This is a genomic window from Solwaraspora sp. WMMA2101 (assembly GCF_049179175.1).
Taxonomy (GTDB): Bacteria; Actinomycetota; Actinomycetes; order Mycobacteriales; family Micromonosporaceae; genus Micromonospora_E.
In genome coordinates, this window is sequence record NZ_JBMHMA010000006.1 from 4,008,754 (window position 1) to 4,233,830 (window position 225,077).

Consider the following 225,077-nt stretch of genomic DNA (forward strand, 5'->3'; position numbering starts at 1 on the left):
GGCAACATCGGCCGGCACATCGTCGCCACCCTCGCCGCAGCCGGCCACCCGGTGCGGGCCGCCAGCCGGCACCGCCCCACCGACCCGGCCGCCGCCACCAGCCACGTCCCCTTCGACTGGCACGACCCGGCCACCCACCAGCCTGCCGTCGACGGCGTCCACGCCGTCTACCTGATGCCGCCGCCGGCCAGCGCCGACCCAGTCGGCCAGGTCGGCGCGTTCCTCGACCTGGCCCAGGACGCCGGCGTACGCCGGATCGTGCTGCTCAGCTCATCGGCGGTCCGCACCGGCGACCCCGGCCCCGGCCAACTGCACGCCACCATCGCCGACCGGCTCCCGCAGTGGACGGTGCTGCGCCCGTCCTGGTTCATGCATAACTTCGTCGGCGCGCACCCGCACGCGCACAGCATCCTGCGCGACGGCGAGATCGTCACCGCCACCGGCGACGGCCGGGTCGGCTTCATCGACGCCGCCGACATCGCCGCCGTCGCCGTACGGGCCCTGACCGACCCGACCCCGCACAACGCCGAGCACCTGCTCACCGGCCCGCAGACGCACAGCTACGCCGACGTCGCCGCGATGATCAGCGAGGTCAGCGGCCGGCCGGTCCGGCACCGTACGGTCGACGTCGCCACGATGCGGCACCGGCTCGCCGGCTTCGGCATCCCGGACGGCTTCGCCGCCCTGCTCGCCGGCATGGACGCGGCCATCGCCGCCGGCTCCGAGGACCGGACCACCAGTACGGTCGCCGACGTCACCGGCCGGGCACCGACCAGCCTGCGCGACTTCTGCACCGCCCACGCCGCCCACTGGCGGCCGATCTGAGCTGTCGGCCCGCGGTGCGGATCGCCGTTTTCTACACCACATACCTTATGGTCGACGCTTAACGTGTGTGGTGTAGAAAACGGCGAGAGTGGATCACCCCAGCAAGACCAGCCCGGCGCTGCGGGCGCTGCTGTCAGAACTCGATGACGGTCTTGATGCCGCCCTGCTCGGCGTACGCCTGGGCGTAGTCGTCCAGGCCGTACCGGTGGGTGATCATGCCCATCAGCCAGTCGTGGTCGGCGCGGGCCAGCGCATCCGCCGCCTGCCGCCAGTGCCGCCGGTTGGCGTTGACCGTGCCGAAAATGACGTTGTTCTTCAACACCAGGCAGCGGTTCAGCTCGTTGAGATCCAACTCGACGTGGTGGGCACTCGCGTTGATCCCGGTCAGGCAGCCGACGCCGTTCGGGGCCAGCTTGCCGAATACGTCGTGCACCACCGGCGGCGCACCCGTGCACTCGATGATCACGTCCGGGTCGAAGTCCAGCTCCGCCACCGGCACCGTGTGGTACGTCGCACCCAGCCGCCGGGCCAGCTCCGGCTTCGGCCCGGACGTGCCGCGCGCCAACACGTGCGTCTCCAGGCCACGTTGCACACTCAGCAGCGCCGCCAGCAGGCCGATCGGGCCGGCCCCGGTGACCAGCACCCGCTGCGGCGCCCAGAACCCCCGCGCACCGATCCGGTCGACGTGGTCCCACGCCTTCGCCACCACACTCGTCGGCTCCAGCAGCACCCCCGCCAGCCCCAGCTCCGGGCGCAACGCCACCACGTACTCGGCGGGAGCCCGCCAGCGTTGCCGGCCGAACCCGTCGACGCCCTTGATCCCACACTCGGTGTACCGGCCGTTGCTGCACAGATCCCACTCGCCGGCCGCGCAGTACGGGCACGGCACCGGATCGCGGTGCCGGACGATCCCGGCGACCAGGTCACCCGGCTGCATCGTGCCGGTCGGGTCCTCGATCACCCGCCCCAGCGACTCGTGGCCGATCACCAGATCGTCCCGCCCGTCCGGCGGCTCGCCGTAGTCACCGGCAAGGATTTCCGAATCCGTACCGCAGATGCCGACCGCGACCGCCTCGACCAGCACCTCGCCCTCGTCGCGCGACGGCTCCGGCGCGTCGTCGACGAGCCGCAGCGAATCGGCCTTGCCCGGGGTGACAGTCAATGCGCGCATACGCGGAGAGTTCCCCGCCCGGCGGAAGCTACACCGCGAAAGACGAGCCCGAAATCTCGGTGGAGCGTGTCGGATCGAGACGGCAGCGTTCGTAGTAGGGGTGAGCGCCGGCCCGAGGGGCGGCCACCCGACGACAGGAGACGATCCCGATGGTGCAGTACCTGATGTCCGTTCTGACTGATTCGACCGACCTCGCCACCGAGCCGGAGATGGCCGCGATCGGTGCCTTCAACGAGCAGCTCAAGACCGACGGCCACTGGGTCTTCGCCGGCGGCCTCGCCGCACCTGACACGGCAACGGTCGTCGACGGCCGGGCCGGGTCGGCGTGGCCGGACACCGAGCCGGTGTTCACCGACGGGCCCTACCTGGAGTCGAAGGAGTGGATCGCCGGCTTCTGGATCATCGAAGCCCCGCACCTGGACGTGGCGTTGCGGCTCGCCGCCCTGGGCTCGAAGCACTGCAACCGCCGGGTCGAGCTCCGGCCGTTGCTGGGCGGATGAGCGGGCGGGTCAGCCGGATGAGTGACGCAGCCGGATGAGTGACGTCGACGAGGTGATCACCCGGGTCCATCGTGCACAGTGGGCCCGGGTCGTCGCCACCCTGGTCGCGCGCTTCGGTGACCTCGACATCGCCGAAGAGATGGCCGCCGAGGCGTTCGCGACCGCCGTCGAGCGCTGGCCGGTCGACGGCGTCCCGCCGAACCCGGGCGGGTGGCTCACCACCACCGCCCACCGCAAGGCCATCGACCGGTTACGGCGCGAGGCCCGGCGCGCGGCGAAACACCGGGAGGCGCTGATGCTGTCCGATCCCACTGACCTGTTCGGCACCGCTGCCCCGCCCGGCGGTGCCATCGACGACGACCGGCTCCGCCTCGTTTTCACCTGCTGCCATCCGGCTCTCGCCATGCCGGCCCGGGTCGCGTTGACGCTGCGGATGGTCGGCGGGCTCACCGTGCCCGAGATCGCCCGCGCCTTCCTGGTCGGCGAGGCCGCGATGGGCCGGCGGATCACCCGGGCGAAAGAGAAAATCAAAGCCGCGAAGATTCCGTACGGCGTGCCGTCGCCGGCGGACGTGCCGGCCCGGGTCACCGGCGTGCTCGCCGTCCTCTACCTGATCTTCAACGAGGGCTACCTGAGCTCCAACCCGGAGCAGGACGCGATCCGCGGCGACCTGACCGCCGAGGCGATCCGGCTGACCCGGCTGGTCCATGCCCTGCTGCCAGCCGACGGGCCGACCGACCGTGCGGCCGACGGCGAGGCTGCTGGTGAGGCCGCCGGACTGCTGGCGTTGATGCTGCTCACCGAGGCTCGCCGGGCCGCCAGGGTGTCGGCCGGTGGTGCGCTCGTCCCCCTCGACCAGCAGGACCGTCGCGCCTGGGGCCGCGAGCTGATCGCCGAAGGCCACGCCCTGGTCCGCGCCCGCCTCGCCAGCGGCCAGCCACCGGGCCGCTACCAGCTCCTCGCCGCGATCAACGCCGTCCACACCGACGCCCGCGATGCCCGGGACACCGACTGGTCGCAGATCGTCGCCCTCTACGACCAGCTGACCCGCCTCGACCCGTCGCCGATCGTACGGCTCAACCGGGCGATCGCCGTCGCCGAACTCGACGGCCCACAGGTCGCCCTGGCCCAGGTGGACACTCTGCCGCTGCAGGGCTACCACGCCTTCCACGCCACCCGCGCCGAGCTGCTGCGCCGGCTGGGCCGAGGCGAAGCGGCGCGGGCCGCGTACGACCAGGCCATCGCGCTGGCCGGCAACACCGCCGAGACGGCGTACCTCACCCGGCGCCGCGACCAGCCTTAGGATCAGTGGCATGACCCCGGAGGAGATCGGCGCTCATCTGGTCACCCTGCTGGAACAGTCGGGCCTGACCCACGGTGTCACCGCAACGGTCTCCGCAGGCGGGGGCGCCTACGCGCGGGCCACCATCGACGTACCGGTCGACAGGTGGCCGGCCGCGCTGCGCACCGCCCGCGACGACACCGACCTCGCGTGCGACTTCTTCGACTGGCTGTCCGCCGTCGACGAACTCGACGCCGGGTTCGCCATCGTCGCCCACCTGTGGTCGGTCCGGCACCGGCACGGCGTACTGCTGCGGACCAGGGTGCCCCGCGACAACCCGCAGCTGCCCAGCGTCGTCGACGTCTTCCCCGGCGCCGACTGGCACGAGCGGGAAACCCACGAAATGTTCGGCATCGACTTCACCGGCCACCCCAACCTGACCCCGCTGCTGCTGCCACCCCAGTTCGAAGGCCACCCGCTGCGCAAGGAGTTCGTCCTCGCCTCCCGGGTCGCGAAACCGTGGCCGGGCGCGAAAGAACCCGGCGAGCCCGGCGGCGGCGGAGCCAAACGCGCCCCGATGCGGCCACCGGGCGTACCGCTGCCGACCGAATGGGGTCCGCAGGCCGCCAAAGCCAACCCCGACGGAGGTACGGCCTGATGCCGCTCTGGCTGGAGTTGACGATCCGGGTCGGTGCCGTCGTCGTCGCGTTCCTCACCCTGCCGCTGCTCGTCGGACAGATGGAACACAAGGCGATGGCCCACATGCAGGGCCGGCTCGGCCCGATGTACGCCGGTGGGTTCCACGGCTGGGCGCAACTCGTCGCCGACGGCGTCAAGTTCGTGCAGAAAGAGGACATCACCCCACGCGCCGCTGACCGGCCGGTGTTCCGGCTCGCCCCGGCGATCGCCCTCGTGCCGTACCTGCTGGTCCTGCTCGTCATCCCACTCGGGCCGAACGACCTCGTCGGCCAGCCGCTCGACGTCGGCCTGTTCTTCGTCCTGGCCGTGATGGGCGTCGGCGTCGTCGCCGTGCTGATGGCCGCCTGGGCGTCGGCCAACAAGTACAGCCTGCTCGGCGGGCTACGCGGCGCCGCCCAACTGCTCGCCTACGAACTGCCGCTGGTGCTCGCCGCCGCCAGCGTCGCCATGGCCGCCGGCACCCTGTCCCTGTCCGGCATCGTCGAGGCGTGGCAGCCGTGGTGGCTGATCTGGCAGGCCCCCGCCCTGGTCGTGTTCTTCCTCGCCGGGATGGCCGAGATCCGCCGCCCCCCGTTCGACATGCCGATCGCCGACAGCGAACTCGTCTTCGGCTACCTCACCGAGTACACCGGGCTGCGGTTCGCGTTCTTCCTGCTCGCCGAGTACGCCGGCATCGTCGTCATCGCCGCGCTGACCACCGTGCTGTTCCTCGGCGGCTGGCACGGGCCGTTCGGCGTCGACCAGCTCGGCTGGCTGTGGACGCTGCTGAAGGTGTTCGCCGTCGCGTTCGTCATCATCTGGATCCGGGTGTCGTTTCCTCGACTACGGGAAGACCAGTTACAACGGTTGTGCTGGCTCGGACTGGTTCCGCTCGCCCTGGCCCAACTGGTGCTGACCGCCGGGGTCAAGGTCGCCATCGGATGACCCGGCAGACGTCCGGGTTCACCCTCCCGCGCGTCGCCCCCGGGCTCGTCCCCAACGCCCTGCTCGCCGTGGCGCTCGCCGTCGGCGCGGCCGGCCAGGTCCGCGTCTGGGCCGCCGGCACCTGGCTGTGGAACGACGAGACCGCCATCGCCATCAACCTGCGGCGCGGCTTCCTCGCCCTCACCCGGGGCCTGGAGTTCCAGCAGGTCGCCCCGGTCGGCTGGCTCTGGCTGGAAAAATCCCTGCTGTACGCCTTCGGCGCCGACGAACGCGTCCTGCGGCTGCCGTCCCTGCTCGGCATGCTCACCGTCCTGGCGTTGACGGCGGTCATCACCCACCGGGCGGTCGGCCGGTGGGCGGCCCTCGCCGCGACCGCGTCGATCGCCGTCGCGCCGATGATCCTGACCTACGTCGGCGAACTCAAGCAGTACGCCGTCGAAGCCGCCGTCGCCCTGGCGGTGCTCCTGGCCACCGACGCGGCGGCCCGCACCCGCCGGGTGCGTACCGTGCTGCCGCTGGTCGGCTGGGTGGCGGCCACCCTCGTCGCGGTCTTCGTCAGCCTGACCGCCGTACTCGCCCTGGCCGGTGCCGTCGCCGGAGCCACCCTGGTGACAGCGGTACGCCGCCGCTGGCGCGACACGCTGCTGCTCGCCGTCGGCGCGCTGCCGGCCGCCGCGTTCGCCGCCTGGCTGATCCACCGCCGCCGCCAGTACCCGTTCATGCCCGGCCAGGCCGACTACTTCGTCGGCGGCACCCCGCCGGCCGGGTCCGGGCCGGCCGAGATCCTCGCCTGGCTGCCGCAGATGTGGACCGGATTCGTCACCGTCACCCTGCAGTGGCGGTACCCGCTGCTGATCCTGGCGCTCACCCTGGCCGGGGTCGCGGCACTGGTGCGGCGGGGCCGGCCACAGTACGCCGCCATGCTCGGCGGCGTACTGCTGATGGCGGTGCTGGCGGCGGCGGTCCGCGGCCTGCCGCTGGCCGACCGGGTCGCCACCTGGCTGATCGCCCCCACGGTGATCCTGGTCGTCGCCGGCGCGGACGGCTGCGTACGGGCGCTCCGGTGGGCGCTCCGGCGGGCCGGCCGCCGGCTCGTCCTGGCCCCGGCCGTCGGGGCAGCGCTGCTGGTCGGCGCGGTGCTGGTGCCGGTCGCGGTGCTGCCGGTGGTCGCCGCCCCGGCGGCCCAGGCCGCGTACCGGCAGGTGCGCGAACCCCGGGTCAAGGACGCCGGGCCGGGCGCGCTCGTCGACGTCGCCCGGCAGGTCCGACCCGGCGACGTGGTGCTGGTCTACTGGTTCAGCTACCGGATGGTCCAGTGGTACGGGCCGCAGTACGGGATCGCGCCGCGCACCGTCCGGCTCTACCCGCCCGGCCACGGCAGCTGCGACCCGCAGCGGCTCGCCGAATGGCTCGGCGACGCCCGCCGCGTCTGGTACGTGCACGGGCGCAACCTCAGCGGCGAGCCCCGCGACTACCCGGACCGCGTCGCCGCCGCGCTCGCCGCGCAGGGCACCGTCGCGGCGGTACGCCGATTCCCCGCCGACCGCAACTCCGGCTCCACGGCGGCGTGGGTGCTGGTCGACCTGACAGCCGGACCCGACCCGCACCCGCCGGCCGTCGAACCCAGCGCCGACTTCCACTGCCTCGGCCGCTGGTGACGCGCCCACCCGCGCGGCACCTCGAGTGGCTCCACGTAGCGCGGCGCGGTGCGGTGCGGCGCGGTGCGGCGGACAGGTATTGCGCATCGCGAGTATTCCTCAGAGGAATAATTATTCCTCTGAGGAATACCGCTCAGAAACGTGCCTGCCTCCGGTGCCGTGCCGTGCCGTGCCGTGCGGGGCGCCGGTCCCCATCGTCGATCGGTGAGATCAGGTGCTCGCGTGGGCGGGCCGGATTCGGCAGGATGAGCACATGGACGGACACGGCGAGGGACTGCTGAAAGGTCTGGCGACCACGTTCAAGACGATGGTCAGCCCGACGCACACCCAGCAGTACCCGGACGTCGCGCCGGAGTTGCCGCCGCGCACCCGTGGCGTGATCGCGCTGCTCGCCGAGAACTGCACCGTCTGCATGCTCTGCGCCCGGGAATGCCCCGACTGGTGCATCTACATCGACTCGCACAAGGAGGAGGTGTCGGTGCCGGGCGCGGCCCGGGCCCGGCAGCGCAACGTGCTGGACCGGTTCGACATCGACTTCTCGCTCTGCATGTACTGCGGCATCTGCATCGAAGTGTGCCCGTTCGACGCGCTCTACTGGTCACCGGAGTTCGAGTACGCCGAGTACGACATCCGTGACCTGCTGCACGACAAGGAGCACCTCGGCGAGTGGCTGGCCAGCGTACCGCCGCCACCGGCGCACGACCCGAACGGCGAACCGGCCAAGGAGGAGACGGCCGCCGCCCGCAAGACCGCCGGCCCCGGCGCTGGCGCTGGCCCCGGCCGCGCCACCGGCCCCGGACCTGGCAGGGCCCGCGCGTGACCGGTACGGACGTCCTGCTGCTCGCCCTCGGCGCGGTCGCCGTCGGCGCCGGTGCCCTGGTGGTGAGCACCCGGCACATCGTCCGCGCCGGGCTGTACCTGGTCGCCTGCCTCGGCGCGGTCGCCGGTCTCTACCTGGTGCTCGCCGCCGAACTCGTCGCCTGGGTGCAGGTGCTGATCTACGTCGGCGCGGTCGTCGTACTGCTGCTGTTCGCGGTGATGCTGACCCGGGCACCGATCGGGGCCGCCACCGACCTGGACCGGCCCGGCTGGCCGGCCGCGCTGATCGGCGGCGGCGCCGGGCTGGGCCTGGCCGCGTTGTTCGTCGACGCGTACCGCTGGTCCAGCGTGGAACTGCCGGCCGCCGGCACCGCCGACCGCCTCGGTACGGTGATCTTCGGCAGCTGGGTGCTGCCGTTCGAGGTGCTGTCGGTGCTGCTGCTGTCCGCGCTGATCGGCGCGATCGTGCTGTCGCGCCCCGACGTCGGCGCGGCACCCCGATCAGGTGGCGGCAGCTGATGCGCCCGGTCATCCCGTACGTCGTCGCCGCCGCGCTGTTCGGCCTCGGCGTGTACGGCGTGCTGCGCCGCCGCAACGCCGTCCTGCTGCTGATGTCGGTCGAGTTGATGCTCAACGCCGTCAACCTGGTGCTGGTCACCGCCGACAGCACGGTCCGCGCCGCGTTGCCACACACCGGGCAGACGTTCGCCCTGTTCATCATCGTGATCGCCGCCGCCGAGATCGGCGTCGGGCTGGCCATCGTGCTGCACCTGTACCGGCTACGGGCCAGCGTCGTCGTCGACGACGTCCCACTCGGCGACGACACCGACGACCGTGGCGCTGCCGACGACGCCGTGCGGGAGGTGCGACGGTGACCACCACCCGCCACCGGGTCGCTGCCGTCCTCGGCGTCGGCGGGGCAGCACTGGCCCTGGCCGCCGCCGTCACCCTGCTGGCCGCCGGCGCGCCGACCGTGGACGTGTCCCGGTCGTGGATCGACTTCGGCGGGCTCGCCGTCACGCTCGGCGTACGGCTCGACGGCCCCGCCGCCCTGCTCGCCGTCGCGGTCGCCGCGGTCGCGTTGGCCGTCCAGCTGTACTCCGTCGCCTACCTGGCCGACGACGAGCGCTACCCGACGTACGTCGCCCAGGTCAGCCTCTTCACCGCCGCGATGCTGCTGGTCGTCGTCGCCGGTGACCTGATCATGCTGCTGATCGGCTGGGAGGTGATGGGCGCCTGCTCGTACCTGCTGATCGCCCACGACCGACGGCTGCCCGAGGCCCCGGCGGCGGCCATGAAGGCGTTCCTGGTCACCCGCGTCGGCGACGTCGGATTCCTGCTCGGCGTCGCGGTGCTCGGCGTCGGTGCCGGCAGCTTCCGGATCGCCGACGTGCTCGCCCACGACTACCCGCCGGCGACGGTCACCACGGCGGCGCTGCTGCTGCTCGCCGGGGTGGCCGGCAAGAGCGCCCAGTTCCCGCTGCACACCTGGCTGCCGGACGCGATGGCCGGCCCGACGCCGATCTCCGCGCTGATCCACGCCGCGACGATGGTCGCCGCCGGGGTGTACGTGACCGTCCGGCTCTACCCGATCTTCGTCGCCGCCCCGGCCGCGTTGGTGGTGCTCGGCGTACTCGGCGTCGTCACCCTGCTGCTCGGCGCGTTCGCGGCGACCGCCGCCGACGACATCAAACGGGTCCTGGCCTGGTCGACGGTCTCCCAGCTGGGCTACATGACCGGCGCGTTGGCCGTCGGCTCCCCGCCGGCCGCCCTGTTCCACCTGCTCACCCACGCCGCGTTCAAGGCGCTGCTGTTCCTCGCCGCCGGCTGCGTCATCCACGCCGTCGGCAGCAACCTGATGTCGGCGATGGGCGGGCTGCGTCGGCCGATGCCGGTCACCTTCGCCGCCACGGCGGTCGGGCTGGGGGCACTTGCCGGGCTGCCGCCGCTGGCCGGCTTCTGGAGCAAGGAGAGCGTTCTGTACGCGGCCTCCCATGCGGCCAGGCATCCCGGTGACGGGCCGGCTCCAGCGTGGCTGGGCTGGCTGGTCTGGACCGCCGGGCTGGTCGGGGTGGCGGTCACCGCCTGGTACGCCACCCGGCTGCTGCTGCGTACCTTCTTCGGGCCGTCTCGGCTGCCCGCCGGCGCCCACCCGCACGACCCGCCGGCGTTGATGCGTTGGCCGGTGCTGGCGTTGACGGTGCCGGCGGCGCTGCTCGGCCTGGCCGCGTTCAGCCCTACCGTCGCCGGCTGGCTCGGGGCCACCACCCCGGGTTACCTGGTCCATGGCGGCGTCGACCTGGTGCTGCCGCTGCTGCTGCTGGCAGTGGGTGTCGGCGCGGCGGTGTGGCTGCACCGGCGGGATCCCGCCGCCGATCCGGCCACGGTGGCGCTGGGGCCGCTGCGGCCGGCGTTTGTGGCGGCGTTCTGGCTGGACGCGGTGCAGCGGGCTTTGGTGGTCCGCCCCGTCGTGGCGTTGGCGGGGATGGCCAGGGTCGGCGACGAAAGGGGCGTGGGCGGGGCGGTGAACGGCGTAGGTAAGGGTGTACTGGGGCTGGGGGGGATCCTGGGCCGCCGGTTCGCCGGCCCGCTGCCGTTGGCGGTGACCCTGGTGTTGGCCGGTGTCCTGCTGCTCGCCCTCGTCACCGCCGCCCTCACCCTGCTCACCTCCCCGCCCACCTCCTCGACGATCTTGCAGTTATCGAGAGGATTTGTCTACTTTGTCCAACGATAACTGCAAGATCGTCGGGATCTTGAGGGGAGGCGGGCGCTGCCGTGTACGCCGATGACGCGATGACGGCGGGGCAGCTCGCCCTGCTGGCCGTACTGATCCTGCCGGCGCTGGGGGCGCTGCTGGTGGTGGCCCTGCCGCTATGGGGCGACAGAGCAGCGAGGCTGCTGGGCACCGGCGTCGCGGCGGTGACAGTGCTGGCCAGCCTGCCGCTACTGGGAGATCCGGCCGGGGCGGGCTGGTTCGCGTACGGGTCACCGCTGGACGGCCCACCCGGGGTGCTGCCCTGGCACCAGCTGGACCTGCCCTGGGTGCCGGCCCTGGACCTACGGTTCCACATTGGTGTCGACGGCATCTCGTACCCGCTGGTGCTGCTCACCACCGTGCTGACGCTGCTCTGCTGCGCGTACACCGTCTGGCGGGTGCCGCACTCCCGCAACGGGCGGACGTTGGTCGCGTTGCTGCTGGTCGTCGAGGTCGGCATCATCGGCACCTTCCTCGCCCTCGACCTGGTGCTGTTCTTCGTCTTCTTCGAGGTCGTGCTGCTGCCGATGTACGCGATCATCGCCGGCTGGGGCGGCACAAAGGACCAGGCCGACGGGGGCGCGCACCGGCGGGCGGCGACGAAGTTCGCCGTCTACACCCTGGCCGGGTCGGTGCTGCTGCTCGTCGGCGTGGTGACCGTGGTGACCGCCGCCGGCACCGCCGACCTGACTGTGCTCACCGGCGGCGCCGACCTCACCAGGCGCACCCAGTTGGCGGCGTTCACGCTGCTGGCGCTGGCCTTCGCGGTCAAGGCCCCGCTCTGGCCGCTGCACAGCTGGCTGCCCGACGCGCACAGCCAGGCACCCACCGTCGGCAGCGTGATCCTCGCCGGGGTACTGCTCAAAATGGGCACGTACGGGCTGATTCGGGTCGCCGTCGGCGTCGCCCCGGAAGGTGCCAGGTGGGCCGCCCCGGTGCTCGGGACCCTCGCCGTCGCCGCGATCATCGTCGGATCCCTGGTGTGCCTGGCGCAGACCGAACTGAAACGGCTGATCGCCTACTCCAGCGTCGGTCACATGGGGTTCGTGCTGCTCGGCGTCGCCACGCTCAGCGCCACCGGCATCCAGGCCGCCCTGATCGGCAACATCGCCCACGGCGTCATCACCGGGCTGCTGTTCTTCCTCGCCGGGGCGGTCAAGGACCGCTACCACACCGGTGAACTGGCCGACCTCGGCGGACTGCGGGAACAGGCACCGGCACTGTCCGGGCTGCTCGGCTACGCCGCGCTCGCCTCGCTCGGCCTGCCCGGCCTGGCCGGCTTCTGGGGTGAGGCGTTCGCCGTCGTCGCCGCCTGGCAGCGCGGCGGACCACTGTGGATCACCCTGGCGGTGGTGGCGGCGATCGGGGCGGCGCTGACCGCCGCGTACCTGCTGCGGATGCTGCGCCGGGTCACCCACGGCCCGGCCGGCCCGGCGCTGCGGGCCGCCGGCCCGGCGGCGGCGATCAGCCGCGCCGAGGCGCTGGTCTGGGCGCCGCTGGTGGTGGCGGCACTGGCCATCGGACTGGTGCCGACGCTGGTGCTCGGCGTCGCCGAGGTGCCGGTGGACGTGCTGCTGGAGGTGATCCGGTGATCGGCGAACCCGCAGCACAGTCGGTCGACCATGTGGCGCTGCTGCCGGCGTACGTGGCGGCGCTGACCGCCGTCGCCGTCCTGCTGGTCGACCTGTTCGCCGCCCGCCGGGCGGCCACCGTGGCGACGGCGACGGTGGGGGCCGTCGCGGTCGGCGTCGCCGCGTCGGTGGCGCTGGGCCGACCGACCCGGGCCACCTTCTGCGGTACGCCGTCCGGGGTGCCCGGCGAGGACGGCTTCGCCTGCTCGTACGTAGCCGACCACCGGGCCGCCCTGGTCGCGCTGCTGTTCGCCGCGCTGACCGTCGGGGTGCTGGCCCTGTCGGCGCCGACGCTGCGGGCCCGCGCGGTGCCGGTCGGGGAGTACTGCTTCCTGCTGGCCTGTTCGATGACCGGCGGTGTGGTGCTCGGCGCCGCCGGCGACCTGATCACCCTGATCGTGGCGGTGGAGACGCTGACCCTGCCGCTGTACATCCTGGTCGGGCTGCACCGGCAGCGGGTCGCCTCGGCCGAGTCGGCGGTGAGTTTCTTCGTCGTCAGTGTGGTCGCCACGGCGGTGGCGCTGCTCGGCGCGGCACTGCTGTACGCCGCGTACGGCGCGGTGCACCTGGACCTGCTCGCCGGCGCCAGCGGCCTGGCCGAGCCGGCGGGTCCGGCCGGTACGGTCGTCGGCGGCTCGGCCGACGGGCAGGCCCGGCTGGCCCGGGTCGGCCTGGTGCTGCTGCTGACCGGGCTGGCGTTCAAGGTGGCGGCGGTGCCGCTGCACGCCTGGGCGCCGAAGACCTACGACGGTGCGCCGGTGCCGGTCGCCGCGTACCTGTCGACCGCGTCGAAGCTCGGCGGTGTCGTGGCGATCGTCGCCGTCGTCGCCGAGGGGCTCACCCCGCAGCTGGCCACCTCCGGGCCGGTGCTGGCGGTGCTGGCGGTGGCGACGATGACGGTCGGCAACCTGGTGGCGCTGCGGCAGCGGCGGATGGTGCGGCTGCTGGCCTGGTCGTCGATCGCGCAGGCCGGCTACATCCTGGTGCCGCTGGCGGCGGCCGCCGGGCTGGCCGGGCGGGGCGTCGAGGAGCGGGCGGTGGCGGTCGCGGCGGTCTTCGCGTACACCGTTTTCTTCGTGGTGTTGGAGCTGGCGGCGTTCGCGGCGGTGGTGGCGTTGCGGCCGGCGGCCGGCGACGGCGGCACGATCGCCGAGTACGCGGGCGCTGCCCGGCGGCGGCCGTGGGTCGGTGCGGCGCTGGTGTTCGCGCTGATCGGGCTGGCGGGTCTGCCGCCCGGCCTGGCCGGCCTGTTCGCGAAGGTGGCGGTGGTCCGGTCGCTGCTGGTCGGCGGGGCCGGCGTTCTGGCGTTGGTGGTGGCGGCGAACGCGGTGCTCGGCCTGGTCTACTACCTGCGGGTCAGTGCCACGCTGTACGCCCGACCGGCAGTGATGCCGAGCGACGACGGCGCGCCGGCGGTGCCCGGCGGCCCGGTGGCGTGGCCGGTCGCGGTGGCCCTGGCGGTGGCGACGATTGTGGCGGTAGTGATCGGTTTCGCCCCGCAAGTGGTGTTTGACGTCGTCGCAGGCTGACCGAAAACTTTGCCGCCGACTCTTGATTCCCAGTCAACTCTCAGCTATTGGCGGATGGATCGCGGGTATCTGGACGTTGCACCTGCCGTGGGGTCTTACCGACGACCCGGTGGAGAAGGAGTCAACGTGCACAGCCACCACAACGGTCTCAAGACGGCAGCCCTGCTCGGCCTGCTCACCGCCATGATCCTCGGCGTGGGCTACTGGTTCGGCGGCAGCGGCGGCCTGATCATCGCCGTCGGCGTCTCGCTGGCGATGAACGCCGGCACCTACTTCTGGTCCGACAGGATCGCGCTGCGGTCGATGCGGGCCCGGCCCGTCAGCGAAGCGGAGTTCCCGGCGCTCTACCAGATGGTCCGCGAGCTGGCGGTCGAGGCCGGCCAGCCGATGCCCCGGCTGTACGTCAGCCCGACCATGCAGCCGAACGCCTTCGCGACCGGCCGCAACCCGGCCAACGCCGCGGTCTGCGTCACCCAGGGGATCGTGCAGATCCTCGACTACCGCGAACTGCGCGGCGTCATCGGTCACGAACTGTCCCACGTCTACAACCGCGACATTCTGATCTCCAGCGTCGCGGCGTCGCTCGCCGGCATCGTCACCATGCTGGCGCACCTGGCGTGGTTCCTGCCGTTCGGTGGCGGGGACGACGAGGAGGGCGCCAACCCGTTGGCGCTGCTCGGCATGCTGATCCTCGGCCCCCTGGCCGCGTCGATCATCCAGCTGGCGATCAGCCGCAACCGCGAGTACCAGGCGGACGCGTCCGGCGCCGCCCTGACCCGCGACCCGCTCGCGCTGGCCAGCGCCCTGCGCAAGATTCACATGGGTACGCAACGGATGCCGTTGCCGGCCGAGGGCCAGCTCGCCAGCTCGGCCCACCTGATGATCGACAACCCGCTGCGCAAGGGCGGGTTCGCCGCGCTGTTCTCCACCCACCCGCCGATGGAGCAGCGGGTTGCCCGGCTGGAGCAGCTGGCGTACGCCGGTCCGGTGTCGCGCCGCTGACACCGCCCCACGCGCCGGCCTGGTCGAGCCGGTCGCTGACCGCTCTCTGTGATCGGATTCGCACCCCTGGCCGAGGAAATCGGCTGGGGGTGCGACCGGTTCGGCGTTAGGGTCGGCAGGTCGACCACCCGTTACCTGTGGTCGGCCCGCCGACCACGAGGTTCACCGCCGTCGGTGCCACCCGCAACACTGAGGAGGCCCGGTGGGCGGGCTACGTAAATATGCCGAAGTCTGGCGGATCCCCGGCGGCCCCACCCTGCTGCTGGCCGGCGTCATCGGCCGACTCAGCATCGGCATGACCCCGCTCGCCCTGCTCCTGGCGATCAGCGACGTCACCGGAAAATACTCCCTCGCCGCCGTCGCCGGCGGCATCTATGCCGTCGCCGGTGCGGTCGTCAGCCCGGTCGCCGGACGCCTCGCCGACCGGTTCGGCCCCACCCCGGTGCTGCTGACCACCGGCATCGCGCACCCAGTTGCCCTGGTCGGCCTGCTGTTCACCATCCGTGCCGACGCCCCGATCCTGCTGCTGTACGCGATGGCCGGCCTCGCCGGCGCCAGCTATCCGCCGCTGAGCGCCGCCATCCGGGGCGCCTGGACCCACCTGACCGACCCGGCCAGCGGCCGGTACGCACTGCGTAACACCGCGCTCGCCGCCGAGACGACCATCTTCGAGTTCGTCTTCGTGATCGGCCCACTGCTGGTCGCCGCCTCGGTGGTGCTCGCCGACGCCTCCGCCGCGCTGCTCGCCGCCGCCGTACTGACCCTGGCCGGCACCACCGCCGTGGCCCTCGGCACCGCCATGCGCTCGTGGCGGCCGCAGCCCACCGGCACCCACACCCGAGGGCTCGGCCCGCTGCGGGTACCCGGCTTTCCGGCGCTGCTGCTCTGCGTCGCCGGTCTCGGCATCGCGTTCGGCACCGCCGGGGTCGCCGTGCCGGCGTACGTGACCGCGCACGCCGCATCTGCGGCGTCCTCCGCTGCCGCTGCCGCCTCAGCTGACGACGGTGGCCGGCTGGCCGGGATCCTGCTGGCCATCTGGGCGATCGGCAGCGCCTCCGGGGGCATCTACTTCGGCACCCGCCGGCCGGCCCTCGACGCCACCCGCCAGTTCGCCTGGTTGCTCGCCGCCGTCGCTGCCAGCTTCATCGTATACGCCGTGATGCCGCACCCGTTGGCGTTGGGCGTGGCACTGGTGCTCGGCGGCGCGGTGATCGCCCCGGCCCTGACCGTCGAGAACACGATGGTCGGCCGGATCGCCCCGGTCGGCATGCTGAACGAGGCGTACACCTGGGTAGCGACGATGGCGGTCGGGTTCAGCGCGGCCGGCGGCGCGGTCGCCGGGGTGCTCGTCGACGGGCGGGGCGGGCCGCCGGCGGCGTTCCTGTTCGCCGGTGCCGCCGTCGCGGTGGCGGCGACGGTCGCCGCCTGGCCGGCCGGGCCGATCCGCCGGGCTGAAACACGCTCGGCGGCCGACCCCGACCGGGTGCTGCTGAGCGAGACGGTCTGAGCATCCCGGCCTGATGCGGCCCCGGGCAGCGGCCCCGGGCAGCGGCCCGGCCCGTCGTCAGCCGGCCTCAGCTCACCGGTAGTTGGTGAACTGCAGGGCGATGCCGAAGTCCTCCGCCTTGAGCAGCGCGATCACGGCCTGCAGGTCGTCGCGCTTCTTGCCGGTCACCCGCAGCTGGTCGCCCTGGATCTGCGCCTGGACGCCCTTGGGCCCCTCGTCGCGGATCTTCTTGCTGATCGCCTTGGCCTTGTCGGACTCGATACCCTGGATGATCTTGCAGTCGATCTTGTAGACCTTGCCGGACGACCGTGCGTCACCGGCGTCCAGCGACTTCAGCGAGATGTTCCGCTTGACCAGCTTCTCCTTGAAGACCTCCAGGCTGGCCTTGACCCGCTCCTCGGTCTCCGCCTGCAGGGAGACCGCCTCCTCGCCGGCCCAGGCGATCTCCGCCCCGGTGCCACGGAAGTCGAAGCGGGTGGACAGCTCCTTCTCGGTCTGCCGGAGGGCGTTGTCGATCTCCTGCCGGTCGACCTTGCTGACGATGTCGAACGACGGGTTGGCTGCCATGATGATCTGCTCCTGCCAGTGCGGGTCTGGACGGTGGCTCGGACGTGACCGAGCGGTGGACTCCCGCCGACCGTACCCGGTTGCGGGAACGCCCGGTGATGCCGCTATCCTTTCCTGCGTTGCCTCGCGCGCCGAGGCGGCACGCCCTGGCGGGTTGCCCGAGCGGCCAATGGGAGCGGACTGTAAATCCGTCGCGAAAGCTACAGAGGTTCGAATCCTCTACCCGCCACCAGGCGCACCAACAGCCCTTGACCTGCACTAACAGGTCAAGGGCTGTTGTCGTACGGCCGGCGTGTCGTCCCGCCCGGTCCCGCCACTTCCAGCCGTCAGCGGGGTTCACGGGTGCAAGTCGGTCCCGTTCTCGGACCGGCGAGGCAGCCGGAAGGCCATGGATGGCGTCGCGGGTCCTGGCCCGGGTGTACGCCGACTGCGTCGACGGCGGGGACGACGGCATGAACGACAAGATCGCCAACGTGCTCGGATGATGCGCGTGCGTCGCCGTGTCACACTCCGGTTGGGCCCGCAACGCTCGGTATCGCGGCGGCCTGATCCCGGCCGCTGTCGTCGCGTGTGCCACCTGGAGCGCAACCTTCGCCGGCTTCTCCGAGGTGCCGTCGCTCTATCAGGGCGGTATGTCGGTGCTTGCCGCCCTCCTGGCAGGTTGGGTGCACTGGTTCAGTGGCTCGAACGAGGACCGCCACGGGCGGCGGTACGTCGGGTCGTCTCAAAAGAAGACCTAGCAATTTGCTACGTCGCAGATTCACTATCGGCGGGTGACCGGCTCGGGTGGGTCGTCCGCCGTGGGCGGATGGTGGGCGAGACTGCAAGGACTGCACAGGTCGGCCCGGCGGGGAGGCGGAGCACCAGGTCGTGACCCTGGGGGCCTCCCGGTGAGCTGGGGACCTGGCCGGTGAGCTGGGGACCTGGCTGGTGCCAGCGCGGCGTGGTAGGTCCACGTAATCCGCTGGGATGCTGGGGGCGGAGTGCCGGTTTCGGGCTCATCGTGCCGTTCGGGCTGCGATTTCCGAACCGACGAGTAGCCGCCGTCACCGAGCTGTAACCGAAAGAGCCCCTGCTGAGTTGCCCCTAGGGCTTAGCGTCGAGAACTGGCGACGGGGCGTGTCGATGGTGCCACTGGTCCGGGCTGCGTACCTGCATCTCAGTTAATAGTCGTATAAATTACGTGATAAATACTTCTTTTACTGAATCGGATTAAATCCGACATGTCGGTCGACGCAAAGTGCTCACTTCCCTTGACTCTGCCACCGTTTACGGTACTGATCGTGGCAATGCCGTGACGTCCACGCCAACCCGGAGTTATCTACCAGCGGCCGGCCTGACCTGCGACGGGACGAATGCCCCCGAGGAAAGCCGCCGCTAAGGTTCTCCTCGTCCGATTGGCTAGGATGGGCGGTGCTGAAGGTGCAGGCCGACCGCGTCAACCTACCCTTGGTGCCGTCCGGTGTGGCACCATCAGTCTCTGCCCCCTCAATCGCGTAAGTCATTCGCCTCCTGGACGGGAGTCTGTAACATGCGTGGACACACGATGGGCCGCCGGCTCGGCAGGGTCGTCGCGGTCGTCGCACTAGGGATTGCTGTCTCGTTCACCACGGGGACCGCCGCCCAGGCCGCTTACGCCTGGGTCACGGTCGGTGACGAAGTGCCGGTGGTCTTGCCGGTGGACAAGCCTGACTACAACGACTCGATCGATGCGCCGGTCTCGCTCTACGACTTCAGTTGGAACTGAACTGGACCTGACATCGAGGGAGTCGAGTGCCTAGGCCACAGGCTGCGGGGCGGCATTCGTCGGAGCGGGCGTGGTACGTAACCGGCCCGCTCGCTCTGACGGCGGTCCTTATTTCTGTGGCCATAGGCCTCAGTCACCCGGCCCCAACCGGTGACTGGCTTCTCGGGCTCCTTTTTCTCGGGCTGTTCGTCGCTGCGCACGCGACACTCGTTCTCTTCGAGGTGCGTCGGCAGTCGTTCACCCTGAACATCGGTGAGATTCCGTTTCTTCTGGGGCTGTTCTTTCTCCCGCCACTGACCTTGATTATCGGGCGCGTCATCGCGGCGGTCATTGGCCACATGATGCGCCGGCAGCCGCCCGTCAAGTTGTGGTTCAACGTGGCGAACGTCGCTGCGGGAACATCGATCGCCACGGCGATTGTCGTGAACGCCAGAGTGCTCGAAGCGGCGCAGCCGCACACCTGGCTGACGCTGGTGGGCGCGATGGCGGCCAACCAGGTCATCACGCTGGTGGCCGTCCTCGTGGTCATCACGCTGGTGCAGGGGCGGCTCTCCACAAGGGAGATCACCACCACCAGTGTCCCCGGCCTCATCGTCGCGTTCATCAACACCACGTTCGGCCTGGTGGTCCTGATCCTGCTCGCCCAGAGCCAGTGGGCGCTGGTGCTGCTGGTCGCCCTGATCACCTCCTTCGTGCTGGCGTACCGCTCCTATGCCCAGTCGCTGCGCCAGAATCGGACCCTGTCCGAGATCTATGCGTTGACCAGGGCGATCGCCGACACTCCGCACGATGGCACCATCTCCGATGTCCTGCTCAAACGGGTCCGCGAGGTCCTGCAGGCCGAGTACGCGACGCTGTGGTTGCCGAAACAGGGCCGCTATCCGGAGGTGCTGCTCTCCGCGACCGCGGACGGGCAGGGGCTGGTCGACACGGCCGGCGCGCCGCACGTCCTGCGGGAACACGTGTTCGCCACCGGCGCGTCGCTCGCCGTCGGCGGGAAGTTCGGCGACAGTCAGTTCGGTGACGCGCTGCGGGAATGGGGGACCAGGAACGCGGTCGTCGTGCCATTGCGGGCCGGTTCGTTGGTGATCGGCTGCCTCGAGGTCAGTGGCCGGCTCGGCGACTCCGCGCATTTCCTGCCGGGCGACGTGACGCTGCTGGAGGCCATCGCCGGGCACGCCGCGGTCGCGGTGGAGAACTCCCGGCTGGTCGACCGGCTGCGCTACGACGCGGCCCACGACGGGTTGACCCGGCTGGCCAACCGTCGTCGGCTGACCGCGGCCCTCGACGAGTCGGTGGCCATCCGCGCACCGGGTGAGGTCGTCGCGGTCCTGCTCTTCGACGTCGACGGTCTGCGCCAGGTCAACGAGTCCCTCGGGCACGCCGCCGGGGACAAGGTCCTCGTCGAGGTCGCCCGTCGGCTGCGGGCACACGTGCCGTCGTCGGCTCTGATCGGCCGCAGCGGCGGCGACGAGTTCGTCGTCACGCTCCGGATGGAGAGCATCGAGGCGGCCGTACAGCTGGCCACCGAGCTGCGTGACCAGATCCGCGACCAGATGGTCTTCGGCGCCCTGACCCTGGACGTCGACACCGTCGCCGGGGTGGCGGTGCATCCGGACCACGGCAGTGACGCGGCGACGCTGCTGCAGCGGGCGGACCTGGCGGCGACGGCGGCGAAGTCCATCCCCGGCGGGGTCCAGCTGTTCAACCCGGCACTGGAGTCCCGGTCGGTCCGCCGGCTCGGGCTCGCCGGCGACCTTCGGACGGCGCTGGACGAGGCGCAGCTGGAGGTCTACTACCAGCCGAAGGTGACGCTGCACGGCCGCCGGTTGGTCGGCGTCGAGTGTCTGACCCGCTGGGAGCATCCGACGCACGGGTCGGTCGCGCCGGAGGATTTCGTGGCGGTCGCCGAACACACCGGCCAGCTCGGCCGGCTGACCGAGTTCGTGCTGCGGGAAGGGCTGCGGCGCAGCCGGGAGTGGCAGATCGGCCAGCAGCCACTGCCGGTGGCGGTGAACCTCTCTGCCCGGACCCTGACCGATCCGGAGTTCCCGGAGCTGGTCCGGGCGTTGCTCGAGGAGCAGCAGGTCTCGCCGGAGCTGTTGACCCTGGAGATCGCCGAGGCGGGGGTGCTCGACGGCACCGACCGTCCGATGCCTTCCCTGCGTCGGCTGCGTGACCTGGGGGTACGCCTGTCGGTGGACGACTTCGGCACCGGCTACACGTCGTTGGCGCATCTGCGGCGGCTGCCGGTGCACGAGGTCAAGGTCGACCGTTCGTTCGTCCAGGGGATGGCGACCGACCCCGGCGACCTGGCCATCGTGAACGCGGTGGTGACCCTGTCGCAGCAGTTCGGGCTGACCGTGGTCGCCGAGGGTGTGGAGAGCGAGCTGACGCTGGAGCTGCTGCAGGACATCGGCTGCCAGGTCGGCCAGGGGTTCCTGTTCAGCCGGCCGCTGCCGTACGAGCGGTTGGCCGCCTGGTACGAGGCCCAGGCGGACCCGGAGACGCTGCAGTCCAGCGAGGTCCGTCGGCTGCGGGCCGTGCCCTGACCTGCAGATCCGGGTACGGGGGGAGCTGATTTCACCTGGCGGTCGGGTACGTGTACTCTTACCCGTGCGCATCCGCCCCCTGGGGCGGTGTGTGGCAGGCCCCCTTAGCTCAGTCGGCAGAGCGTCTCCATGGTAAGGAGAAGGTCTACGGTTCGATTCCGTAAGGGGGCTCAGTGGGTTCCGTTGGACCCGTCACGGCGGTGTAGCTCAGGTGGTAGAGCAAACGGCTCATAATCGTTGTGTCGCCGGTTCAAGTCCGGCCACCGCTACGGTCGGCTTCCCGGTGAGGCCGGTGCGTGAAGTACAGGGGGCGCCGTTGGCGCCCGCTTTGCATGTCTGCGTTCGCTCCGGCTACGCTGGCACGTTGTAGTTGTTCCGATAGCGAGGAAGGCACCCCGCCGTGGCCAAGGCGACCGACGTCCGTCCGAAGATCACTTTGGCGTGTGTGGAGTGCAAGGAGCGCAACTACATCACGCGGAAGAACCGCCGTAACGACCCGGACCGCATCGAGCTGAAGAAGTTCTGCCCCCGGGACGGCAAGCACACGCTGCACCGCGAGACCCGCTGACCCGGTCCCGTTCGGGCCGCACGTCGTCACGGCGGGTCCACCGGGTAGGTTCTGGCCATGCCCATGGACCCGTCCGTCGTCGGCCGTAGCTATCCGCCCGGCTCCTCCTACCTGGTGGGCCGGGAGAAGATCCGCGAGTTCGCCACCGCTGTCGGTGCCGCCGATCCGATCCATCACGATCCGGCTGCCGGGCGTGCGGCCGGCTATCCGGACGTGGTCGCGCCGCCGACGTTCCCGATCGTGATCACGATGTCGTCCGCCGAGCGGGTCGTTTCCGATCCCGACCTGGGGATGGACTACAGCCGCGTGGTGCACGGCGACCAGCGCTTCCAGTACGTCCGCCCAGTGGTCGCCGGGGACGAACTGGTCTGCACCGACGTGATCGAGGAGGTCATGTCGCGTGGTGGTCACGACTTCCTCACCGTCCGGACCGAGGTGGCGACGGTGGCCGGCGATCCGGTGGTCACCGCGTGGATGAAGCTGGTCGTGCGGGGGGAGAGCTGACATGCAACTGCCGGCACAGCGGTTCACGGTGACCCGGGCCGACCTGGTGCGGTACGCGGGTGCCTCCGGTGACTTCAACCCGATCCACTGGAGCGACCGGTTCGCCACCGGGGTGGGTCTGCCCGGGGTGATCGGCCATGGCATGTTCACCATGGCGTTGGCGGCCCGGGCGGTGGCGACGTGGGCCGGTGGCCCGGACGCGGTGGTCGAGTTCAACGTGCGGTTCACCCGCCCGGTGGTGGTGCCGGACACCGACGACGGCACCGAGATCGAGGTGACCGGGGTGGTCAAGGGTGCCACCGAGGCGGGTCTGACCAGGATCGATGTCACTGCGGTGTGCGCCGGCGAGAAGGTGCTGAGCCAGGCGCGGGCGCTGGTCCGTACCCGGGAATGAGGCCGGTGGTGTGCGGCCGGCGACGGCTCGCGCACCTTGCGGTGCGGTACCGGTTGGGAAAGTGGTCGCTCTACCCGTACACTGGTCCGCCGTGGGGTTCGTGACCCCTGTTCAGTCCTGCATGGGTGGTTCACCAGGCAGGATCGGCCAGGGTTTCCCGACCCGCACAGGGGTGTAGCTCAATTGGCAGAGCAGCGGTCTCCAAAACCGCAGGCTGCAGGTTCAAGTCCTGTCACCCCTGCGCCTAAGGCCTGACCGACCCGGTGGGTCGGCTGCCGTCCCCGTTGGCGGCCGTCCCGCAAGGGGAATGGCCGGCGTGCACGATGCATCACGTGCTTGACCTGGCGCGTGACCCCCACCACCGCGACGGAGGGCGAGATGGCCGAGAGGAACCGGCGTGGCGATGACGCCGCGGACGACCGCCCCGAGGACGAGGCGTTCGACGAGACGTCCGCTACGGACGACGACGTCGATGACGACGAGCCGGTAGCGCGGGGTGGCACGGCCACCCGGTCCAAGGCGAAGGCCGAGTCGGCCGACGGCCGTCCGAAGGCCAGGTCCGAGGCCCGTGTGGGCTTTTTTGGCCGGATCATCCGGTTCATCCGCGAAGTGGTCGCCGAACTGCGTAAGGTCATCTGGCCGACTCGGAAAGAGCTGCTGACCTACACCGCCGTCGTCGTCGTGTTCATCGCGGTCATGCTGACCATCGTGGCCGGGCTGGACTTCGCGTTCGCCAAGGGTGTGCTGTGGGTATTCGGTAACCCCAGCTGAGAGTGACGGAAGTGAGCAAGCGTGCCTGAGTACGACGAGACCGCCGGCGTTACCGACGACCAGTCGACGGTGGCAACGGCGGCGGCTGATGAGTCGGTTGAGGCCGCCAGCGCACCATCGGTCCCCGCCGCCGAGGCGGACGAGCCCGCCGCCGCGGCTGACGAGCCTGCTGTCGAGGCGGACGACGAAGAGTTCGACGCGGTGGCCGAGCTGCGGCAGAAGCTGCGCTACGCCCCGGGCGACTGGTACGTGGTCCACTCCTACGCCGGCTACGAGAACAAGGTCAAGACCAACCTCGAGACCCGGATCAGCAGCCTCGACATGGAGGAGTTCATCTTCCAGGTGGAGGTGCCCACCCGCGAAGAGGTCGAGGTCAAGAACGGCAAGCGCCTCCAGGTGCAGAACAAGGTCTTCCCCGGCTACATCCTGGTCCGGATGGACCTGACGCCGGAGTCGTACTCCTGTGTGCGCAACACCCCGGGGGTCACCGGCTTCGTCGGGGCGACCGACCGGGCCGACCGACCGGCGCCGCTGTCGCTCAACGAGGTGCTCAAGTGGCTGGCCCCGGCGGTCGCCGCCGAGCCGAAGAAGGCCAAGGCCGAGATCAAGGTGCTGGACTTCGAGGTCGGCGACTCGGTCACCGTCACCGACGGCGCGTTCGCCTCGCTGCCGGCCACGATCAGCGAGATCAACGCCGATCAGCAGAAGCTGAAGGTGCTGGTCTCCATCTTCGGCCGGGAGACCCCGGTGGAGCTGAACTTCAACCAGGTCGCCAAGATCTGATCCACCATCGCTGTCCGCCGACGCGGCGACCCGACGTGGGGTTGCCGCGTCGTTTGCGCTACCGTATAACGTCGGCCCCGGGCCGCGCCTGACCGTGCGCGCGTGCCGGGGGTTCGCCAGCCCGCGCCGGAGGGGTTGTCACCTCCGGTGACGTCCAGCAGATCCGGTGCGGACCACCGGATCAAGCCCCAGGAAGTGACATGCCTCCGAAGAAGAAGCTCGTCAAGACGTTCACGCTGCAGTTGCCGGCGGGTCAGGCCACCCCGGCGCCGCCGGTCGGTCCGGCGCTCGGCCAGCACGGCGTGAACATCATGGAGTTCTGCAAGTCCTACAACGCGCAGACCGAATCGCAGCGGGGCGACATCGTTCCGGCTGAGATCAGCGTGTACGAGGACCGGACCTTCACCTTCGTGCTGAAGACCCCGCCGGCGGCCCGGCTGCTGCTCAAGGCCGCCGGTATCCCGAAGGGCTCCGGGGTGCCGCACACCACCAAGGTCGGCTCGGTGACCGGCGCGCAGTTGCGCGAGATCGCCGAGAAGAAGATGGCCGACCTAAACGCCAACAGCGTCGAGCAGGCGGAGAAGATCATCGCCGGGACCGCCCGGTCGATGGGCATCACCGTCAAGGAATGATCCGGCCGACCCGCGCCGACGCGGGTCACCGACGCTGAAACCAGAATCGAACGGCCGGACACCGGCCGTCACCATCGTGGGAGGGTGCGCGCGACGCGCGGCCCGCCAGTGACCACAGGAGCAGAAACACATGCAGCGCAGCAAGAGCTACCGCAAGGCCACCGAGCAGATCGACCGGACGAAGCTGTACACCCCGGCCGAGGCGGTCAAGCTGGCCAAGGAGACGAGCGCCGTCAAGTTCGACGCCACGGTCGAGGTCGCCATGCGCCTCGGCGTCGACCCGCGTAAGGCGGACCAGATGGTGCGCGGCACGGTCAACCTGCCGCACGGCACGGGCAAGACCGCCCGGGTGATCGTCTTCGCCGCCGGCGCGAAGGCGGAGGAGGCCGTCGCGGCCGGTGCCGACGAGGTCGGTACGGATGAGCTGGTCGCCCGGATCCAGGGTGGCTGGCTGGACTTCGACGCGGCGATCGCCACTCCGGACCAGATGGCGAAGATCGGCCGGATCGCGCGGATCCTGGGCCCGCGCGGCCTGATGCCGAACCCGAAGACCGGCACCGTCACGATGGACGTGACCAAGGCCGTCGCCGACATCAAGGGCGGCAAGATCACCTTCCGGGTGGACAAGCACTCCAACCTGCACCTGATCATCGGCAAGGCCTCGTTCGGTGAGGCGCAGCTGATCGACAACTACGCCGCCGTACTGGACGAGGTGCTGCGGGCCAAGCCGTCCGCCGCCAAGGGCAAGTACCTGCGCAAGGTCGTGCTGACCACCACGATGGGCCCCGGCGTGCCGGTGGACCCGAACGTGGTGAAGAACCTCAACGAGGCGACCAGCGAGAGCTGAGCGCCCGCCGGCGTGATCGCCGGGCCGGGCCGACGGGTACGTCGGCCCGGCCCGGCGACTACGACCGGACGGACGGCCGCCCCACCCCGGCGACGTCGATTTGGCCCCGCGTCGGCTGTGCCGTACGCTGGTCGTATCCACACCCAAAGACCGCTGGTCACCGTGCCTCGGCACGGTTGAAGGTCCCGTTTCCACGGGCGGCCCGCGCAGGGGCGGAACGGAAGCCGAGCATCTCCCGTCGATTTCGACGGCTGCCCGCCCCGTGCGCCTCGCGCCGGGGCGTTTTTCGTGGGCGCGGGATCTTCACCGACCGTCCGGCCGTGCGCCGGTCGGTCGCCAGCCCTGAGCACCAGAGAGGAGGGACATGGCGGACAAGCCGGTTCGTGCCGACAAGGCCACTGCGGTCGCCGAGCTGACCGAGCGCTTCCGGGAGTCGGGAGCGGCGGTGCTCACCGAGTACCGTGGTCTCACCGTCGCCCAGCTGACCCAGCTGCGCCGTTCGCTGGGGCAGAGCGCGACCTACTCGGTGGCGAAGAACACCCTGGCCAAGCGGGCCGCGTCGGACGCGGGCATCGACGGACTCGACGAGCTGTTCACCGGTCCTACCGCGCTCACCTTCGTCTCCGGCGACGTGGTGGAGGCTGCCAAGGGCCTGCGCGACTTCGCCAAGGCCAACCCGATGCTCGTCATCAAGGGCGGGGTCTTCGAAGGACGCGCGATCACCGCGGCCGAGGTCACCAAGCTGGCCGACCTCGAGTCCCGTGAGGTGCTGCTGGCCAAGCTGGCCGGCGCCATGAAGGCGAACCTGAGCAAGGCCGCGGCCGTGCTGCAGGCGCCGTTGTCGAAGACCGCCCGCCTGGCGGCAGCGCTGCAGGACAAGCGCGAATCCGAGGGTACGCCGGCCTGACCGGCCCGTGCCCTCCTAACGTCACCACACCGAAAGGAAGCCGACCATGGCGAAGCTCAGCACCGACGAGCTGCTCGACGCGTTCAAGGAGATGACGCTGATCGAGCTCTCGGAGTTCGTGAAGCAGTTCGAGGAGACCTTCGAGGTCACCGCCGCCGCTCCGGTCGCCGTCGCGGCCGCCGGCCCGGCCGCCGCCGCGGCGGAAGCCGAGCCGGAGAAGGACGAGTTCGACGTCATCCTCGAGGCTGACGGCGGCAAGAAGATCCAGGTCATCAAGGTCGTGCGTGAGCTGACCGGGCTGGGCCTCAAGGAGGCCAAGGACCTGGTCGAGGCCGCGCCGAAGCCGGTCCTGGAGAAGGCCAACAAGGAGGCCGCCGACAAGGCCAAGGCCAAGCTGGAGGCGGAAGGCGCCAAGGTCACCCTCAAGTGACCTGACCCACACCGGGCCACGGGACGGGCGGCGATCCTCAGCGAGGGTCGCCGCCCGTCTCCGTTCGCACACCGGGTGCGACTGCCCAATGATCAGGGAATTTCACCTTTTGGGTGGGCGCGGTGGTCGATGGCTGCCTGGCAACCCGCTGGGGGAAAGGTGATCTGCCGGTACGACAGGCCTTGACGCGGCCGGTGACGGCAGGCACGCTGACTACTGCAGGACTGATCCTTCAGGTGTCGCATCGGGCCCGGTGTGCCGAGGCGGTTGACGGATCCAGGCTTGCGACGGCCAAAGCTGGGTAATGGCACCAGCGGCGGGCCGCCGGCTCCGGGTGATCCGGGGATCGGCGTCCCGTTGTCCGCCAGCCCCACGAGGCCCCGTGGGAAAGCGCCGCGTTCCGAGCGGTCCGGGAGGCGTCCGAGACGACGCCCCGGCCGGCTCCGCGACGTTCCTTCGGGGTCGGGCTGGACAGCGGTTAGCCGCTCGGCTACACTGCTAGTTTGCGCTGCCTTCCGACTTGCCTCGCGCCCGGAATGTCCGATCCTGGATATTTTGACCGAGGTTCCTTGGAGTGCGCGCGAAACAGCCGTCTGCAGCACCGGTCCTCGGAAGGACGCATCTTGGCAGCTTCCCGCCCTGCGAAGACCAGTCGTACGTCGAGCGCTTTCGCTCCTCGCCGAATCTCATTCGGCCGGATCACCGAACACCTCGAGGTCCCCAACCTTCTCTCCATCCAGACCGAATCCTTCGACTGGCTGGTGGGCAACGAGGCTTGGCAGGGCCGGTCGGCTGACGACCCGCACGCACGATCAGGCCTCGCGGAGATTCTCGACGAGATCAGTCCCATTGAGGACTTTTCCGGCACTATGTCGCTTTCCTTCTCCAGCCCGCGCTTCGACGAGGTCAAGGCCTCGATCGAGGAGTGCAAGGAGAAGGATCTGACCTACTGCGCACCGCTCTTCGTGACCGCGGAGTTCACCAACAACACCACTGGCGAGATCAAGAGCCAGACGGTGTTCATGGGTGACTTCCCGATGATGACGCCGAAGGGCACCTTCATCATCAACGGCACCGAGCGCGTCGTGGTCAGTCAGCTCGTCCGCTCGCCGGGCGTGTACTTCGACAAGCAGCCGGACAAGACCTCCGACCGCGATCTGTCCAGCGTCAAGGTGATCCCGAGCCGGGGTGCCTGGCTGGAGTTCGACATCGACAAGCGCGACACCGTCGGTGTCCGCATCGACCGTAAGCGGCGCCAGGCCGTGACCGTCCTGCTCAAGGCCATCGGTTGGTCCGCCGACCGGATCCGTGAGCGGTTCGGCTGGTCCGAGCTGATGATGACCACCCTGGAAAAGGACCACATCGCCGGGGTGGACGAGGCGCTGCTCGACATCTACCGCAAGCTGCGCCCTGGCGAGCCGCCGACCCGCGAGAACGCGCAGACCCTGCTCGACAACCTCTTCTTCAACCCGAAGCGGTACGACGTCGCCAAGGTCGGCCGGTACAAGTTCAACAAGAAGCTCGAGCTGGACGTCCCGATCAACAAGGGGACGCTGACCGAGGACGACATCGTCGCCACCGTCGAGTACCTCTGCCGGCTGCACGCCGGTGAGGAGGGCTACGAGGCCGACGACATCGACCACTTCGGCAACCGGCGGCTGCGTACCGTCGGCGAGCTGATCCAGAACCAGGTACGGGTCGGCCTGTCCCGGATGGAGCGGGTCGTCCGCGAGCGGATGACCACCCAGGACGTCGAGGCGATCACGCCGCAGACCCTGATCAACATCCGCCCGGTGGTGGCGGCGATCAAGGAGTTCTTCGGTACGTCGCAGCTGTCCCAGTTCATGGACCAGACCAACCCGCTCGCCGGGTTGACCCACCGCCGGCGGCTCAGCGCCCTCGGCCCGGGTGGTCTGTCCCGGGAGCGGGCCGGCTTCGAGGTCCGCGACGTGCACCCGTCGCACTACGGCCGGATGTGCCCGATCGAGACCCCGGAAGGGCCGAACATCGGTCTGATCGGGGCGTTGTCCACCTTCGGGCGGGTCAACCCGTTCGGCTTCATCGAGACGCCGTACCGCAAGGTCGTCGACGGCCGGGTCACCGACCAGATCGACTACCTGACCGCCGACGAGGAGGACCGCTTCGTCAAGGCGCAGGCCAACGCGCCGCTGATGGCCGACGGCACCTTCGCCGAGGACCGCGTCCTGGTCCGACGCAAGGGCGGTGAGGTCGACTTCGTCACGCCGGCCGCCGTCGACTACATGGACGTCTCACCGCGGCAGATGGTCTCCGTGGCCACCGCGATGATCCCGTTCCTGGAGCACGACGACGCCAACCGGGCCCTGATGGGCGCGAACATGCAGCGTCAGGCGGTTCCGCTGGTCAAGGCGGAGTCCCCGCTGGTCGGCACCGGCATGGAGTACCGCGCGGCGGTCGACGCCGGCGACGTGGTGCTGGCCGAGGCCGGCGGCGTGGTCGAGGACCTCTGCGCCGACTACGTCACGGTGCACCAGGACGACGGCCACCGCCGGACCTACCTGCTGCACAAGTTCCGCCGTTCCAACGCCGGCTCCTGCGTCAACCAGAAGCCGACCGTCTTCGAGGGCGACCGGGTCGAGGCCGGCCAGGTCATCGCGGACGGCCCGTGCACCGACGAAGGCGAGATGGCCCTCGGCCGTAACCTGCTCGTGGCGTTCATGCCGTGGGAGGGCTACAACTACGAGGACGCGATCATCCTGTCCCAGCGGCTGGTGCAGCAGGACGTGCTCACCTCGATCCACATCGAGGAGCACGAGGTCGACGCCCGGGACACCAAGCTCGGCCCGGAGGAGATCACCCGCGACATCCCGAACGTCAGCGAGGAGATGCTCGCCGACCTCGACGAGCGCGGCATCATCCGGATCGGTGCCGAGGTCGTCCCCGGCGACATCCTGGTCGGCAAGGTCACCCCGAAGGGCGAGACCGAGCTGACCCCGGAGGAGCGGCTGCTGCGGGCGATCTTCGGTGAGAAGGCCCGGGAGGTCCGGGACACCTCGCTGAAGGTGCCGCACGGTGAGACCGGCACGGTGATCGGCGTACGGACCTTCTCCCGCGACGACGGCGACGAGTTGCCGCCGGGCGTCAACGAGCTGGTCCGGGTCTACGTCGCCCAGAAGCGGAAGATCCAGGACGGCGACAAGCTCGCCGGCCGGCACGGCAACAAGGGTGTCATCTCCAAGATCCTGCCGGTGGAGGACATGCCGTTCCTCTCCGACGGTACGCCGGTCGACATCGTGCTCAACCCGCTCGGTGTGCCGGGCCGGATGAACATCGGTCAGATCCTGGAGACCCACCTCGGTTGGGTGGCCAAGACCGGTTGGAAGGTCGAGGGCGACGACGCCGAGTGGAAGGCCGCGCTGCGGGCCATCGGGTCCGACGAGGCCGAGCCGGACACCAACGTCGCGACCCCGGTCTTCGACGGTGTCCGCGAGGAGGAGATCACCGGCCTGCTCGGCAGCACCCTGCCGAACCGTGACGGTGTGCAGTTGATCGGCAACTCCGGCAAGGCCCAGCTGTTCGACGGGCGCTCCGGGGAGCCGTTGCCGGACGCGATCGCGGTCGGCTACATCTACATCCTCAAGCTCAACCACCTGGTCGACGACAAGATCCACGCGCGGTCGACCGGCCCGTACTCGATGATCACCCAGCAGCCGCTCGGCGGTAAGGCCCAGTTCGGTGGCCAGCGCTTCGGTGAGATGGAGTGCTGGGCGATGCAGGCGTACGGCGCCGCCTACGCCCTGCAGGAACTGCTGACCATCAAGTCCGACGACGTCCTGGGCCGGGTCAAGGTCTACGAGGCGATCGTCAAGGGCGAGAACATCCCCGAGCCGGGCATCCCCGAGTCGTTCAAGGTGCTGCTCAAGGAGCTGCAGTCGCTGTGCCTCAACGTCGAGGTGCTCTCCAGCGACGGCGTGGCCCTGGAGATGCGCGAGACCGACGACGAGGTGTTCCGGGCGGCGGAGGAACTCGGTATCGACCTGTCCCGGCGGGAGCCGAGCTCGGTCGAGGAAGTCTGAGGTGCGGTCGGCGGCCCTGTCGCGACAGGGCCGCCGACCTGCCCACGAACCAGCAGTAGAGACGACGACATAGGGGACACGTAACGTGCTCGACGTCAACTTCTTCGACGAGTTGCGCATCGGTCTCGCCACCGCCGACGACATCCGTCAGTGGTCCCACGGCGAGGTCAAGAAGCCCGAGACGATCAACTACCGCACCCTGAAGCCGGAAAAGGACGGGCTCTTCTGCGAGAAGATCTTCGGTCCGCAGCGGGACTGGGAGTGCTACTGCGGCAAGTACAAGCGGGTCCGCTTCAAGGGCATCATCTGTGAGCGCTGCGGCGTCGAGGTGACCCGCTCCAAGGTCCGTCGTGAGCGGATGGGGCACATCGAGCTCGCCGCGCCGGTCACCCACATCTGGTACTTCAAGGGCGTCCCGAGCCGGCTCGGCTACCTGCTGGACCTGGCTCCCAAGGACCTCGAGAAGATCATCTACTTCGCGTCGTACGTGATCACCGGGGTGGACGCCGAGGCGCGCCACCGCGACATGTCGACGATCGAGAACGAGATCTTCGCCGAGAAGCGCCAGTCGGAGAACAGCCGCGACTCGGAGATCGAGAAGCGGGCCGCCAAGCTGGAGGCCGACCTGGCCGAGCTGGAGGCCGAGGGCGCCAAGGCCGACGTTCGCCGCAAGGTCAAGGAGTCCGGCGAGCGCGAGATGCGCCAGATCCGGGACCGGGCGCAGCGGGAGATCGACCGGCTCGACGAGGTGCTCGACACCTTCCGCAAGCTGGAGCCGAAGCAGCTGGTCACCGACGAGCTGCTCTACCGCGAGCTGCGGGACCGGTTCGACCCGTACTTCACCGGTGGCATGGGCGCCGAGGCGATCAAGACCCTGCTGCACAACATGGATCTGGACGCCGAGGCCGACAACCTGCGCGAGATCATCCGCAGCGGCAAGGGCCAGCGCAAGATCCGCGCGCTCAAGCGGCTCAAGGTGGTCGCCGCGTTCCTCAGCACCCGCAACTCGCCGCAGGGCATGGTGCTCGACTGCGTACCGGTGATCCCGCCGGACCTGCGCCCGATGGTGCAGCTCGACGGTGGCCGGTTCGCGACCAGCGACCTCAACGACCTGTACCGCCGGGTGATCAACCGGAACAACCGGTTGAAGCGGCTGATCGACCTCGGCGCACCCGAGATCATCGTCAACAACGAGAAGCGGATGCTGCAGGAGGCCGTCGACGCGCTGTTCGACAACGGCCGCCGCGGCCGGCCGGTCACCGGCCCGGGTAACCGTCCGCTGAAGTCGCTGTCCGACATGCTCAAGGGCAAGCAGGGCCGGTTCCGGCAGAACCTGCTCGGCAAGCGGGTCGACTACTCCGGCCGGTCGGTCATCGTCGTCGGCCCCAAGCTCAAGCTGCACCAGTGCGGTCTGCCCAAGCAGATGGCGTTGGAGCTGTTCAAGCCGTTCGTGATGAAGCGTCTGGTTGATCTCAACCACGCGCAGAACATCAAGTCGGCCAAGCGGATGGTCGAGCGGCAGCGGCCGGTCGTGTGGGACGTGCTCGAAGAGGTCATCTCCGAGCACCCGGTGCTGCTCAACCGGGCACCGACCCTGCACCGCCTCGGCATCCAGGCGTTCGAGCCGCAGCTGGTCGAGGGCAAGGCGATCCAGATCCACCCGCTGGTCTGCACCGCCTTCAACGCCGACTTCGACGGTGACCAGATGGCGGTGCACGTACCGCTGTCGGCCGAGGCGCAGGCCGAGGCCCGGATCCTGATGCTGTCGTCGAACAACATCCTCAAGCCGTCCGACGGCAAGCCGGTGACCATGCCCACCCAGGACATGATCATCGGGCTGTACCACCTGACCCACCGGACCGAGGGGCTGCTCGGCGAAGGCCGGGTGTTCAGCTCCGACGCCGAGGCGCGGATGGCCTTCGACAACGGCGAGCTGCACCTGCAGTCGCCGGTGCGGATCCGGCTGCGCGGCGTCGTCGACGTCGACAACGGGGCCGGCGCGGCGCGGTGGACCGCTCCGGAGCAGTGGCAGCCGGGTGAGCCGCTGATCGTCGACACCACCCTGGGCCGGGTGCTGTTCAACGAGGTCATGCCGGTCGGCTACCGCTTCGTCAACTACGAGGTCCGCAAGAGCCAGCTGTCGGCGATCGTCAACGACCTGGCCGAGCGGTTCCCGAAGGTCGCCCTCGCGGCGACCCTCGACGGGCTCAAGGAGGCCGGCTACCACTGGGCCACCTGGTCCGGGGTGACGATCGGCATGCAGGACGTCATCGCACCGCCGCACAAGCAGGAGACCCTGGAGCGGTACGAGAAGGAAGCCGACCGGATCGACAAGCAGTACCAGCGTGGTCTGATGACCGGCGAAGAGCGGCGCGGTGAGCTGATCGAGATCTGGACCAAGGCGACCAACGAGATCGCCAAGGACCTGGAGACGGCGCTGCCCCAGGAGAACCCGCTGTGGAAGATGATCCACTCGGGCGCCCGAGGCAACCTGCTGCAGCTGCGGCAGATCGCCGCGATCCGTGGCCTGGTGGCCAACCCGAAGGGCGAGATCATCCCGCGGCCGATCAAGTCGAGCTACCGGGAAGGTCTGTCCGTGCTGGAGTACTTCATCTCCACGCACGGTGCCCGTAAGGGTCTGGCCGACACGGCGCTGCGGACCGCCGACTCGGGTTACCTGACCCGTCGTCTGGTCGACGTCTCGCAGGACGTCATCATCCGCGAGGAGGACTGCGGCACCGACCGGGCGATCACCATGCAGGTCGGTGAGCGCCTCGACGGCAAGCTGATGGTGCACGAGTTCGCGGAGACCGGCGTACACGCCCGAACCCTCGCGGAGGACATCAAGGGCGCCGACGGCGAGGTCGTGGTCGAGCGCGGCGCGGACCTCAACTCGATCCTGGTCGACAAGCTGGTCGCCGCCGGGGTCGAGATGGTCCGGGTACGCAGCGTGCTCACCTGCGAGTCGAAGCTCGGTGTCTGCGGTGCCTGCTACGGCCGGTCGCTGCCGACCGGCAAGACCGTGGACATCGGCGAGGCGGTCGGCATCATCGCCGCCCAGTCGATCGGTGAGCCGGGCACCCAGCTGACGATGCGGACCTTCCACACCGGTGGTGTCGCGGGTGAGGACATCACCCAGGGTCTGCCCCGGGTGCAGGAGATCTTCGAGGCGCGGGTGCCCAAGGGCAAGGCGCCGATCGCCGACACCCCGGGCCGGGTGCGGATCGAGGACGGCGAGCGGTCCCGGAAGATCATCGTGGTGCCGGACGACGGCAGCGACGAGATCACCTACGACAAGATCTCCAAGCGGGTCCGGCTGCGGGTGCACGACGGGGACCACGTCACCGTCGGCGAGAAGCTGACCGAGGGCACCATCGACCCGCACGAGCTGCTGCGGATCCTCGGCCCCCGGGCGGTGCAGGTCCACCTGACCCAGGAGGTCCAGGAGGTCTACCGCTCGCAGGGTGTGCTGATCCACGACAAGCACATCGAGATCATCATCCGGCAGATGCTCAAGCGGGTGACGGTCATCGACTCCGGCGGCACCGAGCTGCTACCGGGCGTGCTGGTGGACCGGGCGGTGTTCGAGTCGGAGAACCGTCGACTCGTCGCCGAGGGCGGCGAGCCCGCCGCCGGCCGGCCGATGCTGATGGGTATCACCAAGGCGTCGCTGGCCACCGACTCCTGGCTCTCGGCGGCCTCCTTCCAGGAGACCACCCGGGTGCTGACCGACGCGGCGATCAACGCGCGCAGCGACTCGCTGATCGGCCTCAAGGAGAACGTGATCATCGGAAAGCTCATCCCGGCGGGTACCGGCATCAGCAAGTACCGCAACGTCCGGGTCGAGCCGACCGAGGAAGCGAAGGCCAAGGTCTACTCGATGACCGGGTACCCGGAGACCGACTACGGGTTCGGGCCGGCCAGTGGGCAGGCTGTCCCGCTGGACGACTTCGACTTCGGTTCCTACCGCTGACCACCGGTCCGGTACAGCTGTGACGGCGCCTGTCCCACCGCGAGCGCGGCGGGGCAGGCGCCGTCAGCTTGTAGGCTGACACCGTGCAGGCGACCCCGGTGCCCTCGGCCACGTATCCGAGACCCCGGCATCCGGCGGATCCGGATCCGGTCCGGTCCAGCAAGGCGACGGCGGTCTTCGCGCTCGGGCTGATCGCCGCGATCACCGGTCTGCTGGTCGGCGGGGCGGTGCCCGCCACCGTGGCGCTGCTGCTGGGTCGGCAGGCGCGCCGTGAGGCGTACGACTCGCGGGGTTACCTGACCGGAGCGATCTGGCTGCGGCGCGGTGAGCGCCTGGCCTGGACGGGCCTGTTCCTCGCCGGCGCGGTACTGACCCTGGCGCTGGTGCTCGGCATCTTCACCTGGGCGACCGGTCCGGTCGGCCAGGACTTCGCCCCCGGGGTCGACTGACCGACGATCCACCGGCCCGGGTCGACCGGGGCGGTGACGGACCCCGCCGGCGGCGACCGACCGGCGACGGACGAGGAGGACGATCAGGTGACCCAGTTCCCGGGCTACCCGGCCGCGGGGCCGGCGGGCGGTCCGCCCGTCGCCGGGCCGATGGCGCCGCCACCGCCGCCGGAGGGTCGGCTGCGACCGCGCCGGGTCGATCCGGTCCCCGGTACGGAGTACGGCCTGGTCCACCTGGAGGTGGCGCCGGTGGTGTCCGGGCTGGCGGTCGCCGCGTTGATCGCCGGGGTGGTCTCGGTGCTGGTGTCGTTCGCGGTCGGCTGCCTCGGGGCAGGCGGTGCCGACAGCGGTTGGGGCGGCTGGGTGGCCGGTGCGTTCACCTTGCTCAGCGGCTCCTTCGGGGTCGCGGCGGTGACGCTGGGCATCCTCGGGTTGCGTCAGGTCCGCCGGGTCGCGCCGCCGCCGGCCGTCCGGTTCACCGGGCGTGGGGTGGCGGTCGCCGGGATCAGCTGCGGGGCCGTCGGGCTGGTCATCACCCTGCTCGGGCTGGTGCTGACCATGCTGCTGGCGCTCGTCTGACCGCAGCGGTGCCGGACGCCGGGCCGCCAGCCGGGTCCCGATGGGCCTGGTGCGGGGGCAAGGTCCGGGCCGGCCGGCCGACGGACTGGCGAGCCGGTACACTGGGTCACTGGAGTCGTCCGCCGCAGGCGGGCAGGTGGTGGCGGCTGACGCGACCGCTGCGGAAGCCGTTTTGACCTGCGCGTGTGGGGTGGGTACTCTTTCCTCTCGTGCCCGGCGTGACCGGGCAAGTCGTGCGTGCGCTCGACCTGGCCAGCGGCCATCGAGTGACGTCACGACGGATGCAGATCCCGGTGGGTGACAGTAGCGTGCCGGGTCCGCGTGCGGGCGACACGCCCGACCGCGGGTGCCGGGGCCCCAGCCGGGGCGGCCGGTCGGAATGTAGGAGAGCCGTCCACGGGCGGCTGAGGAACAGTGCGGCCGCCTGCGGCCGGAGGGAGCAAAGAAACCCGGTGCCAACGATCCAGCAGCTGGTCCGAAAGGGCCGCCAGGCGAAGACGAGCAAGACCAAGACGCCAGCGTTGAAGGGCAGCCCTCAGCGTCGTGGCGTGTGCACCCGCGTGTACACCACCACCCCCAAGAAGCCGAACTCCGCACTGCGCAAGGTCGCCCGGGTGAAGCTCAGCAGCCAGATCGAGGTCACCGCCTACATCCCCGGCGTCGGCCACAACCTGCAGGAACACTCGATCGTGCTGGTGCGTGGCGGCCGGGTGAAGGACCTGCCGGGCGTCCGCTACAAGATCGTCCGCGGTTCGCTGGACACCCAGGGTGTCCGCAACCGCAAGCAGGCTCGCAGCCGCTACGGCGCGAAGAAGGAGAAGAGCTGACATGCCGCGTAAGGGCCCAGCACCGCGTCGGCCACTGGTCGCGGACCCGGTGTACAACTCCCCGCTGGTCACCCAGCTGGTGAACAAGATCCTCCTGCGTGGCAAGCGTCAGCTCGCCGAGCGCATCGTCTACGGCGCCCTGGAGGGCTGCCGGGAGAAGTCCGGCACCGACCCGGTCGTCACGCTCAAGCGCGCCATGGACAACGTCAAGCCCACCCTGGAGGTGCGCAGCCGCCGGGTCGGTGGCGCGACCTACCAGGTGCCGGTCGAGGTCCGCCCGTCGCGGGCGACCACCCTGGGGCTGCGCTGGCTGGTCCAGTACTCGAAGGCCCGCCGGGAGAAGACCATGATCGAGCGCCTGATGAACGAGCTGCTGGACGCGAGCAACGGTCTGGGCGCCGCGGTCAAGCGTCGCGAGGACACCCACAAGATGGCGGAGTCCAACAAGGCCTTCGCGCACTACCGCTGGTAAGCGGCAGCTGTCATGCCTCCCGGCACAGCCGCGCAGACACAGTCGACGACGAGACGAAGTAGGGATTGAAGTGGCCGCCGCAGACGCGCTCGCCAAGGTTCGCAACATCGGCATCATGGCGCACATCGATGCCGGTAAGACCACGACCACTGAGCGGATCCTGTTCTACACCGGTATCACGTACAAGATCGGTGAGGTCCACGAGGGCGCTGCCGTCATGGACTGGATGGAGCAGGAGCAGGAGCGGGGGATCACCATCACCTCCGCCGCCACCAAGTGTGAGTGGAAGGGCCACACCATCCAGATCATCGACACGCCCGGCCACGTCGACTTCACGGTCGAGGTCGAGCGGTCGCTGCGCGTGCTCGACGGCGCGGTGGCGGTCTACGACGGCGTTGCCGGCGTGGAGCCGCAGACCGAGAACGTCTGGCGGCAGGCGGACAAGTACAAGGTCCCCCGGATGTGCTTCGTCAACAAGCTCGACCGGACCGGGGCCGACTTCTTCCGCTGCGTGCAGATGATGGTGGACCGGCTCAACGCCACCCCGCTGGTGCTGCAGATCCCGATCGGCCTGGAAGGCGACCACATCGGTGTCGTCGACCTGGTCGAGATGCGTGCGCTGACCTGGCGCGGGGAGACCCAGAAGGGCGAGGACTACGCGATCGAGGAGATCCCGGCCGACCTCGCCGACGCCGCCGCCGAGTGGCGCGAGAAGCTGGTGGAGACCCTCGCCGACGTCGACGACGCCATCATGGAGAAGTACCTCGAAGGTGAGGAACTCTCCGTCGCCGAGATCAAGGCCGCCATCCGGCGGGCCACCCTCGCCGACAAGGGCAACCCGGTGCTGTGCGGTTCGGCCTTCAAGAACAAGGGCGTGCAGCCGATGCTGGACGCCGTCGTCGACTACCTGCCGTCGCCGCTGGACATCCCGGCGATCGAGGGCACCGCGACCGACGGCGAGACCCCGATGCTGCGTAAGCCGTCGCCGAGCGAGCCGTTCTCCGGTCTGGCCTTCAAGATCCAGACCGACCGGCACCTCGGCAAGCTGACCTACGTACGGGTCTACTCCGGCAAGCTGGAGTCCGGGTCCCAGGTGGTGAACTCCACCAAGGACCGCAAGGAGCGGATCGGCAAGATCTACCAGATGCACGCGAACAAGCGTGAGGAGCGGCCGGCCGCGGTCGCCGGTGACATCATCGCCGTGCAGGGCCTGAAGCAGACCACCACCGGGGACACCCTGTGTGACCCGGCGAACCCGGTCATCCTGGAGTCGATGACGTTCCCGGAGCCGGTCATCGAGGTGGCGATCGAGCCCAAGACCAAGGCCGACCAGGAGAAGCTCAGCACCGCGATCCAGCGGCTGGCCGAGGAGGACCCGACCTTCCGCGTCAAGAACGACGAGGAGACCGGGCAGACGGTCATCGCCGGCATGGGCGAGCTGCACCTGGACATCCTGGTCGACCGGATGCGCCGCGAGTTCAACGTCGAGGCGAACATCGGCAAGCCGCAGGTGGCGTACCGGGAGACCATCCGCCGCAAGGTGGAGAAGGTCGAGTACACCCACAAGAAGCAGACCGGTGGGTCCGGCCAGTACGCCCGGGTGATCATCAGCCTGGAGCCGCTGCCGCTGGACAACGAGGCGCCGACGTACGAGTTCGCCAACGCGGTCACCGGTGGCCGGGTGCCGCGGGAGTTCATCCCGTCGGTCGACGCCGGTGCCCAGGACGCCATGCAGTACGGCATCCTCGCCGGCTACCCGCTGGTCGGGGTCAAGCTGACCCTGGTCGACGGGCAGTACCACGAGGTGGACTCGTCCGAGATGGCGTTCAAGATCGCCGGTTCGATGGCGCTCAAGGAGGCCGCCCGCCGGGCGGACCCGGCGCTGCTCGAGCCGATGATGGCCGTTGAAGTCACCACTCCCGAGGAGAACATGGGTGACGTCATCGGCGACCTCAACTCCCGGCGTGGCATCATCCAGGCGATGGAGGAGCGCGGCGGAGCCCGCGTCGTCCGGGCCCTGGTGCCGCTGTCGGAGATGTTCGGCTACGTCGGCGACCTGCGGTCGAAGACCCAGGGCCGGGCGAGCTACAGCATGCAGTTCGACTCCTACGCCGAAGTGCCGCAGAGCGTGGCGAAGGAGATCATCGCGAAGGCGACGGGCGAGTAACGGTCCGGGGGAGCGTCGCTTCCCCGGCCCGTCTCGGGCGAGCTGCGTACCGGGCCTGAAGGCGTGACCGCCGCAAGACCCAAGCACTTCCGGTCGCCGACATCGGACCGGAAAGGCTGTCGACAGAGTCCTAAGCGCCGAACGGCGCGCCGGGCGTACGAACCAAGAAGTCCACAGGAGGACACCAGTGGCGAAGGCGAAGTTCGAGCGGACTAAGCCGCACGTCAACATCGGCACCATTGGTCACATCGACCACGGTAAGACGACGCTGACGGCGGCCATCACCAAGGTCCTGCACGACAGGATGCCGGACCTCAACCCGTACACGCCGTTCGACGAGATCGACAAGGCGCCGGAGGAGAAGGCCCGCGGCATCACGATCTCGATCGCACACGTCGAGTACCAGACCGAGGCGCGGCACTACGCACACGTCGACTGCCCCGGTCACGCCGACTACATCAAGAACATGATCACCGGTGCCGCGCAGATGGACGGCGCGATCCTGGTGGTCGCGGCGACCGACGGCCCGATGCCGCAGACCCGCGAGCACGTGCTGCTGGCCCGCCAGGTCGGCGTCCCGTACATCGTCGTGGCGCTCAACAAGAGCGACATGGTCGACGACGAGGAGCTGCTCGAGCTGGTCGAGCTCGAGGTCCGCGAGCTGCTGTCGGCGCAGGAGTACCCGGGTGACGACCTGCCGGTCGTGCGGGTCTCCGCGCTCAAGGCGCTCGAGGGCGACCCGGAGTGGTCCGACAAGCTCATGGACCTGATGAACGCGGTCGACACCGCGATTCCGCAGCCGGAGCGGGAGACCGAGAAGCCGTTCCTCATGCCGATCGAGGACGTCTTCACGATCACCGGTCGGGGCACCGTGGTGACCGGCCGCGCCGAGCGGGGCATCCTCAAGCCGAACGAGGAGGTGGAGATCGTCGGCATCCGCGAGAAGTCGATGAAGACCACCTGCACCGGCATCGAGATGTTCCGCAAGCTGCTGGACGAGGCACGGGCCGGTGAGAACGTCGGTCTGCTGCTGCGTGGCATCAAGCGCGAGGACGTCGAGCGCGGCATGGTGGTCATCAAGCCGGGTACCACCACCCCGCACACCGAGTTCGAGGCGACGGTCTACATCCTCTCCAAGGAGGAAGGTGGCCGGCACACGCCGTTCTTCCAGAACTACCGGCCGCAGTTCTACTTCCGGACCACCGACGTGACCGGCGTGGTCACGTTGCCGGAGGGCACCGAGATGGTCATGCCGGGTGACAACACCTCCATGACGGTCAAGCTGATCCAGCCGATCGCGATGGAGGAGAACCTCAAGTTCGCGATCCGTGAGGGTGGCCGGACCGTCGGCGCCGGTCGGGTCACCAAGATCATCAAGTGAACTGGTAACCCGATTGGCCTTGTCGTACTCCGGTACGGCATACTGGTCAGGTTGCGTCCGCGTAGGGTGGCTGGCTGCCCGGCAGTCAGCCACCCTCGCACGGCGTCCGGGGCAGATCCCGCCACGGCGTCGCACCCGATCGACAGCGTCGCTCGTCGTCGCGTCGTCGTGAGGGTGTCGGCGTGGTCGGCCTGGCCCGGTGCTCACGGCCTCAGCGGCAGGGTCTGCCGCCGCACGGCCCAGATCGTTCCGGAGTCCCGGGGCGGAGCCTGGCCAGCGGTTGCGACACGCCCGACCGCGGGGGTCGGACACGAGAAGAAACGGCAGCGCCGGGGTCCGACCGGCGGCATCCGCTCGGCGAGCGGGCTCCATTGCGGGCGGAGAGAGAAGGAACAGAAGCCACCATGGCGGGACAAAAGATCCGCATCCGGCTCAAGGCCTATGACCACGAGGTCGTGGACTCCTCGGCGCGGAAGATCGTCGAGACGGTGACGCGCACCGGCGCTCAGGTCGCAGGCCCGGTGCCGCTGCCCACTGAGATCAACCGTTTCTGCGTCATCCGTTCGCCGCACAAGTACAAGGACTCGCGCGAGCACTTCGAGATGCGCACACACAAGCGTCTGATCGACATCATCGACCCGACCCCGAAGACGGTCGATTCGCTGATGCGCCTCGACCTGCCGGCTGGCGTCGACATCGAGATCAAGCTGTAGGGACCGGACAATGGACAGGCAAGTGAAGGGCATCCTGGGCGCCAAGCTCGGCATGACCCAGGTCTGGGACAACAACCGGGTCGTCCCGGTGACGGTGGTGCAGGCCGGCCCGTGTGTGGTGACCCAGGTGCGTACCGCCGACAAGGACGGCTACGCCGCGGTCCAGCTCGCGTTCGGCGCGATCGACCCGCGCAAGGTGAACAAGCCGGAATCCGGCCACTTCGCCAAGTCCGGCGTGGCACCGCGGCGGCACATCGTCGAGCTGCGCACCACTGACGCCAGCGAGTACGAGCTGGGTCAGGAGGTCACCGTCGAGACGTTCGAGCCGGGTGCTCGCATCGACGTGACCGGCCGGACCAAGGGCAAGGGCTTCGCCGGCGTCATGAAGCGGCACGGCTTCCACGGCCTGCGGGCCAGCCACGGTGTCGAGCGCAAGCACCGCTCGCCCGGCTCGATCGGCGCCTGCGCGACCCCCGGTCGCGTCTTCAAGGGCGTCCGGATGGCCGGCCGCATGGGCAGCGTGCGCTACACCGTGCAGAACCTCACCGTGCAGGCGGTCGACCCGGAGAACAACCTGCTGCTGGTCAAGGGAGCGATCCCGGGCCCGGCCGGCGCGTTGATCCTGGTCCGCAGCGCGGCGAAGGCACAGGCGAAGAAGGGCGGTGTCGCCAAATGACCACCGTTGACGTGATCAACGCCGAGGGCACCAAGAGCGGCACCGTCGACCTGCCCGGCGAGGTCTTCGACGTACAGGCCAACATCGCCCTGATGCACCAGGTCGTGGTCGCCCAGCTCGCCGCCGCGCGGCAGGGCACGCACAAGACCAAGACCCGGGGCGAGGTCGCCGGCGGCGGCAAGAAGCCGTACAAGCAGAAGGGCACCGGCCGGGCCCGGCAGGGCTCGATCCGGGCCCCGCAGTTCGCCGGCGGTGGCGTGGTGCACGGCCCGGTGCCGCGCGACTACAGCCAGCGCACCCCGAAGAAGATGAAGGCGGCCGCGCTGCGTGGCGCCCTCTCCGACCGGGCGCGCGCCGGCCAGGTGCACGTCGTCGAGGCGTTCGTCAGCGGCGAGACCCCGTCGACCAAGGCGGCGCTCGCCACCCTGCGCAAGGTCAGCTCCGCCAAGCGGGTGCTGGTCGTGCTCAGTGCGACCGACGAGCTGAACTGGTTGTCGCTGCGCAACCTGCGTAACAGCTCGACGCTCGTGCACCTCATCGAGGTGGGCCAGCTCAACACCTACGACGTGCTGGTCGCCGACGACGTGGTCTTCACCAAGGAGGCCCTCGACCAGTTCCTGGGCACGCCGGCGCAGACCGAGGAGGGCGACAAGTGAGCACGATTGCCGACCCGCGCGACATCATCGTGGCGCCGGTGGTCTCGGAGAAGAGCTACGCCGAGCTGAACCGGAACTGGTACACGTTCCTGGTCCACCCGGACGCCAACAAGACCCAGATCAAGATCGCTATCCAGCAGATTTTCGACGTCCGGGTGCTGACCGTGAACACGCTCAACCGTGAGGGCAAGCGTAAGCGGACCCGTACCGGGTTCGGTCAGCGCAAGGCGACCAAGCGGGCGATGGTGAAGCTGGCTGACGGTGACCGTATCGAGGCCTTCGGCGGCCCGGTCAGCTGAGGGGTGTAGACAATGCCAATCCGTAAGTACAAGCCGACGACGCCGGGCCGCCGTGGTTCGTCCGTCGCCGACTTCGCTGAGATCACCCGGTCCACGCCGGAGAAGTCCCTGCTGGTGCCGCTGCCGAAGAAGGGCGGGCGCAACGCGCACGGCCGGATCACCGCGCGGCACCACGGTGGTGGCCACAAGCGCCAGTACCGGCTGATCGACTTCAAGCGGGTGGACAAGGACGGCGTACCGGCCAAGGTCGCGCACATCGAGTACGACCCGAACCGGACCGCCCGGATCGCGCTGCTGCACTACGCCGACGGCGAGAAGCGCTACATCATCGCGCCGAAGGACCTCAAGCAGGGCGACGCCGTCGAGTCCGGCCCCGGTGCCGACATCAAGCCCGGCAACAACCTGCCGCTGCGCAACATCCCGGTCGGTTCCACGATCCACGCGGTGGAGCTGCGGCCGGGTGGCGGCGCCAAGCTGGCCCGCTCGGCCGGCGTCGGCATCCAGCTGCTCGGCCGGGAAGGTGCGTACGCCACGCTGCGGATGCCCTCCGGTGAGATCCGTCGGGTCGACGTGCGCTGCCGGGCCACCGTCGGTGAGATCGGCAACGCCGACCAGTCAAACATCAACTGGGGCAAGGCCGGCCGCATGCGGTGGAAGGGCAAGCGCCCGACCGTCCGTGGCGTCGCGATGAACCCGGTCGACCACCCGCACGGTGGTGGTGAAGGCAAGACCTCCGGTGGTCGCCACCCGGTGAACCCGCAGGGTAAGCCGGAGGGCCGGACCCGCCGTAAGGGCCAGCCGAGTGACCGGCTGATCGTCCGCCGCCGCTACGCGACCCGCAAGCGCGGCTAGAAGGAGTCTGGGACAACATGCCTCGCAGCCTGAAGAAGGGCCCGTTCGTCGACGACCACCTGATGAAGAAGGTGGAGACGCAGAACGACAAGGGCTCGAAGAACGTCATCAAGACCTGGTCGCGGCGCTCGACGATCACCCCGGAGATGCTCGGGCACACGATCGCCGTGCACGACGGGCGCAAGCACGTCCCGGTGTTCGTCACCGAGTCGATGGTCGGGCACAAGCTCGGCGAGTTTGCCCTGACCCGCACCTTCAAGGGTCACGAGAAGGACGACCGCAAGAGCCGTCGGCGCTGAGTCGCGGGCACGGATAGAGGATCAAGGGGTTACAGCGATGCCAGTAAAGGGCGACGCTCCGGTGCTTCCGGGCGCGCGGGCGGTTGCGCGGTACGTGCGCATCTCGCCGATGAAGGCGCGTCGGGTGGTCGACCTCGTCCGCGGTCTGCCCGCGAAGGAGGCGCTCACCGTCCTGCAGTTCGCGCCGCAGGCGGCAAGTGAGCAGGTGTACAAGGTCCTGGCCAGCGCGATCGCCAACGCGGAGAACAACGAGCAGCTGGACCCCGATGCCCTGCTGGTCAGCGAGGCGTTCGTCGACGAGGGTCCGACGCTGAAGCGGTTCCGGCCGCGGGCGCAGGGCCGGGCGTACCGGATCCGCAAGCGGACCTGCCACATCACCGTCGCGGTGGAGGCCGTCGCCCCGGCGACGCCGGCGCGTCGGGCGGGCAAGGCCCAGCCGGCGAAGGCGGCGAAGAAGGCTCAGCCGGCCGCGGCCGAGCAGGAGACCACGGCGCAGAGCGCGTCGGCGAACGAGCCGGCCGGCGGCCAGCAGAGCAGCACGGAGGGTGCCGAGTAATGGGTCAGAAAGTTCACCCGCACGGGTTCCGGCTCGGCATCTCGACCGACTGGAAGTCGCGCTGGTACGCGGACAAGCTCTACAAGGACTACATCGCCGAGGACGTCAAGATCCGGCGCATGATGTCCAAGGGTCTGGAGCGGGCCGGTATCTCCAAGGTGGACATCGAGCGGACCCGGGACCGGGTCCGGGTCGACATCCACACCGCCCGTCCGGGTATCGTCATCGGCCGTAAGGGTGCCGAGGCGGACCGGATCCGGGGCAACCTGGAGAAGCTCACCGGCAAGCAGGTCCAGCTCAACATCCTCGAGGTGAAGAGCCCCGAGTCGGACGCGCAGCTGGTCGCCCAGGGCGTGGCCGAGCAGCTCGCCAGCCGGGTCAGCTTCCGGCGGGCGATGCGCAAGGCCATGCAGTCGGCGATGAAGAACCCGATCGTCAAGGGCATCCGGGTACAGGTCTCCGGCCGCCTCGGCGGTGCCGAGATGAGCCGTACCGAGTTCTACCGTGAGGGTCGGGTGCCGCTGCACACGCTGCGCGCCAACATCGAGTACGGCTTCTTCGAGGCCCGTACCACCTTCGGTCGGATCGGCGTCAAGGTCTGGATCTACAAGGGCGACGCGGTCGCGGGCCGGGAGGCCCCGGCCGAGGCGCCGAGCCGGCCCCGCCGTGACCGGCCGGACCGGCCGCGCCGTGGCCGTTCCGGTTCCAGCGGCACGACCGCCGGTGGGACCGAGGCCGGCCGGGCGGCCGCCGCCGAGATCTCCGGCGGACCGTCGACCACCACCAGCAGTGCCGCGCCGGCTGACGCCGCGCCGGCCACTCCGGCCGCTGCGGCCGGAGCGGACAGCTCAGCGCAGGAGGGCTGACAGATGCTGATCCCGCGCAAGCCCCCGAAGGGCTTCCGCAAGCCGCATCACCCGAGCCGTACTGGCGCCGCCAAGGGCGGTACCCGGGTGGTGTTCGGCGAGTTCGGTATCCAGGCGCTCGAGCCGGCGTACGTGACCAACCGGCAGATCGAGTCGGCCCGTATCGCCATGACCCGCCACATCAAGCGTGGCGGCAAGGTCTGGATCACGGTCTTCCCGGACCAGGCGCTGACCAAGAAGCCGGCCGAGACCCGGATGGGTTCCGGTAAGGGCTCACCCGAGTGGTGGGTCGCCAACATCAAGCCGGGACGGGTGCTCTTCGAGATGTCCTTCCCGAACGAGCAGATCGCGCGTGAGGCGATGCGTCGTGCGATTCACAAGCTCCCGATGAAGTGCCGCATCGTGACGCGCGAAGTGGGTGAAAGCTGATGGCAGCGGGCGTTCCGGCCGCCGAGCTGCGTGAACTCTCCGAAGAGGAGCTGGTCACGAAGCTGCGGGAGGCCAAGGCGGAGCTGTTCAACCTCCGCGTGCAGGCCGCGACCGGTCAGCTGGACAACAACCGTCGGCTGCAGGTCATCCGTCGGGAGATTGCCCGGATCTACACGATCATGCGTGAGCGTGAGTTGGGACTCTCCGCCGCGCCGACTGAGGTGGCTGCATCATGAGTGAGAACACCGCCCCCGAGCAGGGCACGACCGTGGCCCGGCCGCGCCGTAAGGTGCGTGAAGGGCTCGTGGTCAGCGACAAGATGGAAAAGACCGTCGTCGTCGAGGTCGAGGACCGGGTCAAGCACCGGCTGTACGGCAAGGTCATGCGCCGTACCAGCAAGCTGAAGGCGCACGACGAGCAGAACGCGTGTGGCATCGGCGACCGGGTGCTGCTGATGGAGACCCGCCCGCTGTCGGCCACCAAGCGCTGGCGCGTCGTGGAGATCCTCGAAAAGGCGAAGTAGCCGAAAGACCGCGTCCGCCGCCCACCGGCGGCGGAGGCGGTCGATCGGGTCCGGATGGCAGCCCGCGCGTCGCGCGGACCAGGTTCTTCCAAGCTCCGGGCGACCGGAGGACTGGCAGACATAGGAGATAGACGTGATCCAGCAGGAGTCGCGACTGCGTGTCGCCGACAACACGGGTGCCCGGGAGATCCTGTGCATCCGCGTTCTCGGCGGCTCCGGTCGGCGCTACGCAGGCATCGGTGACGTGATCGTCGGGACGGTCAAGGACGCGATCCCCGGCGCCGGTGTGAAGAAGGGCGACGTGGTCAAGGCCGTCGTCGTCCGGACCGCGAAGGAGAAGCGGCGGCCGGACGGGTCGTACATCCGCTTCGACGAGAACGCTGCCGTCATCATCAAGGACGGTGGAGACCCGCGCGGTACCCGCATCTTCGGCCCGGTCGGTCGTGAGCTGCGGGACAAGCGGTTCATGAAGATCATTTCTTTGGCGCCGGAGGTGCTGTAGACCGTGAAGGTGAAGAAGGGCGACACGGTCGTCGTCATCGCCGGTAAGGACAAGGGTGCCAAGGGCAAGGTCATCGCGGCCTACCCTCGGCAGGACAAGGTCCTCGTCGAAGGCGTGAACCGGATTAAGAAGCACACCCGCATCCAGACCACCCAGCGCGGCGGCAAGACCGGTGGCATCGTCACCCAGGAAGCTCCGATCCACGTCTCGAACGTGCAGGTGCTCGACGCCGACGGCAAGCCGACCCGGGTCGGGTACCGCGTCGACGACAGCGGCCAGAAGGTCCGGATCGCGCGTAGCAACGGTAAGGACCTGTGATGACCACCGCTACCCAGACCAGGCCGGCACCGCGCCTCAAGCAGCGGTACCGCGAGGAGATCGCCGCGCAGCTGCGTGAGCAGTTCCAGTACGGCAACCCGATGCAGGTTCCCGGGCTCGTCAAGATCGTGGTGAACATGGGCGTCGGTGAGGCGGCCCGGGACGCCAAGCTGATCGACGGCGCCGTCCGCGACCTGGCCACCATCACCGGCCAGAAGCCGCAGGTCCGGCGGGCCACCAAGTCCATCGCGCAGTTCAAGCTCCGCGAGGGAATGCCGATCGGCGCCAAGGTCACGCTGCGGGGCGACCGGATGTGGGAGTTCCTGGACCGGCTGCTGTCCATCGCGCTGCCGCGTATCCGTGACTTCCGCGGGCTCGACGGCCGCAAGCTCGACGGGCACGGCAATTACACGTTCGGGCTCACCGAGCAGTCGGTGTTCCACGAGATCGACCAGGACCGGATCGATCGCACCCGGGGCATGGACATCACCGTGGTGACCACCGCCAAGACCGACGACGAGGGCCGGGCGCTGCTCAAGCTCCTGGGCTTCCCGTTCAAGGAGAACTGAGCAATGGCCAAGAAGGCGTTGATCATCAAGGCCGCCGCGAAGCCGAAGTTCTCGGTACGCGCGTACACCCGTTGCCAGCGGTGCGGACGTCCGAAGGCGGTGTACCGCAAGTTCGGCCTCTGCCGGGTGTGCATCCGGGAGATGGCGCACCGCGGTGAGCTGCCCGGCGTGTCCAAGGCTTCCTGGTAACCCACCTTGACAGGTCTTCGCCGTAGGCCCGACGGCACAGCCGTCGGGAACCCCGGCGAGAAAGGTTGACGAGACCCATGACGATGACCGACCCGATCGCAGACATGCTGACCCGTCTGCGCAACGCCAACCAGGCGTACCACGACCGGGTGACGATGCCGTACTCGAAGATCAAGGCGAACATCGCCGAGGTCCTCAAGGCCGAGGGTTACATCTCGACCTGGCAGGTCGAGGAGCCCGCCGAGGGCGCCGTCGGCCGGCGGCTGGTGGTCGATTTGAAGTACGGCCAGAACCGGGAGCGCAGCCTCGCCGGGATCAAGCGCGTGTCCAAGCCGGGTCTGCGGGTGTACGCCAAGTCGGACGAACTGCCGCGGGTGCTCGGTGGCCTGGGCGTGGCGATCATTTCGACGTCCCAGGGACTGCTCACCGACCGGCAGGCCCGTAAGCGGAGCGTTGGCGGGGAAGTCCTCGCCTTCGTCTGGTAATCGGGAGACTGGTAACAATGTCGCGTATTGGACGTAAGTCGATCCCGGTGCCGTCCGGCGTCGATGTCAAGATCGACGGCCAGACCGTCACGGTGAAGGGGCCCAAGGGCGAGCTCGCCCACGTGCTGCCCGAGCTGATCACGGTCGACCGCAGCGAGGACGGCCAGCTGCAGATCTCCCGCGCCAACGACGAGCGTCGGGCCAAGGAGCTGCACGGCCTGAGCCGCACGCTGGTGGCGAACATGATCGTCGGGGTGACCGACGGCTACCGCAAGACCTTGGAGATCGCCGGTACGGGTTACCGGGTCACCGCCAAGGGCAAGGACCTCGAGTTCGCGCTCGGGTTCTCGCACCCGGTGCTGGTGCAGGCCCCGGAAGGGATCACCTTCACCGTGGAGCGGCCGACGCTGTTCCACGTCGCCGGGATCAACAAGTGGCAGGTCGGCGAGGTGGCCGCCAACATCCGGAAGATCCGTCCGCCGGAGCCGTACAAGGGCAAGGGCGTGAAGTACCAGGGCGAGGTCATCCGCCGTAAGGCCGGAAAGGCAGGTAAGAAGTGAGCGCCACACTGCTGAAGCGCCGGGCGGGCGGCAGCGTCTCCGCGCGGCGTGCCATCGGGCGGGCGCGCCGGCACTTCCGGGTCCGCAAGAGCGTCAGCGGGACCGCCCAGCGGCCCCGCCTGGTGGTCACCCGTTCCCTGAAGCACATCGTCGCCCAGATCGTCGACGACACCAAGGGTCACACCCTGGCGTCGGCCTCGACGATGGACGCTTCGCTGCGCGGCACCGCCGGTGCCAAGAGCGAGCTGGCCGGCAAGGTGGGCACGCTGCTCGCCGAGCGGGCCAGGGCGGCAGGCGTTTCCAAGGTCGTGTTCGACCGTGGGGGCAACCGGTACGCGGGGCGGATCGCCGCGCTGGCCGACGCCGCCCGCGAAGCCGGACTCGAGTTCTGACGGCCGTCTGATGCGTATCCAGACGAGTCGAATCGAAGCAAACCCCGTCACGAGTAGGAAGGAAGACTGCTGATGCCAGGTCAACAGCGTCGTGGCGGCGGGTCCGGTGGCAGCGAAGGTGGTCGCCGCGACAACCGCCGTGAGGGCGGTCGCGGCAACGCGCCCGTCGAGAAGACCCCACACCTGGAGCGGGTCGTCGCGATCAACCGGGTCGCCAAGGTCGTCAAGGGCGGCCGGCGGTTCAGCTTCACCGCCCTGGTGATCGTGGGCGACGGCGACGGCACGGTGGGCGTGGGCTACGGCAAGGCCAAGGAGGTGCCCGCGGCGATCGCCAAGGGTGTCGAGGAGGCCAAGAAGCACTTCTTCAAGGTGCCCCGGATCGCCGCGTCGATCCCGCACCCGGTGCAGGGCGAGGACGCCGCCGGCGTGGTCCTGCTGAAGCCGGCGAGCGCCGGTACGGGTGTCATCGCGGGTGGACCGGTGCGTGCGGTGCTGGAGTGCGCGGGCATCCACGACGTGCTCTCCAAGAGCCTCGGCTCGTCCAACCCGATCAACATCGTGCACGCCACGGTGGCCGCGCTGAAGGGCCTGGAGTCGCCGGAGGCGGTGGCTGCCCGGCGTGGTCTGCCGGTCGAGGACGTGGCCCCGGCCGCGATGCTCGCCTCCCGCGCGGGCGCAGGGGCGTGACAGCGACAATGAACGGAGGGCGGCTGCAATGGCACGTCTGAAGGTGACCCAGGTCCGGTCCGGGATCGGGACCAAGCGCAACCAGCGGGAGTCGCTGCGGTCGCTCGGTCTCAAGCGGATCAACGACGTGGTGGTCAAGGAGGACCGGCCCGAGATCCGGGGCATGATCTTCACCGTGAACCACCTCGTGCAGGTCGAGGAGGTCGAGTAATGACGATCAAGGTCCATCACCTCCGGCCGGCGCCGGGGTCCAAGACCGCGAAGACCCGGGTGGGTCGCGGTGAGGGCTCCAAGGGCAAGACGGCCGGTCGGGGCACCAAGGGCTCGAAGGCCCGGAAGAACATCCCTGCCGCGTTCGAGGGTGGGCAGATGCCCATCCACATGCGGCTGCCGAAGCTCAAGGGCTTCAAGAACCGGTTCAAGGTCGTCTACCAGGTGGTCAACCTGGACCGGCTGGCTGAACTCTTCCCCAACGGTGGAGCGGTCGGTCCGGAGCAGTTGACCGAGGCGGGCGCGGTCCGTAAGGGTCAACCGGTCAAGGTCCTCGGCAGCGGCGAGCTGGGCGGTGTGGCGCTCCAGGTGTCGGCGCACGCGTTCAGCGGTGCCGCCAAGGAGAAGATCACCGCTGCTGGTGGCTCGGTCACCGAGCTCTGAACACCTCAGCCTGGACGTGGCGCTCGCTCAGTTCTTCACGACTGACGGGCGCCACGGCCTACTGGGAAAGCTTTCATCCCGTTAACATCGGGATCGGTGTATGTTCTAGGGCACGCCTGCCCAGACCGACGCCGGACTGTTAGAGTCCGATGCCAGCCATGGATATCGGGCGCCCCGTACCCGCCCCGACCCGCCAGGACATCCGGCGGCCACCTCGCGCAGCAGGAGGAAGAAGTTGCTCTCCGCCTTTCTCAGTGCGTTCCGAACGCCTGACCTGCGCAAGAAGCTGCTGTTCACGGTCTTCATCGTCGCGATCTACCGGCTCGGGGCCACGCTGCCCAGCCCCGGTGTGTCGTACGGGAACGTGCAGCAGTGCATCAACACGATGGAGAACAGCGACACCAGCGGGGTCTTCACCCTGCTGAACCTCTTCTCTGGTGGCGCGCTGCTGTCGCTGTCGGTCTTCGCGCTGGGCATCATGCCCTACATCACCGCGTCGATCATCCTGCAGCTGCTCACCGTGGTCATCCCCCGGCTGGAGCAGCTGCGCAAGGAGGGCCAGTCCGGTCAGGCGAAGATCACCCAGTACACCCGGTACCTGACGCTGGGCCTGGGCGTCCTGCAGGCCTCGGCCTTCGTCGCGCTCGCCCGCTCCGGTCAGCTGTTCAACAACATGTGCGACCAGTGGCCGATCATCCCGGACGGCACCGGCCTGCCGACCTGGCTGACGCTCAGCGTCCTGGTCATCACGATGACCGCCGGCACCGGCGTGGTGATGTGGCTCGGCGAGCTGATCACCGACCGGGGCGTCGGCAACGGCATGTCCGTCCTGATCTTCACCTCGATCGCGGCGCGGCTGCCGAGCGAGGGCTGGGCCATCAAGAACACCCACGGCTGGGGGATGTTCGCCCTGGTGCTGCTGCTGGTCCTGATGGTCATCACCGCAGTGGTCTTCATCGAGCAGGCGCAGCGGCGCATCCCGGTGCAGTACGCCAAGCGGATGATCGGCCGGCGGATGTACGGCGGTACCTCCACCTACATCCCGCTGAAGGTCAACCAGGCCGGTGTCATCCCGGTGATCTTCGCCTCCTCGGTGCTCTACCTCCCGCAGCTCGGGCTACAGTTCTTCGATCCGAACGACCCTGGCCAGGTGCAGGCCTGGATCCAGAACAACCTGGCGAACCCGACCAGCCCGATCTACATCGTCACCTATTTCTTCATGATCATCTTCTTCACGTACTTCTACGTGTCGATCACGTTCAACCCGACCGAGGTCGCGGAGAACATGAAGAAGTACGGTGGCTTCGTCCCTGGTATCCGGCCTGGCCGGCCCACCGCCGAGTACCTCGACTTCATCCTCAGCCGGATCACCCTGCCGGGTGCGCTCTACCTGGGCATCATCTCCGTCCTGCCGAACTTCTTCTTCATCTGGCTGGACAGCGACCAGTACGTGAACTTCCCGTTCGGTGGCACCGCCGTGCTGATCATGGTCGGCGTCGGACTGGAGACCGTGAAGCAGATCGAGAGCCAACTCATGCAGCGCAACTACGAAGGGTTCCTCCGGTAGATGAGGCTGGTACTGGTCGGTCCCCCCGGGGCGGGGAAGGGGACCCAGGCCGAGTTCATCGCCGCTCACCTGGCCGTGCCCAAGATCTCGACCGGGGACATCTTCCGTGCCAACGTCACCCAGGGAACGCCGCTGGGCGTCGAGGCGAAGCGGTACATGGATGCCGGCAAGCTGGTCCCGGACGAAGTGACCATCAACATGGTCCGGGACCGGCTGGCCGAGCCGGACGCGGCCGACGGTTTCCTGCTCGACGGCTTCCCGCGGACCACTCCGCAGGCCGCCGCGTTGGACAAGCTGCTGGCTGACCTTGGTACCGCGTTGGACCTGGTGCTGGAGCTGGTCGTCGACGACGACGAGGTGATCCGGCGGCTGTCGGGCCGCCGTACCTGCCGCGGCTGCGGCAAGATCTGGCACGTCGAGTTCGACGCGCCGGCCACCGAGGGCCGCTGCGACCGGTGCGGGGCGGAGCTGTTCCAGCGCGACGACGACAAGTCGGAGACCATCGCCCGTCGGCTGGTGGAGTACGCCGACAAGACCGCGCCGCTGGTCGACTACTACGGAGCCCAGGGCAAGCTGGTGGGGATCGACGCCACCGGCCCGGTCGAGGACGTCACGGTACGCGCGATCGACGCCCTGCGCTCGTACGGCGGGTAACGCCCGATGCGCCGCCAACAGCTGGACATCCAGCTGAAGTCCCCCGAGCAGATCGACCTGATGCGGGCCGCCGGCCTGGTGGTGGCCGACGCGCTGGCCCGGATGCGGGCCGCGATCGCACCCGGTGTCACCACCGCCGACCTGGACGCGATCGCCGAGCAGACCATCCGGGACGCCGGCGCGGTGCCGTCGTTCAAGGGCTACCACGGGTTTCCGGCGACGATCTGCTCGTCGGTCAACGCCCAGGTGGTGCACGCCATCCCGGCTGCCGACCAGGTGCTGCGCGACGGGGACGTGATCTCGGTCGACTGCGGGGCGATCCTGGACGGCTGGCACGGCGACGCCGCGTTCACGGCGACGGTCGGCGAGGTCCGGCCCGAACTGCTGCGGATGGTCACGGTCGCCGAGGACGCGCTCTGGGCAGGGATCGCCGCCGCGGCGCGCGGCGCGGCCAGCGGCCGGGGCCGGCTCACCGACATCTCGTACGCGATCGAGCGGGCCATCCGGGCGGGTGGCCGCTACGGCATCGTCGAGGGGTACGGCGGGCACGGGATCGGCACCGAGATGCACCAGGACCCGCACGTGCTCAACTACGGCCGGCCCGGCAAGGGGCCGAAGCTGGTCCCGGGGATGGCGTTGGCGATCGAGCCGATGATCACCGAGGGGTCGGCCCGTACCGAGGAGCTGGCCGACGGCTGGACGGTGGTGACCCGGGACGGGTCGATGGCGGTGCACGTCGAGCACTCGATGGCGTTGCTGCCCGACGGTGTCTGGGTGTTGACCGAGCCCGACGGCGGCCGGTCCCGGCTGGGTGACCTGGTCACTGCCCGGCAGCCCGCGCAGTCGCGGAGCTGAGGTCGCGTTGCGGCCGACCCGCGTTGGCCGTCGCGGCCGACCCGCGTTGGCCAGCGGTGGCGGCGGGGTGTCATGCTCGTACCCATGGATCGGCGGGACGGGATGCGGGCGAGCGACGCCGACCGTGAAGCGGTGGCTGAGCGGTTGCGGACGGCCCTGAACGAGGGCCGGCTGGACCTGGCCGAGTTCGACGAGCGCCTCCAGCGGGTGTACGCGGCGAAGACGTACGGCGACCTGGGCGGCCTGTTGACCGATCTCCCGCCGGTGGCCGCCGCCGGATCAGCGCAGTTGGCACCGATCATCGGTGCCGGGCTGCCGGCGGAGCTGACCCCGGGCCCGGACGGTCGTTACCCGCATGCCACCCGCCGCTGGGTCACCAAACAGTGGGAGGGGTACGGCACTGCGGTGGGCATCACCACCGCGATCTGGGCGGTGATCTGTGTCATGTCCCAGGATCTGCTCTACTTCTGGCCGGGCTGGGTGGCCGGCCCGTGGGGTGCGGTGCTGATCGTCACCACGGTGCTTGGCCTGATGAACGGTGAGCCGCAGCGGTGGACCGCCAAGCAGGCGCAGCGGGAACTGGACAAGCAGGCGAGGTCCGAGCGGAAACGGATCGAACGGGAGCAGGGCCCGAGCGCCGCGTAGCGACGACGCCGACGCGCCCGCCCGCGCGGCGCAGGTGCCGCACGAGGGCTGCGGGCGACGACACCCGTACGGCTGAGGGTGGTAATCACCCGTGGTGTCGGGGTTTGTCGGATACACTGACCCCCGGCGACGCGCGGTTTGCTGTCCGCGTGACAACCCGCGTACACTGATAGGTCGGCGCACAGCGTCCTCTCCAGCGTGCCTGCTCTGCGCTTCGGCAGGCCGTTTCTGATCGAGTGGCGGGCGGGTTTCACGACCCGTGTCGCACCCGGCAGATGTCTGGAGCCGCGGCTGGCGCGGGCGTGTCGCAAGGTCGGCGGACCGGTTCCCGGTCGGCGGGCCCAGGCGACGGTCCGCGAATGGTGTTGTGAGCCGATCCCGAGCAACCGACGTCAGGACAGCGGAGGACATGCCGAAAAAAGACGGGGCCATCGAGATCGAGGGCCGAGTGATCGAGCCACTCCCGAACGCCATGTTCCGGGTGGAGCTCGCCAACGGCCACAAGGTGCTGGCTCACATCAGCGGCAAGATGCGGCAGCACTACATCCGCATCCTGCCCGAGGACCGGGTCGTCGTCGAGCTCTCGCCGTACGACCTCACCCGCGGGCGGATCGTCTATCGCTACAAGTAACCACCTGACGGCGGCCGGGGCGTCCCGTGTCCGTCCTCAAGCCCGGTCCGCGCCTGCGGACAGGGCGTCACTGGAAGTAAGGCACACCGTGAAGGTCAAGCCGAGCGTCAAGAGGATCTGCAACAAGTGCCGGGTTATCCGCCGGCACGGCCGGGTGATGGTGATCTGCACCGACCCCCGGCACAAGCAGCGCCAGGGCTGACCCCAGGGGCCGACCGGCAACCGCCGGGCCGGCGACGGGGCGGCTCAGGCGGCCGATCCGCACAACAGCACATGCTCGTCCCAGCCGCGAGCCACAGCGCGACACGTCGCTGTGCGACGCGGCCCAACCCCCGGTCGGAGGCCGGGGCCCGGCACGTCGACGGCCCGTACGGGTCGGCCGACCTGGGCAGCCGGGGTGGGGCGGGCTCAGACCTCCGCGCACACCACCTGAGGAGTACGCCCGCACATGGCACGTCTAGTCGGCGTCGATCTGCCCCGCGAAAAGCGGATGGAGATCGCGCTCACCTACATTTTCGGGATCGGCCGGACCCGTTCGATCGCCACGCTCGCCGCGACTGGCATCGACCCGAACAAGCGGGTCCGCGACCTCACCGACGAGGAGCTGGTCCAGCTCCGCGATCACATCGAGGCCAGCTTCAAGGTCGAAGGTGATCTGCGTCGTGAGGTCGCCGCAGACATCCGCCGCAAGGTGGAGATCGGCTGCTACGAGGGCATCCGGCACCGCCGCGGACTGCCCGTGCGCGGCCAGCGCACCCGGACCAACGCCCGGACCCGCAAGGGCCCGAAGCGGACCGTCGCCGGCAAGAAGAAGCCGGGCAAGAAGTAGTACTGGCCGTCACCGGGTCCGACCGGATACCTCGATCGTCCAATAGGAGCGCAGAAAACTCATGCCACCGAAGGCTCGCGCTGGAGCCGCTGTCAAGAAGGTCCGGCGCAAGGAACGCAAGAACGTCGCCCACGGGCAGGCGCACATCAAGAGCACCTTCAACAACACCATCGTTTCGATCACCGACCCGACCGGCGCGGTGATCTCCTGGGCCTCCGCCGGCCAGGTCGGTTTCAAGGGCTCCCGCAAGTCGACTCCGTTCGCCGCGCAGCTGGCCGCCGAGGCAGCCGCCCGTCGGGCGATGGAGCACGGCATGCGCAAGGTCGACGTCTTCGTCAAGGGCCCCGGCTCCGGCCGGGAGACCGCCATCCGTTCGCTGCAGGCAGTCGGCCTGGAGGTCGGGCAGATCTCCGACGTCACGCCACAGCCGCACAACGGGTGCCGTCCGCCGAAGCGTCGCCGGGTCTGAGAGGTTAGGAAAAGATGGCTCGTTACACGGGTGCCGACTGCCGCCGTTGCCGGCGCGAGAAGATGAAGCTGTTCCTCAAGGGCAGCAAGTGCGACGGGCCGAAGTGCCCGTTCGAATCCCGGCCCTTCCCGCCCGGCCAGCACGGCCGTGGTCGGACCAAGGAGACCGAGTACCTCCTGCAGCTGCGGGAGAAGCAGAAGGCCCGCCGGGTGTACGGCGTGCTGGAGAAGCAGTTCCGCGGCTACTACGAGGAAGCAGTGGCCAAGCAGGCCAAGACCGGTGAGGTCCTGCTGCAGATCCTGGAGTCCCGGCTCGACAACGTCGTGTACCGCGCCGGCTACGCCAAGTCCCGGGACATGGCGCGCCAGCTGGTCAAGCACGGGCACTTCACGGTGAACGGCAAGAAGGTCGACATCCCCTCGTACCGCGTCAAGGAGCACGACATCGTCGAGGTGCGGACGAAGTCGAAGGAGCTGACCCCGTTCCTGGTCGCCCAGGGCGAGGCCGGCTCGAAGACCGTCCCGGCCTGGCTGGAGGCGATCCCCAGCCAGATGAAGATCCTCGTGCACTCGATGCCGGCGCGTCAGGTCATCGACACGCAGGTGCAGGAGCAGCTGATCGTCGAGCTCTACTCGAAGTGAGCCACCCCCGTCGGTGGGGGTCGCGGCCGGCACCGGCCGACCGCGACCCCCACCGACGGGTGCACCACCGACGGGCGTCATATAGCGGTCGCCCCGACCCAAGGAGAAGTACGTGCTCATCAGCCAGCGGCCGACTCTGTCCGAGGAGTCGATCAGCGAGACCAGGTCCCTGTTCACCATCGAGCCGTTGGAGCCGGGTTTCGGCTACACGCTCGGCAACTCGCTGCGGCGTACCCTGCTCAGCTCCATCCCGGGTGCGGCGGTCACCAGCATCAAGATCGACGGCGTGCTGCACGAGTTCACCACGATCCCCGGTGTCAAGGAGGACGTGGTCGAGCTGGTCATGAACGTCAAGGAGCTCTGCGTCAGCTCCGAGCACGACGAGCCGGTCAGCATGTACCTGCGCAAGCAGGGCCCCGGCGACGTCACCGCCGGGGACATTCAGCCGCCGGCCGGTGTCTCGGTGCACAACCCCGATCTGAAGCTGGCCACCCTCAACGGCAAGGGCCGGCTCGACATGGAGCTGACCGTCGAGCGGGGCCGTGGCTACGTCACCGCCGCGCAGAACAAGCAGGCCGGTGCCGAGATCGGCCGGATCCCGGTCGACTCGATCTACTCGCCGGTGCTCAAGGTCACCTACCGGGTCGAGGCGACCCGGGTCGAGCAGCGGACCGACTTCGACCGGCTGATCATCGACGTCGAGACCAAGCCGTCGATCGGGCCGCGTACCGCGCTGGCCTCGGCCGGCTCCACCCTGGTCGAGCTCTTCGGCCTGGCCCGTGAGCTGGACGAGACCGCCGAGGGCATCGACATCGGGCCGTCGCCGCAGGACGCCCAGCTGGCCGCCGATCTGGCGCTGCCGATCGAGGAGCTGGACCTGACCGTACGGTCGTACAACTGCCTCAAGCGCGAGGGCATCAACAGCGTCGGCGAGCTGATCGGGCGGACCGAGGCGGACCTCCTCGATATAAGGAATTTCGGTCAGAAGTCGATCGACGAGGTCAAGATGAAGCTCGCCGGGATGGGGCTGGGCCTGAAGGACTCGGCGCCCAACTTCGACCCGGCACACGTCGTGGACGCCTTCAGCGAAGCCGACTACGACACCGACGACTACCGCGAGACCGAGCAGCTGTAACACCGGCTGCCGCCACCACTGAGGAGCACCAACCATGCCCACGCCCACCAAGGGCCCCCGCCTCGGCGGCAGCCCCGCGCACGAGCGGATGATGCTGGCGAACCTGGCCACGTCGCTGTTCCGGCACGGCAAGATCAAGACCACCGAGACCAAGGCGAAGCGGCTGCGCCCCCTCGCGGAGCAGCTGATCACCAAGGCCAAGCGGGGCGACCTGCACTCGCGTCGTCGGGTGCTGACCGTCGTGCGGGACAAGGACGTGGTCTTCGAGCTGTTCGACCAGATCGCGCCGCGGTTCGCCAACCGTCCGGGTGGCTACACCCGGATCGTCAAGACCGGCCCGCGCAAGGGCGACAACGCCCCGATGGCGATCATCGAGCTGGTCGAGGAGCTGGTGGTGGCCGCCCCGACGCCGGCCAAGGCCGACCGTAAGGCCGCCGCCCAGCAGGACAAGGTCGAGGCACTCGCCGGAGCCGACGAGACCCCGGCCGCGCGCAGCGACGACCAGGACGCCGAGCCGCCGGTGTCGGCCTCCGGTGACACCGACACCGGTGCCACCCAGGACGCTCCGGCCGGCGAGGGCGACAGCAAGGCCTGAGCGGTCGCCGCAGGCGACAACAAGGCCTGAGTCGTCCGACGACGAGCACACCCGGCGGGACCCGGCGCTGCGACAGCAGCGCCGGGTCCCGCTGTCTTGTCCACATCCGCGCAGCGCAGCAGGAGGTCCAGGTGCGGCAGGGGTACGTCCGTCTCCGGCTCGACGTCAGCTACGACGGCACCGACTTCTCCGGCTGGGCGGTACAGCCGCAGCGGCGTACCGTCGCCGGCGAGCTGACCACCGCGCTCGACCGGGCGTTCGGGCCGGCCGTCGCGGTCGGGCTGACGGTGGCCGGGCGCACCGACGCCGGGGTGCACGCCAGCGGCCAGGTCTGCCACCTCGACGTACCGGCCGAGGTCTGGGCCGAACGGTCCGGCACCCTGCTGCGTCGGTTCGCCGGCACGCTGCCCCGCGACGTACGGGTGCGGGCGGTCGCCGAGGTGCCGGCCGACTTCGACGCCCGCTTCTCGGCGACCTTCCGGCGGTACGCCTACCGGGTCACCGACGCCCCGTACGGTGCCGAGCCGCTGCGCCGCCACGACACCCTCGCCTGGCCGCGTCCGCTGGATCTGGCCGCGCTCAACGCCGCCGCCGCCCACCTGGTCGGCGAGCACGACTTCGCCGCGTACTGCCGCCGTAAGGAACACGCCACCACGATCCGGCAGATCACCCGGCTGGACTGGCAGCGCGACGACACCGGCACCCTGATCGGCACCGTGATGGCGGACGCCTTCTGCCAGGCGATGGTGCGCAGCCTCGTCGGCGCGATGCTCTTCGTCGGTGACGGCCGGCGGCCGACCGACTGGCCGGGTGCGCTGCTGAGCCGGCGGGAACGGTCCAGTGAGGTCACCGTCGCCCCACCACACGGGCTCACCCTGGTCGAGGTCGGCTACCCGGCCGATCCGGCCGGCTACGCCGACCGGGCCGCCGTCACCCGCCGGCTGCGGCTACCGACCGCCGTCGAGTGACGGCTGCGGCTACCGACCGCCGTCACCCGCCGGCTGCACCGCCCGTTTCTCCAGGACACCCGCCTGCAGGTGCAGCTGCAGCATGTCGAAGAGGATCTGCCGGGCGTACGGGTCGTCGGCGGGCACCGGTTGGCCGTCGGCGCGGGCGATCACGCAGTACATCAGGAAGTGGCCGAGGGAGTGCCAGCCGACCTGGGCCGAGGAGAGCGCGACGGCCTCCGTACCCTCGTCGGCGATCATGCCCTGGAAGCGTCCCTTCTCCTCGTCGACCAGCGGCTTGATCCGGGTGTGGGCCCATTCGGCACCGGTCGCGTCGGCCAGGTTGAACACGCCCGTCGTGATCAGGTACTCCCCGGTGGGGGAGCGCAGGGTGCCCCGGACGACCTGGTTGCAGCCGAGTTCGTCGAGCATCGGGCCGATGTCGCCGGCGACCGCCGCCCGGCAGCGCGCCTCGACCTGGGTCTTCAACAGCTGGTACGGCGGTTCGGCCGGGTCGATCACGATGTCGCCGGTCGGGAAGACCTCCTCCACCGTCAACGGTTCGGGGTCGACCTCGCGGGAGCTGATGTCACGGGGCGCCGGGGTCGGTTCGCCGGGCTCGGCGACCCCGGCGGAGACCCGGCCGTTGCGTTCGTCGGCCACGATGAAGAACGAACTGAGGCCGCAGACGCCGAGCATCAGCAGGACGGACAGTCCGCTGATCACCACCTGCCACACCGTGGTCGACGACCACAGACCGGGGCGGGCGGGAGCCGGGGCGGGCCGGGGCCGACGGCCACCGGGCGGCAGGCGGTCGACCGCCGTCGACGTACGGGTGGATCGTCGCCGTCCGGGCTGGTTGCGCAGCCGGGTCGGCCGGCCCGGACCGGCCGGCGGCATGGCCGGAATCAACTCGGTCGGCGGATCACCCGACGGGGTCCTGGGCGGGCCGGCGGGTGGGTTGCCGGGCGGGCCGGCGTACGGGGTCCGGGGCGGGCCGACCGGTCGGGGTGGTCGATGCCCCGCGCCGGATTCGTACCCGTACGTCATGTCGCACAGGGTAACGGACCGGGCGGGTAACACGCTGCCGTCGGACCGCCGGGTCGCGATTGGGACAATGCGGCGGTGACCGGCGACCACTACTTCAGCCCGCAGCCCACCACCGCCGACGTCCGGGCGGAAATCGACTTCTCGGTGGCCGGGCGCGACTACACGCTGACCGCCGCCGCCGGAGTCTTCTCCGCCGGCCGGCTCGACCCGGGCACCGCCGTCCTGCTGCGCAAGGCCGACCTGCCCGTGCCGACCGACCCCGGGCCGTTTCTCGACCTCGGCTGCGGGTACGGCCCGATCACCTGTGTGCTGGCCGATCACGCGCCGACCGCCACGGTCCACGCGGTGGACGTCAACGCCCGTGCCCGGGAACTCACCCTGGCCAACGCCGACCGGCTCGGCGTCGCCGACCGGGTCCGGGTCGCCGACCCCGACTCCGTACCTCCGGAGATCAGCTTCACCCAGCTGTGGTCCAACCCGCCGATCCGGGTCGGCAAGGCGGAACTGCACGCCCTGCTGGCCCGCTGGCTGCCCCGGCTCGCCCCGGACGGCGTCGGCTGGCTGGTCATCGCCCGCTACCTGGGCGGCGACTCGGTGCAGCAGTGGCTGCGCGAGCAGGGCTGGCAGGTCGAACGGCACGCCAGCCAGAAGGGCTACCGGGTGCTGCGGGTCACCCACCGTACGCACTGACGACCACCCGGCGGCCGGCGGCGCGAATCTCAGCTGCCGACAGCTGCTGCGATCAGGCACCATGCCGGGGTGGGATACGTGGACGTGGCCGCAGTGGGGCACACCCTGCCGGACGGCCGGCAACTGTTCGCCGATGTGTCGTTCCGGGTCGGTGAGGGGGCCAAGGTCGCCCTGGTCGGCCCGAACGGCGCCGGCAAGACGACGCTGCTGCGGATGGTCGCCGGTGACCTGCCGGTGGCCACCGGATCGGTTGCCCGCTCCGGTGGGCTCGGCGTGATGCGGCAGTTCATCGGCATGATCGGCGACGACCGTACCCTTGCCGACCTGGCGTTGTCGCTCGCGCCACCGCCGCTGCGGGCCGCCGGGGAGCGGCTCGCCGCCGCCGAACGGGCCGTGCACGCCGCGGCGGCCGCGAACTCCGCAGCCGCCGAGAAGATCCAGATCGGGTACGCCAACGCCCTCGCCGCCTGGGGTGAAGCCGGCGGCTACGAGGCCGAGGTCGTCTTCGACACCGTCGCCACCACCGTGCTGGACCTGCCCTGGGAACGGGTCCGGGACCGTCCGGTCCGGACGCTGTCCGGTGGACAGCAGAAACGGTTCGCGTTGGAGCTGCTGCTGCGCGGCACCGACGAGGTGCTGCTGCTCGACGAGCCGGACAACTTCCTTGACGTACCGGGTAAACGGTGGCTGGAGCAGCGGCTGCGCGAGTCGGGCAAGTCGGTGCTCTACGTATCGCACGACCGGGAGCTGCTGGCCCAGACCGCCGACCGGGTGGTTGCCGTCGAAGGCGGCTCGGCGTGGACCCATCCGGGTGGCTTCGCCAGCTGGCACGAGGCTCGCACGGCCCGGCACGCCCGGTTGGAGGAGCAGCGTCGGCGCTGGGACGAGGAGCACGAGAAGCTGCGCGAACTGATGCTGATGTACAAACAGAAGGCGGCGTACAACGACGGGTTGGCCTCGCGCTACCAGGCGGCGCAGACCCGGCTGCGCAAGTTCGAGGAGGCCGGCCCGCCGCCGCTGCCGCCGAAGGACCAGTCGCTGCGGATGCGCCTGTCCGGCGGCCGGACCGGCAAGCGGGCGGTGATCTGCGAGCAGCTGGAGCTCGACGGGCTGACGTACCCGTTCGACCTGGAGATCTGGTACGGCGACCGGGTCGCGGTGCTCGGCGCCAACGGCACCGGCAAGTCGCACTTTCTGCGGCTGCTGGCCCGGGGCGGCACCGACCCGGACCCGGCGGCCGGACCGATCGCCGGCGCGGCGCTTGCCCCGGTGGTCCACGACGGCATGGTGCGGCTCGGTGCCCGGGTCCGGCCCGGCCACTTCTCGCAGACCCACGACCGGCCGGAACTGCTCGACCAGACCCTCGCCGACGTGCTGTGGCGCGGCGACGACCACCGGGCCGGGATGGACCGGCACGCGGCGATGGGTGTGCTGTCCCGCTACGACCTGGCCGGCCAGGGCGACCAGCGGTTCGGCACCCTCTCCGGTGGCCAGCAGGCCCGGTTCCTGGTGCTGCTGCTGGAGCTGTCCGGCGCGACCCTGCTGCTGCTCGACGAGCCGACCGACAACCTGGACCTGGCCTCGGCCGAGGCGCTGGAGGAAGGGCTCAAGGCCTTCGAAGGTACGGTGATCGCGGTCACCCACGACCGCTGGTTCACCCGGTCGTTCGACCGGTTCGTGCTGTTCCAGGGTGACGGCGAGGTGGTCGAGGTCCCCGAGCCGGTCTGGGACGTCCGCTGACCGTCGTAGGCTGGCCGGTGTGACTGAGATGATCTACCGCCGGTTGGGCGACTCGGGGCTGATGGTGTCGGCGGTCGGGGTCGGTTGCAACAACTTCGGCCGCAAGCTGGACGCCGCCGGCACCCGGGCGGTCGTCGACGCCGCCATCGACGCCGGGATCACCCTGTTCGACACCGCCGACATCTACGGCACCCCGCCCGGCGGTTCCGAGGAGCAGCTCGGGGCGGCGCTGCGCGGCCGCCGTGACGACGTGGTGCTGGCCACCAAGTTCGGCATGGACATGGCCGGCCGCAACGGCGTCGACCACGGGGTACGCGGCTCCCGGCGCTACATCGTGCGGGCCGTCGAGGCGTCGCTGCGCCGACTCGGCACCGACCACATCGACCTGTACCAGTTCCACGAGCCGGACCCGGTCACCCCGGTCGAGGAGACCCTGCAGGCCCTGGACGACCTGGTACGCGGCGGCAAGGTCCGCTACGTCGGCTGCTCCAACTTCGCCGGCTGGCAGATCGCCGACGCCGCGTGGACCGCGCGTACCGGTGGGTTGTCACCGTTCGTCAGCGCGCAGAACGAGTACAACCTGCTGGACCGGCGGGTGGAGCAGGAAGTGGTGCCGGCCTGTCGGCGCTTCGGCCTGGGGCTGCTGCCGTACTTCCCGCTCGCCGACGGGCTGCTGACCGGCAAGTACCGCCGGGCCGAGGCGCCGCCGGCGGGCAGCCGGTTGGCGGGCGAGGGCAGCCGGTACGTCGCCCGGCTGGCCGGGGCACCGTGGGACGTCATCGAGGCCCTCGACGCGTACGCCGCGAAGCGGGACCTGTCGCTGCTCACCGTCGCGATCGGCGGCCTGGCCGCGCAGCCGGCGGTGGCGTCGGTGATCGCCGGGGCGACCACCGCCGAGCAGGTACGGGCGAACGCCGCCGCCGGGTCGTGGCAGCCGGACGCCGACGACCTCGCCGAGTTGCGCGCGATCCTGCCGGATCCGGCCGGCCCCGGCGGCTCGCTGAGCTGAGCCTCACATGATCTTGTCTCCTCGGCTGGACTTACATCGATGATCAATTAGTAGTCGAAAACGCTGTCGTGGTGTCGTGGTAGAGACATGCCGCACCGAGGACGTGGTGCTGCTATGTGAGCTGTACGGCGCGGACCTGCCGACCATCGAGGCGTTGGCCGCGCTGGCCCCGAAGACCAAGGATGAGCAGGCCAGTCGTGACCTCTTCTGGCAGACCGCGAAGGAGTACGAGTCGTGATCGATCTTTCCGGCGCTAGCTGGCGCAAGAGCAGCCGATCGAACAATCAGGGTGAGTGTGTCGAGGTGGCTGACGGGCTGGGTGTGGTCGTCGGGGTGCGGGACTCGAAGGATCCGGGCGGTCCGGCGCTGGTGATCGCGCCGGCGAGCTGGTCGGCCTTCGTCGCCGCCGCGAAGGCGGGCACCCTCACCGACTCGCTGAGCTGAGCAGAACTGAGCGCCGCTGTCTCGGCCCCGCGTCGGCGTCGTCGACTGGTCCCGGGACACCTATTGCGTCGTGACGGTATTCCTGTGTGGAATAATTATTCCTCACAGGAATATTGCTGAAACCATACCTGCGCTGGACGAGGACAGGTTGGCTCCCGCCGGTCAGCCACGACCTCGACCGCGGTGCGCGACCTCGACCGCGCGGTGAGCCTGGTCACGGCCGACAGCGGGGCGAGGGCGGCAGACCGAAGGTTGCCTCGGATTGGCCCTTGGCGGATCGACGAGACCGTCGTACGGTAACAGGCAAGTAACCCACGGGAGCCCGGTGCACCGGGCTGAGAGGGAGGCTGACGCGGCCTCCGACCGTCGAACCTGATCCGGGTAATGCCGGCGCAGGGAGGAGCGTTGCCGTGCCGTCCCTTGGGCGACTGCATCTGATCACCGACACCCGACCCGGGTGCGACCCGCTCGGCGTACTGCGGGCCGCGTTGGCCGCCGCCCGCGCTGCCGACGCCGTCGCCGACCTCGTCGTGCAGGTGCGCGTCGAGGACGACATGTCCGACCGGGACGCCTACGAGTTGACCGTCCGTGCGGTCGCCGAATGCACCGCGTACCGGGTGACCTGCCTGGTCAACGACCGGTTGCACATCGCACTCGCCACCGGCGCGGCCGGCGCGCACGTCGGCGCGGCGGACCTGCCGGTTGACGCCGCCCGTCGGGTGCTCGGGCCGGCCGCGATCCTCGGTGCCACCGCGCGCGACCCGGCCACCGGGCGGGCGGCGGTCGCCGCCGGGGCGACGTACCTGGGGGTCGGGCCGTGCTACGCCACCGGCACCAAGACCGGGCTGCCCGACCCGATCGGGCCGGCCGGGCTGGCCGCCGTCGCCGCCGCGGTCGACGTACCGGTGGTCGCGATCGCCGGGGTCACCGTGGACCGGGTTGCACACCTGCTGGCCGCCGGGGCGTACGGGGTCGCGGTGGTCGGCGCGATCGCGGCCGCCGCCGACCCGGGCCGGGCCACCGCCGAACTGCTGACAGCGGTACGTCGTCGGCCGACCGCCGCCGCCGACGGAGCGCCGGCATGACGGCGACAAGCAGCGGGCCCGCCAACGGTCGGGCCGACGTGGCGGTGGTCGGCGGCGGGCCGATCGGGATGGGGATCGCCTGGCGGTGCGCGCAGCGTGGACTGCGTACCGTGCTGCACGACCCGGCACCCGGATCCGGGGCGTCGTCGGTGGCCGCCGGGATGCTCGCCCCGGTCGCCGAGTCGCACTTCGGCGAGGCGGAGCTGACCCGGCTGCTGGTCGACTCGGCGGCCCGCTGGCCGGCGTTCGCCGCCGAACTGACCGCCGTCACCGGCCAGGACATCGGCTACCGCACCGACGGCACCCTGGTCGTCACCCTCACCGGCGACGACCGGCAGGAGGCGCAGCGGCTCTGGGCGTACCAGCAGAGCCTGGACCTGCCGATCACGCTGCTGCGCGCCACGGCGCTGCGGGATCGCGAACCGGCGCTGGCCCCGAGGGCACGCGGCGGGGCGCTGATGCCCGACGACCACCAGGTCGACCCGCGTCGGCTGGTCGCGGCACTGGACACCGCGCTGGACCGGACCGGGGTCACCGTGGTCCCGCAACCGGTCACCGACGTCTCCACACTGGACGCGCAAGTGGTCGTGGTGGCCGCCGGCTGCGGCTCGGCGACGCTGACCGGGCTGCCGGTACGGCCGGTCAAAGGCCAGATCCTGCGGCTGCGGGCACCCGCCGGCGCCGTCGGGTTCCGGCACGTGATCCGGGGGTACGCCGACGGCCGACAGGTCTACCTGGTGCCGCGCGCCGACGGGGAGGTGGTCGTCGGCGCCACCGTCGAGGAACGCGGCGACACCACGGTGACCGCCGGTGCGGTGCTGGAGCTGCTGCGCGCCGCCGCCGACCTGCTGCCGGAGATCGCCGAGTACGAGCTGGTCGAGGCGCGGGCAGCGGCCCGGCCCGGTACGCCCGACAACGCGCCGCTGCTCGGCTGGCTTCCCACGGCCGACGGGCGGGTGCTGGTGGCGACCGGACATCACCGGCACGGCATCGTGCTGACCCCGGTGACCGCCGACCTGATCGCCGACCTGGCCGCCGGCGCCGACCCGGATCCGGTGCTGGCACCGTTCCAACCGGGCCGGTTCACGGCTGCGAACAGGGAGAACGCGAGGGAGAAGGAGCCATGGAGCTGATCGTGAACGGCGCGCCGGTCACCACGCCGACCGGTGTCACGCTCGCCGACGTCGTCCGTACGGTCACCGACGCCGACCGGGGTGTCGCCGTCGCCGTCAACGGTGCGGTGGTGCCGCGCAGCGGCTGGCCGGCCGAGCAGCTGTGCGACGGCGACCGGGTCGAGGTCCTGATCGCCGCGCAGGGCGGGTGAACCGGATGCCGTTCACCGTCGCCGGGCACAGTTTCGACTCCCGGCTGATCCTCGGCACCGGCGGCGCCGCCAACCTGCACATCCTGGAGCAGGCGATCGCCGCCAGCGGCACCGGGCTGGTGACGGTCGCACTGCGCCGGGTGGACAGCGCCGCCACCATGCACGGCGGACTGCTCGACCTGCTGGAACGCTGCGGCGTACGGCTGCTGCCGAACACCGCCGGCTGCTACACCGCCACCGAGGCGGTGAAGGTGGCCCACCTGGCCCGCGAGGCGTTCGACACCGACTGGGTCAAGCTGGAGGTCATCGGCGACGAGCGGACCCTGCTGCCGGACGGTGCCGAGCTGCTGCGCGCCGCCGAGCAGTTGGTCGACGAGGGTTTCACCGTGCTGCCGTACACCACCGACGATCCGGTGCTGGCGCGGCGGCTGGCCGACGTCGGTTGCGCGGCGGTGATGCCGGCCGGCGCGCCGATCGGCTCCGGCCTGGGCATCCTCAACCCGCACCACCTCCGGCTGATCCGTCAGTCGGTCGACATCCCGGTGATCCTGGACGCCGGGGTCGGCACCGCCTCCGACGCCGCGCTCGCCATGGAGCTGGGCTGCGACGCGGTGCTGCTGGCCAGCGCGGTGACCCGGGCCGCCGACCCGGTGGCGATGGCCACCGCCATGCGGTACGCCATCGACGCCGGCCGGCTGGCGGCCCGCGCCGGTCGGATCCCGAAGCGGTTCCACGCGCTGGCGTCCACTCCGGACGAGGGGCGGCCCGAGCTGTGAACGGGATCGTGCTGCTCACCGACCGTCGACAGGCGACCCGGCCGCTGCCGCAGGTGGTGGCGGCGGCGGTGGCCGGCGGCGTCCGGCAGGTGGTGCTGCGGGAACGCGACCTGCCCCGGGCGCAGCGCGTCGCGCTGGCCGACCAGTTGCGCGGCGTTCTCGCTCCGGCCGGCGGCACCCTGATCGTCGCTGGTCCGGACCCGCTCGGCGGTGACGCCGTGCACCTGAGCGCCGCTGGGCCCTACCCGCCGCCGAGCTTCGGGCTGGTCGGGCGCTCCTGCCACGACGAGGCCGAACTCGGCCGACTGACCACGGAGGACTACGTGACGGTGTCACCGGTGTTCACGACCGCGTCCAAACCCGGCTACGGGCCGCCACTCGGTCCGGCCGGGCTGGCCCGCCTGGCACGGGCCGCCGGCCGGCCGGTGGTCGCGCTCGCCGGAGTGACCACGGCGGAGCAGGTCGCCACCTGTCGGGCGGCCGGTGCCGCCGGGGTGGCGGTGATGGGCGCGGTGATGCGGGCCGCCGACCCGGCGGCCGTGGTCCGCGAGCTGGCCGCCGGGTTGCTGCCGGCCGAGGTGGGCTGCTGATGACCGGCGACCGGACCACCCCGGTGGTGGCGATGACGATCGCCGGATCCGACTCCGGCGGCGGCGCCGGCATCCAGGCCGACCTGAAGGTCTTCGCCGCGCTCGGCGTCCACGGCACCAGCGCGATCACGGCGGTGACGGCACAGAACACCCGGGGTGTGACGGCGGTGCACCAGCTGCCCGCCGGTCAGGTGCGTGCCCAGATCGAGGCGGTCCGCGTCGACCTGCCGGTGGCTGCGGTCAAGACCGGCATGCTCGGTACGGCGCGGGTCGCCGGGGTGGTCGCCGCGCTGGCCCGCGCGGGGGAGCTGCCGAACCTGGTCGTCGATCCGGTGCTGGTCTCCACCAGCGGGCACCGGCTCGGGGTGGTCGGCGCGGTGGAGCGGCTGCTGCCGTACGCCCTGGTGGCGACGCCGAACCGGGCGGAGGCGTCGGCGCTGGTCGGCTGGCCGGTGCGGACCCGCGAGGAGATGGCACGGGCGGCGGCCGAGCTGGTCGCCGGCGGGCCGAGGTTCGTGGTGGTCACCGGCGGCGACCCGGACGGTACGTCGACCGACCCGGCGGCGGTCGACGTGGTCGCGACGGCCGACAGCAGTTGGCAGCTGACCGGTGAGCGGCTGGCCACCCGCAACACCCACGGCACCGGGTGCAGCTTCGCGGCGGCGGTCGCCGCCCGGCTGGCCCTCGGTGACGACGTACCGGCCGCCCTGATCTTCGCCAAGGGGTACGTGGCGGGCGCGTTGGCCGGGGCCGCGCACTGGCGGCTGGGTGCCGGGCACGGCCCGGTCGACCACTTCGGCTGGTCCCGCCAGCCGCTGTCCACCTGAAGCCGCACCCCATCTGAAGCCGCACCCATCTGAAGTCGGCAACTGTCCGAAGTCGGCACATATCTGAAGGAGGCCCGCCGATGCAGGCTCGTCGCAAGGTGTACGTGCAAGGACCGCGACCGGACATCCAGGTGCCGTTCGCCGAGGTGACCCTGGCCGGCGACAACCCGCCGGTGCGGCTCTACGACACGTCCGGCCCGGGATCGGACCCGCAGGCAGGGCTGCCGCCGCTGCGCGGACCGTGGATCGCGCAGCGTGGTGACGTCGCTCCGGCACGTGGGGCCGGCACCCCGCTGGCGGGCGCGGACGGGCGTCGGCCGACCCAGTTGGCGTACGCCCGGGCCGGGACGGTCACCCCGGAGATGGAGTTCGTCGCGGTGCGCGAGAACCTGCCGGCCGAGGTGGTACGGGAGGAGATCGCCGCCGGCCGGGCGGTGCTGCCGGCCAACGTCAACCACCCGGAGTCCGAGCCGATGATCATCGGTAGCCGGTTCCTGGTGAAGGTGAACGCCAACATCGGCACCTCGGCCGTCTCGTCGTCGGTGGCCGAGGAGGTGGAGAAGCTGACCTGGGCCACCCGGTGGGGTGCCGACACCGTGATGGACCTGTCCACCGGCAAGCGGATCCACGAGACCCGCGAGGCGATCGTGCGCAACTCGGCGGTGCCGATCGGTACGGTGCCGATCTACCAGGCGTTGGAGAAGGTCGGCGGGGATCCGGTCAAGCTGAGCTGGGACGTGTTCCGGGACACCGTGATCGAGCAGGCCGAGCAGGGCGTCGACTACATGACGGTGCACGCCGGCGTGCTGCTGCCGTACGTGCCGTTGGCGGTGGACCGGGTCACCGGGATCGTCTCCCGGGGCGGGTCGATCATGGCCGCCTGGTGCCTGGCGCACCACGAGGAGAACTTCCTCTACACGCACTTCGCGGAGCTGTGCGAGATCCTGGCCCGCTACGACGTGACCTTCTCCCTCGGTGACGGTCTGCGGCCGGGGTCGATCGCCGACGCCAACGACGCCGCCCAGTTCGCCGAGCTGCGGACGTTGGGCGAGCTGACCAGCGTCGCCTGGGAGCACGACGTGCAGGTGATGATCGAAGGCCCCGGCCACGTGCCGATGCACAAGATCAAGGAGAACGTGGATCTGCAGCAGGAGCTGTGCCACCAGGCACCGTTCTACACGCTCGGCCCGCTGACCACCGACATCGCGCCGGCGTACGACCACATCACGTCGGCGATCGGGGCGGCGATGATCGGCATGTTCGGCACCGCGATGCTCTGCTACGTCACGCCGAAGGAGCACCTGGGGCTGCCGGACCGCGACGACGTGAAGGCCGGGGTGATCGCGTACAAGATCGCGGCGCACGCCGCCGACCTGGCCAAGGGGCATCCGGGGGCGCAGGCCTGGGACGACGCGCTGTCCAAGGCCCGGTTCGAGTTCCGCTGGGAGGACCAGTTCAACCTGTCGCTGGACCCGGAGACGGCCCGGTCGTACCACGACGCCACGCTGCCCGCCGAGCCGGCGAAGTCGGCGCACTTCTGCTCGATGTGCGGTCCGAAGTTCTGCTCGATGAAGATTACGCAGGATCTGAAGGAGTACGCCCAGCAGGGCATGAAGGACAAGTCGGACGAATTCGTTGCGGCTGGCGGGCGGGTCTACCTGCCGCTGGCCTGATCGTCCGAGCCGGTGCCGGTGCCGGTGCGGCGAACCGCGCTGCCGTTGCGGGACTGTCCATCCGGGCGGTAGCTCGGCCGGCGCAGCTCACTGACCCAGTCGACGTGCTGGGCCTCCTCGTCGGTCAGTGCCGGTGGCGGTGTCGGTGTCCGGCGCGCCCGGCCGAACCGGGGTCGGGGGATCCGGCTGGTCCGCGTCGGGCCCGCGCCGGAGCCGGGGTCGGCGGCTGGTGCCGGGGTCACCGGAGCCGGAGTGACCGGAGCAGGGGCCACCGGCGGCGGGGCGACCGGAGCGGTGGCCACCGGCGGCGGGGCGACCGGTCGCGGCACGGGCCGGGCGGTCGTCGCCGGCACCGGAGCCGGTGCCGGCCCGCCGCCGGCGACCGGGGACGGGGTGGCACGGGGCGTCACCGCCACTGGCGCCGGCGCCGGCCGGCTGCCAGGATGCGGCCGGGCGTGTCCCGGGGCGACCACCGGCTCCGGCCCGGCCGCGACCACCGGCTCCGGCCCGGCCGCGACCACCGGCTCCGGCCCGGCCGCGACCACCGGCGCGGGCGTCGGCGCGGGCGTCGGCGGTGCCACGGCCTTCGTCGGTACGGCTGGTGACGGGCCAGGTCCCGGTACCGGCACCGGTGTTGCTGACTCCGGCACCGGTGTTGCTGACTCGGGTGCGGGTGATGACGCCAGCGCAGGTGCGGTGCGGGCCGCCGGCCGGGGCCGGCGTACCCCCGTGGTGACGATCGACCCGAGCGCCCCGGCGGCGACCGCCAGCAGCGCCGCCCAGTACGGGTCGTCCTGGTAACGCCCACCCTGCCCGGCGCCAGCGATCAGATAGGCGGCGTCGACCACCGCCGGGCCGAGCATCCCGGCCACCGCGCCGGCGAACACCGGCTGGTGCCGCCAGCGGAACCAGCCACTGACCGCGACCGCGACCACCAGCGCCACCGCCGGCAGCAGCACCAACGTTCGGCTGCCGGCACCGGCCGGGTCCAGCCCGGCCGGGTCGAACACCCCGAGTCGGATCTCGGCGACCGGATCGCCGGCCCGCAGCACCGGTGCCACTGACCCGATCGCCAGCAGCCACAGCGCCCCGGTGACGAGCAGCAGATTCCACCGCAGCGCCGGATGGGCCGACGCGGCGACGGCGGCCAGGACGCCCACCGCCGCACCGATCCCACCGGTCAGCGCGACGGCCAGCACCGGCTGCTCCGGGCCGACGGCCGACTGCGCCGGCAGGGCCGACAATCCGACGACCGCGACCGCCGCGCCGCCGGCGGCGACCAGTGCGAAGACCACCGAGCGGGCGAGGCCGTACCCGGTCGTCCGACCGGACCCGGCGCGGTGCCGGGCCGGGCGACCGGCGGCGATCCGCTGCCCGGCGTACGCGCCGACGGTGGTGGCGACCACGGCGAACCAGGCCAGCCAGGTCAGCTGCGCCGGCCAGTAATCGACGGCCGGGCCGGTGAAGTCGCGCGGCAGCCGTACCAGATCGAGGCCGTAGCCGGCACCGAGTTGGACCGCGCCGACGACGGCCGCACCGGCGAACGCCGCGCCGAGCGCCTTGAGCCAGGTCCGCAACGCCATGCCGGGAGGTTACGGCGGGCGGCCCCTACTGTCGACCGCAGCGCCGTCCGGTGCACCTGGTGGGCTCCACCTCAGCTCAGCTGCGGCAGCACCTCGGCGGCGACGAGTTCCAGGTGGTCCAGGTCGGCCAGGTCGATGAAGCGCAGGTGCACCCGGCTGGTGCCGATCGCGGCGAGCTCGCCGATCCGGTCCACCAGTTGCGCCGGGGAGCCGACCACCGGATCCTCCGGCGGCAGCGCGCTCTTCTCATGCAGCGGCGCGGCCCGGCGGGCAGCTTCGGCGTCGGTGCGGCCGATCGCGATGACGATGCCGGCCGACAGCGTCAACGGCGGCCGGTCCTGCTCGGTACGGCCGGTCCGGTGACAGGCTTCGATCACCCGTTCGTATGCCGCCGCCGTCTCGGGAACCGACTTGAACGGCATGTTGAACTCGTCGGCGAACCGGGCGGCCAGCTCCGGGGTGCGTTTCGGGCCGCGCCCGCCGACGATGATCGGTGGGCCGGGCACCTGCACCGGCTTCGGCAGCGCCGGCGCGTCGACCAGCTGGTAGTGGTCGCCGTAGTAGCTGTACGTGTCGCCGACCGGGGTCCGCCACAACCCGGTGATCACCTCGAGCTGCTCGGCGAGCCGGTCGAACCGTTCGCCGACCGGCGGGAACGGCAGCCCGTACGAGGTGTGCTCGCGGGCGTACCAGCCGGCACCGATGCCGAGGTCGACCCGGCCGCCGCTCATCTGGTCGACCTGGGCGACCATCACCGCCAGCGGGCCCGGCAGCCGGAAGGTGGCCGAGGTGACCAGGGTACCGAGCCGGATCCGGGTCGTCTCCCGGGCCAGCGCGGCCAGCGTCAGCCAGGCATCGGTCGGGCCGGGCAGGGCGAGCTGCTCACCCATCGACTGGTAGTGGTCGGCCCGCAGGTAGCCCTCGAAGCCGGACTCCTCGGCGAGCCGGGCCAGCCGCAGCTGGTCGTCGTAGCTGGCACCACGGTGCGGTTCGGTGAACACGCTGACCCGCATGGTCACTCTCCTCCGATCCCGGCCGACGCCGGGGTTTCCCGTTCCATCAGGACCTCGTGCAGGTCGGCGCTGCACCGCGCGACGTCCTCGGTGTGCGCGTTGCGCCCCAGGCTGCGCGGGCGCGGGATGTCGATAGGCAGGATCTTGCGGATCCGCCCCGGCCGGGGGCTGAGCACGACGACCCGGTCGGCGAGCAGGACCGCCTCGTCGATCGAATGGGTGACGAAGACGATGGTGGCCGCGCGTTCCATATGGATGCGCTGCAGCTCGACCGACAACTCCTCCCGGGTGAGGGCGTCCAGGGCGGAGAACGGCTCGTCCATCAGCATGACCTGGGGCTCGGTGATCAGCGAGCGGCACAACGACACCCGCTGCTGCATGCCGCCGGAGAGCTCGTGCGGCAGTCGCTTCTCGAACCCGGTCAGGCCGACCAGGTCGAGCAGCTCCAGCGCCCTGGCCCGGTGCTGGGCACGGCGCAGGCCGAAGATCTCGACCGGCAGCAGGACGTTGTCCAGCACGGACCGCCAGGGCAGCAGCGCCGGGCGTTGGAACAGCATCGCGATGTCGCGGCGGGCCTTGACCACCCGCTGCCCGCCGACCGTGACGGTGCCGGCGGTCGTCGGCAGCAGCCCGGCGACCAGCCGTAGCAGGGTGGACTTGCCGCAGCCGGAGCGGCCGACGACCGCGACGAACTCACCGGCGGCGACCGACAGGTCGATGTCCTGCAGTGCTTCCACTGTGCCGGACCGGCCGGTGAACGTTCGCCCGACGCCACTGAGCTCGATCATGCGGCCGGCTGCTCCCTCGTCCAGAGTCGATCAACAGCCGGGACAGAGTATCCGGATCGTGCCGACGACGCACTACCCGTACGGTAAACACTTTTGCTGCCGGTCGGGCATCCACACTGACCGCCTGTCGCATTGGTCAGCATTCCCTCGTACTCTGTTGCCCGCGAAGATTCCCGACGCGACCGCGGCGCCCCTTCCGGCCCCCACCGGTGAGACGCCGCGCCGGACCAACTACCCCCTCTGGTTGGCGCTGCGACCTGCGGGTCGTCGACCAACCGTCCGGGTTGGAAAGGACACACCCTCATGACAAGGCTCACCCGCACGATCGCCGCAACCGCCATGGCCGCGGCCCTTGCGGTCACCGGCGCCTGCAGTGCGGACGACGGTGACGAGGCCTCAGGCGGCGGCACCGAGGAACTGAAGAAAGTGACGTACCTCACTTCCTTCGGTAACTTCGGTCGTGATTCGTACGCCTGGGTCGCCAAGGACAAGGGCTTCTTCACCGAGGCCGGATTCGACGTGGAGATCAAGCCCGGTGCCGGCACCGGCGACAACATCAAGACCGTCGTCGCCGGACAGGCCCACTTCACCCCGATCGACCTGACCGGTGGCCTGTTGCAGTTCGGCAACGGACAGGCCAAGGACTTCGTCGTCGTCGCCGGCATCCAGCAGCGCACCATGGCGGCGATCATCGCCCTGGACGGCAACGGCATCACCACCCCGAAGGACCTGGAAGGCAAGAAGCTCGCCGACACCCCCGGCTCGGTGGTGCGCAACCTCTTCCCGACGTACGCGTCACTGGCCGGCATCGACGAGACCAAGGTGGAGTGGGTCAACGGCACCCCGCAGACCCTGATGGGCACCCTCGCCTCCGGGCAGGTCGACGGCATCGGCCAGTTCGTCGTCGGTAAGCCCACCGTGGAGACCGTCGCCCAGGGCAAGGCCGCCGTCGTGCTGCCGTACAGCGACATCATGACCGACCTGTACGGCAACGTGCTGATCACCTCGACGAAGATCGCCGAGGAGGACCCGGAGATGGTCAAGCGGTTCAGTGCCGCGCTGCTCAAGGGCCTGGAGTACAGCATCGCCAACCCGCAGGAGGCCGGCGAGATCCTCGCCGCGAACGTGGAGGAGGCCAACCCGGCCGCCGCCGCCGCCGAGCTCGAGCTGATGGCCGCGTTCGTCAAGTCCACGAGCTCCGGCGTGCCGGTCGGGGCGCTGGACAGCCAGCGGATCGCCCGCAGCATCGCGATCCTGCAGGGCGCCGGTGCGATCCCGGCGGGTCTGGAGCCGGAGCAGGTCGTCAACTTCGACCTGGCACCGAACGCCGAGTCCTGACCGACGGCGGGTCCGGGTGGGTCGCCGCCGCGACCGCGACCCACCCGGACCCGCTCGCGGCCGGCCCGAGTCCGAGCCCGAGGAGTGTCGATGACCGTACTCAAACCTGCGGCCCGACCGGTACGGGCCGTGCCCGTGGTCGCGCCACCGGCGGGGCGCGCCGGTGGCCGGGCCGCCGCCGTACTGCTGCCACTCGCCGGCCTGCTGGTGACCGGGCTCGCCTGGTGGCTGGCCACCAGCGTGCTCCAGCTGGTCCACCCGGCGGTGCTGCCACCCCCGCAGGACGTGTGGGGCGCGTTCGCCCCCCGTGCCCAGCGACTGCTGGAGCACACCCTGACGACCACCCTCGAGACCGTCGCCGGCTTCGCCCTGTCCACCGTCGCCGGGGTGCTGATCGGACTGGCGCTGGCCATCTCCCAGACGGTGGAGCGGATGTTCACCCCGCTGCTGGTGGCGCTCAACGCCGTACCGAAGATCGCGCTTGCGCCGCTGCTCGTCGCCACCCTCGGGTGGGGTCAGCAGCCGATTCTGACGATGGTCTTCCTGCTCTGCTTCTTCCCGATCGTGCTGGGCACCGCGACCGGGCTGACCTCCACTCCCGCCGACCTCGCCGAGCTGGCCCGGTCGCTGGACGCCTCCCGCTGGCAGACGTTCCGCAAGGTACGGCTGCCGGCCGCGCTGCCGCAGATCCTCGTCGGTTTGAAAGTCGCGATGCCGCTGGCCGCGATCGGCGCGATCATCGGTGAGTTCTACGCCGGTGAGGAGGGCCTGGGCTACTTCATCCTGCAGACCGGCGGGATGGGCGACACCGCCGCCGCCTGGGCCGCGATCATCCTGGTCGCGTTGATGAGCATCGGGCTCTACTTCAGCGTCGTGCTGGTCGAACAGCGGCTGCTGCCCTGGGTCCGGGAGACCACCTCGGCCCGCTGACCGGCACCGTACCGACGACCGACGGGTCGGTCCCACCGGCAACGGTGGGACCGACCCGTCGAGCGACAGGTCAGCTGGCCAGCCGCCAGCGGCCACCCCGGAACACCAGCATCGTCAGCGCCTGCGGCATCAGCCCCGAGTGGTTGTCCGGCGTCATCCGGATCGGGCCGGAGAGCCCGTCGAGCTGGGTGGTCTCCAGCACCTCCCGGATGGCCTCGCGGTCGACCGTCTCGCCACCGGACAGGGCCACCGCCTCGGCGATCAGCTGTACGGCGTCGGCGGCGAACGACGAGAATCCGTAGTAGCTGCCGAACCGGGCGGTGTAGTCGCGGAACCACTGTTTGCGGGCGGCCTTCGCCGGGGTGTTGGCGATCACGTCGTCGATCACCATGGTCTGGGTGAAGACCAGGTTGACCCCCTCGGCGCCGTTGGCGGAGCCACCGGTCAGGAACAGGTCACCGGCGGCGGCGGCGTCGAAGAAGACCGGCCCCGGGTAGTCGACCTGTGCGGCGCTGTCAGCGGCCAGGACGGCCTGCTCGGCCGACGTCCAGACCAGCAGCGCGCCTGGGTCCTCGTCGTCGTCCTCCGGCTCGGCCAACGCCGACACCGCCTGGCTGACGTCGGTGTCGGTGGTCCGGACCTGCTTGCTGGCGACCAGGTCGATGTCGAGCTTGTCCAGCTCGGCGGACATCACCCGCAGGCCGTCCTTGCCGTACTCGTCGTCGGTGTGCAGCAGGCTGGCCTGCCGGATGCCGCGACGGCGGAGTTCGTTGGCGATGGTGGCGGCGCTGTCTGCCGCGTTGGGCCCCAGCTTGAACACGTACCGCCGCTCGGCGACCGGGGTGGCCACAGCGGTCGCCGGCGCCAGCGAGATCGTCGGCACCCGCTTGTCGTTGAGCGTCCGGGCCGCGCCGACGGCGCAGTCGCTGCAGCTGCCCATGATGATTGCGGTGACCTGGGAGTTGCTGGTGAAATCACCGATGTTGCGCAACGATTCACTGGGATCGGAACGATTGTCGCGCACGTCGAGCCGGATCGTGCGACCGCCCAGCAGCCCTGACTCGTTGATCTGTTCGACCCTGAGTTCGAGAGCGCGCTGGTAGCCCTTGCCGACCGCCGCAGCGGCTCCGGACAGCTCGAGATCGGCGGCGATGACGATCTCGCCCTCGGCCGTCGAATCACTACCGAACTGGCATCCCGTGAGCGAAGAGGCCAGCAATGTGGATGCGAGCGCCGTCGCGACGGCGGAACGGATGGGCCTCAAGTCAGTCCTCCAGGTACGCGGCGGATGCGCAACCGGTCCGGCCGGCGGCGGTACGTGTTGTCGCGTCCTCAATAGAAGTCGCGCCGACGGCATGCCGTACGGTGTGCGCGGAGCCTGCAAACGTGGAAACCTTGCCAATGGGCGGCGTTCTGGTCAAGCGCGCCGGTCATCCGGTTCCGGGAAGTGTGTCTCACATGTTGGCGGCGAGAAGTGGTCGCGAACAGTGACACTGCCGATGCAACTGTCGGTGGAAGTTCCATCCGCCCTGATCAGAGCGGTGTGGTGCTCATACTGTCCGGTAACTCAGGGATGAATCCGTGCCGTGCGACCGATTCCTGCCTAGCTGAGGCTTCCCAACAGGGTCCACTTCTGGTGAAATCGCGGCCGTGCCGCATGCGGCGCTCACCGCTGCATCAGGCACCGGTCGGCAGTCCGCGTGTGGAGATAGCGACGGAGGCGATGTCGTGAGGACTGGACCGACGACCCTGCCCGACAACGGCCCGCGGAAGCGGCGTGCGCCGTTGCGATGGGTGCCGCGGCTGCGAGACGCCCGGATCAGGTCCAAACTGGCCGTCATCCTGGTGGTGCCGCTGGCTGCGGTCGCCGCTCTGGCCACCGTACGGCTGGTCGACGTCGGTCAGGGCGCGCTCGACGCCCGGATGGTGCGCTCGATGGCCGAGATCTCAGTGGACGTGTCGGCACTCGCTCAGGAGGTCCACAAAGAGCGGATGGCCGCGCTGTCCTTCCTCGCCGGTGACGGCGCCGACCCCGAGGCGTACAACGTCCAGGTGCGACGCACCGACGAGCGGGTCGTCGCGTACACCGCCGAACGCGACCGGGCCGGCGACGTCCCGGACGCCGTCGACCGGCAGCTGGTCGCGATCGACGACCACCTCGACACCCTGAACGCCACCCGCCAGGAGGTGCTCAGCCGGGGCGAGATGCCGGTCCAGGAGGCGGTGCTGCGCTACGGCGTCATCCTGTCCGACCTGATCTCCTACGGTGAGGTGCTGGGCCAGGTCTCCGGTGACGGCGAGGTGCCGGACAGCCTGCGCGCGGTTTCCGCCTTCGCCCGCGCCAAGGCGGCGACCGCCGAGGAGGAGGCGATCGTCTTCGCCGCGCTCTCCGGCGGCCGGCTGGAGGAGGAGCAGTTCTCGTCCTACCTGGCCACCCTGACCGGTCAGCAGGAGGCGCTGCTGTCCTTCTCGCTGGCCGCGTCACCGTGGGAGCAGGCCCTGGTCGACAACAGCGTCACCGGTGACGCCGTGTTCCTGGCCGACCGGGTGTCCACCGAGATCACCCGCTCGGTGGGCCAGCAGTCCCGCATCGGCGCGACCCAGGCGGCCCGGACCGTCGGCGCGGTCAACGACCTGATGCGGTGGGCCGAGATCCAGCTCGAGGCCCGGCTGCTGCAACGGGCCACCGAGGTCAGCACGAACGTCACCCGCCAGGCCGTCATCGAGTCGATCCTGGTGCTGATCGCCCTGGTGCTGGCGATCGCCCTGGCCGTGGTGCTCGCCCGGTCGCTGAACGACTCGCTGCGCCGGCTGCGCGACGGGGCCCTGTCGGTGGCCGACCGGGACCTGCCGGAGGCGGTCGCCAAGCTGCGGGACGTCAACGACCTGAACGACCGGGGGCCGGAGGAGATCGTCCGCAGCCTGCGGGACCCGATCCGGCTGCCCAACCGCGACGAGGTCGGCGAGGTCGGCCGGGCGTTCAACGTGGTCCACCGCGAAGCGGTCCGGATCGCCGCCGAGCAGGCGGCGCTGCGGGCCAGCGTCTCGGCGATGTTCCTCTCCCTGGCCCGACGCAGTCAGACCCTGGTCGACCGGATGATCGGCGAGCTCGACACCATCGAGCGCAACGAGGAGGACCCGAAGCGGCTGGCCCAGCTGTTCCAGCTGGACCACCTGGCCACCCGGATGCGCCGCAACGACGAGAACCTGCTGGTGCTGGCCGGCGCCGACTCGACCGCGCCGCGCCGTGAGGACGCGCTGCTGGTCGACGCGATGCGGGCCGCACAGTCCGAGGTCGAGGCCTACAACCGCATCGAGTTCGGCACGATAGACACCGACATCCTGATCTCCGCGTCCGCCGTCAACGACGTCGTCCGACTGGTCGCCGAGCTGCTCGACAACGCGACCCGGTTCTCCCCGCCGACCACGACCGTCGTCGCTGACGCCCGCCGGTTGCGCGACTACGTGCTGATCCAGGTGGAGGACCGGGGCCTGGGGCTGTCCGAGGAACAGCTGGACAACCTCAACCGCCGGCTCGCCGAGCCGTCGACGATGGACGTCTCCGCGTTCCGGCTGATGGGTCTGGCCGTGGTCAGCCGGCTCGCCGGCCGGTACGGCATCCGCGTCGAGCTGCGTCCCAACGTCGACGGCGGCACCCTGGCGCAGGTGACCCTGCCCAGCAGCATCCTGGTGCTGCCGCAGCGCACCCGCGAACCGGTGGGCGGCCGGGGCCGGCCGGGCCTGGCGGCCGAGCCGATCTCCGCCGCACCCACCTCGGGCGGCACCTGGGCGCCCGTCTCCGGACCGCCGATCTCCGGACCGCCGATCTCCGGACCGCCGATCTCCGGGCCACCGGTGTCCGCCGCCCCGGCCCGTACGGCGACGCTGACCGACCAGTGGCACAACGCCCGTTCGTCGCAGTGGAACGCAGTGGCCGGTGCCCCGACCGCAGCCTTCCCGGCGGTCACCCCCGGTCGTGGCGCACCCGCTGCCGGCCCGGTGCCCCCCGCACCGGTGCCCGCACCGGCCGCCGTGGCACCGACGACCGCCGTACCGGCTCCCGCGCCGCCGGCCGGCCCGTCGCCGCCGTCGTTCAACCCGCCGGCCCCGTTGGCCGGGCACGCCACGACGGCCGAGCCGGCCGCCAACCTCAGCCCGCCGACGGTGGCGTACCCGACGCTGCGTACCTCCGGGTTGCGGGGCTCCGGCGGCCCCGGCGACCAGCCACTGATCCCGGCCACGGCACACCCGTTGGCGCCGGTGGTCCGCACCGCCGGCCAACTGCCGCAGGGTCCGACCGCCGGTGGGCAGGGCGCGGCGCGGCCGGAGGACGCGACCGAGATGCCGATCTTCCGGGAGATGGAAGCGGTCTGGTTCCGCGCTCAGGGCCAGGCCGAGACCAAGGTGTTCCAGATGCCGACCGCCGGCCACGCGCCCGACGTCGCCACGTCCACCGGCACCACGCCGGCCACCGGCGCTGCGTCGTCGACCGGCGCCCCGCTGTCCACAGGCGCCACCGCGCCGACCGCCGCGTACCCGACGACGACCTCTACCAGGCCACCGTTGCCGGCACGCAACCCGGGGCAGTCCGCCCCGGCCCCAGCGGCGTACTCTGCTCCGGTGCAGCCGAACGCCGCACCCCAGTCAACGACCGCGCCACCCACCCACGCACCGTCCACTGCGGGCGCCGGCGGTGGCGCGGCGACGGGTGCCACCCCACGGCAACGGGTCGGTGACTCCGGCAGCTGGCGGACCGCCGCCGACGAGGGGTGGGCCCGGGCCAGTCAGGCAGCCGAGCCGGCGGTCGCCGGCATCACCCGATCGGGCCTGCCCAAGCGTCAACCCCAGGCGCAGCTCGTGCCGGGCGGCGTGGAGCCGGCGGCGAGCCGGGGACCGACCCGGCGTACCCCGGACGAGGTCCGCGGCCTGCTGTCGGCCTACCACCGCGGTGTGCAGCGGGGTCGGACCGCCGGCAGCGAGCAGTACCGCGCCACTTCAACCAAGGAGAACAGCGAATGAACAGGCCAGCAGCTATTCAGGACATGGGTTGGCTGCTCAGCAACTTTGCCGACAGCGTGGCGGGCATCGCCCACGTGGTGGCTGTCTCGGCAGACGGACTGCTGCTCGCTTCCTCCCGGGACCTGCCTGCTGACCGTGCGGACCAGCTCGCCGCCATCACGTCCGGTGTGGTCAGTCTGACCGACGGAGCCTCCAGGATGTTCAGCGCCGGCGGCGTGCTGCAGACTGTGATCGAGATGGACAGTGGCTACCTGTTCCTGATGTCCATCAGCGATGGCTCGTCGATGGCGGTGCTCGCCGCGCGCAGCTGCGACGTGGGTCAGGTCGGCTACGAGATGGCGCTGCTCGTCGAGCGCGTCGGTGCCGCCCTGGTCCCGTTGCCGCGCGAGGCCGTGGGCCGGCCCTGAGCCGTCGAAGTTCCGTAGCGACAGGGGACCGTCACCGGTGACGTGCCAGCAGACCCAGGAGGAGGTGACCGTCGGATGGGGCAGCCACATCAGGACCCGCGCGGGGCGCTGGTCCGGCCCTACGCGGTCACCCGGGGCCGCACCGAGCCGCGTCAACACATCGCGCTGGAGGCGGTCCTGGTGGCCAGCGCGGCAGCGGTCACCGAGTCGCGGTTCGCCGGGCACGACAAGCATCGGATCGCCACCATCTGCGACAACCGTGCGCAATCACTGGCGGAGATCGCCGCGTACACCCGGCTCCCGCTGGGCGTCGCGCGGGTCCTCGTCGCCGACATGGTCGCCGACGGCCTGCTGGCGTTGCACAGCGCAGCTCCGGTAGAGGCCTACGAGGAGCGGATGGAACTTCTGGAAAGGGTGCTAAGTGGACTTCGCAGGCTATGACCGCCCTGGCGTAGGCCAGAAAAAGGAGATCACCTCCGCGAAGATCGTCATCGCGGGCGGTTTCGGGGTGGGAAAGACCACCATGGTCGGCGCGGTCTCCGAGATCACACCGTTGACCACCGAGGCGTTGATGACCTCGGCCGGCGTCGGCATCGACGATCCGTCGAAGGTGCCCGGCAAGGAGACCACCACGGTGGCGATGGACTTCGGCCGGATCACGATGGCCGACGACCTCATTCTCTATCTGTTCGGCACCCCCGGGCAGACCCGGTTCTGGTTCATGTGGGACGAGATCATCCGGGGCGCGGTCGGTGCCGCCGTACTGGTGGACACCCGGCGGATCACCGATGCGTTCGCCCCGCTCGACTACTTCGAGAACCGGCAACTGCCGTACCTCGTCGCGCTCAACTGTTTCGACGGCGCGCCCCGGTACGAGCCGGAGGAGATCCGGGAGGCGCTGGCGATCGCCCCGCACGTCCCGCTGGTGATGTGCGACGCGCGCAGCCGGGATTCGACCAAGCACGTGCTGGTCAACGTCGTCGAGCACGCGATGGCGACGCTGCGGGCCGAGCACGGCCGGGGGTTCCCGACCCCGGTCGGCTGACCGGTGACGGCGACCGGCGGCCGGACCAGGCCGCCGGTCGCTGGCCGGCAGCCACTCGCCCGGTAGCTGGCTGGTAGCTCAGTTCGGGGCGCCGCCGCGACGTTCGCCCACCTGGTCGGCGTTCAGTCGACGGGTAGTCGGTAGCCCCGCTTCACGACCGTCTGGATCACGCCGGGGGCACCCAGTCCGGCCCGCAGCCGGGCCACGGCCATCTCCACGGCGTGCTCGTCGGCGCCGCGTGGCAGGGTGCGCAGCAGCGCGGCCCGGGACAGCACCCGGCCCGGGGTCTGCGCCAGTGCCCGCAGGACGGCCATCGGCGCGGGTGCCAGCGGCCGCAGTTCGCCGTCGATCACCGCCGCGTGCCCGCGCAGGGTCAGCAGGTGGCCGCCGACCTTCAGGTTGACCGCCCGCCGGGGCAGCTCGTCGACGATGGTGCGGACCAGGGCGCCGAGCCGGGCCCGGCCGGGGGCGATCACCGGTACGCCGTGGCGGCGCAGCGGCGCGGCGGTGACCGGCCCGACGCAGGCGGCGAGCACGTCGGTACGCATCGCCTCCAGCACCGCCTCCCCGTTGCTGCCGGCGGCCCGTAGCAGCGCCCCGACCGCCGGTGCCGAGGTGAAGGTGACGGCGTCGACGAGCCGGCCGGTGACCAGGTCCACCAGCCGGTGCAGCGGCGCCGGGTCGGTCGGTGGCGCCCAGCGGTACACCGGCACCTCGATCACCGTGGCGCCGGCGGCCTCCAACGCCGAGGAGCATTCCGGCTGCCGGTCGCCGTGCAGCTGCATCGCGACGAGCTGTCCGGCGACGCCACGGGCCCGCAGGTGGTCGATCACCTCTTCGCAGCTCTCCGAGGCCGGTGACCACTGGTCGTGCAGGCCGGCGGCGCGGATCGCGCCCCGGGCCTTCGGGCCCCGGGCGACGATGTACGCGCCGCCGAGCACCGCCCGCAGCGGTTCGGCCAGGCCCCAGCCCTCGGCCGCCTCCAGCCAGCCGCGCATGCCGATGCCGGTGTTGGCGACCAGCACGTCCGGCGGATCGTCCAGACACGCCCGGGTCGCGGCGCGCAGCTCGGTGTCGTCGGCCAGCGGCACGATCCGCAGCGCCGGGGCGAGCACCACCCGGGCACCACGTCGCTCCAGCAGCGCGGCGAGTTCGTCGCGTCGCCGGTCGGCGGTGACCCCGATGGTGAATCCGGACAGCTCGTCGGACATCACTGGTCCTGCCGCCGACCGAGCACCTCGATCAGCCCGTCGCGGCAACGTACCCGGTAGGTCGGCACGGCGACGCCCGGCAGGTCCAGGCATTCGCCGGTACGCAGGTCGTAGACCTGCTTGTGCAGCGGTGAGGCCACCGTGGGGATGTCGCCCCGGGTGCCGACGATGCCGCGGGACATGACGTTGGCGCGGGCCACCGGATCCTGGTTGCCGATCGCGTACAACGTCCCGTCGTAGGTCCGGAAGATCGCCACCTGTTCGCCGTCGACCAGTGCGGCCACGCCGCGCTCCGGCTCCACCCGGGGGTACGGGCAGACCGGTGTCCACTGGTCGGTCATGTTGATCGTCTGCACACTCATCGGCGTACCTCCAGGGTTGTCGGGAGGCCGAGCGCCACGGGCCGGCGCTCGCCCAGGGCCGGCACCGGCTGGCCCCGTTCGACCTCGAAGGTGATCGACGGGTCCGGGGTGTCGGGTGCGTTGACGAAGGAGGCGAAGCGGCGCAGCCGCTCCGGGTCGTCGATCGTGTCCCGCCATTCGTCGGAGTACGACTCGACGTGGCGGGCCATCGCCGCGTCCAGCTCGGCGGCCAGCCCGAGCGAGTCCTCGACGATCACCGCCCGCAGGTGGTCCAGGCCGCCGTCCATCGCCTCGATCCAGGCGGCGGTGCGTTGCAGCCGGTCGGCGGTGCGGATGTAGAACATCAGGAACCGGTCGATGGTGCGGACGAGCTCCTCGGTGGACAGGTCGCTGGCGAACAGGTCGGCGTGCCGGGGCCGGAAGCCGCCGTTGCCGCCGACGTAGAGGTTCCAGCCGACATCGGTGGCGATGATGCCGAAGTCCTTGCTGCGGGCCTCGGCGCATTCCCGGGCGCAGCCGGAGACCGCCGACTTGATCTTGTGCGGGGCGCGCAGCCCCCGGTAGCGCAGCTCCAGCGCCACCGCCAGGCCGACCGAGTCCTGTACGCCGTAGCGGCACCAGGTCTCCCCGACGCAGGACTTCACCGTCCGCAGCGCCTTGCCGTACGCGTGACCGGACTCGAAGCCGGCGTCGACCAGCCGCCGCCAGATCTTCGGCAGCTGCTCCACCCGGGCGCCGAACAGGTCGATCCGCTGCCCGCCGGTGATCTTGGTGTAGAGGTTGAAGTCCCGGGCCACCTCGCCGATGACGATCAGCTTCTCCGGGGTGATCTCCCCGCCGGGGATCCGGGGGACCACCGAGTAGGTGCCGTCGCGCTGGATGTTGGCCAGGAAGTGGTCGTTGGTGTCCTGCAGGGCTGCCTGCTCGCCGTCGAGGACGTAGCCGTTGCCCAGCGAGGCGAGGATCGAGGCGACCACCGGCTTGCAGATGTCGCAGCCGCGGCCCCGGCCGTGCTCGGCGACCAGCTGGGAGAAGGTTTGGACACCGCGGACCCGGACGATGTCGAACAGCTCCTGGCGGCTGTGGTCGAAGTGCTCGCACAGCGCGGTCGACTGGGTCACCCCGGCGACGGAGAGCAGTTGCTTGAGCATCGGTACGCAGGACCCGCAGCTGGTGCCGGCCCGGGTGCACGCCTTGATCGCGGCGACGTCGGTGCAGCCCTCGCCGATCGCGCCGAGGATCTGGTCCTTGGTGACCGCGTTGCAGGAGCAGACCTGGGCGCTGCCGGGCAGCGCATCGATGCCGGCCCCGCCGGCCCCGTCGGAACCGGCCGGGGCGAGCAGCGCCAGCGGCGGGCCGGGCAGTGGGCCGCCGACGCTGGCCCGCAGCGTCGGGTACGCGGTGGCGTCGCCGACCAGCACCCCGCCGAGCAGGGTCCGCGCGTCGTCGGAGAGGACCAGCTTGGCGTAGACCCGGGTCGCCGGGTCGGTGAAGGTGACGTCCAGGCAGTCGGCGGTGGCGCCGTGCGCGTCGCCGAACGAGGCGACGTCGACGCCGAGCAGCTTGAGCTTGGTGGAGGTGTCCGCGCCGGGGAAGGCGGCGGTGCCGCCGAGCAGCCGGTCGGCGACCACCTCGGCCATGGCGTAGCCCGGTGCGACCAGCCCGTAGCAGCGGCCCGGTTCGCCGTCGACGCTGATCGCGGCGCACTCGCCGACCGCCCAGATGCGCGGGTCGCTGGTCCGGCAGGTGGCGTCGACGCTCACCCCGCCGCGTTCGCCGACGACCAGCCCGGCGGCGCGGGCCAGGTCGTCGCGGGGCCGGACGCCGGCGGCGACCACCACCAGGTCGGACTCCAGTTCGGTGCCGTCGGTGAGGGCCACGCCGTGCGGCGTACCGTCCGGTCCGGTGCGGATCGCCGACGTCGCGGTCCCCAGGTGCACCTCGACGCCGAGGTCCTCGACGTAGCGGCGCAGCATCGCCCCGCCGGCCTCGTCGATCTGCACCGGCATCAGCCGGGGGGCGAACTCCACCACATGGGTACGCAGGCCGAGCAGCCGCAGCGCGTTGGCCGCCTCCAGGCCGAGCAGTCCACCGCCGATCACCGTACCGACCCGACGGGTGGCCTGCGGGTCGGTGGCGAAGGACCGGATCGCCTCCAGGTCGTCGATCGTGCGGTAGACGAACACGCCGTCGCGCAGTCCGCCGCCGGCCGAGCCGCTGCCGTTGGCTGCTCCGTCGGCGTCGGCGTCGGCGGGCCGGTGCGCGCCGTCGATCGGCGGGACGAAGGCGTACGAGCCGGTGGCCAGCACCAGCGCGTCGTAGCCGTACTCGCCGTGGTCGGTGACGACCACCCGGCGCTGGCGGTCGATGCGTCGGGCCGGCTCGGCCAGCCGCAGGTCCACCCCGTCGTCGGGGGTGTGCACGCTGAGCTCCTCCGGCGCGACCCCGTCGAAGAACGCCGACAACCGGACCCGGTCGTACGCCGGCCGGGACTCCTCGGCCAGCACCGTCACCTGCCAGTCGCCGGCGGTGTCGCGGGAGCGGACCGCTTCGACCAGGCGTTGCCCGACCATGCCGTTGCCGATGACGACCAACCGGTTCATACCGGTACCTCCACGTCGGAATCCACAGAAGAGAGCCAGTCGACGATGCCGGTGACGGCGTCGGTGCAGCTGCCGCAGCCGGTGGTGGCGCGGGTGGCGGCGACGACCTCACCGACCGACCGGGCACCGGCCCGCCAGCAGCGCACCAGCGCGCCCTTGCTGACGGTGTTGCACTGGCAGACGGTCGCCGCGTCCGGCATCAGCGCCGGACTGGTCACCGGAGCGGCCACGGTGCCGCCGACCGCCCGGCCGAGCAGCAGGGCCCGGCGGTCCGCCGGCACCTGACCGCCCCGGTCGAACAGCTGGATGACGGTGCCGACGGCCGGGTTGTCGCCGAGCATGATCGCCCCGGTGAGGCGGTCGTCGCGGATGAGCAGTCGGGCGTACGTGCCCCGGACCGGGTCGGCGAAGCTGAGTTCCTCGGTGCCGGCGTCGGCGTCGCCACGGGTGTCGCCCATCGCCGCGAGGTCGATGCCGGCGGCCTTGAGCCGGGTCACCGTCGGCAGTGGCCGGTAGCGGGCGGCGGGGTCGTCGCCGGCCAGCACCCGGGCGAGCACCCGGGCCTGCTCCCAGGCCGGCGCGACCAGGCCGGTGACCACCCCGTCGTGTTCGGCGCAGTCGCCGATCGCCCAGATGTGCGGGTCGCTGGTGGCCATCCGGTCGTCGACCACCACGCCACGGCCGACCGTCAGCCCGGCCCGGCGGGCCAGGTCGGTGTCCGGGCGGACCCCGCAGGCGAGCACCAGCAGGTCCGCGGTGAGTTCGCGGCCGTCGCCCAGGCGCAGCCGGACGCCGTCGGCGCCCGCGTCGACCGCTGCGGCGGCGGCGGCAAGTTCGGTGCCGACGCCGAGCCGGGCGAGGGTACGGGCGAGCACCGCGCTGGCGGTCGGGTCGAGTTGGCGCTCCATCAGCTGGTCGACCTTGTGCACCACCCGGACGTCGAGCCCACGGGCGGCGAGCCCACGGGCGGCCTCCAGGCCGAGCAGGCCGCCGCCGAGGACCAGCGCGGTGCGGGCGCCGGCGGCGGCGGTGAGGATCCGCCGGCAGTCGTCGAGGGTCCGGAACACCGCGACCCGCTCCGGTAGCGCCGCCGGGTCGAGCGCGGCGGTCGGGTTCGCTGTGTCGGCCGGGTCCGTTGTGTCGGCCGGGCCGGTCAGGCCGGGCAGCGCGGGCACGACCGCCCGGCTGCCGGTGGCCAGCACCAGGTGGTCGTACTCGGTGGCGCCGCCGTCGGCCGTGCGGACCGTACGGGTGGTCGGCTCGATCGCGACGACCGGCAGCCCGGCGCGGACGTCGACGCCGTGCCCGGCGGCCTCGGTCAGCGTCACGTCCAGCTCGTCGGCGCGGCCGGCGAGCAGGTTGGACAGCATGATCCGGTTGTACGCCCGGTGCCGCTCCGCCCCGAACACGGTGATCTTGAAGTCGCCGCGCCGGGCGTGCAGCTCGGCGGCGAGCCGGGCGCCGGCCATGCCGTGACCGACGATGACGATACGGTTCACGCTCGCTCCACCCTGACCGCGCAGATCTTGAACTCGGGCATTCGGGACGTCGGGTCCAGCGCGTCGCTGGTCACCGAATTGATCCGGGCCGCGCCACCCCAGTGGAACGGCGCGAAGACGGTGTCCGGGCGGATCGAGGTGCTCACCCGGGCCGGGGCGCACATCTCGCCGCGTCGGCTGGTCACCCGTACCTGCTCGCCGTCGGCGACGCCGAGCTGCTCGGCCAGGTCCGGGTGCAGCTCGACGAAGGCCGCCGGAGCGGCGTCGTGCAGCGGTGCGATCCGTCGGGTCTGTGCCCCGGACTGGTACTGCGCCAGCACCCGACCGGTGGTCAGGTAGAGCGGGTAGTCGGCGCAGGGTTCCTCGGCGGCGGCCCGGTGCTCCACCGGCACGAACCGGGCCCGCCCGTCGGGCGTGGGGAAGCGGTCGGTGAACATCCGTGGGGTGTCCGGCAGGTCCGGGTCGGGGCACGGCCAGAAGACGCCGTCGGCGGCGTCGATGCGCTCCCAGGTGACCCCGGCGTAGTCGGCGATCCCGCCGGCCGAGGCCCGGCGCAGCTCGGTGAAGACCTCGCCCGGCTCGGCCGGGAACTGCCCGGCCGAGCAGCCCAGCCGCTGCGCCAGATCGGCGAGGACGGCCAGGTCGGTGCGGGCACCGGCCGGCGGCGGGCGGACCGCGTGCCGGCGCAGCACCCGACCCTCCAGGTTGGTCATCGTGCCGTCCTCTTCGGCCCACTGGGCGCTGGGCAGCACGACGTCGGCCATCGCCGCCGTCTCCGACAGCACGAAGTCGGCGACCACCAGCAGGTCCAGATCGGCCAGTCGCTGCTGGACCCGGCCGGCGCGGGGCGCGGACACCACCGGGTTGGAGCCGAAGACCAGCAGCGCCTTCGGCCCGGCCGGGGTGCCGAGCGAGTCGAGCAGTTCGTAGGCGGAGACGCCCGGGCCGGGCAGGTCGGCCGGGTCGACACCCCACACCCCGGCGACGTGCGCGCGGGCCGCCGGATCGTCGATGCGCCGGTAGCCGGGCAGCTGGTCGGCCTTCTGGCCGTGCTCCCGCCCGCCCTGGCCGTTGCCCTGCCCGGTCAGACAGCCGTAGCCGGAACCGGGTCGGCCGGGCAGCCCGAGGGCGAGCGCCAGGTTGACGTACGCGCTGACCGTGTCGACGCCCTTGGCGTGCTGTTCGGCCCCGCGCGCGGTGAGGATGACGACCTTTGCCGGCGCGGCGTCGGCGTCGGGTCGGCCGCCGCCGGCCAGCGCCCGCGCCGTCGCCTCCAGATCGGCGATCGGTACGCCGGTCAGCCGTTCCACCCGGGCCGGCCAGTACCCGGCGACGGTGGCCCGGACGGCGTCGAAGCCGGTGGTCCGCTGCGCCACGTAGTCCCGGTCGGCCCAGCCTTCGCGGAGCACGACGTGCAGCAGCGCGTTGGCCAACGCCAGGTCGGTGCCGGGGGTGGGCTGCAGGTGCAGGTCGGCCAGCCGGGCGGTGGCGGTCCGCCGGGGGTCGACCACGATCAACGTACCGCCGCGCTGCTTGAGCTCGGTCAGGTAGCGGGCGAACGGTGGCATCGTCTCGGCCACGTTCGCGCCGACCAGCAGCAGCGTGTCGGCCGCGCCGACGTCGGCCAGCGGAAACGGCAGCCCCCGGTCGACCCCGAAGGCCCGCATCCCGGCGGCGGCCGCCGAGGACATGCAGAACCGGCCGTTGTAGTCGATGTTGCGGGTGCGCAGCGCGACCCGGGCGAACTTGCCCAGTGCGTACGCCTTCTCGTTGGTCAGCCCGCCGCCGCCGAAGACGGCGACCGCGTCGCGGCCGTGCGCCCGCTGGATGCCGGTGACACCGTCGACGATCCGCGCCAGCGCCTCGTCCCAGCTGGCCGGGCGCAGCGGCGCGGCGCGCCGGTCGCGCACCAGCGGAGTGGTCAGCCGCTGCGGGTGGTCGAGCAGTTCGGCGGCGGTCCAGCCCTTCTGACAGAGGCCACCCTGGTTGGTGGGGAACTGCCGGGGTTGCACCGTGACCGTGCCGTCGGGGTCGGCGCGCAGGTGCATGCCGCACTGCAACGCGCAGTACGGACAGTGCGTTGCCACGGTCCGGGCGGTGTCCTGGCCGGCCGGCCCGATGGTCACCTGCACGCTGCGTGGCATGTGCGAAGCGTGCCGCTGGGCGATTTCGCCGGGACGTCTCGATTGTTTCGAGCCTGCTAAGAGCGGCTCACACGAGCGGGGGGCAGAGGGTTGGCTGATCGGGCACCTGATCGATCTCACTATCGGTCACGGCGGGCCGTGCGTTCTTCGTTGCGCGCCCGAATCGCCAGTTGCACCCGATCGGAACTGGCCGCGCCTAGCTTCCTGCCAACACCGACCGCTACCGACCGATACCGACCGATCGCGGAGGAGCTGAGCCACACGTGAGCCAGGCCACCACGGATACCACGACGGCAGAGGTCGCCGCCAGCGATCCGGTCCTGCCGCCGAGCGCCGGTCGATCCGGCTGGCCGGGGCGCTGATCGGCATCGCCGGCGCGGTCGGGGCGTTCGGCGGGGTGCTGGTCGACATCGCCTTCCGGCAGTCGTTCCTGACCTACGGTACGGCGGACGCGGCGTACCTGGCGTTCATCGCCTTCTACGCGGTCTGCGTGGTCGTCACCTGGGCGGTGTACCGGCGGCCGGGGACGCGACTGCCGGGCGTCTGACAACCGGCGGTCGGGTGGCGGTCGGGTCGGCGGTCGGGTGGCGGTCCGCTGTTTTGACCGCCCCGGCCGTCACCCGGTATCGTTGCCTGCTGTTGTGTGACAGCCGAGGGGCGTCCCTCGCCGGGCTAGTCACCGTCGCCAGCGAGCGACGCCCGTCGGGAGCACTGCCCGTAGGGTGGGCCCGCTGCAAGGTGGCAGGCCAGCCGGGGTATGCTTGTCGTTCGCGCGCGCGTTCCTTTACGGGTTGCCCGGTCATCGGGTCGTCCTGCCGGCCCGCGCGTTACCCGACGCGCGACCCCAGACCGACGACGAGACAAGGTAGACCTGTGCGTACGTACAGCCCGAAGCCGGGTGAGATCGAGCGTCAGTGGCACGTGATCGACGCCTCTGATGTCGTGCTGGGCCGCCTGGCCACCCACGCCGCCACGTTGCTGCGCGGCAAGCACAAGCCCACGTTCGCGCCGCATGTCGACACCGGTGACTTCGTCATCGTCGTCAACGCCGGCAAGGTGGCGTTGACCGGCAACAAGCGGCACACCAAGGTGGCCTACCGGCACTCCGGTTACCCCGGTGGGCTCAAGCAGGTCGGCTACGACGAGCTGCTGGCCAAGCGTCCGGAGCGGGCGATCGAGCTGGCCGTCAAGGGCATGCTCCCGCACAACAAGCTCGGCAACAAGCTGATCCGCAAGCTCAAGGTGTACGCCGGTGCGGAGCACCCGCACGGCGCGCAGCAGCCGGTGCCGTTCGAGATCAAGCAGATCGCGCAGTGAGCGCGGGCGAAGGAAACAGCATGACCGACACCACCGAGGCCAGCCCGGTCGCCGTCGTCGACGCCGACACCGAGGTGGCCCCCGCTGCGGCGCCCGCCCCCGTCGTGCGCACGCCGCGCGGTGAGCGCCCGATCCAGACCGTGGGTCGGCGCAAGGAAGCCATCGTCCGGGTCCGGATCGTTCCGGGCTCCGGCAAGATCACCTGCAACGGGCGGGAGCTCGAGGAGTACTTCCCGAGCAAGGTGCACCAGCAGCTGATCCGCGAGCCGCTGGTCACCGCCGAGAAGGCCGAGGCGTTCGACGTGATCGCGAACCTGCGCGGCGGCGGCATCACCGGCCAGGCCGGTGCGCTGCGGCTCGGCATCGCGCGGGCGCTGTGCGCCAACGACCTCGACGACCGTCCGGCGCTGAAGAAGGCCGGCTTCCTGACCCGGGACGCCCGGGTCAAGGAGAGCAAGAAGTACGGCCTCAAGAAGGCCCGTAAGGCCCCGCAGTACTCGAAGCGCTAGTCGTCGTGCACGGCTGAACGGACGGCCGGGACACCCTTTCCACAGGGTTTCCTGGCCGTCCGTGCTTTTTTGTCTAGTTGGCGTGTTTTCTCCCGTTCGCCGGCAGTATCTTCATCGGTTGCCGGACCCCACCCGCACCACCTCGGGTGGGCCACCCCTCACCCCGTGACGGGCCGGCGGACCGGCACCATCAGCGGGACCATCGGAGGATGACAGGTATGACGCGGCTGTTCGGCACCGATGGCGTACGCGGGCGGGCCAACGCCGATCTCACCCCGGAGCTGGCGATGGCGGTCGCCGTCGCCGCCGCCCACACCCTCGCCGAGCGTGATCCGAGCCACCAGCCGCTGGCCGTCGTCGGCCGCGACCCCCGGGCCAGCGGGGAGATGCTGGAGGCGGCGGTGGTGGCCGGACTGACCAGCGCCGGTGCCAACGTGCTGCGGGTCGGCGTGCTGCCGACCCCCGGGGTGGCGTTCCTGGTCGGCGAGACCAAGGCCGACTTCGGCGTGATGCTCTCCGCCTCGCACAACCCGATGCCCGACAACGGGATCAAACTCTTCGCCGCCGGTGGGCACAAACTGCCCGACGACATCGAAATGAAGATCGAGGCCGCGATCGACGCGGCGATCTCCGGCGACGGCTCGGTCGGCCGGCGCCGCCCGACCGGGGCCGGCATCGGCCGGGTGCACGACCTGCTCGACGGCGCCGAGCACTACGTCGGGCACCTCACCAGCACGGTCGGCCACCGGCTGGACGGGCTGAAGGTGGTGGTCGACTGCGCCAACGGCGCGGCGGCCGAGGTCGCGCCGGTGGCGTACCGGGAGGCCGGCGCCGAGGTGATCGCGATCAACGCCGAGCCGGACGGGCTCAACATCAACGACGGCTGCGGCTCCACCCACCTGGACGTGGTGCGGGCCGCCGTGCTGGAGCACGGCGCCGACCTGGGGCTGGCCCACGACGGCGACGCCGACCGCTGCCTGGCGGTCACCGCCGCCGGCGACGAGGTCGACGGCGACGAGATCATGGCGATCCTCGCGCTGGCCATGCGCGACGCCGGGACGCTGACCGCCGACACCCTGGTCGCCACCGTGATGAGCAACCTCGGTCTGCGCCTGGCCATGTCCCGGGAGGGCGTCAGGCTGGTCGAGACCAAGGTCGGCGACCGGTACGTCCTGGAGGAGCTGCGCTCCGGCGGGTACGCCCTCGGCGGCGAGCAGAGCGGTCACATCGTCCTGCCGAGTTTCGCCACCACTGGCGACGGGGTCCTCACCGGTCTGCAGCTGATGTCCCGGATGGCGGCCACCGGCAGGTCGCTCGCCGAACTGGCCGCCACCGTCACCAAGCTGCCCCAGGTGCTGATCAACGTGCCGGTCGGCGACCGGATCGCCGGCACCGAGGCACCGGCCGTGCGGGCGGCGGCGCAGTCGGCCGAGGCGGAGCTGGGCGGCACCGGCCGGGTGCTGCTGCGCCCGTCGGGTACCGAACCGCTGGTCCGGGTGATGGTCGAGGCGGCCACCGTGGCCGACGCCCGGTCGGTCGCCGAGCGGATCGCCGACGCGGTCCGCGCCGCCAGCCCGGCCTAGGCACCGGCCAGCGGCACCGTCAGGCCTGGGGGCCGTGGGCCGGGGTCGAGAGCGGCCGGACCCGGGCCATCTGTGTCGAGAACGTCCCGTCGGTGCTGAAGGTGAACAGCTCGTCGCGGGTGCACCGGTACTGCACCGGTACGGCGCTGAACTCGGGGACACTTTCGCGTTGCAACTCGTCGCCCCGGAAGAGCCGGATCACCGCGTCGACCTCGGTGTACCGCATGATCAACTCTGCGTCCTCGGCGTGGTAGCTGCCGGTGGCCGTGCCGAGGACATGGTCCGACCAGAAGACCCCGTCGTGCTGCGCCAGGCGGTGGGCGCGGTGGGTGTAGTCGACCGACAGCGAGCCGTCTGCGGCGAAGGTGGTCATGGCGCCCTCGCCGCCGCGGTACCGCACCGGGTCGCCGTCCACCGTGCCGTCGACCTCATCCACGGTGGTTCGCCAGGTGCCGACCAGACAGGGGTCGACGCCAGCGGGATACCCGGTACCGGCCGACGCCAACGGTTGCCCGACCGGCCCTGTCGCGACGTCGGAGCCGCTGCTGAAGCCGCTGCCGGTGCCGCTGCCGGAGTCGTCGGTGGAGCCGATGTCGGGCCAGAATGGGGCGAGCGCCGCGGCGACGCCGAGCAGCCCGGCTACCGCTGCGGCCAGTAGCACCGGCCGGCCGGGCCGGCGTCGGCCGGCCTGGACCGGCGGCGTACCGGGCGGTGCGGTCCCGGCCGGGGGTACGGCGGGCGCGGCGCCCGGCGGACCGGGCGTGGACCCGCCGGGGTCGACGCCCGGCGGCAGGATGCCGGTCGCCGGCGGCCGGTGGTCGACGACCCGGGGCACCCGTACGCTGCCCTCGGCGACGGCCAGCTCCGGCTGCTCCACGGTGACCGGTGCGATGCCGAAGCGGCGGTGCAGCACGGTGGCGACCGCCGGCATCCGGCTGGACCCGCCACAGAGGAATATCGCGGACAGGTCGGTGGCGGAGATCCCGGCAGCGGACAGGGTCTGCTCGACGGTGCCGACCGTGCGTGCGATCACCGGTGCGGCGAGTTCGTCGAGTTCCTCGCGGCCCAGCGGTACGTCGACGTCGAGCAGCGGCAGGTGGATCAGCGTCGTCGAGGCCCGGGACAGCATCTCCTTGGCCGCCCTGACGTTGTGCCACAACTGGTGGCGGGCGCGGCGGTCGCCGACGGATCGCGGCTGGTCGAGCCGCTGCCACAGGGCCGCCGTACCGAGGGCTCGCAGCCGCGCGACGATCGCCGCGTCGATGTCGAGGCCGCCGCAGTCCGGGGTGCCGTTCGACGCCTCGGTTCGGAATTCGACGCCGTGCCGGCGTACGACCGCCGCGTCGATGGTGCCGGCGCCGAAATCGTAGATCAGCACCCGGCCGCCGTCGGGCACCCGGTCGCCGGCGATGTGCGCCAGGTGGTGTGCGGCGGCGACCGGTTCGTCCAGCAGCCGCGTCTGCGGACCGGCCGCGTCGGCCAGCACCGCACGTCGGACCGGGCCCCAGCCGGCCGGGCAGGTGACGGTCAGTTGCGGGTCGGCGTCGTCGGCCGTGACCGCCCGGGCGGCGGTGCGCACCCGGTCGAGGACGGCCCGGTACAGCTCGGCGACGCCGACCTCGGTGCCGGCGAGCAGGACCGTGCCGTCGTCGATGCGCAGTTTCGGGTGCGGTTCGAAGGCCGCCGGGGTCGAGATCGCCGTGTGCAGTGCGTCCCGGCCGGTGAGCAGCTGACCGGTGGGATCGAGGCAGACCGCCGACGGCAGCACCGGGGAACCGTCGAACAGCAGCGGGCGGGGCTCCCGCCCGGCGACCGCCAGCACCGCGACGGTGGACGAGGTCCCGAAGTCGATGCCCAGCTGAGGGCGGTTCAGGTTGCCTGCGTGCACCTGGCGCAGTCTAGGTCGTCACCGCACATCCGCACGCGTCGTGCGGTGCCGGCCGCTGGCGTACCCACCGTGAGCGCTCACCGCTGGCGCAGCGCGGCCAACCGCCGGGTGGCCTCGGTCAGGACCTCGGGCTGTTTGCAGAAGGCGAACCGGACCAGCAGCCGGCCCGCGTCGGGGTCGTCGTAGAAGACCTGGGTCGGTACGGCGACCACGCCGCAGCGCTGCGGCAGCGACCGGCAGAACTCGACGCCGTCGGTGCCGCCGAGCGCGCTGATGTCGGCGGTGGCGAAGTAGGTGCCCTCCGGAACGAGCACCCGGAACCCGGCCCGGTGCAGTCCGGCCACCAGTTGGTCGCGCTGGGTCTGCATGCGTTCGCGCAGCCCGGTGTAGTAGCTGTCCGGCAGGTTCAGTGCCACCGCGACCGCCGGTTGCAGCGGTGCGCCGTTGACGTAGGTGAGGAACTGCTTGACCCGGGTGGTGGCGGCGACCAGGGGGGCAGGGCCGCTGGCCCAGCCGATCTTCCAGCCCGTACAGGAGAAGGTCTTGCCGGCCGACGAGATCCGCAGGGTCCGCTCGCGCATCCCGGGCAGGGTCGCCAGCGGGATGTGCGGGGCGTCGGCGTCGGTGAAGACCAGGTGCTCGTACACCTCGTCGGTGACCGCCCAGACGTCGTGTTCGCGGCAGAGCGCGGCGATCGCCGACAGCTCGGTCAGGGTGAAGACCTTGCCGGTCGGGTTGTGCGGCGAGTTGAGCAGCACCAGCCGGGTCTTCGGGGTGAACGCGGCGCGCAGTGCGGCCGGGTCGACGGCGTACCGGCCGTCGCCGTCGGGGCGCAGGGTGACCGGTCGGCGGACCGCGCCGGCGAGGGCGATCGTCGCCGCGTACGAGTCGTAGTAGGGCTCGAAGCAGACCACCTCGTCACCGGGTTCGCAGAGCGCGAGGATCGCGGCGGCGATCGCCTCGGTCGCGCCGGCGGTGATCAGGATCTCGGTGGCAGGGTCGTAGTCGAGGCCCCAGAACCGGCGTTGGTGTCCGGCGACCGCCTCGCGCAGCGCCGGGATGCCGGGGCCGGGTGGGTACTGGTTCTGCCCGGCCCGGATCGCTTCGGCGGCGGCGGTGAGCATCGCTGTCGGCCCGTCGGTGTCCGGGAAACCCTGGCCGAGGTTCACCGCCCCGGTGCGCACCGCGAGTGCGGACATCTCGGCGAAAATCGTCGTCCCGAACGGGCGCATCCGGTGCACCAGCGGGTCGATGTCGGCGGGTACGTCGGGGGAGGTGACCACCTCGCCACTTTATGCGGTCCATCGAAGCAAATGACGGCAGCCGTGTTTTATCCGGAATGACGTCTATAGCCGCTTACTGATCAGCTGGGGTGAGCGATCGAGGGGGTTATGCGCACACGGGATGAGCGGAGGTGGGTTAGGCTACGGGCCATGTGTGGAATCGTGGGGTACGTCGGTGCGCGACCGGCGTTGGGAATCGTGCTGGACGGGCTGCGGCGACTCGAGTACCGGGGCTACGACTCGGCCGGCGTGGCCATCGTCTGCGGCGACGAACTGCGGACCGAGAAGCGGGCCGGCAAACTGAGCAACCTGGAGAAGGCCCTCGGTGACGAGCGGTTCGGCTCCGCCACCGCCGGCGCCGGCACCGAGACCGGCTGCCCGCCGCCCATCGGCATCGGCGACGGCACCGCCGGCATCGGCCACACCCGGTGGGCCACCCACGGCGGCCCGACCGACCGCAACGCCCACCCGCACCTGTCCCGCGACGGCCGGGTCGCGGTGATCCACAACGGGATCATCGAGAACTTCGCCAAGCTCGTGGCCGAGTTGGAGGCCGACGGCGTCGAGTTCGTCAGCGACACCGACACCGAGTGCGCCGCCCACCTGCTCGCCGCCGCCCTGGCCGACCTGCGGGCCGCCGGCGAACCGGACGGACCCCAGCTGCTCGCCGCCGCGATGCGCCGGGTCTGCCAGCGCCTCGAAGGCGCCTTCACCCTGCTGGCCGTCGACGCCGCCATCCCCGACGCGGTGGTCGGCGCCCGCCGCAACTCCCCACTGGTCGTCGGGCGCGGCCCGGGCGAGCACTACCTGGCCAGCGACGTCTCCGCGTTCATCGAACACACCCGCGACGCCGTCGAGCTCGGTCAGGACCAGGTCGTCCTGATCACCCCGGACAGCATCGAGATCACCGACTTCACCGGCGCACCCGCGCTGGGCCGCGACTTCCACATCGACTGGGACGCCTCCGCCGCCGAGAAGGGCGGCTACGACTACTTCATGCTCAAGGAGATCGCCGAGCAGCCGCAGGCGGTCGCCGACACCCTGCTCGGCCGGCTCACCGAGACCGGCGAGATCATGCTCGACGAGGTCCGCCTCACCGACCAGGACCTGCGCGACGTCGACAAGGTCTTCATCGTCGCCTGCGGTACGGCGTACCACTCCGGCATGGTCGCCAAGTACGCCATCGAGCACTGGACCCGGATCCCGTGCGAGGTCGAGCTGGCCAGCGAGTTCCGCTACCGCGACCCGGTGCTGGACCGCTCCACCCTGGTCGTGGCGATCTCGCAGTCCGGCGAGACGATGGACACCCTGATGGCGCTGCGCCACGCCAAGGAGCAGAAGGCCCGGGTGCTGGCGATCTGCAACACCAACGGCTCCACCATCCCGCGCGAGTCCGACGCGGTGCTCTACACCCACGGCGGCCCGGAGATCGCGGTCGCCTCCACCAAGGCGTTCCTCACCCAGCTGGTCGCCTGCTACCTGATCGGCCTGCACCTGGCCCAGGTGCGCGGCATCAAGTACGCCGACGAGGTGGCCGCCGTCGTCAGCCAGCTGCAGGAGATGCCGGCGAAGTTGCGGCAGGTGCTCGACGCGATGGAGCCGGTCCGCCAGCTCGCCCGGGACCTGTCCACCGCCAACCAGGTGCTGTTCATCGGCCGGCACGTCGGCTACCCGGTGGCTCTCGAAGGCGCGCTCAAGCTCAAGGAGCTCGCCTACATGCACGCCGAAGGGTTCGCCGCCGGCGAGCTCAAGCACGGCCCGATCGCCCTGATCGACCAGGGCACCCCGGTGGTCTGCGTGGTTCCGTCCCCGGCCGGCCGGGGCATGCTGCACGACAAGATCGTCTCCAACATCCAGGAGGTACGGGCCCGGGGCGCCCGTACCGTGGTGATCGCCGAGGAGGGCGACACCGCCGTCGTGCCGTACGCCGACGAACTGATCTACGTACCGCGCACCCCGACCCTGCTCGCGCCGCTGCTGACCACGGTGCCGCTGCAGGTGCTCGCCTGCGAGATCGCCGCCGCCCGGGGCCACGACGTCGACCAGCCCCGCAACCTGGCGAAGTCGGTCACCGTCGAGTGACCACCTCCCGCTGGTGCTCACCGCCGAGCACGATCCGGGCCATCGCGTCCAACGCCGGATTGTCCTGCGCCCAGTAGCCCAGGTGACCGGCCGAGTCACCGGTGAAGACCCGGGCGCCGAACCCGTCGGCGCTCGGGTCCTGCCCGTGCCACAGCCGGTCACCCGGCCACAGCTGCGGCCAGGTCGCGTGCCGGATGACGTCGTCGTCGGCGGTGCTGGCCCACACCTGGTCGGCCGGCACCGCCAACTCGTCGACCTGGTCCACGCCGACCCCGGGTGAGCCGACGAAGATCAGACTCTCGGCCGCCAACTGCGGATCCCGCGCCGCCGTACCCACCACCAGCGAGCCGTAGCTGTGCCCGAGCACGGTCAACCCCGCCGGGTCACCGCCGTCGCGGCCGGCGGCCAACCCGGCCTGGAACCGCTGCAGGTCCACCGCGCCCCGCTGCGCCGGCAGCGGGCTGGCCGCCTCGTCGACGAACGCGGGAGCCGCGTAGTCCAGCCACAGCACCCCGGCGGTCGCCTGCTGCGGCGCCAACTCGTGACAGCGCAGCACCACCTGCTCGGTGCGGGCCAACTCGCCGCCGGCCCGGGCCAGCCCGCTGCCCATCCCCGGCACATGGGTCAGCACCCGCGTCGCCGCGTCCGGGTCGCCCAGCGCCACGATCACCCGACCGGTCGGTGCCGGGCCGCCCGATCCCGGGCCGCCCGATCCCGGGCCGCCTGATCCCAGGCCCTCGTCCAACGCCAACAGATACGCCCGGGGCCCGGTAGGTGCGGCCAGCCGGCCGGCGACCACGTCCAGACCGGCGATCAACCGGTCCAGCCGGCGGGCCTGCCCGACCACCGTCGCCGAACCGGCACCGCCATCGGGCAGCGCCGCCCGCTGGCGCACCAACGCCGCCCGGCGGCGGTCCAGCAGCAACCGGTTCGCCTGGTCGCGTACTGCCGCCGGCAGCCCGTCGAGCCGGCCGGTCCAGGCCGGCTCGTGCCGGATCAGCCACCGCCGCTGCGCCGACGTCAGCCCGTCCCACCAGGCCCGCACCCGCGCCGGCGAAGCGTTCGCCGGTGGCCGACCCGGTGGCGGCCGGGCCGGCCAGCCCTGCGCGGCGGCGGTGGCGAGCGCGTCGAGCCGACCGGCCGCGTCGGCGTCCGCCGCCTCGGCCAGGGCGAGCGCCCCCGCGATCCCGTCGGCCACCCGGGCGGCACCGGCCAGGGTCGGACCGTCCGGCCGGGTCACCAAGGGGTCCACAGTGACCCGACCGGTGCGGTCGACGGAGACACCGAGCCGGCCCGCCGTACCGACCCAGTCGGCGAGCACCGCCTTGGCCCGGCTCAGCCGCTCCGCGTACCCGCTGAGGACCTGGTCGACCACGCACAGCTCCGGGCCGGCGGCGGCCAACCGGTCACGCAGGACGGCCAGCCGCCCGTCGGCGGCGGACGCCGCCGGCCCGGTCCACCCCTGGCGCAGCCGGTCGGCCGCCCCGACGACCTCGGCGGTACGCCGGTCGACGACCGGCTGCGTCCGTCGCCAGGCCACCGCCGCCGCCTGCCAGGCGGCCGGGTCGGCGCGCCACAACCGCTGGTACGCGGTCACCGGCCCAGCCGACGGGCCGACCGGGCGTCGGCCTCGGCGTAGCCGTCGGCGGCCGCCGCCAGGGCCCGCCCGGCCGACACGGCGTCGGCCCCGGCCTGGCAGAGCTGCCGGTGCACCACCTCGGCCACCTCGGCCAGCAGGTCGGCCGCCGCCCAGCCGGGTGCCTCGACGGTCAGCTCCGGCCCGCCACCGAGCCCGTGCCCCAGCCGCTGACCCGACACAGCGAGTCGGTCGGCGACCTCGTACAACGTGGCCGGACGCACCGTCAGCGGCCCCGGTCCACCGGAGAACCCCTGCATGCCACCTCCCGATCCGGGCGCCGACCGGGCGGCCGGCGGCGGTGCCGACACGCTAGCGACGATCCCGACGGTCCCGCTGCACCCTGTGGACAACCGGCGGCCGGCGGTGCCGCAGCGCCGGTATGGTGGCTGATGTGATCGTGTCAGTCGGGCTGGACGTCGTCGCCGTCGAGCGGTTCGCCCGCGCGGTGGCCCGCACGCCGTCGCTCGCCGACCGGCTGTTCACCGAGGCCGAGCTGCTGACCCCGGCGGGCAACCGCCGGACACCGGCGTCGCTCGCCGCCCGCTTCGCCGCCAAGGAGGCGGTTGCCAAGGCGCTCGGCGCACCGGCCGGGCTGCGCTGGCACGACTGCGAGGTGGTCGCCGATCCGGACGGGCGGCCCTGGCTGACCGTCTCCGGCACGGTCGCCGCCGCCGCGGCCGCGCGTGGGGTGCGCCGGTGGCACCTGTCGCTGTCGCACGACGGCGGCATGGCCTCGGCGATGGTCGTCGCCGAACGATGAGCAGGGCAACGACGCGTAGGGCAACGACGCGTAGGGCAACGACGAGCAGGGAGTGGTGGTCGTGATCGGAGTCTGGCGGGTGTCCGACGTGCGCCGTGCCGAGCAGGCACTGCTGGCGACGCTGCCGCCGGGCACCCTGATGCAGCGGGCCGCCGCCGGGCTGGCCCGGCGCTGCGCGCTGCTGCTCGCCGGGACCGGCGGCGTGTACGGCGCCGAGGTGCTGCTGCTGGTCGGCTCCGGCGACAACGGCGGCGACGCGCTCTACGCCGGGGCCCGACTGGCCCGGCGCGGGGCCCGGGTCGCCGCCTGGCTGCTGCACCCGCAGCGGGCACACGCCGGTGGGCTCGCGGCGCTGCGCGCCGCCGGCGGTCGGGTCACCGACGGCCCTGGCCGCTGCGTCGACCTGGTGGTCGACGGCATCGTCGGCATCGGCGGCAGTGGCGGCCTGCGTGCACCGGCGGCCGAGGCGGTGACCCGCGCCACCACGGCGGCCTCGGCCCGTGGTGGGCGGCCGGCAGTGGTCGCCGTCGACGTGCCCAGCGGCGTCGCGGTCGACACCGGCGGCGTCGCGGTGGACTCCGGCGGCGCCGCGGCGCCGGCCGTCCGCGCCGACGTGACCGTGACCTTCGGCTGCCTCAAACCGGCGCTGGCGGTCGGGCCGGCCGCCGCCGACGCCGGACAGGTCGAGCTCGTCGACATCGGGCTCACGCCGTGGCTGCGCGGCACCCCCGCGTTCGAGGTGCCCGGCCACGCCGACGTGGCCCGCTGGTGGCCGGCGCTGGTACCGGCCGCCGAGAAGTACACCCGGGGCGTCGTGGGGGTCGCCACCGGTTCGGCCACCTACCCGGGGGCGGCGGTGCTCTCCGTCGGCGGGGCCGTCGCCGGCCCGACCGGGCTGATCCGGTACGCCGGCAGCGCCGGTGAGCAGGTGCTGGCCCGGTACCCGTCGGTGATCGCCACCGGTCGGGTCGCTGACGCCGGCCGGGTGCAGGCCTGGGTGTGCGGCTCCGGCCTCGGTGGCGGTGACCACGCCGCCGCCGAACTTCGGGCCGTGCTGGCCGCACCGGTGCCGGTGGTGCTCGACGCCGACGCGCTGACCATGCTGGTCGACGGCACCTGGTCGGAACAGCTGCGGGCCCGGCGGGCACCGACCGTCGTCACCCCGCACGACCGGGAGTTCGCCCGACTGGCCGGTGGTCAGCCGGGCGACGACCGGGTCGCCGCCGCGCTGCGACTGGCCGCGTGGATGCGGGCCACCGTTCTACTCAAAGGCGACCGTACGGTGGTCGCCACCCCCGACGGCCGCGCCTACGTCAACCCCACCGGCACCCCGGCGCTGGCCACCGGCGGCACCGGGGACGTCCTGGCGGGTCTGCTCGGGTCACTGCTCGCCGCCGGTCTGGCACCGGAGCACGCCGCCCTGGCCGCCGCGTACGCCCACGGGTTGGCCGGCCGCCGCGCGGCCGCCGCCGGCCCGGTGACGGCGGCCGAGGTCGTCGCCGCGCTGCGGCCGGTGGTCGGCGAACTGACCAGCGCGGAAGCTGCCCGATCAGGTGACTGATCAGTAGTCTGGACCCATGTGGCAGGCAGAGGTGCGGGTCGACCTGGACGCGATCCGGGAGAACGTCGCCCGGTTGCGGGCCGGGACCAGCGCCGAGCTGATGGCGGTGGTCAAGGCCGACGGGTACGGCCACGGGATGGTCGCCGCCGCCCGGGCCGCCCGCGAGGCCGGCGCCGACTGGCTCGGGGTCTGCACCCTGGGCGAGGCGCTGCAGCTGCGCGCCGCCGGCCAGACCGGGCCGGTGCTGGCCTGGCTGCTCGCCCCCGGGCTGGCGCTGCACGAGGCGGTCGCCGCCGACGTCGACCTCGGCGTGGGCAGCCGCGGCCTGGTCGCCGAGGCGGTCGCCGCCGCCCGGCTGGCCGGCCGGCCCGCGCGCCTCCATCTCAAGATCGACACCGGGTTGTCCCGGGGCGGCGCCACCGGGGACGACTGGCCCGACCTGGTCGAGGCCGCCGCCAAGGCGCAGTCCGACGGCACCGTCGAGGTGGTGGGCGTCTGGAGTCACTTCGTCTTCGCCGACGCGCCGGGGCACCCCACCATCGACGGGCAGCTGGCCGCCTTCCACGACGGCCTGGCGGTCGCCCACCGGTACGGCGTCCGCCCCCGCTACCGGCACCTGGCGAACTCGGCGGCCACCCTGACCCGCCCGGACACCCACTTCGACCTGGTCCGACCCGGGATCGCCTGCTACGGGCTGTCCCCGGTGCCCGGCGCGGACCACGGGCTGCGCCCGGCGATGAGCGTCCGGGCCCGGGTGATGCTCGCCAAACGGGTCCCGGCCGGCCAGGGCGTGTCGTACGGGCACACCTACCACACCGGGCGGGAGAGCACCCTCGCCGTGGTGCCGCTCGGCTACGCCGACGGGGTGCCCCGGCACGCCTCCAACTGCGGCCCGGTCCAGGTGGCCGGCCGCAACCGGACCATCGCCGGCCGGGTCTGCATGGACCAGATCGTCCTCGACTGCGGCGACGACGAGGTCCGGGCCGGCGACGTGGCCACCCTGTTCGGCGACGGCCGCCACGGCGAGCCCACGGCCGACGACTGGGCCGCCGCCGTCGGCACCATCAACTACGAGATCGTCACCCGGTTCGGCAGCCCCCGGGTGCCGCGCAGCTACCAGGACTCCCGGGCATGAGCCGGCAACGGGTGGCCCAACGAGCGGCGGGGCCGCGGGCCGGCGTACAGAAGGTGGCCCGGACCGCCGGGATCGTCGGCGCGGCCCTCGGCCTCGCCGCCGCCGGGGTGACCGCGACCGTCGCCGCCGAACGCGCCCTGGTCCGTCGGCTCAAACGCGACACCACCGACCCGTACGCCGACGAACCCTTCGGCGAGTTGCCCTACGACGAGACCCGGGTGGTCACCGCCAGCGACGGCACCGACGTGTACGTGGAGATCGTCGAGCCGGACGAGGACGCCCCGCCCCGGCCCACCGTCGTCTTCGTGCACGGCTACTGCCTGGACATGGGGACGTTCCACTTCCAACGCCGGGAGCTGACCCGCCGGGGCGAACACCGGATCGTCAGCTACGACCAGCCCGGGCACGGCCGGTCCGGGCGGCTGGAGTCGGGTGACTACGAGATCGCGGCCCTCGGCGACACGCTGCGGGCGGTGCTGGAACAGGCGGTCCCGGACGGGCCGATCGTCCTGGTCGGACATTCGATGGGCGGGATGACCATCATGGCGCTCGCCGAGCGCTACCCGGAGCTGTTCGACGAGCGGGTCGCCGGCGCCGTACTGATGGCGACCTCCGGCGGCCTGCTCGACGAGGCCAGACTCGGCGTACCGGCGATTCTCAGCCGGGCCGGCTCCCCGCTGCTGATGCTGGTCAACAACGCGACCCGGCTGACCGGCGGGGTGATCGACCGGACCCGGCTGGCCGCCTCCGACCTGAGCTGGCTGCTGACCCGCCGCTACGGCTTCGGCACCGACCGGCCCAGCCCGGCACTGGTCAGCTACGTGGAACGGATGAACTCGCGGACCTCCGCCGAGACGGTCACCCGGTACGTGCGGACCCTGCTCACCCATTCCCGGTACCCGGCGCTGGCGGTGCTCGCCCCCAACCCGACGCTGGTCATCGTCGGTGACAAGGACATGATCACCCCGGTGGCGCACTCCGAGGAGATCGTCCGGCGACTGCCGGACGCCGACTACGTCCAGATCGCCGACGGCGGTCACGTGGTGATGCTGGAACACGCCGACCAGGTCAACGCCGCGCTGTTCGCGTTCCTTGCGAAAATCCAGGAATGACAGTCCGGGTACGTCTGACCGCACTTGCCGACACCCACGCGTTCGGCCGACAACTGGGCCGCCTGCTGCGCCCCGGCGACCTGGTGGTGCTGGCCGGCCCGCTGGGCGCCGGCAAGACCGCCCTGGTCCAGGGGATCGGCACCGGCCTCGGAGTACGCGGCGACATCACCTCACCGACGTTCGTGATCGCCCGGGTGCATCCGCCGGACGCCGCCCTCGGCGGTACGTCGACCCTGGTGCACGCCGACGCGTACCGGCTCGGCGACGCACCCGACCCGCGCGCCGAGATCGACGACCTCGACCTGGACGCCGACGTCGACCGGGCGGTCACCGTCGTCGAATGGGGCGAGGGGATGGTCGAGCAGCTCGCCGACGCGCACCTGCTGGTCCGGATGCACCGGCACGACGACGACAGCCGGTCGGCGGAGCTGACCGGCGTCGGCGCCGACTGGGCCGAGCGTCTCGCCACGCTGGACGGTGATGTCGTAGCCGGGCGCTAGAGTGCGCCTCGTCTGCGGCACCCCGCCGATCCGACGGATCCACGAAAGGCGTTCTGCGATGCTCGACCTGTTGGCCATGCTCCCTACGGCCTGGACGGCGGCCCTCACCCCGCACCTGGATCCGGCTGGCACCGCCCGGCTCGGTGCCTTCGTCGCCGACGAGTACGCGACCCGGACCGTCTTCCCGCCGCAGGAGGACCTGTTCGCCGCGTACCGGCTCTGCCCGCCGCAGCAGTGCCGGGTGCTGATTCTCGGCCAGGATCCGTACCACCGGGCCGGCCAGGCCCACGGGTTGAGCTTCAGCGTCCGCGACGGTGTGGCGGTCCCGCCGTCGCTGCGCAACGTCTTCAAGGAGCTGGGCACCGACATCGGGGTGCCGATGCCCCGCAGCGGCGATCTGACCGGCTGGGCGGCGCAGGGGGTGCTGCTGCTCAACGCGGTGCTGACGGTCCGCGAGGGCACGCCCGGCTCACACGCGGGCAAGGGCTGGGAGGAGTTCACCGACGCCACGATCCGGGCGCTCGACGCCAGCGGGCAGCGGGTCGTCTTCCTGCTCTGGGGCGGGTACGCCCGCAGGAAGCGGGCGTTGATCACCAACCCGGCGCACGTGGTGCTGGAGGCGGGTCACCCCAGCCCGATGAATCCGCGCGGGTTCCTCGGCAGCCGTCCGTTCAGCGCCACCGACAAGGCACTCGCCGACGCCGGTCTGCCCGGCATCGACTGGAGCCGCACCGGCGCCGGCTGAGCCTCAGTCGGCTGCGGCCGTGCGGCGGACCTCACGGAACCGGCGCAGCAGGTCGGCCGTGTCCGGATCGACGATGTCGAGCTCGGCCAGCGGTACGACCGGATAGTGCTGCCCGTCGTGGCGTACCTCGATCGCCGGCGGGAGTTCGTCGTACATCCGGGCGTGGATCTCGCCGGCCATCGTCTGCCAGCGGTGCGGGTACGGCTCCCGAGGGTCGACAGGTATGTGGCGGTACTCCTGCCAGCGGTCCATCCACCGGGTGGCGTACTTGCGGGTGAGCCAGTCGGTGACGGCGTCTGCTTCTGACCAGAGCAATGCCACGTGCACTCCGGGCGCCGGCACCGGCGCGCCCTGCAGCAGCGCTGCGGTCGGACCGTCGAAGACGAAGCTGAACCCGGCGGCCTGGCGGTGGAACTGTTCGACGCTGGTCTGCGCGAGCCGGTCGGCGAACGGGCGGTCGGCGATCTCGGCGATCCGCCGGTCGATGTCGGAGTCGAGGTCCTCGACACCGACGGTCAGTTGGCGCCCCATCGCCGCGAAGAGGCGTTCGACCGTCGCCAGGCTCGGTGTCCGCGCCCCCTGCTCGATCCGGGCGATGGTGGCCTGTGCGACGCCGGCCCGGTCGGCCAACGCCTGCTGGGTCAGCAGCCGTGCCTGCCGCTCCTCGCGCAGCGTCGTGCCGATCAAGGCCGCCAGCGAGCCTGCGGGGGCCGCAGCTGCGGTGTGCTGGTCGTTCGGAGGGTGCTCTGCCATCGATGTCGATCCTTGTCCGCCGCCGAGCGGCTGTCCATCGCGACTGGACGTACGTATATTGCGCCACAATGATATTCCTCTGAGGAATAATTATTCCTCAGAGGAATACCGTTCAGCCGCGTAGTTGTCCCTCAAGTGCTGACGTTCCGTGACTTCCCCGCCCGTCGCGCACGCCCCGGCGCGCCAACTGGCGCGCCGGGGCGATCTGCCGGCCGGTGCGATGGTCGGCGGGGCTGTCCGGTTAGTGTGCTTACCGTGCTGGTACTCGTGCTGGATTCGTCGACGCCCGCGGTGACCGCCGCGCTGGCCGAGGTCACCGACGGTGTACGCCTGCTGGCCAGCCGCTGCGCGATCGATGGGCGCGCGCACGGCGAACTGCTCGGCCCGCAGATTGCCGCCTGCCTGGTCGAGGCCGGCGCGACGGCGACCGACCTCACGGCGGTCGTCGCCGGGCTCGGCCCCGGGCCGTTCACCGGGCTGCGGGTCGGCCTGGTGACCGCCGTCAGCATGGCGCACGCACTCGACATCCCGGCGTACGGCGTCGTCTCCCTCGACGCGCTCGGCCGGGCGCCCGCCGCCGACCCCGCCGCCGACCCCGCCGCCGACCCCGCCGCCGGCCCCGTGCTGGTCGCGACCGACGCGCGTCGGCGCGAGATCTACTGGGCGGTGTACGCCGGCGACGGGCGGCGGCTGACCGACCCGGCGGTGGCGACCCCGGCCGCCGTGGCCGAGGCCCTGCCGGGTGCCGCCCCGTCGGGCGTCGTCGCGGCGGTCGGCGACGGGGCGCTGCGCTACGCCGACGTCCTCGGCCTGCCGGTGCGGCCCGAGCCGCGCTACCCGAGCGCTCTGGCGCTGGCCGAACTCGCCGCCGACCGGGTCCGGGCCGGTGCCGACGGCGAGCCGCTGACCCCGTGCTACCTGCGCCGACCCGACGCGGTCGCGGCGACCGGCCGGAAACCGGTGCTACGGTGACCCGGGCCGGCACGCAGACCCGGGCCGGCACGCGGCCACGGATCGTCCAGTTCCGCTGGTGGCACATCGAGCAGGTGCTGCCGATCGAAGCGGACCTGTTCGGCGCGGAACAATGGTCGGCCGAGATGTTCTGGAACGAGCTGGCCAACGACCACCACTACCTGGCCGCCGTCGACGACGCCGACGAGGTCGCCGGGTACGCCGGACTGGCGTGGGCCGGTGACCCCGGGGCACCCGACGAGGCGTGGGTGCAGAACATCGCGGTTCGCCGCGACGCCCAGCGGCGCGGCCTCGGCCGTACCCTGTTGACCGCACTGCTCGACGAAGCCGGCCGGCGCGGTGCCGGCCGGACCTTCCTCGAGGTCGCGGTGGACAACGCGCCCGCACAGCGGCTCTACGCGGCGTACGGTTTCGAACCGGTCGGCGTACGTCGCGGCTACTACCAACCCAGCAACACCGACGCCCTGGTGATGATGCGAGATGGCTGACGAACCTCTGGTCCTCGGGATCGAGACCTCCTGCGACGAGACCGGAGTCGGCATCGTCCGCGGGCACACCCTGCTCGCCGACGCGCTCGCCTCCAGCGTGGCCGAACACGCCCGGTTCGGTGGCGTGGTGCCGGAGGTGGCCAGCCGGGCCCACCTGGAGGCGATCGTGCCGACCATGCGGCGGGCGCTCGACGACGCCGGGGTGACCCTCGCCGACATCGACGCGATCGCCGTCACCGCCGGTCCGGGCCTGGCCGGCGCGCTGCTGGTCGGCGTCGCGGCGGCCAAGGGCTACGCGATCGCCGCCGACAAACCGGTGTACGGCGTCAACCACCTCGCCGCACACGTCGCCGTCGACACCCTCGAACACGGTCCGCTGCCGGAGCCGGCGATCGCCCTGCTGGTCTCGGGTGGACATTCGTCGCTGCTGCTGGTCGACGACCTGACCGCCGGGGTCACCCCGCTCGGTGCCACCATCGACGACGCCGCCGGTGAGGCGTTCGACAAGGTGGCCCGGCTGCTCGGGCTGCCGTTCCCCGGTGGGCCGCCCATCGACCGGTCGGCCCGCGACGGCGACCCGGCCGCCATCGCCTTCCCGCGTGGCCTGACCGCGCCGAAAGACCTCGCCACGCACCGGTTCGACTTCTCCTTCTCCGGGCTCAAGACGGCGGTGGCCCGCTGGGTGGAGGCCCGCGAACGGGCCGGCGAGCCGGTGCCGGTCGCCGACGTGGCCGCCTCGTTCCAGGAGGCGGTCTGCGACGTACTGACCACCAAGGCGATCGACGCCTGCCGGAAGCAGGGCGTCGAAACCCTGGTCATCGGCGGCGGGGTGGCGGCCAACTCGCGGCTGCGGGCGATGGCCGAGCAGCGCTGCGCGCGGTACGGGATCCGGGTCCGGGTGCCCCGGCCCAAGCTGTGCACCGACAACGGGGCGATGGTCGCCGCACTCGGCTCGCACCTGGTGGCCGCCGGGGTGCCGGCCAGCCGGCTGGACCTACCGGCCGACTCCGCGCTGCCGTTGACCACGGTGAGCGTGTAATGTCCGGCGACGTGATCGTGCGGATGTGGGAGGCCAAGGCCGAGCCGTCCCGCCTGCCGGAGTTGCTCACCTGGGTCTGCGACACCGCGCTGGCGGAGATCGAGCACAGCCCGCTGCACCTGACCAGCGAGGTCTTCTCGTCCACCGACGACCGGGTGGTGGTCGTCTCGAAGTGGCGCAGCGGCCCGGTCTCCCTGCCGGATCCGCCGCTGCGGCTGGTCACCCGGCCGCCGCACAGCTGGGACTTCACCCAGGTCGACCGCTGAGCCGAGTCCTGCCTGAGGGGATGCGGAGCCGCCGGTCCTGCGGTCCGGGCCTGGTCGGCGAAATTCGGTGGCTTGCCGATCGGGCGGCGGCCTAGTCTCGCTGAGTCATGCGCCCGTTACCCGAACCCGATCCCGGAGTGCCCGACGCACGGTCGCCCGGGCGGTACCTGCTGTGGCTGGTCGGCAAGGTGGGTCCGGCCCTGACAGCAGCCGCGCTGCTGTCGGTGGTGTGGACGGTGAGTCAGGCGTTGATGCCGGCGGTGGTCGGGGTGGCAATCGACAGTGGACTCACCGACCGGGACGCCGCCGCCCTGCGTAACTGGGGACTGGTCCTGCTCGGTCTGGGGCTGCTCCAGGCCACCGCCGGAGTCGTCCTGCACCGGTTCGCGGTGTTCGTCTGGCTGTCCACGGCCTACCGGACCACCCAGATCACCGTACGGCAGGCCAACCGACTCGGTGCCGCCCTGCCGAAACGGCTGGCCACCGGCGAGGTGGTGAGCATCGGTACCGCCGACATCAGCAACCTCGGCAGCGCCATCGAGATCGTCAGCCGGGCCAGTGGGGCGCTCGTCGCGATCGTGGTGATCACCGCGATCCTGCTGGCCACCTCGGTGCCGCTCGGGCTCGTGGTGCTGGTCGGCGTACCGCTGCTGATGGCCGTGGTGGGCGGCCTGGTCCGGCCGTTGCACCGCCACCAGCAGGTGTACCGCGATCAGCAGGCCACCCTGGCGACGCTCGCGAACGACATCGTCACCGGGTTGCGGATCGTGCGTGGGGTGGGTGGCGAGCGGGTCCTCACGTCCCGCTACCGGACCGAATCGCAGGAGCTGCGCCGACGCGGCGTCCGGGTCGCCGGGGTCGAGTCCCTGCTCGAAGCCACCCAGCTGCTGCTGCCCGGCATGTTCCTGGTCCTGGTGACCTGGCTGGGAGCCCGGTTCACGCTGTCCGGTGAGATCACCGTCGGCCAGCTGGTGGCGTTCTACGGATACACCGCCTTCCTGGTCGGCCCGATCCGGACGCTCAGCGAGTTCATCACCACCGAGACCACCGGGTACGTCGCGGCCCGCCGGGTCGTCGGCCTGCTCGCGTTGGCACCCGAGCTGACCGACCCGCCCGAGCCCAAGTCGGTGCCCCGGCTGCCCGGCGTGCTCTTCGACGCGGTCTCCGGGTTGCGGGTGGCCCCGGGCCGGCTCACCACTGTCGCGGCCACTGACCCGGCGGCGGCGACCGCGCTGGCAGACCGGCTCGGGCGCTACGTCGACGCCGAGGTCACCCTGGCCGGCGTACCGCTGCGGGAGCTGGCGCTCGGCGCGGTCCGGGAGCGGATTCTGGTGGCCGACAACGACGCCCGGTTGTTCACCGGCCGGCTCCGCGACGAGCTCGACGCGACCGGGCAGGCCAGCGACGACGCGGTCCGGGCAGCCCTGGTGGCGGCCAGCGCCACCGACATCGTCGCGGCGCTGCCCGACGGGCTGGACGCCGAGGTCGCCGAGCGGGGCCGGGAGTTCTCCGGCGGTCAACAGCAGCGGCTCCGGCTGGTCCGGGCGTTGCTGACCGACCCGCCGATTCTTGTCCTGGTCGAGCCGACCAGCGCGGTGGACGCCCACACCGAGGCCCGGATCGCCGGCCGGCTACGTGCCGCCCGGTCCGGTCGTACCACCGTCGTGTGCAGCACCAGCCCGCTGCTGCTGGACCAGGCGGATCAGGTGGCGTTCCTGCACGACGGCAAGGTGGTCGCCGAAGGCACTCACCGGGCGTTGCTGGAGTGTGAGCCACGGTACGCGGCCCTGGTCACTCGGGGTGGTGACCAGCCGTGACCACGCTTGCGGTGGCCGGGCCGGCGCAGGTCCGTCGATACACCCGTACGGTGATTCGCCGGCACCCCCGGATGCTCGCCACCGCGATCGCCCTGCACGCGGCGGCGGCGGTCGCCGGGCTCGCCGCGCCGAGGCTGCTGGGCGGCCTGGTCGAGGCGTTGTCCGCCGGTACCGTCGCCGCGACGGTGGACCGTACCGCGTCGGCCATCGCGGGGTTCCTGATCCTGCAGTCGGTGTTGGCCCGCTACGCTCACGTCGCCTCGTCGCGACTCGGTGAGCGGGTGCTCGCCACGCTGCGGGAGGAGTTCGTCGAGCGGGTGCTGGCCATCCCGCTGGTCACGGTGGAGCGGGCCGGCACCGGTGACCTGCTGACTCGTACCTCGCGTGATGTGTCGGCGCTGTCGCGTACGGTGCGTTTCGCGGTCCCGGAGACGCTGATCGCGCTCAGCACGGCGATCTTCATCGTCGGTGCCCTGGTCCTGCTCGGCCCGCTGATCGCGGTGCCCTGCCTGATCGTGGTCCCGCTGCTGTGGGCCGGCACCCGCTGGTACCTGCGTCGGGCCCCGGAGGGCTATCTGCGGGAGAGCGCCGCCTACGCGGACATCACCGACGGGTTGAGTGAGACCGTCGAGGGGGCGCGGACCGTGGAGGCGCTGCGGCAGCAGGACCGCCGCCGGCTGCGCACCGACACCGACATCCGCCGCCAGTACGCCGCCGAGCGCTACACCTTGTGGTTGCGGACCGTCTGGTTCCCGATCATCGAGATCGGGTACGTGGTGCCGGTCGTTGCCACCCTGGTGATCGGTGGGTGGTTCCATCTGCGGGGCTGGGTCAGCCTCGGCCAGGTCACCGCCGCCGTCATCTATGTGCAGATGCTCAGCGGACCGCTGGACCGGCTGCTCAACTGGCTCGACGAGCTGCAGGTCGGCGGCGCGTCGCTGGCCCGACTGCTCGGCGTCGCGCAGGACGACGGCCCGTCGCCCGAGCCGGCGGCCGGTTCGACGGATCCGGTGGCCGGTTCGGCGGAGCCGGTCGCCGCCCGGGACGTCCGGTTCAGCTACGTCGACGGGTACGAGGTGCTGCGCGGGGTGACCCTGGTGCCGCAGCCGGGGGAGCGGATTGCCATCGTCGGACCGTCCGGCGCAGGCAAGTCCACCCTCGGCCGGCTGCTCGCCGGTGTGCTGCGGCCCACCGCCGGGGCGGTCACCGTCGGCGGGGTGCCGCTGGCCGACCTCGACCCCGACCGGCTGCGCTCCCAGGTCGCCCTGGTCACCCAGGAGCATCATGTCTTCATCGGCACGGTCCGGGACAACGTGGCGATGGTCCGGCCGGACGCCACCGACGACCAGGTGCGGGCCGCCCTGGCGGCGGTCGACGCGCTCGACTGGGCGACCGAGCTGCCGGCGGGACTGGCCACTGTGGTCGGTGCCGGCGGGCATCCGCTGTCGGCGGCTCAGGCACAGCAGTTGGCGCTGGCCCGGCTGGTGTTGGCCGATCCGCAGACGTTGGTGCTGGACGAGGCGACCTCGCTGATCGATCCGCGTACCGCCCGGCAGCTGGAACGCTCGCTGGCCGCGGTGCTGCACGGGCGGACGGTGATCGCGATCGCGCACCGGCTGTTCTCCGCCCACGACGCCGACCGGATCGCAGTGGTGGAGGACGGCCAGATCAGCGAGCTGGGTTCGCACGACGAGCTGGTCGCCGCCGGTGGCTCGTACGCCGCACTGTGGCGGTCCTGGCACGGCGCGGACACCGCCACCGGTGCGGACACCGCTACCGACGCGCGCGGCTGACCGGCGCGCGGGCTAACCGGTGGTGGCGTCGAGGGGGTCGGCGAGCAGCTGCTCGAAGGCGAGTTCGGCGGCCCCGATCAGCGGGGCGTCGTCGCCGAGTTTCGGAGTGCGCAGCCGGACGTGTTCCCGGCAGGCCGGCAACGCGATCGAGTTGAGCCGGCTGCGGACGTGGGCCGCCGCCGCCAGGTAGACGTCGCGCAGCGTACCGCCGAAGACCACGGTCTCCGGGTTGAAGATGTTGACCAGGTTGGCGACGCCGAAACCGAGCCAGTCGCCGACCTGGCGGATCGCGGCCTGGGCCAGCCCGTCGCCCCGGTCGGCGGCGTCGACGACGGCGAGCACCGCCTCGCGGCCGATCGCCCCGGTGCGGCCGGCGGCCTGGATCAGGGCGTGTTCGCCGATCTCGGTCTCCCAGCAGCCCCGGGAGCCGCACAGGCAGGGCCGGCCGCCGGGGTGCACCACCATGTGGCCGACCTCGCCGCCGTACCCGCCGTGGCCGGTGACCCGGCGGCCACCGGCGATGATCCCGGCGCCGACGCCGACGTCGCCGTACAGGTAGATGACATGGTCGCAGCCGACGGCGGCCCCTCGGGCGTGTTCGGCCAGCGCGCAGAGGTCGGAGACGTTGCCGACCAGGACGCCCCGGTCGTCGCCGAGCGCCTCGGCCAGGGCCGCGCCGAGCGGTTCGTCGACCCAGCCCATGGTGGGCCCGAGCCGGACCATGCCGTCGTCGCGGCGGACCATGCCGCTGACCGCGACGCCGCTGCCGACGAAGACCGACCCGGCCGGCACCGACTGGTGCAGTTCCTTGACGAAGCCGGCGAGCGGGCCGACCGCCTCGGCGGCGAGGGTGCCCCGGGGCCGGTCGGCGGTGCGGACGTCGAGGATCCGGCCCCCGAGTCCGACCCGGGCGGCCCGCAACCGGTCGACCTCGATGCTCAGCGCGTACGCATACACCCGTTGGGACTCGGGCCGGACGACCAGTGACGGTCGTCCGGCCCGGCCCGTTTCCCGGGATCCGCCCTCGCTGACCAGGCCGGCGCCGGCCAGGTCAGCGGTGAGCGCGCCGATGGTGCTGCGGTTGAGCCCGAGGGTGGTGGTCAGCTCGGCGCGGGTGGTCGCCCCGTGCAGGTGGACGTGGCGCAGCAGCGCCCCCAGGTTCTGCCGGCGGATCTCCTCCTGGCTGGGCCCTGCCCGCATCGCGCCGTCGTCTCCGCGGTCATCGGGATCCGGCGGCGGCGGCCCGGCGGCGCGACAGTGCGTCGACGCTGGCGGCCAGCAGCAGCACCAGGCCGGTGAAGACGAACTTCACGCCGGATTCGACGTTGAGCAGTCCCATGCCGTTCTCGATCACCGCGACCACGGCACCGCCGAGGACGGCGTCGAGGACCCGGCCCTTGCCGCCGAAGAGGCTGGTGCCGCCGATCACCGCGGCGCCGACGGCGAACAGCAGCACGTTGCTGCCGCCGGTGTTGGCGTCCACCGAGTTGGCCCGGCTGGCGGCGACGATGCCGCCGACGGCGGCCATCGAGGAGCAGATCATGAACGCGGAGATCCGGATCCGGTCGACGTTGATGCCGGCCCGGCGGGCGGCCTCGCGGTTGCCGCCGACGGCGTAGATGTGCCGACCGTACGCGGTGCGCTTGAGGACGAAGGTCCAGAAGATCAGCAGTACGACGATGATCGGGACCACGATCGGCACCCCGCGCAGCGAGGCGAACAGCGGGTTGACCGCGCGCTCCTGGTTGAGGATGTAGACGGCCGATCCGGCGACCGCGACCAGCACGCCGATGCGGGCCAGGACCACCACCATCGGGTCGGTGACCAGGCCCTTGGCGGAGCGGCTGCGGTAGCGCAGCAGTTGGATCGCGGCGAAACCGGCCACCCCGACGCCGAAGATCGCCCAGCCGATGACCGGCGGGACGTTGCGGTTGACGATCGCGATCAGCACGTTGTCGCGGATCGACACGTTGCGGCCGCCGTCGATCAGCAGCAGCACGGTGCCCTGGAAGGCGAGGAACGCGGCGAGGGTGACCACGAACGACGGGATGCCGACTTTCGCGACGAGGACGCCGAGGACGGTGCCGATCAGGGTGCCGGTGGCGACCGCCGCGAGGACCGCCACGTACCAGGGCAGGCCCATCTCGGTGGAGACGACCGCCAGGATCGCGGCGCAGACCCCGCTGGCGAAGCCGGCGGAGAGGTCGATCTCCCCGAGCAGCAGGACGAAGATCAGCCCCATCGCGATCAGGGCGACCGCACCGCCCTGGATGAACAGGTTGGCGAAGTTGCCGGCGGTGAGGAAGTTGGGCCGCACGATCGAGAAGACGGTGCAGAGTACGACGAGGCCGAGGATGGCCGGCAACGCGCCGAGGTCGCCGCCGCGGACCCGGGAGAAGTAGTTGCGCAGGTGTTCGCCGACACCTGGCGAGGCGACCGGGGTCGCCGGCCGCTGGGCTGTCGAGGTGGCGGTGCTCATCGGTCGGCTCCCGGTCCGCTGGTGGTGTACTCGGCGCCGTTGTCGGCGGGCAGGCCGAGCTGACCGCTGCGGCCGGCGGTGATCAGCTCCACGATCTGCGCGTGGGTGATCTCGGTGCTGCGTACCTGGGCGACCATCTGGCCGAGGTACAGCGCGGCGATCCGGTCGGAGACGGCGAAGACGTCGTTCATGTTGTGTGAGATCAGCACGACGGCGAGGCCGTTGTCGGCGAGTCGGCGGACCAGCTCCAGCACCTGGGCGGTCTGGGCGACGCCGAGCGCGGCGGTGGGCTCGTCGAGGATCACGACCTTGCTGTTCCAGAGCACCGCCTTGGCGATGGCGACGGTCTGGCGTTGGCCGCCGGAGAGGCTGGCGACGAGTTGGCGCAGCGACTTGACGGTCCGTACGGAGAGCCCGGCCAGCGTGTCGGCGGCCATCTGTTCCATGGTGGTCTCGTCCAGCACGAGCCCGGAGCGCTTCTCCCGCCCGAGGAACATGTTCTGCACGATGTCGAGGTTGTCGCAGAGCGCGAGGTCCTGGTAGACGACCTCGATGCCGTGCGAGGCGGCGTCGCGCGGGCTGTGGATGTGCACCGGTCGGCCGTCGACCAGGACGTCGCCGCGGTCGATCGGGTGGATGCCGCTGATGCACTTGACCAGGGTGGACTTGCCGGCGCCGTTGTCACCGACGAGCGCGGTCACCTCACCGGCGTGGACGTCGAAGTCGACGTTGCGCAGCACCTGGACGGGGCCGAAGTTCTTGTCGATCCCACGCAGTTGCAGCAGGGGGGTCGCGGACACGGATGGTCTCCTTCGTGAGGGTGTCCGTCCAGCGGCGTCGGCGCGTCCGCCGCGGGTGTCACCCGGCGATGGTGCTGCCGGGTGACACCCGCGGCGGGGCTGCCGGGCCGGGCCGGCGACGCCGGGTCAGCTGATGCCGGCCTCGGTGCAGAGCGCGGCGAACTCACCGGTGCAGAGTTCCTCGGCGGTGACGTAGCCGTCGTTGACCACGTCGACGACGTTGTCCTTGTAGATGGCCTGCGGGGTGAGCAGGACCGCCGGCACCTCGCGGTTGGTCTCCGTGTCGGTGACGGTCTGCGCGACCTCCTTGCGCTCGCCCTTGGCCAGCCCGATGGCCAGCTCCGCGGCGGCCTGCGCCTCAGCCTTGATCGCCTTGTAGACGGTCATGCACTGGTCGCCGGCGAGGATGTTCTGCAGGCCCTGCGGGGTGGCGTCCTGGCCGGTGACCGGGACCTTGCCGTTGAGCTGGTTGCGCTTGAGGACCGAGATGGCGGCGTTGCCGAGGCCGTCGTTGGCGGCCAGCACACCGTCGATCTTGCCGCCGGTCTGGGTCAGCATCTGCTCGAAGATCGTCGCGGCCTGGGTGTTGTCCCAGTCCGGCACCCACTGGTCCGGGCCCTTGGTGTACTCGCCGGAGCTGTACTTGGGGTCGAGGACCCCGTCGTAGCCGGCCTTGAACAGGGTGGCGTTGTTGTCGGTCTGCGAGCCGTTGAGGGTGGCGATCGTCGGGTTCTGCACCCCGGCGTCGGTCAGGCACTTGACCAGGCCCTCGCCCTGCAGCTTGCCGACGGCCTCGTTGTCGAAGCTGACGTAGTACTCGGCGGAGCCGCCGAGGGTCAGCCGGTCGTAGTCGATCGTGGCGACGCCCTGCTGCTTGGCCTTGTCGAGCACGGCCTTGCCGGTGCCGGAGTCCAGGTTGACGATCATCAGGACGGTGACGCCGTCGGTGATCATCTGGTCGGCGAGGGTCTGGAACTGGGCCTTGTCGCCCTGCGCGTTCTGGATGGTCGAGTCGACGCCGGCGGCCTCGAACGCCTCTTCCAGGAAGCGCCGGTCGGCGGTCTCCCAGCGGTCGGAGGAGGCGCTGTCCGGCAGGATCACGCCGATCTTCGGGGTCGGGGTGTCGCCGGTGCCGCTGTCGTTGCCGCTGTCGTTGCCGCAGGCGGTCAGGCCGCCGGCGAGCAGAATGCCGGCGGCGGCGGTGCTGAGGATCCCTTTGCGCATCGCTCGGGTCCTTTCGGAGGGTGATGTGTCGCGTACAAGGAGGTGGTGCTGCTCGTGCGTGCTGAGGTGGTGCTGTCCGTGCGTGAGGTGTGGCTCGCGCGGCGCTGTGGGCTCCGGAACCCGGCCGGCGAGGGCGACGGCCACAGCTGGGGCGGAGGGCCGTCGTCGTTTTGTTGTGTCCGGCAACGTATTAGGAGTGTGGCGGCGAGCACAAGACCGCTGCCGTCACGAGTTTTGTTGCCAGCGATAACAATTCAGCAACGTGACGGACATCTGCCCGTCGTCTGCCGGATCAGTGGGCAGCGATCGGGGCGAACCGGGCATCGGCGACGGCGGCCAGGTCACCCGGAGCGATACTCAACTGCAACCCGCGCCGGCCCGCCGATACGTAGACCTCGGCGTACCGGCCGGCCGAGGCGTCCAGCACCGTCGGCAGTCGCCGGCGCTGCCCGAGCGGGCTGATCCCGCCCCGGACGTACCCGGTGGTCCGCTCCGCCAGCACCCGGTCGGCGAGCACCGCCCGCTTGCCGCCCAGCGCCACCGCGAACGCCTTGAGGTCCAGCCCCCCGGTGACCGGCACGACGCCGACCGCGAGCGCGCCGTCGACCTGCGCCACCAGCGTCTTGAACACCTGCGCGGGTGCCACGCCCAGGGCGGCCGCGACCGCCGCGCCGTAGTCGGGCGTTTCCGGCGACACCTGGTACGGGTGCACCTGGAACGCAACGCGCCGCTTGGTCAGCAGCGTCGTCGCCGGGGTCGCCGTACCTGCCATGTCCGGCGACGTTACCGTCCCGGTGCGCCCAGTGGGTGGCCGAGCAGGGCCGTGGGGGCGCCGGCCACCCGGGTCAGCACCAGGCTCGCCGCCACGCCGGCTCCGGCAGCGGTACGCAGCCGCAGGTCGCGCCGCAACTGGGCCGGGTCGAGCGGGGAACCGCGTTTGAGGATCTCCAGCCGCGTCACACCGCGTTCGCGCAGCACTGCCCGCAGCCGTTTCAGCGAGAACGGCAGCACGTCGGTGATCTCCAGACACCGGCCGTACGGCGTGTCGGTCGGCGTGTCGGCGTAGACGTAGGCGATCGACTCGTCGGCCAGGGTGCCGGCCACGGTGGCGGCGAACGCGGCCACCAGGTGCGCGCGGACCACCGCGCCGTCCGGGTCGTACAGGTAGCGCCGCACCGGGCCGACCGCCACCGCCTCCCCGCCGTCGCCGACCAGGCCCGCCGCCGGCCGCCCGGTACGCAGCAGGGTGGCCCGCCGGGACGGGCCGGCCAGCGGGCCGCACCAGAACGCCGCCTCGACCACGTCCCGGTCGACGCTGACCCACTCGGCCTCGGCCCCGGGCGGGATCAGCGCGTGGTCGATGCCCGGTGCGACCTTGAGCACGGTCCGGGGCACCCGGGCGACCAGGTCGCGGACGAAGTCCCAGGACGGGGAGTAGCTGTCCGGGTCGAAGGTGCGTCGGCCGGTGCCCGAGCGGCGGGCCGGGTCGCAGAAGACCGCGTCGACGCCGGTGAGGTCGACGTCGGTGGCGTCGGCGCAGACCACCGTGACGAGGTCGGCCAGCCCGGTGGCCTCGGCGTTGGCGGCCGCGATCGCGGCGGTGGCCGGATCGGCCTCCACGGCGTACACCCGGATTCCGGCCCGGGCGGCGGCGAGGGTGTCCGCGCCGACCCCGCAGCCCAGGTCGGCGAGGTGGCGTACCCCGGCGGCGCGCAACCGGGCCGTGCGGCGGTCGGCGACCACGGCCCGGGTGGCCTGTTCCAGGCCGGCGCGGGTGAAGAACATCCGGGCGGCGGCCGGGCCGAACTTGCCGGCCGCGCGGGCGCGCAGCGCGGCCTGGGTGAGCGCGGCGGTGGCCAGCGGGGCCGGCACCCCGGCGGTACGCAGCGCGGTCGCCGCGGCCAGCGGGTCGTCGCCGCCCGGCGCGGCCAGCACCTGCGCGGCGGCGGTCAGGGCCGCCGCCCCGGCCGGGGAGCGCAGCGCGGCCAACTCGTCCGGGTGCACCGCGACATTGTCCATGGTCGGCCATCGGGCTAGCACTCCGCACAGGCGACTGCTAATCTGCGGTTAGCACTCTCATGCTGAGGGTGCCAGCCCGCCGGCTCCGGCCGGAGGGCGAAACGCCAGGCGGACCGGCACCCGCGACGACGGACCCGCCCGGTGGACATGAGGCAGATTGACGCTGGCCGCCCACGCGACCGGCACCAACACCTGATACCCCAGGAGGGTATGCCCGTGACTACCGCGACCAAGGTTGCGATCAAGCCGCTCGAGGACCGGATCCTGGTCCAGGCGAACGAGGCTGAGACCACCACGGCGTCGGGCATCGTGATCCCCGACACCGCCAAGGAGAAGCCGCAGGAGGGCACCGTCCTCGCTGTCGGCCCGGGCCGCGTCGACGACAAGGGCAACCGGATCCCGGTTGACGTCAACGTCGGCGACACGGTCATCTACTCGAAGTACGGCGGCACCGAGGTCAAGTACGCCGGCGAGGAGTACCTGGTGCTCTCCGCCCGCGACGTCCTCGCCGTCATCGAGAAGTGACCTACTGCCAGTGCTGAACGCCCCGGAGCCCCACGCGGGTCTCCGGGGCGTCGCCCGTTGGCCGGTGCCCGGCGCCCTGCGCCGCCCGGCCGACGGCTAGTGCCTGTGAAGGGAATGTCATGGCGAAGATCCTGAGTTTCTCGGACGACGCCCGACACCTCTTGGAGCACGGCGTCAACACCCTCGCGGACACGGTCAAGGTCACCCTCGGCCCGCGCGGGCGCAACGTCGTGCTGGACAAGAAGTTCGGCGCCCCGACGATCACCAACGATGGCGTGACCATCGCCAAGGAGATCGAGCTCACCAACCCGTACGAAAATCTCGGTGCGCAGCTGGTCAAGGAGGTGGCGACGAAGACCAACGACGTCGCCGGCGACGGGACCACCACCGCCACCGTGCTCGCCCAGGCGATGGTCCGTGAAGGGCTGCGCAACGTGGCCGCCGGAGCCAACCCGGCCGGCCTCAAGCGCGGCATCGACGCGGCCGTCCAGAAGGTCTCCGACGAACTGCTGGCCAAGGCCGTCGAGGTGGCCAGCAAGGACTCGATCGCCCAGGTCGCGACGATCTCGGCGCAGGACGCCACCATCGGCGACCTGATCGCCGAGGCGATGGAGCGGGTCGGCCGCGACGGTGTGATCACCGTCGAGGAAGGCTCCACCCTCGCCACCGAGCTGGACGTCACCGAGGGCCTGCAGTTCGACAAGGGCTTCGTCTCCCCGCACTTCGTCACCGACGCCGAAGCGCAGGAAGCGGTCCTCGAGGACGCCTACATCCTGATCACCACCCAGAAGATCTCCTCGATCGAGGAGCTGCTGCCGCTGCTGGAGAAGGTCGTCCAGGCCAGCAAGCCGCTGCTGATCGTCGCCGAGGACGTCGAGGGCCAGGCGCTGTCCACCCTGGTGGTCAACGCCATCCGCAAGACCGTCAAGATCTGCGCGGTCAAGGCCCCCGGCTTCGGCGACCGCCGCAAGGCGATGCTGCAGGACATGGCGGTCCTCACCGGCGCCGAGCTGGTCGCTCCGGAGCTGGGCTACAAGCTCGACGCCGTCGGGCTGGAGCAGCTGGGCAGCGCCCGGCGGATCGTGGTCGACAAGGACACCACCACGGTCGTCGACGGCGGTGGCCGCGACTCCGAGGTCGCCGACCGGGTCGCCCAGATCCGCAAGGAGATCGAGGCGTCGGACTCCGACTGGGACCGCGAGAAGCTGTCCGAGCGGCTGGCCAAGCTCTCCGGCGGCATCGCTGTGATCAAGGCCGGTGCCGCGACCGAGGTCGAGATGAAGGAGCGCAAGCACCGCATCGAGGACGCGATCGCCGCGACCAAGGCCGCGGTCGAGGAAGGCATCGTCCCCGGTGGCGGCGCCGCGCTCAGCCAGATCGCCAGCGTGCTCGACGACGACCTCGGCTTCACCGGCGAGGAGAAGGTCGGTGTGTCGATCGTCCGCAAGGCGCTGCACGAGCCGCTGCGGTGGATCGCCCAGAACGCCGGTCACGACGGGTACGTCGTCGTCGGCAAGGTGCGTGACGCCGACTGGGGCCACGGCCTCAACGCGGCGACCGACTCGTACGTCGACCTGGCCGCAGCCGGCATCGTCGACCCGGTCAAGGTGACCCGCAACGCGGTCACCAACGCCGCGTCGATCGCCGGGCTGCTGCTCACCACGGAGACCCTCGTGGTGGAGAAGCCGGAGAAGCCGCAACCGGCCGCCGGCGGCCACGGGCACGACCACGGGCACGGTCACCAGCACGGCCCCGGGTTCTGACCCGTACCTGTTCCACCTGCTTCACCTGAATCCGCGCGATCAGGGCACTCCGGCGGTACGCCGCCCGGCCCTGGTCGCGCGGATTCCGCTTTCGCCAACCGTTCTGGTCGCGACGTATCGTCGGACGATGACGCAACAGGCAGCACCGCCGGTGGCGCGGGCCGCCGCCGGCCGTACGCCGGCCCGCCTGGCCGCTCTCGCCGGGGTGGCCGTCGCCGCCGTCGCCCTCGGGCTCGCCGAGGTGGTCGCGGTCGTCGCCGGTGCCCGCTCGGCACCGCTGGTCGCGGTCGGCGGGGTCGTGGTCGACTCCGCGCCGGAGTCGCTGACCCGGTTCGCCATCGACGTGTTCGGCGTACACGACAAGACTGCGCTGCTGGTCGGCACCGCCGTCCTGCTGGCCGGGTTCGCCGCCGGGATCGGCGTCCTGGCGGCCCGCGCGCCGATCGCCGGGGATCTCGGTATCGCCGCGTTCGGCCTGGTCGGTGTCGCGGCGGCGGTGAGCCGGCCGGACGCCGGTCCGGCGGCCGCGCTGCCGTCGCTGCTCGGTGCCCTGGCTGCGGCGATCCTGCTGCGGGCGCTGCTGACCGGCCCGCTGCGCCCCGCCGCCGACCCGCCGCAGCCCGGCGTCGGCCCGCTGCGCCCCGCCGCCGACCCGCCGGCCCCGCCGGCCGGGCCAGCCGCTCCAGCCACCCCGACCGCGCCGGTGCTGCCCGGGGCCGGGGTGGGCGACCGGCGGCGGTTCCTGTCCGCCGTCGGCGTCAGCGTCGGGGCCGCCGCGCTGGCCGGGGCCGGCGGCCGGTGGCTGGCGCAGCGGCGCAGCGTGACCAGTGTCCGGGCATCCATCACCCTGCCGGCCGCCGCCGACGTCGCCGCGCCCGTGCCGTCCGGTGTGGACCCACAGGTGTCGGGCCTGACCCGGTACGTCACCCCCAACACCGACTTCTACCGGATCGACACCGCGTTGGTGGTGCCCCGGGTCGACCCGCAGCAGTGGCGGCTGCGGATCCACGGCCGGGTCGCCACCGAGATCACCGTCAGCTACCCCGACCTGCTCGCGATGGACCTGGTCGAGCGGTACGTCACCCTGGCCTGCGTGTCGAACGAGGTCGGCGGCGACCTGATCGGCAACGCCCGCTGGCTCGGCGTACCGGTGCGGGAACTGCTGGCCGCCGCCGGCCCGCTGCCCGGCGCCGACCAGGTCGTCGGCCGGTCGGTCGACGGCTGGACCTGCGGTACGCCGACCGAGGCGCTGCTCGACGGGCGGGACGCGCTGCTCGCGGTCGGGATGAACGGCGAACCGCTGCCGGTGGAGCACGGCTTCCCGGTCCGGATGGTGGTGCCCGGCCTGTACGGCTACGTCTCCGCCTGCAAGTGGATCACCGAGTTGGAGGTGACCAGCTTCGCCGACTTCGACGCGTACTGGGTGCCCCGGGGCTGGTCGGCGCAGGGGCCGATCAAGACCCAGTCCCGGATCGACACGCCGCGTCAGCGGGGCGAGTTGACCGCCGGCACGGTGCCGGTGGCCGGGGTGGCCTGGGCCCAGCACCGGGGCATCCGTGCCGTCGAGGTACGGGTCGACGACGGCCCCTGGCAGTCGGCGACGTTGGCCCCGGCGGTCTCCGCCGACACCTGGGTGCAGTGGGTCTGGCAGTGGCCGGCCACCCCCGGCGAGCACGTGCTGCAGGTGCGGGCGACCGACACCACCGGCGAGACCCAGCCGGAGGGCCGCCAGCCGGTCGCCCCGGACGGGGCGACCGGCTGGCACACGATCCGGGTCACCGTGGCATAGCAGGTTCAGGCTGCCGATGCGGTCTGGCGCTGCGTCGGTACGGTCGACTTGTGCGGGCGGCCGAGCCGGGCCTCCAACCGGGCCACGTCCACCCGGTGCCGGTGCCGGTCGGCCAGGTCCTCCCAGCCGACGGCGAGCAGCCGCAGCCGCTCGGCCTCGCTGAACCCGCCCCACACACCGTACGGTTCGCGTACCGACAGGGCGTGGGCCGCGCACTCCGCGCGGACCGGGCAGGTCCGGCAGACCGCCTTCGCGCCGGCCTCCCGCCGGGTGCGTGACGAACCGCGTTCACCGTCCGGGTGGAAGAACTGCGCGCTGTCGCGACCGCGACAGGCACCGAGGATCTGCCACTCCCAGAGGTCGACGATAGGTCCGGGCAGTCGACGTACGTCCGACATCTGCACCCCTCCTTCCGCGCGGCACCGCGGACAGCTCATGGTCGGACCGGGCGGCCGGCCGCGCAAGCGCATCGGTCCTCGACAGTCACTGCGGTACCCGCCAGCCCCACCGCTCAATCACTACCCGCGCAACCTGTGGGGAACCTGGCCGGCGACGGCCGGTCGCCGACGGGGCCAGCCGTCCTGAACTTTCATCTTTTTTCGTGGCAAAGCGTGTGAGCGAACCGGCGTCGCGTGATCTCCTGCTCACGGGAGAGGGGAGACACAGTGCGTAAGGTGCTCGTTTGTGTACGGTCGGTTGCCGCAGCTCAGAACATCACCGGGGCGGCGGCCCGGCTCGGCCTCTCCGCTGTCGTCCGGACCGCCGTCTCCGAACCCGAGGTGATGCTGCGACTGTCCGAACGGCCGGCGGAGATCGTGCTCGCCGACACGGCGCTGGCCCGGCCGGACAGTGCCAGTTTCACCCGCCGGGTGCTGGCCCGCTCGCCGAACAGCGTGATCGTGCTCTTCGGCGGCGAGGAGCCGCAGGTGGCGTCCGCCGCGATCGCGGCCGGCGCCCGCGGCCTGATCCGCGACGCCGACGACCTGGTCAGCGTCGTCGCCAAGACCCTGCTGCTGCTGGCCGCCCCCGGTCGGCAGACGCCGGCGCTGCTGGCCGAACAGTCGGCGACGCTCACCGCCACCGTCGCGCCCGCGCCGGCCGAGACCGCCTCCGTCAGTGCCGTCGCCGCAGCTTCGGCGGCCAACCGGGCCACCGGCACCACCCCCGGTGCCGACACCGGCCCGGCGGCATCCGCACCGACCGACGCCGCCGCGACCGTGGTGCCGAACCAGCGCGACGACGCGACGGCGCCGGCCAGCCCCACCACCGGCAGCCCGACCGCCGGTGGTCCGGCGGTGACCGGCAGCCCGAGCACCGCGACGACACCACCCGGCGGTACGCCGACCACCGGCTCGGCCGGCACTGCACCGACCATCGGCCCGTCCGGCTCGCCGCTGCGGCGTACCGGGCTGACCGAACGGGAGCTCCAGGTGCTGCGCGGCATGTCCGAAGGCAAGAGCAACGGCGAGATCGGCCGGGAACTGTTCGTCTCGGAGGACACCGTCAAGACCCACGCCCGACGGCTGTTCCGCAAACTCGGTGCCCGCGACCGGGCCCACGCCGTGGCGACCGGATTCCGTACCGGCCTGGTCGCCTGAGCCGACCTGGCAGCCGGGACAGCCGGCGCGGTGCCGTCGCCGCGCCTACCGGATCAGGACGACTGCTCCGGCATCTCGTCGTCGTCGGACTCGTCGTGCAGGGTGTCGTGTACGCCGTCGGCGTAGCCCCGGGCGTACTCCCAGGTGACGTAGTGGTCCGGGTCCGGGTTGAAGGCCGGCTCGTGCACCCGTGGCCGGCCCGAGTTGAGCAGATGCCGCAGGTTGCCGCGCAGCAGGTCCCAGTCGAAGTAGTGCGGCTCCCGGCAGTCCTCGCACTCGATCACCAGACCACGGATCCCGACCGCGCCGAGCAGGGCCTGGTAGACCTCCAGGTCCGCCAGGTCCTCCAACACGTCCTGCCGCTCGGCGGCGGTCAACGAGTCGGACTCCCCGTCCTCGGTGGGATCCTCCAGCCCGGCCGCCGGATCGGCGGGGTCGCCACTGAACGGATCGATCGGCTCCTCGTGCACCCCTCCACCGTAGTCCCATCCGTACCGCCCGGCCGGCCCAGGTGGGCGCGGCGCGGCCGGCACCAGGACCGGTGGGTACGATGAACCATCGCGCCGTCGCGACGGCGCGAGCCGGTCAACCGCAGTCGGGCACCGGGCCGCCTCCGCGCAAGGCCGCGTGTCCCCACCCGCATCTGCCACCAGGCGCACCCGTCCGACCAGCTCAGGGGATCAAGTCGTGGAGAACTCGCCAGCCGAGCAGACCGTCGTCGACCGTACCGCCAACGGCGGGCGCGTGTCCGTCCCCCCGGCGTTCGGTGGTCATGTACCGGAGATGCCCACCGGGTCGGCCCGGGCGGTACCGCTCGGTCTGACCTTCGACGACGTGCTGCTGCAGCCCGCCGAGTCGGACGTGATCCCGAGCCGGGTCAACACCGTGACGTCGATGACCCGCAACGTGCAGCTGTCGATTCCGCTGCTGTCCAGCGCCATGGACACGGTGACCGAGGCCCGGATGGCGATCGCCATGGCCCGCCAGGGCGGCATCGGCGTCCTGCACCGCAACCTCTCCGCCGACGACCAGGCACTCCAGGTCGACCTGGTGAAGCGCTCCGAGGCCGGCATGATCACCAACCCGGTGACCTGCGGCCCGGACGACACCCTGCAGCACGTCGACACGCTCTGCGGCCGGTACCGGATCTCCGGCGTACCGGTGGTCGACGCCGACGGGGCACTGGTCGGCATCGTCACCAACCGGGACATGCGCTTCGAAACCGACTCCAACCGGCCGGTACGCGAGATCATGACCCGGATGCCGCTGGTCACCGCCCCGGTCGGGGTGGCCAAGGCGGACGCCCTGGCGCTGCTGCGTCAGCACAAGGTCGAGAAGCTGCCCCTGATCGACGACGCCGGCCGGCTGCGCGGGCTGATCACCGTCAAGGACTTCACCAAGAGCGAGCAGTACCCCGACGCGACCAAGGACGACGCCGGCCGGCTGCGGGTGGCCGCCGCGATCGGCGTCGGCGACGACGCGTACAAGCGGGCCCGCGCCCTGGTCGACGCCGGTGTCGACGTGCTGATCGTCGACACCGCGCACGGCCACCAGCGGGCCGTGCTGGACATGGTCCGGGCCCTCAAGGCGGACACGACAGTCGACGTCGTCGGCGGAAACGTGGCCACCTACGCGGGCGCGCGGGCGCTGGTCGAGGCGGGTGCCGACGCGGTCAAGGTCGGGGTCGGCCCCGGCGCGATCTGTACCACCCGGGTGGTCGCCGGGGTCGGCGTACCGCAGATCACCGCGATCATGGAGGCGGTCCGCGCCTGCCAGCCGGCCGGGGTGCCGGTGATCGCCGACGGCGGCATCCAGTACTCCGGTGACATCGCCAAGGCGCTCGTCGCCGGGGCGCACACGGTGATGCTCGGCAGCCTGCTCGCCGGCTGTGAGGAGAGCCCCGGCGAGCTGATGTTCATCAACGGCAAACAGTTCAAGTCGTACCGGGGGATGGGTTCGCTGGGGGCGATGCAGTCACGCGGCCAGGCCCGCTCCTACTCCAAGGACCGCTACTTCCAGCAGGACGTCCTCAGCGACGAGAAGCTGGTACCTGAAGGCGTCGAGGGCCAGGTGCCGTACCGTGGGCCGCTGAGCACCGTCGTGCACCAGCTGATCGGCGGGGTCCGGCTGGCGATGGGGTACGTCGGTGCCGAAGGCATCGACGACCTGCACCAGCGCGGCCAGCTGATCCGGATCACCGCGGCCGGTCTGAAGGAGAGCCACCCGCACGACATCCAGATGACCGTCGAAGCACCCAACTACCACACCCGCTGACGTTCCCCGTCGACCTGCCGTCGCCGAACGTGCGGCGGCCGCGCGTCGACCTGTCCATAACGGAGACACCCATGCGTGACGTGGTCGAGATCGGGCTGGGCAAGACCGCGCAGCGCGGCTACCACCTGGACGACATCGCCATCGTGCCGAGCCGGCGCACCCGGGACGTCGACGACGTCTCCACCGCCTGGCAGCTCGACGCGTACCAGTTCAAGATCCCGTGTGTGGCGCACCCGTCGGACGCGACGATGAGCCCGGCCACCGCCGCGAAGCTCAGCGAGCTGGGCGGGCTCGGCGTGCTCAACGTCGAAGGGCTGTGGACCCGCTACGAGGATCCGGCCAAGGTCCTCGCCGAGCTGGCCGGGATGGACGACGACGACCCGGCCACCAAGCGGCTGCAGGAGGCGTACGCCGAACCGATCCGCCCCGAACTGATCGCCGAACGGGTCCGGCAGATGCGCGCCGGTGGCGGCACCGTCGCGGTCCGGGTGTCCCCGCAGCACACCCTGGCGCTGGCCCCGGTGATCCTCGACGCCGGCGTCGACATCCTGGTGATCCAGGGCACCCTGGTCTCGGCCGAGCACGTCTCCACCACCGACGAGCCGCTGAATCTCAAGGAGTTCATCGCCGACCTGGACCTGCCGGTCGTGGTCGGCGGCTGCACCGACTACAAGACGGCGCTGCACCTGATGCGTACCGGCGCGGCCGGCGTGATCGTCGGCATCGGTGCCGACGAGTGGGCGACGACCGACTCGGTGCTCGGCATCCGGGTGCCGATGGCGACGGCGATCGCCGACGCGGCCGCCGCCCGCCGCGACTACCTCGACGAGACCGGCGGCCGGTACGTGCACCTGATCGCCGACGGTGACCTGCAGACCTCCGGTGACATCGCCAAGGCCCTCGGCTGCGGCGCCGACGCGGTGATGCTCGGCGAGCCGCTGTCGCTGTGCGCCGAGGCCCCGGCGTCCGGTGCCTGGTGGCATTCGGTGGCCAGCCACCCGAAGCTGCCGCGCGGCGCGTACGGGGTCGCCGGTGAGCCGCTGGGCGACATGGAGCAGCTGCTGTTCGGCCCGGCCGACTCCCCGGACGGCCAGCAGAACCTCTTCGGCGGGCTGCGCCGGGCGATGGCCAAGTGCGGCTACCGCGACCTGAAGGAGTTCCAGCGGGTCGGGCTGGTCCTGGACCGGTGACCGCGCGCCGTACGTCGGTCGTCACCGCGACGCTGGCGGCCGTCCTCGCCGCCACCGGCTGCGGGGTCCTGCCGGAGCTGGTCGACCGGTCCCCGCAGGCCGACTTCCAGCCCGGTGCGGCCGGGATCGGCGACCCCTACTTCCCGGCGTACGGCAACGGTGGCTACGACGTCGCCGGCTACCAGCTGGCGTTGCGCTACGACCCGGCGGCCCGTCAGCTCGACGGCACCGCCACAATCACCGCGACCGCGACGATGGACCTGTCCCGGTTCAACCTGGACCTGGCCGGCCTGGACGTCGCGTCGGTCGACGTCGACGGCCGGCCCGCGCAGCACACTCGCGACGACGACGAACTGGTCGTCACGCCGGCCGCCGGGTTGCCCGACGGGTCGGCGTTCACCGTCGTCGTCGACTACGGCGGCGAGCCGGAGCCGCTGGTCAGCCGCGACTTCGGCGAGGGCGGCTTCCAGATCACCGACGACGGGGCGATCGCGCTCGGCCAGCCCGAGTCGGCCAGCACCTGGTTCCCGGTCAACGACCACCCGTCGGACAAGGCGACGTTCGACCTCGAGATCACCGTGCCGGACGGGTTGGCGGCGCTGAGCGTCGGCGTACCGGGGGAGACGACCAGCGCGGACGGTTGGACCACCTGGCGCTGGTCGGAGTCGACCCCGCTGGCCAGCTACCTGACCACGCTGGTGATCGGCGACTACCGCGTGCAGACCGGCACCCACGCCGGCCGGCCGATGGTGACCGCCGTCTCCGCCGACCTGCCCGCCGGTGGTCCGGCCGAGCAGGCGATGGCCCGCACCGGGGAGATCGCCGACTACCTGGAGACGGTGTTCGGCCCCTACCCGGTGGACGCGTACGGCGGGATCGTGGTCAGCGACGACCGGATCCGCTACGCCCTGGAGACCCAGTCCCGGCCGGTGTACGGCGACGTGTTCTTCGACCGTGGCCCGGAGACCTGGGTGGTCGCGCACGAGCTCGGCCACCAGTGGTTCGGCAACAGCGTGTCGCTGCGGCAGTGGCGGGACATGTGGCTCAACGAGGGCTTCGCGACGTACGCCGAATGGTTGTGGTCCGAACACGACGGTGCCGCCACCGCCGACGAGATGTTCGACCGGGAGTACGACCGGATCGACTGGACGAAGCCGGCCGGTGATCCCGGCCCGGCGGGGATCTTCGGTCAGGCGGTCTACAAGCGGGGCGGGATGACGGTGCACGCGCTGCGGCGCACGGTCGGCGACGACGCGTTCTTCCGGCTGCTGCGTACCTGGGCCGGCGAGTACCGGGGCGGCAACGCCACCACCGAGCAGTTCGTCACGGTCGCCGAGCGGGTCACCGGACAGCCGCTGCGGGAGTTCTTCGACGCCTGGCTGTACGGCGACACCGCGCCCACCAGGCCCTGACCCGGTATGAAGATGTAATCTGGCGCGCGAGCGGATGACCGCCGACCGCTGGAGCGAGTTGCGCGGCGTCGGCCGTTCTTCCGCCGCATGAGCGGCTCGGTTCGGCTGGTCCTCGACACCTCGGCGATCCTCGCCTACGCCGCCGTCTCGACAGACGTCGGTGAGACCATCGCCGAGGTCGTCGACGAGGGCGGCAGCTTCGCGCTGCCGGTGGTGTGCCTCGCTGAGGCGTCCAGGCGCGTGCCCGAGCACCAGGCATCCGGTGTGTCGTTGCTCGCCGAGCACCCGTACGCGGTAGTGACGTCGACCCCGGCGGCTGACTGGCGCGCGCTGACCGAGTGGAGTCGCATTCTCGGCCGGGTCGACGTCGCCTCGGCGCTGTTCGACGCGATCACCCACACCGCTTACGTGCTGACCGGCGAGCCGGACGCGTACGGCGATTACAAGGATCTTCCGGTGATCCCCTTCGACTGACGTGGCCGGGCTCGGCTGTGCGGCCGAGCCCGACCACGACATCCAGCGACCGGGTCAGTCCGGGCCCGAGGTCAGGTCTTCCTGCTCCTCGGCGTGGTGGTCCTGCATGAGCCGGGCCGGCGGCAGGTGCGACTCCGGGTCCGACGGGCGCGGGCCTTCCGGGCCGTCGGGTCCGACCCGGACGAAGGTCTCGACCCGCGTCACCCGGCAGCGGACCCCCTCGACCTCGAAATCGTCGGTACGGGGTGGCCGGTGCTGCGCGCGGGCCCGGTCGAACGCGGCCCGGAACTCCTCCACCGAGGTGTCGCCGCCCGGGCGGATGTCGGGCATCACGAACGACCCGGCGTCGCGGGCGGCCTGCGGAGTCGCGTACGTGCTGGCCGACCGGGGACGCCAACTGCCGTCGACGTACGCCCCGACGGTGAAGCCCACGGGCAGCAGCACCACGTTCGGGTGGGTGGTCAGCGCCCGGCGGGAGTCGGCGAACACGTCGGCGGCGACGGTCGTCGGATCGTACGACGACGAGATCAGCTCCATCCGGACCAGCCCGGCGGTGAGCCCGGTGCCGGCCGCCGGGTCGATCACGAAGCCCTCCATGTGGGAGGTGTCCCGCTTGGCCTGGCCCAGCGGGTCGAGGTCGGTGGGGCGGGGCGGTTCCGGCCCGTCCGCCCCCATCCGGATGAACGGCTGGGCCCGGATGATCCGGTAGCGGTGGCCGTCGACGGTGGACTCGTCGACGGCCTCCCAGTCGAGCAGCTCGTACATCGCTTCGTACTCCGCGCGGCGGGCGGCGTTCCCGGCGGTCGGCGGCGTCTCGCTGTGCAGCCACCGCAGGTGCGAGGCCAGGCTGTCACGGGCATCCTGCGGACTGTCGCCGTTGAGCCGGACGATTCGCCATCGACCGTCGACCTCCTGGGCGCAGCCGAACACCGGGGCGCCCCACATGATGGTCGGATAGGCGGCCGACCGTTGCCGGGCGTCGTCCTCGGCGACCAGCGACACCGGGTGGTCCGGTTGCTCGACCTTGATCAACAGATGCGGGGGAACCTGGTTAGCGTCGAAGGACATGTGCGCATTGTGATTCCTTGATGGCTGTCAGCGCAGCCCGGTCGCCTCCACCGTTGCTCCACAGCAACCGACGGCGAGGCGGCCCGTCTCAGGCCGGGCGCAGCTCCACCCGCAACAGCCGGCCGTTGCGTCGGCCGGCCGCCGTGTCGAGGTCGTAGTCGATGCTGGTCTCCAGCGTCGAGTGGTGCACCAGCCCGTCACGCAGCAGCGCCAGCATCCCCTCGTGCGAGGGCAGGCTGCTGTCGGCGCGCAACGTGGTTCCGGCGGCGTGTTGCGGTTTACCGCTGACCGTCGCGACCAACTCGCCGTCGATGCGGTCGTCCGGTGGGCCGTACCCGCCGCCCACGTCGTGCACCCGCAGGAAGGTGACCTTCCCGCTGGCTCGCAGTATCGCCATGGCTATTCTCCTCTCATCCGGTGGCTCCGGTCGGTCGCCGCGCGTCGCGCGGCTCAGCTGGGAACGACGGCGACGATCTCCCGTACGGTGGGTCCGACCCGCCGGTAGGCGAGCTGGATCTGACCGCCGGTCACCAGCGCGACGCGCAGCCCGGTGAACATTCCCCAGTTGGCCGGCAGGGTCGCGTCGGCGCGCAGCGGCAGACCGAACGACTCACCCGGTCGGCCGGCCAGCTGCACGATCACCTCGGTGTCGATGCGGTCGTCGGGTGGGCCGTACCCGCCGCCCAGGTCGTGCACCCGCAGCATGCTGATCGCCGATGGAGCGGTGAGCGCGGCGGTCTCGAACTCGATGTCGTCGACCAGCAGACGGCCGGTGGGCCGATCGGAGAGGACCAGCCGGATCCTTTTCAGCGCGGTGACGTCCAGGCCCGGATTGGTCGCGGTGAAGGCGTCGACCGGCAGCCGTACCGTCTGGAACACGCTGTAGGTCTGTGGGCCGGCCAGCGGGTAGCGGACGACCTGGTCGACCACGGACAGCGGGACCGCTGCCCGCTCGGTCCCGTCGTCGAGTTCCACGACGACGTCGAGGTCCGCACCGACCGGGTTGTGTGTCTCGTCGGGCAGGCCGCTGCCGGTTTCGGCGTAGTGCAGGGCCAGCCGCATCGACAGCGTGTCCGACGGCGCGACGCTCACCGCGTCCAGGTTGGTCTCGTAGCTGGTGGTGTCGCTGCGCCAGGCGACGTCCAGCCCGCGCGTGCCGTGCACACTCAGCGGCAGGTCCGTGCGGTGGTCGACGTCGACCCACCGGTCGATGCCCTCGCCGGTGGTGCGGGCAGCCAGACCACGTCGGTTGACGGTCTTGTCGGCCGGTTCCTCGGGCGGCAGTTCGAGCTGGACGTCGGCGTCGCCGAAGTCGTCGATCACGGTCACCGACGGCGACTGGTGCTGGCGGCGCACCACCGTGGCACCGACCACCCGGGGCAGCACCGGGCCGGCGAGGTAGCCGCGGTAGTCCTCCCGCCCGGTCAGCAAGTCGAGCAGGAACGCCGTGACCAGCGCCTGCCCGATGCGTCGCTGCCGGTCGGCGGGCAGCGCCGGCAGCGCCGGATCCGGCTCCGGCTCCAGGCTGTTCGGGCTGGCCAGCCAGATCGGGTTCCAGCCCTCGTGCCGGGCACCGTCGATGAAGGCGAGGCTGCGGGGCCGCCAGGCCCGGTCGTGGAGCCGGAACCCGCCGAAGCGGGGCGCCGGTCCGGTGACGTACCTCGGATCCTGCAGGAGGTAGTCCAGGCTGCCGTGCAGTTGCAGGTACGCGGTGTGGGTGGCGGCGACGTCCGGCCGGTAGTTGGTCGGGGCGATGCTGACCAGTCCGAGGACGCCGTACCGGGGCTGGCGGGTGCGGTTGATCGCCTGGGCGAGCACGACACCCTCGCCGCCCATGGAGTGGCCGACCAGCCCGACCCGGCCCCGGTCGACGTACCCGGCCAGGTCGTCGTCGGTGGTCAGCCGGTCGAGCATCGCCATGATCACTTCGCCGCGGGACCACTGCTGGGTCGCCATCGCCGTCTCGCGGTTGACCGTGGACAGGTCGATCGAGCAGACCACCATGCCCCAACGGGCCAGGTGCCCGGCCAGCCAGGCGTACCCCTTGAGGCTTTCGGCGTCCTCCAACGGATCTGCCCAGTAGCCGTGCGCGACGACCACCAGGGGCCGGCGGCCCAGCCCGCCCGGCACCTGACCGGCACTGTCGGCAGGCAGCCACACCCGGCCGCGCAGCGGTGCCGCGAACCCGCCGTCGGCGCCCTGCGGAGTGTCGTGCGTCGGTACCGTGAAGCTGCCGTAGTCGACGTCGCGGACCGCCGCACCCGCGAACTCGCCGGCCTCCCCGGGATCCCGCACCGGGGTGACGGCGGTGCTGGTGGCGCTCTGCGCGTCGAGGCGCGCGACTGCCTGGACCGGGTCGCCGGTGATTGCGGTGACACCGACCGGGGTCACCGGGCCGGTGGCCTGTCGGCGTCCCCGTTCGACACTGCCCTGCCGGATCGCGACGGTCGCGCCGGGAGTGGTCCCGCTGACCCAGACGACGCCGTCGCCGGTAGCGACCGGAGCGAGGACGCGTGGTGGGTGGACACTCATGACACCCGCCCGACCGTCGCTCGCACCGTGCCCGCCGGCCCGAGGTCGATGGTCACCTCGTCGCCGGGTTCGCCGCGATCGACCACGGCACGCAGGACGGTGCCACCGTGGCTCTCGATCCGCCGCGCCGGTCGGCCACCGATGTGGATCAGCGGCGGGACGGCGCCGGTGCGCAGGTCGGTCCCTTCGATCCGTACGTCGAACTGCCCGTCCGGCCGGGCCACCAGCCCGCAGCGGTGAACTGCCGGTCGTGACCGGGTCTGTCGGCTGGCAGCCTGGCTCGCCAGCCACTGTTCGCGGGACATGGACATGCTGCCTCCTCGTCGTGAGGCTGCCGAATCTCGTTACTGAGCGTACTCATGCTGGTGGTGTAGCGCGATCGAATGATCGGGTCGACGGTCTGACCTGATCCGGCAGCGTGAGGCGGTGGAGGTCGGCCCGGCACGTCCGGCACGATCGGTGTGTGCGTGTTCCGTACCGTCGGATCCGGGCCGCCTTCGACGAGCAGACCGTGACGGTCTACCAGGCGTACGCGCCGGAGATCGCCGCCCCGGCGGTGGCTGCGTCCAAGCTCGGTCAGGAGCGGGTGCTGGCGGTCAGGATCCTCCGCAGTGGATCGTCGGCATCAGCGACGTGACCGACCATGCGCACGCGATCCGGGATCGGCTCGCCGCCGATGACCGGAGCGCGGCCCACCCGGCCTGCTGCCCGCCGAGCGGCCGTACCCGGCGCCCGCCGCGATCGGGGCGGGCGCCGGCTTGTCAGGGCACGTGCGGCTGGAATGATCGTGCCATGTGCTGGGGGTCGCGGTGACGGCCGCGTCGGATCGCGCGGCGGACCCGGTACGCGGTTCGCTGGCGGTCTATCCCGGTACGTTCGATCCGTTCACCTCGGGGCACCGTGACCTGGTGGCCCGTGCCCGGGTGATGTTCGACCGGATCGTCGTGCTGCTGGCGGTGAACGCCGGCAAGCACCCGACCTCTGAGGCCACCGCCAGGGCCGTCCGGGCGCGCGACGCTCTGCCGGCAGCCTGGGGCAACGTCGAGGTGGACACCTGGACCGGCCTGACCACTGACTATTGCCTGCGCCGCGGTGCCACGGTCATCGTTCGCGGCCTGCGTACGGTGGCCGACCTCGGCTACGAGTACCAGCTCGCTTCGATGAACGAGCGCCTCGGCGTGCAGACCGTCTGGTTGCCGTCCCGTCCGCAGCTGGCCGCGACGTCGTCGACGGCTGCACGGGCGTACCGCTCGGCGCAGTCGGCCCGTTCGTCGTACGACGCCGCCGAGAGTGACCTTCGCGCCGGGTAGCACATGTGCGACGGTGGGAACATGCGTGAGGTGGGGCTGCGGGAGATGCGGCAGAACGCCAGCGACCTGGTACGCCGGGCGCGGGGGGGGGGGGGCGAACGCGTGACGATTACCGTGGCGGGCCGACCGGCGGCCGTACTCGGCCCGGTCACTCCTCGAACCTGGCGCGAGTGGGACGACCTCGCCGGTCTGTTCGACCAACCCACCGACCCCGGATGGGCAGACGATCGAGATCTCCTCGACGACGCCGTCACCGATGCGTGGGCTGATCGGTGAGCCGAGGCATTCTCGACACCAGCGTCCAGGGCGTCCATCCGATTCCGTGCGTCGGGTGACCATCGCGCTCACCCGCGCGGCGCCAGGCGGCCCCGGACCACCATCGCTACGTCGGCCCCGGTCGGTCCGGGCTGTCGGTGATCCGAGAGCGGACAGGCTAGTTTGCTGGGATGAGTCTCCTCGATGAGGTCGCGGTCCGGGACGGTTGGCGATGCTGGGTGTGTGATGAGCCGGTCGACGCCGACAAGTCGGTGAACGACCCGCGTGGTCCCAGCGTCGACAGCCGTACCGCCGACAAGAAGGCCAAGGTCGTCGAGCGACTCGCGCACCGGGCCTGCAACACCCGCAAAGGCGCGGTCAAGGTGGTCATCGCCTGGCCGGACCGGCTGCGCGTGGTGGAGCCCGCACCCCTGATCGCCGTCGCCGAGCGGCTCGAACGCAAAGGTGGCCGGGAGCTGGTCGCCCGCTGCCCGAGCAGGAAGGACGCCCAGGAGGCGGCGGACTGGCTGGTCGACCGGTTCTCCCGGCTGGTGCCCGGACTGCCGGTGACCGCGAGCGTCGACGCGGGCGGTGGACAGTACCTCATCGCCCTGGCCGCCGGCCGCCGCCGCTGACCGCCTGCGGCTAGCCCCTACGGGAGCAGATCCCACAGCACCCCGAACCCGATCCTGGCGAAGGTGCCGGTCACGGCAACCAGAGCGAACGGGCCAACGATGTCGCGGTTCATGGTGCCCACCGGGGCCGGCGTCGGCTGCCGCCGACGCCGATCTGCCACCGGGTCCAGGACGTTTGTGGGCGGTGGCGGTGGCGGCGACACCGGCCGTGGCACTGGTCGGTTGTATCAAGCGGTTGACACAAGTTCCCGGCGTAGCCCACCATTCTTGTACCGTACGCTTGGTACAATCGAGGGAGTGCTCATGGGCGCAGTGACCGGCCTGGTGCTGTTGTTCGGCCTGGTGGCGTGCGCTTTGGCGGTAGTCGCGGCGGCCCTCGTGATGGGGCGGGCTCGCCGGCCGGCTGAAGCGGTCGCCGAGATCCCGAGGGCGGTCGCCCGACGTACCGCCATGCTGCGCTGGATCGGCGTGACCATCGGCATGCTCGTCGGCATCATCGCCGCCGGATCGGGTGACCTCGGCGTCGGGCTGCTACTGGCGGCCCCGCTGTTCGGGCTGTGCGCGCTCATCGGCGTACTCGCCGGGGAGCTGACGGTCCGACCACCGCACGGCCCGACGCGGACCGCCGCCCTCGAAGTCCGCCGCATCCGTGACTACCTGCCACGCCATCTCAGCCGAGTGGTCGCCGTGGCCGGCAGTGTGCTCCTGATCCTGGTCGCCGGCACGACGGCGGCCGGCGGCCCCGACGACATGGGACGTTCCGGACGCTGGCTGACCCGGCAGTGCACCCTCGAGATGAGCGAAAGCCGTGGCCCGTGGCCGGGCTCGTACTACACCGGCGGGCTGATGCTCGTCGTGCTGATCGGCCTGCTGATGGCGTACCTCGCCGTACGTACCATCGTCCGACGACCGCGATACGGCGGCGCCGACGAGGTGGCGGTCGACGACGCGCAACGCAGGCGCGCGGCCTACGTCGTCACCGGGGCGGTCGGCGTCCTCGTCGCCATCCCGCTCGCCGGCGTCAGCCTGACGGCGGCCAACGGCCTGCTCGGCATATCCTGTGCACCAATGTGGTGGACGATCACCGGCTGGTTCCTGCTTGCTCTGGCTTCTACGGCGCTCGCCATGGTGGGTTGGTCCGCCGCCGCGATCTTCCTTCCGACGGACCGAGCCGAACCGTTGGTGCGGACGCGATGACCGACCGTCCGGCGTTGACGGTGGTCACCGACGACCCCACTCCGCCCTACGAACAGCTGCGTCGCCAACTCGTCGAGCTGATCCGGTACGGCGTACTCGCCCCCGGTGATCGCCTTCCGCCCGTCCGGCAGCTCGCCGCCGACCTGGGGCTGGCCGCCGGCACGGTCGCCCGGACCTACCGGGAGCTCGAATCGGCCGGGGTGGTCGTCTCCCGGCGGGGCGGCGGCACCCGCGTCGCGGCCGCACCGCCCGCCGGGTCCGACCCGACCGGGGCGTTGCACGATCGCGCCGCCACGTACGTCCGTGAGGCACGTCTGCTCGGCGCGGACGATGATCAGATCGTGTCGGCGGTCGCCCGGGCGCTGGACAGCCGTTAGCGGATGCGCCGGATGGGGAAGACTGGCGGGCATGGCTGACCTGGACGATGCAAAAGCTGCGCTGCACCTCTATCTCCGGGGCATTCGCGAAGCTCTGATCTGGAAGCTCGACGGGCTGAGTGAACGCGAAGTCAGGCTGCCCCGCACTGCGACCGGCGCCAACTTGTTGGGCATCCTCAAGCACTGTCTCAATGTCGAAGCCGGCTACTTCGGGTCGACCTTCGGGCGCGAGTTTCCGACGCCCGACGAGTTGGTCCCCTTGGCGGCGTTCGACGAGGACCCGCAGGCCGACTGGTACGCGCGGGAGGACGAGACGAAGGCCGGGCTGATCGACCTCTATCATCGGGTCGGGGCGTTCGCGGATCAGACTATCGAGCAGCTGCCGCTCGATGCGCCGGGCCGGGTGGCGTGGTGGCGGCCAGCCGCCCAGACCGTGACGCTGCAACGGATCATCATCCACGTGACCTGCGACCTGGCCCGGCACGCCGGTCACGCGGACATCCTGCGTGAGCAGCACGACCGGGCGATCGGCCTGCGCCGGGACAACACCAACGTCCCCGACGACTACGACTGGCCGGCGTACGTCGCCAAGCTGACCAAGCTGGCTGACCGCTTCGGGTAGCCGGCTCGCGGACACCGCCCCGTCGATGTCAGTGGCCTGGTTTACGGTCTGCGGCCATGGACGACAACGTGCTGGCGCGACATGCCGCCAACGCCTACGTGGATCTCCTGGAGCGCCGTGACTGGCCGGGGTTCGCGGCCCTGTTCGCCGACGACGTGGTCTATGAAATGCCACAGACCCGGGAACGGATTCGCGGCAAGGATGCATTCTTGCGGTTCAACGTCGAGTATCCCGGTGACTGGCATCTGCGGGCACGACGAGTGATCGCCGAGGGTCGGTTCGCCGCGCTGTGGCTCGACGTACGGGTCGGCTCTGACCAGCAGGACGCGTGCGTCTGGCTGGAGACGTCCGAGCACGGACTGATCACCAGGATCGTCGACTACTGGCCCGAGCCGTACGATCCGCCGCAGGGCCGGGAACACCTTGTCGAGCGGTGGTGACAGCGCCCTACGGCGTGGGCGGTTTCGCTTTCTGCGGGTAGATCGTCTCGTGTCGGGCCAGCATGGCGACGAACTCGCCGATTTTCCGGACCCGGGTTTCCGCCCGCTTGACGCTGTTCAGCCGGTGGATGAGGGCGAAGCGATTGGTGCTGGTGAGGACGTCGAACATGGCTTGGGCGTCGGGCTCGGCGGCGATCGCGGCGAGCAGATCGGCCGGCGCCTGGGCTTCCGAGGGCGGCGCGTAGGCAGCGGCCCACCGTCCGTCTGCCTTCGCCGCCGCTACGGCGGCGCGGCCGGACGGCATCATCAGCCCCTGCGCCTCCAGCCGGGCCACGTGGGCCACGTTGCGCTGTGACCAGGAACTGCGTGCGCGTCGCGGGGTGTACCGGATCCAGGAGGTCTGCTCGTCCCGCTTGCGGGCCTGCCCGTCGATCCAGCCGAAGCACAGCGCCTCATCGACCGCCTGCTGCCAGGTCAACGTTGTGACGGTGCCGCCCTTGCGGGTCAGGGCGAGCCAGACCCCGGGCGACGTGGCGTGGTTGACCGACAACCAGGCGCGCAACGCCTCGGCGTCCGCGACGATCAACTCCTCCAGCTCCGCGCTGCCCATGGCGGCAGGCTATCCGGTGCGCCCGGCTGGTGACATGTTGGTTACCCACCGGTAATGATGGCGGGATGCGGTACGACGTGGTCGTGATCGGGTCCGGGTTCGGCGGCAGCGTCGCCGCGCTGCGGCTCGCCGAGAAGGGCTACTCGGTCCTGGTGCTGGAAGCCGGCCGCCGCTTCGCCGACCACGAGTTGCCGCGTACCTCCTGGCGGGTCCGCCGGTTCCTGTGGGCACCGGCGTTCGGCTGCTACGGCATCCAGCGGATCACCCTGCTGCGCTCGGCGGGCCGACAGCGCGCAGGCCGCGCACGCACGGGGGAGAACGGCGGACGGGCCGGCGTACTGGTGCTGTCCGGGGCCGGCGTCGGCGGCGGGTCGCTGGTCTACGCCAACACGCTGTACGAGCCGCCGGACGACTTCTACGCCGACCAGCAATGGGCAGGCATCACCGACTGGCGGGCCGAACTCGCCCCGCACTACGCCCGCGCCAGACAGATGCTCGGCGTCGTCGACTACCCGCGGACCACCGCCGCCGACGAGGTGATGCGGGCGGTCGCCGACCGGATGGGCGTCGGCGACACGTTCCGGTCCACCCCCGTGGCCGTCTACCTGGGCCGCCCCGGTGAGCGGGTCGCCGACCCGTACTTCGGTGGGGCCGGGCCGGAGCGGACCGGCTGTACGCACTGCGGGTCCTGCATGACCGGCTGCCGGGTCGGTGCGAAGAACTCGCTGCCGAAGAACTACCTGTGGTTCGCCGAACGGGCCGGAGCGCGGATCCGGCCGCTGACCACGGTCGTCGGGCTGCGGCCGGGTCCGGGCGGTGCCGGCTACCTGGTCGACGTACGGCGTACCGGTGCCTGGATCGGCGGCCGGGAGACGATCACCGCCGACCAGGTGGTGCTCGCCGCCGGGGCGCTCGGCACCCAACGGCTGCTGCACGCCGCCCGCGCCACCGGCGCGCTACCGCAGATCTCCCCCCGGATCGGCGCGCTGACCCGGACCAACTCGGAGGCGATCCTCGGCGCGGCGGTGCCCCGCCGGGCCGCCCGCCGCCGACGGCTGGACTTCACCGACGGGGTGGCGATCACCAGCTCGTTCCACCCGGAGCCGGGCACCCACGTCGAGCCGGTGCGCTACAGCCAGGGCTCCAACCTGATGGGTCTGCTGCAGTCGGCGCTGGTCGCCGGCGGGCCACGCCGGGTCCGCCGCTGGCTGGCCGCGCTGGCCGGCCGGCCCCGGGAAACGCTGCGGCTGCTGTCGGTGCGGGACTGGTCGCGGCGCACCATCGTGGCGCTGGTGATGCAGTCGGTGGACAACTCGCTGACCACGTACCACCGGCGCGGCCGGCTGGTCGCCGGGCACGGGCACGGCGAGCCGAACCCGAGCTGGATCCCGGCCGGTCACCGGGCGGTCCGGCTGCTCGCCGACGAGATCGGCGGCATCCCGGGCGGGGCGGTGACCGAGCCGTTCGACGTGCCGATGACCGCGCACATCCTGGGCGGGGCGGTGATCGGGGCCACCAGCGCGGACGGCGTCGTCGACCCGTACCACCGGGTCTTTGGTTGTCCGGGCCTGCACGTGGTCGACGGCGCGGCGGTCCCGGCGAACCTGGGGGTGAATCCGTCGCTGACCATCGTCGCGCTCGCCGAGCGGGCGATGGCCCACTGGCCGGTCAAGGGTGAGCCGGACCACCGCCCGCCGGCCAGTTGACATCCTGACCTGAACCATCGTCGGGACGGCCCGGCGGCGGTCGGTAGGCTCCGGGGCATGAGCACGCCGCGCCCGGTCCTGGTGGTCGACTTCGGAGCCCAGTACGCCCAGCTGATCGCCCGCCGGGTGCGGGAGGCCAAGGTCTACTCGGAGATCGTCCCGCACGACATGCCGGTGGCCGAGATGCTGGCCAAGGAGCCGGCCGCGATCATCCTGTCCGGCGGTCCGGCCAGCGTCTACGCCGACGGTGCCCCGCAGGTCGATCCGAAGCTGTTCGACGGCGGGGTGCCGGTCTTCGGCATCTGCTACGGCTTCCAGGCGATGGCGCTGGCGCTCGGTGGCACGGTCGCGCACACCGGCAACCGCGAGTACGGCGGCACCCCGCTGGCCGCCCGCCCCGACGCCGGGGTGCTGCTGCGGGAGTTGCCGACCGAGATCCCGGTGTGGATGAGTCACGGTGACTGCGTGACCGCCGCGCCGGAGGGTTTCGTGGTGACGGCCGGGTCGGCCGGCGCGCCGGTCGCCGCGTTCGAGGATCTCGCCGGTCGGCGGGCCGGGGTGCAGTTCCACCCGGAGGTGGCGCACACCGCGCACGGCCAGTTGATGCTGACCCGGTTCCTGTACGACATCGCCGGTATCGAGCCGACCTGGACGCCGCAGAACATCATCGACGAGCAGGTGGCCCGGATCCGCGAGCAGGTCGGCGACAAGGAGGTCATCTGCGGGCTCTCCGGCGGGGTCGACTCGGCGGTCGCCGCCGCCCTGGTGCACCGGGCCGTCGGTGACCAGCTGACCTGCGTCTTCGTCGATCACGGGCTGCTGCGGGCCGGTGAGGCCGAGCAGGTCGAGTCGGACTACGTCGCGGCGACCGGGATCAAGCTGAAGGTGGTCGACGCCGCCGACCGGTTCCTTGGCGCGTTGGCCGGGGTGACCGACCCGGAGCAGAAGCGCAAGATCATCGGCCGGGAGTTCATCCGGGTCTTCGAGGCGGCGGCCCGTGAGGTGGCCGCCGCCGGGGACGTGGAGTTCCTGGTGCAGGGCACCCTCTACCCGGACGTGGTGGAGTCCGGTGGCGGCACCGGCACCGCCAACATCAAGTCGCACCACAACGTCGGCGGCCTCCCGGACGACCTGCAGTTCGCCCTGGTCGAGCCGCTGCGCACGCTGTTCAAGGACGAGGTACGGGCGCTCGGCCTGCAGCTCGGGCTGCCGGAGGCGATGGTCTGGCGGCACCCGTTCCCCGGCCCGGGTCTGGCGATCCGGATCATCGGGGCGGTCGACCGGCAGCGCCTGGACCTGCTGCGCGCCGCCGATCTGATTGCCCGCGAGGAGCTGACCGCCGCCGGGCTGGACCGCGACGTCTGGCAGTTCCCGGTGGTGCTGCTCGCCGACGTCCGCAGCGTCGGGGTGCAGGGCGACGGGCGTACCTACGGCCACCCGGTGGTGCTGCGTCCGGTGTCCAGCGAGGACGCGATGACCGCTGACTGGTCCCGGCTGCCGTACGAGGTGATCGGCCGGATCTCCACCCGGATCACCAACGAGGTGGCCGAGGTGAACCGGGTGGTGCTGGACGTGACCAGCAAGCCGCCGGGCACCATCGAGTGGGAGTGAGCTGACCGGTCAGTTGGTGGGAGCGGCCGGGTGCGGTTGGGCCGGCGTGGGGCCGGGCCGGGTCGCGGTGCTGTCGGGCCAGGCGGGTGCGTTCGGCGGCTCCTGCGGCATCAGGAACCAGATCACCGGGTAGGTGAGCGCGGCCAGGCCGCCGGTCAGCACGGTGGCCACCGCGAAGATCACCCGGACCAGGGTCGGGTCGGTGCCGAAGTAGCGGCCGAGGCCGCTGGCCACCCCGGCGATCATGCGGTCCGTGGTAGGTCGCCGAAGCTGCTTGTACGGGGCCTGAGCTGCGCCGGTGTCGTGTGTCGTCATGCTTCCACGGTCCGCGCGCCGGCCCCTGGCGACCTCGGTGACCGCCCGGATCATTACCCTGATCTGCCCCGGATTGCGGCTCTAGGTAGTCAAGTAGTTACCTAGAATACTGTCGCCAATCTGACAGTTTTTTCCGGCGAGCGTCCACCGACGGGCAGAATTCGGACTCGTGACCCCCGCCCTGGAGCCGCTGCGCCGGATCGCGGCATACGCTGTCTGTGTCGACTCGGAGGACCGGTTTCTGCTGGTCCGAGCCTCTCCGCGCTCCGGTACCCCCGGGGTGTGGTCGCTGCCCGGTGGGGCCGTGGACCACGGGGAGGACCCCTACAACACCGTCGTTCGGGAAACCGCCGCCGAAACCGGCATTTCGGTCGCGGTCACCGGACTGCGTGACGTGCTCGCCGACATGCGCTCGCTGCCCCGGCGCGGCATCACGCTGCACACCGACCGGCTGATCTACGAGGCCGCCGTACGGGGTGGACAGCTCTGTCACCGGATCAACCAACCCACCGACCTGGCCCGCTGGTGCAGCCTGGACGACGCCAAGCAGCTGCCGCTGCGGCCGTTCACCGCCAGCGCCCTCGGCCTGCCGCCGGAGAGCATCGACCTGCGGCCGGACACCGCACCGGACTTCCCGTCGTTCTACGCCGTACCGGGCCCGGACGGGCTGCACCGGGCGCAACGGTTCGCCGCGTACGCGGTCGCCACCGACCCGGCCCGGCGGGTCCTGCTGACCCGGATCGCCCCCGGATACCCCGGTGCCGGTCGCTGGCACCTGCCCGGCGGCGGCACCGACTACGGCGAGCAGCCCGGCACCGCGCTGATCCGGGAACTCGTCGAGGAGACCGGCCAGCGGGGCCGGCTGATCCGGCTGCTCGGGGTGGCCAGTCACCGCGACGCCGCCTCGCTCGGCCCGGAGGGCTACCCGATCGACTGGCACGGCGTACGGGCCTTCTACGAGGTCGCGGTCGACCGGCCGACCCTGCCGATCGTCACCGACATCGGCGGGTCGACGTCGGAGGCCCGCTGGTTCACCCCCACCGACCTGGCCGCCATGCCGTCGGCGGAGCTCACCGAGGTGACCGCCGAGGCGGTCGGCGCGGCCCGACTTGTCTGACGGGACGACCGGTCGGGAGCGGCGGATCGGGGCGTACGGCGTGTGCCACGACGCCGCCGGGCGGCTGCTGATGGTCCGCGCCTCTGCGCGGACCGCAGTGCCCGGCTGGTGGCAGATCCCCGGCGGCGGCGTACGGCAGGGTGAGGACCCGGCCGCCGCCGTCGTCCGCGAGTTCGCCGAGGAGACCGGGCTGACCGCCCGGATCGTCGACCTGGTCGCCGTCAGCGCGGACGTCGGGCCGGACCCGGGCTCCGGCCGGCTGCGGCACACCGACCGGATCGTCTACCGGATCGCGGTCGACGACGCGCCGCTGCGGGCGGAGTCGGCCGGTGGCACCGACCAGGTCGCCTGCCTGCCCGACGAGCAGCTCCGGAAGGTCCCGGTGCTGCCCTGGTGCGCCCGGCTGCTCGACCTGCCGCAGCGGGACCTGCCGGCGCTGGCGGCGGCCATGCGGCCGGCAGCCGGTGACCCGGACGTCCGGCGCCGTAGGCATCAGCGGTTCGGTGCGTACGGCGTGGTGACCGACCCGGCCGGCCGACTCCTGCTGACCCGGACCGCCCCCGGCTACCCCGGTGCCGGCCGGTGGCACCTGCCCGGCGGCGGCACCGACTTCGGCGAGCAGCCGGCCGACGGGCTGGTCCGGGAGATCGTCGAGGAGACCGGGCAGGACGGGCGGGTCGGCGCGTTGCTCGCCGTCCGGCACCATCATGATCCGGCCGCGCTCGGGCCGGAGGGCCATCCGGTGGACTGGCACGTGGTGCAGGTGCTCTACCGGGTACGGGTGGACCGGCCGAGCGCCGCGCGGGTCACCGAGGCCGCCGGCGGTTCGACCGGCGCGGCCGGCTGGTTCACCCCGGTCGAGGCGACGACCCTGCCGCTGACCGTGCTCGCCGGCGAGGCGGTGCGGGGTCTGGCGGCCGACGACGGACGGTGATCCCCGGCGGGGCCGAGGGTGCTTGCGCCAGCTAGCGAAAACGCGAACAGGTGTCCGGTTTACCCGGGGCGAATCGGTATGATCCAGACTGATCTCTCGCCAACCCGCGTCGGCTGTGCAATGGTGTAGGCCGCATAATCGGGCGTCCGTCGCGACCGCGACGCACGACCGACCGATGATGGAGGGATCCGTGGCGAGAGCCCCGTGGCGGCGGCGGCGTACGACCGACAGTCCTCGACCGGCAGGACGTCGATGGGCCGGACCGCTGCGTCGCAGCGGCACCTTCGCCCGACAGGTGCTCCTGGTCCGGGTCGGCCGGCGCGGCCGGGACCACCGGTCGACCAGACCGGTGGTGGAGTCGGGCGGCTGGCTCGACGTCGACCCGTTGACGGCGGCGGAGATCGCCGCGATCGCCCCGGTGAGCCCGGCCGTCGGCCCGGTGCGGTCACCGGACGCGTCGCTGCGTCCCGCGACCGGGTCCGTCGACGGGGTCGACGACACGACGGTCTCCGTACCGCTGTTGCCCGGGGACCCGACCCTGGCCCGCCGGGCCAGCTTCGTGCTGGTCAACGCGACCACCCTGACCAGCCTGACGCTCGGCCTCGCCGCGATCTTCCTGGCGATGGAGGGCGACATCCGGCTGGCCGCCTTCTGCCTCGTCGCATGTGTCGTCTTCGACGGCCTCGACGGGGCGCTGGCCCGCCGCCTCGGCGTCGCCAGCCCGTTCGGTGCGCAGATGGACTCGCTGGCCGACATGTGCTCGTTCGGCCTGGCCGCCCCGGTCGTCGTCTACGCCTCGCTGGCCGGCACGGTCGCCACCCCGGCGGCCGCTGTCGCCTGCGCGCTCGTCGCCTCCTGCGCCGCGATCCGCCTCGCCCGGTTCAACGTCTGTGCCAAGGACGGCGGATTCTTCACCGGCATCCCGACCACCCTGGCCGCCGCCGTGCTCGGCATCGGCGTACTGATCGAGGTGCCGATGCCCGGCGGCGCCCAGCTCGCCGTCGTCGCGCTGCTGGCCTTCGCGATGGTCTCCAGCTTCCCGTACGTCAAACTCGCCCGGCTGTTGAAGCTGCCGCCGTGGGTGTGGGCGGTGCCGGTGGTCGGTGCGCTGATCGACGTACGGTTGACCTTCGGGCTGATCGTGCTCGCGTACCTCGGCAGCGGGCCGCTGCTCTGGCTGCACCGCCGCCGGGCGATCTGAGCGCAGCTGACCGGCGTGTGCCCCGGTCAGCGCCAACAGGAGCCGCGTGTGCCCCGGTCAGCGCCAGCGGGCGATGACCGAGGCGCCACCGGCGACCCGGTCACCCGGGCCGACCAGGGCGTCGACGGACTCGGCCGGCAGGTAGACGTCGGTGCGCGAGCCGAACCGGATGAGCCCGAACCGCTCGCCCTTGGCCAGCAGCGCGCCGACCGGGGCCCGGTGCACGATCCGCCGCGCCACCATCCCGGTTCGCTGCGCGACGACCACCCGGCCGTGCGAGGTCTCCAGCACGGTGTACGCCGCCACGTTGTGCTCGGCCGCCGGCTTCATCGCGGCGGCGAACCCGCCGTCGACGACGAAGTGGTCGACCACCCGCCCGGCCACCGGGGACCGGTTGACGTGCACGTCCAGCACCGACAGGAAGACCGCGATCCGGAGGAACTCGGTCGCGCCCAGCCGCTCGTCCCGGACCCGTTCGACCGACAACACCCGGCCGTCGCTGGCCGCCACCACCGCCGCCGGGTCCTGCGGCACGTCGCGTTGCGGGTCGCGGAAGAACGCGGCGACCGGGGCCGCCGCCAGGGCCGGCAGCAGCCACAGCCGGCTCTTCGGCCTGGCCAGCCGGGTCGCGGCGGCCAGTCCGAGGGCGATCGCGGCGGCCGCGACACCGTTGGAATCGATGTGCATGTCCCGGGTCAGCGGCACGCTGCTGGTCCGGTACAGCGGCCCGAGCCGGTCGGCCCGCGCGACCTGGGCGCTCGCGAAGCGCAGCCGGTGGACCCGCAGCGGCGGGGCGTTGCGCAGCACCAGGTCACTGCCGCTGCCGAACAACGCGGCCTGCCGGTCCAGCTCGGCGGCGGCACCGGCGGAGCCGCCGGGCAGCGCGGGTGCCGCCACCGTCAGTACGCCGCCGTCGGCCAGGTACTTGGTGTACCCGTCGACGGCCGCCCGGGCCTCGTCGCCGGTGCCGGTCAGGACCGACCCGACGATCAGGAGCTCGGCCGGGTCGGCGGTGGACAGCGAGTCCACCACCCGGACCCGGTCGGCCACCCAGCGGCCGTGCACGGCGATCTCCGTACGCAGTCTGGCGGCCTGTCCGGCGTCGGCCGGCACCACGGTGAGGGTGTCGCCGGGCAGCAGCGCGTCGATCGCGGCACCGAGGACGGCGGATCCGGCTGTCGCGTCCACCAGCAGTGCGTGCTTCTCCGCGTTGTCCCGGGCGAGTTCGGCGGTGAGTGCCCGGGCGGCACGGTCACCGATGCCCACGGTGGCGGCTGCGGACGGGACAGGGGCGTCAGACATGTCGGGCGGGCTCCTTGCGGCGGTGATGGCGGGGCGCGAAGCCCAGCATAGGTGCCGGCCCGACACCCCGCAGCGGCCGTCAACCGCGTGGCGGACCGGGCAGGTCGCTCAGCTCGGTGAGGGTCGGCGCGTCGCTGTCGTCCCCGTTCTGCGGTGTGCCGGTCGGTTCGTCGGTCTGCCGTGTGTCGGCGCGGTCGCCCCGGCCCGAGCGCAGCGCGCCGACCAGGCCGAGGACGCCGATCAGGATCAGACCACCGGCGACCACCCAGCCGACCTGCGGGAGCGGGACGTCGACCAGGCGGGAGACCAGCCACCAGCCGGCGACCAGGCTGAAGATCAACCCGAAGGTGAGGGACACTGCGTCGGTACGGTGCCGTTTCATCGGACCACCTCCAGGTCGCCGGCCGCTACCTTGACACGCAGGGTGAGTTCGCCGCCGCCGGCGCCGTCGTCGCCGAGATCGGAGATCACCCGGGGGGACTGGTCGAACCCGCTCCACCGTTGGCCGAGCACCACGGCCTCACCGGCCTTCACATCGGCCTCGGCCCGCACGTCCACCTCCGGCGGCAGCTGCACCAGCAGCGTGCCGAGCCCGAGCGTCACCGTCACCTCCGTCTGCCGGTCGGTGAAGTCGACGTCGCGCAGGTCGAGAACGGCGTCGCCGAACGTCGTCTCGTACCGGTAGGCCAGCTGGTCGTAGTCGGCCGGCTGCCAGTACACCGCCTGGGTGTCGGTCGCGGTGACCGACTCGGCCAGGCTGGAGATGCCGACCGCCGCACTGGCCACCAGCCCCAGCGCGATCAGCCACCGGGCCCGGCCGAACCAGGCGCCGACCAGCAGACCGACCGCGATCGTGGCGAGGACCGCCGCGAAGTAGGCCGACGGGGGGGTCGCGGCCACGTCGGTGAGGTCGATCACGGCGACCACACCCAGCACCACGAAGATCATCGAGAAGGTGACGGTGCCGAGTCGGGACCGCACCTTCGGCGGTGGTGGCGGCACTGGCGCCGGTGGCTGCGGTGGCGGTGGCGGCACCGGGCCGTACGGCGACGGGCGGGTCGCGTACGGCCCGTAAGGGGCGAACGGTGCCCGGTAGCCGGCGGCGGGCGCGGCGCCGGCCCCGCCGGGCGCCGACGGATACGCCGGCACCGGGGCCGCCGGCACCGGGTAGGACGTCGGGTAGGGCGCCGGGGCCGGGAAACCCGACGGGGGGTACGGGGTGGCGGCTGCGGCCATCGGTGCCGACTGGGCCGGTTCGGGGGCCCCACCGGGGTACGGGGCCGGTGCCGGGCCGCCCTGGTGGGCGTTGCGGTTGAGCAGCAGCACCCCACCGATCAGCACCGCCGAGCCGAGCAGCACGGCGCGGAACCCGTCGGTGACGATGAAGGCGAACATCACTGCGGCCAGGATGCCGAGAATCAGTACGGTCACCGGCGACATGCTCGACCGACCCCGGCCCAGCAGCCCCTCCACCGGGGAGGTGTCGTCCCCCTCACTCGGCGTGCCCAGCCAGACCACCAGGTAGACCAGGATGCCGATGCCGCCGAAGAAGCCGAGGACGGCCAGCAGCACCCGCCACAGGACGGGGTCGGTGTTGGTGGCCCGCCCGATCGCCCCGCAGACTCCGGCCAGGTAGCGGCCCTGCCGCGGCCGGACGAGCCCGTACCGCTGGGTGAAGGCCCCGGGCGGCGGACCCCAGGCCGACCCGCCACCGGGCGGTTCGGCGGTCGGCGGCGGGTCACTGGCGGGCGGCGGTTCGGCGGTCGGCGGCGGGTCACTGGCGGGCGGCGGTCCGGCCGCCGAGGGCTCGTCCCGTGACGGGTCACCGGCGGGTGGCGGACCGGGCGGCGGGCCCGGTGGCGGCACCGGACCGGGCGGCGTGGTCGGGTCGTCGGTCATAGGGTGATCCTGCGCGTCCGGCCGCCCGGCATGCCTCGGGATTCGACCCTGAGCGCACCCTGAGATCCGATGCCACCGGGTCTCCGGGTCGTCCCCGTGGTCCGGGCGGTGTCCGACGTGTGACGATCGAAGCGCCGCCGCGGCCGCGGCGGCGTCCGTGCCGTCCCGGGAGGCCGAGATCACCACCGCGATCGAGCCACCACGGCTGTACCGCTCCCGTGAGCAGCGGGTGGTGGCCGGCGTGGCTGCCGGGATCGCACAGCATCTGCGCCTGCCGCTGGTCGGCGTCCGGGCGGCGTTCGTCGTACTGATCGGCTTCAGCGGGCTCGGGGTGCTGCTCTACGCGGCGTTCTGGGCCGTCGTCCCGCCGGCCAGCAACGGTCAGCCCCGCCGGCGGGACCTGGTCGAGCTGCTGCCGTTCGTCGCGATCGGCCTCGGCGTCATCCTGATCCAGGCGTTGGTCTTCGCCTCCAGCGGGATCGGCACCACCGCCGGCTGGCTGGTCGCGATCGTCGCGGTCGGGGCCGGCGTGATCTGGCACGACGCCGCTCCGGAACGGCGCCGGGCGTGGAGCGAGACGTTGCCGCAGGTGCCCTGGCTCGGGGCGGTCGTCGAGGAGAGCGACCGGCGGGCCTTCCTGCTGCGGTTCATCGGCGGTGGGCTGCTCGTCGCGGTCGGCGTGATCGGCGTGGTGGCGGTGTACACGCCGCAGGGCAACTCCGCCGCCGTCCTCAACGGGGTGATCTTCGCCCTGGTGGGGCTGGCCGGGGTCGGGGTGGTGACCGCGCCGGTGCTGTGGCGGACCTTCAACCAGCTGCGGGCCGAACGCGAGGGCCGGGTCCGCGAGCAGGAGCGGGCCGAGCTGGCCGCGATGATCCACGACCAGGTGCTGCACACCCTGGCGTTGATCCAGCGCAACGCCGCCGACCCGAAGGCCGTGCAGCGGCTGGCCCGTGGTCAGGAACGGTCGCTGCGCAACTGGCTGTACAAGCCGACGGCGTCGCCGACGGAACGGTTCGCGGCCGCGTTGGAGCAGGCGGCGGCCGAGGTCGAGGACACCTACGGGCTCAGCGTCGAGGCGGTGGTGGTGGGTGACCGGGGCACTGACGAGCGGGTCGGCGCCCTGGTCGCGGCGACGAGGGAGGCGCTGGTCAACGCGGCCCGGCACGCCGGGGTGCAGACCGTCTCGCTGTACGCCGAGGCCGAACCCGAGCAGCTCAGCGTCTTCGTCCGGGACCGGGGCGCCGGCTTCGACCCGGCGCAGGTCGAGGATCATCGGCACGGGGTGCGTGGCTCGATCGTCGGGCGGATGCGTCGACACGGCGGCCGGGCGGAGATTCTCAGCGCGCCGGGGGAGGGCACCGAGGTCCGGCTGATCCTTCCGGTCGGTCCGGAGACCCCGACAGGAGAGGACGAACAGTGATGGACGAGCCGGGCGGTCTTCCGACGGCGGGCGGTGAGCCGGACACCTCCGACGGGCGGCGACTGCGGGTCTTCCTCGTGGACGACCACGCGATGTTCCGGGCCGGCGTACGCGCCGAGCTGGGGGCGCACGTGGAGGTGATCGGCGAGGCCGCCACGGTCGCCGAGGCGGTCAGCCGGATCGCGGCGACGGCACCGGACGTGGTGCTGCTCGACGTACACATGCCGGACGGTGGCGGACGGGCGGTGCTCGACGCGGTCCTGCGAGGTCCGGGTGCCGGTCGCTCGTCGGTGCGGTTCCTGGCGTTGAGTGTGTCCGACGCGGCCGAGGACGTGATCGGGCTGATCCGGGCCGGAGCCCGCGGCTACGTCACCAAGACGATCTCCCCGGAGGACCTGGCGGCGGCGATCCACCGGGTCGCCGACGGCGACGCGGTGTTCAGCCCTCGACTGGCCGGGTTCGTGCTGGACGCCTTCGCGGCCCGGCCGGACGCCCCGGTGGTGGACCCGGAGCTGGACCAGCTGACCAACCGGGAGCGCGAGGTGTTGCGGCTGCTGGCCCGGGGGTACGCGTACAAGGAGATCGCCAAGGAGCTCTTCATCTCGATCAAGACGGTCGAGACCCACGTGTCGAACGTGCTGCGGAAGCTGCAGATGTCAAACCGGTACGAACTGTCCAGATGGGCAGCAGACCGGCGGTTGATCTGACCGCCAGTGGACTTGCTCTATCTCCCGGATGATGGGAACCTGATGGCGCCACGGATGTGGGGTGGCGGTCTACTCCGGCTGGTCCGACCCGTCGGGGTGGCGCTACTGCGGACTTGCGTTAACGCCGGGGTTACAATCTCGCAATTGTCGCCAATCCGGCATTCGGACACCCCGGGCGAGCGGTGACGGAAAGTATTAACTTGACATCCGAGAGTCACGGAGGGTGGCGGGGAAGGTCACAGCAGGGCGTCCCTACTCTCCGGTAATTGGGGTTGTACAGTGGTCGGATGCCCAGGTCAGCACGGGTTCCGGGCGAGGTCGAGAGATCTCGATCGGCGTATCGGAGCCGTCCCGGCCGCGTATCGGCTTGATAACGGCACCTTCACGCAACGGGCTACCTGGTGTCACAGTGTCAGTCACCTCACAACCCCCCCCGTGAGCGCCCTGAGGAGGCTCTCCCATGCGTGGGAAATCCCTAAAGGTGGCGGTCGCAACGACCGCCATCGCTCTGTTCGCCACCGCTTGCAGTAGCGACAGCGGAGAGACCACGGAGAACGACTCCGGCGGTGAACTTCGCATCTATGCCTCGGAGCCGGCCTTCCTGCTGCCGTCCGCTGGTGACGACGAGCCGTCCATCCTGGTGATCCGCCAGCTCTACCGTGGTCTGGTCAAGTACAACGCCGAGACCGGTGAGCCGGAGAACGACCTTGCCGAGTCCATCGAGTCCGAGGACAACCAGACCTGGACCATCAAGGTCAAGGACGGCTACACCTTCGACAACGGCGAGCCAGTCAACGCCGACGCCTTCATCCGCGCGTGGAACTTCACGGCGTACGGGCCGAACGCCCAGAACAACTCGTACTTCATGAAGCGCATCGCCGGCATCGACGAGGTCACCGCCGGTGAGGACCCGGACGGCGACGGGCCGCAGGAGGCCCCGGAGCCGGTCGCGCAGGAGCTGTCCGGTCTGCAGAAGGTCGACGACATGACCTTCACCGTCGAGCTGAAGGCGCCGTTCTCCGGCTTCCCGGCGATCGTCGGCTACTCCGGCTTCTTCCCGATGGCCGAGGCCTGCATCGCCGACAGCGAGGCCTGCAACGAGACCCCGATCGGCAACGGCCCCTACAAGATCGAGGGCAGCTGGCAGCACGACGTCGGCATCACCCTGGTGCGCAGCGACTCGTGGGCGGGTGAGGACAAGGGCAAGGCCGACACCCTGGCGTACAAGATCTACCAGGACGTCGACGCCGGCTACGCCGCCTTCCAGGCCGGCGAGCTGGACGTCATGTACACCATCCCGCCGGCCCGCTACGCCGAGGCGAAGCAGCAGTACGGCGAGCAGATGTACGAGGCGCCGGGCGACAGCTTCACCTACGTCGGCATGCCGATGTACAACGAGAACTTCGCGGACAAGCGGATCCGCCAGGCGTTCTCGCTCTCCATCGACCGGCAGGGCATCATCGACGCCGTCTTCAACGGCCGGTTCACCCCGGCCGAGGGTGTCGTGGCGCCGACCTTCGACGGCTACCGTCCGGGCGTCTGCGAGTACTGCACCCAGGACATCGAGCGGGCCAAGCAGCTGCTGGAGGAAGCCGGCGGCTGGCAGGGCGGACCGCTGGAGCTGTGGGCCAACGCCGGTGCCGGCCACGAGGCCTGGCTGCAGGCCGTCGGTGACCAGATCAAGGCCGCGCTCGGCATCGACTACGAGCTGAAGGTCAACCTGCAGTTCCCCGAGTACCTCTCCACCGCCGACCAGAAGGCCTTCACCGGCCCGTTCCGGCTCGGCTGGGGCCCGGACTACCCGGTCATCGAGACCTACCTGCAGCCGCTGTACGGCACCGGCTCGGGTAGCAACAACTCCACGTACTCGAACCCGGAGTTCGACGCCCTGATCGCCCAGGGTGACGCCGCCGAGAACCTCGAAGCGGCCATCCCGTTCTACAACCAGGCCGAGGACCTCGTCGTGGAGGACCTGCCGGTCATCCCGATGTGGTTCAGCAAGGTCGCGGCGCTGTACGGCGAGAACGTCGACCAGTTCGTCTGGAACAAGATCTCGGACGCCGAGTACGGCAAGATCACGCTGAAGAGCAACTCCTGACCCCCGGGTCTGACTGATCAAGTCGTAACGCGACGTGGCGGCAACGGGTCTCCCACGAGGAGCCTGTTGCCGCCACGTTTAGCGCCGAGAGGAGACCCCCGTCATGGGGCGCTACGTCATCCGACGGTTGCTCCAGTTCATCCCCACCGTGCTCGGGACGATGTTCCTGCTGCACTACATCACCTCGGTGGGTATCCAACTGAGCGGCAACCCGGTCCGCGCGTTGTTCGGCGACCGGACCCCCAGCCAGGCGCAGATGGACGCCCTCAGCGCCAAGCTGGGGCTCGACGACCCGTGCCTGGAACAGAAATTCAACCCCTGCTTCGGGCTGTTCGGTGACCGCCTGCAGGGCATATTCCTGCACTTCGATTTTGGTGTGAACCTGCGTGGCCGGCCGGTCGTCGAGATGGTGGCCGACGCGGTGCCGTTCACCCTGAAGATCGTCCTGATCGCGATGCTCTTCCAGTCCATCGTGGGCATCGCCGCAGGCGTGCTCGCCGGGCTGCGCAGCGGCAGCTTCGCCGACTACGTGGTGAAGATCTCGACGGTGTTCGTGATCTCGGTGCCGATCTTCGTGCTCGGCATCGTGGTGCGCGAGTACGTCGGGGTCAAGTTCGGCAACGTGCTGCGGGACATCGACTGGATACCCGACCTGATATCCCGCGGGGTCTTCAGTGCCGGGTTCAAGGTGGAGTATCCGTTCGCCAGCCTGGTCATCCCCGGTCTGGTGCTCGGCGCGGTGTCGCTGGCCACCACCGCACGGCTCACCCGGACCAGCATCATGGAGAACATCCGGTCCGACTACGTGCGTACCGCCAAGGCCAAGGGCCTGGCCCGCAAGCGGGTCGTCGGCGTGCACACCCTGCGCAACTCGCTGATCCCCGTGATCACCTATCTGGGTGTCGACGTCGGCGTCCTGATGGGCGGCGCGGTCGTCACCGAACGGATCTTCAACGTCCCCGGTATCGGCCTGCTGGTCGCCCGGTCTGCGACCGGCGGTGAGGCGTCCGTGGCGATCGGCGTGGTCACCATGCTGGTCCTGGTCTTCCTCGTGGTGAACCTGCTGGTCGACCTGCTCTACGCGGTCCTCGACCCACGGATCCGCTATGAGTGAGCACAACCGACCCATCGGCCTGCCCGGCGCCGTGCGGACCCACGGCGGACCGAGCGTAGTGAGGTGGCACCATGAGTGACCCGACCAACGCGGCCAAGACCGTCGACGACGGCGACCCGCCCGCCGCCGGGACCCCGACCCCGGGCGACGCCGCGTCCAACGGCACCGCGTCCAACGGCACCGCGTCCAACAGTACGGAGCGCAACGCCAGCCTCTGGGCCGACGCGGGCCGGCAGCTGGTCCGCGACCCGGTCTTCGTGATCGCGTCGATCTACCTGCTGATCGTCGGCTCGATGGCGGCCTTCCCCGGGCTGTGGACCAGCCAGAACCCGGCCGACTGCAACGTCTCCCGGACCCGGACGCCACCGAGCTGGGACCACCCGTTCGGCTTCGACCAGTTGGGCTGCGACTACTACTCGCACGCCATCTACGGGGCCCGGCCGTCGTTGTCGATCGCGATCTTCGCCACCTCGGGCATCGTGCTCATCGGCGGCGCCATCGGCCTGCTGGCCGGCTACTTCGGCGGCTGGGTCGACGCGATCCTCTCCCGGATCACCGACATCTTCTTCTCGCTGCCGTTCCTGCTCGGCGCGATCGTCTTCCTGACGGTGATCCGGATCCAGAACGTCTGGACGATCGGCGCGGTGCTGATCCTGCTGGGCTGGACCACGATCGCCCGGATCATCCGGGGCAGCGTGATCTCCTCCAAGGGCCTGGACTACGTCCAGGCGGCGCGGGCGATGGGCGCGACCAACGGCCGGATGATGCTGCGGCACATCCTGCCGAACGCGATCGCGCCGATGGTCGTCTACGCGACCATCGCCCTGGGCGCGTTCGTGGCGGCCGAGGCGACGTTGACCTACCTCGGTGTCGGCCTGCGGGCCCCGACGCAGTCCTGGGGGATCATGATCAACGCTCACCAGGTCTACTTCCTGGAGGACCCCTGGCTGCTGCTGTTCCCGTGCGGCCTGTTGGTCGGCACGGTGCTCTCCTTCATCCTCATGGGCGACGCGCTGCGGGACGCCCTCGACCCGAAACTGCGGTGAGGTGAGCCATGACGACGGACAGAGACATCACCGCCACCATCGACGCACTGCCCGGCCTCGACTCCAGTGCACCGCCGCTGGAGGTCAAGGACCTGCAGGTCGAGTTCCGTACCCGCAACGGCATCGCGCACGCGGTCAACGGGGTCAGCTTCTCGCTGCAGCCCGGTGAGACCCTGGCGATCCTCGGCGAGTCCGGCTGCGGCAAGAGCGTCACCGCGCAGGCGATCATGGGCATCATCGACTCGCCACCCGGGTACGTCACCGGCGGCGAGATCCGCTACCGCGGCGTCGACCTGCTGAAGCTGCCGGAGTCGCAGCGTCGCAAGATCCGGGCGAACCGGATCGCGATGATCTTCCAGGACGCGCTGTCGGCGCTGAACCCGGTCTTCACCGTCGGGTTCCAGCTGTCCGAGTTGTTCCGCAAGCACCGGGGGATGTCCCGGGCCGACAGCAAGGCCCGCGCGGTCGAGCTGCTCGACCTGGTGAAGATCCCGGCCGCCCGGCAGCGGGTGAACGACTTCCCGCACCAGTTCTCCGGCGGCATGCGCCAGCGGGTCATGATCGCGATGGCGTTGGCGCTCGACCCCGAGGTGCTGATCGCCGACGAGCCGACCACCGCCCTCGACGTGACCGTCCAGGCGCAGGTGATGAGCCTGCTCGCGGAGCTGCAGCGGGAACGCAACATGGGCCTGGTGCTGATCACCCACGACATGGGCGTGGTCGCCGACGTCGCCGACCGGATCTCCGTCATGTACGCGGGTCGGGTCGTCGAGGAGGCGCCGGTCCGGGACATCTACGCCTCACCGGCGCACCCGTACACGAAGGCGCTGCTGGAGTCGATCCCCCGGATCGACCTCAAGGGCCAGCAGCTCAACGTCATCAAGGGGCTGCCGCCGGCGTTGACGAACATCCCACCGGGTTGCTCGTTCAACCCCCGGTGCCGGTACGCGCAGGACATCTGCCGGGCCGATCCGCCACCACCGCGGTTCCCGGTGGCACCCACCCGTACCTCCGCCTGCCACTTCTGGAAGGAGGTCAAGGGCGATGAGTGACGTCGTTCTGGAGACCCGGGACCTGGTCAAGCACTTCCCGCTGACCCAGGGCATCCTGTTCAAGAAGCAGATCGGTGCGGTCCGCGCGGTCGACGGCATCAACATCCAGTTGAGCCGGGGCGAGACCCTCGGCATCGTGGGCGAGTCCGGCTGCGGCAAGTCCACCCTGGCCAAACTGCTGGTCGGGTTGGAGCAGCCGTCCTCGGGCTCGATCCTGGTGCACGGCACCGACGTGGCCGGACGCAGCCGCGCCGAGCTGCGCCGGGCCCGGCGCAACATCCAGCTGGTGATGCAGGACCCGTACACGTCGCTGAACCCGCGGATGACGGTCGGCGACCTGATCGGTGAGCCGTTCGAGATCCACCCGGACGTCGCACCGCGCGGCGACCGACGGCGGCGGGTCCAGGAGTTGCTGGACCTGGTCGGGCTCAACCCCGACCACATCAACCGGTACCCGCACCAGTTCTCCGGCGGGCAGCGGCAGCGGATCGGGATCGCCCGGGCGCTCGCCCTGCGTCCCGAGATCATCCTCTGCGACGAGCCGGTCTCCGCGCTCGACGTGTCGATCCAGGCCCAGGTGATCAACCTGCTGGAGAAGCTGCAGCAGGAGCTGGGGCTGTCGTACATCTTCATCGCGCACGACCTGTCGGTGGTGCGGCACATCGCCAACCGGGTCGCGGTGATGTATCTCGGCAAGGTCGTGGAGATCGGCAACGAGGACGAGATCTACGAGCGGCCGACCCACCCGTACACCCAGGCGTTGCTCTCCGCGGTGCCGCTGCCGGACCCGACCGTGCGTGGCCTGCGCGACCAGATCGTCCTGGAAGGCGACGTCCCGTCGCCGGCCGACCCGCCGTCGGGCTGCCGGTTCCGCACCCGCTGCTGGAAGGCGCAGGACGTCTGCGCCGCCGAGGAGCCGGCGTTGACGGTACGGGACGCGTCGGCGCACCCGAGCGCCTGCCACTTCGCCGAGGTACGCGACGTGGTGGGCGTCAAGGAATAGGGCGTCAAGGAACAGGCTCACAGGAACGCGCTGTCGCCCACGGTGGCCGGCGCTGGTCGTCACCCCTTGGGGCGGGGACCGGCGCCGGCCACCGTTGCGTCAGCGGTGGCCCGAGGGCGGTTTCAGCGGTGGTTCACGGGTGGTTCACAGCGGCCCGCGGCCGGCGCGCAGCACCAGCAGGGCCAGTTGGGTGCCGTCCGCGCCCAGCGCGGTGCGGTACCGCTCCATGATCTCGCGTTCACGTGACAGCACCAGCCGGGTGCCGCCGGAGGCGATCCGGACCGCGCCGACCTGGCGCGACAGCTCGGCGCGCTCCTGCCACAACGAGATCAGCGCCTCGTCGATCTCGTTGATCCGGTCGCGGATCGCCAGGATCCGGTCGGACGCCTCGGGAGCGTCGGTGCCGGTCTGCTGCCGGCCAGCCGGCGGTGTGCCGGCCGCGCCTGCCCCGGTGGCGCTGTCCTCGGCGCTCTGCGGCGCCACGGCGTTGGTCCCCATGTCCTGCCTCCTGGACTGGTCGGGCCCCCGGCGGACGCCCCGCGATGCCCGGCACGCGAAATGCCCCGGACTCTCGCGAGAGCCGGGGCATTCGTAGGTCTGACGATCAGGCGCGACCTGCGGCAGCCGGACTCCCGGAACCGTAGGTAAAGTAAAACCGCGCTCGGCCGATCACGCCTGTGAGTATGCCCATGCGGCCGACGCCAGCGCAAGGATTCCCGCCAACTGCCCGCCGAGAGCCTGCTCACCGCTGTCAGTCGGTCGGCATAGACTCCTGCTGCGATGCATCCTCTCTTCGAAACCCCAGCGGCCACACCCGTCCCTGCTGCCAGCCGTGGCGGTAGTGGCGTACCCGACGACAGCCCTCGTACCGCTGACCGCGCCCGGACCGGCGACGACGGTTCCCTTGCCGGCGCGGCCCTGCTGACCGGTCTCAACGGTCCGCAGCGGGACGCGGTCGCCCACGCCGGTGGTCCGCTGCTGATCGTCGCCGGTGCCGGGTCGGGCAAGACCAAGGTGCTGACCCACCGGATCGCGTACCTGCTCGCCGCCCGGGGCACCCACCCCGGCCAGATCCTGGCGATCACCTTCACCAACAAGGCCGCCGGGGAGCTGAAGGAGCGGGTCGGCAACCTGGTCGGCCCCCGGGCCAGGATGATGTGGGTCTCCACGTTCCACTCCGCCTGTGTGCGGATCCTGCGCTCCGAGCACGAGCACGCCGGTCTGAAGTCCACCTTCTCGATCTACGACGCCGACGATTCCCGGCGGCTGATGCAGCTCGTCGCCCGCGAGCTGGACCTGGATCCGAAGCGCTACCCGGCCCGTGGGCTGGCCACCGGAGTGTCGAACCTGAAGAACGAGCTGGTCGACCCGGAGACGTTCGCCGACCGGGCGGCCGGCCCCAACGAGCGGGCGCTCGCCGAGGCGTACGCGCTCTACCAGCGCCGGCTGCGGGAGGCGCACGCGCTCGACTTCGACGATCTGATCATGACGACGGTGCACCTGTTGCAGTCCCACCCGCACGTCGCGGAGAACTACCGTCGACGGTTCCGGCACGTGCTGGTCGACGAGTACCAGGACACCAACCACGCGCAGTACCAGTTGGTCAAGGAGCTGGTCGGGGACGGCAGCGACGGCGTACCGCCGGGGGAGCTCTGCGTGGTCGGCGACGCCGACCAGTCGATCTACGCCTTCCGGGGCGCGACCATCCGCAACATCCTGGAGTTCGAGCGCGACTTCGCCCAGGCCCGCACGATCCTGCTGGAGCAGAACTACCGCTCCACCCAGACCATCCTGTCCGCCGCGAACGCGGTGATCACCAACAACGCCGGCCGCAAGCCGAAACGGCTCTGGAGCGACCAGGGCGACGGCGAGCCGATCGTCGGCTACGTCGCCGACACCGAGCACGCCGAGGCGGACTGGGTGGCCCGGCGGATCGACCAGCTCTGCGACGACGGGTCGGCCCGCCCTGGCGACGTCGCGGTCTTCTACCGCACCAACGCCCAGTCACGGGTCTTCGAGGAGGTGTTCATCCGGGTCGGGCTGCCGTACAAGGTGGTCGGCGGGGTGCGCTTCTACGAACGCAAGGAGGTCCGCGACGCGCTGGCGTACCTGCGGGCGGTGGTCAACGCCGACGATACGGTGAGCATCCGGCGGGTGCTCAACACGCCCCGGCGGGGGATCGGTGACCGGGCCGAGGCGTGCGTCGAGGCGTTGGCCGCCCGGGAGCGGATCTCGTTCGGTGCCGCGCTGGGTCGGGCCGCCGAGGCCCCGGGGATCTCCACCCGGGCGGTGAACGCGATCGGCGACTTCGTGGCGCTGCTCGACGGGGTCCGCGAGCAGGCGGCCACCGGCACGCCGGAGGAGGTCCTGGAGGCGGTGCTGCTGCGTTCGGGATACCTCACCGAGCTGGAGGAGAGCCTGGACCCGCAGGACGCCGGTCGGGTGGAGAACCTGCAGGAGCTGGTCAGCGTCGCCCGGGAGTACACCGAGCGGGTCGAGGCGTCCGACGAGCCGGCCACCCTGGCCGGCTTCCTGGAGCAGGTGGCGCTGGTCGCCGACGCCGACCAGGTGCCCGACGACGATCCGGACCACCAGGGCGTGGTCACGCTGATGACGCTGCACACCGCGAAGGGCCTGGAGTTCCCGGTGGTCTTCCTGACCGGCCTGGAGGACGGTGTCTTCCCGCACCTGCGGGCGTTGGGCGACACCCGGGAGCTGGAGGAGGAGCGGCGGCTGGCGTACGTCGGGATCACCCGGGCCCGGCAGCGGCTGCTGCTGTCCCGCGCGGTCACCCGGGCGGCGTGGGGGCAGCCGGCGTACAACCCGGCGTCGCGGTTCCTCGCCGAGCTGCCGGCCGAGCTGGTCCGCTGGGAACGCACCGAGGGCGCGTACACGTCCTGGTCCGGCACGGGCGGCGGCGTCGGTGGCCGGTCGGGGGCCGCGGACCGGTCGCTGGTGGCGCGCGGTGGCGGCTTCGCCGGCGGTACGCCGAAAGCCGCCCGCCTCGCTGCGCGGCTCGGGGTGGACCCGAGCCGGCTGAGCACCGCCAGCGAGCTGCCCACCGCGCCGAAGGTGGCGGTCGGTGAGCGGGTCAACCACCAGCGGTACGGGCTGGGTCGGGTGCTGGCGGTGGAAGGGCACGGCCCGGCGGCCAGGGCGCAGATCGACTTCGGTGATCAGACGATGTGGCTGGTGCTGCGGCACGCCCCGATCGAGAAGGTCTGACCCGGCCCGTACCGCAGCGGTCAGCAGCCCAGGTCGACGCCGCGTTCGCGCAGCCACGGCGCCGGGTCGACCTGGCTCCACAGCCCACCGACGTGCACCTCGAAGTGCAGGTGCGGGCCGGTGGAGTCACCGGTGGAGCCCTCCTGGCCGATCTGGTCGCCCGGGGCCACCTTGTCGCCGACGGCGACGCTGGTGGCGGAGAGATGGGCGTAGTGGGTGAGCAGACCGTTGCCGTGGTCGATCACCACGGAGATGCCGTACCCGGTGTAGGCCCAGCCGGCGACGGTGACGGTGCCCGCTCCGGCGGCCAGGACCGGCGTACCGGCAGGCATGGCGAGGTCCATTCCGGCGTGCAGGACGCCCCAGCGCTGGCCGTAGCAGGAGGTGATCTGCGCGCCGGGCATCGGGGTGACCCAGTCGGGGCTGGCGCTCGGTGTCGGGTCGGGCGCGGTGGCGGCGGCAGCGGTGGCCGCTCCGCTGTCGGCCGGGGCGTCGGCGCCCGCGTCGGTCCCGGCTTCGGTCGGGGTCGCCGCGTCGGTGGGTGCGGCGGCAGATGTCGTACCGCTCGGTGTCGGGGTGGCGTCGGCCGGGCCGAAGCCGGCCTGCCCGCCGGGCTCGGCGGTGGCGCGGCGTTCGCTGCGGTCGGCCCGCTGTGCCGCGTCGGCCCGTTCGTCGATGGCCGCCTGCTCGTCGGTGGTCCGTTCGCCGGCGGTGGTGACGGTGGTGGGGTCGTTCTGCCCAGGCTCGTCGGGGTAGGTCAGGGCGGTGGCGGCACCGCCGATGCCGAGGGCGGCGATGGCCAGCCCGGTGAGCGCCACGGTGCGGCTGCGCCGCCCGATGTGACGGATCCGGGCGCGGGCACCGGGTGGGAGCCGGTGCGCGCCGGTGGCGCGGTGTCGGGCCGGTGCGGCGGGCCGGGAAGGCTCGGTGTGCGACACGGGGGGACCTCCGTGGTAGGGAGAGCACGGACCCGAAAATGGTGGTGTGCCAACCACGGAGGGTGGGTACGGGGTACCAGGAGAAGTGACTCAGGGTGCTCACGGATGGGGAGTTCTGCGGCGCGGGCGGTAGCTCTGCGTAGTTTTTGCTGGCGGTTGAACGTGACGCCGATCACAATGCGTCGAGTGGTGCAGGTCACTTCTGGGCGATCGAGGACACAAGAAACCGCCCAGACCGGCTGGTCTGGGCGGTCAACTACTGATACGCTCAGTCAGGAGTCGACTACTCCACCGTAAATTGACTCCACTTGTAGCTGGATGTCCACTCCCTTGTCCCGCAACCACGGGATCGGGTCCTTCGCTTCGCCCTCGACGTGCACCTCCAGGTGCAGGTGGGCGCCGTAGGAGTGGCCCGTGTTCCCGACGTCCCCGAGCAGGTCGCCTGCCTCGACCCGGTCGCCGGCGGTGACCCGCAGCCGGGAAGCGTGCCCGTAGACCGCCTCGGTGCCGTCGTCGTGCTTGACGATGACGCAGTAGCCGTAGCCGCCGTTCCAGCCGGCCAGGGTGACTGTGCCCGAGTGGATCGACTGGAACGGGGTGCCCTCCGGGGCGGCCAGGTCGACACCGGCGTGCAGCTTGCCCCACCGCATCCCATACGGGGAGGTGAAGGTGTAGCCGTGCAGCGGCAGCATCCACACGTCCGGCGCTGCCTGGGTCATCGAGGTGGCCGGCGCGCGGTCGGTGTCCCGCGACGCCCGCTCGGCGTCGCTGGCGCGCTCGAGGGCCTGGTCACTCAGGGCGGCCGTGGTCTCCAGGTCGGCCAGGGCCGCAGGGCTCAGTGTCTTGGCGTCCGGCATCGCGCTGGCCCCGAGGGCGACGACACCCGCGCCGACCACGGCGGTGGTCATCACCGCGGCGTACCGGTTGCGAGGGGGGGTGGGTACGCGGCGGCGACCCCGATATCTGTCGGGCTCTGACGACAGGCGTTGGCGCACGCACACCCTCCGTTGGCGGGTAGTTCGGCCGGTGGTGCAAGCGTCGTAGGACCGTGTAGTTAACGCTCGTTGGCCGGGTTGGTTCTGGCCGGAACCAGATGACAACCGTGGACACGGTAGCCAACCCCCAGCCTGGCCACAACCCGACTCGCAAAAAACCGTTGACGATCTGCGATCGTCCGTTGTGTATTGTCCGAATTCGTAACCTTTTATTAGCCCACTCGTTGGTAACTCCCGGTTACATTGAGCAATACTTATCGTGCGTTCAGTGTGTCGGTCCGCTGTCCCGTGTCGGGCGACGGACAGGCTCCCGCCAGCCTGCCGACGTTGGTTAACCTTCGTTAAGGGCCGCATGCGGCGGGCCGACGGGCGGGAGGCGCAGCGATGCAGACGCGGATCCGGGTGGTGGTGGCCAAGCCGGGGCTCGACGGCCACGACCGGGGAGTCAAAGTGGTGGCCCGCGCGCTGCGCGACGCCGGTATCGAGGTCATCTACACCGGCCTGCACCAGACCCCGGAGCAGATCGTCGAGACCGCGATCCAGGAGGACGCCCACGCCGTCGGGCTCTCGGTGCTCTCCGGCGCGCACCTCACGCTCTTCCGCCGGGTCCTCGACCTGCTGCGCGAGCGCGACGCCGAGGACATCGTGGTCTTCGGCGGCGGCATCATCCCCGACGACGACATCGCCGCACTCGCCGCGCTCGGCGTCGCCCGGATCTTCACCCCCGGAGCGAGCACCGGTGAGATCGTCGACTGGGTACGCGGCAACGTGTCCGGACAGCCCGGCGACGCGCGGCGTTACAGATGACGCGCGGCGATCAGGCGACGCACGTCCGCCAATAGGTGAGAGGCCGGACGCACCCCTCACACGTCCGGCCTCTCCATGCACGATGCCCCGCCGCCACCCCTCGACCGACAGGGCATCGGCCGCTTTCGCGTCGGCGCCGCTGTGCGTGCACCGACATCACAGTCAACGACGCCCGTCACCGGTGGTTACGTGGCCGGCCGGCCTTTTTCCCGGCCGGGCGGGGTGTGTGCGGTTGCGCACACCGTCCGCCCGGCTGCTGGCCCCACCGGTACGGGTGGTTAGGCTGCGCCAATGGCCGGTCACGGCTCGTGACCGGACAAGTCATCTGCAATGCACGCTGGCGGCGGCGCGACGGCGCGCCGCGGAGACGGAACGGGACGCGCAAACGTGGACCTGTACGAGTACCAGGGGCGCGAGCTGTTCGAGCGACACGGGTTGCCCGTGCTCGCCGGCGGCGTCGCCACCACCCCGGAAGAGGCCCGCGCGATCGCCGAGCGCCTCGGCGGCCGTGTCGTGGTCAAGGCCCAGGTCAAGGTCGGTGGTCGGGGCAAGGCCGGCGGCGTCAAGCTGGCCGAGGACGCCGACGAGGCGACCACCCACGCCACCAACATCCTCGGGATGGACATCAAGGGGCACACCGTCGGCAAGGTGATGCTGACGGTGACCGCCGACATCGCCGACGAGTACTACCTGTCGTACCTGCTGGACCGGGCGAACCGTACCTTCCTCTGCATCGCCAGCGTCGCTGGCGGCATGGACATCGAACAGGTCGCCGCCGAGACCCCGGAGCGGGTCGCCAAGATCGCCATCGACGCCACCGTCGGGGTGGACGAGGCCAAGGCCGCCGAGATCGTGACCGCAGCCGGCTTCCCGGCGGAGCTCGCCGACCAGATCACCGAGATCGCGGTACGCCTCTGGCAGGCGTTCATCGCCGAGGACGCCACCCTGGTCGAGGTCAACCCGTTGGCCCGCACCACCGAGGGCCGGGTGCTCTGCCTGGACGCCAAGGTCACCCTCGACGAGAACGCTGGCTTCCGGCACCCCGACCACGAGGCGATGGTCGACCAGTCCGCCGTCGACCCGCTGGAGCAGCGGGCCAAGGAGAAGGACCTCAACTACGTCAAGCTCGACGGCTCGGTCGGCATCATCGGCAACGGTGCCGGCCTCGTCATGTCCACCCTCGACGTGGTCGCGTACGCCGGCGAGGCACACGGCGGCGTCAAGCCGGCCAACTTCCTCGACATCGGCGGCGGGGCCAGCGCGGCGGTGATGGCCAACGGGCTGGAGATCGTGCTCTCCGACCCGGCCGTACGGACCGTCTTCGTCAACGTCTTCGGTGGGATCACCGCCTGCGACGAGGTCGCCAACGGCATCGTGCAGGCCCTGGCGCTGCTGGAGCAGCGCGGCGAGACGGTCACCAAGCCGCTCGTGGTCCGCCTCGACGGCAACAACGCCGAGGCCGGCCGGGCCATCCTCGACTCGGCCGCCAACCCGCTCGTCGAGCGGGTCGACACCATGGACGGAGCGGCCGAGCGGGCCGCGCAGCTCGCCGCAGCGGCGTCCGGCCGCCCGGAAGGACAGTGATCGAAATGGCGATCTGGCTGACCAAGGACTCCCGGGTCATCGTGCAGGGGATGACCGGCTCCGAAGGCTCCAAGCACACCCGGCGGATGCTCGCCGCCGGCACCAACGTCGTCGGCGGGGTCAACCCCCGCAAGGCGGGCCAGCAGGTCGAGTTCGGCGACGTGCGGTTGCCGGTCTTCGCCAGCGTCACCGAGGCGATGAGCAGCACCGGCGCCGACGTCACGGTCATCTTCGTCCCGCCGGCGTTCTGCAAGGCCGCGGTGATGGAGGCCATCGACGCGCAGATCCCGCTCGCCGTGGTGATCACCGAGGGCATCCCGGTGCACGACTCGACGGCGTTCTGGGCCTACAACGTCGCCTCCGGCGGCAAGACCCGGATCATCGGCCCGAACTGCCCGGGGATCGCCTCGCCGGGCGCGTCCAACGCCGGCATCATCCCGGCCGACATCACCCCGGCCGGGCGCATCGGCCTGGTCAGCAAGAGCGGCACGCTGACCTACCAGCTGATGTACGAGCTGCGCGACATCGGCTTCTCCACCTGCGTCGGCATCGGCGGTGACCCGGTCATCGGCACCACCCACATCGACGCCCTGGCAGCCTTCCAGGACGACCCGGAGACCGACGCCATCGTGATGATCGGCGAGATCGGCGGCGACGCCGAGGAGCGGGCCGCCGAGTTCATCAAGGCCAACGTGACCAAGCCGGTGGTCGGCTACATCGCCGGGTTCACCGCCCCGCCCGGCAAGACCATGGGCCACGCGGGCGCGATCATCTCCGGGTCCGCCGGCACCGCCGACGCCAAGCAGGCCGCCCTGGAGGCAGCCGGCGTCAAGGTCGGCCGTACGCCGAGTGAGACCGCCCGCCTGATGCGGCAGGTCATCACCGGCGGCTGAGCCGCCGTACCGCGCCGTGCACCGCAGGGGGCCAGCTACCGGGCGACCGGTCGATGGCCCCCTGCGTGCTGCCGGTCAGCCGATCGGGTAGTTCCCGGTGGCCCAGAGACTGGCCCCACCGATGATGTTCAGCACGCTGAGCACGATCGCCACCCAACCCAGCACGGTGGACTTGCCGAAGCGGTTGGCGTCGCGGATCGACAGCGCGCCGAAGAGGATCCCGAGGACGCCGCAGCAGAGCAGGCCGACCACGATGCCGAGCACACCCCACAGGGTGCTCCGGTCGCTGCCGGCCGCTGCCGCAGGCGGTGGATACTGCGCGGTCACGTACACCCCCGTCGAGTCGACGACCGCCGCCGTGGGCGGTGCGGTACGCCACCGAGCGTACGGTCTTTTGCCCGAATTGGTGGGTGGTTCGGCAGGTCACCGGCCCGACCACGGCGGTAATGCCGCAGCATCGGTGCACTGACGTGCCAAAGTAGGCACGATGGCAGCCCACCCCCCGGAACCGCCGCCGGACCACGCCGTACCTGTCGACGTGGCCCGGCCGCCCGGTGCCGCCCGGCCGCCCGGTGCCGGCCGGCCGTCGACACCTGGTGCGGCCCGACGCCGCCGGGCCCCGCTACTGGTCGCGGCCACCGTCACCACGCTCTGGGCGGCGGTCGTGTCCTACCTGCCGGTCGCGGCGGTGCTGTGGCTGCTGCGGTCGGCCGAAGGGGCGTCGTCGGTGCCCGACGCGGCCCGCGTCGGCCTCGCCGCCTGGCTGCTCGGCCACGGCGTACCGCTGGGGACCTCGACCGGCCCGCTCGGGCTGGCCCCGCTGCTGCTCAGCGTCCTCGCCGCCTGGCGGATCTACCGCGCCGGGGTGCACACCACCCGGGCCATCGGTGCCCGCCGCAGCGGTTCGCCGGGGCACACCGCCGCCGTCGCGCTCGCTGTCGGCCTCGTGTACGGTGCCGTCGGTGCCGCCGCCGGGCTGGTCGCCGGGACCACGACAGCGGCGGCCGACCCGACCCGGGCCGGGATCGGGTTGGCGGTGTTCGGCGCGGTCGGTGCGCTGCTCGGCGCGGCCCGGACCACCGGCGTCGACGCCCGGCTACGGGCCCGCGTCCCGGTGCCGCTGCGCCACGCCGGCCGGACCGGGCTGGTCGCGGCGCTGCTGGTGCTCGCGGCCGGTGCCGGTGCCGTCGGGCTGTCGGTGGCGGTCAGTGGTGGGGACGCCGCCGACACCATCGGCGTCTACCGGGCCGGCGTCGCCGGCCAGGCCGGCATCACCCTGCTCAGCCTCGCGTACGCGCCGAACGCCGCCATGTGGGCGACGTCCTATCTGCTCGGCCCCGGGTTCGCGTTGGGCACCGGCACGGCGGTACGCACCAGTGAGGTCACCCTCGGCAGTCTGCCGGCCGTACCGCTGTTCGCCGGCCTGCCGGGCGGTCCGTCCGGCGGGCTCAGCGCCGCGCTGCTGGCCCTGCCGGTGCTGGCCGGGATGACCGCCGGCTGGGTACTGACCCGGCGCTGGCCCGCCGTCGGCGTCGACGACACCGCCGGGCCCGGCGAGCCGGTGGGGTGGTTCACGTTGCTCGGTACGGCCCTGCTCAGCGGCCCGGTCGCCGGGGTGATCCTCGGAGCCGGTGCCGCCGCCTCCGGTGGTCCGCTCGGCGCCGGCCGGCTCGCCGAGGTCGGGCCGGTCGCCTGGCAGGTGGCGGCGGTCGCGGGTGCGGTGGTCGGCGTCGGCGCGGCGATCGGTGCCGGTGCGGCCCGCGCCGTGGCGGCGCCCCCGGCCGACCCGGTGGCGGCCGGTGGCCCCCGGCGGCAGCCACCCCGGCAGCGCCGTGGGGCGCCCCGGATCAGCCGCAGACGCGCCGCAGGGCGCCCCGGTTGACCCGGGACGCCCTGCACGCTCAGGAGGCCGGCCAGCTCAGAAGCTGAAGCCACCGCCGGTCTGCAACACCACACCGAGGATCGCGTTGGCGATACCGAGCACGACCCCGACCGCGCCACAGATCAGACCGGCCATCGCCTGACCCCGGTTGTCCGCCAGACCCTGATCTGCCTTGTTACGGCCGAGGAAGCCGAGCACGATGCCGGCGATCGCCACCAGGATGCCCAGCAGCGGGCAGCACAGCGCGAGCACGATCGAGGTGATACCGACGATCATGCCGACCAGGCCGAGGGTGTTGTTCTTCTGCGGACCCGGCGCGCCGTAACCCGGCGCCGGGTACGGCTGACCCGGCACCGGCTGCTGCGCGTACGGGTCGGAGTAGGGCTGGCCCGGGGGCGGCTGCTGGCCGTACGGCTGGCCGGAGGTGGGCGGCATGCCGTAGGCCGGCTGCCCCGACGTGGGCTGGCCGTAGCCGGGCTGGCCGTAGCCGGGCTGGCCGTACGGGTCGGACGGTGGAGACGAGGTCGGATCCTGGGGCTGCTGGGGCTGCTGGCCGTACGGATCCTGGCCTGGATAGCCGGGCTGCACAGGGCACTCCTTCACGACGACGACGCTCAGGCCGGGCCGGAGATGGAAACTGCCCGAGCGACCGGCAGCGTATCTGGTCAGCGCAAATCCCGTCGCCCGATGGCCTGCGACGCACCGGCGCACCGCCGGGTAGGGTGCTGGCGTGACCTCGTCCGCCGCCCGACTCGTGGTGCTCGTCTCCGGCTCCGGTAGCAACCTGCAGGCGTTGCTCGACGCCACCGCCGATCCGGCGTACGGCGCCGAGGTGGTCGCGGTCGGCGCGGACCGCGACGGCATCGCCGGCCTGGACCGGGCGGCCGCCGCCGGAGTGCCGACCTTCGTGACCCGCGTCGGCGACCACCCGACCCGCGCCGACTGGGACGCGGCGCTGACCGACCAGGTCGCGGCGTACCGGCCCGACCTGGTCGTCTCCGCCGGCTTCCTCAAGCTGGTCGGCGCGCGGTTCCTGGACGCCTTCGGCGACCGGTACGTCAACACCCACAACTCGCTGCTGCCGGCCTTCCCCGGCATGAACGGCCCCCGGGACGCCCTGGCCTACGGGGTGAAGCTGGCCGGGGCCACCCTGTTCTTCGTGGACGCGGGCGTCGACACCGGCCCGATCGTCGCCCAGGTCGCCGTCCCGGTCGAACCCGACGACGACGAGGCCAGCCTGACCGAGCGGATCAAGCAGGCCGAACGCGCCCAACTCGTCGAGTACGTCGGCCGGCTGGTCCGGCACGGCTGGAGCATCTCGCACCGAAAGGTCACCATCGGATGAACCCGACCACCACCGACGGCCGTCGCCCGGTCCGCCGTGCGCTGATCAGCGTCTACGACAAGACCGGCCTGACCGAACTGGCCGGCCTGCTGCACGCCGCCGGGGTGGAGATCGTCTCCACCGGTTCCACGGCGTCGACGATCGCCGCCGCCGGCGTGCCGGTGGTCCGGGTCGAGGACGTCACCGGCTTTCCCGAGTGCCTCGACGGTCGGGTCAAGACGCTGCACCCGCACGTCCACGCCGGACTCCTGGCCGACCTGCGCTCGGCCGACCACACCCGGCAGCTGGCCGATCTCGGCGTCGCGCCGTTCGACCTGCTGGTGTCGAACCTCTACCCGTTCACGCAGACCGTCGCCTCCGGTGCCGACCTGGACGGCTGCGTCGAGCAGATCGACATCGGTGGCCCGGCGATGGTCCGGGCGGCGGCGAAGAACCACGCCAGCGTCGCGGTGGTCACCTCGGTGTCGGCGTACCCGTTGATCGAACAGGCCCTCGCCGACGGCGGCTTCACCCTGCGGCAGCGCCGCGCCCTCGCGGCGCGGGCCTTCGCCGACATCGCCGAGTACGACGTGGCGGTCGCCGACTGGTGTGCCCGCGTCCTGGTCGACGCGGACGCCGACCAGTCGGTGGACTGGCCCGAGTTCGCCGGTACGGCGCTGCGCCGCTCCGCCGTGCTGCGCTACGGCGAGAACCCGCACCAGCGGGCCGCGCTCTACCTGGACCCGGCGGCCCCGGCCGGGCTGGCCCAGGCCGAGCAGCTGCACGGCAAGGAGATGTCGTACAACAACTACGTCGACGCCGACGCCGCCTGGCGGGCGGCGAACGACTTCACCGCCCCGGCGGTGGCGATCATCAAGCACGCCAACCCGTGCGGCATCGCGGTCGGCGACGACGTCGCGCAGGCGCACCGCAAGGCGCACGCCTGCGACCCGGTGTCGGCGTACGGCGGGGTGATCGCGGTCAACCGGCCGGTCACCGCCGAGCTGGCCGGCCAGATCGCGGAGATCTTCACCGAGGTCGTGGTGGCGCCCGGGTTCGAGCCCGGGGCCGTCGAGGTGCTGGCGACGAAGAAGAACCTGCGGCTGCTGGTCGCGCCGCCGTGGCAGCCGGCCGCCGTCGAGTGGCGGCAGGTCACCGGCGGTACGTTGGCCCAGACCGCCGACCGGATCGACGCCGCCGGTGACGACCCGACGCAGTGGCGGCTGGCCACCGGTACGCCGGCCGACGACGCCGTACTGGCCGACCTCGTCTTCGCCTGGCGGGCGGTACGGGCGGTGAAGAGCAACGCGATCCTGCTGGCCGCCGACGGGGCCACCGTCGGGGTCGGGATGGGCCAGGTCAACCGGGTCGACTCCGCCCAGTTGGCGGTCCGCCGGGCCGGTGCGCAGCGGGCCGCCGGGTCGGTGGCCGCCTCCGACGCGTTCTTCCCGTTCGCCGACGGCCTGCAGGTGCTGCTCGACGCCGGGGTACGGGCGGTCGTGCAGCCCGGCGGATCGATGCGCGACGAGGAGGTGATCGCCGCGGCGGCCGCCGCCGGGGTCACCATGTACCTCACCGGTACCCGGCACTTCTTCCACTGAGCCGCCGGTCGCCGTCGTGTCGACGCAGCAGCGGGTCGAGCAACGGATCGTCGGCGCCGACTGGGCGCTCGACGAGTTCGACCGCGTCCACTTCGACCGCTGCGAGTTTCTCGACGTCGACCTGACCGAGGCGACGTTGGCCGGCTGCGTCTTCACCAACTGTGTGCTGGCCAACGTACGGGCGAACGCGGCCACGTTCACCCACTGCGCGTTGCTGCACTGCGTCGTACGGCGGTCGTCGTTTTTCGACGCGACCTTCACCGACTGCAAGCTGACCGGGACCCAGTTCCTGGACTGCACGCTGCGACCGCTGCACGTCGACGGCGGCGACTGGGGCTTCGTGCTGCTGCGCGGGGCGGATCTGACCGGGACGAAGCTGTCCGGCCTGCGGCTGCGGGAGGCCGATCTGACCGGGGCGAACCTGAGCCGGGTGGACCTGACCGGGGCGGACCTCGGCTACGCCCGGTTGGCCACCGCGACGTTGCGCGGTGCCGACCTGCGCGGCGCGGACCTGGCCGGGGTCGAGCTGCGCGGTCTCGATCTCACCGATGCCCGGATCGACCTGGGCCAGGCGGTGCAGGTGGCGGCGGCCTACGGTGCCGACGTACGCCCGTGAGACGATCGGTGACGTGACGGCGACAATTCTGGACGGTAAGGCGGCTGCCGCCGCGATCAAGGACAATCTGCGCGCCCGGGTCAAGGCCCTGGCCGAGCAGGGCGTGGTGCCCGGGCTCGGTACGGTGCTGGTCGGTGACGACCCCGGCTCCCACGCGTACGTCAACGGCAAGCACCGCGACTGCGCCGAGGTGGGCATCGCCTCGTTGCGCCGCGACCTGCCCGCCGACGCCAGCCAGGAGCAGGTCGAGGCGGTCGTCGCCGAGTTGAACGCCGACCCGACCTGCCACGGTTACATCGTCCAGTTGCCGATGCCGGCGCAGATCGACACCCAGCGGGTGCTGGAACGGGTCGACCCGGACAAGGACGCCGACGGACTGCACCCGGTCAACCTGGGCCGGCTGGTGCTCGGCTTCGACGCGCCGCTGGCCTGTACGCCGCGCGGCATCGTCGAGCTGCTGCGTCGCCACGGGATCCGGATCCGGGGCGCCGAGGTCGTGGTGATCGGGCGCGGTACGACGGTCGGCCGACCGCTGGGCCTGCTGCTGACCCGGCGCAGCGAGAACGCCACGGTGACGCTGTGCCACACCGGCACCCTGGACCTGGGCGACCACACCCGCCGGGCCGACATCGTGATCGCTGCGGCCGGGGTGCCCGGCCTGGTCACCGCCGAGATGATCAGCCCCGGGGCGACCGTGGTCGACGTGGGCATCACCCGGGTGATCGGGGAGAACGGCAAGGGCCAGTACACCGGTGACGTGGCACCGGACGTCGCCGAGGTCGCCGGGGCTCTCGCGCCGGTGCCCGGCGGGATCGGCCCGATGACCCGGGCGATGCTGCTGACCAACGTCGTCGAGCTCGCCGAGCGGGGCCTGGCCGCCGCGTGACGGGTGACGCGTGAGGGCGGGACCGTGCTTGGCGCGTGAGGTGGGTCTCCGGGCGCGCCCCTGGGCCGCCGAGCCGTTACCTGGCTGATACGGTCCCGACAAATTCGCCCGGTAGCAGGGAGTGAGACGACAATGGGCAAGAAGGTCACCGTCGTCGGGGCCGGCTTCTACGGCTCGACGACCGCGCAGCGCCTGGCCGAGTACGACGTCTTCGACACCGTCGTGCTGACCGACATCATCGAGGGCAAGCCCGAGGGCCTGGCCCTCGACATCAACCAGTCGCGGCCGATCGAGGGCTTCGAGACCAAGGTCGTCGGTGCGACCACCGGGGTCGACGGGTCCGGCTACGAGGCGATCGCCGGCTCCGACGTCGTCATCATCACCGCCGGGCTGCCCCGCAAGCCGGGGATGAGCCGGATGGACCTGCTCGAGGTCAACGCGAAGATCGTCCGTGGGGTGGCGGAGAACGTCGCCCGGTACGCCCCGGACGCGGTGGTCATCGTGGTGTCCAACCCGCTGGACGAGATGACCGCCCTGGCGCAGATCGCCACCGGCTTCCCACGCAACCGGGTGCTCGGGCAGGCCGGCATGCTGGACACCGCCCGCTTCTCGCACTTCGTCGCGGAGACGCTCGCCGTACCGGTGGCGACCGTGCGTACGCTGACTCTCGGCTCGCACGGCGACACGATGGTGCCGGTGCCGTCGCGGTGCACGGTCAACGGCAAGCCGCTGACCGAGCTGCTGCCGGCGGAGAAGATCGAGGAGCTGGTGGTCCGGACCCGCAACGGTGGCGCCGAGGTGGTGGCCCTGCTCAAGACCGGTTCGGCGTACTACGCGCCGTCGGCGGCGGCGGCCCGCATGGCCAAGGCCGTGGCGGAGGACTCCGGCGCGGTGATGCCGGTCTGTGCCTGGGTCACCGGCGAGTACGGCATCGACGGCGTCTATCTGGGCGTCGAGGCCGAGCTGGGTGCCGAGGGCGTGCGCCGGGTGGTCACCACCGACCTGACCGAGACCGAGCTGGCCGCGTTGGCCGAGGCCGCCGAGGCGGTCCGCGCCAAGCAGGCGGACGTCGCGAACCTGTAGGCGGCGGGCAGATCGCCAGCGAAGACCGGGGCGGGTACGGCGTCGTGCGCCGTACCCGCCCCGTCGTCGTCCGTCACTGCTTCGGTCACCGGCTGCACGCGCCGACCGGCAATCCAGTACGCTCGTACTGCTAACACGAGTTTCCGAGAGGAGCGCCGGTCGATGGCGAAGATCAAGGTAACGAACCCGGTCGTCGAGCTCGACGGCGACGAGATGACCCGGATCATCTGGAAGCAGATCCGGGAGCAGCTGATCCTGCCCTACCTCGACGTCGACCTGCACTACTACGACCTGTCGATCCAGTACCGCGACGAGACCGACGACCAGGTGACGGTCGACGCCGCGAACGCCATCAAGCAGCACGGCGTCGGCGTGAAGTGCGCCACCATCACCCCGGACGAGGCCCGGGTCGAGGAGTTCGGCCTGAAGAAGATGTGGCGGTCGCCGAACGGCACGATCCGGAACATCCTCGGCGGTGTCGTGTTCCGTGAGCCGATCATCATGTCGAACGTGCCCCGGCTGGTGCCGGGCTGGACCAAGCCGATCATCATCGGTCGGCACGCCCACGGCGACCAGTACAAGGCCTCCGACTTCGTGGTGCCCGGCCCGGGCACGGTGACCATCACCTACACCCCGGCCGACGGTAGCGCCCCGGTCGAGATGGAGGTCGCCAACTTCCCCGGCGGCGGCGTCGCGATGGGCATGTACAACTTCGACGAGTCGATCCGCGACTTCGCCCGCGCCTCGCTGCGTTACGGCCTGGACCGCGGCTACCCGGTCTACCTGTCGACGAAGAACACCATCCTCAAGGCCTACGACGGCCGGTTCAAGGACATCTTCGCCGAGGTGTACGAGGCCGAGTTCGCCGCCGAGTTCGCCACCGCCGGCATCACCTACGAGCACCGGCTGATCGACGACATGGTGGCCGCCGCGCTCAAGTGGGAGGGCGGCTTCGTCTGGGCCTGTAAGAACTACGACGGTGACGTGCAGTCGGACACCGTCGCTCAGGGCTTCGGCTCGCTCGGTCTGATGACCTCGGTGCTGATGACCCCGGACGGCCGTACGGTCGAGGCCGAGGCGGCGCACGGCACCGTCACCCGGCACTACCGGCAGTGGCAGAAGGGCGAGAAGACCTCGACCAACCCGATCGCGTCGATCTTCGCCTGGACCCGGGGCCTGGCGCACCGGGGCAAGCTGGACGGCACTCCGGCGGTGACCGAGTTCGCCAACACCCTGGAGCAGGTCTGCATCGACACCGTCGAGGGCGGCCAGATGACCAAGGACCTGGCGCTGCTGATCGACCGCAACGCCCCGTGGCTGACCACCGACGAGTTCATGGCGGCTCTCGACAGCAACCTGGCCAAGCGCCTGAGCGCCTGAGCGCCTGCCGCCGTCGGCACCGTCACCGGTGCCGACAGCGAATCGTTGAGCAGGATGGACGTGGTGCCAGTCGCGTCCAAAGGGGGTCGGGCGCTGGCGGTCGCCCTGAGCATCATGACGTCAGCGGTCGGTCCTCGGCTGTGAACCAGCAGCCTGCCGTCCCTTCCCTGCGGGGGGCCCTGTCCCGGGCCCCCCGCAACCACGTGCACCACCCTCCTTCACCACCCATGATCCCGACGATCTTGCACTTATCGACGGACAAATAAGACAAAAGCTCGCGATAAGTCCAAGATCGTCGAGGTAGTGGGGTGGGCGGGGTGGGGCGGTCAGTCGGCGACCTCGCGCAGTCGGGCGGCGGCCTGCTCGGGGCGGATGTCGTTGATGAACACCCCCATCGCCGACTCGGACCCGGCCAAATACTTCAACTTGTCCGCCGCCCGCCGCACCGTGAACACCTGCAGATGCAGGTAGCCCAGTTCCCGCTCCACCCGTACCGGTGCCTGGTGCCAGGCGGCGATGTACCCGGTGCCCTGCGGGGTGTCGAAGAGGCGGTCGAACCGGCTCAGCACGTCCAGGTAGAGCGGGCCGAAGGCGTCCCGCTCGGCGTCGCTCAGCGCGGCGAGGTCCGGCACCTGCCGGTGCGGCGCCAGGTGCACCTCGTACGGCCAGCGGGCCGCCGCCGGCACGTACGCGGTCCACAGCTCGTTCGCCGCCACCACCCGCTCGCCGCTGGCCCGCTCGGCGGCCAGCACGTCGGCGTACAGGTTCCGCCCGCCGGTGGCGTCGGCGTGCCGGCGGGCGGCGGCCAGCAGCGCCCGGGTGCGCGGCGTCACGAACGGGTACGCGTAGATCTGCCCGTGCGGGTGGTGCAGGGTCACCCCGATCTCCACCCCCCGGTTCTCGAAGCAGAACACCTGCTCCACGCCCTCAAGCGTGGACAGTTCGGCGGTACGGTCGGCCAGCGCGTCGACGACGGTGCGTACCCGGGCCGGTGGCAGGGCGGCGAATGAGGTGTCGTGCCGGGCGGTGAAGCAGACCACCTCGCAGCGGCCGAGTCCGGGCCGGGTCGGGGTGAACGGGGTGATGCCGGGCTGGTCGCCGGCCGACGCGGCGGCAGCGTGAGCGGGAGCGCCGATCCGGTCACTCAGCGACGGGAAGCGGTTCTCGAAGACCACCACGTCGTAGTCGTCGGCCGGGATCTCGCTGGACCGGCCGGGCCGCGACGGGCACAGCGGGCACTGGTCGGTCGGCGGGAGGAACGTGCGGGTCTGCCGGTGCGCCGCGATCGCCACCCACTCGTCGGTGAGCGGGTCGTAGCGTAGCTCGGAGGCGGGTGGCGGTGGGGGCAGCTCGCGCAGGTCGGGGGAGTCGCGGACGGCGTCGTCGCGCTCGTCGAAGTAGATCAGCTCCCGCCCGTCGGCGAGTCGTACGGTACTGCGCTTCATCGGGGTTCCTATCGGTGTGGGTCGGCGATCAGCAGCTCGACGTCGTGCCCGGTGAGGGCGTCGCGGGCGGCGGCGGTCAGCCCGGCGTCGCAGACCAGTGACTGGGCCGCGGCCAGCGGGGCGATCGAGCAGATGCCGACGGTGTCCCACTTGGTGTGGTCGGCGAGCACGACCAGCCGGGCGGCCGCCGAGATCATCGCCCGGTTGGTCTCGGACTCCAGCAGGTTCGGCGTGGTGTACCCGGTCCGCTCGCTCATTCCGTGCACCCCGAGGAAGAGCAGGTCGACGTGCAGGTGGCGCAGCGCGGCGACGGCGACCGGTCCGACCAGCGCGTCCGACGGGGTCCGCACGCCGCCGGTGAGGATGACGGTGCGGTCGGTGCGGCCGTCGCGGTAGAACACGTCGGCGACCGGGATCGAGTTGGTCACCACGGTCAGCCCGGCGACGTCGACCAGGCGGCGGGCCAGCTCGACGGTGGTGGTGCCGGCGGACAACGCCACCGCGCCGCCCGGGGTGACCAGGGCGGCGGCGCGGGCCGCGATCGCCGCCTTCTCCGCCTGCTGACGGGCCGACTTCGCCGCGAAACCGGGTTCGTCGGCGGCACCGGGGTCGACCAGCGTCGCCCCGCCGTGCACCTTGGCCAGCAGGCCGCGTTCGGCGAGGATGTCCAGGTCACGGCGGATCGTCATGTCGGAGACGCCGAACTCGGCGGACAGGTCGCTGACCCGTACCCCGCCGGTGGCGCGGACCCGGTCCAGGATCGCCGACTGCCGCTGCGGGGCGAGCATCAGCGGGTACCGGCCCGCTGCCGGCGGCCGTCGACGCCGGGCCCGTCGACGTTGGGCCTGTCGATCGCCAAGGTCAGCCGCCGCACGACGCCTCCCACGTGCTCGAACCTAATCAAACAGATCCGAACACTATCGCGCAGTGCGGCCGAGTGGAAGAGGCCGCCCCACCGGCGACCGTGCCGCTGGCCGCCTGTCTCACCAGGTGGTGGCGTCCGGGTGCGGCGGCATCCGGCGCGGGGCATCGGCGGTACGCCACAACGGCGGGCGACCGAGCCAGTCGGCGAGCCGGGCGTCGTGCGGGGCGAAGTGGTCACCCAGTTCCCGCCGGATCCGGCCGGCCAGCGGCTCGACCACGGCGCCCTCGCCGACGGCCGGCGGCCCACCAGGGGCCGCCTGCGGTACGCCGAGCAGCGGCAACCCCAGAAAATCCAGCACCTCGGCGTAGACCCGCGCCGGTGCCGCCCACAGCCGCTCCGCCTCCACCACGTGGATCCGGTCCCGGCCGACCTGCCCGGCCAGCCGGCCGAGGTACGCGGCGTACTCGCCACGCTGGCGGTAGGCGTGGTGCTGGTGGGCGAAGCTGCGGTAGCCGGCCTCCACACCGAGCCGCTCCTCCTGGCCCCGTAGCCGCGCCGACTCCAGCACCAGCGCGCGGGCGAACGACGGCTCCGGTTCGTGCCCGGCCGCCCGCTCCAGCCGGAAATGCGACCAGGCCCGGTCGACCGGGTTGCGGACCAGCACGAGCAGCCGCACGTCAGGCAGGTCCCGGGCGATCCGCACCGCCGCGTACGGGTGGTAGAGGTAGTACGGGCTGTTCTCGAAGGTGCCCGTCGGCCCGCCGTGCCGCCGTTGCAGCCGCCGGGCGGTGCGCTGCCGGGGGAAGTGTCCCCGGTACCAGTCGATGCCGCGCTCGTAGGAGACGTCGAAGAAGCTGACCCCGTCGCGGCGGGCCGCCCGCAGCACCAGCGGGTGGGCGGCGAGCAGCCGGTGCAACCCGGCGGTGCCACACCGGTGGCCGCCGCAGATCAGAAACGTCGGCAACACTCGGGCGGGTGCGGTCCACCGACCGTACGACCAGGGCCGGGCCGGCACGATCCGGGCCAACGGCGCGGGGATCCGGCTGCGTATCGGCATCGGCCTTCCCTTCCACGCGGTGCGGCTGAACACCTACGTGGAGGTCAACGCCGACGTGGGTCGCCGGGGACCGGCCGGGCGGGCTACTTCCCGTCATCTGGACAACCGGTGGGCGGGCCCGGGAAGTCCGGGCGGTGCCGGGCGTAGGGGCGGTGCGGTCAGGCCGGCTGCAGTCGGGGTTCCACCCAGCCGGTCTCGGTCAGATGGTGCAGCACCGCCTGCACGCCTGCCTCGATGCTCATTTCGCTGGTGTCGAGCACCAGATCGGCGTCGGTCGGCTCCTCGTACGGGTCGTCGACGCCGGTCATCCCGGTCAACTGGCCGGCGCGGGCCTTGGCGTACAGGCCTTTGCGGTCGCGGGCCTCGCAGATCTCCAGCGGCGTCGCCACCCAGACCAGCAGGAAGCCGGCCCCGGCCTCCGCCGCCATCTGCCGGGCAGCCGCCCGGGCCTGCGCGTACGGTGCGATCGGGCAGCAGATCGACACCCCGTGGTGACGGCCCACCTCGGCGGCGACCCAGGCGATCCGGCGCACGTTACGGTCCCGGTCGGCCTTGGAGAAGGTCAGCCCGGCCGACAGTTCCCGGCGTACCACGTCGCCGTCGAGCAGGGTGACGGTGCGGTCTCCGGACTCGCGCAGCGCGTCGGCGACCCCTCGGGCGATGGTCGACTTACCGGAGCCGGACAGCCCGGTGAAGAACACCACCAGCCCACGGTGGCGCCGGGGCGGCCGGGCCCGGGCCAACTCCCGCGCCACCGCCGGTGGGGTGTGCCACTCCGGCAGCGGGAAGCCCCGGTCGAGCAGGTCGTCGATCTCCTCCTGGCTCAACGCCAGGCGTCGGTTGCGCGGCGGGATGTCGTCGCGCCAGCGCCACTGCCCGTCCCGGTTGTCGTAGGCCAGCTCCCGGGGCACCAGCACCCGGGGGCCGCCGCCGGAGAGCATCTCGCCGGTGGAGAGTAGATGGGTGACGCCGTACGCGGCGGCCACCCGGGCCCGCAGCAGTGCGTCACGGATCTCGTCGCCGCGCCGGGTCAGCTGCACCGCGACCAGCGTCGCCGGCGGCATCCGGTCGCGGGCGGCGAAGACCGACCGGACCAGCACCTCGGGGGTCAGCCCGCTGATCCCGCCGTCGGCTACCGGAATCAGGATCAGCAGGTGCGCGGCCAGGGTACGGGCGGCGTGTGCGATCTGCGCCAACTGAGGGCGGTGCAACGGACGGTCGGCGATGACCCCGAGCACCCGCCCCGGCGGCAGCAGCGCGCGTACCTCCTCGGGGTTGCGGCGCAGCCGCTGGAACGGCCCGTGGACGCCGTCACCGAGCCGACGGACCCGGCCGCCGACGGCCGAGTAGCCGTCCCGGCTTGGCCAGGCGTCGACGACGTCCAGCGCCGCCACCGGAGCACCCTCGGTATCGGCCAGCACCAGCACCCGTTGCAGCGGGTTGGTCAGGTCGAGACCGGCGACGAGGCTGGCCGGCACCTCCAGGGTGACCGGCACCGGCCAGACCGTGCCGTCGGCCAGCCGGCCGCGGCTGCGCAGCGAGGTCAGGTCGGCACGGGTGTGGAAGCCGGTCAACGGGGCGTAGGCACCGGAGAGGATCAGCTCAAGATCGGCCAGCTCGAACGGCCGCGGCGTGTACGCCGGCGCGTCCCGCAGCACGTCGTCAGGCAGCACCCAGCCGTCGGTCATCACACCCCCAATGGATCGGCTCACAGTTTCGCAGCCTGCCGGCCGTGGGTCGAGACTGGCACGGCGAGTTCTCTCGCCATCGCAGGATGTCGACGTCCGATCCGGGTCGAACCGGAACAAGGTTCGGCACCGATCGGCGCGGGCAACCTCTGACGGCGCGGCGGCAGGCCACCCCTAGTGGCGGAGCGTGGGGTGCACCTCAGGGAACATTGAGGGGGAAACCCCATCCCACCAGGTGCCAGGTCTTTCTACGCTGACCGGGTGACTCTCATCGCGACCGAAGCGCTGACCAAGACGTACGGCGGGCGGGTGACGGCCCTGGCCGACCTTACCGTCGACGTGCAGCCCGGCATCGTCGGCCTGGTCGGCGCCAACGGCGCCGGCAAGTCGACCCTCATCAAGATCCTCCTCGGCCTGCTCGCGCCGACCAGCGGTCAGGCCCGCGTCCTCGGGCTCGACCCGACCACCGACACCGACGCGGTCCGTGCCCGGGTCGGCTACATGCCGGAGAACGACTGCCTGCCACCGGACCTCAGCGCCGCCGAATTCGTCACCCACCTGGGGCGGATCAGCGGGCTGCCGCGCGCCGCCGCCCGGGAACGGGCCTCCGAGGCACTGCGCCACGTCGGGCTCTACGAGGAGCGGTACCGCCAGATCGGCGGCTACTCCACCGGCATGAAACAACGGGTCAAGCTGGCCCAGGCGCTGGTGCACGACCCGGACCTACTGCTGCTGGACGAGCCGACCAACGGCCTGGACCCGGCCGGCCGGGACGCCATGCTGGCCCTCATTCACCGCATCGGCTCCGAGTTCGGCATCTCGGTGGTGGTCTGCTCGCACCTGCTCGGCGAGGTGGAGCGGATCTGCGACTCGCTGATCGCCATCGACGGTGGTCGGCTGCTGCGCTCCGCTCAGCTCTCCGACATGACCACCACCAGCGACGTGCTCGCCATCGAGGTCAGCGAGGGCACCGAGGCGCTCGCCGCCCGGCTGGCCGCCGCCGACCTGCTGGTCACCCGGGAAGGGCAGCTGCTGCTGGTGCCGGTGCCCACCGACGGCGGCACAGACGTGTACGACCGGATCCTCACCGCAGTCGTCGACCTCGACCTGCCGCTGCACCGGCTCGACCAGCGCCGGCACCGGGTCGCCGAACTCTTCGCCACCACGGAGGACACCCGTGCCAACGTCTGATCAGCTCACCGCTGCCACCAGCGCGGCCCCGGCCAGGTCCCAGACCCCGGCCGGCGTCATCCATGACATCGGCTACCAGCGGTACGCCGGCACCCGGCTCGGCCGCCGGCACGTCGTCGGCGCGTTGTACGCGCACAGCCTGCGTACCGCCTTCGGGTTGGGCCGTAGCGCCAAGGCCAAGATCTTTCCCTGGTTCATCGTCGCCATCGTGGTGGCGGTCGCCGCCGGTCTGGTCGCCATCCGCGCCCAACTGGGCCAGGTGATCCTGCACTACGCCCAATTCGCCGACGCGATGAGCTGGCTGGTGATCTTCTTCGTCGCGGTGGTCGCCCCGGAGCTGGTCTCCCGCGACCTGGGCAGCGGCGTACTGCCGCTGTACTTCTCCCGACCGCTACGCATCGCCGACTACCCGCTGGCCAAGTTCGCCGCACTGGCCACCGCCGTGTTCATGCTGCTCGGCGTACCGCAGCTGGTGATGTTCCTCGGCGGCGCCTTCACCACCGACACCGGCTGGTCCGGGGTGTGGAACGAAGTCACCGACCTGGCACCCGGCCTGGCGTACGCGCTGCTGTGGGCCGCCGTGTTCAGCGCCATCGGGCTGACGGTCGCCTCGGTCACCGGCAAGCGGGCCTTCGCCGCCGGCGGAGTCGTCGCCGTCTTCCTGATGACCACCCCGATCGTCGGGGTGCTGTCGGTGCTGCCGTCGGTCACCGCAAACCAGCTCGCCGGCCTGGCCGCCCCGTCCAGCCTGGTGCAGGGCACCGGCCTGTGGCTGTTCCGCGATGCGCTGATCACCGGTCCCGACGACCCCGGCGGCATCGGCATCGGCGACTTCGGCCCGGTGTACGGCCTGGTCACCGTCGTGTTGATCGCCGGCTGTGTCGCCGCCCTGCTCGCCCGCTACCGGAAGGCGGCTCGTCGATGACCATGCCAACCTCCACCACCGGCGCGACGCCGGCCGCCCAGCCCACCCAGCCCACCGCGGCCGCCGCCGGTACGGCCGGGTCGGTGGCCGCCGGCACCGGCAGCGCCGTCGAACTGGCCGGGGTGTCCCGCTGGTACGGCAACGTCGTCGCCGTCAACGACATCAGCATGACCCTCGGTGCCGGCGTCACCGGCCTGCTCGGCCCCAACGGCGCCGGCAAGACCACCCTGCTGCACATGATGGCAGGCTTCCTCGCCCCGTCCCGGGGCAGCGTCACCGTCGACGGCGAACCGACCTGGCGCAACCCGGGCGTCTACCGCAAACTCGGGCTGGTCAGCGAACGCGAAGCGGTGCACGGCTTCCTCACCGCGTACGAGTTCGTCCTGGCCAGCGCCCGACTGCACGGCCTGCCGGACCCGGCGGCCGCCGCCCGACGGGCCATCGAACTGGTCGAGATGACCTCGGCGCAGGACCGGCGGATCGGCACCTACTCCAAGGGCATGCGCCAACGGACCCGGGTGGCCGCCGCCCTGGTGCACGACCCGGCGGTGCTGCTGCTCGACGAACCGTTCAACGGCATGGATCCGCGCCAGCGGATGCACATGATGACGTTGCTGCACTCGCTCGGCGACGCCGGCCGGACCATTCTGTTCAGCTCGCACATCCTGGAGGAGGTCGAGCAGGTCTCCGGCACCGTCCAGGTGATGGTGGCCGGCCGGCTGGCCGCCTCCGGCGACTTCCGGACCATCCGCCGGCTGATGACCAACCGACCGCACGTGTTCGCCGTGCAGTCCAGCGACGACCGGGCGTTGGCGGTGGCACTGGTACGCCACGACTCGGTCACCGGCGTCGACTTGGTCAAGGGCGGCGGGCTCACCGTGCGGGCCGGCGACTACGGCAGCTTCACCCGTGCCCTGCCCCGGATCGCGCTCACCGAAGGGATCCGGGTGCACCGCCTGCTGCCGTCGGACGAATCCCTGGAGAGCGTCTTCTCCTACCTCGTGGAGGCCTGACCGCCGTGAACTCGACCATCATGTGGATCACCGCGCGCGGGCTGTTCGGCCGCCGCCGGTTCCTGCTCCTGCTGCCGCTACCGGCGCTGGTGATCGCCCTCGCGGTGCTCTGCCGGTCCCTCGGCGTCGCCCCGAGCAACTGGGCGCAGCCGGTGCTGATCGCGCTGGGCTTGGCCGTCGTGCTACCCGTCGTCGCGCTGATCGTCGGCACCGGAGTGCTCGGCTCGGAGATCGACGACGGCACCATCGTGCACGTGCTCAGCAAGCCGCTGCCGCGCTGGCAGATCGTGCTGCCGAAGCTGGCCGTCGCGGTCGGCGTCACCACGCTCACCGTGGCGGTGCCGCTCTACGTCGCCGGAGTGCTCGCCGAATCGGTCCGGCTCGGCCTGGCCCTGGCCGCGGCGAGCGCCCTGGGTGCGCTGGCGTACTCGGCGTTCTTCGTGGCGTTGAGCCTGGTCACCCGTAGGCCGGTGCTGCTCGGCCTGGTCTACGTCCTGGTCTGGGAAGGGCTGCTCGGCAACTTCGTCTCGGGCACCCGGGTGCTCTCCATCCAGCAGTACGTGATCACCTTCGCCGACCGGATCGCCGCCACCGCGCTCTTCGACGGTCAGGTGTCGGTCACCGTCTCGGCGATCATGACCGTGGTGATCGCGGTGCTGTTCACCCTGCTCGCCATCGACCGGCTCCGCTCGTTCAGCGTGGCTGGCGAAACCAGCTGAACCAGCTGAACCGGCCGTACCGAGCGGCTGCGCATCCGGGGGGTGCCCGTGCCGGCCGACCAGTCTCCCCACTGGTCGGCCGGCCCGGTGCGCGTCAGCTGTGAGCGTCACAGGCCGGGCCGCGTCATCGGTAGCCGTGGGCCGGGCTCAGCCGGTGTTGCGCATCCCGGCGGCGATGCCGTTGACCGTGGTCAGCAGGGCCCGCTCCAACGCGGTGTTGTCACTCGGCGCCCGACGCGCCCCCGGTGCGGTCGCCACCGTCCGGGTCGCCGCCCCCGACTCGCGGTACTGCCGCAGCAACGCCACCTGCAGGTGGTGCAGCGGCTCCAGGTAGGTGTCCCGCACGGCGAGCGTGCGCTGCAGCACGTTGTTGTTCTGCAGCAGACTCGACGACCCGGTGATCGCCAGCACCTCGCGTACCGTCCGCTCGTACTCGTCGGAGATCTTGTCGAAGATCGGCTGCAGCGGACCCGGCACCAGCGTCTCCACATAGCGCCGCGCGATGCTCAGATCGGTCTTGGTCAGCATCATCTCGACGTTCGACAGGAACGTGCGGAAGAAGTGCCACTGGTCGTACATCTCGCCGAGCACGTTCGACAGGCCCGCCTCGCGGGCGGCTGCCAGCCCGGACCCGACGCCGAACCAGCCGGGCACGATCTGGCGCGACTGGGTCCAGCCGAACACCCACGGGATCGCCCGCAGCCCACCCAGCCCGGCACCGGTGTTGGGCCGCTTCGCCGGCCGGGAACCGATGTTGAGCGCGCCCAGCAGCTCCGTCGGGGTCGCCGCCCAGAAGTACGCCGGCAGGTCCGGGTCCTCGACCAGCGACCGGTAACAGCGGAACGCCGAGTCGGAGACGACGTCCATCGCCGAGTCCCAGTTCTCCAGCAGCTCAAGCGGCTGGCGCGGCGCGGTGTGCAGCAGCGTCGCCTGCAGCACCGCCGCCACGGTCAGCTCCAGGTTTTCCCGGGCCAGGGCGGGGATCGTGTACTTGTCGGAGATCACCTCACCCTGCTCGGTCACCTTGATCGCGCCGTCGAGGGTGCCGTACGGCTGGGCCAGGATCGCCTCGTGCGTCGGCCCGCCGCCGCGTCCGACCGTGCCGCCACGGCCGTGGAACAGCCGCAGCCGTACGCCGTGGCGCGCCGCGACGTCCCGCAACGCCCGCTGCGCCTTGTGAATCTTCCACTGGCTGGTGGTGATGCCGGCCTCCTTGTTGGAGTCGGAGTAGCCCAGCATCACCTCCTGCACCTCGCCACGCGCCCGCACGATCGCCCGGTACGCCGGCAGCGACAGCAGTTCGTCGAGCAGGTCGCCGCCGGCGTCCAGTTCCGCCGGGGTCTCCAGCAGCGGCACGAAACCGACCCGGGCCTGCCCGGTGTGCACGTCGACCAGCCCGGCCTCGCGGGCCAGCACCGCCGCCGCGAGGACGTCGTCGCAGCCCAGCGTCATCGAGATGATGTACGACTCGACGACCTCCGGACCGAACCGCTGCTGCGCCTCGCGGATCGTGCTGAACACGGTGAACGTCTTACGCGCCGACTCGGTCAACGGGGTGTCGATACTGGACAGCGGGCGGCGCCCGGTCAGCTCGTCGGCCAGCAGCTTCGTCCGCTCGGGGCGGCTCAACGAGTTGTAGTCGGGCACCTCGCCGACCCGCGCGTACATCTGCGCCAGCACCGCGTGGTGCGCCTCGGCGTGCTCGCGCACGTCCAGCGTCGCCAGGTGCAGGCCGAACGCGGCCACCGTACGGATCGCCGACGCCAGCTTGCCGACCGCCGTCAACTGCCCGGCGTTACGGGCCAGCGACGCCCGCATCAGCTCCAGGTCGGCCAGCAGCTCGTCGGAGCCCTGGTAGTCGCGCCCCGGCACGTGCGCGGTGCCCTGGTTGAGCCGCAACCGGGTGTTCGCCAGCTTCGCCTTCACGCAGCGCGCCTTCAGCCGGTACGGCTCCTCCGCGTTCGTCCGCCGGAACCGCTGCGCCACCTCCGGCAACGCGTCGAGGTCCTTGGCCAGACTGGCGGAAAGATCCAACGACACCCCGCGTAGCCGCCGGGACACCGACACCTCGCTGATCAGCGCGTCCATCGCCGCGTCGGTGGCCTGAATCCCGTGCTCGTGCTGGATCATCAGCACGTCGCGGGTCACCGCCGGCGTCACGTACGGGTTACCGTCCCGGTCCCCACCGATCCAACTGCCGAAGGTCAACGGCCGCGACGTGGGTGACGTTTCCACGCCCAGCCGGCGCAGCGTGTCGGCGAGGTCGTCGAGCACCTGCGGGGCGGCGTCGGCGTACAGGTCCCGCAGGTAGTAGACGGCGTTGCGGGCCTCGTCGGTCGGATCCGGGCGGTCCAGCCGCAACTCGTCGGTCTGCCAGAGCAGGTCGAGCAGCTCCGCCAGCCGTCGGCTGCTCGCCGAGGTGTGCTCGCTGGCGCCGTAGAGCACCGCCTCGGTCATCTCCACGTCGAGCTCGTCGGCGACCGCCCGCAGCTTCGACAGGATCGACCGCCGGGCCGCCTCGGTCGGGTGCGCGGTGAACACCGGGCGGACCGCCAGCCGGCGGGCGGCGGCGGCGATCTCGTCCGCCGACACCCCCCGCTCGGAGATCAACGTCGCCGCCTTGTCCAGCCAGCCACCCTCGGTGGCCCGCCGGCGGCGCAGGTCCCGGGCCCGGTGCACCTGCTCGGTGATGTTGGCCAGGTGGAAGTAGGTGGAGAAGGCGCGGGCCAGCTTCGTACCCGTCGTGACGTCCATCGCGCTGAGCCGGTTGGCGGCGGCCTCGGCGTCGCTGCGTACCTGGGCGCGGATCTCCTCGACCAGGTCGAGCAGCGGCTGACCCTCCTGCCGGGCCAGCGTCTGGCCGAGCAGCGTGCCGAGCCGGCGGATGTCCGCCCGCAGCGCCGCGTCCGGCCCCTCCTGCTCCTGACTGCTGCCGGAGGCGTCGAGCGTCGTGTCGAGCCGGGTGGCGTCGAGCGTCGCGGCGTCGGTCTGCGGGGCGTCGGGCATCGGGTTTGCGGACAGCTCGGTCACTGGTCGCTCCTCACGCGAGTACGAGGGACGGCGCTGTCCGACATCTTTGGATGCTATCGGCGATCGCCCCGGGCGCGGGGAAACTGGTGAGTCTTGTCTCAACGATCGGCGTACCGTGCCGGAATGTCCTCTTCTGCTCCTCCGCAAGGGTCCTGCCGACGCCCAGTGTCGAAGGTGCGGCCGGGGGACCGGGTCGCGGTTCTGTCACCCTCCGCCGGGCTTGCGGCCGTCTACCCACATGTGTACGAATTAGGGCTACGTCGGCTGCGCGACCAGCTCGGCCTCGTGCCCGTGGAGTATCCCAGCACCAGGGCCGTGCACGCCTCACCGGCTGACCGCGCCGCCGACGTGACGGCCGCCTTCGCCGACCCGGACATCGCCGCCGTACTGGCCACCGTCGGCGGTGACGACCAGCTGACGGTCATCCGCCACCTCGACGACGAGGTGCTGCGGGCGAACCCGAAGCCGTTCTTCGGCTACTCCGACAACACCAACCTGCTGCACCACCTCTACCAGCTGCACGCTCAGGGGGCGGTCGCCTTCCACGGCGGCTCGGTGCTGGTGCACCTGGGCCGGCCGGGCGCGATGCACCCGCTGACTCTGGCCTCCCTACGTGCCGCCCTCTTCACCGACGACTGGTACGAACTCGTCCCCTCGCCGGACTACTCCGACGAACCGCTCGACTGGTCGGACCTGACCGCCCCTGGTGCCTTGGAGTCGGTGACACCGCCGATGACGCCGGCCACCGGCTGGCACTGGCACATCCCCACGTCCCCTGGCCCGGCGGTCATTGAGGGGCCGGTGTGGGGTGGGAACCTGGAGATCATCTCCTGGCTCGCCGCAGCAGACCGACTCGCGCCTCCTTCGCGCTTTTCCGGGCACGTCCTGCTGCTGGAGACCTCGCAGGAGCTGCCGTCGGACGTCGAGGTGTACCGCATGCTGCGCAACCTCGGTGAGCGCGGTCTGCTCGCCGCGTTCGCCGCCGTACTGGTCGGGCGGGCAAAAGCCTGGGACTTCGGCTGCCGCCGTACGCCGAGCGAGAAGGCTGCGTACGCCGCTGCCCAGCGGGCGGCCGTGCTGCGCGCCTTCACCGAGTACGGCAGCGCTGTCAGCCCTGGTGGTGTCGTGGGTGGTGCTGCTGGTACTGGTGCTGGTGCTGGTGGTGGCGCTGGTTTTGGGGTTGGCGTTGATGTTGGTGCTGGGCCGGTGATTGTGTTCGACCTTGACGTCGGGCACACCGACCCGCAGCTGATCGTCCCGATCGGCGGACTCGCCCGGATCGACGTCGCCGCCCGCCGCATCCACGTGCACTACTGACGCCCTCCGTCGCAGCGAGGGAACCTCCATTGTCGTTAAACCTGCCGGATGACGACAATGACGGTTCCCTCGAGCCGCTCAACCGACCTGTTGGGTGATGGCCTGTCGAACCAGCTCGGTGAGTTGCCCGCTTTGTCGGAGTACGTCGTCCGCAGTGAAGCGCAACGTCAGCCAGCCAGCGGCCCGCAGCGCGTTGTACCGGCTGATGTCACGGCGGAATGTAGTGCGCTCCCGATGATGGTCGCCTTCGTACTCGATCGCGATCCGCCACTGCGGGTAGGCAAGATCGACCCTGGCGATGAACCGTCCCGTCGGCAGGCGTACCTCGTACTGCGCGGTCGGGCGGGGCAGTCCGGCGTCGTGCAGCAGCAGCCGCAGCCGGGACTCCATCGGCGACTCGGTCCGTGGCTCGGCGAGTCCGACGAGCTCGCGCAGTTGAGCAATGCCACGTCCTCGAGGGTGGGCGTCCAGATAGCGGGCGAGGGCTTCGACGCGCAGCAGGCGGCGGTGCAGCATGGCGTCGAGTGCGGCGAGCGCGTCGGCGCGGGGCAGCAGCCGGACCAGGTCGAACGCGGTACGCACCTCGGTGGTCAGCGGTACGCCGCCGAACAAGACGGTGATGTCGGTCGGGCCGAGAGTGCGACGGGAGATCGCCAGCCGAGGATGCGCGGCCAGCCGGGCCGAGCGGGGCAGGGTGACGTGCACCGGGCCGCCGCCTCGGGGGTGCAGGTCGACACCCCACAGCAGCGCGGCGCTCAGTCCGCTGACCGCGCCGCTGACCGGCAACTTCACCGCCACCGCCTCGCACCACATCCGGTGGTCGTCGGCGTCGAACGCCGCCGCCTGCACGTAGACGTCGGGGAGTAGCCGTCGCCAGGTGGGCCCGCGCAACATGCCCCAGGTGACCAGGCCGGACGACACTGCTTGACTACCGGAGAACGGGGCCGACCTCAGCTCACGCGGAATCCTGGCGGCGCGGGACATCGGCAGAGCCTGCCCGACGCCGAACGCCGACCGCAGCCCCGGTCGCCGGTTACGTCACCGATCCGACTGTTCCCGTACGAAGACACCCTCGCCCTGCCTGCCTTCGATCAGACCTTCGGCCTTGAGGATCAGCAGGGCTGTCCTGACCGAGCCGTACGACACGCCGTAGTGGTCGATGAGCCTCTGCGTCGTCGGCAGTTGATCACCAGGACGCAGCTCGCCTGAATGGATCTGGTCCCGGATGGCGGAAGCCACGCGTTCGTACTTGGGCATGGACATGTCGACTGGTCTCCCTGGCTCGCACCGCCAAGTAGACCACCGAAGATCGACAGCGTCTATTACGTCGACAGTGTCGACAATGTCGACGCTCTGTCGTAACCTCGGTATTGCTCTCCTTGGCTCGCAACCGGGCAGAGCAGGTTTGTAGGCGGCCCGGGTGGAGTTGGCGCTCCAGGATCCCGGGCCTTGACCGGGAGAGGACCCCGGCCCATGAGCAATCTACCCAAACGTGCCCATCCGCCGTGGTGCCTGCGCGGCTCCGACTGCGCCACCACACCCGAGAGCCCAGCCTGGCACTCCTCCCGGCTCCTCCGAGTGCCCGCAGCCGAGCACTCCTGCGTCGACATCGCGGTCGGCCGCTGGCAGCTCGACTCTGCCCAGCTGTCCCAGGCGCTGGCGGGTGGCGTACTGCTGGAGTTCCGGCTCGGTGACGACGTCGACCAGTGGCCGGTCGACCGGGCGCAGGCACTTGCCCTGACCGGGATCATCCCGCGACTGCTGCGCGGCGACGCGGCAACACCACTGCGCGGCGACGGGGCAACCCCGTACCGGTGGGCCGCCTGACCTCGGCGCAGCGGGCGGGGCGGATAGGCTGGTAGGCCTGACCCCCCGCCCGGACCGGGCGCGGGGTTGTCGTCGCGTGTGCGCCCCGGGCGTGCACCGCCGCACAGCAAGGCGTATCCCACCGCGAAGGTTGTGATCATGACCGCGCTCGCCGGCCTGCTCAGCGCCGCTCTCGCCGATCCCGCCCTGGCCCGGGTACGGGACCTGGCCAAGGTTGCCACGCCAGACAAGGACGGGCTGGACGTCACTGCGCCGCCGGCGCTGCGCCCGTTCACGGTCGCGGCGGTGGCGGCACAAACAACCGCCGGCGGGGCGGGACGGCCGGTGCTGGCGGTCACCGCGACCAGCCGGGAGGCCGACGACCTGGCCGCCGCCCTCGGTGACCTGCTGCCGGCCGGTCAGGTGGCGGTCTTCCCCAGCTGGGAGACGTTGCCGCACGAGCGGCTGTCACCACGTTCGGACACCGTCGGGCGGCGGCTCGCCGTGCTGCGCCGGCTGGCGCACCCCGACGCCGACACCGGCCCGACGGCCAGCGGTGACGCCACCGGGCAAGGGCCGCTGCGGGTGGTCGTGGCACCGGTCCGCTCGGTACTGCAGCCGCAGCTCAAAGGGCTCGGCGACCTGGCGCCCGTCCAGCTGAGCCCGGGCGGCGAGGCCAGCCTGGAGGAGACCGTCGACCGGCTGGTCGGCATGGCGTACGCGCGGGTCGACCTGGTCACCAAGCGCGGTGAGTTCGCGGTACGCGGCGGCATCCTGGACGTGTTCCCGCCGACCGACGAGCACCCGTCCCGGGTCGAGTTCTGGGGCGACGACGTCGAGGAGATCCGTACCTTCGCCGTCGCCGACCAGCGCACCATCGAAGCCGTCGACCAGCTGTGGGCGCCGCCGTGCCGGGAGTTGCTGCTCACCGAGCCGGTGCGGCGGCGGGCCGCCGAGCTGGCGCAGCAGCACCCCGAACTCGGTGAGATCCTGGACAAGCTGGCCGAGGGCATCCCGGTCGAAGGCATGGAGTCCCTCGCCCCGGCCCTGCTCGACGGCACCGACAGCATGGAGCTGCTGCTGCACTGCATGCCGGCCGACACCCACGTACTGCTCTGCGACCCGGAGCGGATCCGCACCCGGGCGCACGATCTGGTCCGTACCTCGGCGGAGTTTCTCGAAGCCAGCTGGGCTGCGGCCGCCGTCGGTGGCCAGGCCCCGATCGACCTGGGCGCGGCCGCCTTCCGCACCCTGGCCGAGGTACGCGCGGTGGCCGCCACGCTGGACCAGCCGTGGTGGACGCTGTCCCCGTTCGGCCTGGCCGAAGCCGACGCCGGAGCCGACGCCGCGACCGACACCGCAGGCGTGCAGCCGTGGGAGGACGCACCGGCTCCGGTGAGCGTGAGTCCGGACGCCGGGGACGCGGTGGCGTTGGCCGCCGTCCCGGCGCCGCTGTACCACGGGGAGACCGCGCGGGTCGTCGACGACCTGTTGCGCTGGACCGGGGACGGTTGGTCGGTGGTGCTGGTCTTCGAGGGGCACGGGCCGGCGCAGCGCTCGGTCAGTGTGCTGCGTGACGCCGGGCTCGGCGCGACCCTCACCGACACCGTGCCGGACGCGCCGAAAGCCGGTGAGCTGATCGTCACCTGCGGCCGGGTCGGCAACGGTTTCCTCGCCGAACGGGCCCGGCTGGCGATCGTCACCGGCGCCGACATCAGCGGCGGCCGGGGCGCGTCCACCAAGGACATGCGGAAGATGCCGAGCCGTCGGCGCAACACCATCGACCCGTTGGAGCTGCGCGCCGGCGACCACGTGGTGCACGAGCAGCACGGCATCGGCCGCTACGTCGAGCTGGTGCAACGCAAGGTCAACGGCGCCGACCGGGAGTACCTGGTCATCGAGTACGCCCCGGCGAAGCGTGGCCAGCCCGGTGACCGGCTGTTCGTGCCGACCGACCAGCTCGACCAGTTGTCCCGCTACGTCGGCGGTGAGCAGCCGACGCTGCACAAGATGGGCGGCTCGGAGTGGCAGAAGGCCAAGGCGCGGGCCCGCAAGGCGGTCCGGGAGATCGCCGCCCAGCTGATCCAGTTGTACGCGGCCCGCAAGGCCGCCAAGGGGCACGCCTTCGGGCCGGACACCCCGTGGCAGCGGGAGCTGGAGGACGCCTTCCCGTACACCGAGACGCCGGACCAGTTGGCGGCGATCGACGAGGTCAAGGGCGACATGCAGCAGTCGACCCCGATGGACCGGCTGATCTGCGGCGACGTCGGTTACGGCAAGACCGAGATCGCGGTACGGGCGGCGTTCAAGGCGGTGCAGGACGGTAAGCAGGTGGCGGTGCTGGTGCCGACGACGCTGCTCGCCCAGCAGCACTACAACACGTTCGCCGAGCGGATGGCCCAGTTCCCGGTGCAGATCCGGCAGCTGTCGCGGTTCCAGACCGCGAAGGAGACCGAGCAGACGCTGCACGCTGCCGCCGACGGCACCGCCGACATCGTCATCGGCACCCACCGGCTGCTGCAGTCGGCCACCCGCTTCAAGCAGTTGGGGCTGGTGATCGTCGACGAGGAGCAGCGGTTCGGGGTGGAGCACAAGGAGCACCTGAAGTCGCTGCGTACCTCGGTCGACGTGCTGACCATGTCGGCGACGCCGATCCCCCGGACCCTGGAGATGGCGATCACCGGCATCCGGGAGATGTCGACGATCGCCACCCCGCCGGAGGAGCGTCACCCGGTGCTGACCGCCGTCGGCGCGTACGACGACAAGCAGGTCGCCGCCGCGATCCACCGCGAGCTGCTCCGCGACGGCCAGGTCTTCTACCTGCACAACCGGGTCGAGTCGATCGACAAGGCGGCGCGGCGGCTGCGCGAGCTGGTGCCGGAGGCGCGGGTCGCGGTGGCGCACGGCCAGATGGGTGAGGACGCCCTGGAGAAGGTGATGGTCGGCTTCTGGGAGAAGGAGTTCGACGTTCTGGTCTGCACCACGATCGTCGAGTCGGGCATCGACATCCCGAACGCGAACACGCTGATCGTGGAGCGGGCCGACCTGCTCGGCCTGGCCCAGCTGCACCAGATCCGGGGCCGGGTCGGCCGGGGCCGGGAGCGGGCGTACGCGTACTTCCTCTACCCACGGGAGAAGCCGCTGACCGAGCACGCCCACGAGCGGCTGGCCACCATCGCCCAGCACACCGAGCTGGGGGCCGGGATGTACGTGGCGATGAAGGACCTGGAGATCCGGGGCGCCGGCAACCTGCTCGGCGGCGAACAGTCCGGCCACATCGAAGGTGTCGGCTTCGACCTGTACGTGCGGATGGTCGGCGAGGCGGTGCAGAACTTCAAGGGGGAGACGCCCGACGACGCCGAAACCGCCGAGGTCAAGGTCGACCTGCCGGTGGACGCGCACCTGCCGCACGACTACATCGGGGTGGAACGGCTGCGTCTGGAGATGTACCGCAAACTCGCCGGGGCCCGTGACGCCGCCGCCCTGCAGGAGATCGTCGCCGAGATGACCGACCGGTACGGCGAACCACCGGAGCAGGTCGGCAACCTGGTGGCGGTGGCCCGGTTCCGGCTGCTGGCCAAGGCGTACGGGCTGACCGACGTGTCGATGCAGGGCAAGCATGTCCGGTTCGCCCCGCTGGTGCTGCCCGACTCGAAGCAGCTGCGGCTCAAGCGCTACCACCCGGACGCGGTCTACAAGTCGGCCGCCGACCAGGTCAGCGTGCCCCGGCCGACGACCCGGCGGATCGGCGGGGACCCGCTGCGCGACCAGGCGCTGCTGGACTGGTGTGCCCAGCTGCTGCGCGATCTGCTCGGCGATCCGCCGACCACGGGTGGCGTACCGTCGACGGACAGTGCCCGGGTCGGTGCACCGGCCGGCAGGGGTGCGTGAGAGAGTGTCGACCATGCAGCGTGTCCGTCGCCTGGCGTCGATCACCGTCATTGCCCTGGTCGGGGTCGCCGCACTGTCCGCCTGCCGGGCGCAGCCCGGGGTCGCCGCCTACGTCGGCGACGAGCAGTACACCGAGGAGCAGGTGACCCGCCTGGTCGACGAGCTGACCGAGCAGCTCGGCGGCGACGGTGCCGCCCAGGAGGGTGCCCCGCCGGCGCCGACCCGCCAGCAGATCGTCAGCGCCCTGGTGCTGGCCGACGTCTGCGAACAGCTGGACGTGCCGGCCGGCGGTCAGCAGATCTCCGCAGAGCAGTACGGCCAGCAGTTCGGCCTGCCGGCCGACTCGGCGTACGTGCAGGCGTCGGCGCAGGCGTGGACCTGCGTCTCCGGGCTGCAGACCGGCGGCGGGCAGGTGGCGCCGACGCAGGAGGAGCTGCAGGAGCTGGTCGACCGTGGTCGGGCCGCCGGGGTGATCCCGGCCGAGGTCACCGACGAGGAGGCCGCCAGCCAGCTCGACGGTGACCAGCTGCGCTCGTCACTGGCCGCCCGCGATGCGATCGCCGAGGCGGCCGCCGAGCAGGACGTGTCGGTGAACCCGCGCTACCGTCCGCTGGAGTTCCCGGTGCTCAGCTTCCAGTCCGCCCAGGGCAACGTGGTCGCGGTCGGCATCCCGCTGGGCGACACCGACTCGGGCACGGTCAGCGAACGGCAGTGACCGCCCGGGTCGTCCTGCTGGTCACCTCGCCCCGGCTGCCGGCCGGGCTGCTCACGGCACAGGCGTGGGACACCGTACGCCGGTTTCCGGTCTTCGCCGGTGCGGACAGCGAGTTGACCACGGCGATCAGCGTCGCCGGTGGCTCGCCGGTGACCGCCCCGACGCCGGAGCCAGCCGAGGAGACGTTGCTGGCGGCGGCCGCCGCGCACGGCACCGCCGTCTGGCTGGCCGGCCCGACCGGTGACGAGGACCTGGCCCGCCGGCTGGGGCTGCGGCTGGCCCGCGAGCCCGGCCTGGCCGAGCTGGAGTTGATGTACGGCTCCTGGGATCCGCCCGGGGCCCGGCTGCTCGACGCCGTCGAGGTGATGGACCGCCTCGCCTCACCCGGCGGCGACCCGTGGAAGCGGCAGCAGACCCACGACTCGCTGGCGCGGTATCTGCTGGAGGAGAGCTACGAGGCGTACGACGCGATCGCCGCCGGTGACCTGCCGGCGCTGCGTGACGAGCTGGGTGACGTGCTGCTGCAGGTGGTGCTGCACGCCCGGCTCGCCCAGGAGCTGCCCGAGGGGGAACGCTGGGACGTCGACGACGTAGCCGGCGGGCTGGTGGCGAAGATGATCCGCCGCAACCCGCACGTCTTCGCCGGTGTGCCGGTCGACGGTGTGGAAGAGATCGTCGACAACTGGGAGCAGATCAAGGCCGCCGAACGGGCCGCCGCAGGTGCCGCTTCCGGTTCCGGCGCCGGTGACGCCCCGTCACCGATGGACGGGATCGTGTACGCCCAGCCGGCGTTGTCGCTGGCCGACAAGGTGCTGCAACGGGCCGGGCGGGCCGGGGTCGACGTACCGCTGCCGGAGCCGGACGCGGCCGAAGACCCGTCGGCGCGGCTCGGTGCGCAGCTGCTCGCGCTGGTCGCGCAGGCCCGGGCCGACGGCCTGGACGCCGAAGGGGCGTTACGCCGGGCCACCCTGGCGTACGTCGCCGCCGTCCGCACCGCCGCCGGCTGACGACTCCGCCGCCGCTGACTTCTCGGCGGGGTCGGGGCGCAGCCGGATGCCGCGCAGCTCCAGGGTCAGGAAGGTGACGACCCCGAAGAAGAGCGCGATGTCGGCGACGTTGCCGATGAACCAGTCGAAGTACGCGATGAAGTCGACGACGTGGCCCTGCCCGAACGACGGCTCGCGGAACAGCCGGTCCAGCAGGTGGGTGAACGCCCCGCCGAGCACCAGGCCGAGGGCCACCGCCCAGGCGCGGGAGCGGGCCCGCGCGGCGAACCAGGCGGTGACGCCGACCCCGATCGCGGCGGCGATCGTGAACACCCAGGTGGTGTTCTCGCCCATCGAGAACGCCGCACCCGGGTTGTAGATCAACTGGATGCCGAGGGCGTCGCCGATCAGCGGGGTCCGTTCGCCCCGGGTCAGCGTCGCCTCCGCCCACATCTTCGTCAGCTGGTCGACGACGAGCACCGTGGCGGCGATGCCGAAGGCGAGCCACGGGGCGCGGCGGGTCCACCGCTGCTGGCGGGGCGCGCGTGCCGCCGTACCGCCGTCGGTCGGTTCGTGGATGGTCTCGTCGGTGCCGGCCTGCTCGCTCATGATCGGTGATTCTCCCACCGCCGCCTGCTTGCCGGGACTCTGGTCAGGGCGCGGTGTAGTGGCGGAGCCCGAGCTTGGTGTAGACGGCGGCCGGCGGGGTACGGGCGACGCGACCGGCGAGGTCCTCGAGGTACCGCCAGGCCCCCGCACCGGTCTTGGCCCGCTCGGCGAGGACGAAGGGGGCGACGGACTCCCAGACCCGCCGGATGGCGGTGCCGTTCGACCCGATGATCAGTTTCTCGTCGACGATGCCGTGCGCGACCAGCTTCCCGAGGTCGTCGTAGCGGCCGGCGACCATCCGGACCCGCGTCCGTATCCGGCCTGGCAGTTCGGAGTACGCCACCGGCGGGTCGTACTCCTGGTTCAGCCGGTCGAGGATGTATTCGCGGGCGTCGAAGAACTCCTCGGTCCGGAACTGGTCGAAGATCTCCAGCACGACCGGTAGCGCGTAGCCGGCGGACGCTGTGCGGTTCTGCCGGACGGCGAGCACCACGGAGACGGTGAGCGAGGCGACCGAGAGCACGATCGCCGCGAGATTGGTAAGGGTCTCCACCGGCACTACTCAAGCCTACGTGGACGGTGCAACCGACCTGCCGGACCGGGCCGCTCGGGCACCTGTCCACAACGGCCGACCTGGGAGGCTCACGTCGAAGGCGTGTCCCGGTGGCGGAGGAGCCGTACGGCGCGAGGCAACGCGGCGGTGGCAGCGAGGACGATCACGGTCGCCAGACCTGCGCCGCCGGCATAGGTGACGGCCAGGAACACCATGCGCTGCGGCGTCTGGGCGCCAGCGGCGGCCAGGGCGAGACCACCGGCGGCGGCGAGCCCGATCGTCGTCCACGCGGACACGACGAGCAGCCGACCGGCCGGCGGCGGTCGCGTGGCTGCGGATCTGGCCGCAGGCGGCTGCGTACGCCACCATCGGACCAGCCAGACCGCGACGACGGCCGCGCCGACGACGCTGCTCACCCGCTGCGCCCAGCGATAGCCGGCCGTGCCGAAGTGCGATTCGGCCAGCCAGTCGATGTGCGTGGCACCCCACATGCCGTCGTGGGTGAACGAGTCCCACAGCACATGGGTCGACGCCCCGAGCGCGAGCGAAGCAACCAGCATCGCCACCCGGTGCGCCGACCTCGGCCGCCGGGGCGCGGGCGGCGGCAGGCGCTCGCGGAGCGGGGCCGGCGAGATGACAGTCAGGAAGTGGACCAGCAGCCCGTGCCACACGGCGACCGCCAGCAGACCCAGGATCACGTCGACGGTGAGGACACCGACGAGCGAGTGGGTCAGTGTCGCGTCCACCGGCAGCGGCAGGAAGTAGGGCAGGTCGGGGACCATGCTCCCGATCACCAGGGCCGAGGGGACCAGCCACGCCGTCCGGGTCAGCGGCAGTACCGCCGCGACGTGGCTACCCGTGAACGGCATCGCGCCTCGCCTTCTGACCACTCTGGCAGCCGTCGACCAGGTTGGCCGTACACCCTGCCGCCACGCTGCGGGACACTACAGGGACGTGTTGCCGGAGGGCATTCCTGATCCACTTCGCGACAGCGGACAGCACTGCGGCGGGTGGCGGCGAGCTGCGCGTGGCGGCGAGCTGTTGGTCTAGCATGTGCCGCGTGTCGGCGGAGCACGATCGGGGCGGGTTCGGGCAGCTCGTCAGCTCGCTGAGGGTCGCCGCCGGCCTGACCCAGGAGGAGCTGGCCGAACGGACCGGGCTCAGCGTACGGGCCGTCAGTGACCTCGAGCGCAACCGCGTCGCCCGACCCCGTCGGGCGACGCTCACCCGGTTGGCGGCCGCGTTCGGGCTCACCGAGGAAGAGCTGCGGCGGTTCCGGTCCGTCGCCCGGCCCGGCACCGGACCCGGGGTACGGCAGCCACTGTCGGTGCGGCCGGCGCAGTTGCCGATGGACATTCCCGATTTCGTCGGCAGGTCGGCACTTGTCGACGAGATCAGCGCGGCACTGGCCACCGCCGGCACGTCCGGCAGCCCGGTCGTGTACGCCTTCTCCGGCCCGCCGGGCGTCGGTAAGTGCACGCTCGCCGTGCACGTCGCGCACCGGGTACGGGGGCATTTCCCGGACGGGCAGATCTTCGCTGACCTCGGTGGCGTCGCCGCGACCGGTCCGGTGACCGTCGGCACGTTGACCGCCGCCGTACTGCGCGCGTTCGGGGTCACCGGCCGGGAGTTGCCCGACGAGACGGCGGAACGGGTCGGCCTGCTTCGCTCCGTCCTGGCCGACCGGCGGGTGCTGCTGGTCCTCGACGACGCTGCGGCCGAGGAACAGGTCCGTGCGGTGCTGCCCGGCACCGCCGGTGGCGCGCTGCTGGTCACCAGCCGGCATCCGCTGGCCGGGCTGGCCGGCGCGCGATTCGTCACCGTCGGGGTGCTGTCCCCGGCGGAGTCGCTGGCGCTGCTGGGCGCGATCACCGGGGTGCGGCGGGTGTCGACCGACGCCGCCGCGCGAGATCTGACACAACACTGTGGACATCTGCCGCTCGCGGTACGGGTGGTCGGTGCCCGGCTGGCGGTGCAGCCCGGCGCACCGATTGGCAGGGTGTGTGACCAGCTCGCGGTGGAGTCGCGGCGGCTCGACGGCCTCACCGCCGGCGACCTCGGGGTACGGGCGAGCATCTCACTCAGCGTCGACCTGCTTCCGGTGGCCGCCCGCCGGGCGTTGCCGCTGCTGACGCTGCTCGACGCGCCGACGCTGACCCGGTGATCGGCGGCAGCGGTGCTGGACACCGACCCGTCGGACGCCCTCGACGCCCTGGTGCGGGCCAGCCTGCTCGACGCGATGCCCGCCGGGGACGACGTCGGCGGCGGCCGGGCCGGCTACCGGTCCACGATCTGATCCGGGCGTACGGGCGGGAGACGGCGGCCGAGCTGGACGCCGGGGTGCGGGCCGCCGCCGTCCGCCGGGGCGTCCGGGCGTACGCGGCGATAGCCGATACCGTCAGCACGCACATGCCCGGCGACACGCTGCGGACGCCCCGGCGATGCCGACCGCACTGGTCGACGCTGCCGCCGATCCGGCGTTGGCGGCTGACCCGCTGGGCTGGTTCGACGACAACCGGCCGGGGCTGCTCGCCGCCATCGGGCAGGGGCTGGCGAGCCGGGCCAGGACCTTCACCTTCACCGTCAAGGTGATCGACGCGAACGGGATCACCGCGACCCGGACCGTCTCGATCACCACCAGCCGCCATCAGCCGTGACCGCCGCTGCCAGTCACAGAATGATGGTCAGGACCGAGGCGGCGAGCAGCACGCCGGCCACGACGTTGAACGCCCGGATCCGCTGTGGCCGGTCCAGGAACGATCCGATGCCCTGGCCGAGCAGTGCCCAGGCGCTGTTCGCGAACAGGTTGACGATCGTGAACAGCAGGCAGAGCAGGACGAAGCCGCCCCAGCCGGGAAACGACGGCTGGAAGGTCACGACGGTGGACAGCGCCATCGCCCAGGCTTTGGGGTTGGCGAACTGCAGCACCAGCATGTGCAGGAACCCGACCTGCCAGCCGGGGGCGGCGGCCGCCTGCCGGCGGACGGTCCGGGCGGAGCCGGTGTCGCCGGTCGGCGCCGCCGGATGGTCCGCTGCGGCCTCCTGCCCCGCCGCTGGCACCCGGGCGTCCCGACCGTCGTCGTCGGACGGCATGACGAGAACGCCCGGGGCGGTCGCGAGTTTCCACGCGAGATACAGCAGGTATGCGCCGCCGACCAGTTTGAGGACGAGGACCAGCCGGTCGTTGCCGGTCAGTACGGCGGCCGCGCCGGTCGCGCTGATGAGCAGCAGGACGAGGAATCCGACCGAGACGCCGAGAATGGCCGGTACGGAGCGGACGAAGCCCCGGCTGGACCCGGACGCCGCCATGAGCAGGTTGTTCGGCCCCGGCGACAGGGAAGCGGAGACGGCGAACACCAGGAACGCGAGGATGGCGGCGGTCATCTGCGTCAGCCTAGAGCCGGTAGTCCTCGCGGACCGGATGGAACACGTCGATGCAGTACACATCGGTGTGTGCGAGCGCCGAATGTGGAACGCCGCCGGGAATGACGACGGTGTCTCCCGGGCCCATCATGAAGGTCTGGTCGCCGACGCGCATCTCGAAGCTGCCCCGGATGCAGTTGACCATCTGCTCGTGCGGGTGGTCGTGCAGCGGGACCTCGGCGCCGGCGACCGCCGTCCAGTGCGCCACGGTCAGGTGCTCGCCGTGCACGAACCGGCCGTGGTAGCCGGGGATGACTTCGCTGCCCGGGCCGGTCGAGGCCGGCGCGAACCATTCGTGGACCGTGGTCACGATGACTTACCTTTCTGCGATTGCGCGACGACCTTGCCGTGCTCCAGCGTCTTGCTGTGGTCCGGGAAGGTCAGGATGATCACGTCCCGGTAGGCGTCTGCGGCGTTGCCGGAGGGAACCAGCGGCGAGACGTCGTGCAGCACCAGTCGGTCGTCGAAGGTGACCATCTCACCGTCGCGGAGGACCACCTCGTCGACGATCCGTTCCTCGGTGGCCGCGTCCCATACGGTCGTGCGGGCACAGTCGTCGATGATGCCGTGCCGCTTCGCCACGAACACGGCCACGTACTCGTAGCCGTCGCGGTGGCGGCCCTCCGGCACCGGCGACCCGTCGCCGACGGTACGGATCTGGTGCGCGGAGAACTCGGTCACCGGCACCGGCACCAGCGACAGCCAGTGGTCGATGAAGGCGCGGAAGGCCGAGCTCGTCTGCACCCACGCCGGCATGTCCGGGTACGTCCGGACGATGCCGCCGTACTGCTCCAGGGGGTTGATGTCGGAACTCTGGTAGAGGTCGACCCGGTCGAGCAGCACCAGCCGGTCGGGTTCGTACCGGAAGCGGGACTGGGTACGGTGCCGGACGCCGACCTTCAGGTACGGGTCGCGCGGAATGCCGTCGAAGGTCCGTTGCAGTTCGGCCAGGTCCACGTCGGGCCTGGTTATCTCGACCAGGCTCGTCGTCGTCTTTTCCATCCGTCATCTCCTTGGTGAGCTCGCTGGTGCGGTCAGATCCGGCCGAGCGAGTCGACGATGTCCGGCAGGCGCTCACCCGCCGCGATCCGGTCGAGGATGCCCCGCTCCGTCGATTCGATCTCGCCGGCGACGGCCAGGACCTCGGCCAGCCGGTCGGCCGGCACGACCACGACCCCGTTGTCGTCGGCGAACACCCAGTCGCCGTGGCGGACCACCACGTTCGCCACCAGGCATTCACCGCCGGTCGAGGCGATCCGGTAGCTGCCCTGGGTGTCCACCGGCACATAGCCGGTCGCCAGCACCGGGGTGGTCAGCCGGCCCACGACGTCCCGGTCCCGGACCGCACCGCCCAGCACGATGCCCTCGAAACGGAGCTGTTCGGCGAGGTACGTGCAGGACAGGCCGCCGGCGAGGGCCGCGTCGCGGATCAGTGCACCGGAGCCGGCCACGTAGACCCGGCCGGAGCCGTCGGTCACCTCGGGCACGAGGAAGTCGCGTACCTGGGTCCAGGTGCTCGGACCGGCGGCGGTGATGTGGCGGCCCTTGCGGTTGGGCACCCATTCGACCGGGTACGCCGCGCCGTGGAACAGCCCGGACGCTCCGGCCACCCGGCGGATGTCGACATCGAGGACCGCGTTCGCGATGCCGAGGCCGTCGAGGACGTCGGAGACGGTGCAGGTGGTGATGCCCGCGGCCTTGACGATCCGGTCGACTGAACGGTGCTGGTCGACGACAGCGTCATCAGACATGGATCGGTTCCTCCGTCGGTCGGGCGTGACTGCCGGTCACCAGTTCGCGGTACGCCGTGGCGAGCAGCCGGGTGACCGGCCCTGGCCGGCCCTCGTCCCCGAGTACGTGGTCGTCGATCCGGCCGACCGGCCGTACCTCGCCGGCGGTGCTGGTGAGGAATACCTCGTCGGCGTCGCCGAGTCGACCGGGTGGCAGTTCCTCGGCGGTGACGGCGATGCCGGCGTGCCGGGCCAGTTCGATCACGGTGGCGCGGGTGATCCCGGGCAGGCAGCTTTCGGCCGGCGGGGTGACCAGCCGGCCGTCGATCACCGCGAACAGGTTCTGCGCGGTGGTCTCGGAGATCATGCCCTGCGCGTCGAGCAGCACCGCGTCGTCGAACCCCAGGCGCCGGGCCCGCAGGAAGGCGATCTTCGACGCCAGGTAGGAGCCGGTCGCCTTGGCCTGGAGCGGGAACGCCTCGCCGGAGGGCTTGCGGATCGGCGAGACGGTGAGGCTGATGCCGGTCGGCTGGGCCGCCGGTGGACGCCATGGCCAGGCCAGGACCGCCAGATGGACGGGCACGCCGGTGTCGGTGAGCCCGGCCAGCCCGTCACCGAGGTACGCGATCGGCCGGACGTACCCCTCGGTGATGCCGTTGGCCGCCAGGACCTGATGGTGTGCCGCGGTGACCGTGTCCGCGTCGAAGGGGATCTCCAGCCCGATGTGCTCGGCTGACCGGTAGAGCCGCCGTACGTGGTCGGCGAGCCGGAAAACGTGTGGTCCGTCGGGGTGGGCGTAGACCCGGAGTCCCTCGAAGACCCCGAAGCCGTAGTGCAGGGAGTGGTTCCACAACGACAGGCCGACATCCGAGGCGTTGTGCAGCCGGCCGTCGAGCCATACGGTCCCGGTCAGGTCAGACATCGCATTCCCGGGGTGCGTGCAGGCTGAACCCCATCGGCACCGGTCCGAAGTCGGCCCGTATGTCCAACCGGTGGTGTTGGGCTGCGGGTAGGGTGGTTATGCAGGCATCGGTGCTTCCGGCCGAGCAGATCGCGGCAGCCTCTGAATTGCTGTTGACGAGGACGATCTCGACGTCCCGGCCGTCGAGGAGATTGACCGGAGCAGGATGGCTGGCGACGGTCCGCCAGGCGGTGTCGGGGCGACCTGCGAACACCATGTTGTGGGTGGGGAAGACGAAGCAGTCCCGCATGGTCAGCATCGTCAGGTTCTTGAACACGATTTCGTGCAGGTGCGGGTAGACCACGCAGGCGAGCAGCGCGCTCGACTCGGGTTCGGCCAGTACGTCCAGTACGGCGCGCTCCAGTGTGGGATGCAGCACGACCGCGCCGTCCGGCAGTCCCCGCTGCTGGAGCCAGTGGTGCGCGGCTGCCTCGCAATTGGTGCCTGACGGTCCGAGTGTGTGAACGCGCAGCGATTTTGTCGCGAGAAGCGGCATCGGCGGAGTTGTCCCTCCTGTGCATCAAATCGCATCGGGATGAACGGGCGTTCATAGCTGATGTTGATCTGGTGGGCATGCGGCGACGTGCCGATCAATTTTGCTTATCTCGCTGCCGTGGAGATCCTAAAGAACAACTAAGATCGTCATCAATACATGTGATCTTCATCACTCGTTGTCTGGCAGAATTTTGGCAGATCGATGTCGATTTCACTCCGACGACACATCGTCGATTTGCCCGGCAGTTTCGCCTCGTGGCATTGGTGTTTCTAGCGGGGAATCACCCCCGTCCGTCCACCGACGACGCCGAGCCGACCAGGTGACGCGCGGCGACCCGAGCGGCCGGCCGACCCGCCGACACGGGGCGACCCGACCGGCGGCCGGTCGATCGGAGGCCGGAGTCGGTGGGATGGCCTATGGTCGGTGCCATGGTGCCGTTCGTACCGTTGGCTGAACGTATCGTCGACGCGCTGCTGGCCAGCGATCCCGCGCTGGCGGCGTCGGCCGGTGACCACCGGTACGACGACCGGCTGCCGGACCTGTCCGCCGACACGGTCGCCGCCACCGCGACGATGCTGCTGGACGCCACCAACGCCCTCGCCGAGGTCGACGCCGATGCACTGCCCACCCAGGAGCGGGTGGACCACGCGATCCTGTCGGCGATCGTCGACCGGCGGCTGTTCGAACTGACCGAGGTACGGGCCCGCGAGTGGAACCCGCTGGTCTACAACCCGGGGCCGCTGCTGCACAGCCTGACCGCCCGCCCGTTCGCCCCGGCCGCACAGCGGCTGACCAGCCTGGCCGGGCGGCTCGGCGCCGTACCGGATGTGCTGGCCACCGCGCGTGAGACGCTGCGCGGCGTGCCGGCGGTCCACGCCGAGACCGCCGCCGGGCAGTTCGCCGGCACCGCCGCGCTGGTCCGCGACCAGGTCCCGGCGCTGCTCGCCGCCGAGCCCGGGATGCGGGGCAGCGTCGAACCGCTGGCGGCCGAGGCTGCTGCCGCGCTCGACGAGTTCGCCGGCTGGTTGCGGGCCAGCCTCGACCGGGACACCGACCGGCGGGATCCACGGCTGGGGCGGCGGCTGTGGGAGGCGCAGCTGTGGCACACCCTGGACACCGAGTTGACCGCCGCCGACGTACTGGACCGGGCCTGGGCCAACCTGGATCGGGTGACCGGCGAGATCCGGGCGGCGGCGGCCGAGCTGACCGGCGGGTCGGCCGACGACGACACGGTACGTACGGCGTTGGACCGGTTGGCCGCCGCGCACCCCGACGACGCCTCGATCGTGGCGTTGGCGCAGACGGCGATGCGGGAGACGACCGCGTTCGTCGCCGCGCACGACCTGGTGTCGCTGGTCGACGACCGGTGCGTGATCCAGGAGATGCCGGAGTTCGCCCGGGGTGTCGCGGTCGCCTACTGCGACCCGCCCGGGGTGTTGGAGCGCGCCGACGTGCCGACGTTCTACTGCATCGCGCCGACCCCGGCGGACTGGCCGGCGGAACGGGTCGCGTCGTTCTACCGCGAATACAACGACCACATGGTGCGCAACCTGACCGTGCACGAGGCGATGCCGGGGCATTTTCTGCAGCTGGCGCACGCCCGCCGGTTCCTCGGCACCACCCGGGTCCGGGCGATCGGCCGGTCCGGGCCGTTCGTCGAGGGCTGGGCGGTGTACGCCGAGGAGTTGATGGTCGACGCCGGCTTCGGCGGTCTGCCGGTGCGGCTGCAGCAGCTGAAGATGCAGCTGCGGATGACCCTCAACGCGATCCTGGACCAGTTGACCCACTGCGAGCAGTTGCCGCAGGACGAGGCGATGGCGCTGCTGACCGGCCGGGGGTTCCAGGAGGAGGGCGAGGCGGCCGGCAAGTGGCGTCGGGCGCTGCTGACCTCCACGCAGTTGTCGACGTACTTCGTGGGCTACACCGAGGTGGCGCAGGTCGCGGCGACCCGGCCGGTCGACGTACCGGTGCGGCAGTGGCACGACGCGATGCTGGCGCACGGCTCCCCGCCGCCGCGCCACCTGCCGGCGCTGCTACAGATCTGATCCCCCGGTCCGCTGGTGGTCGGTCCGCTGGTGGTCGATCAGCCAGCGGGAGATCGAGTACGTCGGCGGCAGCTCGGCCGGCAGGTCGTCGAGGTCGAACCAGCGGGCTTCGGCGATCTCCCGGCCGTCGACGACCGGTTCGGCCTGCGGTGCCGCCCGTGCGGTGAAGCCGGCCAGGACCACGCCGGGGCCGGACATCGCCCACGGCTGGCTGCCGAAGTAGCCGACGTCGTGCACCTCGAGGCCGACCTCCTCGGCGACCTCCCGGTGCACCGCGTCCTCCAGGGTCTCGCCGGCCTCGACGAAGCCGGCGACCAGCGCCCAGATCGCGGTCGGCCCGTAGGTGTGCCGGACCAGCAACAGCTGTGGGCGGCCGGCGGTCGAGGTGCGGGTGATCGCGGTCAGCACGGCGGGGGAGAGCTGCATCGGTACGTACAGCTCGCAGGCCGGGCAGCGGCGGGCGTGCTCGCCGGGAACGTCGGCCAGTTCGGTGGCGCAGGCGCCGCAGAACCGGTGGGTACGCCGCCAGGTGATCACCTGCAGCGCCCGGCCGGCCAGGGCGGCGAGGGGCTCACCGAGCCGACCGGCAAGCGCCGGCCAGCTGTGCCAGTCGCCGAGCCGCTCGTCGACGCCGGGTAGCCCGGTTGCCCAGACCCGGGCGCCGTCGAGGCTGCCCAGCGGCACCCACTCGGTCCCGGCGGGCAGGTCGGCCACCGAGGGCAGCGGGGCGTCGACGCCGCCGAGCAGTCGACGGCCGGCGACCACCAGACAGAGGTCGGCCGGTTCGGCGGTGGCGTCGGTGCCGGCGTCCGGCACGAACCTGCGGCTACGCCGGGCCGGGTCGCCGGTCGACGGAGCGGGCACCGTCGGGCAGCTCGAAGGCGGTGTCGTCGACGGTGTCACTGTACCGGCTTATCGCGATTTCGACGGCTTGTCCATCGACCACCCCGGTGAAGCTGCCCAGCGCACCCTCGGTGGTGACGCAGACGTCGAACCGGGGCGCCGCCGCGCCCTGCACCTGTCGGACGGTGACGCAGGTGGCGTGCCGGCCGGCGATCGTGGTGTCGTTCTGCGTCACGACCGCCGCCGGGTCGACAGCGGTGGCGTTCAGCAGGGCGATCACCACCGGCGGGGTGACCAACCCGCCCGCGTTGGCGTCCGTGAACAGCTCGGGCTGCGGCGGGGCCGACGGCGACGGCCCGGCGGTCAGCGTGCAGACCGGGCGGTCGCTGGCGGTGTCGCACTCCGTGGTCGCCGCCGACGTGACGATGAGCTTGCCGCCGGGATAGACGTACGCGGTGCGCTGCGGGTTCTGCGCCTGCACGATGCTGGCGCTGGCCCCGCCGACGAGCTGGTAGTCGGCGGAGTAGGTCAGGTCGTCGGCGCCGCCGAGCCGGGTGGCCAGTTCGTTGACCAGGTCGGCCGGCTGGATGGTCTGGCCCGCGTCGGCGATGTTCTGACAACCGGCGGTCAGCAGCAGCGTGCCGGCGAGGGTGGCCGTCGTCAGCCGACGGACGAGCTTGCCCGGTGCACGCATGGGGACAGGGTGGCCGATGCTGTCCACTCCCCGCAAACTCGTTGTCATCAATGTCCATAATTGGGAGCGCTGCGTGGTGTGTGCGGTTCACGGTTGGTACATCCCGCGTTAGGGAAGGCACCGCCCGCGACCCCCGGCCCGCCCGATACGCTGCCATCGGAACGGTCGGCCGCACCGTCGCGGCCTTGCGGGAATTTGAACACGAGGAGCGACACAGTGGCTACCATCGAGGGAATCGTCGCCAGGGAGATTCTCGATTCGCGCGGCAACCCGACGGTCGAGGTCGAAATCGGGCTCGACGACGGCACCATCGCCCGCGCCGCGGTGCCGTCCGGTGCCTCCACCGGCGCGTTCGAGGCGATCGAGCTGCGCGACGGTGACGCCGACCGGTACGCCGGCAAGGGCGTCGAGCAGGCGGTCGCCAACATCGAGGAGCGCATCGTCGACCAGTTGGTCGGGTTCGAGGCCAGCGAGCAGCGACTGATCGACCAGAAGATGCTCGACCTGGACGGCACCGCCGACAAGTCCGGACTCGGCGCGAACGCCATTCTCGGGGTGTCGCTGGCGGTGGCCAAGGCCGCTGCCAACAGCGCCGAGCTGAGCCTGTTCCGCTACCTCGGCGGCCCGAACGCCCACCTGCTGCCGGTGCCGATGATGAACATCCTCAACGGTGGCGCGCACGCCGACTCCAACGTCGACGTCCAGGAGTTCATGATCGCGCCGATCGGCGCGCCGACCTTCCGCGAGGCGCTGCGTACCGGGGCCGAGGTCTACCACAAGCTCAAGGCGGTGCTGAAGAAGAAGGGCCTGGCCACCGGGCTGGGCGACGAGGGCGGCTTCGCGCCGGACCTGCCGACCAACGCCGCCGCGCTGGACCTGATCGCCGAGGCCGTGGCCGCCGCCGGTTATAAGCTCGGCACCGACGTGGTGCTGGCGCTGGACGTGGCCGCCACCGAGTTCTACAAAGACGGTGCGTACGTCTTCGAGGGCGCGAACAAGTCCGCCGACGAGATGATCGCCTACTACACCAAGCTGGTCGGCGAGTACCCGATCGTGTCCATCGAGGACCCGCTGGCCGAGGACGACTGGGCCGGCTGGTCGGCGATGACCGCCGCGCTCGGCGACAAGATCCAGATCGTCGGCGACGACCTGTTCGTCACCAACCCGGAGCGCATCGCCCGGGGCATCGCCGAGCAGGCCGCCAACGCCGTACTGGTCAAGGTGAACCAGATCGGGTCGCTCACCGAGACCTTCGACGCGGTCGAGCTGGCCCACCGCAACGGCATGCGGTGCATGATGAGCCACCGCTCCGGCGAGACCGAGGACACCACCATCGCCGACCTGGCGGTGGCGACCGGCTGCGGGCAGATCAAGACCGGTGCCCCGGCCCGGTCCGAGCGGGTCGCCAAGTACAACCAGCTGCTGCGCATCGAGGAGGAGCTGGCCGACGCCGCGCGCTACGCCGGGGCGGCCGCCTTCCCGCGCTACCGTACGGCGTGACCGTACGGCGTACCTGATACACCGACGGCGGCGCGTGCCGGGCCGGGCGGCGGGACCGAGCCGCTGCCCCGGCACGCGCCGGCCGGGTTCCGTACCGCCGACCGACCGGGAGGGGTGTGACGACGGTGACGCAACGGCGCACACCGAGTGGGCAGGGCCCGACCCGGCGTACCGGCCAGACCGGACGCTCCGGCGTCCGGGGGCCGGTGCGTACCGCCGGCCGGGACACCGGCCGCGACGCGCCTCGCGGCGTCGGCCGCGACACCGCCCGTGACGGCGGTCGTGGTGCCACACGCGACGGCGGTCGTGGCACCGACGCGGGCCGCCCGGCGAGTCGGCCGGCGGCGGCCCGGCGGGCACCCGCCGGGCCGGTCAAGCGGACCACCGCGGCGCAGCCCAACCGTGTCACCGGCCGGGCCACCGTCCTGCTGGTGGTGCTGGTGGCGCTCGCCCTGGCCTACACCTATCCGGTCCGGGTCTACCTCAGCCAGCAGTCCGACATCGCCCGGATGGAGCAGGCCCAGCAGGAGCAACGGGAACGGATCGCGGAGCTGACCGCGCAGGCCGAACGCTGGCAGGACCCGGACTTCATCCGGATCGAGGCCAAACGGCGCTTCTACATGGTGTACCCGGGGGAGGTGCCGCTGCTGGTGCTGCACGATCCGGCCGGGGCCGCCCGCGACGCCGGCGACCCGATCGACCCACCACCGGGCGAGTCGACTCCGGCCGACCCGTGGTACGACACCCTGTGGTCCAGCGTGCAGGCCGCCGACGCCACCGAAGGGACCTCGCCGTGACCAGCCGACCCGCCGACGAACAGGACCTGGCGGCGGTGGCCGCGCAGCTCGGCCGCCCACCGCGCGGCACCCGGGCGGTCGCCCACCGCTGCCCGTGCCAGCTGCCCGACGTGGTCGAGACGGTGCCCCGACTGGCCGACGGCACCCCGTTCCCGACGTTGTTCTACCTGACCTGCCCCCGGGCGACCGCCGCGTGCAGCCGGCTGGAGTCCGCCGGTCTGATGCGCGAGTTCGCCGACCGGCTGGCCGAGGATCCGCAGTTCGCCGCCGCGTACCGGGCGGCGCACGAGGACTATCTGACCCGGCGCGAGGCGATCGGCCACGTGCCGGAGATCGACGGGGTGTCCGCCGGCGGCATGCCGGGCCGGGTCAAGTGCCTGCACGTGCACCTGGGGCACGCGCTCGCCGTCGGCCCGGGTGTCAACCCGATCGGCGACCGGGTCCGCGAGCTGGTGGAGCCGTGGTGGGAAGGTGGGCCCTGCGTACCACCGGCGGAGCTGGCCGGGCCCGCGCAGTCGCAGCGGCCCGCGCAGCCGGCGCAGGACGGCGATCGTGTCGACGCCTGACACCGACGACGCCGAGGTGGTGATCCGCCGCGCGCGCACCCCTGACGTACGGGGGATCCGTCGACTGATCGACCTGTACAGCCCGGACCGCCGGCTGCTCAGCAAGGCCACCGTCACCCTGTACGAGGACGTGCAGGAGTTCTGGGTCGCGCAACGCCCCGCCGACGGCGCCATCGTCGGCTGCGGGGCGCTGCACGTGATGTGGGAGGACCTGGCGGAGATCCGTACCGTCGCGGTCGACCCGCGGTGTCGCGGCCGCAAGATCGGGCACCGGATCGTCGCGGAGCTGGTCGCCGCCGCCCGCGAGCTCGGTGTCGCCCGGGTCTTCGTGCTCACCTTCGAGACCCGGTTCTTCGCCAGCTTCGGCTTCGTCGAGATCGACGGTGCGCCGGTGCCGGGCCAGGTGTACGAGCAGCTGCTGCGCTCCTACGACGAGGGCGTCGCCGAGTTTCTCGGGCTGGAGCGGGTCAAGCCGAACACGCTCGGCAACACCCGGATGCTGCTGCACCTGCGCTGAGCACCCCGACCCGCCAAGATCCCGACGATCTTGCAATTATCGTTGAACAAATCGGACAAAAGCTCTCGATGAGCGCAAGATCGTCGGGGAGAGGGAATGGGTGGCGTGATGCGGGTGGCGGGCATCGACTGCGGCACCAACTCGGTCCGGCTGCTGATCGCCGACCTGGGACGTGACGCTGGAGCCGGGCCAGAGCATGGCCGTGCCGATCCGCCGCTGACCGACGTGGTCCGCCGGATGGAGATCGTCCGGCTCGGCGAAGGCGTCGACCGGACCCGCCGGCTCGCCCCCGAGGCCATCGACCGGACCCGCCGGGCCCTGACCGGGTACGCGGCCGAGATCGCCGCGCACGGTGCCGAGCGGGTCCGCATGTGTGCCACCTCGGCCAGCCGCGACGCCGACAACGCCGCCGAGTTCGTGGCGATGGTGCAGGCCACCCTCGGGGTGACCCCCGAGGTGGTCACCGGCGACGAGGAGGCCCGGCTCACCTTCGCCGGCGCGGTCGGCGGGTTGGCCGCCACCGCCGCCGCGCCGTACCTGGTCGTCGACATCGGCGGCGGCTCCACCGAGTTCGTCGTCGGCACCGGCACGGTGGACCGGGCGGTCTCGGTCGACATCGGCTGCGTCCGGATGACCGAACGGCACCTGCGGGCCGACCCGCCGACCCCGGCGCAGATCGACGCCGCGCGACGGGACATCACCGACGCGGTCGACCGCGCTCTGACAGCGGTCGGCCTGGCGGGCCGGTCGGTCAGCGCCGGGCCGACCGACGGTACGCCGACCCTGGTCGGCCTGGCCGGCTCGGTGACCACCGTCGCCGGGATCGCGCTGGGGCTCGACGCCTACCGGCCGGAGCGGCTGCACCACGCCACCGTCAGCTACCAGCAGGTGGCGGCGGTCACCACCGACCTGCTCGCCATGCCGGTCGCCGAGCGGCTGCGGATCCCGGTGATGCATCCGGGCCGGGCCGACGTGATCGCCGCCGGCGCGATGGTGCTGCAGATCATCATGGAACGGGCCGGGGTGCCCGCCGTCGTCGCCAGCGAGCACGACATCCTCGACGGGATCTGCCTGAGCCTGCGCTGACCCGTTGCGCCCCGGGCGGTGACCATTGGACGTACGGCAGCTCACCAAGAGGTGTACGCCACCCTCCGCGCGCCTTCCCCGGCCTCGCGGCGCGTGTCAGGCTACCCGGACACGTGACCCACTGCGCGCCAGCCAACGATGACTGACCGACAGGAGGACCCCCCATGGGCGAGATGGTGAGCTACCGCAGCAACGGCGGGACCAGCGAGGGATACCTGGCCCTGCCGCCGACACCCGGCGACACCGGTGCCCCTGCGGTCATCGTCATCCAGGAGTGGTGGGGGCTGGTACCGCACATCACCACGGTCGCCGACCGGCTCGCCGAAGCCGGCTTCGTCGCCCTTGCCCCGGACCTCTACCACGGGGTGCAGGCCACCGAGCCGGACCAGGCGCGTCGGCTGCTGATGGGACTGGCGATGGACGAGGCGGCGAAGGACATCGCCGGGGCCGCCGACTACCTCGCGGGCCGGGCCGAGACCGTCGGTGACACCGTCGGTACGGTCGGCTTCTGTGCCGGCGGTAGCCTGGCGCTGTGGTCGGCCACGCTCACCGACCGGATCGTGGCCACCGCCGGTTTCTACCCGACGGTGCCGTGGGAGCGGATGAGCCCCGACTGGTCCGGCTACGCCGGCAAGGCGGCGACGATCCACTGCTCGGAGCAGGACGGTACCTCCGCGGCCGAGGGCATCCAGCAGGCCAGGGGCTACATCGAGGCGGCCGGCGGGAACTGTGTCGTCTACGACTACCCTGGCACCCGGCACGCGTTCTTCAACGACGACCGTCCGGAGTCGTACGACCCCGACGCGTCGACGCGGGCCTGGGCGCGGACCCTGGAACTGTTCCGGACCCGACTCGGCTGAGCGCGGCGGGTGTCACCGGCGGCGGTGCGGTGGTCGCTGCCCGTTGCGCCGTTACGACGCCGGAAGGAGCCGTGGTGACCCGTACCGCCGACGAGGTGACCACAGCGGCGGCCCAGGTGCCGGACCTGCCCGCGCTGGACGCTGCGGTCGCCCACTGCCGGGCCTGCCCCGGCCTGGTCGCCTGGCGGGAGCAGGTCGCCGCGACGAAACGGGCGGCGTTCCGGGACCAGACCTACTGGGGCCGGCCGGTGCCCGGGTTCGGGGCGTCGGACGCCCGGATCGCTGTGCTCGGCCTGGCCCCGGCGGCCCACGGCGGAAACCGGACCGGTCGGGTCTTCACCGGCGACCGCTCCGGCGACGTGCTCTTCGCCGCGCTGCACCGGGCCGGCCTGGCCAACCAGCCGACCAGCGTCGCCGCCGACGACGGCCTGCGTCTGATCGACACCCGGGTGGTGGCCGCCGTGCGTTGCGCGCCGCCGGCGAACAAACCGACCCCGGCCGAGCGGGACACCTGCGCGCCCTGGCTGCACCGTGAGTTCGAACTGCTGCGGGCCTCACTGCGGGTGGTGGTCGCGCTCGGCGCGTTCGCCTGGGCTGCGTGGTGGCCGACGTCGACCCGGGTGTACGGCCGACGCCCGCCCACGCCCCGACCGGCGTTCGGCCATGGGGCACACTGGTCGGGTGGCGCGGGGGCGCCCGACCTGCTGGGCTGTTACCACGTCAGCCAGCAGAACACGTTCACCGGCCGGCTCACCCCAGCCATGCTCGACGAGGTGTTCGCCGAGGCGAAACGCCGGGCGCAGGGCAGCTGAGGCGGGCAATCCCACGCAGGAGGATTCGAGGGGCATCACGTCGCCAATGGATCATGCGACCTTCCGTCGACTGTGGCCACTCGCTGCCGTCGCCGTCCTGCTCGCGCTGACCGCCGTCGCGGCAGCGAACTCCACCCTGCCGGTCGGCCGGACCGACGCCACCGTCGAACGGGAACTCCCGGCCCTGCCGGACTACCAGCAGCCGCAGACCGCACCGACGTTCGAGCCACCACCGGAGGAGTTCGCCGCCGCCGATCAGCAGCAGATCCCGTCCTGGATTCCGCTGGCCGCCGGTGCCCTCTGCGCGGTGGCCGTGCTGGTGGTCGCCGGCCTGCTGATCTGGACGCTGCTGCGAGACCTGGTCCGCCGACGCCCCCGGCGGGCGAGCGGCGGCATCCGCCGGCGTACCCGAATGCCGGAGGAGCCGGGCAGCGCGGCGGAGGTGGTCGCCGCCGTCGACGCCGGCCTGGTCGAGCTCTCCGACGCCGACACCGACCCCCGCCGGGCGGTGATCGCCTGCTGGGTACGGCTGGAGCAGGCCGCCGCCGCGGCCGGCACCCCACGACAGGTCGGCGACACCTCCACCGACCTGGTGACCCGGCTGCTGGCCGGGCATGCGATCAGCGCACAGGTGCTCTCCGCGTTCGCCGCCGTCTACCGCCAGGCCCGCTACGCCCGGCACGCGGTCGACGAACGTACCCGGGCCCAGGCCCAGTCGGCGCTGCGCCGGCTGCGCGGCGAACTGACCGCCGGCGTCGGCGCGACCGGAACCGGCCCGGCCAGCGGAACCGGTCCCGCCAGCGGAAGCGAGCCGGTCGATGGGTGACCAGCAGACCAGCATCGACGACCTGCTCGGCCACGAGGAGGAGCGGCCCGCCCCGGAGCCGACCGCCCGCCCACGCGGGCGAATCCGTCGCTGGTTCAGCGCGCTGCTGATCGCCGCCGCCGGTACGGCGGTCGTCGTGTTCGGGTTACGGGCGTTCGGCCTCGCCGTACCGGTGGTGGCGGTCTTCGGCGGCTGCCTGGCGTTGGTGGCGCTGCGGCGCACCGTACGCTCGGTCGCCGCGCCGAAGCCGGTGAAGCTGCGTCGGGTCGGGGTCGACCCGGAGGACGGCAACTACGTCTTCGGCAGTGCGGACGGCCTGCGGGAGGCGGTCCGCCGGTGGGAGAGCCGGCTGCGTTCCGGGCACCGGGACGCGGCCCGGTTCACCGAGGTGATGGCGCCGGTGCTCGCCGACCTCGTCGACGAGCGGCTGCGGCAACGGCACGGGTTCACCCGGGCCAGTGACCCGCAGCGGGCCCGGGCGATCTGCGGCGACGAACTGTGGCAGCTCCTCGACGCCCCCGTCCGGCGTGCGCCGTCGGCAAAGGACTACGCGCTGCTCATCAGCCAATTGGAGAAGATATGAACGACGTGGTGGCCGCCCCGACCGCCGAGGCGAGCCGGCTGGCGCACGCCGTACTGGACTCGGTCGGCACCATCCTGGTCGGCAAGCGGGACGCGTTGGAGCTGGTGCTGGCGGGCATCCTGGCCGGCGGACACGTGCTGCTGGAGGACCTGCCGGGCCTCGGCAAGACCCTGACCGCCCGGTCCTTCGCGCAGGCGCTGGGGCTGGACTTCCGCCGCCTGCAGTTCACCCCGGACCTGCTGCCCGCCGACGTCACCGGGTCGTTCCTGTACGACCAGCGCAGCGCCGACTTCACCTTCCGGGCCGGCCCGGTCTTCACGAACCTGCTGCTCGCCGACGAGATCAACCGGACACCGCCGAAGACCCAGGCGGCGCTGCTGGAGGCGATGCAGGAGAAGCAGGTGTCGGTGGAGGGCGTCACCTACCGGCTGGAGGCGCCGTTCCACGTGCTGGCCACCGCCAACCCGATCGAGTACGAAGGCACCTATCCGCTGCCCGAGGCGCAGCTGGACCGGTTCCTGCTGCGGGTGTCGTTCGGCTACCCGACCCACGACGAGGAGTGGGAGGTGCTGCGTCGGCGGATCGCCCGGCGGCAGGAGGAGACCGAACTGTCGGCGGTGGTCGACGCCGCCGGGCTGCGCGCAATGCAGGCCGCGTTGGAGAACGTCGTCGTCGAGGACTCCATCGGCCGCTACATCGTGTCGTTGACCCAGGCCACCCGGGAACACCCGTCGGTGCTGGTCGGGGCCTCGCCCCGGGGGTCGTTGGCGCTGCTGCTGCTGGCCCGGGCCAAGGCGGTGCTCGCCGGCCGGGACTTCGTCGTCCCGGAGGACGTCAAGGAGGTCGCCGCGCCCGTGCTGGCGCACCGGATCACCCTGCGGCCGGAGATGTGGCTGCGCCGGGTCGACCCGGCGTTCGTCGTCGCCGAGGTGCTGGCACAGACGCCGGCACCGGCCAGCGGCGCGCTGCCCAGCTACGCGGGTGGCTTCGGCCCGTCCGGCGGCGTGGCGGCCGGTGGCCGCCGCCCGGCGCAGTGACCGGCGGGGAGTGGCTGCCCACCCGGGCGCTCGGGCGGGCGGTGGTGGTCACCGGCCTGCTGTTGATCGCCGGGGTGCTCCTCGGTCGGGTCGACCTGGTGGCGTTGGCGGCACCGTTCGCGCTGGGGGCGGCGTACGGGTTGCGCCGCCGGCCGACCGCCGCGCCGCTGCTCGACGTCGGTGCCGTCGACGGGAAGATCGTCGAAGGCGGTGAGGTGGGTGCCCGGGCGGCCGCCGCCAACCCGGCGGACGCCGACTACGACCTGGTGGTGGTCCGGGCGAAGGTGTCACCGTGGCTGCGCATCGACGAGATCGGGATACTGCCGGCCGTGCCGATCGACCCGACCGGCGTCGCCCCGGCGACCGGTGCCGGGGCCACCGGCGACCCGACGGCCGGTGCCGGGTCGGTGCAGGTGCTCGAACAACTGGGCCCGCCGGCCCGGCCGACGCCGTCCGGTGGGGTGCCGGATCGCCCGTTCGCCCTGGCGGTGCCGAGCGGCACCGCCGCAGGCTTCGAGTTGGGCGGGGTGGCGCTGCGCTGGGGGCGTCAGCCGATCGGACCGGTCGCCGCCCGCGCGGTGGCCTGCGACGGGCTGCTGGCCTGCCGGCCGCTGGTCGCCGAACCGGTCCGGGTGCCGGTCTACCCGGTGATCGAGCCGTTCGACGCCGACGAGGCGATGCCCCGGGCCGCCGGCCTGGTCGGCGGGCACCGGTCCCGCCGGCCGGGGGAGGGCGGCGAGCTGGCCGGGGTACGGATCTTCGGGCCCGGCGACCGGCTGCGTCGGATCGACTGGCGGGTGTCGCTGCGGGCCCGGCAACTGCACGTGGCGGCGACGCTGTCCGACCGGGACGCCGAAGTGGTGCTGCTGGTGGACGTGCTCACCGAGGTCGGCCGCTCCGGCGGGGTGTCCGGCGGCGCGTCCGTGCTCGACACCACGGTCCGGGCGGCGGCCGCCGTCGCCGAGCACTACCTGCACCGGGGGGACCGGGTCGCGATGCTGGAGTACGGGCCACTGGCCCGCCGGCTGCGTCCGGCCACCGGCCGGCGGCAGTACCTGACCGTGCTCGAATGGCTGTTGGACGTCACCGTCCGGCCCACCCCGTACGAGCCCTACGACCAGGTGTTCGGCCCGCAGCTGCTCTCCTCCGACGCGCTGGTGGTGGTGCTCACTCCGCTGGTCGACCCACGGTCGGCGGAGATGCTGGCCCGGATGGCCCGGTCCGGGCGGATCGTGGTCGCCGTCGACACGCTGCCCGCCACGCTGGCCCCACCGGCCCGCTCCGGCGGCTGGTCGGAGGTGGCGTACCGGCTGTGGCGGCTGGAACGCGACAACACCATCGGGCAGCTGCGTGAACACGGCGTACCGGTGGTGGCCTGGGCCGGCACCGGCAGCCTCGACCAGGTGCTGCGCGACGTCGCCCGGTTGGCGTCGGCACCCAAGGCGGTGCTGCGATGATCACCGCCGTACGGGACCGGGTGGCGGCCGTGCGGACCGTGCTGCACCGGGCGACCCTGGCGCCGGTGCTGCTGCGCGTCGCGGTGGCCGTGGTGACCCTGCTGGGCCTCGGTCTGGCGTACCCGGCCGAACTGCTGATCGACCGGCTCGGCCTGGCGCTGCTGGCCGTCGCGGTGCTGCCGGCGCTCGCCCCACGCGGCCACGCGCCGACGGTGGCGATCCTGGTCGGGCTGGTCGGCTGGGCGCTGTCGACGACGGTGTACGGCGTACCGGTGCAGCTGTGGCGGCTGCTCGCGGTCGGCTCCCTGCTCTACCTGACGCATTCGCTGGCCGCGCTGGCCGCCGCGCTGCCCTACGACGTGGTACTCGCGCCGGACGTCGTACTCCGCTGGTCGACCCGGGCCGGCGGGGTGCTGCTGGCGTCGGCGGTACTGGTGGTGCTGCTGCTCACCGTCGCCGGGCAGGCGGCCGGGCCGCCGTTCCTGCTGGCGGCGCTGGCCGGGCTGGCGGTCGCCGTCGGTGCTGTCGCCCTGCTCGCCGCCCTGGTCCGCCGCCGCTGATCCGGCGCCGCTGGCTTGCGGTGCCCGCACCTGCGGCGGTGTCGGGGGTCACTGCGTGCGACGTCACACCCGCGTGCTGGGTCACATATCTGGCTTTCGAGGCTGCGTCAAGAGGCGGACGGGAGGAAGATGGCGATGTGAATAGGCAACGGATCCTTGTCGTCGGTGCCGGGCACGTCGGTCTCTACGCCGCCCTGCGCCTGTCCCGAAAGATGCGGCGGGGCGAGGCCGAGGTGATCGTGGTCGACCCGCAGCCCCACATGACCTACCAGCCGTTCCTGCCCGAGGCTGCGGCGGGCAACATCTCCCCACGGCACTCGGTGGTGCCGCTGCGCCGCGAACTGCGCCGCTGCCACGTCATCGCCGGCGCGGTCACCCGCATCGAGCACGCCCGCAAGGTCGCCAGCGTGCAGCCGATCGTCGGCCCGGCCCGGGAGATCGCCTACGACCACGTGATCGTCGCCCCCGGTTCGGTGTCCCGGACGCTGCCCATTCCCGGTCTGCGTGAGCACGGCATCGGCTTCAAGACCATCGGCGAGGCCATCTACCTGCGCAACCACGTACTGGAGCGGCTCGACGTGGCGGCGGCGACCGCCGATGACGAGGTACGCCGTACCGCGTTGACGTTCGTCTTCGTCGGCGGTGGGTACGCCGGGATCGAGGCGCTCGCCGAGATGGAGGACATGGCCCGCGACGCGCTGCGGTACTACCCGGAGCTGAAGCCGGCCGACATGCGCTGGGTGCTGGTCGAGGCGACCCAGCGGGTGCTGCCCGAGGTCGACCGGGACATGGGCGCGTACACGGTGCAGCAGCTGGTCAAGCGCGGCATGGACATCCGGCTGGACACCCGGCTGGAGTCCTGCGTCGACGGGCTGGTGCGCCTCTCCGACGGCGACAGCTTCCGTGCCGACACGATCGTCTGGACGGCCGGGGTCAAGCCGTCGCCGATGCTCGACGCCACCGACCTGCCCCGGGACGAGCGGCGCCGGGTCAACTGCCTGGCCACCCTGCAGGTCGCCGAGGACGGCCGGGCGGTCGAGGGGGCCTGGAGCGCCGGCGACTGCGCGGCGGTGCCGGACCTGACCGGGCCGCCCGGGGCGTACTGCTCGCCCAGCGCCCAGCACGCGGTCCGCCAGGCCCGGGCCATGGCCGACAACATCCTGGCGGTGATCCGTGGCCAGCAGCCGGTGGAGTACCGGCACAAGCACGCCGGCAGCGTCGCCAGCCTCGGCCTGCACAAGGGTGTCGCCCAAGTCTACGGCATCAAGATGACCGGGCTGCCCGCCTGGTTCATGCACCGTACGTACCACATGAGCCGGATCCCGTCGCTGAACCGCAAGGTACGGGTCATCGTCGACTGGACGCTCGCGCTGTTCCTCAAGCGTGAGGTCGTGGCGCTCGGCCAGCTGCACGACCCCCGGGAGGACTTCCTCGGCGCGACGCCGCCGGTCACCACCGCACCGGAGCCGGCCAACCTGCGGTAGGCCGCCGTGGCCACGCCGGATGCGGTCAGCCGACCCGCCAGACCCAGGCGTCGGCGATCCGCTCGCCCGGGCCGATCAGCTCCTCGGTGGTGCGCCGTAGCGGGTCGGCGTGCACCGTGCCGTCGGCGACCACCACACAGTTCGCGCCCCAGCGCGCCAGGTCCCGCCGGGCCCGGGCCCGCTCGTCGTCGGTGATCTCCGGCACCTCGCCGGTGCGGGCCACCTCGGCCCAGATCTTCGAGGTGGGCTGCTTGAACGTGCCCATCGAGGCTTCCCCGCCGGGTGCGTAGGGGCCGATGAAGAAGCCCTCCGGCATGCCGAACGCGACGTTCGCGGCGGTCGCCCAGGCCATCGGCCACGGCTCCTTCGGCGTCGCGGGCGGCACCGGCACCAGGACACCGCCGGTCGACACGCAGTCGCGCCAGTGTCCGGCGGTGATGAACTGCGGCAGCGGCTCGCGGTCCATGCCGGGCAGCGGCGCCGGCACGACCGGCAGCAGCGCGGCGGTGAGCACCGTCGGCACCAGCACCCGGCCGGGGCGCCAGCCGAGCCGCAGCGCCCGGTCGACCGCGAGCACCAGGATCGCGGCGATCAACGGGATCACCGCGAGGGCGAAGCGCATCGGCAACGCGCCGTCGACTACCGGCAACCCGTTGAGCAACGCGTACGGCCCGGGAACGTCGGTACGCGTGCCGTCGACGACGATCCGTGGCCCGAGCGAGAGCCCGGCCATCAGCACGGTCCCCACCGTGCAGGCGACCACCATCGGCCGGCGGATCAGCCAGCCGGCGCAGCCGGCGGTGACGATCAGCAGCGGCCAGCCGAGGAAGGTGTTGTACTCGGCCGGGCCGGTGGTGAGCTCCGCCGCGCTGGCCGAGCCGGCGATCGACAGTTCGGACACCGCAGGCCAGCTGGCCAGGTCGGCGGAGAAGTAGTCGGGGTCGAACACGCCGTCGGAGACGCCCTGCGGGCCGGCGAACTGGAACCACAGCGGGTACGCCAGCAGTACCACGCCGACGGCGACGGCGACGGCCATGCCGACCATGAAGGTGGGCAGGATCCGCCGCACGTACCGGGGGGCGGCGGCCGCGAACGCGGCGGCCATGACGATCAACGTGACGGCGGTGAGGAACAGCACCTCCTCGCCGACGAAGACCTGTACCGCGACGACCACGCCGAGCCATGCCCCGGACGTGACGGTACGACGACGGTCGGCCGGGCCGGCCGGGCCGTGGATGCGGCCGTCCGGGGTCGACCCGGTCGGGTCGGCGGACTGCATCAGCCGGGCCAGCAGCCAGACCATCACCGGGATCAGCCAGATCGCGGTCATGTGCAGGTGGCTGTTGCTCTGCGACACCATTCCGGGGGCGAAGCCGCAGAACGCGCCACCCACGGCGGCGGCGAACCGGTGGGCGCCGACGAGCCGCACGAACATCAGGTAGAAGGCGATCGCGCTGGCCGCCAGGTTCCCGGCGACGAGCAGCGCGAAGGTGACCGGGGCACCGAACGCCAGGGTGACCGGGGCCATCAGGAAGCCGAGGGCGATGACGGTGGTGTTCGTCATCAGGTTGACCCCGTCCGGGGCGTTTAGCCGGTCGCTGAGCAGGCTGAAGTCGCCGAGCAGCAGCCGCGCGTCGCTGGCCAGGAACCACTCGTACAGGGTCTGGTCCTCGGGGTTGAGCGCCAGCAGCCGCCCACTGGGCGAGGGCCAGAGGTGGTAGGTCAACCAGGCCGAGACCGCGACGAAGAACAGGCTTACCGCCACGTCCGGGGCGTATCGGCGAGCGGCTGCCGCGATCCGGGACCGTCGGGAGCCGCGCCGCAGGTATTCGTCCGGAACGTCCGGACCTGGGCCGGTGTCCTGCGCTGCGGTGGCTGAGCGGGTCACGAACCGAACCCTAGTGCCGCGCGTCGGCCGGGATGCGCCCGGCTGGGTCGGACCCGCTAACGTGACAGTCTGCGGTCGGGCGAACGTACGCGACGGCGGGCCGGTCACCGGACCGGCGTCGCCAGCCCGGCCGGGACGGGCCCGGGTGGTGGAACGGCAGACACGGCTGCCTTAAAAGCGGCTGCCGAAAGGCGTGCGGGTTCGAGTCCCGCCCCGGGCACGGCGGTCCGTCCCCGGCCGCCGCGACCCGTCGATGCAGGCCCGTGACGCACGCGTCCTCCACAGCCTCGATCGGTGCGTCTACCCTTGGACTCACACGATCGTGTGACAACCCCCCTGAGGGAGGCTGGACAGTGAAGACATCCAACCCGGTCCTGGCCCGGCTCGGCCAGGCGGCCGAGCGGGAACGGGCGGCCGGGTACGCCCCCGCCGGTCCCTACGGGCAGCCCGGCTACGGGCAGCCGTACCCCGGTGCGGGCAGTGCGCCTGCCGCGCCGCCCACCGTGGCGCCGATGACCGTCGACGACGTCGTCGTCAAGACCGTGACCCTGCTCGGCATCACCGGTCTGTCGGCGGTCGCCGCCTGGATCCTGGTGCCCGACGCACTGCTCGGGGTGGCCTGGATCGGCGCGGCGATCGTCGGTCTGGTGCTGGGCCTGGTCATCTCGTTCTCCCGGATGGCGAACCCGGCCCTGGTGGTCACCTACGCCGTCGTCGAGGGTGTCTTCGTCGGGATGGTGAGCAAGTTCTTCCAGGAGATCGCCGGCTACCAGGGCATCGTCCTGCAGGCGGTGGTCGCCACCTTCGGCGTGTTCTTCCTGATGGCCGCGCTCTACAAGATGAAGGTGATCCGGGCCACCCCGAAGTTCACCCGTGGGCTGATCGCGGCGATGGTCGGCGTCTTCGCCGTCATGATGATCAACCTGGTGCTGTCGCTGTTCGGCGTCGACACCGGCCTGCGCAGCGGTGGCCCGATCGCGATCATCTTCAGCCTCATCTGCATCGTGGTCGCCTCGCTCAGCTTCGTGCTGAGCTTCCACGAGGTCGAGGAGGGCGTCCGACTCGGCCTGCCGCAGCGGTACTCCTGGGTCGCCGCCTTCGGCATCCTGGTCAGCCTGATCTGGCTCTACATCGAGATCCTGCGGCTGCTCAGTTTCTTCCAGGGCGACGACTGATCCAGATCGTCCTGGGTGCGGTAGCACCACACGGCCGCGACGGGTCTGCGTACGCGACGCCCGGCCACCGGTGTTCCCGGCGGCCGGGCGTCGCGCTGTTTCCCGGCGGCGTGCCGCTGCGGTACCGGTGTTCGTCGGCCATGGCTGCCGGTCGCCGCTGACTAGACTGCGTCGGTGGGAACGCGACAGCCCGGTGAGCGGACGGACCCCCTGACCCGGCAGGTCCAGCTGCTGGTCCGGCAGGTCGGCCACTGGGAGAACCCCCGGTGGGCGGCCGCCGACGGCCGGCGGGCCGCCGAGTTTCATCAACTCGTGCAGTACGTCGCCGATCTGGGTGCCGCCGCCGAGGGTCGTCCGGTCCGGCCGGTGCCGAGGCTGCGGCTCGACACCGCCCTGCCGGACCAGCTGCGGGTGGTGGCGGCGGACCTGGTCCGGGCGTCGACCGACCCGGCGACGCTGGAGCCTGCGGTGGCGGCCGTACGGCGCCTGCGCGACCAGCTTTGACGGCGGCGTTCCCGGGATCCAGCTGGGGGAGCGGGATTCAGCTGCGGGAGCGGGATTCAGCTGCGGGACGCTGCGGTCGCGGCACCCCGGACCGCCGGCAGCAGGGCGTGCGCCCAGATCCGGTAGCCGTCCGCCGACGGGTGATATCCGTCGTGACAGTAGGTCCCCGGGTCGGCGCGGAACACCGCACCGGTCTCGTTCGCCAGGTCGACGACCCGGGCACCCGCGTCGCGTGCCGCCCGGGCCTGCGCCCGCGCGGTACGCCGCCCCAACAGCCCGGCGACCTGGCGTAGCGGTGGTGCGATCGCGCGGGCCGCCCCAAGGTCGGGGCAGGTGCCGACGACGACTTCGGCGCCCGCCCCGCGCAGCCGGCGTACCGCGGCGGCGAGGTGCACGGCGGACTCGCCCGGCCGACGCAGGGAGGTCGCGTCGTTGATCCCGATCAGGATCACCGCGACGTCCGGTCGCTGCCCCAGCAGGGCGCGGGCGACCTGGGTGGAGAGGTCACTGGACCGGGATCCGGCCACCCCGACACTGGACAGCAGCACCCGGCGCCGCCCGGCAGCCGGGTCGCCGTCGTGCTGGGTCAGCAGCCG

At 71.6% G+C, this 225,077-nt stretch carries 223 protein-coding genes, 5 tRNA genes, 3 pseudogenes and 1 riboswitch (2 of these 232 only partly in view); of the genes and pseudogenes, 172 read left to right on the plus strand and 59 right to left on the minus strand.

The annotated features are described in order from the left end of the window. Positions 1 to 825: the 3' portion of an NAD(P)H-binding protein gene (locus tag ACN28F_RS19115; RefSeq protein WP_421359018.1), read on the plus strand. The gene continues 45 nt to the left of window position 1, outside the view; 825 of the gene's 870 nt are visible here — the last part of the coding sequence; the start codon falls outside the window, past its left edge; its stop codon occupies positions 823 to 825. A gap of 133 nt (positions 826 to 958) precedes the next feature. Here the strand turns inward: ACN28F_RS19115 and ACN28F_RS19120 are convergent, their stop codons facing one another. Continuing rightward, the gene (locus ACN28F_RS19120; RefSeq protein WP_289209294.1) at positions 959 to 1,996 is read right to left on the minus strand and encodes a glucose 1-dehydrogenase; all 1,038 of its coding nucleotides are present in this window, start codon (positions 1,994 to 1,996) and stop codon (positions 959 to 961) included. Positions 1,997 to 2,145: 149 nt separating this feature from the next. Here ACN28F_RS19120 and ACN28F_RS19125 point away from each other — a divergent pair, with 149 nt between their 5' ends. The 13 genes and pseudogenes from ACN28F_RS19125 (at position 2,146) to ACN28F_RS19185 (ending at position 16,302) form a co-directional block, all read left to right on the plus strand. Continuing rightward, entirely contained in the window at positions 2,146 to 2,496 is a 351-nt protein-coding gene (locus ACN28F_RS19125) for a YciI family protein (RefSeq protein WP_421359021.1), read from the plus strand. Between the two features lie 34 nt (positions 2,497 to 2,530). After that, positions 2,531 to 3,799 carry an RNA polymerase sigma factor gene (locus ACN28F_RS19130; RefSeq protein WP_421359023.1) on the plus strand — a complete coding sequence of 423 codons (1,269 nt, stop codon included), beginning with the start codon at positions 2,531 to 2,533 and terminating at the stop codon, positions 3,797 to 3,799. Positions 3,800 to 3,809: 10 nt separating this feature from the next. Further along, the gene (locus tag ACN28F_RS19135) at positions 3,810 to 4,436 is read left to right on the plus strand and encodes an NADH-quinone oxidoreductase subunit C (RefSeq protein WP_421359025.1); all 627 of its coding nucleotides are present in this window, start codon (positions 3,810 to 3,812) and stop codon (positions 4,434 to 4,436) included. Beyond that, positions 4,436 to 5,401, plus strand: a complete 966-nt coding sequence (nuoH, locus tag ACN28F_RS19140; protein WP_289209298.1) for an NADH-quinone oxidoreductase subunit NuoH — start codon at positions 4,436 to 4,438, stop codon at positions 5,399 to 5,401. Before ACN28F_RS19135 ends, nuoH begins: the two co-directional genes overlap by 1 nt. Beyond that, a complete protein-coding gene (locus ACN28F_RS19145) occupies positions 5,398 to 7,059 on the plus strand; it encodes a hypothetical protein (RefSeq protein ID WP_421359027.1) in 1,662 nt (553 codons plus the stop codon). Before nuoH ends, ACN28F_RS19145 begins: the two co-directional genes overlap by 4 nt. A gap of 253 nt (positions 7,060 to 7,312) precedes the next feature. Then, positions 7,313 to 7,879, plus strand: coding sequence for a NuoI/complex I 23 kDa subunit family protein (locus ACN28F_RS19150; protein ID WP_421359029.1), 567 nt, complete (start codon positions 7,313 to 7,315; stop codon positions 7,877 to 7,879). Further along, positions 7,876 to 8,397 carry an NADH-quinone oxidoreductase subunit J gene (locus ACN28F_RS19155; RefSeq protein ID WP_289209301.1) on the plus strand — a complete coding sequence of 174 codons (522 nt, stop codon included), beginning with the start codon at positions 7,876 to 7,878 and terminating at the stop codon, positions 8,395 to 8,397. The genes ACN28F_RS19150 and ACN28F_RS19155 overlap by 4 nt, the downstream gene beginning before the upstream one ends. Then, complete coding sequence (gene nuoK / locus ACN28F_RS19160) at positions 8,397 to 8,753, plus strand: NADH-quinone oxidoreductase subunit NuoK (RefSeq protein ID WP_421359031.1); 357 nt, start codon at positions 8,397 to 8,399, stop codon at positions 8,751 to 8,753. The genes ACN28F_RS19155 and nuoK overlap by 1 nt, the downstream gene beginning before the upstream one ends. Positions 8,754 to 8,767: 14 nt before the next feature. Then, a pseudogene (locus ACN28F_RS19165) lies at positions 8,768 to 10,534 on the plus strand (NADH-quinone oxidoreductase subunit L); the annotation flags it as partial. 137 nt (positions 10,535 to 10,671) lie between these two features. After that, positions 10,672 to 12,225 carry a complex I subunit 4 family protein gene (locus ACN28F_RS19170; protein ID WP_289210819.1) on the plus strand — a complete coding sequence of 518 codons (1,554 nt, stop codon included), beginning with the start codon at positions 10,672 to 10,674 and terminating at the stop codon, positions 12,223 to 12,225. After that, on the plus strand, positions 12,222 to 13,793 hold the full coding sequence (locus tag ACN28F_RS19175; protein ID WP_421359033.1) for an NADH-quinone oxidoreductase subunit N: 1,572 nt from the start codon (positions 12,222 to 12,224) through the stop codon (positions 13,791 to 13,793). The genes ACN28F_RS19170 and ACN28F_RS19175 overlap by 4 nt, the downstream gene beginning before the upstream one ends. Positions 13,794 to 13,919: 126 nt before the next feature. After that, complete coding sequence (gene htpX, locus ACN28F_RS19180) at positions 13,920 to 14,795, plus strand: zinc metalloprotease HtpX (protein ID WP_421359035.1); 876 nt, start codon at positions 13,920 to 13,922, stop codon at positions 14,793 to 14,795. Between the two features lie 202 nt (positions 14,796 to 14,997). Next, the gene (locus tag ACN28F_RS19185; RefSeq protein ID WP_421359037.1) at positions 14,998 to 16,302 is read left to right on the plus strand and encodes an MFS transporter; all 1,305 of its coding nucleotides are present in this window, start codon (positions 14,998 to 15,000) and stop codon (positions 16,300 to 16,302) included. Positions 16,303 to 16,374: 72 nt separating this feature from the next. On the opposite strand, the gene ACN28F_RS19190 is transcribed toward ACN28F_RS19185, so the two are convergent. After that, positions 16,375 to 16,869, minus strand: a complete 495-nt coding sequence (locus tag ACN28F_RS19190; RefSeq protein ID WP_421359039.1) for a YajQ family cyclic di-GMP-binding protein — start codon at positions 16,867 to 16,869, stop codon at positions 16,375 to 16,377. A 148-nt stretch (positions 16,870 to 17,017) separates the two neighbouring features. On the opposite strand from ACN28F_RS19190, the gene ACN28F_RS19195 reads away from it, so the two are divergent. The 56 genes from ACN28F_RS19195 (at position 17,018) to truA (ending at position 60,121) form a co-directional block, all read left to right on the plus strand. Continuing rightward, a tRNA-Tyr gene (locus ACN28F_RS19195) sits at positions 17,018 to 17,101 on the plus strand. Between the two features lie 1,314 nt (positions 17,102 to 18,415). Then, complete coding sequence (locus ACN28F_RS19200) at positions 18,416 to 18,616, plus strand: hypothetical protein (RefSeq protein WP_289209306.1); 201 nt, start codon at positions 18,416 to 18,418, stop codon at positions 18,614 to 18,616. Between the two features lie 26 nt (positions 18,617 to 18,642). Then, positions 18,643 to 21,168 carry a putative bifunctional diguanylate cyclase/phosphodiesterase gene (locus ACN28F_RS19205; protein ID WP_421359041.1) on the plus strand — a complete coding sequence of 842 codons (2,526 nt, stop codon included), beginning with the start codon at positions 18,643 to 18,645 and terminating at the stop codon, positions 21,166 to 21,168. A gap of 98 nt (positions 21,169 to 21,266) precedes the next feature. Then, a tRNA-Thr gene (locus ACN28F_RS19210) sits at positions 21,267 to 21,339 on the plus strand. Positions 21,340 to 21,364: 25 nt separating this feature from the next. After that, a tRNA-Met gene (locus tag ACN28F_RS19215) sits at positions 21,365 to 21,437 on the plus strand. 131 nt (positions 21,438 to 21,568) lie between these two features. Further along, positions 21,569 to 21,736: a 50S ribosomal protein L33 gene (rpmG, locus tag ACN28F_RS19220; protein WP_046567246.1), complete on the plus strand. Its 168-nt coding sequence runs from the start codon at positions 21,569 to 21,571 to the stop codon at positions 21,734 to 21,736. 57 nt (positions 21,737 to 21,793) lie between these two features. Then, complete coding sequence (locus ACN28F_RS19225) at positions 21,794 to 22,240, plus strand: MaoC family dehydratase N-terminal domain-containing protein (RefSeq protein ID WP_289209308.1); 447 nt, start codon at positions 21,794 to 21,796, stop codon at positions 22,238 to 22,240. 1 nt (position 22,241) lies between these two features. Further along, the gene (locus ACN28F_RS19230; RefSeq protein ID WP_289209309.1) at positions 22,242 to 22,634 is read left to right on the plus strand and encodes a MaoC/PaaZ C-terminal domain-containing protein; all 393 of its coding nucleotides are present in this window, start codon (positions 22,242 to 22,244) and stop codon (positions 22,632 to 22,634) included. Positions 22,635 to 22,802: 168 nt separating this feature from the next. Continuing rightward, positions 22,803 to 22,875, plus strand: a tRNA-Trp gene (locus ACN28F_RS19235). Between the two features lie 137 nt (positions 22,876 to 23,012). After that, a complete protein-coding gene (gene secE, locus ACN28F_RS19240; RefSeq protein WP_421361450.1) occupies positions 23,013 to 23,405 on the plus strand; it encodes a preprotein translocase subunit SecE in 393 nt (130 codons plus the stop codon). A gap of 21 nt (positions 23,406 to 23,426) precedes the next feature. After that, complete coding sequence (nusG, locus tag ACN28F_RS19245; protein ID WP_289209310.1) at positions 23,427 to 24,188, plus strand: transcription termination/antitermination protein NusG; 762 nt, start codon at positions 23,427 to 23,429, stop codon at positions 24,186 to 24,188. Between the two features lie 200 nt (positions 24,189 to 24,388). Beyond that, the gene (gene rplK / locus ACN28F_RS19250) at positions 24,389 to 24,820 is read left to right on the plus strand and encodes a 50S ribosomal protein L11 (protein ID WP_282224050.1); all 432 of its coding nucleotides are present in this window, start codon (positions 24,389 to 24,391) and stop codon (positions 24,818 to 24,820) included. A gap of 130 nt (positions 24,821 to 24,950) precedes the next feature. After that, on the plus strand, positions 24,951 to 25,667 hold the full coding sequence (rplA, locus tag ACN28F_RS19255) for a 50S ribosomal protein L1 (protein WP_289209311.1): 717 nt from the start codon (positions 24,951 to 24,953) through the stop codon (positions 25,665 to 25,667). 364 nt (positions 25,668 to 26,031) lie between these two features. After that, positions 26,032 to 26,574, plus strand: a complete 543-nt coding sequence (rplJ, locus tag ACN28F_RS19260; RefSeq protein ID WP_289209312.1) for a 50S ribosomal protein L10 — start codon at positions 26,032 to 26,034, stop codon at positions 26,572 to 26,574. Positions 26,575 to 26,620: 46 nt separating this feature from the next. Continuing rightward, positions 26,621 to 27,004: a 50S ribosomal protein L7/L12 gene (gene rplL, locus ACN28F_RS19265; RefSeq protein ID WP_282224047.1), complete on the plus strand. Its 384-nt coding sequence runs from the start codon at positions 26,621 to 26,623 to the stop codon at positions 27,002 to 27,004. A gap of 623 nt (positions 27,005 to 27,627) precedes the next feature. Further along, positions 27,628 to 31,059 (plus strand): DNA-directed RNA polymerase subunit beta, encoded by a 3,432-nt coding sequence (locus tag ACN28F_RS19270; RefSeq protein WP_289209313.1) that lies wholly within the window; start codon positions 27,628 to 27,630, stop codon positions 31,057 to 31,059. Positions 31,060 to 31,144: 85 nt separating this feature from the next. After that, on the plus strand, positions 31,145 to 35,032 hold the full coding sequence (locus tag ACN28F_RS19275) for a DNA-directed RNA polymerase subunit beta' (RefSeq protein ID WP_289209314.1): 3,888 nt from the start codon (positions 31,145 to 31,147) through the stop codon (positions 35,030 to 35,032). Positions 35,033 to 35,115: 83 nt separating this feature from the next. Continuing rightward, positions 35,116 to 35,481: a hypothetical protein gene (locus ACN28F_RS19280; RefSeq protein ID WP_289209315.1), complete on the plus strand. Its 366-nt coding sequence runs from the start codon at positions 35,116 to 35,118 to the stop codon at positions 35,479 to 35,481. Positions 35,482 to 35,631: 150 nt separating this feature from the next. Beyond that, a complete protein-coding gene (locus tag ACN28F_RS19285; RefSeq protein WP_289210821.1) occupies positions 35,632 to 36,060 on the plus strand; it encodes a hypothetical protein in 429 nt (142 codons plus the stop codon). Between the two features lie 452 nt (positions 36,061 to 36,512). Next, positions 36,513 to 36,887 (plus strand): 30S ribosomal protein S12, encoded by a 375-nt coding sequence (rpsL, locus tag ACN28F_RS19290; RefSeq protein ID WP_014440718.1) that lies wholly within the window; start codon positions 36,513 to 36,515, stop codon positions 36,885 to 36,887. A 1-nt stretch (position 36,888) separates the two neighbouring features. Then, the gene (rpsG, locus tag ACN28F_RS19295) at positions 36,889 to 37,359 is read left to right on the plus strand and encodes a 30S ribosomal protein S7 (RefSeq protein ID WP_278112081.1); all 471 of its coding nucleotides are present in this window, start codon (positions 36,889 to 36,891) and stop codon (positions 37,357 to 37,359) included. 70 nt (positions 37,360 to 37,429) lie between these two features. Next, the gene (gene fusA / locus ACN28F_RS19300; protein WP_289209316.1) at positions 37,430 to 39,526 is read left to right on the plus strand and encodes an elongation factor G; all 2,097 of its coding nucleotides are present in this window, start codon (positions 37,430 to 37,432) and stop codon (positions 39,524 to 39,526) included. Between the two features lie 187 nt (positions 39,527 to 39,713). After that, positions 39,714 to 40,907 carry an elongation factor Tu gene (tuf, locus tag ACN28F_RS19305; protein WP_282224040.1) on the plus strand — a complete coding sequence of 398 codons (1,194 nt, stop codon included), beginning with the start codon at positions 39,714 to 39,716 and terminating at the stop codon, positions 40,905 to 40,907. Positions 40,908 to 41,311: 404 nt separating this feature from the next. Beyond that, complete coding sequence (gene rpsJ, locus ACN28F_RS19310) at positions 41,312 to 41,620, plus strand: 30S ribosomal protein S10 (RefSeq protein ID WP_007073037.1); 309 nt, start codon at positions 41,312 to 41,314, stop codon at positions 41,618 to 41,620. 10 nt (positions 41,621 to 41,630) lie between these two features. Continuing rightward, on the plus strand, positions 41,631 to 42,296 hold the full coding sequence (rplC, locus tag ACN28F_RS19315) for a 50S ribosomal protein L3 (RefSeq protein ID WP_282224039.1): 666 nt from the start codon (positions 41,631 to 41,633) through the stop codon (positions 42,294 to 42,296). Continuing rightward, positions 42,293 to 42,952, plus strand: coding sequence for a 50S ribosomal protein L4 (rplD, locus tag ACN28F_RS19320; protein WP_289209317.1), 660 nt, complete (start codon positions 42,293 to 42,295; stop codon positions 42,950 to 42,952). Before rplC ends, rplD begins: the two co-directional genes overlap by 4 nt. Further along, a complete protein-coding gene (gene rplW, locus ACN28F_RS19325; protein WP_278173680.1) occupies positions 42,949 to 43,251 on the plus strand; it encodes a 50S ribosomal protein L23 in 303 nt (100 codons plus the stop codon). The genes rplD and rplW overlap by 4 nt, the downstream gene beginning before the upstream one ends. Positions 43,252 to 43,263: 12 nt before the next feature. Continuing rightward, positions 43,264 to 44,103: a 50S ribosomal protein L2 gene (gene rplB, locus ACN28F_RS19330; protein ID WP_289209318.1), complete on the plus strand. Its 840-nt coding sequence runs from the start codon at positions 43,264 to 43,266 to the stop codon at positions 44,101 to 44,103. Positions 44,104 to 44,120: 17 nt separating this feature from the next. Continuing rightward, complete coding sequence (gene rpsS, locus ACN28F_RS19335) at positions 44,121 to 44,402, plus strand: 30S ribosomal protein S19 (RefSeq protein ID WP_278112094.1); 282 nt, start codon at positions 44,121 to 44,123, stop codon at positions 44,400 to 44,402. A 37-nt stretch (positions 44,403 to 44,439) separates the two neighbouring features. Then, the gene (gene rplV / locus ACN28F_RS19340; RefSeq protein WP_282224036.1) at positions 44,440 to 44,958 is read left to right on the plus strand and encodes a 50S ribosomal protein L22; all 519 of its coding nucleotides are present in this window, start codon (positions 44,440 to 44,442) and stop codon (positions 44,956 to 44,958) included. Continuing rightward, entirely contained in the window at positions 44,958 to 45,824 is an 867-nt protein-coding gene (gene rpsC, locus ACN28F_RS19345) for a 30S ribosomal protein S3 (protein ID WP_282224035.1), read from the plus strand. The genes rplV and rpsC overlap by 1 nt, the downstream gene beginning before the upstream one ends. A 3-nt stretch (positions 45,825 to 45,827) precedes the next feature. Then, positions 45,828 to 46,253, plus strand: coding sequence for a 50S ribosomal protein L16 (rplP, locus tag ACN28F_RS19350; protein ID WP_123606142.1), 426 nt, complete (start codon positions 45,828 to 45,830; stop codon positions 46,251 to 46,253). Next, a complete protein-coding gene (rpmC, locus tag ACN28F_RS19355) occupies positions 46,253 to 46,489 on the plus strand; it encodes a 50S ribosomal protein L29 (RefSeq protein WP_278112098.1) in 237 nt (78 codons plus the stop codon). Before rplP ends, rpmC begins: the two co-directional genes overlap by 1 nt. Beyond that, on the plus strand, positions 46,486 to 46,776 hold the full coding sequence (gene rpsQ / locus ACN28F_RS19360; RefSeq protein WP_278112100.1) for a 30S ribosomal protein S17: 291 nt from the start codon (positions 46,486 to 46,488) through the stop codon (positions 46,774 to 46,776). Before rpmC ends, rpsQ begins: the two co-directional genes overlap by 4 nt. Positions 46,777 to 46,909: 133 nt before the next feature. Further along, on the plus strand, positions 46,910 to 47,278 hold the full coding sequence (gene rplN / locus ACN28F_RS19365; protein ID WP_123606139.1) for a 50S ribosomal protein L14: 369 nt from the start codon (positions 46,910 to 46,912) through the stop codon (positions 47,276 to 47,278). A 3-nt stretch (positions 47,279 to 47,281) separates the two neighbouring features. Further along, entirely contained in the window at positions 47,282 to 47,596 is a 315-nt protein-coding gene (gene rplX, locus ACN28F_RS19370; RefSeq protein WP_289209319.1) for a 50S ribosomal protein L24, read from the plus strand. After that, complete coding sequence (gene rplE, locus ACN28F_RS19375) at positions 47,596 to 48,165, plus strand: 50S ribosomal protein L5 (RefSeq protein ID WP_282224033.1); 570 nt, start codon at positions 47,596 to 47,598, stop codon at positions 48,163 to 48,165. Before rplX ends, rplE begins: the two co-directional genes overlap by 1 nt. Before the next feature lie 3 nt (positions 48,166 to 48,168). Then, the gene (locus tag ACN28F_RS19380) at positions 48,169 to 48,354 is read left to right on the plus strand and encodes a type Z 30S ribosomal protein S14 (RefSeq protein ID WP_007465272.1); all 186 of its coding nucleotides are present in this window, start codon (positions 48,169 to 48,171) and stop codon (positions 48,352 to 48,354) included. Between the two features lie 77 nt (positions 48,355 to 48,431). Continuing rightward, the gene (rpsH, locus tag ACN28F_RS19385) at positions 48,432 to 48,839 is read left to right on the plus strand and encodes a 30S ribosomal protein S8 (RefSeq protein ID WP_282224032.1); all 408 of its coding nucleotides are present in this window, start codon (positions 48,432 to 48,434) and stop codon (positions 48,837 to 48,839) included. A gap of 17 nt (positions 48,840 to 48,856) precedes the next feature. Continuing rightward, entirely contained in the window at positions 48,857 to 49,399 is a 543-nt protein-coding gene (gene rplF / locus ACN28F_RS19390; protein WP_282224031.1) for a 50S ribosomal protein L6, read from the plus strand. An 8-nt stretch (positions 49,400 to 49,407) separates the two neighbouring features. Then, positions 49,408 to 49,791 carry a 50S ribosomal protein L18 gene (gene rplR / locus ACN28F_RS19395; RefSeq protein WP_353850556.1) on the plus strand — a complete coding sequence of 128 codons (384 nt, stop codon included), beginning with the start codon at positions 49,408 to 49,410 and terminating at the stop codon, positions 49,789 to 49,791. A gap of 72 nt (positions 49,792 to 49,863) precedes the next feature. After that, positions 49,864 to 50,478, plus strand: a complete 615-nt coding sequence (gene rpsE / locus ACN28F_RS19400; protein ID WP_289209321.1) for a 30S ribosomal protein S5 — start codon at positions 49,864 to 49,866, stop codon at positions 50,476 to 50,478. A gap of 28 nt (positions 50,479 to 50,506) precedes the next feature. Next, a complete protein-coding gene (gene rpmD / locus ACN28F_RS19405) occupies positions 50,507 to 50,689 on the plus strand; it encodes a 50S ribosomal protein L30 (RefSeq protein ID WP_289209322.1) in 183 nt (60 codons plus the stop codon). Further along, complete coding sequence (gene rplO / locus ACN28F_RS19410; protein WP_282224028.1) at positions 50,689 to 51,132, plus strand: 50S ribosomal protein L15; 444 nt, start codon at positions 50,689 to 50,691, stop codon at positions 51,130 to 51,132. The genes rpmD and rplO overlap by 1 nt, the downstream gene beginning before the upstream one ends. Positions 51,133 to 51,367: 235 nt before the next feature. Continuing rightward, a complete protein-coding gene (secY, locus tag ACN28F_RS19415; protein ID WP_289209323.1) occupies positions 51,368 to 52,699 on the plus strand; it encodes a preprotein translocase subunit SecY in 1,332 nt (443 codons plus the stop codon). Continuing rightward, positions 52,700 to 53,353: an adenylate kinase gene (locus ACN28F_RS19420; RefSeq protein WP_289209324.1), complete on the plus strand. Its 654-nt coding sequence runs from the start codon at positions 52,700 to 52,702 to the stop codon at positions 53,351 to 53,353. It abuts the gene before it with no gap. A gap of 6 nt (positions 53,354 to 53,359) precedes the next feature. Beyond that, complete coding sequence (gene map, locus ACN28F_RS19425) at positions 53,360 to 54,208, plus strand: type I methionyl aminopeptidase (RefSeq protein WP_289209325.1); 849 nt, start codon at positions 53,360 to 53,362, stop codon at positions 54,206 to 54,208. 84 nt (positions 54,209 to 54,292) lie between these two features. Beyond that, positions 54,293 to 54,853: a DUF1707 SHOCT-like domain-containing protein gene (locus tag ACN28F_RS19430; protein ID WP_289209326.1), complete on the plus strand. Its 561-nt coding sequence runs from the start codon at positions 54,293 to 54,295 to the stop codon at positions 54,851 to 54,853. Between the two features lie 409 nt (positions 54,854 to 55,262). Further along, entirely contained in the window at positions 55,263 to 55,484 is a 222-nt protein-coding gene (gene infA / locus ACN28F_RS19435; RefSeq protein ID WP_007073013.1) for a translation initiation factor IF-1, read from the plus strand. Between the two features lie 88 nt (positions 55,485 to 55,572). Further along, on the plus strand, positions 55,573 to 55,686 hold the full coding sequence (rpmJ, locus tag ACN28F_RS19440; protein WP_012184307.1) for a 50S ribosomal protein L36: 114 nt from the start codon (positions 55,573 to 55,575) through the stop codon (positions 55,684 to 55,686). Between the two features lie 246 nt (positions 55,687 to 55,932). After that, a complete protein-coding gene (gene rpsM / locus ACN28F_RS19445; protein ID WP_282224023.1) occupies positions 55,933 to 56,313 on the plus strand; it encodes a 30S ribosomal protein S13 in 381 nt (126 codons plus the stop codon). A 61-nt stretch (positions 56,314 to 56,374) separates the two neighbouring features. After that, on the plus strand, positions 56,375 to 56,782 hold the full coding sequence (rpsK, locus tag ACN28F_RS19450; protein WP_007073011.1) for a 30S ribosomal protein S11: 408 nt from the start codon (positions 56,375 to 56,377) through the stop codon (positions 56,780 to 56,782). 14 nt (positions 56,783 to 56,796) lie between these two features. After that, complete coding sequence (gene rpsD, locus ACN28F_RS19455) at positions 56,797 to 57,423, plus strand: 30S ribosomal protein S4 (RefSeq protein ID WP_282224022.1); 627 nt, start codon at positions 56,797 to 56,799, stop codon at positions 57,421 to 57,423. A 112-nt stretch (positions 57,424 to 57,535) separates the two neighbouring features. Then, on the plus strand, positions 57,536 to 58,558 hold the full coding sequence (locus ACN28F_RS19460; protein ID WP_282224021.1) for a DNA-directed RNA polymerase subunit alpha: 1,023 nt from the start codon (positions 57,536 to 57,538) through the stop codon (positions 58,556 to 58,558). 34 nt (positions 58,559 to 58,592) lie between these two features. Further along, the gene (gene rplQ, locus ACN28F_RS19465; protein WP_421359066.1) at positions 58,593 to 59,153 is read left to right on the plus strand and encodes a 50S ribosomal protein L17; all 561 of its coding nucleotides are present in this window, start codon (positions 58,593 to 58,595) and stop codon (positions 59,151 to 59,153) included. 131 nt (positions 59,154 to 59,284) lie between these two features. Next, positions 59,285 to 60,121, plus strand: a complete 837-nt coding sequence (truA, locus tag ACN28F_RS19470; protein WP_289209328.1) for a tRNA pseudouridine(38-40) synthase TruA — start codon at positions 59,285 to 59,287, stop codon at positions 60,119 to 60,121. 9 nt (positions 60,122 to 60,130) lie between these two features. Here the strand turns inward: truA and ACN28F_RS19475 are convergent, their stop codons facing one another. Next, positions 60,131 to 61,150, minus strand: a complete 1,020-nt coding sequence (locus tag ACN28F_RS19475) for a hypothetical protein (RefSeq protein ID WP_289209329.1) — start codon at positions 61,148 to 61,150, stop codon at positions 60,131 to 60,133. Positions 61,151 to 61,225: 75 nt separating this feature from the next. Here ACN28F_RS19475 and ACN28F_RS19480 point away from each other — a divergent pair, with 75 nt between their 5' ends. The 12 genes from ACN28F_RS19480 (at position 61,226) to thiC (ending at position 71,308) form a co-directional block, all read left to right on the plus strand. Continuing rightward, a complete protein-coding gene (locus ACN28F_RS19480) occupies positions 61,226 to 61,840 on the plus strand; it encodes a class I SAM-dependent methyltransferase (RefSeq protein WP_289209330.1) in 615 nt (204 codons plus the stop codon). Between the two features lie 69 nt (positions 61,841 to 61,909). After that, on the plus strand, positions 61,910 to 63,580 hold the full coding sequence (locus tag ACN28F_RS19485) for an ABC-F family ATP-binding cassette domain-containing protein (RefSeq protein ID WP_289209331.1): 1,671 nt from the start codon (positions 61,910 to 61,912) through the stop codon (positions 63,578 to 63,580). Positions 63,581 to 63,608: 28 nt separating this feature from the next. Continuing rightward, positions 63,609 to 64,589, plus strand: coding sequence for an aldo/keto reductase (locus ACN28F_RS19490; RefSeq protein ID WP_289210822.1), 981 nt, complete (start codon positions 63,609 to 63,611; stop codon positions 64,587 to 64,589). A gap of 103 nt (positions 64,590 to 64,692) precedes the next feature. Further along, positions 64,693 to 64,827 (plus strand): hypothetical protein, encoded by a 135-nt coding sequence (locus ACN28F_RS19495; RefSeq protein WP_289209332.1) that lies wholly within the window; start codon positions 64,693 to 64,695, stop codon positions 64,825 to 64,827. Continuing rightward, positions 64,824 to 65,033: a DUF397 domain-containing protein gene (locus ACN28F_RS19500; protein WP_421359069.1), complete on the plus strand. Its 210-nt coding sequence runs from the start codon at positions 64,824 to 64,826 to the stop codon at positions 65,031 to 65,033. Before ACN28F_RS19495 ends, ACN28F_RS19500 begins: the two co-directional genes overlap by 4 nt. 304 nt (positions 65,034 to 65,337) lie before the next feature. After that, a riboswitch (TPP riboswitch) is annotated at positions 65,338 to 65,449 on the plus strand. Beyond that, entirely contained in the window at positions 65,444 to 66,118 is a 675-nt protein-coding gene (locus tag ACN28F_RS19505; RefSeq protein WP_289209334.1) for a thiamine phosphate synthase, read from the plus strand. Its footprint overlaps the riboswitch before it by 6 nt. Continuing rightward, positions 66,115 to 67,251: a glycine oxidase ThiO gene (gene thiO / locus ACN28F_RS19510; RefSeq protein WP_289209335.1), complete on the plus strand. Its 1,137-nt coding sequence runs from the start codon at positions 66,115 to 66,117 to the stop codon at positions 67,249 to 67,251. The genes ACN28F_RS19505 and thiO overlap by 4 nt, the downstream gene beginning before the upstream one ends. After that, entirely contained in the window at positions 67,242 to 67,442 is a 201-nt protein-coding gene (gene thiS / locus ACN28F_RS19515; RefSeq protein ID WP_289209336.1) for a sulfur carrier protein ThiS, read from the plus strand. The genes thiO and thiS overlap by 10 nt, the downstream gene beginning before the upstream one ends. 5 nt (positions 67,443 to 67,447) lie before the next feature. After that, positions 67,448 to 68,218: a thiazole synthase gene (locus ACN28F_RS19520; protein WP_289209337.1), complete on the plus strand. Its 771-nt coding sequence runs from the start codon at positions 67,448 to 67,450 to the stop codon at positions 68,216 to 68,218. After that, positions 68,215 to 68,808 (plus strand): thiamine phosphate synthase, encoded by a 594-nt coding sequence (locus ACN28F_RS19525; protein WP_289209338.1) that lies wholly within the window; start codon positions 68,215 to 68,217, stop codon positions 68,806 to 68,808. The genes ACN28F_RS19520 and ACN28F_RS19525 overlap by 4 nt, the downstream gene beginning before the upstream one ends. Next, positions 68,808 to 69,635, plus strand: coding sequence for a bifunctional hydroxymethylpyrimidine kinase/phosphomethylpyrimidine kinase (thiD, locus tag ACN28F_RS19530; RefSeq protein WP_289209339.1), 828 nt, complete (start codon positions 68,808 to 68,810; stop codon positions 69,633 to 69,635). The genes ACN28F_RS19525 and thiD overlap by 1 nt, the downstream gene beginning before the upstream one ends. 80 nt (positions 69,636 to 69,715) lie before the next feature. Further along, positions 69,716 to 71,308 (plus strand): phosphomethylpyrimidine synthase ThiC, encoded by a 1,593-nt coding sequence (thiC, locus tag ACN28F_RS19535; protein ID WP_289209340.1) that lies wholly within the window; start codon positions 69,716 to 69,718, stop codon positions 71,306 to 71,308. On the opposite strand, the gene ACN28F_RS19540 is transcribed toward thiC, so the two are convergent. The 3 genes from ACN28F_RS19540 to ACN28F_RS19550 all read right to left on the minus strand — a co-directional run bounded on the left by ACN28F_RS19540 (position 71,290) and on the right by ACN28F_RS19550 (position 74,692). Beyond that, positions 71,290 to 72,891 carry a hypothetical protein gene (locus tag ACN28F_RS19540; protein WP_421359073.1) on the minus strand — a complete coding sequence of 534 codons (1,602 nt, stop codon included), beginning with the start codon at positions 72,889 to 72,891 and terminating at the stop codon, positions 71,290 to 71,292. The two genes, thiC and ACN28F_RS19540, sit on opposite strands and share 19 nt — an antisense overlap. 71 nt (positions 72,892 to 72,962) lie before the next feature. Continuing rightward, on the minus strand, positions 72,963 to 73,904 hold the full coding sequence (locus tag ACN28F_RS19545; RefSeq protein ID WP_289209342.1) for an LLM class F420-dependent oxidoreductase: 942 nt from the start codon (positions 73,902 to 73,904) through the stop codon (positions 72,963 to 72,965). A gap of 2 nt (positions 73,905 to 73,906) precedes the next feature. Continuing rightward, on the minus strand, positions 73,907 to 74,692 hold the full coding sequence (locus tag ACN28F_RS19550) for an ABC transporter ATP-binding protein (RefSeq protein ID WP_421359075.1): 786 nt from the start codon (positions 74,690 to 74,692) through the stop codon (positions 73,907 to 73,909). Between the two features lie 303 nt (positions 74,693 to 74,995). On the opposite strand from ACN28F_RS19550, the gene ACN28F_RS19555 reads away from it, so the two are divergent. Both ACN28F_RS19555 and ACN28F_RS19560 read left to right on the plus strand, forming a co-directional pair. Next, positions 74,996 to 76,030, plus strand: coding sequence for an ABC transporter substrate-binding protein (locus ACN28F_RS19555; protein ID WP_289209344.1), 1,035 nt, complete (start codon positions 74,996 to 74,998; stop codon positions 76,028 to 76,030). 90 nt (positions 76,031 to 76,120) lie between these two features. Next, positions 76,121 to 76,960 carry an ABC transporter permease gene (locus ACN28F_RS19560; RefSeq protein ID WP_289209345.1) on the plus strand — a complete coding sequence of 280 codons (840 nt, stop codon included), beginning with the start codon at positions 76,121 to 76,123 and terminating at the stop codon, positions 76,958 to 76,960. Positions 76,961 to 77,030: 70 nt separating this feature from the next. Here the strand turns inward: ACN28F_RS19560 and ACN28F_RS19565 are convergent, their stop codons facing one another. Further along, positions 77,031 to 78,224, minus strand: a complete 1,194-nt coding sequence (locus tag ACN28F_RS19565) for an ABC transporter substrate-binding protein (RefSeq protein WP_421359078.1) — start codon at positions 78,222 to 78,224, stop codon at positions 77,031 to 77,033. Between the two features lie 464 nt (positions 78,225 to 78,688). On the opposite strand from ACN28F_RS19565, the gene ACN28F_RS19570 reads away from it, so the two are divergent. The 4 genes from ACN28F_RS19570 to ACN28F_RS19585 all read left to right on the plus strand — a co-directional run bounded on the left by ACN28F_RS19570 (position 78,689) and on the right by ACN28F_RS19585 (position 83,431). Then, a complete protein-coding gene (locus tag ACN28F_RS19570) occupies positions 78,689 to 81,979 on the plus strand; it encodes a nitrate- and nitrite sensing domain-containing protein (RefSeq protein WP_421359079.1) in 3,291 nt (1,096 codons plus the stop codon). After that, on the plus strand, positions 81,976 to 82,386 hold the full coding sequence (locus ACN28F_RS19575) for a roadblock/LC7 domain-containing protein (RefSeq protein WP_282223999.1): 411 nt from the start codon (positions 81,976 to 81,978) through the stop codon (positions 82,384 to 82,386). The genes ACN28F_RS19570 and ACN28F_RS19575 overlap by 4 nt, the downstream gene beginning before the upstream one ends. A gap of 75 nt (positions 82,387 to 82,461) precedes the next feature. Then, a complete protein-coding gene (locus ACN28F_RS19580) occupies positions 82,462 to 82,827 on the plus strand; it encodes a DUF742 domain-containing protein (RefSeq protein ID WP_282223998.1) in 366 nt (121 codons plus the stop codon). Further along, positions 82,808 to 83,431: a GTP-binding protein gene (locus tag ACN28F_RS19585; RefSeq protein ID WP_282223997.1), complete on the plus strand. Its 624-nt coding sequence runs from the start codon at positions 82,808 to 82,810 to the stop codon at positions 83,429 to 83,431. The genes ACN28F_RS19580 and ACN28F_RS19585 overlap by 20 nt, the downstream gene beginning before the upstream one ends. Before the next feature lie 122 nt (positions 83,432 to 83,553). On the opposite strand, the gene ACN28F_RS19590 is transcribed toward ACN28F_RS19585, so the two are convergent. Genes ACN28F_RS19590 through ACN28F_RS19610 form a run of 5 tightly spaced genes read right to left on the minus strand, consistent with a single transcriptional unit; the run spans position 83,554 to position 91,250 of the window. Beyond that, a complete protein-coding gene (locus ACN28F_RS19590; RefSeq protein WP_289209348.1) occupies positions 83,554 to 84,642 on the minus strand; it encodes a uroporphyrinogen-III synthase in 1,089 nt (362 codons plus the stop codon). Further along, positions 84,642 to 85,004, minus strand: a complete 363-nt coding sequence (nirD, locus tag ACN28F_RS19595) for a nitrite reductase small subunit NirD (RefSeq protein WP_421359082.1) — start codon at positions 85,002 to 85,004, stop codon at positions 84,642 to 84,644. Before nirD ends, ACN28F_RS19590 begins: the two co-directional genes overlap by 1 nt. Then, positions 85,001 to 87,607: a nitrite reductase large subunit NirB gene (nirB, locus tag ACN28F_RS19600; RefSeq protein ID WP_421359084.1), complete on the minus strand. Its 2,607-nt coding sequence runs from the start codon at positions 87,605 to 87,607 to the stop codon at positions 85,001 to 85,003. The genes nirD and nirB overlap by 4 nt, the downstream gene beginning before the upstream one ends. Next, on the minus strand, positions 87,604 to 89,106 hold the full coding sequence (locus ACN28F_RS19605) for an FAD-dependent oxidoreductase (protein ID WP_289209350.1): 1,503 nt from the start codon (positions 89,104 to 89,106) through the stop codon (positions 87,604 to 87,606). Before ACN28F_RS19605 ends, nirB begins: the two co-directional genes overlap by 4 nt. Continuing rightward, positions 89,103 to 91,250, minus strand: coding sequence for a molybdopterin oxidoreductase family protein (locus ACN28F_RS19610; protein ID WP_421359086.1), 2,148 nt, complete (start codon positions 91,248 to 91,250; stop codon positions 89,103 to 89,105). Before ACN28F_RS19610 ends, ACN28F_RS19605 begins: the two co-directional genes overlap by 4 nt. 334 nt (positions 91,251 to 91,584) lie before the next feature. Here ACN28F_RS19610 and ACN28F_RS19615 point away from each other — a divergent pair. From ACN28F_RS19615 to glmM, 4 genes and pseudogenes are all read left to right on the plus strand, one after another. Further along, positions 91,585 to 91,797, plus strand: a pseudogene (locus ACN28F_RS19615) (MFS transporter); the annotation flags it as partial. 326 nt (positions 91,798 to 92,123) lie between these two features. Then, entirely contained in the window at positions 92,124 to 92,567 is a 444-nt protein-coding gene (gene rplM / locus ACN28F_RS19620) for a 50S ribosomal protein L13 (RefSeq protein ID WP_282223991.1), read from the plus strand. A gap of 20 nt (positions 92,568 to 92,587) precedes the next feature. Next, positions 92,588 to 93,076, plus strand: a complete 489-nt coding sequence (gene rpsI, locus ACN28F_RS19625; protein WP_282223990.1) for a 30S ribosomal protein S9 — start codon at positions 92,588 to 92,590, stop codon at positions 93,074 to 93,076. A 218-nt stretch (positions 93,077 to 93,294) separates the two neighbouring features. After that, on the plus strand, positions 93,295 to 94,659 hold the full coding sequence (glmM, locus tag ACN28F_RS19630; RefSeq protein WP_282229442.1) for a phosphoglucosamine mutase: 1,365 nt from the start codon (positions 93,295 to 93,297) through the stop codon (positions 94,657 to 94,659). A 19-nt stretch (positions 94,660 to 94,678) separates the two neighbouring features. Here the strand turns inward: glmM and ACN28F_RS19635 are convergent, their stop codons facing one another. Beyond that, the gene (locus ACN28F_RS19635) at positions 94,679 to 96,547 is read right to left on the minus strand and encodes an Hsp70 family protein (RefSeq protein ID WP_421359089.1); all 1,869 of its coding nucleotides are present in this window, start codon (positions 96,545 to 96,547) and stop codon (positions 94,679 to 94,681) included. A 77-nt stretch (positions 96,548 to 96,624) separates the two neighbouring features. Beyond that, on the minus strand, positions 96,625 to 97,830 hold the full coding sequence (locus ACN28F_RS19640) for a pyridoxal phosphate-dependent aminotransferase (protein ID WP_421359090.1): 1,206 nt from the start codon (positions 97,828 to 97,830) through the stop codon (positions 96,625 to 96,627). A 150-nt stretch (positions 97,831 to 97,980) separates the two neighbouring features. On the opposite strand from ACN28F_RS19640, the gene glmS reads away from it, so the two are divergent. Continuing rightward, positions 97,981 to 99,912: a glutamine--fructose-6-phosphate transaminase (isomerizing) gene (glmS, locus tag ACN28F_RS19645; protein ID WP_289209354.1), complete on the plus strand. Its 1,932-nt coding sequence runs from the start codon at positions 97,981 to 97,983 to the stop codon at positions 99,910 to 99,912. Here the strand turns inward: glmS and ACN28F_RS19650 are convergent. Continuing rightward, positions 99,899 to 101,509: an alpha/beta hydrolase gene (locus tag ACN28F_RS19650; RefSeq protein ID WP_421359092.1), complete on the minus strand. Its 1,611-nt coding sequence runs from the start codon at positions 101,507 to 101,509 to the stop codon at positions 99,899 to 99,901. The genes glmS and ACN28F_RS19650 overlap by 14 nt on opposite strands. After that, positions 101,506 to 101,808: a hypothetical protein gene (locus ACN28F_RS19655; RefSeq protein WP_289209356.1), complete on the minus strand. Its 303-nt coding sequence runs from the start codon at positions 101,806 to 101,808 to the stop codon at positions 101,506 to 101,508. The genes ACN28F_RS19650 and ACN28F_RS19655 overlap by 4 nt, the downstream gene beginning before the upstream one ends. 134 nt (positions 101,809 to 101,942) lie before the next feature. Between ACN28F_RS19655 and ACN28F_RS19660 the strand changes: the two genes are divergently transcribed. The 6 genes from ACN28F_RS19660 to ung all read left to right on the plus strand — a co-directional run bounded on the left by ACN28F_RS19660 (position 101,943) and on the right by ung (position 107,364). Next, positions 101,943 to 102,311, plus strand: a complete 369-nt coding sequence (locus tag ACN28F_RS19660; RefSeq protein WP_289209357.1) for a holo-ACP synthase — start codon at positions 101,943 to 101,945, stop codon at positions 102,309 to 102,311. A gap of 61 nt (positions 102,312 to 102,372) precedes the next feature. Then, positions 102,373 to 103,872 carry an NAD(P)H-hydrate dehydratase gene (locus ACN28F_RS19665; protein ID WP_421359094.1) on the plus strand — a complete coding sequence of 500 codons (1,500 nt, stop codon included), beginning with the start codon at positions 102,373 to 102,375 and terminating at the stop codon, positions 103,870 to 103,872. 16 nt (positions 103,873 to 103,888) lie between these two features. Continuing rightward, the gene (alr, locus tag ACN28F_RS19670) at positions 103,889 to 105,007 is read left to right on the plus strand and encodes an alanine racemase (RefSeq protein ID WP_289209359.1); all 1,119 of its coding nucleotides are present in this window, start codon (positions 103,889 to 103,891) and stop codon (positions 105,005 to 105,007) included. Further along, positions 105,004 to 106,119, plus strand: coding sequence for an alpha/beta fold hydrolase (locus ACN28F_RS19675; RefSeq protein WP_289209360.1), 1,116 nt, complete (start codon positions 105,004 to 105,006; stop codon positions 106,117 to 106,119). The genes alr and ACN28F_RS19675 overlap by 4 nt, the downstream gene beginning before the upstream one ends. Then, the gene (gene tsaE, locus ACN28F_RS19680) at positions 106,116 to 106,619 is read left to right on the plus strand and encodes a tRNA (adenosine(37)-N6)-threonylcarbamoyltransferase complex ATPase subunit type 1 TsaE (RefSeq protein ID WP_289209361.1); all 504 of its coding nucleotides are present in this window, start codon (positions 106,116 to 106,118) and stop codon (positions 106,617 to 106,619) included. The genes ACN28F_RS19675 and tsaE overlap by 4 nt, the downstream gene beginning before the upstream one ends. Positions 106,620 to 106,677: 58 nt before the next feature. Beyond that, positions 106,678 to 107,364, plus strand: coding sequence for a uracil-DNA glycosylase (gene ung / locus ACN28F_RS19685; RefSeq protein WP_289209362.1), 687 nt, complete (start codon positions 106,678 to 106,680; stop codon positions 107,362 to 107,364). Between the two features lie 3 nt (positions 107,365 to 107,367). Here ung and ACN28F_RS19690 read toward each other — a convergent pair whose 3' ends face one another. Beyond that, positions 107,368 to 108,117 (minus strand): helix-turn-helix domain-containing protein, encoded by a 750-nt coding sequence (locus ACN28F_RS19690; protein WP_421359098.1) that lies wholly within the window; start codon positions 108,115 to 108,117, stop codon positions 107,368 to 107,370. Positions 108,118 to 108,372: 255 nt separating this feature from the next. On the opposite strand from ACN28F_RS19690, the gene tsaB reads away from it, so the two are divergent. The 6 genes from tsaB (at position 108,373) to ACN28F_RS19720 (ending at position 114,492) form a co-directional block, all read left to right on the plus strand. Continuing rightward, positions 108,373 to 109,089 (plus strand): tRNA (adenosine(37)-N6)-threonylcarbamoyltransferase complex dimerization subunit type 1 TsaB, encoded by a 717-nt coding sequence (gene tsaB, locus ACN28F_RS19695; protein WP_421359099.1) that lies wholly within the window; start codon positions 108,373 to 108,375, stop codon positions 109,087 to 109,089. After that, positions 109,086 to 109,577 carry a ribosomal protein S18-alanine N-acetyltransferase gene (gene rimI, locus ACN28F_RS19700; protein WP_289209365.1) on the plus strand — a complete coding sequence of 164 codons (492 nt, stop codon included), beginning with the start codon at positions 109,086 to 109,088 and terminating at the stop codon, positions 109,575 to 109,577. Before tsaB ends, rimI begins: the two co-directional genes overlap by 4 nt. Then, positions 109,570 to 110,616: a tRNA (adenosine(37)-N6)-threonylcarbamoyltransferase complex transferase subunit TsaD gene (gene tsaD / locus ACN28F_RS19705; RefSeq protein ID WP_421359101.1), complete on the plus strand. Its 1,047-nt coding sequence runs from the start codon at positions 109,570 to 109,572 to the stop codon at positions 110,614 to 110,616. Before rimI ends, tsaD begins: the two co-directional genes overlap by 8 nt. Before the next feature lie 11 nt (positions 110,617 to 110,627). After that, a complete protein-coding gene (locus tag ACN28F_RS19710; protein WP_289210824.1) occupies positions 110,628 to 110,882 on the plus strand; it encodes a hypothetical protein in 255 nt (84 codons plus the stop codon). 137 nt (positions 110,883 to 111,019) lie between these two features. After that, a complete protein-coding gene (locus tag ACN28F_RS19715) occupies positions 111,020 to 112,699 on the plus strand; it encodes an ABC transporter ATP-binding protein (protein ID WP_421359103.1) in 1,680 nt (559 codons plus the stop codon). After that, entirely contained in the window at positions 112,696 to 114,492 is a 1,797-nt protein-coding gene (locus ACN28F_RS19720) for an ABC transporter ATP-binding protein (RefSeq protein ID WP_421359105.1), read from the plus strand. The genes ACN28F_RS19715 and ACN28F_RS19720 overlap by 4 nt, the downstream gene beginning before the upstream one ends. 12 nt (positions 114,493 to 114,504) lie before the next feature. On the opposite strand, the gene ACN28F_RS19725 is transcribed toward ACN28F_RS19720, so the two are convergent. The 6 genes from ACN28F_RS19725 to ACN28F_RS19750 all read right to left on the minus strand — a co-directional run bounded on the left by ACN28F_RS19725 (position 114,505) and on the right by ACN28F_RS19750 (position 121,014). Continuing rightward, the gene (locus ACN28F_RS19725; RefSeq protein ID WP_289209369.1) at positions 114,505 to 115,692 is read right to left on the minus strand and encodes an ROK family transcriptional regulator; all 1,188 of its coding nucleotides are present in this window, start codon (positions 115,690 to 115,692) and stop codon (positions 114,505 to 114,507) included. Between the two features lie 19 nt (positions 115,693 to 115,711). Next, entirely contained in the window at positions 115,712 to 116,971 is a 1,260-nt protein-coding gene (locus ACN28F_RS19730) for a sugar ABC transporter permease (protein WP_289209370.1), read from the minus strand. Then, entirely contained in the window at positions 116,968 to 117,771 is an 804-nt protein-coding gene (locus ACN28F_RS19735) for an ATP-binding cassette domain-containing protein (RefSeq protein ID WP_289209371.1), read from the minus strand. Before ACN28F_RS19735 ends, ACN28F_RS19730 begins: the two co-directional genes overlap by 4 nt. A 126-nt stretch (positions 117,772 to 117,897) precedes the next feature. Continuing rightward, a complete protein-coding gene (locus tag ACN28F_RS19740) occupies positions 117,898 to 118,995 on the minus strand; it encodes a sugar ABC transporter substrate-binding protein (RefSeq protein ID WP_421359108.1) in 1,098 nt (365 codons plus the stop codon). Between the two features lie 292 nt (positions 118,996 to 119,287). Next, the gene (gene ybaK, locus ACN28F_RS19745; RefSeq protein ID WP_421359110.1) at positions 119,288 to 119,767 is read right to left on the minus strand and encodes a Cys-tRNA(Pro) deacylase; all 480 of its coding nucleotides are present in this window, start codon (positions 119,765 to 119,767) and stop codon (positions 119,288 to 119,290) included. Between the two features lie 11 nt (positions 119,768 to 119,778). Further along, entirely contained in the window at positions 119,779 to 121,014 is a 1,236-nt protein-coding gene (locus tag ACN28F_RS19750) for a class I SAM-dependent methyltransferase (protein ID WP_421359112.1), read from the minus strand. Between the two features lie 210 nt (positions 121,015 to 121,224). On the opposite strand from ACN28F_RS19750, the gene groES reads away from it, so the two are divergent. The 3 genes from groES to ACN28F_RS19765 all read left to right on the plus strand — a co-directional run bounded on the left by groES (position 121,225) and on the right by ACN28F_RS19765 (position 125,091). After that, positions 121,225 to 121,539 (plus strand): co-chaperone GroES, encoded by a 315-nt coding sequence (groES, locus tag ACN28F_RS19755; RefSeq protein ID WP_123606067.1) that lies wholly within the window; start codon positions 121,225 to 121,227, stop codon positions 121,537 to 121,539. A 119-nt stretch (positions 121,540 to 121,658) separates the two neighbouring features. Continuing rightward, on the plus strand, positions 121,659 to 123,302 hold the full coding sequence (groL, locus tag ACN28F_RS19760) for a chaperonin GroEL (RefSeq protein WP_289209374.1): 1,644 nt from the start codon (positions 121,659 to 121,661) through the stop codon (positions 123,300 to 123,302). Positions 123,303 to 123,429: 127 nt separating this feature from the next. After that, the gene (locus ACN28F_RS19765; protein WP_421359115.1) at positions 123,430 to 125,091 is read left to right on the plus strand and encodes a molybdopterin-dependent oxidoreductase; all 1,662 of its coding nucleotides are present in this window, start codon (positions 123,430 to 123,432) and stop codon (positions 125,089 to 125,091) included. Positions 125,092 to 125,096: 5 nt separating this feature from the next. Here ACN28F_RS19765 and ACN28F_RS19770 read toward each other — a convergent pair whose 3' ends face one another. Then, the gene (locus tag ACN28F_RS19770; protein WP_289209376.1) at positions 125,097 to 125,489 is read right to left on the minus strand and encodes a WhiB family transcriptional regulator; all 393 of its coding nucleotides are present in this window, start codon (positions 125,487 to 125,489) and stop codon (positions 125,097 to 125,099) included. A gap of 267 nt (positions 125,490 to 125,756) precedes the next feature. On the opposite strand from ACN28F_RS19770, the gene ACN28F_RS19775 reads away from it, so the two are divergent. Further along, positions 125,757 to 126,689, plus strand: a complete 933-nt coding sequence (locus ACN28F_RS19775; RefSeq protein ID WP_421359117.1) for a response regulator transcription factor — start codon at positions 125,757 to 125,759, stop codon at positions 126,687 to 126,689. 53 nt (positions 126,690 to 126,742) lie between these two features. Here the strand turns inward: ACN28F_RS19775 and ACN28F_RS19780 are convergent, their stop codons facing one another. Further along, on the minus strand, positions 126,743 to 127,159 hold the full coding sequence (locus ACN28F_RS19780; RefSeq protein ID WP_289209378.1) for a DUF5319 domain-containing protein: 417 nt from the start codon (positions 127,157 to 127,159) through the stop codon (positions 126,743 to 126,745). 217 nt (positions 127,160 to 127,376) lie between these two features. Between ACN28F_RS19780 and guaB the strand changes: the two genes are divergently transcribed. From guaB to ACN28F_RS19800, 4 genes are all read left to right on the plus strand, one after another. After that, a complete protein-coding gene (gene guaB, locus ACN28F_RS19785; RefSeq protein ID WP_421356784.1) occupies positions 127,377 to 128,963 on the plus strand; it encodes an IMP dehydrogenase in 1,587 nt (528 codons plus the stop codon). 71 nt (positions 128,964 to 129,034) lie between these two features. Beyond that, on the plus strand, positions 129,035 to 130,153 hold the full coding sequence (locus tag ACN28F_RS19790; RefSeq protein ID WP_289209379.1) for a GuaB3 family IMP dehydrogenase-related protein: 1,119 nt from the start codon (positions 129,035 to 129,037) through the stop codon (positions 130,151 to 130,153). Next, on the plus strand, positions 130,150 to 131,565 hold the full coding sequence (locus tag ACN28F_RS19795) for a M1 family metallopeptidase (protein WP_421356785.1): 1,416 nt from the start codon (positions 130,150 to 130,152) through the stop codon (positions 131,563 to 131,565). The genes ACN28F_RS19790 and ACN28F_RS19795 overlap by 4 nt, the downstream gene beginning before the upstream one ends. Before the next feature lie 87 nt (positions 131,566 to 131,652). Further along, positions 131,653 to 132,039 (plus strand): hypothetical protein, encoded by a 387-nt coding sequence (locus ACN28F_RS19800; RefSeq protein WP_289209380.1) that lies wholly within the window; start codon positions 131,653 to 131,655, stop codon positions 132,037 to 132,039. 54 nt (positions 132,040 to 132,093) lie between these two features. On the opposite strand, the gene ACN28F_RS19805 is transcribed toward ACN28F_RS19800, so the two are convergent. The 4 genes from ACN28F_RS19805 to ACN28F_RS19820 form a co-directional block, all read right to left on the minus strand. Beyond that, positions 132,094 to 133,107, minus strand: a complete 1,014-nt coding sequence (locus ACN28F_RS19805; protein WP_289209381.1) for a DUF5954 family protein — start codon at positions 133,105 to 133,107, stop codon at positions 132,094 to 132,096. 88 nt (positions 133,108 to 133,195) lie between these two features. After that, positions 133,196 to 133,504 carry a hypothetical protein gene (locus ACN28F_RS19810; protein ID WP_289209382.1) on the minus strand — a complete coding sequence of 103 codons (309 nt, stop codon included), beginning with the start codon at positions 133,502 to 133,504 and terminating at the stop codon, positions 133,196 to 133,198. A gap of 53 nt (positions 133,505 to 133,557) precedes the next feature. Beyond that, positions 133,558 to 135,639, minus strand: a complete 2,082-nt coding sequence (locus tag ACN28F_RS19815; RefSeq protein ID WP_289209383.1) for a hypothetical protein — start codon at positions 135,637 to 135,639, stop codon at positions 133,558 to 133,560. Next, the gene (locus ACN28F_RS19820; protein ID WP_289209384.1) at positions 135,636 to 135,950 is read right to left on the minus strand and encodes a hypothetical protein; all 315 of its coding nucleotides are present in this window, start codon (positions 135,948 to 135,950) and stop codon (positions 135,636 to 135,638) included. The genes ACN28F_RS19815 and ACN28F_RS19820 overlap by 4 nt, the downstream gene beginning before the upstream one ends. A 152-nt stretch (positions 135,951 to 136,102) precedes the next feature. Here ACN28F_RS19820 and ACN28F_RS19825 point away from each other — a divergent pair, with 152 nt between their 5' ends. From ACN28F_RS19825 to ACN28F_RS19860, 8 genes are all read left to right on the plus strand, one after another. Beyond that, positions 136,103 to 136,276 (plus strand): DUF4291 family protein, encoded by a 174-nt coding sequence (locus tag ACN28F_RS19825; RefSeq protein WP_289209385.1) that lies wholly within the window; start codon positions 136,103 to 136,105, stop codon positions 136,274 to 136,276. Between the two features lie 172 nt (positions 136,277 to 136,448). After that, positions 136,449 to 136,949: a pantetheine-phosphate adenylyltransferase gene (gene coaD, locus ACN28F_RS19830; RefSeq protein WP_289209386.1), complete on the plus strand. Its 501-nt coding sequence runs from the start codon at positions 136,449 to 136,451 to the stop codon at positions 136,947 to 136,949. A 21-nt stretch (positions 136,950 to 136,970) separates the two neighbouring features. Continuing rightward, positions 136,971 to 137,225, plus strand: coding sequence for a type II toxin-antitoxin system Phd/YefM family antitoxin (locus ACN28F_RS19835; RefSeq protein WP_421359119.1), 255 nt, complete (start codon positions 136,971 to 136,973; stop codon positions 137,223 to 137,225). A gap of 170 nt (positions 137,226 to 137,395) precedes the next feature. Beyond that, complete coding sequence (locus ACN28F_RS19840; RefSeq protein WP_289209387.1) at positions 137,396 to 137,839, plus strand: hypothetical protein; 444 nt, start codon at positions 137,396 to 137,398, stop codon at positions 137,837 to 137,839. Between the two features lie 303 nt (positions 137,840 to 138,142). Next, positions 138,143 to 139,036, plus strand: a complete 894-nt coding sequence (locus ACN28F_RS19845; RefSeq protein WP_421356786.1) for a hypothetical protein — start codon at positions 138,143 to 138,145, stop codon at positions 139,034 to 139,036. Beyond that, a complete protein-coding gene (locus tag ACN28F_RS19850) occupies positions 139,033 to 139,413 on the plus strand; it encodes a GntR family transcriptional regulator (protein WP_421356787.1) in 381 nt (126 codons plus the stop codon). The genes ACN28F_RS19845 and ACN28F_RS19850 overlap by 4 nt, the downstream gene beginning before the upstream one ends. Positions 139,414 to 139,444: 31 nt before the next feature. Beyond that, positions 139,445 to 140,035, plus strand: a complete 591-nt coding sequence (locus ACN28F_RS19855; RefSeq protein WP_421356788.1) for a DinB family protein — start codon at positions 139,445 to 139,447, stop codon at positions 140,033 to 140,035. Between the two features lie 56 nt (positions 140,036 to 140,091). Then, complete coding sequence (locus ACN28F_RS19860) at positions 140,092 to 140,475, plus strand: nuclear transport factor 2 family protein (protein WP_421356789.1); 384 nt, start codon at positions 140,092 to 140,094, stop codon at positions 140,473 to 140,475. 7 nt (positions 140,476 to 140,482) lie between these two features. Here the strand turns inward: ACN28F_RS19860 and ACN28F_RS19865 are convergent, their stop codons facing one another. Continuing rightward, positions 140,483 to 141,085 carry a YdeI/OmpD-associated family protein gene (locus ACN28F_RS19865; RefSeq protein WP_421356790.1) on the minus strand — a complete coding sequence of 201 codons (603 nt, stop codon included), beginning with the start codon at positions 141,083 to 141,085 and terminating at the stop codon, positions 140,483 to 140,485. Positions 141,086 to 141,150: 65 nt separating this feature from the next. Here ACN28F_RS19865 and ACN28F_RS19870 point away from each other — a divergent pair, with 65 nt between their 5' ends. Continuing rightward, positions 141,151 to 142,791, plus strand: a complete 1,641-nt coding sequence (locus tag ACN28F_RS19870; RefSeq protein ID WP_421359121.1) for an FAD-dependent oxidoreductase — start codon at positions 141,151 to 141,153, stop codon at positions 142,789 to 142,791. 57 nt (positions 142,792 to 142,848) lie between these two features. Then, positions 142,849 to 144,402: a glutamine-hydrolyzing GMP synthase gene (gene guaA / locus ACN28F_RS19875; protein WP_289209393.1), complete on the plus strand. Its 1,554-nt coding sequence runs from the start codon at positions 142,849 to 142,851 to the stop codon at positions 144,400 to 144,402. A gap of 9 nt (positions 144,403 to 144,411) precedes the next feature. On the opposite strand, the gene ACN28F_RS19880 is transcribed toward guaA, so the two are convergent. Beyond that, positions 144,412 to 144,717, minus strand: coding sequence for a PspC domain-containing protein (locus tag ACN28F_RS19880; RefSeq protein ID WP_289209394.1), 306 nt, complete (start codon positions 144,715 to 144,717; stop codon positions 144,412 to 144,414). Between the two features lie 169 nt (positions 144,718 to 144,886). Here ACN28F_RS19880 and ACN28F_RS19885 point away from each other — a divergent pair, with 169 nt between their 5' ends. From ACN28F_RS19885 to ACN28F_RS19895, 3 genes are all read left to right on the plus strand, one after another. After that, the gene (locus ACN28F_RS19885; protein ID WP_289209395.1) at positions 144,887 to 145,834 is read left to right on the plus strand and encodes an NUDIX hydrolase; all 948 of its coding nucleotides are present in this window, start codon (positions 144,887 to 144,889) and stop codon (positions 145,832 to 145,834) included. Next, positions 145,827 to 146,768, plus strand: a complete 942-nt coding sequence (locus tag ACN28F_RS19890; RefSeq protein ID WP_289209396.1) for an NUDIX hydrolase — start codon at positions 145,827 to 145,829, stop codon at positions 146,766 to 146,768. Before ACN28F_RS19885 ends, ACN28F_RS19890 begins: the two co-directional genes overlap by 8 nt. A 190-nt stretch (positions 146,769 to 146,958) precedes the next feature. Further along, positions 146,959 to 147,969, plus strand: a complete 1,011-nt coding sequence (locus ACN28F_RS19895; RefSeq protein WP_421359124.1) for a CDP-alcohol phosphatidyltransferase family protein — start codon at positions 146,959 to 146,961, stop codon at positions 147,967 to 147,969. 57 nt (positions 147,970 to 148,026) lie between these two features. Here the strand turns inward: ACN28F_RS19895 and ACN28F_RS19900 are convergent, their stop codons facing one another. The 3 genes from ACN28F_RS19900 to ACN28F_RS19910 form a co-directional block, all read right to left on the minus strand. Then, positions 148,027 to 149,271, minus strand: coding sequence for a phosphatidylserine decarboxylase (locus ACN28F_RS19900; RefSeq protein ID WP_421359126.1), 1,245 nt, complete (start codon positions 149,269 to 149,271; stop codon positions 148,027 to 148,029). Between the two features lie 79 nt (positions 149,272 to 149,350). Continuing rightward, on the minus strand, positions 149,351 to 149,653 hold the full coding sequence (locus ACN28F_RS19905; RefSeq protein WP_421359128.1) for a hypothetical protein: 303 nt from the start codon (positions 149,651 to 149,653) through the stop codon (positions 149,351 to 149,353). Beyond that, on the minus strand, positions 149,650 to 151,170 hold the full coding sequence (locus tag ACN28F_RS19910) for a PspC domain-containing protein (RefSeq protein ID WP_421359130.1): 1,521 nt from the start codon (positions 151,168 to 151,170) through the stop codon (positions 149,650 to 149,652). The genes ACN28F_RS19905 and ACN28F_RS19910 overlap by 4 nt, the downstream gene beginning before the upstream one ends. 157 nt (positions 151,171 to 151,327) lie before the next feature. Between ACN28F_RS19910 and ACN28F_RS19915 the strand changes: the two genes are divergently transcribed. The 7 genes from ACN28F_RS19915 (at position 151,328) to ACN28F_RS19945 (ending at position 159,613) form a co-directional block, all read left to right on the plus strand. Further along, on the plus strand, positions 151,328 to 152,593 hold the full coding sequence (locus ACN28F_RS19915; RefSeq protein WP_421359132.1) for a PspC domain-containing protein: 1,266 nt from the start codon (positions 151,328 to 151,330) through the stop codon (positions 152,591 to 152,593). Further along, positions 152,593 to 153,300: a LuxR C-terminal-related transcriptional regulator gene (locus tag ACN28F_RS19920; RefSeq protein WP_421359134.1), complete on the plus strand. Its 708-nt coding sequence runs from the start codon at positions 152,593 to 152,595 to the stop codon at positions 153,298 to 153,300. The genes ACN28F_RS19915 and ACN28F_RS19920 overlap by 1 nt, the downstream gene beginning before the upstream one ends. A gap of 460 nt (positions 153,301 to 153,760) precedes the next feature. Next, entirely contained in the window at positions 153,761 to 155,398 is a 1,638-nt protein-coding gene (locus ACN28F_RS19925; protein ID WP_421359136.1) for a peptide ABC transporter substrate-binding protein, read from the plus strand. A gap of 103 nt (positions 155,399 to 155,501) precedes the next feature. Beyond that, positions 155,502 to 156,512, plus strand: coding sequence for an ABC transporter permease (locus ACN28F_RS19930; protein ID WP_421359138.1), 1,011 nt, complete (start codon positions 155,502 to 155,504; stop codon positions 156,510 to 156,512). Between the two features lie 71 nt (positions 156,513 to 156,583). Beyond that, the gene (locus ACN28F_RS19935; protein ID WP_421359140.1) at positions 156,584 to 157,558 is read left to right on the plus strand and encodes an ABC transporter permease; all 975 of its coding nucleotides are present in this window, start codon (positions 156,584 to 156,586) and stop codon (positions 157,556 to 157,558) included. An 8-nt stretch (positions 157,559 to 157,566) separates the two neighbouring features. Next, complete coding sequence (locus ACN28F_RS19940; protein WP_421359142.1) at positions 157,567 to 158,610, plus strand: ABC transporter ATP-binding protein; 1,044 nt, start codon at positions 157,567 to 157,569, stop codon at positions 158,608 to 158,610. After that, complete coding sequence (locus ACN28F_RS19945; RefSeq protein WP_421359144.1) at positions 158,603 to 159,613, plus strand: ABC transporter ATP-binding protein; 1,011 nt, start codon at positions 158,603 to 158,605, stop codon at positions 159,611 to 159,613. The genes ACN28F_RS19940 and ACN28F_RS19945 overlap by 8 nt, the downstream gene beginning before the upstream one ends. Before the next feature lie 144 nt (positions 159,614 to 159,757). On the opposite strand, the gene ACN28F_RS19950 is transcribed toward ACN28F_RS19945, so the two are convergent. Next, on the minus strand, positions 159,758 to 160,111 hold the full coding sequence (locus ACN28F_RS19950; protein WP_289209406.1) for a chorismate mutase: 354 nt from the start codon (positions 160,109 to 160,111) through the stop codon (positions 159,758 to 159,760). Positions 160,112 to 160,393: 282 nt separating this feature from the next. On the opposite strand from ACN28F_RS19950, the gene pcrA reads away from it, so the two are divergent. Next, positions 160,394 to 162,838 (plus strand): DNA helicase PcrA, encoded by a 2,445-nt coding sequence (gene pcrA / locus ACN28F_RS19955; protein ID WP_289209407.1) that lies wholly within the window; start codon positions 160,394 to 160,396, stop codon positions 162,836 to 162,838. 20 nt (positions 162,839 to 162,858) lie between these two features. Here the strand turns inward: pcrA and ACN28F_RS19960 are convergent, their stop codons facing one another. Further along, the gene (locus tag ACN28F_RS19960) at positions 162,859 to 163,776 is read right to left on the minus strand and encodes a M23 family metallopeptidase (protein WP_421359145.1); all 918 of its coding nucleotides are present in this window, start codon (positions 163,774 to 163,776) and stop codon (positions 162,859 to 162,861) included. A 272-nt stretch (positions 163,777 to 164,048) separates the two neighbouring features. Beyond that, a complete protein-coding gene (locus ACN28F_RS19965) occupies positions 164,049 to 164,771 on the minus strand; it encodes a M23 family metallopeptidase (protein WP_289209409.1) in 723 nt (240 codons plus the stop codon). A gap of 384 nt (positions 164,772 to 165,155) precedes the next feature. Between ACN28F_RS19965 and ACN28F_RS19970 the strand changes: the two genes are divergently transcribed. From ACN28F_RS19970 to sucD, 3 genes are all read left to right on the plus strand, one after another. After that, positions 165,156 to 165,578, plus strand: a complete 423-nt coding sequence (locus ACN28F_RS19970) for a cobalamin B12-binding domain-containing protein (protein WP_289209410.1) — start codon at positions 165,156 to 165,158, stop codon at positions 165,576 to 165,578. A gap of 387 nt (positions 165,579 to 165,965) precedes the next feature. Then, positions 165,966 to 167,162, plus strand: a complete 1,197-nt coding sequence (sucC, locus tag ACN28F_RS19975; RefSeq protein WP_289209411.1) for an ADP-forming succinate--CoA ligase subunit beta — start codon at positions 165,966 to 165,968, stop codon at positions 167,160 to 167,162. A 5-nt stretch (positions 167,163 to 167,167) separates the two neighbouring features. Next, on the plus strand, positions 167,168 to 168,055 hold the full coding sequence (sucD, locus tag ACN28F_RS19980) for a succinate--CoA ligase subunit alpha (RefSeq protein WP_421359148.1): 888 nt from the start codon (positions 167,168 to 167,170) through the stop codon (positions 168,053 to 168,055). Between the two features lie 75 nt (positions 168,056 to 168,130). Here sucD and ACN28F_RS19985 read toward each other — a convergent pair whose 3' ends face one another. Then, positions 168,131 to 168,382, minus strand: coding sequence for a hypothetical protein (locus ACN28F_RS19985; RefSeq protein ID WP_421359150.1), 252 nt, complete (start codon positions 168,380 to 168,382; stop codon positions 168,131 to 168,133). 160 nt (positions 168,383 to 168,542) lie between these two features. Here ACN28F_RS19985 and ACN28F_RS19990 point away from each other — a divergent pair, with 160 nt between their 5' ends. Further along, positions 168,543 to 169,937: a DUF6350 family protein gene (locus ACN28F_RS19990; RefSeq protein ID WP_421359151.1), complete on the plus strand. Its 1,395-nt coding sequence runs from the start codon at positions 168,543 to 168,545 to the stop codon at positions 169,935 to 169,937. A gap of 36 nt (positions 169,938 to 169,973) precedes the next feature. On the opposite strand, the gene ACN28F_RS19995 is transcribed toward ACN28F_RS19990, so the two are convergent. Further along, entirely contained in the window at positions 169,974 to 170,525 is a 552-nt protein-coding gene (locus ACN28F_RS19995; protein WP_421359153.1) for a DUF4190 domain-containing protein, read from the minus strand. A gap of 142 nt (positions 170,526 to 170,667) precedes the next feature. On the opposite strand from ACN28F_RS19995, the gene purN reads away from it, so the two are divergent. The 6 genes from purN (at position 170,668) to ACN28F_RS20025 (ending at position 176,827) form a co-directional block, all read left to right on the plus strand. Beyond that, a complete protein-coding gene (purN, locus tag ACN28F_RS20000; protein ID WP_289209415.1) occupies positions 170,668 to 171,282 on the plus strand; it encodes a phosphoribosylglycinamide formyltransferase in 615 nt (204 codons plus the stop codon). Then, positions 171,279 to 172,862 carry a bifunctional phosphoribosylaminoimidazolecarboxamide formyltransferase/IMP cyclohydrolase gene (gene purH, locus ACN28F_RS20005; protein ID WP_421359155.1) on the plus strand — a complete coding sequence of 528 codons (1,584 nt, stop codon included), beginning with the start codon at positions 171,279 to 171,281 and terminating at the stop codon, positions 172,860 to 172,862. Before purN ends, purH begins: the two co-directional genes overlap by 4 nt. A gap of 16 nt (positions 172,863 to 172,878) precedes the next feature. After that, complete coding sequence (locus ACN28F_RS20010) at positions 172,879 to 173,478, plus strand: pentapeptide repeat-containing protein (protein ID WP_289209417.1); 600 nt, start codon at positions 172,879 to 172,881, stop codon at positions 173,476 to 173,478. 13 nt (positions 173,479 to 173,491) lie between these two features. Continuing rightward, positions 173,492 to 174,364 carry a bifunctional methylenetetrahydrofolate dehydrogenase/methenyltetrahydrofolate cyclohydrolase gene (locus ACN28F_RS20015; protein WP_289209418.1) on the plus strand — a complete coding sequence of 291 codons (873 nt, stop codon included), beginning with the start codon at positions 173,492 to 173,494 and terminating at the stop codon, positions 174,362 to 174,364. A gap of 132 nt (positions 174,365 to 174,496) precedes the next feature. Further along, positions 174,497 to 175,447, plus strand: coding sequence for a malate dehydrogenase (mdh, locus tag ACN28F_RS20020; RefSeq protein WP_289209419.1), 951 nt, complete (start codon positions 174,497 to 174,499; stop codon positions 175,445 to 175,447). Positions 175,448 to 175,609: 162 nt separating this feature from the next. Continuing rightward, entirely contained in the window at positions 175,610 to 176,827 is a 1,218-nt protein-coding gene (locus ACN28F_RS20025) for an NADP-dependent isocitrate dehydrogenase (protein WP_289209420.1), read from the plus strand. Positions 176,828 to 177,153: 326 nt separating this feature from the next. Here the strand turns inward: ACN28F_RS20025 and galT are convergent, their stop codons facing one another. The 4 genes from galT to cysC form a co-directional block, all read right to left on the minus strand. Continuing rightward, positions 177,154 to 178,272: a galactose-1-phosphate uridylyltransferase gene (galT, locus tag ACN28F_RS20030; protein ID WP_421359158.1), complete on the minus strand. Its 1,119-nt coding sequence runs from the start codon at positions 178,270 to 178,272 to the stop codon at positions 177,154 to 177,156. A gap of 8 nt (positions 178,273 to 178,280) precedes the next feature. Further along, complete coding sequence (locus tag ACN28F_RS20035) at positions 178,281 to 179,060, minus strand: DeoR/GlpR family DNA-binding transcription regulator (protein WP_421359160.1); 780 nt, start codon at positions 179,058 to 179,060, stop codon at positions 178,281 to 178,283. Between the two features lie 195 nt (positions 179,061 to 179,255). Then, positions 179,256 to 180,194, minus strand: a complete 939-nt coding sequence (locus tag ACN28F_RS20040) for a sulfotransferase domain-containing protein (protein WP_421359162.1) — start codon at positions 180,192 to 180,194, stop codon at positions 179,256 to 179,258. Positions 180,195 to 180,352: 158 nt separating this feature from the next. Continuing rightward, entirely contained in the window at positions 180,353 to 181,882 is a 1,530-nt protein-coding gene (gene cysC / locus ACN28F_RS20045; protein ID WP_289210830.1) for an adenylyl-sulfate kinase, read from the minus strand. A gap of 261 nt (positions 181,883 to 182,143) precedes the next feature. On the opposite strand from cysC, the gene ACN28F_RS20050 reads away from it, so the two are divergent. From ACN28F_RS20050 to ACN28F_RS20065, 4 genes are read left to right on the plus strand one after another with little or no spacing between them, the layout of a single operon-like run. Beyond that, positions 182,144 to 183,073, plus strand: coding sequence for an ABC transporter ATP-binding protein (locus tag ACN28F_RS20050; protein WP_421359164.1), 930 nt, complete (start codon positions 182,144 to 182,146; stop codon positions 183,071 to 183,073). Positions 183,074 to 183,131: 58 nt separating this feature from the next. Beyond that, complete coding sequence (locus ACN28F_RS20055) at positions 183,132 to 183,998, plus strand: ABC transporter permease (RefSeq protein ID WP_289210831.1); 867 nt, start codon at positions 183,132 to 183,134, stop codon at positions 183,996 to 183,998. Next, the gene (locus ACN28F_RS20060; RefSeq protein ID WP_421359166.1) at positions 183,995 to 185,011 is read left to right on the plus strand and encodes an ABC transporter ATP-binding protein; all 1,017 of its coding nucleotides are present in this window, start codon (positions 183,995 to 183,997) and stop codon (positions 185,009 to 185,011) included. Before ACN28F_RS20055 ends, ACN28F_RS20060 begins: the two co-directional genes overlap by 4 nt. Positions 185,012 to 185,031: 20 nt before the next feature. After that, positions 185,032 to 185,730, plus strand: coding sequence for an ABC transporter permease subunit (locus ACN28F_RS20065; protein WP_289210832.1), 699 nt, complete (start codon positions 185,032 to 185,034; stop codon positions 185,728 to 185,730). 147 nt (positions 185,731 to 185,877) lie between these two features. On the opposite strand, the gene ppc is transcribed toward ACN28F_RS20065, so the two are convergent. Then, entirely contained in the window at positions 185,878 to 188,760 is a 2,883-nt protein-coding gene (gene ppc, locus ACN28F_RS20070) for a phosphoenolpyruvate carboxylase (protein ID WP_289209426.1), read from the minus strand. Positions 188,761 to 188,883: 123 nt separating this feature from the next. On the opposite strand from ppc, the gene ACN28F_RS20075 reads away from it, so the two are divergent. After that, positions 188,884 to 190,077 carry a S66 family peptidase gene (locus tag ACN28F_RS20075; protein WP_421359168.1) on the plus strand — a complete coding sequence of 398 codons (1,194 nt, stop codon included), beginning with the start codon at positions 188,884 to 188,886 and terminating at the stop codon, positions 190,075 to 190,077. A gap of 78 nt (positions 190,078 to 190,155) precedes the next feature. On the opposite strand, the gene ACN28F_RS20080 is transcribed toward ACN28F_RS20075, so the two are convergent. Beyond that, entirely contained in the window at positions 190,156 to 191,061 is a 906-nt protein-coding gene (locus tag ACN28F_RS20080) for an endonuclease domain-containing protein (protein ID WP_421359170.1), read from the minus strand. A 54-nt stretch (positions 191,062 to 191,115) separates the two neighbouring features. Next, a complete protein-coding gene (locus ACN28F_RS20085; RefSeq protein ID WP_289209429.1) occupies positions 191,116 to 191,340 on the minus strand; it encodes a winged helix-turn-helix domain-containing protein in 225 nt (74 codons plus the stop codon). A 210-nt stretch (positions 191,341 to 191,550) separates the two neighbouring features. Between ACN28F_RS20085 and ACN28F_RS20090 the strand changes: the two genes are divergently transcribed. The 4 genes from ACN28F_RS20090 (at position 191,551) to ACN28F_RS20105 (ending at position 197,496) form a co-directional block, all read left to right on the plus strand. Further along, positions 191,551 to 191,904, plus strand: coding sequence for a hypothetical protein (locus ACN28F_RS20090; RefSeq protein ID WP_278112331.1), 354 nt, complete (start codon positions 191,551 to 191,553; stop codon positions 191,902 to 191,904). 138 nt (positions 191,905 to 192,042) lie between these two features. Continuing rightward, positions 192,043 to 195,774: a transcription-repair coupling factor gene (gene mfd, locus ACN28F_RS20095; protein ID WP_421359172.1), complete on the plus strand. Its 3,732-nt coding sequence runs from the start codon at positions 192,043 to 192,045 to the stop codon at positions 195,772 to 195,774. Positions 195,775 to 195,787: 13 nt separating this feature from the next. After that, positions 195,788 to 196,489 (plus strand): hypothetical protein, encoded by a 702-nt coding sequence (locus tag ACN28F_RS20100; RefSeq protein ID WP_289209431.1) that lies wholly within the window; start codon positions 195,788 to 195,790, stop codon positions 196,487 to 196,489. Next, on the plus strand, positions 196,486 to 197,496 hold the full coding sequence (locus tag ACN28F_RS20105) for a MazG family protein (RefSeq protein WP_289209432.1): 1,011 nt from the start codon (positions 196,486 to 196,488) through the stop codon (positions 197,494 to 197,496). The genes ACN28F_RS20100 and ACN28F_RS20105 overlap by 4 nt, the downstream gene beginning before the upstream one ends. Here the strand turns inward: ACN28F_RS20105 and ACN28F_RS20110 are convergent. The 3 genes from ACN28F_RS20110 to ACN28F_RS20120 form a co-directional block, all read right to left on the minus strand. Then, positions 197,443 to 198,084 (minus strand): signal peptidase II, encoded by a 642-nt coding sequence (locus ACN28F_RS20110; RefSeq protein WP_289209433.1) that lies wholly within the window; start codon positions 198,082 to 198,084, stop codon positions 197,443 to 197,445. The two genes, ACN28F_RS20105 and ACN28F_RS20110, sit on opposite strands and share 54 nt — an antisense overlap. A 43-nt stretch (positions 198,085 to 198,127) precedes the next feature. Next, positions 198,128 to 198,637, minus strand: a complete 510-nt coding sequence (locus ACN28F_RS20115) for a DUF4760 domain-containing protein (protein ID WP_289209434.1) — start codon at positions 198,635 to 198,637, stop codon at positions 198,128 to 198,130. 89 nt (positions 198,638 to 198,726) lie between these two features. Beyond that, positions 198,727 to 199,506, minus strand: coding sequence for a DUF4184 family protein (locus tag ACN28F_RS20120; RefSeq protein ID WP_289209435.1), 780 nt, complete (start codon positions 199,504 to 199,506; stop codon positions 198,727 to 198,729). Between the two features lie 191 nt (positions 199,507 to 199,697). Here ACN28F_RS20120 and ACN28F_RS20125 point away from each other — a divergent pair, with 191 nt between their 5' ends. Beyond that, on the plus strand, positions 199,698 to 200,801 hold the full coding sequence (locus tag ACN28F_RS20125) for an NB-ARC domain-containing protein (protein WP_289209436.1): 1,104 nt from the start codon (positions 199,698 to 199,700) through the stop codon (positions 200,799 to 200,801). A 277-nt stretch (positions 200,802 to 201,078) separates the two neighbouring features. Then, positions 201,079 to 201,294, plus strand: a complete 216-nt coding sequence (locus ACN28F_RS20130) for a hypothetical protein (protein WP_421359175.1) — start codon at positions 201,079 to 201,081, stop codon at positions 201,292 to 201,294. 13 nt (positions 201,295 to 201,307) lie between these two features. Here the strand turns inward: ACN28F_RS20130 and ACN28F_RS20135 are convergent, their stop codons facing one another. From ACN28F_RS20135 to ACN28F_RS20160, 6 genes are read right to left on the minus strand one after another with little or no spacing between them, the layout of a single operon-like run. Further along, positions 201,308 to 202,021: a LysE family translocator gene (locus tag ACN28F_RS20135; protein WP_289209438.1), complete on the minus strand. Its 714-nt coding sequence runs from the start codon at positions 202,019 to 202,021 to the stop codon at positions 201,308 to 201,310. Positions 202,022 to 202,031: 10 nt separating this feature from the next. Next, positions 202,032 to 202,370, minus strand: a complete 339-nt coding sequence (locus ACN28F_RS20140) for a cupin domain-containing protein (RefSeq protein WP_289209439.1) — start codon at positions 202,368 to 202,370, stop codon at positions 202,032 to 202,034. Further along, positions 202,367 to 203,062 carry a 2OG-Fe dioxygenase family protein gene (locus ACN28F_RS20145; protein WP_289209440.1) on the minus strand — a complete coding sequence of 232 codons (696 nt, stop codon included), beginning with the start codon at positions 203,060 to 203,062 and terminating at the stop codon, positions 202,367 to 202,369. The genes ACN28F_RS20140 and ACN28F_RS20145 overlap by 4 nt, the downstream gene beginning before the upstream one ends. A gap of 32 nt (positions 203,063 to 203,094) precedes the next feature. After that, positions 203,095 to 203,811, minus strand: a complete 717-nt coding sequence (locus ACN28F_RS20150; protein ID WP_289209441.1) for an RraA family protein — start codon at positions 203,809 to 203,811, stop codon at positions 203,095 to 203,097. Next, positions 203,804 to 204,712 carry a branched-chain amino acid transaminase gene (locus ACN28F_RS20155; protein WP_289209442.1) on the minus strand — a complete coding sequence of 303 codons (909 nt, stop codon included), beginning with the start codon at positions 204,710 to 204,712 and terminating at the stop codon, positions 203,804 to 203,806. The genes ACN28F_RS20150 and ACN28F_RS20155 overlap by 8 nt, the downstream gene beginning before the upstream one ends. Then, positions 204,705 to 205,247 carry a hypothetical protein gene (locus ACN28F_RS20160; protein ID WP_421359178.1) on the minus strand — a complete coding sequence of 181 codons (543 nt, stop codon included), beginning with the start codon at positions 205,245 to 205,247 and terminating at the stop codon, positions 204,705 to 204,707. The genes ACN28F_RS20155 and ACN28F_RS20160 overlap by 8 nt, the downstream gene beginning before the upstream one ends. 428 nt (positions 205,248 to 205,675) lie before the next feature. Here ACN28F_RS20160 and ACN28F_RS20165 point away from each other — a divergent pair, with 428 nt between their 5' ends. Beyond that, entirely contained in the window at positions 205,676 to 207,292 is a 1,617-nt protein-coding gene (locus ACN28F_RS20165) for a DUF885 domain-containing protein (protein WP_289209444.1), read from the plus strand. Here the strand turns inward: ACN28F_RS20165 and nudC are convergent. Further along, positions 207,281 to 208,156: an NAD(+) diphosphatase gene (nudC, locus tag ACN28F_RS20170; RefSeq protein WP_289209445.1), complete on the minus strand. Its 876-nt coding sequence runs from the start codon at positions 208,154 to 208,156 to the stop codon at positions 207,281 to 207,283. The genes ACN28F_RS20165 and nudC overlap by 12 nt on opposite strands. Next, positions 208,119 to 208,829, minus strand: a complete 711-nt coding sequence (locus tag ACN28F_RS20175) for a hypothetical protein (protein ID WP_289209446.1) — start codon at positions 208,827 to 208,829, stop codon at positions 208,119 to 208,121. Before ACN28F_RS20175 ends, nudC begins: the two co-directional genes overlap by 38 nt. Before the next feature lie 216 nt (positions 208,830 to 209,045). On the opposite strand from ACN28F_RS20175, the gene eno reads away from it, so the two are divergent. From eno to ACN28F_RS20240, 13 genes and pseudogenes are all read left to right on the plus strand, one after another. Next, positions 209,046 to 210,329 (plus strand): phosphopyruvate hydratase, encoded by a 1,284-nt coding sequence (gene eno, locus ACN28F_RS20180; protein WP_421359180.1) that lies wholly within the window; start codon positions 209,046 to 209,048, stop codon positions 210,327 to 210,329. 125 nt (positions 210,330 to 210,454) lie between these two features. Then, positions 210,455 to 211,126 carry a septum formation initiator family protein gene (locus tag ACN28F_RS20185; RefSeq protein WP_289209448.1) on the plus strand — a complete coding sequence of 224 codons (672 nt, stop codon included), beginning with the start codon at positions 210,455 to 210,457 and terminating at the stop codon, positions 211,124 to 211,126. Then, positions 211,123 to 211,611, plus strand: a pseudogene (locus ACN28F_RS20190) (DUF501 domain-containing protein); the annotation flags it as partial. The gene ACN28F_RS20185 and the pseudogene ACN28F_RS20190, both read left to right, overlap by 4 nt. A gap of 67 nt (positions 211,612 to 211,678) precedes the next feature. Further along, on the plus strand, positions 211,679 to 212,209 hold the full coding sequence (locus ACN28F_RS20195) for an amino-acid N-acetyltransferase (protein ID WP_289209450.1): 531 nt from the start codon (positions 211,679 to 211,681) through the stop codon (positions 212,207 to 212,209). A gap of 114 nt (positions 212,210 to 212,323) precedes the next feature. Beyond that, a complete protein-coding gene (locus ACN28F_RS20200) occupies positions 212,324 to 213,295 on the plus strand; it encodes an exopolyphosphatase (protein WP_421361454.1) in 972 nt (323 codons plus the stop codon). Positions 213,296 to 213,459: 164 nt separating this feature from the next. Continuing rightward, the gene (locus tag ACN28F_RS20205) at positions 213,460 to 214,155 is read left to right on the plus strand and encodes a dienelactone hydrolase family protein (RefSeq protein WP_289209451.1); all 696 of its coding nucleotides are present in this window, start codon (positions 213,460 to 213,462) and stop codon (positions 214,153 to 214,155) included. 71 nt (positions 214,156 to 214,226) lie between these two features. Then, entirely contained in the window at positions 214,227 to 214,967 is a 741-nt protein-coding gene (locus tag ACN28F_RS20210; protein WP_421359183.1) for a uracil-DNA glycosylase, read from the plus strand. A 46-nt stretch (positions 214,968 to 215,013) separates the two neighbouring features. Beyond that, positions 215,014 to 215,793: a DUF4129 domain-containing protein gene (locus ACN28F_RS20215; RefSeq protein WP_289209453.1), complete on the plus strand. Its 780-nt coding sequence runs from the start codon at positions 215,014 to 215,016 to the stop codon at positions 215,791 to 215,793. Continuing rightward, positions 215,786 to 216,376, plus strand: coding sequence for a hypothetical protein (locus ACN28F_RS20220; protein WP_289209454.1), 591 nt, complete (start codon positions 215,786 to 215,788; stop codon positions 216,374 to 216,376). The genes ACN28F_RS20215 and ACN28F_RS20220 overlap by 8 nt, the downstream gene beginning before the upstream one ends. Further along, on the plus strand, positions 216,373 to 217,413 hold the full coding sequence (locus ACN28F_RS20225; RefSeq protein WP_421359184.1) for an AAA family ATPase: 1,041 nt from the start codon (positions 216,373 to 216,375) through the stop codon (positions 217,411 to 217,413). The genes ACN28F_RS20220 and ACN28F_RS20225 overlap by 4 nt, the downstream gene beginning before the upstream one ends. Continuing rightward, positions 217,410 to 218,870, plus strand: a complete 1,461-nt coding sequence (locus tag ACN28F_RS20230) for a DUF58 domain-containing protein (protein ID WP_289209456.1) — start codon at positions 217,410 to 217,412, stop codon at positions 218,868 to 218,870. Before ACN28F_RS20225 ends, ACN28F_RS20230 begins: the two co-directional genes overlap by 4 nt. Next, positions 218,867 to 219,430, plus strand: coding sequence for a hypothetical protein (locus ACN28F_RS20235; protein ID WP_289209457.1), 564 nt, complete (start codon positions 218,867 to 218,869; stop codon positions 219,428 to 219,430). Before ACN28F_RS20230 ends, ACN28F_RS20235 begins: the two co-directional genes overlap by 4 nt. 137 nt (positions 219,431 to 219,567) lie before the next feature. Further along, positions 219,568 to 220,914 carry an NAD(P)/FAD-dependent oxidoreductase gene (locus ACN28F_RS20240; RefSeq protein WP_421359187.1) on the plus strand — a complete coding sequence of 449 codons (1,347 nt, stop codon included), beginning with the start codon at positions 219,568 to 219,570 and terminating at the stop codon, positions 220,912 to 220,914. Positions 220,915 to 220,939: 25 nt separating this feature from the next. On the opposite strand, the gene ACN28F_RS20245 is transcribed toward ACN28F_RS20240, so the two are convergent. Beyond that, positions 220,940 to 222,802: a hypothetical protein gene (locus ACN28F_RS20245; RefSeq protein WP_421359189.1), complete on the minus strand. Its 1,863-nt coding sequence runs from the start codon at positions 222,800 to 222,802 to the stop codon at positions 220,940 to 220,942. Positions 222,803 to 222,941: 139 nt separating this feature from the next. Between ACN28F_RS20245 and ACN28F_RS20250 the strand changes: the two genes are divergently transcribed. The 3 genes from ACN28F_RS20250 to ACN28F_RS20260 all read left to right on the plus strand — a co-directional run bounded on the left by ACN28F_RS20250 (position 222,942) and on the right by ACN28F_RS20260 (position 224,481). Further along, positions 222,942 to 223,022: transfer RNA gene (locus ACN28F_RS20250), tRNA-Leu, on the plus strand. A 133-nt stretch (positions 223,023 to 223,155) separates the two neighbouring features. Next, positions 223,156 to 223,977: a Bax inhibitor-1/YccA family protein gene (locus tag ACN28F_RS20255; RefSeq protein WP_289209460.1), complete on the plus strand. Its 822-nt coding sequence runs from the start codon at positions 223,156 to 223,158 to the stop codon at positions 223,975 to 223,977. Positions 223,978 to 224,151: 174 nt separating this feature from the next. Further along, positions 224,152 to 224,481 (plus strand): hypothetical protein, encoded by a 330-nt coding sequence (locus tag ACN28F_RS20260; RefSeq protein WP_289209461.1) that lies wholly within the window; start codon positions 224,152 to 224,154, stop codon positions 224,479 to 224,481. A gap of 56 nt (positions 224,482 to 224,537) precedes the next feature. On the opposite strand, the gene ACN28F_RS20265 is transcribed toward ACN28F_RS20260, so the two are convergent. Continuing rightward, positions 224,538 to 225,077, minus strand: the 3' portion of a protein-coding gene (locus ACN28F_RS20265; protein ID WP_289209462.1) for an SGNH/GDSL hydrolase family protein. The gene runs 267 nt beyond the window's last position; only the last 540 of its 807 coding nucleotides appear in the window; the start codon falls outside the window, past its right edge; it ends in the stop codon at positions 224,538 to 224,540.

What these genes read in the sequence shown, in the direction of transcription:
- ACN28F_RS19765 (WP_421359115.1), top strand. Translation starts at nt 123,430, where the DNA reads ATGACGCAACAGGCAGCACCGCCGGTGGCGCGGGCCGCCGCCGGCCGT.
- ACN28F_RS20040 (WP_421359162.1), bottom strand. Translation starts at nt 180,194, where the DNA reads ATGCCGATACGCAGCCGGATCCCCGCGCCGTTGGCCCGGATCGTGCCG.
- rplO (WP_282224028.1), top strand. Translation starts at nt 50,689, where the DNA reads ATGACGATCAAGGTCCATCACCTCCGGCCGGCGCCGGGGTCCAAGACC.
- map (WP_289209325.1), top strand. Translation starts at nt 53,360, where the DNA reads ATGCGCCGCCAACAGCTGGACATCCAGCTGAAGTCCCCCGAGCAGATC.
- rpsQ (WP_278112100.1), top strand. Translation starts at nt 46,486, where the DNA reads ATGAGTGAGAACACCGCCCCCGAGCAGGGCACGACCGTGGCCCGGCCG.
- rplP (WP_123606142.1), top strand. Translation starts at nt 45,828, where the DNA reads ATGCTGATCCCGCGCAAGCCCCCGAAGGGCTTCCGCAAGCCGCATCAC.
- ACN28F_RS19555 (WP_289209344.1), top strand. Translation starts at nt 74,996, where the DNA reads ATGACAAGGCTCACCCGCACGATCGCCGCAACCGCCATGGCCGCGGCC.
- ACN28F_RS19190 (WP_421359039.1), bottom strand. Translation starts at nt 16,869, where the DNA reads ATGGCAGCCAACCCGTCGTTCGACATCGTCAGCAAGGTCGACCGGCAG.
- rplL (WP_282224047.1), top strand. Translation starts at nt 26,621, where the DNA reads ATGGCGAAGCTCAGCACCGACGAGCTGCTCGACGCGTTCAAGGAGATG.
- rplQ (WP_421359066.1), top strand. Translation starts at nt 58,593, where the DNA reads ATGCCCACGCCCACCAAGGGCCCCCGCCTCGGCGGCAGCCCCGCGCAC.
- ACN28F_RS19855 (WP_421356788.1), top strand. Translation starts at nt 139,445, where the DNA reads ATGGCTGACCTGGACGATGCAAAAGCTGCGCTGCACCTCTATCTCCGG.
- rpsK (WP_007073011.1), top strand. Translation starts at nt 56,375, where the DNA reads ATGCCACCGAAGGCTCGCGCTGGAGCCGCTGTCAAGAAGGTCCGGCGC.
- pcrA (WP_289209407.1), top strand. Translation starts at nt 160,394, where the DNA reads ATGCATCCTCTCTTCGAAACCCCAGCGGCCACACCCGTCCCTGCTGCC.
- ACN28F_RS19610 (WP_421359086.1), bottom strand. Translation starts at nt 91,250, where the DNA reads ATGCCACGCAGCGTGCAGGTGACCATCGGGCCGGCCGGCCAGGACACC.
- ACN28F_RS19935 (WP_421359140.1), top strand. Translation starts at nt 156,584, where the DNA reads ATGAGTGACCCGACCAACGCGGCCAAGACCGTCGACGACGGCGACCCG.
- ACN28F_RS20080 (WP_421359170.1), bottom strand. Translation starts at nt 191,061, where the DNA reads ATGTCCCGCGCCGCCAGGATTCCGCGTGAGCTGAGGTCGGCCCCGTTC.
- infA (WP_007073013.1), top strand. Translation starts at nt 55,263, where the DNA reads ATGCCGAAAAAAGACGGGGCCATCGAGATCGAGGGCCGAGTGATCGAG.
- cysC (WP_289210830.1), bottom strand. Translation starts at nt 181,882, where the DNA reads ATGACCGACGGCTGGGTGCTGCCTGACGACGTGCTGCGGGACGCGCCG.
- ACN28F_RS20085 (WP_289209429.1), bottom strand. Translation starts at nt 191,340, where the DNA reads ATGTCCATGCCCAAGTACGAACGCGTGGCTTCCGCCATCCGGGACCAG.
- ACN28F_RS19790 (WP_289209379.1), top strand. Translation starts at nt 129,035, where the DNA reads ATGCGTGACGTGGTCGAGATCGGGCTGGGCAAGACCGCGCAGCGCGGC.
- ACN28F_RS19725 (WP_289209369.1), bottom strand. Translation starts at nt 115,692, where the DNA reads ATGCGGGCAGGGCCCAGCCAGGAGGAGATCCGCCGGCAGAACCTGGGG.
- rpsJ (WP_007073037.1), top strand. Translation starts at nt 41,312, where the DNA reads ATGGCGGGACAAAAGATCCGCATCCGGCTCAAGGCCTATGACCACGAG.
- thiS (WP_289209336.1), top strand. Translation starts at nt 67,242, where the DNA reads ATGGAGCTGATCGTGAACGGCGCGCCGGTCACCACGCCGACCGGTGTC.
- ACN28F_RS19740 (WP_421359108.1), bottom strand. Translation starts at nt 118,995, where the DNA reads ATGCGCAAAGGGATCCTCAGCACCGCCGCCGCCGGCATTCTGCTCGCC.
- nirD (WP_421359082.1), bottom strand. Translation starts at nt 85,004, where the DNA reads ATGAGTGTGCAGACGATCAACATGACCGACCAGTGGACACCGGTCTGC.
- ACN28F_RS19430 (WP_289209326.1), top strand. Translation starts at nt 54,293, where the DNA reads ATGGATCGGCGGGACGGGATGCGGGCGAGCGACGCCGACCGTGAAGCG.
- rpsG (WP_278112081.1), top strand. Translation starts at nt 36,889, where the DNA reads ATGCCGCGTAAGGGCCCAGCACCGCGTCGGCCACTGGTCGCGGACCCG.
- thiC (WP_289209340.1), top strand. Translation starts at nt 69,716, where the DNA reads ATGCAGGCTCGTCGCAAGGTGTACGTGCAAGGACCGCGACCGGACATC.
- rplK (WP_282224050.1), top strand. Translation starts at nt 24,389, where the DNA reads ATGCCTCCGAAGAAGAAGCTCGTCAAGACGTTCACGCTGCAGTTGCCG.
- rpsS (WP_278112094.1), top strand. Translation starts at nt 44,121, where the DNA reads ATGCCTCGCAGCCTGAAGAAGGGCCCGTTCGTCGACGACCACCTGATG.
- ACN28F_RS20065 (WP_289210832.1), top strand. Translation starts at nt 185,032, where the DNA reads ATGTGGATCACCGCGCGCGGGCTGTTCGGCCGCCGCCGGTTCCTGCTC.
- ACN28F_RS19900 (WP_421359126.1), bottom strand. Translation starts at nt 149,271, where the DNA reads ATGTCTGACGCCCCTGTCCCGTCCGCAGCCGCCACCGTGGGCATCGGT.
- ACN28F_RS19675 (WP_289209360.1), top strand. Translation starts at nt 105,004, where the DNA reads ATGAGCCGGCAACGGGTGGCCCAACGAGCGGCGGGGCCGCGGGCCGGC.
- glmM (WP_282229442.1), top strand. Translation starts at nt 93,295, where the DNA reads ATGACGCGGCTGTTCGGCACCGATGGCGTACGCGGGCGGGCCAACGCC.
- ACN28F_RS19800 (WP_289209380.1), top strand. Translation starts at nt 131,653, where the DNA reads ATGAGCGGCTCGGTTCGGCTGGTCCTCGACACCTCGGCGATCCTCGCC.
- ACN28F_RS19540 (WP_421359073.1), bottom strand. Translation starts at nt 72,891, where the DNA reads ATGGCGTTGCGGACCTGGCTCAAGGCGCTCGGCGCGGCGTTCGCCGGT.
- ACN28F_RS20130 (WP_421359175.1), top strand. Translation starts at nt 201,079, where the DNA reads ATGCCGACCGCACTGGTCGACGCTGCCGCCGATCCGGCGTTGGCGGCT.
- ACN28F_RS20075 (WP_421359168.1), top strand. Translation starts at nt 188,884, where the DNA reads ATGTCCTCTTCTGCTCCTCCGCAAGGGTCCTGCCGACGCCCAGTGTCG.
- ACN28F_RS19145 (WP_421359027.1), top strand. Translation starts at nt 5,398, where the DNA reads ATGACCCGGCAGACGTCCGGGTTCACCCTCCCGCGCGTCGCCCCCGGG.
- rpsM (WP_282224023.1), top strand. Translation starts at nt 55,933, where the DNA reads ATGGCACGTCTAGTCGGCGTCGATCTGCCCCGCGAAAAGCGGATGGAG.
- rplC (WP_282224039.1), top strand. Translation starts at nt 41,631, where the DNA reads ATGGACAGGCAAGTGAAGGGCATCCTGGGCGCCAAGCTCGGCATGACC.
- ACN28F_RS19135 (WP_421359025.1), top strand. Translation starts at nt 3,810, where the DNA reads ATGACCCCGGAGGAGATCGGCGCTCATCTGGTCACCCTGCTGGAACAG.
- ACN28F_RS20090 (WP_278112331.1), top strand. Translation starts at nt 191,551, where the DNA reads ATGAGCAATCTACCCAAACGTGCCCATCCGCCGTGGTGCCTGCGCGGC.
- ACN28F_RS20100 (WP_289209431.1), top strand. Translation starts at nt 195,788, where the DNA reads ATGCAGCGTGTCCGTCGCCTGGCGTCGATCACCGTCATTGCCCTGGTC.
- ACN28F_RS19130 (WP_421359023.1), top strand. Translation starts at nt 2,531, where the DNA reads ATGAGTGACGTCGACGAGGTGATCACCCGGGTCCATCGTGCACAGTGG.
- rpsE (WP_289209321.1), top strand. Translation starts at nt 49,864, where the DNA reads ATGCCAGGTCAACAGCGTCGTGGCGGCGGGTCCGGTGGCAGCGAAGGT.
- ACN28F_RS19655 (WP_289209356.1), bottom strand. Translation starts at nt 101,808, where the DNA reads ATGCAGGGGTTCTCCGGTGGACCGGGGCCGCTGACGGTGCGTCCGGCC.
- rpsH (WP_282224032.1), top strand. Translation starts at nt 48,432, where the DNA reads ATGACGATGACCGACCCGATCGCAGACATGCTGACCCGTCTGCGCAAC.
- rplF (WP_282224031.1), top strand. Translation starts at nt 48,857, where the DNA reads ATGTCGCGTATTGGACGTAAGTCGATCCCGGTGCCGTCCGGCGTCGAT.
- ybaK (WP_421359110.1), bottom strand. Translation starts at nt 119,767, where the DNA reads ATGGCAGGTACGGCGACCCCGGCGACGACGCTGCTGACCAAGCGGCGC.
- ACN28F_RS19805 (WP_289209381.1), bottom strand. Translation starts at nt 133,107, where the DNA reads ATGTCCTTCGACGCTAACCAGGTTCCCCCGCATCTGTTGATCAAGGTC.
- ACN28F_RS19930 (WP_421359138.1), top strand. Translation starts at nt 155,502, where the DNA reads ATGGGGCGCTACGTCATCCGACGGTTGCTCCAGTTCATCCCCACCGTG.
- ACN28F_RS20160 (WP_421359178.1), bottom strand. Translation starts at nt 205,247, where the DNA reads ATGCCGCTTCTCGCGACAAAATCGCTGCGCGTTCACACACTCGGACCG.
- purH (WP_421359155.1), top strand. Translation starts at nt 171,279, where the DNA reads ATGAACCCGACCACCACCGACGGCCGTCGCCCGGTCCGCCGTGCGCTG.
- thiO (WP_289209335.1), top strand. Translation starts at nt 66,115, where the DNA reads ATGACGGCGACAAGCAGCGGGCCCGCCAACGGTCGGGCCGACGTGGCG.
- ACN28F_RS19845 (WP_421356786.1), top strand. Translation starts at nt 138,143, where the DNA reads ATGGGCGCAGTGACCGGCCTGGTGCTGTTGTTCGGCCTGGTGGCGTGC.
- ACN28F_RS19820 (WP_289209384.1), bottom strand. Translation starts at nt 135,950, where the DNA reads ATGTCCATGTCCCGCGAACAGTGGCTGGCGAGCCAGGCTGCCAGCCGA.
- ACN28F_RS19580 (WP_282223998.1), top strand. Translation starts at nt 82,462, where the DNA reads ATGGGGCAGCCACATCAGGACCCGCGCGGGGCGCTGGTCCGGCCCTAC.
- rpsD (WP_282224022.1), top strand. Translation starts at nt 56,797, where the DNA reads ATGGCTCGTTACACGGGTGCCGACTGCCGCCGTTGCCGGCGCGAGAAG.
- ACN28F_RS19490 (WP_289210822.1), top strand. Translation starts at nt 63,609, where the DNA reads ATGATCTACCGCCGGTTGGGCGACTCGGGGCTGATGGTGTCGGCGGTC.
- ACN28F_RS19750 (WP_421359112.1), bottom strand. Translation starts at nt 121,014, where the DNA reads ATGGACAATGTCGCGGTGCACCCGGACGAGTTGGCCGCGCTGCGCTCC.
- ACN28F_RS19550 (WP_421359075.1), bottom strand. Translation starts at nt 74,692, where the DNA reads ATGATCGAGCTCAGTGGCGTCGGGCGAACGTTCACCGGCCGGTCCGGC.
- ACN28F_RS19420 (WP_289209324.1), top strand. Translation starts at nt 52,700, where the DNA reads ATGAGGCTGGTACTGGTCGGTCCCCCCGGGGCGGGGAAGGGGACCCAG.
- ACN28F_RS19970 (WP_289209410.1), top strand. Translation starts at nt 165,156, where the DNA reads ATGCAGACGCGGATCCGGGTGGTGGTGGCCAAGCCGGGGCTCGACGGC.
- ACN28F_RS20060 (WP_421359166.1), top strand. Translation starts at nt 183,995, where the DNA reads ATGACCATGCCAACCTCCACCACCGGCGCGACGCCGGCCGCCCAGCCC.
- ACN28F_RS19905 (WP_421359128.1), bottom strand. Translation starts at nt 149,653, where the DNA reads ATGAAACGGCACCGTACCGACGCAGTGTCCCTCACCTTCGGGTTGATC.
- rplE (WP_282224033.1), top strand. Translation starts at nt 47,596, where the DNA reads ATGACCACCGCTACCCAGACCAGGCCGGCACCGCGCCTCAAGCAGCGG.
- rplB (WP_289209318.1), top strand. Translation starts at nt 43,264, where the DNA reads ATGCCAATCCGTAAGTACAAGCCGACGACGCCGGGCCGCCGTGGTTCG.
- ung (WP_289209362.1), top strand. Translation starts at nt 106,678, where the DNA reads ATGCTCGACCTGTTGGCCATGCTCCCTACGGCCTGGACGGCGGCCCTC.
- rplJ (WP_289209312.1), top strand. Translation starts at nt 26,032, where the DNA reads ATGGCGGACAAGCCGGTTCGTGCCGACAAGGCCACTGCGGTCGCCGAG.
- ACN28F_RS20120 (WP_289209435.1), bottom strand. Translation starts at nt 199,506, where the DNA reads ATGCCGTTCACGGGTAGCCACGTCGCGGCGGTACTGCCGCTGACCCGG.
- ACN28F_RS20175 (WP_289209446.1), bottom strand. Translation starts at nt 208,829, where the DNA reads ATGCGTGCACCGGGCAAGCTCGTCCGTCGGCTGACGACGGCCACCCTC.
- rpmC (WP_278112098.1), top strand. Translation starts at nt 46,253, where the DNA reads ATGGCAGCGGGCGTTCCGGCCGCCGAGCTGCGTGAACTCTCCGAAGAG.
- rpsC (WP_282224035.1), top strand. Translation starts at nt 44,958, where the DNA reads ATGGGTCAGAAAGTTCACCCGCACGGGTTCCGGCTCGGCATCTCGACC.
- ACN28F_RS19560 (WP_289209345.1), top strand. Translation starts at nt 76,121, where the DNA reads ATGACCGTACTCAAACCTGCGGCCCGACCGGTACGGGCCGTGCCCGTG.
- ACN28F_RS19810 (WP_289209382.1), bottom strand. Translation starts at nt 133,504, where the DNA reads ATGGCGATACTGCGAGCCAGCGGGAAGGTCACCTTCCTGCGGGTGCAC.
- ACN28F_RS19990 (WP_421359151.1), top strand. Translation starts at nt 168,543, where the DNA reads ATGGCAGCCCACCCCCCGGAACCGCCGCCGGACCACGCCGTACCTGTC.
- ACN28F_RS19690 (WP_421359098.1), bottom strand. Translation starts at nt 108,117, where the DNA reads ATGGCAGAGCACCCTCCGAACGACCAGCACACCGCAGCTGCGGCCCCC.
- groL (WP_289209374.1), top strand. Translation starts at nt 121,659, where the DNA reads ATGGCGAAGATCCTGAGTTTCTCGGACGACGCCCGACACCTCTTGGAG.
- ACN28F_RS19950 (WP_289209406.1), bottom strand. Translation starts at nt 160,111, where the DNA reads ATGGGGACCAACGCCGTGGCGCCGCAGAGCGCCGAGGACAGCGCCACC.
- nuoK (WP_421359031.1), top strand. Translation starts at nt 8,397, where the DNA reads ATGCGCCCGGTCATCCCGTACGTCGTCGCCGCCGCGCTGTTCGGCCTC.
- ACN28F_RS20165 (WP_289209444.1), top strand. Translation starts at nt 205,676, where the DNA reads ATGGTGCCGTTCGTACCGTTGGCTGAACGTATCGTCGACGCGCTGCTG.
- ACN28F_RS19865 (WP_421356790.1), bottom strand. Translation starts at nt 141,085, where the DNA reads ATGGGCAGCGCGGAGCTGGAGGAGTTGATCGTCGCGGACGCCGAGGCG.
- ACN28F_RS20145 (WP_289209440.1), bottom strand. Translation starts at nt 203,062, where the DNA reads ATGGAAAAGACGACGACGAGCCTGGTCGAGATAACCAGGCCCGACGTG.
- ACN28F_RS19910 (WP_421359130.1), bottom strand. Translation starts at nt 151,170, where the DNA reads ATGACCGACGACCCGACCACGCCGCCCGGTCCGGTGCCGCCACCGGGC.
- ACN28F_RS19200 (WP_289209306.1), top strand. Translation starts at nt 18,416, where the DNA reads ATGGGCCGCCGGCTCGGCAGGGTCGTCGCGGTCGTCGCACTAGGGATT.
- ACN28F_RS19770 (WP_289209376.1), bottom strand. Translation starts at nt 125,489, where the DNA reads ATGTCGGACGTACGTCGACTGCCCGGACCTATCGTCGACCTCTGGGAG.
- nuoH (WP_289209298.1), top strand. Translation starts at nt 4,436, where the DNA reads ATGCCGCTCTGGCTGGAGTTGACGATCCGGGTCGGTGCCGTCGTCGTC.
- ACN28F_RS19860 (WP_421356789.1), top strand. Translation starts at nt 140,092, where the DNA reads ATGGACGACAACGTGCTGGCGCGACATGCCGCCAACGCCTACGTGGAT.
- ACN28F_RS19520 (WP_289209337.1), top strand. Translation starts at nt 67,448, where the DNA reads ATGCCGTTCACCGTCGCCGGGCACAGTTTCGACTCCCGGCTGATCCTC.
- ACN28F_RS20135 (WP_289209438.1), bottom strand. Translation starts at nt 202,021, where the DNA reads ATGACCGCCGCCATCCTCGCGTTCCTGGTGTTCGCCGTCTCCGCTTCC.
- rplA (WP_289209311.1), top strand. Translation starts at nt 24,951, where the DNA reads ATGCAGCGCAGCAAGAGCTACCGCAAGGCCACCGAGCAGATCGACCGG.
- ACN28F_RS20220 (WP_289209454.1), top strand. Translation starts at nt 215,786, where the DNA reads ATGGGTGACCAGCAGACCAGCATCGACGACCTGCTCGGCCACGAGGAG.
- ACN28F_RS19285 (WP_289210821.1), top strand. Translation starts at nt 35,632, where the DNA reads ATGGCGCCGCCACCGCCGCCGGAGGGTCGGCTGCGACCGCGCCGGGTC.
- ACN28F_RS19920 (WP_421359134.1), top strand. Translation starts at nt 152,593, where the DNA reads ATGGACGAGCCGGGCGGTCTTCCGACGGCGGGCGGTGAGCCGGACACC.
- tsaD (WP_421359101.1), top strand. Translation starts at nt 109,570, where the DNA reads ATGGCTGACGAACCTCTGGTCCTCGGGATCGAGACCTCCTGCGACGAG.
- ACN28F_RS19475 (WP_289209329.1), bottom strand. Translation starts at nt 61,150, where the DNA reads ATGACGTACGGGTACGAATCCGGCGCGGGGCATCGACCACCCCGACCG.
- ACN28F_RS19575 (WP_282223999.1), top strand. Translation starts at nt 81,976, where the DNA reads ATGAACAGGCCAGCAGCTATTCAGGACATGGGTTGGCTGCTCAGCAAC.
- ACN28F_RS20025 (WP_289209420.1), top strand. Translation starts at nt 175,610, where the DNA reads ATGGCGAAGATCAAGGTAACGAACCCGGTCGTCGAGCTCGACGGCGAC.
- ACN28F_RS19835 (WP_421359119.1), top strand. Translation starts at nt 136,971, where the DNA reads ATGCGTGAGGTGGGGCTGCGGGAGATGCGGCAGAACGCCAGCGACCTG.
- groES (WP_123606067.1), top strand. Translation starts at nt 121,225, where the DNA reads ATGCCCGTGACTACCGCGACCAAGGTTGCGATCAAGCCGCTCGAGGAC.
- ACN28F_RS20215 (WP_289209453.1), top strand. Translation starts at nt 215,014, where the DNA reads ATGGATCATGCGACCTTCCGTCGACTGTGGCCACTCGCTGCCGTCGCC.
- mfd (WP_421359172.1), top strand. Translation starts at nt 192,043, where the DNA reads ATGACCGCGCTCGCCGGCCTGCTCAGCGCCGCTCTCGCCGATCCCGCC.
- ACN28F_RS20155 (WP_289209442.1), bottom strand. Translation starts at nt 204,712, where the DNA reads ATGTCTGACCTGACCGGGACCGTATGGCTCGACGGCCGGCTGCACAAC.
- mdh (WP_289209419.1), top strand. Translation starts at nt 174,497, where the DNA reads ATGGGCAAGAAGGTCACCGTCGTCGGGGCCGGCTTCTACGGCTCGACG.
- ACN28F_RS19380 (WP_007465272.1), top strand. Translation starts at nt 48,169, where the DNA reads ATGGCCAAGAAGGCGTTGATCATCAAGGCCGCCGCGAAGCCGAAGTTC.
- thiD (WP_289209339.1), top strand. Translation starts at nt 68,808, where the DNA reads ATGACCGGCGACCGGACCACCCCGGTGGTGGCGATGACGATCGCCGGA.
- ACN28F_RS19545 (WP_289209342.1), bottom strand. Translation starts at nt 73,904, where the DNA reads ATGCGGGTCAGCGTGTTCACCGAACCGCACCGTGGTGCCAGCTACGAC.
- ACN28F_RS19880 (WP_289209394.1), bottom strand. Translation starts at nt 144,717, where the DNA reads ATGACGACACACGACACCGGCGCAGCTCAGGCCCCGTACAAGCAGCTT.
- rpsI (WP_282223990.1), top strand. Translation starts at nt 92,588, where the DNA reads ATGACCGACACCACCGAGGCCAGCCCGGTCGCCGTCGTCGACGCCGAC.
- rplV (WP_282224036.1), top strand. Translation starts at nt 44,440, where the DNA reads ATGCCAGTAAAGGGCGACGCTCCGGTGCTTCCGGGCGCGCGGGCGGTT.
- guaA (WP_289209393.1), top strand. Translation starts at nt 142,849, where the DNA reads ATGAGCACGCCGCGCCCGGTCCTGGTGGTCGACTTCGGAGCCCAGTAC.
- tsaE (WP_289209361.1), top strand. Translation starts at nt 106,116, where the DNA reads ATGACAGTCCGGGTACGTCTGACCGCACTTGCCGACACCCACGCGTTC.
- ACN28F_RS19840 (WP_289209387.1), top strand. Translation starts at nt 137,396, where the DNA reads ATGAGTCTCCTCGATGAGGTCGCGGTCCGGGACGGTTGGCGATGCTGG.
- ACN28F_RS19730 (WP_289209370.1), bottom strand. Translation starts at nt 116,971, where the DNA reads ATGAGCACCGCCACCTCGACAGCCCAGCGGCCGGCGACCCCGGTCGCC.
- ACN28F_RS19590 (WP_289209348.1), bottom strand. Translation starts at nt 84,642, where the DNA reads ATGTCCGACGAGCTGTCCGGATTCACCATCGGGGTCACCGCCGACCGG.
- ACN28F_RS20235 (WP_289209457.1), top strand. Translation starts at nt 218,867, where the DNA reads ATGATCACCGCCGTACGGGACCGGGTGGCGGCCGTGCGGACCGTGCTG.
- ACN28F_RS19120 (WP_289209294.1), bottom strand. Translation starts at nt 1,996, where the DNA reads ATGCGCGCATTGACTGTCACCCCGGGCAAGGCCGATTCGCTGCGGCTC.
- ACN28F_RS20225 (WP_421359184.1), top strand. Translation starts at nt 216,373, where the DNA reads ATGAACGACGTGGTGGCCGCCCCGACCGCCGAGGCGAGCCGGCTGGCG.
- sucD (WP_421359148.1), top strand. Translation starts at nt 167,168, where the DNA reads ATGGCGATCTGGCTGACCAAGGACTCCCGGGTCATCGTGCAGGGGATG.
- ACN28F_RS19940 (WP_421359142.1), top strand. Translation starts at nt 157,567, where the DNA reads ATGACGACGGACAGAGACATCACCGCCACCATCGACGCACTGCCCGGC.
- ACN28F_RS20205 (WP_289209451.1), top strand. Translation starts at nt 213,460, where the DNA reads ATGGGCGAGATGGTGAGCTACCGCAGCAACGGCGGGACCAGCGAGGGA.
- alr (WP_289209359.1), top strand. Translation starts at nt 103,889, where the DNA reads ATGTGGCAGGCAGAGGTGCGGGTCGACCTGGACGCGATCCGGGAGAAC.
- ACN28F_RS19870 (WP_421359121.1), top strand. Translation starts at nt 141,151, where the DNA reads ATGCGGTACGACGTGGTCGTGATCGGGTCCGGGTTCGGCGGCAGCGTC.
- ACN28F_RS19225 (WP_289209308.1), top strand. Translation starts at nt 21,794, where the DNA reads ATGCCCATGGACCCGTCCGTCGTCGGCCGTAGCTATCCGCCCGGCTCC.
- ACN28F_RS20150 (WP_289209441.1), bottom strand. Translation starts at nt 203,811, where the DNA reads ATGTCTGATGACGCTGTCGTCGACCAGCACCGTTCAGTCGACCGGATC.
- ACN28F_RS19850 (WP_421356787.1), top strand. Translation starts at nt 139,033, where the DNA reads ATGACCGACCGTCCGGCGTTGACGGTGGTCACCGACGACCCCACTCCG.
- ACN28F_RS20035 (WP_421359160.1), bottom strand. Translation starts at nt 179,060, where the DNA reads ATGCTCGCCCCGCAGCGGCAGTCGGCGATCCTGGACCGGGTCCGCGCC.
- ACN28F_RS19925 (WP_421359136.1), top strand. Translation starts at nt 153,761, where the DNA reads ATGCGTGGGAAATCCCTAAAGGTGGCGGTCGCAACGACCGCCATCGCT.
- ACN28F_RS19230 (WP_289209309.1), top strand. Translation starts at nt 22,242, where the DNA reads ATGCAACTGCCGGCACAGCGGTTCACGGTGACCCGGGCCGACCTGGTG.
- nirB (WP_421359084.1), bottom strand. Translation starts at nt 87,607, where the DNA reads ATGAACCGGTTGGTCGTCATCGGCAACGGCATGGTCGGGCAACGCCTG.
- rplD (WP_289209317.1), top strand. Translation starts at nt 42,293, where the DNA reads ATGACCACCGTTGACGTGATCAACGCCGAGGGCACCAAGAGCGGCACC.
- ACN28F_RS19150 (WP_421359029.1), top strand. Translation starts at nt 7,313, where the DNA reads ATGGACGGACACGGCGAGGGACTGCTGAAAGGTCTGGCGACCACGTTC.
- ACN28F_RS19815 (WP_289209383.1), bottom strand. Translation starts at nt 135,639, where the DNA reads ATGAGTGTCCACCCACCACGCGTCCTCGCTCCGGTCGCTACCGGCGAC.
- secE (WP_421361450.1), top strand. Translation starts at nt 23,013, where the DNA reads ATGGCCGAGAGGAACCGGCGTGGCGATGACGCCGCGGACGACCGCCCC.
- ACN28F_RS19125 (WP_421359021.1), top strand. Translation starts at nt 2,146, where the DNA reads ATGGTGCAGTACCTGATGTCCGTTCTGACTGATTCGACCGACCTCGCC.
- rpmD (WP_289209322.1), top strand. Translation starts at nt 50,507, where the DNA reads ATGGCACGTCTGAAGGTGACCCAGGTCCGGTCCGGGATCGGGACCAAG.
- ACN28F_RS19945 (WP_421359144.1), top strand. Translation starts at nt 158,603, where the DNA reads ATGAGTGACGTCGTTCTGGAGACCCGGGACCTGGTCAAGCACTTCCCG.
- glmS (WP_289209354.1), top strand. Translation starts at nt 97,981, where the DNA reads ATGTGTGGAATCGTGGGGTACGTCGGTGCGCGACCGGCGTTGGGAATC.
- ACN28F_RS20110 (WP_289209433.1), bottom strand. Translation starts at nt 198,084, where the DNA reads ATGAGCGAGCAGGCCGGCACCGACGAGACCATCCACGAACCGACCGAC.
- galT (WP_421359158.1), bottom strand. Translation starts at nt 178,272, where the DNA reads ATGAAGCGCAGTACCGTACGACTCGCCGACGGGCGGGAGCTGATCTAC.
- ACN28F_RS19170 (WP_289210819.1), top strand. Translation starts at nt 10,672, where the DNA reads ATGACGGCGGGGCAGCTCGCCCTGCTGGCCGTACTGATCCTGCCGGCG.